The 222031-nt window shown below is 68.3% G+C and carries 229 protein-coding genes, 1 tRNA gene and 1 pseudogene (1 of these 231 cut by a window edge); 144 read left to right on the top strand and 87 right to left on the bottom strand.

What is annotated here, in order from left to right; translation table 11 throughout:
- On the bottom strand, window positions 1–265 hold a 265-nt coding region (locus LQZ87_RS04885), incomplete at its 3' end, for a hypothetical protein (protein WP_230102350.1).
- 103 nt (window positions 266–368) lie between these two features.
- On the opposite strand from LQZ87_RS04885, the gene LQZ87_RS04890 reads away from it, so the two are divergent.
- Genes LQZ87_RS04890 through LQZ87_RS04900 form a run of 3 tightly spaced genes read left to right on the top strand, consistent with a single transcriptional unit; the run spans window position 369 to window position 2949 of the window.
- Entirely contained in the window at window positions 369–1289 is a 921-nt protein-coding gene (locus LQZ87_RS04890; protein ID WP_230102351.1) for a VOC family protein, read from the top strand.
- Entirely contained in the window at window positions 1286–1921 is a 636-nt protein-coding gene (locus tag LQZ87_RS04895) for a dienelactone hydrolase family protein (RefSeq protein ID WP_230102352.1), read from the top strand. The genes LQZ87_RS04890 and LQZ87_RS04895 overlap by 4 nt, the downstream gene beginning before the upstream one ends.
- Complete coding sequence (locus LQZ87_RS04900) at window positions 1918–2949, top strand: LLM class flavin-dependent oxidoreductase (protein ID WP_230102353.1); 1032 nt, start codon at window positions 1918–1920, stop codon at window positions 2947–2949. The genes LQZ87_RS04895 and LQZ87_RS04900 overlap by 4 nt, the downstream gene beginning before the upstream one ends.
- On the opposite strand, the gene LQZ87_RS04905 is transcribed toward LQZ87_RS04900, so the two are convergent.
- Window positions 2946–3938, bottom strand: coding sequence for an IS481 family transposase (locus LQZ87_RS04905; protein WP_230102354.1), 993 nt, complete (start codon window positions 3936–3938; stop codon window positions 2946–2948). The two genes, LQZ87_RS04900 and LQZ87_RS04905, sit on opposite strands and share 4 nt — an antisense overlap.
- A 264-nt stretch (window positions 3939–4202) precedes the next feature.
- Here LQZ87_RS04905 and LQZ87_RS04910 point away from each other — a divergent pair, with 264 nt between their 5' ends.
- The 4 genes from LQZ87_RS04910 to LQZ87_RS04925 all read left to right on the top strand — a co-directional run bounded on the left by LQZ87_RS04910 (window position 4203) and on the right by LQZ87_RS04925 (window position 9629).
- Complete coding sequence (locus LQZ87_RS04910) at window positions 4203–5843, top strand: ABC transporter substrate-binding protein (protein ID WP_230102355.1); 1641 nt, start codon at window positions 4203–4205, stop codon at window positions 5841–5843.
- Between the two features lie 63 nt (window positions 5844–5906).
- Window positions 5907–7010: an ABC transporter permease gene (locus LQZ87_RS04915; protein WP_230102356.1), complete on the top strand. Its 1104-nt coding sequence runs from the start codon at window positions 5907–5909 to the stop codon at window positions 7008–7010.
- Window position 7011: 1 nt separating this feature from the next.
- The gene (locus LQZ87_RS04920; protein ID WP_230102357.1) at window positions 7012–8001 is read left to right on the top strand and encodes an ABC transporter permease; all 990 of its coding nucleotides are present in this window, start codon (window positions 7012–7014) and stop codon (window positions 7999–8001) included.
- Window positions 8001–9629 carry an ABC transporter ATP-binding protein gene (locus LQZ87_RS04925; RefSeq protein WP_230102358.1) on the top strand — a complete coding sequence of 543 codons (1629 nt, stop codon included), beginning with the start codon at window positions 8001–8003 and terminating at the stop codon, window positions 9627–9629. The genes LQZ87_RS04920 and LQZ87_RS04925 overlap by 1 nt, the downstream gene beginning before the upstream one ends.
- 86 nt (window positions 9630–9715) lie before the next feature.
- On the opposite strand, the gene LQZ87_RS04930 is transcribed toward LQZ87_RS04925, so the two are convergent.
- On the bottom strand, window positions 9716–10351 hold the full coding sequence (locus LQZ87_RS04930; protein WP_230102359.1) for a TetR family transcriptional regulator: 636 nt from the start codon (window positions 10349–10351) through the stop codon (window positions 9716–9718).
- Between the two features lie 64 nt (window positions 10352–10415).
- Between LQZ87_RS04930 and LQZ87_RS04935 the strand changes: the two genes are divergently transcribed.
- The gene (locus tag LQZ87_RS04935) at window positions 10416–11717 is read left to right on the top strand and encodes a nucleotide disphospho-sugar-binding domain-containing protein (protein WP_230102360.1); all 1302 of its coding nucleotides are present in this window, start codon (window positions 10416–10418) and stop codon (window positions 11715–11717) included.
- Between the two features lie 43 nt (window positions 11718–11760).
- On the opposite strand, the gene LQZ87_RS04940 is transcribed toward LQZ87_RS04935, so the two are convergent.
- The gene (locus LQZ87_RS04940) at window positions 11761–12915 is read right to left on the bottom strand and encodes a DUF3137 domain-containing protein (RefSeq protein WP_230102361.1); all 1155 of its coding nucleotides are present in this window, start codon (window positions 12913–12915) and stop codon (window positions 11761–11763) included.
- A 90-nt stretch (window positions 12916–13005) separates the two neighbouring features.
- Between LQZ87_RS04940 and LQZ87_RS04945 the strand changes: the two genes are divergently transcribed.
- From LQZ87_RS04945 to LQZ87_RS04980, 8 genes are all read left to right on the top strand, one after another.
- Window positions 13006–14364 (top strand): GAF domain-containing protein, encoded by a 1359-nt coding sequence (locus LQZ87_RS04945; protein WP_230102362.1) that lies wholly within the window; start codon window positions 13006–13008, stop codon window positions 14362–14364.
- A gap of 104 nt (window positions 14365–14468) precedes the next feature.
- On the top strand, window positions 14469–16019 hold the full coding sequence (locus tag LQZ87_RS04950; protein WP_230102363.1) for an aldehyde dehydrogenase family protein: 1551 nt from the start codon (window positions 14469–14471) through the stop codon (window positions 16017–16019).
- A 64-nt stretch (window positions 16020–16083) separates the two neighbouring features.
- Window positions 16084–16482: a DUF779 domain-containing protein gene (locus LQZ87_RS04955; RefSeq protein ID WP_230102364.1), complete on the top strand. Its 399-nt coding sequence runs from the start codon at window positions 16084–16086 to the stop codon at window positions 16480–16482.
- Between the two features lie 57 nt (window positions 16483–16539).
- Window positions 16540–17520: a glycosyltransferase family A protein gene (locus LQZ87_RS04960; RefSeq protein WP_230102365.1), complete on the top strand. Its 981-nt coding sequence runs from the start codon at window positions 16540–16542 to the stop codon at window positions 17518–17520.
- Complete coding sequence (locus tag LQZ87_RS04965; protein WP_230102366.1) at window positions 17517–18911, top strand: alpha-2,8-polysialyltransferase family protein; 1395 nt, start codon at window positions 17517–17519, stop codon at window positions 18909–18911. Before LQZ87_RS04960 ends, LQZ87_RS04965 begins: the two co-directional genes overlap by 4 nt.
- A complete protein-coding gene (locus LQZ87_RS04970) occupies window positions 18908–20092 on the top strand; it encodes an acylneuraminate cytidylyltransferase (RefSeq protein ID WP_230102367.1) in 1185 nt (394 codons plus the stop codon). The genes LQZ87_RS04965 and LQZ87_RS04970 overlap by 4 nt, the downstream gene beginning before the upstream one ends.
- Window positions 20093–20178: 86 nt before the next feature.
- Window positions 20179–21051 (top strand): N-acetylneuraminate synthase family protein, encoded by an 873-nt coding sequence (locus LQZ87_RS04975; protein ID WP_230102368.1) that lies wholly within the window; start codon window positions 20179–20181, stop codon window positions 21049–21051.
- Between the two features lie 4 nt (window positions 21052–21055).
- A complete protein-coding gene (locus LQZ87_RS04980; RefSeq protein ID WP_230102369.1) occupies window positions 21056–22465 on the top strand; it encodes a DUF6716 putative glycosyltransferase in 1410 nt (469 codons plus the stop codon).
- A 112-nt stretch (window positions 22466–22577) separates the two neighbouring features.
- Here LQZ87_RS04980 and LQZ87_RS04985 read toward each other — a convergent pair whose 3' ends face one another.
- Window positions 22578–23438 (bottom strand): hypothetical protein, encoded by an 861-nt coding sequence (locus tag LQZ87_RS04985; protein WP_230102370.1) that lies wholly within the window; start codon window positions 23436–23438, stop codon window positions 22578–22580.
- Between the two features lie 45 nt (window positions 23439–23483).
- Between LQZ87_RS04985 and LQZ87_RS04990 the strand changes: the two genes are divergently transcribed.
- From LQZ87_RS04990 to rplI, 5 genes are all read left to right on the top strand, one after another.
- Window positions 23484–24446 carry a cation diffusion facilitator family transporter gene (locus LQZ87_RS04990; protein WP_230102371.1) on the top strand — a complete coding sequence of 321 codons (963 nt, stop codon included), beginning with the start codon at window positions 23484–23486 and terminating at the stop codon, window positions 24444–24446.
- Between the two features lie 120 nt (window positions 24447–24566).
- Window positions 24567–24935: a 30S ribosomal protein S6 gene (gene rpsF, locus LQZ87_RS04995; protein ID WP_147038991.1), complete on the top strand. Its 369-nt coding sequence runs from the start codon at window positions 24567–24569 to the stop codon at window positions 24933–24935.
- A 5-nt stretch (window positions 24936–24940) separates the two neighbouring features.
- Window positions 24941–25447: a single-stranded DNA-binding protein gene (locus LQZ87_RS05000; RefSeq protein ID WP_147038990.1), complete on the top strand. Its 507-nt coding sequence runs from the start codon at window positions 24941–24943 to the stop codon at window positions 25445–25447.
- 47 nt (window positions 25448–25494) lie between these two features.
- On the top strand, window positions 25495–25749 hold the full coding sequence (gene rpsR, locus LQZ87_RS05005) for a 30S ribosomal protein S18 (RefSeq protein WP_071641238.1): 255 nt from the start codon (window positions 25495–25497) through the stop codon (window positions 25747–25749).
- An 11-nt stretch (window positions 25750–25760) separates the two neighbouring features.
- Window positions 25761–26213 (top strand): 50S ribosomal protein L9, encoded by a 453-nt coding sequence (gene rplI / locus LQZ87_RS05010; protein WP_230102372.1) that lies wholly within the window; start codon window positions 25761–25763, stop codon window positions 26211–26213.
- Window positions 26214–26321: 108 nt separating this feature from the next.
- Here the strand turns inward: rplI and LQZ87_RS05015 are convergent, their stop codons facing one another.
- Both LQZ87_RS05015 and LQZ87_RS05020 read right to left on the bottom strand, forming a co-directional pair.
- Complete coding sequence (locus tag LQZ87_RS05015) at window positions 26322–27851, bottom strand: chaplin family protein (protein ID WP_230102373.1); 1530 nt, start codon at window positions 27849–27851, stop codon at window positions 26322–26324.
- A gap of 90 nt (window positions 27852–27941) precedes the next feature.
- Window positions 27942–28991: a hypothetical protein gene (locus tag LQZ87_RS05020; protein ID WP_230102374.1), complete on the bottom strand. Its 1050-nt coding sequence runs from the start codon at window positions 28989–28991 to the stop codon at window positions 27942–27944.
- A gap of 527 nt (window positions 28992–29518) precedes the next feature.
- On the opposite strand from LQZ87_RS05020, the gene dnaB reads away from it, so the two are divergent.
- The 3 genes from dnaB to LQZ87_RS05035 all read left to right on the top strand — a co-directional run bounded on the left by dnaB (window position 29519) and on the right by LQZ87_RS05035 (window position 32716).
- Window positions 29519–30892: a replicative DNA helicase gene (gene dnaB, locus LQZ87_RS05025; RefSeq protein ID WP_290368245.1), complete on the top strand. Its 1374-nt coding sequence runs from the start codon at window positions 29519–29521 to the stop codon at window positions 30890–30892.
- Between the two features lie 61 nt (window positions 30893–30953).
- A complete protein-coding gene (locus LQZ87_RS05030; RefSeq protein ID WP_230102375.1) occupies window positions 30954–31349 on the top strand; it encodes a hypothetical protein in 396 nt (131 codons plus the stop codon).
- Window positions 31346–32716, top strand: a complete 1371-nt coding sequence (locus LQZ87_RS05035; protein WP_230102376.1) for an MFS transporter — start codon at window positions 31346–31348, stop codon at window positions 32714–32716. Before LQZ87_RS05030 ends, LQZ87_RS05035 begins: the two co-directional genes overlap by 4 nt.
- On the opposite strand, the gene LQZ87_RS05040 is transcribed toward LQZ87_RS05035, so the two are convergent.
- Entirely contained in the window at window positions 32706–33491 is a 786-nt protein-coding gene (locus tag LQZ87_RS05040; RefSeq protein ID WP_230102377.1) for a DNA/RNA non-specific endonuclease, read from the bottom strand. The two genes, LQZ87_RS05035 and LQZ87_RS05040, sit on opposite strands and share 11 nt — an antisense overlap.
- 31 nt (window positions 33492–33522) lie before the next feature.
- Complete coding sequence (locus LQZ87_RS15240; protein ID WP_363317986.1) at window positions 33523–33714, bottom strand: hypothetical protein; 192 nt, start codon at window positions 33712–33714, stop codon at window positions 33523–33525.
- Window positions 33715–33729: 15 nt separating this feature from the next.
- Here LQZ87_RS15240 and LQZ87_RS15245 point away from each other — a divergent pair, with 15 nt between their 5' ends.
- Entirely contained in the window at window positions 33730–33975 is a 246-nt protein-coding gene (locus LQZ87_RS15245) for a hypothetical protein (RefSeq protein ID WP_363317987.1), read from the top strand.
- A gap of 92 nt (window positions 33976–34067) precedes the next feature.
- Here the strand turns inward: LQZ87_RS15245 and LQZ87_RS15250 are convergent.
- Together LQZ87_RS15250 and LQZ87_RS05050 are read right to left on the bottom strand one after the other, a co-directional pair.
- Window positions 34068–34214, bottom strand: a pseudogene (locus LQZ87_RS15250) (patatin-like phospholipase family protein); the annotation flags it as partial.
- Window positions 34211–34867, bottom strand: coding sequence for a histidine phosphatase family protein (locus LQZ87_RS05050; RefSeq protein WP_230102378.1), 657 nt, complete (start codon window positions 34865–34867; stop codon window positions 34211–34213). The pseudogene LQZ87_RS15250 and the gene LQZ87_RS05050, both read right to left, overlap by 4 nt.
- 123 nt (window positions 34868–34990) lie before the next feature.
- Here LQZ87_RS05050 and LQZ87_RS05055 point away from each other — a divergent pair, with 123 nt between their 5' ends.
- Together LQZ87_RS05055 and LQZ87_RS05060 are read left to right on the top strand one after the other, a co-directional pair.
- Complete coding sequence (locus tag LQZ87_RS05055; RefSeq protein ID WP_230102379.1) at window positions 34991–35557, top strand: dihydrofolate reductase family protein; 567 nt, start codon at window positions 34991–34993, stop codon at window positions 35555–35557.
- 3 nt (window positions 35558–35560) lie between these two features.
- A complete protein-coding gene (locus tag LQZ87_RS05060; protein ID WP_230102380.1) occupies window positions 35561–36151 on the top strand; it encodes a methyltransferase domain-containing protein in 591 nt (196 codons plus the stop codon).
- Window positions 36152–36171: 20 nt separating this feature from the next.
- On the opposite strand, the gene LQZ87_RS05065 is transcribed toward LQZ87_RS05060, so the two are convergent.
- Complete coding sequence (locus LQZ87_RS05065) at window positions 36172–36396, bottom strand: RNA-binding S4 domain-containing protein (protein WP_230102381.1); 225 nt, start codon at window positions 36394–36396, stop codon at window positions 36172–36174.
- Window positions 36397–36435: 39 nt separating this feature from the next.
- On the opposite strand from LQZ87_RS05065, the gene LQZ87_RS05070 reads away from it, so the two are divergent.
- Window positions 36436–36615 carry a hypothetical protein gene (locus tag LQZ87_RS05070; protein WP_230102382.1) on the top strand — a complete coding sequence of 60 codons (180 nt, stop codon included), beginning with the start codon at window positions 36436–36438 and terminating at the stop codon, window positions 36613–36615.
- A 100-nt stretch (window positions 36616–36715) separates the two neighbouring features.
- Here the strand turns inward: LQZ87_RS05070 and LQZ87_RS05075 are convergent, their stop codons facing one another.
- Together LQZ87_RS05075 and LQZ87_RS05080 are read right to left on the bottom strand one after the other, a co-directional pair.
- Window positions 36716–37474 carry an SDR family oxidoreductase gene (locus LQZ87_RS05075; protein ID WP_230102383.1) on the bottom strand — a complete coding sequence of 253 codons (759 nt, stop codon included), beginning with the start codon at window positions 37472–37474 and terminating at the stop codon, window positions 36716–36718.
- Window positions 37475–37519: 45 nt separating this feature from the next.
- Complete coding sequence (locus LQZ87_RS05080; protein WP_230102384.1) at window positions 37520–38314, bottom strand: NAD-dependent epimerase/dehydratase family protein; 795 nt, start codon at window positions 38312–38314, stop codon at window positions 37520–37522.
- A 147-nt stretch (window positions 38315–38461) separates the two neighbouring features.
- Between LQZ87_RS05080 and LQZ87_RS05085 the strand changes: the two genes are divergently transcribed.
- The gene (locus LQZ87_RS05085; protein WP_230102385.1) at window positions 38462–39364 is read left to right on the top strand and encodes an RNA polymerase sigma-70 factor; all 903 of its coding nucleotides are present in this window, start codon (window positions 38462–38464) and stop codon (window positions 39362–39364) included.
- 62 nt (window positions 39365–39426) lie between these two features.
- Complete coding sequence (locus LQZ87_RS05090; RefSeq protein WP_230102386.1) at window positions 39427–39762, top strand: hypothetical protein; 336 nt, start codon at window positions 39427–39429, stop codon at window positions 39760–39762.
- A 35-nt stretch (window positions 39763–39797) separates the two neighbouring features.
- Here LQZ87_RS05090 and LQZ87_RS05095 read toward each other — a convergent pair whose 3' ends face one another.
- From LQZ87_RS05095 to LQZ87_RS05115, 5 genes are all read right to left on the bottom strand, one after another.
- Window positions 39798–40748, bottom strand: coding sequence for a J domain-containing protein (locus LQZ87_RS05095; protein WP_230102387.1), 951 nt, complete (start codon window positions 40746–40748; stop codon window positions 39798–39800).
- Entirely contained in the window at window positions 40748–41464 is a 717-nt protein-coding gene (gene pnuC, locus LQZ87_RS05100) for a nicotinamide riboside transporter PnuC (RefSeq protein ID WP_230102388.1), read from the bottom strand. The genes LQZ87_RS05095 and pnuC overlap by 1 nt, the downstream gene beginning before the upstream one ends.
- A gap of 8 nt (window positions 41465–41472) precedes the next feature.
- Window positions 41473–42390: a DUF808 family protein gene (locus LQZ87_RS05105; RefSeq protein ID WP_230102389.1), complete on the bottom strand. Its 918-nt coding sequence runs from the start codon at window positions 42388–42390 to the stop codon at window positions 41473–41475.
- Window positions 42391–42451: 61 nt separating this feature from the next.
- Entirely contained in the window at window positions 42452–43279 is an 828-nt protein-coding gene (locus tag LQZ87_RS05110; protein WP_230102390.1) for an SDR family NAD(P)-dependent oxidoreductase, read from the bottom strand.
- Between the two features lie 121 nt (window positions 43280–43400).
- A complete protein-coding gene (locus LQZ87_RS05115; protein WP_230102391.1) occupies window positions 43401–43769 on the bottom strand; it encodes a cupin domain-containing protein in 369 nt (122 codons plus the stop codon).
- A 150-nt stretch (window positions 43770–43919) separates the two neighbouring features.
- On the opposite strand from LQZ87_RS05115, the gene msrB reads away from it, so the two are divergent.
- The gene (gene msrB, locus LQZ87_RS05120; protein ID WP_230102392.1) at window positions 43920–44402 is read left to right on the top strand and encodes a peptide-methionine (R)-S-oxide reductase MsrB; all 483 of its coding nucleotides are present in this window, start codon (window positions 43920–43922) and stop codon (window positions 44400–44402) included.
- Window positions 44399–44941 (top strand): peptide-methionine (S)-S-oxide reductase MsrA, encoded by a 543-nt coding sequence (msrA, locus tag LQZ87_RS05125; RefSeq protein ID WP_230102393.1) that lies wholly within the window; start codon window positions 44399–44401, stop codon window positions 44939–44941. Before msrB ends, msrA begins: the two co-directional genes overlap by 4 nt.
- An 83-nt stretch (window positions 44942–45024) precedes the next feature.
- Here the strand turns inward: msrA and LQZ87_RS05130 are convergent, their stop codons facing one another.
- Window positions 45025–45735 (bottom strand): FadR/GntR family transcriptional regulator, encoded by a 711-nt coding sequence (locus tag LQZ87_RS05130; protein WP_230102394.1) that lies wholly within the window; start codon window positions 45733–45735, stop codon window positions 45025–45027.
- 121 nt (window positions 45736–45856) lie between these two features.
- On the opposite strand from LQZ87_RS05130, the gene LQZ87_RS05135 reads away from it, so the two are divergent.
- From LQZ87_RS05135 to LQZ87_RS05175, 9 genes are all read left to right on the top strand, one after another.
- The gene (locus tag LQZ87_RS05135) at window positions 45857–47455 is read left to right on the top strand and encodes an ABC transporter substrate-binding protein (RefSeq protein WP_230102395.1); all 1599 of its coding nucleotides are present in this window, start codon (window positions 45857–45859) and stop codon (window positions 47453–47455) included.
- Window positions 47456–47521: 66 nt separating this feature from the next.
- Window positions 47522–48478, top strand: a complete 957-nt coding sequence (locus tag LQZ87_RS05140) for an ABC transporter permease (RefSeq protein WP_230102396.1) — start codon at window positions 47522–47524, stop codon at window positions 48476–48478.
- A 1-nt stretch (window position 48479) separates the two neighbouring features.
- Window positions 48480–50528 carry a dipeptide/oligopeptide/nickel ABC transporter permease/ATP-binding protein gene (locus LQZ87_RS05145; protein WP_230102397.1) on the top strand — a complete coding sequence of 683 codons (2049 nt, stop codon included), beginning with the start codon at window positions 48480–48482 and terminating at the stop codon, window positions 50526–50528.
- On the top strand, window positions 50525–51325 hold the full coding sequence (locus LQZ87_RS05150; protein ID WP_230102398.1) for an ABC transporter ATP-binding protein: 801 nt from the start codon (window positions 50525–50527) through the stop codon (window positions 51323–51325). The genes LQZ87_RS05145 and LQZ87_RS05150 overlap by 4 nt, the downstream gene beginning before the upstream one ends.
- A 57-nt stretch (window positions 51326–51382) precedes the next feature.
- Window positions 51383–52324: a dihydrodipicolinate synthase family protein gene (locus LQZ87_RS05155; RefSeq protein WP_230102399.1), complete on the top strand. Its 942-nt coding sequence runs from the start codon at window positions 51383–51385 to the stop codon at window positions 52322–52324.
- A gap of 12 nt (window positions 52325–52336) precedes the next feature.
- The gene (locus LQZ87_RS05160; RefSeq protein ID WP_230102400.1) at window positions 52337–53287 is read left to right on the top strand and encodes an ROK family protein; all 951 of its coding nucleotides are present in this window, start codon (window positions 52337–52339) and stop codon (window positions 53285–53287) included.
- The gene (locus tag LQZ87_RS05165; RefSeq protein WP_230102401.1) at window positions 53284–54003 is read left to right on the top strand and encodes a putative N-acetylmannosamine-6-phosphate 2-epimerase; all 720 of its coding nucleotides are present in this window, start codon (window positions 53284–53286) and stop codon (window positions 54001–54003) included. The genes LQZ87_RS05160 and LQZ87_RS05165 overlap by 4 nt, the downstream gene beginning before the upstream one ends.
- Window positions 54000–54923 carry a DUF4862 family protein gene (locus LQZ87_RS05170; RefSeq protein ID WP_230102402.1) on the top strand — a complete coding sequence of 308 codons (924 nt, stop codon included), beginning with the start codon at window positions 54000–54002 and terminating at the stop codon, window positions 54921–54923. Before LQZ87_RS05165 ends, LQZ87_RS05170 begins: the two co-directional genes overlap by 4 nt.
- Before the next feature lie 41 nt (window positions 54924–54964).
- A complete protein-coding gene (locus LQZ87_RS05175) occupies window positions 54965–57520 on the top strand; it encodes an exo-alpha-sialidase (protein ID WP_230102403.1) in 2556 nt (851 codons plus the stop codon).
- A 61-nt stretch (window positions 57521–57581) separates the two neighbouring features.
- Here LQZ87_RS05175 and LQZ87_RS05180 read toward each other — a convergent pair whose 3' ends face one another.
- A complete protein-coding gene (locus LQZ87_RS05180; RefSeq protein WP_230102404.1) occupies window positions 57582–58631 on the bottom strand; it encodes an NAD(P)-dependent alcohol dehydrogenase in 1050 nt (349 codons plus the stop codon).
- A 47-nt stretch (window positions 58632–58678) separates the two neighbouring features.
- Window positions 58679–59479, bottom strand: a complete 801-nt coding sequence (locus LQZ87_RS05185; RefSeq protein ID WP_230102405.1) for an alpha/beta hydrolase — start codon at window positions 59477–59479, stop codon at window positions 58679–58681.
- Window positions 59480–59625: 146 nt separating this feature from the next.
- On the opposite strand from LQZ87_RS05185, the gene LQZ87_RS05190 reads away from it, so the two are divergent.
- Together LQZ87_RS05190 and LQZ87_RS05195 are read left to right on the top strand one after the other, a co-directional pair.
- A complete protein-coding gene (locus tag LQZ87_RS05190) occupies window positions 59626–60027 on the top strand; it encodes a hypothetical protein (RefSeq protein ID WP_230102406.1) in 402 nt (133 codons plus the stop codon).
- 69 nt (window positions 60028–60096) lie between these two features.
- Window positions 60097–61569, top strand: coding sequence for an MATE family efflux transporter (locus tag LQZ87_RS05195; RefSeq protein WP_230102407.1), 1473 nt, complete (start codon window positions 60097–60099; stop codon window positions 61567–61569).
- A gap of 137 nt (window positions 61570–61706) precedes the next feature.
- Here the strand turns inward: LQZ87_RS05195 and LQZ87_RS05200 are convergent, their stop codons facing one another.
- Window positions 61707–62171 carry an Lrp/AsnC family transcriptional regulator gene (locus LQZ87_RS05200; RefSeq protein ID WP_230102408.1) on the bottom strand — a complete coding sequence of 155 codons (465 nt, stop codon included), beginning with the start codon at window positions 62169–62171 and terminating at the stop codon, window positions 61707–61709.
- A 113-nt stretch (window positions 62172–62284) separates the two neighbouring features.
- Here LQZ87_RS05200 and LQZ87_RS05205 point away from each other — a divergent pair, with 113 nt between their 5' ends.
- The 4 genes from LQZ87_RS05205 to LQZ87_RS05220 all read left to right on the top strand — a co-directional run bounded on the left by LQZ87_RS05205 (window position 62285) and on the right by LQZ87_RS05220 (window position 66752).
- Window positions 62285–63514: a PLP-dependent transferase gene (locus LQZ87_RS05205; protein ID WP_230102409.1), complete on the top strand. Its 1230-nt coding sequence runs from the start codon at window positions 62285–62287 to the stop codon at window positions 63512–63514.
- A gap of 93 nt (window positions 63515–63607) precedes the next feature.
- A complete protein-coding gene (locus LQZ87_RS05210; RefSeq protein WP_230102410.1) occupies window positions 63608–65398 on the top strand; it encodes a hypothetical protein in 1791 nt (596 codons plus the stop codon).
- Window positions 65399–65535: 137 nt separating this feature from the next.
- Entirely contained in the window at window positions 65536–66156 is a 621-nt protein-coding gene (locus LQZ87_RS05215; RefSeq protein WP_230102411.1) for an ATP-dependent Clp protease proteolytic subunit, read from the top strand.
- Window positions 66156–66752 carry an ATP-dependent Clp protease proteolytic subunit gene (locus LQZ87_RS05220; protein WP_230102412.1) on the top strand — a complete coding sequence of 199 codons (597 nt, stop codon included), beginning with the start codon at window positions 66156–66158 and terminating at the stop codon, window positions 66750–66752. The genes LQZ87_RS05215 and LQZ87_RS05220 overlap by 1 nt, the downstream gene beginning before the upstream one ends.
- A 94-nt stretch (window positions 66753–66846) precedes the next feature.
- Here LQZ87_RS05220 and LQZ87_RS05225 read toward each other — a convergent pair whose 3' ends face one another.
- The 3 genes from LQZ87_RS05225 to LQZ87_RS05235 form a co-directional block, all read right to left on the bottom strand.
- On the bottom strand, window positions 66847–67197 hold the full coding sequence (locus LQZ87_RS05225) for a helix-turn-helix transcriptional regulator (protein ID WP_290368246.1): 351 nt from the start codon (window positions 67195–67197) through the stop codon (window positions 66847–66849).
- A gap of 69 nt (window positions 67198–67266) precedes the next feature.
- On the bottom strand, window positions 67267–68253 hold the full coding sequence (locus LQZ87_RS05230) for an aldo/keto reductase (protein ID WP_230102413.1): 987 nt from the start codon (window positions 68251–68253) through the stop codon (window positions 67267–67269).
- Between the two features lie 13 nt (window positions 68254–68266).
- Window positions 68267–69160: a helix-turn-helix transcriptional regulator gene (locus tag LQZ87_RS05235; RefSeq protein WP_230102414.1), complete on the bottom strand. Its 894-nt coding sequence runs from the start codon at window positions 69158–69160 to the stop codon at window positions 68267–68269.
- A gap of 106 nt (window positions 69161–69266) precedes the next feature.
- On the opposite strand from LQZ87_RS05235, the gene LQZ87_RS05240 reads away from it, so the two are divergent.
- The 4 genes from LQZ87_RS05240 to LQZ87_RS05255 all read left to right on the top strand — a co-directional run bounded on the left by LQZ87_RS05240 (window position 69267) and on the right by LQZ87_RS05255 (window position 72521).
- On the top strand, window positions 69267–70139 hold the full coding sequence (locus tag LQZ87_RS05240; protein ID WP_230102759.1) for an aldo/keto reductase: 873 nt from the start codon (window positions 69267–69269) through the stop codon (window positions 70137–70139).
- A gap of 5 nt (window positions 70140–70144) precedes the next feature.
- On the top strand, window positions 70145–70561 hold the full coding sequence (locus LQZ87_RS05245) for a hypothetical protein (RefSeq protein WP_230102415.1): 417 nt from the start codon (window positions 70145–70147) through the stop codon (window positions 70559–70561).
- Window positions 70558–71313 carry an SDR family oxidoreductase gene (locus LQZ87_RS05250; protein WP_230102416.1) on the top strand — a complete coding sequence of 252 codons (756 nt, stop codon included), beginning with the start codon at window positions 70558–70560 and terminating at the stop codon, window positions 71311–71313. Before LQZ87_RS05245 ends, LQZ87_RS05250 begins: the two co-directional genes overlap by 4 nt.
- 188 nt (window positions 71314–71501) lie before the next feature.
- Window positions 71502–72521: a zinc-dependent alcohol dehydrogenase family protein gene (locus LQZ87_RS05255; protein WP_230102417.1), complete on the top strand. Its 1020-nt coding sequence runs from the start codon at window positions 71502–71504 to the stop codon at window positions 72519–72521.
- A gap of 81 nt (window positions 72522–72602) precedes the next feature.
- On the opposite strand, the gene LQZ87_RS05260 is transcribed toward LQZ87_RS05255, so the two are convergent.
- Complete coding sequence (locus LQZ87_RS05260; RefSeq protein WP_230102418.1) at window positions 72603–73574, bottom strand: acetylxylan esterase; 972 nt, start codon at window positions 73572–73574, stop codon at window positions 72603–72605.
- Between the two features lie 127 nt (window positions 73575–73701).
- On the opposite strand from LQZ87_RS05260, the gene LQZ87_RS05265 reads away from it, so the two are divergent.
- The gene (locus tag LQZ87_RS05265; RefSeq protein ID WP_230102419.1) at window positions 73702–75153 is read left to right on the top strand and encodes a cell division initiation protein; all 1452 of its coding nucleotides are present in this window, start codon (window positions 73702–73704) and stop codon (window positions 75151–75153) included.
- Between the two features lie 19 nt (window positions 75154–75172).
- Window positions 75173–75994 (top strand): sulfurtransferase, encoded by an 822-nt coding sequence (locus LQZ87_RS05270; protein ID WP_230102420.1) that lies wholly within the window; start codon window positions 75173–75175, stop codon window positions 75992–75994.
- 6 nt (window positions 75995–76000) lie between these two features.
- Here LQZ87_RS05270 and LQZ87_RS05275 read toward each other — a convergent pair whose 3' ends face one another.
- The 6 genes from LQZ87_RS05275 to LQZ87_RS05300 form a co-directional block, all read right to left on the bottom strand.
- Window positions 76001–76912 carry a hypothetical protein gene (locus LQZ87_RS05275; RefSeq protein WP_230102421.1) on the bottom strand — a complete coding sequence of 304 codons (912 nt, stop codon included), beginning with the start codon at window positions 76910–76912 and terminating at the stop codon, window positions 76001–76003.
- Between the two features lie 233 nt (window positions 76913–77145).
- Window positions 77146–78075 (bottom strand): carbohydrate ABC transporter permease, encoded by a 930-nt coding sequence (locus tag LQZ87_RS05280; protein WP_230102422.1) that lies wholly within the window; start codon window positions 78073–78075, stop codon window positions 77146–77148.
- Window positions 78065–79015 carry a sugar ABC transporter permease gene (locus LQZ87_RS05285; protein ID WP_230102423.1) on the bottom strand — a complete coding sequence of 317 codons (951 nt, stop codon included), beginning with the start codon at window positions 79013–79015 and terminating at the stop codon, window positions 78065–78067. The genes LQZ87_RS05280 and LQZ87_RS05285 overlap by 11 nt, the downstream gene beginning before the upstream one ends.
- Window positions 79016–79019: 4 nt before the next feature.
- Window positions 79020–80324, bottom strand: a complete 1305-nt coding sequence (locus tag LQZ87_RS05290) for a sugar ABC transporter substrate-binding protein (RefSeq protein ID WP_230102424.1) — start codon at window positions 80322–80324, stop codon at window positions 79020–79022.
- A gap of 40 nt (window positions 80325–80364) precedes the next feature.
- Window positions 80365–81990, bottom strand: coding sequence for an FAD-dependent oxidoreductase (locus LQZ87_RS05295; RefSeq protein ID WP_230102425.1), 1626 nt, complete (start codon window positions 81988–81990; stop codon window positions 80365–80367).
- The gene (locus tag LQZ87_RS05300; RefSeq protein ID WP_230102426.1) at window positions 81977–83080 is read right to left on the bottom strand and encodes a LacI family DNA-binding transcriptional regulator; all 1104 of its coding nucleotides are present in this window, start codon (window positions 83078–83080) and stop codon (window positions 81977–81979) included. Before LQZ87_RS05300 ends, LQZ87_RS05295 begins: the two co-directional genes overlap by 14 nt.
- Before the next feature lie 205 nt (window positions 83081–83285).
- Between LQZ87_RS05300 and LQZ87_RS05305 the strand changes: the two genes are divergently transcribed.
- Both LQZ87_RS05305 and LQZ87_RS05310 read left to right on the top strand, forming a co-directional pair.
- Window positions 83286–83960, top strand: coding sequence for an acyl-CoA synthetase (locus tag LQZ87_RS05305; protein WP_230102427.1), 675 nt, complete (start codon window positions 83286–83288; stop codon window positions 83958–83960).
- Complete coding sequence (locus LQZ87_RS05310; protein ID WP_230102428.1) at window positions 83957–84367, top strand: hypothetical protein; 411 nt, start codon at window positions 83957–83959, stop codon at window positions 84365–84367. The genes LQZ87_RS05305 and LQZ87_RS05310 overlap by 4 nt, the downstream gene beginning before the upstream one ends.
- On the opposite strand, the gene LQZ87_RS05315 is transcribed toward LQZ87_RS05310, so the two are convergent.
- Genes LQZ87_RS05315 through LQZ87_RS05325 form a run of 3 tightly spaced genes read right to left on the bottom strand, consistent with a single transcriptional unit; the run spans window position 84250 to window position 87253 of the window.
- A complete protein-coding gene (locus LQZ87_RS05315; protein WP_230102429.1) occupies window positions 84250–85344 on the bottom strand; it encodes a DMT family transporter in 1095 nt (364 codons plus the stop codon). The two genes, LQZ87_RS05310 and LQZ87_RS05315, sit on opposite strands and share 118 nt — an antisense overlap.
- A 42-nt stretch (window positions 85345–85386) precedes the next feature.
- On the bottom strand, window positions 85387–86769 hold the full coding sequence (gene purB / locus LQZ87_RS05320) for an adenylosuccinate lyase (RefSeq protein ID WP_230102760.1): 1383 nt from the start codon (window positions 86767–86769) through the stop codon (window positions 85387–85389).
- A 22-nt stretch (window positions 86770–86791) separates the two neighbouring features.
- The gene (locus LQZ87_RS05325) at window positions 86792–87253 is read right to left on the bottom strand and encodes a low molecular weight protein-tyrosine-phosphatase (RefSeq protein ID WP_230102761.1); all 462 of its coding nucleotides are present in this window, start codon (window positions 87251–87253) and stop codon (window positions 86792–86794) included.
- Window positions 87254–87468: 215 nt separating this feature from the next.
- On the opposite strand from LQZ87_RS05325, the gene LQZ87_RS05330 reads away from it, so the two are divergent.
- Together LQZ87_RS05330 and LQZ87_RS05335 are read left to right on the top strand one after the other, a co-directional pair.
- A complete protein-coding gene (locus LQZ87_RS05330) occupies window positions 87469–87732 on the top strand; it encodes a hypothetical protein (protein ID WP_230102430.1) in 264 nt (87 codons plus the stop codon).
- Window positions 87729–89033, top strand: a complete 1305-nt coding sequence (locus tag LQZ87_RS05335; RefSeq protein ID WP_230102431.1) for a hypothetical protein — start codon at window positions 87729–87731, stop codon at window positions 89031–89033. The genes LQZ87_RS05330 and LQZ87_RS05335 overlap by 4 nt, the downstream gene beginning before the upstream one ends.
- A 21-nt stretch (window positions 89034–89054) precedes the next feature.
- Here the strand turns inward: LQZ87_RS05335 and LQZ87_RS05340 are convergent, their stop codons facing one another.
- The 3 genes from LQZ87_RS05340 to LQZ87_RS05350 are packed head-to-tail and all read right to left on the bottom strand — an operon-like array spanning window position 89055 to window position 90081.
- Window positions 89055–89456 carry a phage holin family protein gene (locus LQZ87_RS05340; RefSeq protein WP_230102432.1) on the bottom strand — a complete coding sequence of 134 codons (402 nt, stop codon included), beginning with the start codon at window positions 89454–89456 and terminating at the stop codon, window positions 89055–89057.
- Between the two features lie 59 nt (window positions 89457–89515).
- Complete coding sequence (locus LQZ87_RS05345; protein ID WP_230102433.1) at window positions 89516–89878, bottom strand: type II toxin-antitoxin system death-on-curing family toxin; 363 nt, start codon at window positions 89876–89878, stop codon at window positions 89516–89518.
- Window positions 89875–90081 carry a ribbon-helix-helix protein, CopG family gene (locus tag LQZ87_RS05350; protein WP_230102434.1) on the bottom strand — a complete coding sequence of 69 codons (207 nt, stop codon included), beginning with the start codon at window positions 90079–90081 and terminating at the stop codon, window positions 89875–89877. The genes LQZ87_RS05345 and LQZ87_RS05350 overlap by 4 nt, the downstream gene beginning before the upstream one ends.
- Window positions 90082–90143: 62 nt before the next feature.
- Between LQZ87_RS05350 and LQZ87_RS05355 the strand changes: the two genes are divergently transcribed.
- From LQZ87_RS05355 to rpsN, 15 genes are all read left to right on the top strand, one after another.
- Complete coding sequence (locus LQZ87_RS05355) at window positions 90144–91214, top strand: histidinol-phosphate transaminase (RefSeq protein ID WP_230102435.1); 1071 nt, start codon at window positions 90144–90146, stop codon at window positions 91212–91214.
- 84 nt (window positions 91215–91298) lie between these two features.
- On the top strand, window positions 91299–92432 hold the full coding sequence (locus tag LQZ87_RS05360) for a thiamine pyrophosphate-dependent dehydrogenase E1 component subunit alpha (RefSeq protein WP_230102436.1): 1134 nt from the start codon (window positions 91299–91301) through the stop codon (window positions 92430–92432).
- Window positions 92429–93409 carry an alpha-ketoacid dehydrogenase subunit beta gene (locus LQZ87_RS05365; RefSeq protein ID WP_230102437.1) on the top strand — a complete coding sequence of 327 codons (981 nt, stop codon included), beginning with the start codon at window positions 92429–92431 and terminating at the stop codon, window positions 93407–93409. The genes LQZ87_RS05360 and LQZ87_RS05365 overlap by 4 nt, the downstream gene beginning before the upstream one ends.
- Before the next feature lie 28 nt (window positions 93410–93437).
- On the top strand, window positions 93438–94772 hold the full coding sequence (locus LQZ87_RS05370) for a dihydrolipoamide acetyltransferase family protein (protein ID WP_230102438.1): 1335 nt from the start codon (window positions 93438–93440) through the stop codon (window positions 94770–94772).
- A gap of 77 nt (window positions 94773–94849) precedes the next feature.
- Window positions 94850–95854: a zinc ABC transporter substrate-binding protein gene (locus LQZ87_RS05375; protein WP_230102439.1), complete on the top strand. Its 1005-nt coding sequence runs from the start codon at window positions 94850–94852 to the stop codon at window positions 95852–95854.
- Window positions 95851–96681: a metal ABC transporter ATP-binding protein gene (locus tag LQZ87_RS05380; RefSeq protein WP_230102440.1), complete on the top strand. Its 831-nt coding sequence runs from the start codon at window positions 95851–95853 to the stop codon at window positions 96679–96681. The genes LQZ87_RS05375 and LQZ87_RS05380 overlap by 4 nt, the downstream gene beginning before the upstream one ends.
- Window positions 96678–97562, top strand: coding sequence for a metal ABC transporter permease (locus LQZ87_RS05385; protein ID WP_230102441.1), 885 nt, complete (start codon window positions 96678–96680; stop codon window positions 97560–97562). Before LQZ87_RS05380 ends, LQZ87_RS05385 begins: the two co-directional genes overlap by 4 nt.
- 9 nt (window positions 97563–97571) lie before the next feature.
- Entirely contained in the window at window positions 97572–97985 is a 414-nt protein-coding gene (locus tag LQZ87_RS05390) for a transcriptional repressor (RefSeq protein ID WP_230102442.1), read from the top strand.
- Window positions 97982–99022: a permease gene (locus LQZ87_RS05395; RefSeq protein ID WP_230102443.1), complete on the top strand. Its 1041-nt coding sequence runs from the start codon at window positions 97982–97984 to the stop codon at window positions 99020–99022. Before LQZ87_RS05390 ends, LQZ87_RS05395 begins: the two co-directional genes overlap by 4 nt.
- Entirely contained in the window at window positions 99015–99812 is a 798-nt protein-coding gene (locus LQZ87_RS05400; protein ID WP_230102444.1) for a TIGR03943 family protein, read from the top strand. The genes LQZ87_RS05395 and LQZ87_RS05400 overlap by 8 nt, the downstream gene beginning before the upstream one ends.
- Complete coding sequence (locus LQZ87_RS05405; protein ID WP_230102445.1) at window positions 99802–101424, top strand: Ig-like domain-containing protein; 1623 nt, start codon at window positions 99802–99804, stop codon at window positions 101422–101424. The genes LQZ87_RS05400 and LQZ87_RS05405 overlap by 11 nt, the downstream gene beginning before the upstream one ends.
- Before the next feature lie 15 nt (window positions 101425–101439).
- Window positions 101440–102114 carry a DNA-3-methyladenine glycosylase gene (locus LQZ87_RS05410; RefSeq protein ID WP_230102446.1) on the top strand — a complete coding sequence of 225 codons (675 nt, stop codon included), beginning with the start codon at window positions 101440–101442 and terminating at the stop codon, window positions 102112–102114.
- 137 nt (window positions 102115–102251) lie between these two features.
- Window positions 102252–102488 (top strand): 50S ribosomal protein L28, encoded by a 237-nt coding sequence (rpmB, locus tag LQZ87_RS05415; RefSeq protein WP_017203559.1) that lies wholly within the window; start codon window positions 102252–102254, stop codon window positions 102486–102488.
- On the top strand, window positions 102488–102658 hold the full coding sequence (rpmG, locus tag LQZ87_RS05420; RefSeq protein ID WP_046014935.1) for a 50S ribosomal protein L33: 171 nt from the start codon (window positions 102488–102490) through the stop codon (window positions 102656–102658). The genes rpmB and rpmG overlap by 1 nt, the downstream gene beginning before the upstream one ends.
- A 2-nt stretch (window positions 102659–102660) precedes the next feature.
- Complete coding sequence (rpsN, locus tag LQZ87_RS05425; protein ID WP_175987619.1) at window positions 102661–102966, top strand: 30S ribosomal protein S14; 306 nt, start codon at window positions 102661–102663, stop codon at window positions 102964–102966.
- A 72-nt stretch (window positions 102967–103038) separates the two neighbouring features.
- Here the strand turns inward: rpsN and LQZ87_RS05430 are convergent, their stop codons facing one another.
- Window positions 103039–103863, bottom strand: a complete 825-nt coding sequence (locus tag LQZ87_RS05430) for an alpha/beta hydrolase (RefSeq protein ID WP_230102447.1) — start codon at window positions 103861–103863, stop codon at window positions 103039–103041.
- A gap of 140 nt (window positions 103864–104003) precedes the next feature.
- Between LQZ87_RS05430 and LQZ87_RS05435 the strand changes: the two genes are divergently transcribed.
- The 3 genes from LQZ87_RS05435 to LQZ87_RS05445 all read left to right on the top strand — a co-directional run bounded on the left by LQZ87_RS05435 (window position 104004) and on the right by LQZ87_RS05445 (window position 107145).
- Complete coding sequence (locus tag LQZ87_RS05435; RefSeq protein ID WP_230102448.1) at window positions 104004–104588, top strand: TetR/AcrR family transcriptional regulator; 585 nt, start codon at window positions 104004–104006, stop codon at window positions 104586–104588.
- 182 nt (window positions 104589–104770) lie between these two features.
- A complete protein-coding gene (locus LQZ87_RS05440) occupies window positions 104771–105058 on the top strand; it encodes an HU family DNA-binding protein (RefSeq protein ID WP_017203554.1) in 288 nt (95 codons plus the stop codon).
- 92 nt (window positions 105059–105150) lie between these two features.
- The gene (locus tag LQZ87_RS05445) at window positions 105151–107145 is read left to right on the top strand and encodes a cytochrome c oxidase assembly protein (RefSeq protein ID WP_230102449.1); all 1995 of its coding nucleotides are present in this window, start codon (window positions 105151–105153) and stop codon (window positions 107143–107145) included.
- Window position 107146: 1 nt separating this feature from the next.
- Here the strand turns inward: LQZ87_RS05445 and LQZ87_RS05450 are convergent, their stop codons facing one another.
- Window positions 107147–108205, bottom strand: coding sequence for a hypothetical protein (locus tag LQZ87_RS05450; RefSeq protein ID WP_230102450.1), 1059 nt, complete (start codon window positions 108203–108205; stop codon window positions 107147–107149).
- Between the two features lie 72 nt (window positions 108206–108277).
- On the opposite strand from LQZ87_RS05450, the gene LQZ87_RS05455 reads away from it, so the two are divergent.
- The gene (locus LQZ87_RS05455) at window positions 108278–109669 is read left to right on the top strand and encodes an AAA family ATPase (RefSeq protein WP_230102451.1); all 1392 of its coding nucleotides are present in this window, start codon (window positions 108278–108280) and stop codon (window positions 109667–109669) included.
- Window positions 109670–109679: 10 nt separating this feature from the next.
- On the opposite strand, the gene LQZ87_RS05460 is transcribed toward LQZ87_RS05455, so the two are convergent.
- Both LQZ87_RS05460 and LQZ87_RS05465 read right to left on the bottom strand, forming a co-directional pair.
- Complete coding sequence (locus LQZ87_RS05460) at window positions 109680–110327, bottom strand: biliverdin-producing heme oxygenase (RefSeq protein ID WP_230102452.1); 648 nt, start codon at window positions 110325–110327, stop codon at window positions 109680–109682.
- 98 nt (window positions 110328–110425) lie between these two features.
- On the bottom strand, window positions 110426–110740 hold the full coding sequence (locus LQZ87_RS05465) for a DUF2470 domain-containing protein (RefSeq protein ID WP_230102453.1): 315 nt from the start codon (window positions 110738–110740) through the stop codon (window positions 110426–110428).
- 98 nt (window positions 110741–110838) lie between these two features.
- On the opposite strand from LQZ87_RS05465, the gene LQZ87_RS05470 reads away from it, so the two are divergent.
- The 4 genes from LQZ87_RS05470 to LQZ87_RS05485 are packed head-to-tail and all read left to right on the top strand — an operon-like array spanning window position 110839 to window position 114352.
- The gene (locus tag LQZ87_RS05470) at window positions 110839–112122 is read left to right on the top strand and encodes a serine hydrolase domain-containing protein (protein ID WP_230102454.1); all 1284 of its coding nucleotides are present in this window, start codon (window positions 110839–110841) and stop codon (window positions 112120–112122) included.
- Between the two features lie 30 nt (window positions 112123–112152).
- Window positions 112153–113076, top strand: coding sequence for a tryptophan-rich sensory protein (locus tag LQZ87_RS05475; RefSeq protein ID WP_230102455.1), 924 nt, complete (start codon window positions 112153–112155; stop codon window positions 113074–113076).
- Window positions 113003–113545: a DNA starvation/stationary phase protection protein gene (locus LQZ87_RS05480; RefSeq protein WP_230102456.1), complete on the top strand. Its 543-nt coding sequence runs from the start codon at window positions 113003–113005 to the stop codon at window positions 113543–113545. Before LQZ87_RS05475 ends, LQZ87_RS05480 begins: the two co-directional genes overlap by 74 nt.
- Before the next feature lie 3 nt (window positions 113546–113548).
- On the top strand, window positions 113549–114352 hold the full coding sequence (locus tag LQZ87_RS05485) for an SDR family oxidoreductase (protein ID WP_230102457.1): 804 nt from the start codon (window positions 113549–113551) through the stop codon (window positions 114350–114352).
- A 60-nt stretch (window positions 114353–114412) separates the two neighbouring features.
- Here LQZ87_RS05485 and LQZ87_RS05490 read toward each other — a convergent pair whose 3' ends face one another.
- Both LQZ87_RS05490 and LQZ87_RS05495 read right to left on the bottom strand, forming a co-directional pair.
- Window positions 114413–115606: a 4-hydroxybenzoate 3-monooxygenase gene (locus LQZ87_RS05490; protein ID WP_230102458.1), complete on the bottom strand. Its 1194-nt coding sequence runs from the start codon at window positions 115604–115606 to the stop codon at window positions 114413–114415.
- 94 nt (window positions 115607–115700) lie between these two features.
- The gene (locus LQZ87_RS05495) at window positions 115701–116450 is read right to left on the bottom strand and encodes an IclR family transcriptional regulator (protein ID WP_230102459.1); all 750 of its coding nucleotides are present in this window, start codon (window positions 116448–116450) and stop codon (window positions 115701–115703) included.
- Between the two features lie 112 nt (window positions 116451–116562).
- On the opposite strand from LQZ87_RS05495, the gene LQZ87_RS05500 reads away from it, so the two are divergent.
- From LQZ87_RS05500 to LQZ87_RS05510, 3 genes are all read left to right on the top strand, one after another.
- On the top strand, window positions 116563–118446 hold the full coding sequence (locus tag LQZ87_RS05500) for an FAD-dependent monooxygenase (protein ID WP_230102460.1): 1884 nt from the start codon (window positions 116563–116565) through the stop codon (window positions 118444–118446).
- A 123-nt stretch (window positions 118447–118569) separates the two neighbouring features.
- Window positions 118570–119025: a MarR family winged helix-turn-helix transcriptional regulator gene (locus LQZ87_RS05505; RefSeq protein ID WP_230102461.1), complete on the top strand. Its 456-nt coding sequence runs from the start codon at window positions 118570–118572 to the stop codon at window positions 119023–119025.
- Between the two features lie 9 nt (window positions 119026–119034).
- Window positions 119035–119688, top strand: a complete 654-nt coding sequence (locus LQZ87_RS05510) for a hypothetical protein (protein WP_230102462.1) — start codon at window positions 119035–119037, stop codon at window positions 119686–119688.
- Between the two features lie 97 nt (window positions 119689–119785).
- Here LQZ87_RS05510 and LQZ87_RS05515 read toward each other — a convergent pair whose 3' ends face one another.
- The 6 genes from LQZ87_RS05515 to LQZ87_RS05540 are packed head-to-tail and all read right to left on the bottom strand — an operon-like array spanning window position 119786 to window position 127003.
- Window positions 119786–121357, bottom strand: a complete 1572-nt coding sequence (locus LQZ87_RS05515) for an FAD-dependent oxidoreductase (RefSeq protein ID WP_230102463.1) — start codon at window positions 121355–121357, stop codon at window positions 119786–119788.
- Complete coding sequence (locus tag LQZ87_RS05520) at window positions 121354–122724, bottom strand: FAD-dependent oxidoreductase (RefSeq protein WP_230102464.1); 1371 nt, start codon at window positions 122722–122724, stop codon at window positions 121354–121356. Before LQZ87_RS05520 ends, LQZ87_RS05515 begins: the two co-directional genes overlap by 4 nt.
- Window positions 122721–124103: an FAD-dependent oxidoreductase gene (locus LQZ87_RS05525; protein WP_230102465.1), complete on the bottom strand. Its 1383-nt coding sequence runs from the start codon at window positions 124101–124103 to the stop codon at window positions 122721–122723. Before LQZ87_RS05525 ends, LQZ87_RS05520 begins: the two co-directional genes overlap by 4 nt.
- Entirely contained in the window at window positions 124100–125428 is a 1329-nt protein-coding gene (locus LQZ87_RS05530; RefSeq protein ID WP_230102466.1) for an MFS transporter, read from the bottom strand. Before LQZ87_RS05530 ends, LQZ87_RS05525 begins: the two co-directional genes overlap by 4 nt.
- A gap of 41 nt (window positions 125429–125469) precedes the next feature.
- Complete coding sequence (locus LQZ87_RS05535; protein WP_230102467.1) at window positions 125470–126261, bottom strand: SDR family NAD(P)-dependent oxidoreductase; 792 nt, start codon at window positions 126259–126261, stop codon at window positions 125470–125472.
- A gap of 7 nt (window positions 126262–126268) precedes the next feature.
- Window positions 126269–127003, bottom strand: coding sequence for an SDR family NAD(P)-dependent oxidoreductase (locus LQZ87_RS05540; RefSeq protein ID WP_230102468.1), 735 nt, complete (start codon window positions 127001–127003; stop codon window positions 126269–126271).
- Window positions 127004–127111: 108 nt separating this feature from the next.
- Between LQZ87_RS05540 and LQZ87_RS05545 the strand changes: the two genes are divergently transcribed.
- Entirely contained in the window at window positions 127112–127867 is a 756-nt protein-coding gene (locus LQZ87_RS05545; protein ID WP_230102469.1) for an IclR family transcriptional regulator, read from the top strand.
- Here the strand turns inward: LQZ87_RS05545 and LQZ87_RS05550 are convergent.
- Genes LQZ87_RS05550 through LQZ87_RS05575 form a run of 6 tightly spaced genes read right to left on the bottom strand, consistent with a single transcriptional unit; the run spans window position 127827 to window position 133314 of the window.
- Window positions 127827–128792: a DMT family transporter gene (locus LQZ87_RS05550; RefSeq protein ID WP_230102470.1), complete on the bottom strand. Its 966-nt coding sequence runs from the start codon at window positions 128790–128792 to the stop codon at window positions 127827–127829. The two genes, LQZ87_RS05545 and LQZ87_RS05550, sit on opposite strands and share 41 nt — an antisense overlap.
- Window positions 128793–128800: 8 nt before the next feature.
- The gene (locus tag LQZ87_RS05555) at window positions 128801–129553 is read right to left on the bottom strand and encodes an ABC transporter ATP-binding protein (protein WP_230102471.1); all 753 of its coding nucleotides are present in this window, start codon (window positions 129551–129553) and stop codon (window positions 128801–128803) included.
- Window positions 129543–130316 carry an ABC transporter ATP-binding protein gene (locus LQZ87_RS05560; protein WP_230102472.1) on the bottom strand — a complete coding sequence of 258 codons (774 nt, stop codon included), beginning with the start codon at window positions 130314–130316 and terminating at the stop codon, window positions 129543–129545. The genes LQZ87_RS05555 and LQZ87_RS05560 overlap by 11 nt, the downstream gene beginning before the upstream one ends.
- Window positions 130317–130320: 4 nt before the next feature.
- A complete protein-coding gene (locus tag LQZ87_RS05565) occupies window positions 130321–131259 on the bottom strand; it encodes a branched-chain amino acid ABC transporter permease (protein WP_230102473.1) in 939 nt (312 codons plus the stop codon).
- Entirely contained in the window at window positions 131256–132134 is an 879-nt protein-coding gene (locus tag LQZ87_RS05570) for a branched-chain amino acid ABC transporter permease (RefSeq protein WP_230102474.1), read from the bottom strand. The genes LQZ87_RS05565 and LQZ87_RS05570 overlap by 4 nt, the downstream gene beginning before the upstream one ends.
- Before the next feature lie 13 nt (window positions 132135–132147).
- On the bottom strand, window positions 132148–133314 hold the full coding sequence (locus LQZ87_RS05575; RefSeq protein ID WP_230102475.1) for an ABC transporter substrate-binding protein: 1167 nt from the start codon (window positions 133312–133314) through the stop codon (window positions 132148–132150).
- 176 nt (window positions 133315–133490) lie between these two features.
- On the opposite strand from LQZ87_RS05575, the gene LQZ87_RS05580 reads away from it, so the two are divergent.
- Window positions 133491–134252 (top strand): IclR family transcriptional regulator, encoded by a 762-nt coding sequence (locus LQZ87_RS05580; protein WP_230102476.1) that lies wholly within the window; start codon window positions 133491–133493, stop codon window positions 134250–134252.
- On the opposite strand, the gene LQZ87_RS05585 is transcribed toward LQZ87_RS05580, so the two are convergent.
- The gene (locus LQZ87_RS05585; RefSeq protein WP_230102477.1) at window positions 134249–135166 is read right to left on the bottom strand and encodes a LysR family transcriptional regulator; all 918 of its coding nucleotides are present in this window, start codon (window positions 135164–135166) and stop codon (window positions 134249–134251) included. The genes LQZ87_RS05580 and LQZ87_RS05585 overlap by 4 nt on opposite strands.
- 105 nt (window positions 135167–135271) lie before the next feature.
- Between LQZ87_RS05585 and LQZ87_RS05590 the strand changes: the two genes are divergently transcribed.
- The 13 genes from LQZ87_RS05590 (at window position 135272) to LQZ87_RS05650 (ending at window position 148247) form a co-directional block, all read left to right on the top strand.
- A complete protein-coding gene (locus LQZ87_RS05590; protein WP_230102478.1) occupies window positions 135272–136303 on the top strand; it encodes an amidohydrolase family protein in 1032 nt (343 codons plus the stop codon).
- Between the two features lie 11 nt (window positions 136304–136314).
- Entirely contained in the window at window positions 136315–137007 is a 693-nt protein-coding gene (gene ligK, locus LQZ87_RS05595) for a 4-carboxy-4-hydroxy-2-oxoadipate aldolase/oxaloacetate decarboxylase (protein ID WP_230102479.1), read from the top strand.
- A gap of 3 nt (window positions 137008–137010) precedes the next feature.
- On the top strand, window positions 137011–137970 hold the full coding sequence (locus LQZ87_RS05600; RefSeq protein WP_230102480.1) for an amidohydrolase family protein: 960 nt from the start codon (window positions 137011–137013) through the stop codon (window positions 137968–137970).
- 29 nt (window positions 137971–137999) lie between these two features.
- Window positions 138000–139400: a protocatechuate 4,5-dioxygenase subunit alpha/beta gene (locus LQZ87_RS05605; RefSeq protein WP_230102481.1), complete on the top strand. Its 1401-nt coding sequence runs from the start codon at window positions 138000–138002 to the stop codon at window positions 139398–139400.
- Window positions 139401–139433: 33 nt separating this feature from the next.
- Window positions 139434–140399 (top strand): Gfo/Idh/MocA family oxidoreductase, encoded by a 966-nt coding sequence (locus LQZ87_RS05610; protein WP_230102482.1) that lies wholly within the window; start codon window positions 139434–139436, stop codon window positions 140397–140399.
- An 11-nt stretch (window positions 140400–140410) separates the two neighbouring features.
- Window positions 140411–141370 (top strand): aldo/keto reductase, encoded by a 960-nt coding sequence (locus LQZ87_RS05615; RefSeq protein WP_290368253.1) that lies wholly within the window; start codon window positions 140411–140413, stop codon window positions 141368–141370.
- Between the two features lie 10 nt (window positions 141371–141380).
- Window positions 141381–142082, top strand: coding sequence for a substrate-binding domain-containing protein (locus LQZ87_RS05620; RefSeq protein ID WP_230102484.1), 702 nt, complete (start codon window positions 141381–141383; stop codon window positions 142080–142082).
- A 79-nt stretch (window positions 142083–142161) separates the two neighbouring features.
- On the top strand, window positions 142162–143562 hold the full coding sequence (locus tag LQZ87_RS05625; RefSeq protein ID WP_230102485.1) for an LLM class flavin-dependent oxidoreductase: 1401 nt from the start codon (window positions 142162–142164) through the stop codon (window positions 143560–143562).
- Between the two features lie 10 nt (window positions 143563–143572).
- Window positions 143573–144781, top strand: a complete 1209-nt coding sequence (locus tag LQZ87_RS05630; RefSeq protein ID WP_230102486.1) for an acyl-CoA dehydrogenase family protein — start codon at window positions 143573–143575, stop codon at window positions 144779–144781.
- A 115-nt stretch (window positions 144782–144896) separates the two neighbouring features.
- On the top strand, window positions 144897–145646 hold the full coding sequence (locus LQZ87_RS05635) for a 3-oxoacid CoA-transferase subunit A (RefSeq protein ID WP_230102487.1): 750 nt from the start codon (window positions 144897–144899) through the stop codon (window positions 145644–145646).
- Complete coding sequence (locus LQZ87_RS05640) at window positions 145646–146281, top strand: 3-oxoacid CoA-transferase subunit B (protein WP_290368247.1); 636 nt, start codon at window positions 145646–145648, stop codon at window positions 146279–146281. Before LQZ87_RS05635 ends, LQZ87_RS05640 begins: the two co-directional genes overlap by 1 nt.
- Complete coding sequence (locus LQZ87_RS05645; RefSeq protein ID WP_230102489.1) at window positions 146278–147447, top strand: thiolase family protein; 1170 nt, start codon at window positions 146278–146280, stop codon at window positions 147445–147447. Before LQZ87_RS05640 ends, LQZ87_RS05645 begins: the two co-directional genes overlap by 4 nt.
- Window positions 147448–147464: 17 nt before the next feature.
- On the top strand, window positions 147465–148247 hold the full coding sequence (locus LQZ87_RS05650; RefSeq protein ID WP_230102490.1) for an IclR family transcriptional regulator C-terminal domain-containing protein: 783 nt from the start codon (window positions 147465–147467) through the stop codon (window positions 148245–148247).
- Between the two features lie 23 nt (window positions 148248–148270).
- Here LQZ87_RS05650 and LQZ87_RS05655 read toward each other — a convergent pair whose 3' ends face one another.
- Window positions 148271–148879, bottom strand: coding sequence for a TetR family transcriptional regulator (locus LQZ87_RS05655; RefSeq protein ID WP_230102491.1), 609 nt, complete (start codon window positions 148877–148879; stop codon window positions 148271–148273).
- 144 nt (window positions 148880–149023) lie between these two features.
- Between LQZ87_RS05655 and LQZ87_RS05660 the strand changes: the two genes are divergently transcribed.
- Entirely contained in the window at window positions 149024–150718 is a 1695-nt protein-coding gene (locus LQZ87_RS05660; protein ID WP_230102492.1) for an MFS transporter, read from the top strand.
- Between the two features lie 62 nt (window positions 150719–150780).
- On the opposite strand, the gene LQZ87_RS05665 is transcribed toward LQZ87_RS05660, so the two are convergent.
- Genes LQZ87_RS05665 through LQZ87_RS05675 form a run of 3 tightly spaced genes read right to left on the bottom strand, consistent with a single transcriptional unit; the run spans window position 150781 to window position 153313 of the window.
- The gene (locus LQZ87_RS05665; protein WP_230102493.1) at window positions 150781–151917 is read right to left on the bottom strand and encodes an FAD-dependent oxidoreductase; all 1137 of its coding nucleotides are present in this window, start codon (window positions 151915–151917) and stop codon (window positions 150781–150783) included.
- Entirely contained in the window at window positions 151914–152117 is a 204-nt protein-coding gene (locus tag LQZ87_RS05670; protein WP_230102494.1) for a ferredoxin, read from the bottom strand. Before LQZ87_RS05670 ends, LQZ87_RS05665 begins: the two co-directional genes overlap by 4 nt.
- Before the next feature lie 23 nt (window positions 152118–152140).
- Window positions 152141–153313, bottom strand: a complete 1173-nt coding sequence (locus LQZ87_RS05675; protein ID WP_230102495.1) for a cytochrome P450 — start codon at window positions 153311–153313, stop codon at window positions 152141–152143.
- A gap of 204 nt (window positions 153314–153517) precedes the next feature.
- Here LQZ87_RS05675 and LQZ87_RS05680 point away from each other — a divergent pair, with 204 nt between their 5' ends.
- The 6 genes from LQZ87_RS05680 to LQZ87_RS05705 are packed head-to-tail and all read left to right on the top strand — an operon-like array spanning window position 153518 to window position 160194.
- Window positions 153518–154483, top strand: coding sequence for a phosphotriesterase (locus LQZ87_RS05680; protein ID WP_230102496.1), 966 nt, complete (start codon window positions 153518–153520; stop codon window positions 154481–154483).
- A 1-nt stretch (window position 154484) separates the two neighbouring features.
- Window positions 154485–155453 carry a phosphotriesterase gene (locus LQZ87_RS05685; RefSeq protein ID WP_230102497.1) on the top strand — a complete coding sequence of 323 codons (969 nt, stop codon included), beginning with the start codon at window positions 154485–154487 and terminating at the stop codon, window positions 155451–155453.
- Between the two features lie 3 nt (window positions 155454–155456).
- On the top strand, window positions 155457–156596 hold the full coding sequence (locus LQZ87_RS05690) for an NAD(P)/FAD-dependent oxidoreductase (protein WP_230102498.1): 1140 nt from the start codon (window positions 155457–155459) through the stop codon (window positions 156594–156596).
- A gap of 9 nt (window positions 156597–156605) precedes the next feature.
- Window positions 156606–157550 (top strand): alpha/beta hydrolase, encoded by a 945-nt coding sequence (locus tag LQZ87_RS05695; protein ID WP_230102499.1) that lies wholly within the window; start codon window positions 156606–156608, stop codon window positions 157548–157550.
- Window positions 157550–158473: an MBL fold metallo-hydrolase gene (locus LQZ87_RS05700; RefSeq protein ID WP_230102500.1), complete on the top strand. Its 924-nt coding sequence runs from the start codon at window positions 157550–157552 to the stop codon at window positions 158471–158473. Before LQZ87_RS05695 ends, LQZ87_RS05700 begins: the two co-directional genes overlap by 1 nt.
- A complete protein-coding gene (locus LQZ87_RS05705) occupies window positions 158473–160194 on the top strand; it encodes a CocE/NonD family hydrolase (protein WP_230102501.1) in 1722 nt (573 codons plus the stop codon). The genes LQZ87_RS05700 and LQZ87_RS05705 overlap by 1 nt, the downstream gene beginning before the upstream one ends.
- A gap of 79 nt (window positions 160195–160273) precedes the next feature.
- Here LQZ87_RS05705 and LQZ87_RS05710 read toward each other — a convergent pair whose 3' ends face one another.
- The 7 genes from LQZ87_RS05710 to LQZ87_RS05740 all read right to left on the bottom strand — a co-directional run bounded on the left by LQZ87_RS05710 (window position 160274) and on the right by LQZ87_RS05740 (window position 166194).
- Window positions 160274–161479, bottom strand: a complete 1206-nt coding sequence (locus LQZ87_RS05710; RefSeq protein ID WP_230102502.1) for an MFS transporter — start codon at window positions 161477–161479, stop codon at window positions 160274–160276.
- Window positions 161480–161569: 90 nt separating this feature from the next.
- On the bottom strand, window positions 161570–162349 hold the full coding sequence (locus LQZ87_RS05715) for an ABC transporter ATP-binding protein (protein ID WP_230102762.1): 780 nt from the start codon (window positions 162347–162349) through the stop codon (window positions 161570–161572).
- 40 nt (window positions 162350–162389) lie between these two features.
- Window positions 162390–163163: an ABC transporter permease subunit gene (locus tag LQZ87_RS05720; RefSeq protein WP_230102503.1), complete on the bottom strand. Its 774-nt coding sequence runs from the start codon at window positions 163161–163163 to the stop codon at window positions 162390–162392.
- Complete coding sequence (locus tag LQZ87_RS05725) at window positions 163160–163990, bottom strand: ABC transporter permease (RefSeq protein WP_325471205.1); 831 nt, start codon at window positions 163988–163990, stop codon at window positions 163160–163162. The genes LQZ87_RS05720 and LQZ87_RS05725 overlap by 4 nt, the downstream gene beginning before the upstream one ends.
- Window positions 163987–164955: an ABC transporter substrate-binding protein gene (locus LQZ87_RS05730; RefSeq protein ID WP_230102504.1), complete on the bottom strand. Its 969-nt coding sequence runs from the start codon at window positions 164953–164955 to the stop codon at window positions 163987–163989. The genes LQZ87_RS05725 and LQZ87_RS05730 overlap by 4 nt, the downstream gene beginning before the upstream one ends.
- Before the next feature lie 132 nt (window positions 164956–165087).
- Window positions 165088–165732, bottom strand: a complete 645-nt coding sequence (locus tag LQZ87_RS05735) for a GntR family transcriptional regulator (RefSeq protein WP_230102505.1) — start codon at window positions 165730–165732, stop codon at window positions 165088–165090.
- A 297-nt stretch (window positions 165733–166029) separates the two neighbouring features.
- The gene (locus LQZ87_RS05740; RefSeq protein WP_230102506.1) at window positions 166030–166194 is read right to left on the bottom strand and encodes a hypothetical protein; all 165 of its coding nucleotides are present in this window, start codon (window positions 166192–166194) and stop codon (window positions 166030–166032) included.
- Between the two features lie 232 nt (window positions 166195–166426).
- On the opposite strand from LQZ87_RS05740, the gene LQZ87_RS05745 reads away from it, so the two are divergent.
- Both LQZ87_RS05745 and LQZ87_RS05750 read left to right on the top strand, forming a co-directional pair.
- A complete protein-coding gene (locus LQZ87_RS05745) occupies window positions 166427–167965 on the top strand; it encodes an MFS transporter (RefSeq protein WP_230102507.1) in 1539 nt (512 codons plus the stop codon).
- Window positions 167966–168029: 64 nt separating this feature from the next.
- Window positions 168030–169193, top strand: coding sequence for an aminotransferase class I/II-fold pyridoxal phosphate-dependent enzyme (locus tag LQZ87_RS05750; protein ID WP_230102508.1), 1164 nt, complete (start codon window positions 168030–168032; stop codon window positions 169191–169193).
- 6 nt (window positions 169194–169199) lie between these two features.
- Here the strand turns inward: LQZ87_RS05750 and LQZ87_RS05755 are convergent, their stop codons facing one another.
- Window positions 169200–170819: an acyl-CoA dehydrogenase family protein gene (locus LQZ87_RS05755; RefSeq protein WP_230102509.1), complete on the bottom strand. Its 1620-nt coding sequence runs from the start codon at window positions 170817–170819 to the stop codon at window positions 169200–169202.
- Between the two features lie 47 nt (window positions 170820–170866).
- A tRNA-Gly gene (locus LQZ87_RS05760) sits at window positions 170867–170940 on the bottom strand.
- A gap of 150 nt (window positions 170941–171090) precedes the next feature.
- Here LQZ87_RS05760 and LQZ87_RS05765 point away from each other — a divergent pair.
- From LQZ87_RS05765 to dcd, 5 genes are all read left to right on the top strand, one after another.
- Window positions 171091–172050 carry an ABC transporter ATP-binding protein gene (locus LQZ87_RS05765; RefSeq protein ID WP_230102510.1) on the top strand — a complete coding sequence of 320 codons (960 nt, stop codon included), beginning with the start codon at window positions 171091–171093 and terminating at the stop codon, window positions 172048–172050.
- Window positions 172047–172868, top strand: coding sequence for an ABC transporter permease subunit (locus LQZ87_RS05770; RefSeq protein ID WP_230102511.1), 822 nt, complete (start codon window positions 172047–172049; stop codon window positions 172866–172868). The genes LQZ87_RS05765 and LQZ87_RS05770 overlap by 4 nt, the downstream gene beginning before the upstream one ends.
- Before the next feature lie 67 nt (window positions 172869–172935).
- Window positions 172936–174147, top strand: a complete 1212-nt coding sequence (locus LQZ87_RS05775) for a histidine kinase (RefSeq protein WP_230102512.1) — start codon at window positions 172936–172938, stop codon at window positions 174145–174147.
- Complete coding sequence (locus LQZ87_RS05780; protein WP_230102513.1) at window positions 174144–174854, top strand: response regulator transcription factor; 711 nt, start codon at window positions 174144–174146, stop codon at window positions 174852–174854. The genes LQZ87_RS05775 and LQZ87_RS05780 overlap by 4 nt, the downstream gene beginning before the upstream one ends.
- A 9-nt stretch (window positions 174855–174863) precedes the next feature.
- Window positions 174864–175469 carry a dCTP deaminase gene (gene dcd, locus LQZ87_RS05785; RefSeq protein ID WP_230102514.1) on the top strand — a complete coding sequence of 202 codons (606 nt, stop codon included), beginning with the start codon at window positions 174864–174866 and terminating at the stop codon, window positions 175467–175469.
- 16 nt (window positions 175470–175485) lie between these two features.
- Here dcd and LQZ87_RS05790 read toward each other — a convergent pair whose 3' ends face one another.
- Window positions 175486–175836, bottom strand: coding sequence for a metalloregulator ArsR/SmtB family transcription factor (locus tag LQZ87_RS05790; protein ID WP_230102515.1), 351 nt, complete (start codon window positions 175834–175836; stop codon window positions 175486–175488).
- 227 nt (window positions 175837–176063) lie between these two features.
- Here LQZ87_RS05790 and LQZ87_RS05795 point away from each other — a divergent pair, with 227 nt between their 5' ends.
- The gene (locus tag LQZ87_RS05795; RefSeq protein WP_230102516.1) at window positions 176064–176663 is read left to right on the top strand and encodes a hypothetical protein; all 600 of its coding nucleotides are present in this window, start codon (window positions 176064–176066) and stop codon (window positions 176661–176663) included.
- Window positions 176664–176864: 201 nt separating this feature from the next.
- Here LQZ87_RS05795 and LQZ87_RS05800 read toward each other — a convergent pair whose 3' ends face one another.
- Window positions 176865–177611 carry a hypothetical protein gene (locus tag LQZ87_RS05800; RefSeq protein WP_230102517.1) on the bottom strand — a complete coding sequence of 249 codons (747 nt, stop codon included), beginning with the start codon at window positions 177609–177611 and terminating at the stop codon, window positions 176865–176867.
- A gap of 89 nt (window positions 177612–177700) precedes the next feature.
- Between LQZ87_RS05800 and LQZ87_RS05805 the strand changes: the two genes are divergently transcribed.
- A complete protein-coding gene (locus LQZ87_RS05805; protein ID WP_230102518.1) occupies window positions 177701–178282 on the top strand; it encodes a MarR family transcriptional regulator in 582 nt (193 codons plus the stop codon).
- A 34-nt stretch (window positions 178283–178316) separates the two neighbouring features.
- Here LQZ87_RS05805 and LQZ87_RS05810 read toward each other — a convergent pair whose 3' ends face one another.
- Both LQZ87_RS05810 and LQZ87_RS05815 read right to left on the bottom strand, forming a co-directional pair.
- Window positions 178317–179750 carry an MFS transporter gene (locus LQZ87_RS05810; protein WP_230102519.1) on the bottom strand — a complete coding sequence of 478 codons (1434 nt, stop codon included), beginning with the start codon at window positions 179748–179750 and terminating at the stop codon, window positions 178317–178319.
- A gap of 63 nt (window positions 179751–179813) precedes the next feature.
- On the bottom strand, window positions 179814–180701 hold the full coding sequence (locus LQZ87_RS05815) for an RIO1 family regulatory kinase/ATPase (RefSeq protein ID WP_230102520.1): 888 nt from the start codon (window positions 180699–180701) through the stop codon (window positions 179814–179816).
- Between the two features lie 258 nt (window positions 180702–180959).
- Here LQZ87_RS05815 and LQZ87_RS05820 point away from each other — a divergent pair, with 258 nt between their 5' ends.
- Window positions 180960–182162 carry an MFS transporter gene (locus LQZ87_RS05820; RefSeq protein WP_230102521.1) on the top strand — a complete coding sequence of 401 codons (1203 nt, stop codon included), beginning with the start codon at window positions 180960–180962 and terminating at the stop codon, window positions 182160–182162.
- Here LQZ87_RS05820 and LQZ87_RS05825 read toward each other — a convergent pair.
- Both LQZ87_RS05825 and LQZ87_RS05830 read right to left on the bottom strand, forming a co-directional pair.
- On the bottom strand, window positions 182159–183025 hold the full coding sequence (locus LQZ87_RS05825; protein WP_230102522.1) for an AraC family transcriptional regulator: 867 nt from the start codon (window positions 183023–183025) through the stop codon (window positions 182159–182161). The two genes, LQZ87_RS05820 and LQZ87_RS05825, sit on opposite strands and share 4 nt — an antisense overlap.
- A 60-nt stretch (window positions 183026–183085) precedes the next feature.
- On the bottom strand, window positions 183086–184003 hold the full coding sequence (locus LQZ87_RS05830) for an alpha/beta hydrolase (RefSeq protein ID WP_230102523.1): 918 nt from the start codon (window positions 184001–184003) through the stop codon (window positions 183086–183088).
- Between the two features lie 67 nt (window positions 184004–184070).
- Here LQZ87_RS05830 and LQZ87_RS05835 point away from each other — a divergent pair, with 67 nt between their 5' ends.
- From LQZ87_RS05835 to LQZ87_RS05865, 7 genes are all read left to right on the top strand, one after another.
- Window positions 184071–184757, top strand: coding sequence for a TetR/AcrR family transcriptional regulator (locus LQZ87_RS05835; RefSeq protein WP_230102524.1), 687 nt, complete (start codon window positions 184071–184073; stop codon window positions 184755–184757).
- 9 nt (window positions 184758–184766) lie between these two features.
- Window positions 184767–185339, top strand: a complete 573-nt coding sequence (locus LQZ87_RS05840) for an ATP-dependent endonuclease (RefSeq protein ID WP_230102525.1) — start codon at window positions 184767–184769, stop codon at window positions 185337–185339.
- 46 nt (window positions 185340–185385) lie between these two features.
- Window positions 185386–185847, top strand: coding sequence for a DUF3817 domain-containing protein (locus LQZ87_RS05845; RefSeq protein ID WP_230102526.1), 462 nt, complete (start codon window positions 185386–185388; stop codon window positions 185845–185847).
- Window positions 185848–185997: 150 nt separating this feature from the next.
- Window positions 185998–187866, top strand: coding sequence for a molecular chaperone DnaK (gene dnaK, locus LQZ87_RS05850; RefSeq protein ID WP_230102527.1), 1869 nt, complete (start codon window positions 185998–186000; stop codon window positions 187864–187866).
- 2 nt (window positions 187867–187868) lie between these two features.
- Entirely contained in the window at window positions 187869–188525 is a 657-nt protein-coding gene (locus tag LQZ87_RS05855) for a nucleotide exchange factor GrpE (protein ID WP_230102528.1), read from the top strand.
- Window positions 188526–188537: 12 nt separating this feature from the next.
- Complete coding sequence (locus LQZ87_RS05860) at window positions 188538–189524, top strand: DnaJ C-terminal domain-containing protein (RefSeq protein WP_230102529.1); 987 nt, start codon at window positions 188538–188540, stop codon at window positions 189522–189524.
- Window positions 189525–189526: 2 nt separating this feature from the next.
- Window positions 189527–189952, top strand: coding sequence for a MerR family transcriptional regulator (locus LQZ87_RS05865; RefSeq protein WP_230102530.1), 426 nt, complete (start codon window positions 189527–189529; stop codon window positions 189950–189952).
- Window positions 189953–189978: 26 nt separating this feature from the next.
- On the opposite strand, the gene LQZ87_RS05870 is transcribed toward LQZ87_RS05865, so the two are convergent.
- The gene (locus tag LQZ87_RS05870) at window positions 189979–191298 is read right to left on the bottom strand and encodes a cytochrome P450 (RefSeq protein ID WP_230102531.1); all 1320 of its coding nucleotides are present in this window, start codon (window positions 191296–191298) and stop codon (window positions 189979–189981) included.
- A 139-nt stretch (window positions 191299–191437) separates the two neighbouring features.
- On the opposite strand from LQZ87_RS05870, the gene LQZ87_RS05875 reads away from it, so the two are divergent.
- From LQZ87_RS05875 to LQZ87_RS05895, 5 genes are all read left to right on the top strand, one after another.
- The gene (locus LQZ87_RS05875) at window positions 191438–192103 is read left to right on the top strand and encodes a GntR family transcriptional regulator (RefSeq protein ID WP_230102532.1); all 666 of its coding nucleotides are present in this window, start codon (window positions 191438–191440) and stop codon (window positions 192101–192103) included.
- A 197-nt stretch (window positions 192104–192300) separates the two neighbouring features.
- Window positions 192301–193269, top strand: coding sequence for a tripartite tricarboxylate transporter substrate binding protein (locus LQZ87_RS05880; protein ID WP_230102533.1), 969 nt, complete (start codon window positions 192301–192303; stop codon window positions 193267–193269).
- Window positions 193270–193321: 52 nt separating this feature from the next.
- Complete coding sequence (locus LQZ87_RS05885; RefSeq protein ID WP_230102534.1) at window positions 193322–193849, top strand: tripartite tricarboxylate transporter TctB family protein; 528 nt, start codon at window positions 193322–193324, stop codon at window positions 193847–193849.
- Window positions 193846–195489, top strand: coding sequence for a tripartite tricarboxylate transporter permease (locus LQZ87_RS05890; RefSeq protein ID WP_230102535.1), 1644 nt, complete (start codon window positions 193846–193848; stop codon window positions 195487–195489). The genes LQZ87_RS05885 and LQZ87_RS05890 overlap by 4 nt, the downstream gene beginning before the upstream one ends.
- Complete coding sequence (locus tag LQZ87_RS05895) at window positions 195486–196355, top strand: dihydrodipicolinate synthase family protein (RefSeq protein ID WP_230102536.1); 870 nt, start codon at window positions 195486–195488, stop codon at window positions 196353–196355. Before LQZ87_RS05890 ends, LQZ87_RS05895 begins: the two co-directional genes overlap by 4 nt.
- Window positions 196356–196458: 103 nt before the next feature.
- Here LQZ87_RS05895 and LQZ87_RS05900 read toward each other — a convergent pair whose 3' ends face one another.
- Window positions 196459–197487, bottom strand: a complete 1029-nt coding sequence (locus tag LQZ87_RS05900; RefSeq protein WP_230102537.1) for a beta-propeller fold lactonase family protein — start codon at window positions 197485–197487, stop codon at window positions 196459–196461.
- 50 nt (window positions 197488–197537) lie between these two features.
- On the opposite strand from LQZ87_RS05900, the gene LQZ87_RS05905 reads away from it, so the two are divergent.
- The 3 genes from LQZ87_RS05905 (at window position 197538) to LQZ87_RS05915 (ending at window position 201773) form a co-directional block, all read left to right on the top strand.
- Window positions 197538–198551 (top strand): LacI family DNA-binding transcriptional regulator, encoded by a 1014-nt coding sequence (locus LQZ87_RS05905; protein WP_230102538.1) that lies wholly within the window; start codon window positions 197538–197540, stop codon window positions 198549–198551.
- Window positions 198552–198641: 90 nt separating this feature from the next.
- Window positions 198642–200126: an FGGY family carbohydrate kinase gene (locus LQZ87_RS05910; RefSeq protein WP_230102539.1), complete on the top strand. Its 1485-nt coding sequence runs from the start codon at window positions 198642–198644 to the stop codon at window positions 200124–200126.
- A 15-nt stretch (window positions 200127–200141) separates the two neighbouring features.
- Window positions 200142–201773, top strand: a complete 1632-nt coding sequence (locus tag LQZ87_RS05915; protein ID WP_230102540.1) for a fucose isomerase — start codon at window positions 200142–200144, stop codon at window positions 201771–201773.
- 416 nt (window positions 201774–202189) lie between these two features.
- On the opposite strand, the gene LQZ87_RS05920 is transcribed toward LQZ87_RS05915, so the two are convergent.
- Entirely contained in the window at window positions 202190–202942 is a 753-nt protein-coding gene (locus LQZ87_RS05920; RefSeq protein ID WP_230102541.1) for a class II aldolase/adducin family protein, read from the bottom strand.
- Window positions 202943–203017: 75 nt separating this feature from the next.
- On the opposite strand from LQZ87_RS05920, the gene LQZ87_RS05925 reads away from it, so the two are divergent.
- The 5 genes from LQZ87_RS05925 to LQZ87_RS05945 are packed head-to-tail and all read left to right on the top strand — an operon-like array spanning window position 203018 to window position 206827.
- The gene (locus LQZ87_RS05925) at window positions 203018–203344 is read left to right on the top strand and encodes a 2Fe-2S iron-sulfur cluster-binding protein (RefSeq protein ID WP_230102542.1); all 327 of its coding nucleotides are present in this window, start codon (window positions 203018–203020) and stop codon (window positions 203342–203344) included.
- Window positions 203345–203360: 16 nt separating this feature from the next.
- Entirely contained in the window at window positions 203361–204662 is a 1302-nt protein-coding gene (locus LQZ87_RS05930) for an aromatic ring-hydroxylating dioxygenase subunit alpha (RefSeq protein ID WP_230102543.1), read from the top strand.
- 2 nt (window positions 204663–204664) lie between these two features.
- Window positions 204665–205147, top strand: a complete 483-nt coding sequence (locus tag LQZ87_RS05935; RefSeq protein ID WP_230102544.1) for a hypothetical protein — start codon at window positions 204665–204667, stop codon at window positions 205145–205147.
- On the top strand, window positions 205144–205992 hold the full coding sequence (locus LQZ87_RS05940; RefSeq protein WP_230102545.1) for a 3-methyl-2-oxobutanoate hydroxymethyltransferase: 849 nt from the start codon (window positions 205144–205146) through the stop codon (window positions 205990–205992). The genes LQZ87_RS05935 and LQZ87_RS05940 overlap by 4 nt, the downstream gene beginning before the upstream one ends.
- Window positions 205979–206827, top strand: coding sequence for an alpha/beta hydrolase (locus LQZ87_RS05945; protein WP_230102546.1), 849 nt, complete (start codon window positions 205979–205981; stop codon window positions 206825–206827). The genes LQZ87_RS05940 and LQZ87_RS05945 overlap by 14 nt, the downstream gene beginning before the upstream one ends.
- Before the next feature lie 58 nt (window positions 206828–206885).
- Here LQZ87_RS05945 and LQZ87_RS05950 read toward each other — a convergent pair whose 3' ends face one another.
- Window positions 206886–207353 carry an RpiB/LacA/LacB family sugar-phosphate isomerase gene (locus LQZ87_RS05950; protein ID WP_230102547.1) on the bottom strand — a complete coding sequence of 156 codons (468 nt, stop codon included), beginning with the start codon at window positions 207351–207353 and terminating at the stop codon, window positions 206886–206888.
- A complete protein-coding gene (locus LQZ87_RS05955; protein ID WP_230102548.1) occupies window positions 207353–208282 on the bottom strand; it encodes a hypothetical protein in 930 nt (309 codons plus the stop codon). Before LQZ87_RS05955 ends, LQZ87_RS05950 begins: the two co-directional genes overlap by 1 nt.
- Window positions 208283–208368: 86 nt before the next feature.
- On the opposite strand from LQZ87_RS05955, the gene LQZ87_RS05960 reads away from it, so the two are divergent.
- Genes LQZ87_RS05960 through LQZ87_RS05975 form a run of 4 tightly spaced genes read left to right on the top strand, consistent with a single transcriptional unit; the run spans window position 208369 to window position 212241 of the window.
- Window positions 208369–209532 carry an alcohol dehydrogenase catalytic domain-containing protein gene (locus LQZ87_RS05960; protein ID WP_230102549.1) on the top strand — a complete coding sequence of 388 codons (1164 nt, stop codon included), beginning with the start codon at window positions 208369–208371 and terminating at the stop codon, window positions 209530–209532.
- Window positions 209532–210239: a 4-carboxy-4-hydroxy-2-oxoadipate aldolase/oxaloacetate decarboxylase gene (locus tag LQZ87_RS05965; RefSeq protein WP_230102550.1), complete on the top strand. Its 708-nt coding sequence runs from the start codon at window positions 209532–209534 to the stop codon at window positions 210237–210239. The genes LQZ87_RS05960 and LQZ87_RS05965 overlap by 1 nt, the downstream gene beginning before the upstream one ends.
- The gene (locus LQZ87_RS05970) at window positions 210236–211243 is read left to right on the top strand and encodes an amidohydrolase family protein (RefSeq protein WP_230102551.1); all 1008 of its coding nucleotides are present in this window, start codon (window positions 210236–210238) and stop codon (window positions 211241–211243) included. Before LQZ87_RS05965 ends, LQZ87_RS05970 begins: the two co-directional genes overlap by 4 nt.
- Window positions 211240–212241 carry a hypothetical protein gene (locus LQZ87_RS05975; protein ID WP_230102552.1) on the top strand — a complete coding sequence of 334 codons (1002 nt, stop codon included), beginning with the start codon at window positions 211240–211242 and terminating at the stop codon, window positions 212239–212241. Before LQZ87_RS05970 ends, LQZ87_RS05975 begins: the two co-directional genes overlap by 4 nt.
- Window positions 212242–212263: 22 nt before the next feature.
- Here LQZ87_RS05975 and LQZ87_RS05980 read toward each other — a convergent pair whose 3' ends face one another.
- Window positions 212264–213523 carry an FAD-dependent oxidoreductase gene (locus LQZ87_RS05980; protein WP_230102553.1) on the bottom strand — a complete coding sequence of 420 codons (1260 nt, stop codon included), beginning with the start codon at window positions 213521–213523 and terminating at the stop codon, window positions 212264–212266.
- 46 nt (window positions 213524–213569) lie between these two features.
- A complete protein-coding gene (locus tag LQZ87_RS05985) occupies window positions 213570–214304 on the bottom strand; it encodes a FadR/GntR family transcriptional regulator (protein WP_230102554.1) in 735 nt (244 codons plus the stop codon).
- 347 nt (window positions 214305–214651) lie between these two features.
- On the opposite strand from LQZ87_RS05985, the gene LQZ87_RS05990 reads away from it, so the two are divergent.
- The 5 genes from LQZ87_RS05990 to LQZ87_RS06010 all read left to right on the top strand — a co-directional run bounded on the left by LQZ87_RS05990 (window position 214652) and on the right by LQZ87_RS06010 (window position 220643).
- Window positions 214652–216199 carry a tripartite tricarboxylate transporter permease gene (locus tag LQZ87_RS05990; RefSeq protein ID WP_230102555.1) on the top strand — a complete coding sequence of 516 codons (1548 nt, stop codon included), beginning with the start codon at window positions 214652–214654 and terminating at the stop codon, window positions 216197–216199.
- Complete coding sequence (locus LQZ87_RS05995; protein WP_230102556.1) at window positions 216196–216777, top strand: hypothetical protein; 582 nt, start codon at window positions 216196–216198, stop codon at window positions 216775–216777. The genes LQZ87_RS05990 and LQZ87_RS05995 overlap by 4 nt, the downstream gene beginning before the upstream one ends.
- 133 nt (window positions 216778–216910) lie before the next feature.
- Window positions 216911–217963 (top strand): tripartite tricarboxylate transporter substrate-binding protein, encoded by a 1053-nt coding sequence (locus LQZ87_RS06000; protein ID WP_230102557.1) that lies wholly within the window; start codon window positions 216911–216913, stop codon window positions 217961–217963.
- 96 nt (window positions 217964–218059) lie between these two features.
- Window positions 218060–219211, top strand: coding sequence for an MFS transporter (locus LQZ87_RS06005; protein WP_230102558.1), 1152 nt, complete (start codon window positions 218060–218062; stop codon window positions 219209–219211).
- A 49-nt stretch (window positions 219212–219260) separates the two neighbouring features.
- Window positions 219261–220643, top strand: a complete 1383-nt coding sequence (locus LQZ87_RS06010; protein WP_230102559.1) for an FAD-dependent oxidoreductase — start codon at window positions 219261–219263, stop codon at window positions 220641–220643.
- On the opposite strand, the gene LQZ87_RS06015 is transcribed toward LQZ87_RS06010, so the two are convergent.
- The 3 genes in view from LQZ87_RS06015 to LQZ87_RS06025 are tightly spaced (at most 47 nt apart) and all read right to left on the bottom strand, a layout consistent with a single transcriptional unit that may run on beyond the window.
- Window positions 220603–221304: a Pr6Pr family membrane protein gene (locus LQZ87_RS06015; RefSeq protein WP_230102560.1), complete on the bottom strand. Its 702-nt coding sequence runs from the start codon at window positions 221302–221304 to the stop codon at window positions 220603–220605. The two genes, LQZ87_RS06010 and LQZ87_RS06015, sit on opposite strands and share 41 nt — an antisense overlap.
- A gap of 47 nt (window positions 221305–221351) precedes the next feature.
- On the bottom strand, window positions 221352–221534 hold the full coding sequence (locus LQZ87_RS06020) for a hypothetical protein (RefSeq protein WP_230102561.1): 183 nt from the start codon (window positions 221532–221534) through the stop codon (window positions 221352–221354).
- A 44-nt stretch (window positions 221535–221578) separates the two neighbouring features.
- Window positions 221579–222031: the 3' portion of a hypothetical protein gene (locus LQZ87_RS06025; RefSeq protein WP_230102562.1), read on the bottom strand. The gene runs 135 nt beyond the window's last position; 453 of the gene's 588 nt are visible here — the last part of the coding sequence; its start codon lies beyond the right edge, outside the window — the gene reads right to left on this strand; its stop codon occupies window positions 221579–221581.

Genomic DNA, 222031 nt, shown 5'->3' on the forward strand with positions numbered 1-222031 from the left:
GTGAAGGCGAGGGGGCGGGGGTGACCAGCGTCGGCGCGCGGAGGAACGGCGGAGCGGCCGGCGCTGTGCGCGTCTTCCATACGATCCCCGTCGTCTCGTCGATCTCGCCCTCATCGAGCGGGTACATGTTCCAGATGCTGCTGCCGCGGAAGTCGGTGAACGGCACCACGGGGACGTCCTCCTTCCATCCGTATTCGATGCCGTTATCTTCGGCATCCTGACCGTACAGGTCCAGCGGAGTGCCGCGATCGGTACAAAGCTGCACGCGCTCGATGAGCTCGCCGTTCTCGTCGTAGGCAATCCGCGGGAATAGTCAGCCCGCCGCATTGGTTGCACCTGCAAGTAAATACCTATGCAGAGGAGCCGCAATGACCGCCACCGAGTCCGTCACCGACCGCACGCTGAACACGCAGACCGCGATGGATGCCGTGACCCTCCGCGTCGGCGACCTCGAGAACATGTCGTCGTACTACGCGAACGCGCTCGCCCTGGATCCGATCGAGGAGCGCAGCCGCGGCACCGAGGTGCACCGCGTGCTCGGCCGCGGCACGACCCCGATGGTGCGGCTCATCTCGACCCCTGGTCTCCCCGCGGTCGACCCGCGACAGGCCGGCCTCTTCCACACCGCGTTCCTGTTCGAGGATGCGCCAGCGCTCGCCGCCACCGTGCTCCGCGCCGCGCAGGACAACCGAGGCCACTTCACCGGCTCGAGCGACCACCTTGTGAGCGAGGCCTTCTACTTCACCGACCCGGAGGGCAACGGCATCGAGCTGTACGTCGACCGCGGCCGTGACCAGTGGCAGTACGTGAACGGCGAACTGCAGATGTCGACCCTGTACCTCGACCCGAACGCCTACCTCCAGCAGCACCTCGACCAGCAGACGGTCGACTCCGTCGCCAAGCAGGCCGGAACCGTCGGGCACGTCCACCTGCAGGTCGGCGACATCGAGACCGCCCGCGCCTTCTACGTCGACACCCTCGGATTCGAGACCACGGTCGGCAGCTACCCCGGCGCCCTGTTCGCCTCCGCAGGCGGGTACCACCACCACGTCGCCATGAACACGTGGAACAGCGCCGGCGCCGGCCCCCGCGCCGCGCAGCTCGGCCTGGGCGATGTCGCCATCACGGTCCCCGGCCGCGAAGACCTCGAGGCCCTCGTCGCCCGCCTGAAGGCACGCGGTCTGCAGTTCGCCGACGACGGCCGCGCCGTCACCGTCACCGACCCGTGGAACACCCAGGTCACGATCGCCCTCCCCGGTGCGGGCGTCGACGAGGTGCTGGGGCGATGACTCCGGCCGCGATCGTATCCGAGGACTTCGCCGGCGACGCGACCGCCGTCGCCCTCTTCCTGCACGGGTACGGCTCGAACGAGCGCGATCTGACCGCCCTGGCGTCGGCTCTTCCCGACGGGATGCCGTGGGCCTCTCTGCGTGCGCCGATCGAAGTGGCGCCGGGCGGACACGCCTGGTTCCGGATCGTGACGCCAGGGCATCCTGATCAGGACGCGCTGGATGCCGCGACCGGCGCGATCCGGTCGTGGGTCGATGCTGCCGTTCCGAGTGCTGCGCGCATCGTGCCGATCGGCTTCTCGCAGGGCGGGCTCATGGCCACTCAGTTGCTGCGCACGGCACCGGAGCGCGTGCACGCACCGGTCGTCCTCGGCGGATTCGTCGCGGCCGGCGAGCAGAAGGCGGATGCAGCGCTGCGCGAATCGCGCCCTGCGATGTTCCTCGGCCGCGGCGCGGATGACCAGGTGATCGCGCCGGCCGCTGTCGAGCGCACCGACGCCTGGGCACCGGTGCACACGACCCTGGACGCCCGCAGCTACCCCGGCCTCGGCCATGGCATCGACGCGCGCATGCTCGCCGACGTGCAGGCGTTCCTCGCTCGCGTCGGATCCCCCCAGGATCACACCGCATGACCCCTCCGTTCGAGATCGGCATCTTCACGTTCGGCGAGCTGAGCCGCACCTCGGACGGCCGGTTCGCCGACCCTGCCGTTCGCCTCGAGCAGCTCCTGGAGTGGGCGCGCGTCGCCGACCAGGCAGGCCTCGACGTGTTCGGCGTCGGTGAGCACCACCGGCCCGACTTCGCGGTCTCGTCCCCGCAGATGGTGCTCGCCGCCGCAGCGCGCGAGACCGAGAGCATCCGCCTGACGAGCACGGTCACCGTGCTCTCGAGCGCCGACCCCGTGCGCCTGCACGAGGAATTCGCGACGCTCGACCTGCTCAGCGGCGGTCGCGCCGAGATCACAGCAGGACGCGGTGCCTACATCGAGTCGTTCCCGCTGTTCGGGCAGGACCTGCAGCGCTACGACGAGTACTTCGACGACCGCCTCGACCTGCTGCTCGCGGCCCGCGAGAGCAGCGACATCACCTGGTCGGGCACGACGCGGGCTCCGCTTGCGGACGCCGGCGTGTACCCGCGTCCGCAGCAGGAGAAGCTCCCGGTCTGGATCGCGGTCGGCGGCACTCCGGCCTCCGCCGCCCGCGCCGGCTCCCTCGGACTGCCGATGTACCTCGCGATCCTCGGCGCCCCGCCGCGATTCCGCGGGCTCGCGGCACTCCACCGCGAGTCGGCCGCCGCGGCGGGGCTCGCCGCACCGCAGCTGGGCGTGACCTCGCACTTCCACGCCGCCGAGACGACGCAGGCCGCGCGCGACGCATTCTTCCCGCACTACGCCGCCTACTTCGCCGAGAACATGCCGCGCGCAGGTCAGCTCGACCGCGACACCCTCGACACCTGGGCGGATCCAGGCGGAGCGCTGTTCGCGGGCAGCCCTGCGGAGATCACCGACAAGATCCTGTGGGAGCACGAGATGCTCGGCCACACGCGCTTCCTCGCGCAGGTCGGCCTCGGCGGCATCAGCCAGCGCGACACGCTGCGCTCGATCGAGCTGCTTGCGACCGAGGTGCTGCCCGAGGTGCGCAAGGCGCTCCGCCCGGCCTAGCTGTGATGTCCGGGCAGGTTGTTGATTCTGCTGACGGGCGCGGCTCCGACTGCGGAGTGGTGCCTGTGATGATTGTAGAAGTGCAGCCAGCCGGGTAGCGCGTCTCGGCGTTCGGATTCGGATCCGTAGAAGCTGGCGTAGGCCCAGCCGTCGGCGAGGGTGCGGTGGAAACGCTCGATCTTGCCATTGGTCTGTGGACGATAGGGGCGGGTGCGTTTGTGTCGGACGCCGAGCATGACGCAGGCATCGCGCCATGCGTAGGAGCGATAGGCCGACCCGTTGTCGGATAAGACACGCTCGACGGTGACGCCGCGGTCTGCGAACCAGGCGACGGCGCGTGTGAGGACGCCGATCGCCGTGTCGGCTTTCTCGTCGGTGCAGATCTCGGCGTAGGCAACGCGGGAGTAGTCATCGATGACGGTGTGCACGAATGCGGTGCCGATGTTCGGGTGACCTTTGCCGGTTCTTCCCGTGCGCAGTGCCGTCGTTGCCTTGTGCTTGTCCCCTTGCTGCTTGCCGACGAACCGCCAGCCACCGCCGTCGGGGATGTTGCCGAACTTCGTCACGTCGACGTGGATCATCGCCCCGGGATGGGGATGCTCATATCGGCGGATCGGTTCGCCGGTGACCCGATCGATGCGACTGAGTCGGTTGATACGGCAGCGCACCAGCACCGCATGAACAGTCGAGGCCGGGAGGCCGAGTTCTCCGGCGATCTGTGCCGGGCCGAGCCTGCGTCGCCACCGTGCTTTCACGATCCGTTTGACCAGCTCAGGAGGCGTCTTGGTAGGCATCGAACGCGGCCGGCTGGACCTGTCGATCATCCCCGCAGCCCCCTCGGCGCGAAACCTCGCCGCCCACTTGCGTGCCGTAAGCGGCGAGGTCATGAACATCTTCGCCGCGACAGTGGCAGACCAATGCTCTTCGACGATGAGCTTTGCCAGCCGCAAACGAGCGCGCGGGGTCAGAGCAGCGTTAGCGTGGGACACGAAGGCCTCCTGTGTTGTGTGAGCGGTTTCTAGACAGCTCCACTCTCGCAACCGGAGGCCTTCACCCCTCAGCAATCACGAGCGATTCACACAACAACGTCCCTGGACATCACACCTAGCCGACGCCCGCCAGAGCCCCGCAGCACGTTGCGGTCTCGTTACAAATCGTGCGGCGGATTCGTGTTGAGGCCCCCTCGCGCGCATGATGGAGTGCATCGCCGCGTCCACCCGATGCGGCACGACCTTCACAGACGAGGGAGATCCATGTCTTCGCACATCCACAGGGGCCGCGTTGGCCTCGCCATCGGCGCGATCGGCGTCACGAGTCTGATCCTGGCCGGCTGCGCCGGCGGCGGGAACACAGGCGACGGAGACGGCGGAGGCGGTGGCGGTGGCGGCACGGTCATCGTCGGCACCACCGACAAGGTCACCACCCTCGACCCGGCCGGTTCCTACGACAACGGCTCGCTGGCGGTTCAGACCCAGGTCTTCCCGTACCTGGTCAACACCGACTACAACAGCACCGAGGTCGTCCCCGACCTCGCCGAGTCGGCAGAATTCACCTCGCCGACCGAGTACACCGTCACGCTCCCCGAGGGCCTGAAGTGGGCGAACGGCAACGACCTCACATCGGCGGACGTGAAGTTCTCGTTCGAGCGCAACCTCGCCATCGCCGACCCGAACGGCGCATCGAGCCTGCTGTACAACCTCGACACCATCGACACCCCGGACGACACCACCGTGGTCTTCCACCTGAAGACCGAGAACGACCAGGTCTTCCCGTTCATCCTCACGAGCTTCCCCGGCGCGATCGTCGATGACGAGGTGTTCGCGGCTGATGCGCTCACCCCCGACCAGGACATCGTCGACGCGAACGCCTTCGGCGGTCCGTACACGATCACCTCGTGGGACTTCAACAAGACCGTCGAGTTCGCCCCGAACGAGAGCTACAAGGGACTCCTCGACGCCGCGGCCAACGACGGCGTCATCCTCAGCTACTACGCCGAGTCCTCGAACCTGAAGCTCGCCGTCCAGCAGGGTGACGTCGACGTCGCGTACCGCAGCCTGTCCGCCACCGACGTGGAAGACCTCGGCACGAACGACGACGTACAGGTCATCGACGGCCCCGGTGGCGAGATCCGCTACATCGTCTTCAACTTCAACACGCAGCCGTACGGCGCGACCACCAGTGACGCCGACCCGGCCAAGGCTCTCGCCGTCCGCCAGGCCGTCGCCGACCTGATCGACCGCGACGCCATCTCCGACCAGGTCTACAAGGGCACCTACACCCCGCTGTACTCCTACGTCCCCGAGGGCTTCGCCGGTGCGACCGAGTCGCTGAAGGGTCTCTACGGTGACGGCAACGGAGCACCGGATGCCGACAAGGCCAAGGCCGCGCTGGAGGATGCCGGCGTCACCGTCCCGGTGAAACTGAGCCTGCAGTACAGCCCCGACCACTACGGCCCGTCGTCCGGCGACGAGTACGCGCTGATCAAGTCGCAGCTCGAGGACAGCGGCCTGTTCTCGGTCGACCTGAAGTCCACCGAGTGGGTCCAGTACTCCGAGGACCGCACGGCGGACGTCTACCCGGCGTACCAGCTCGGGTGGTTCCCGGATTACTCCGACGCCGACAACTACCTCACGCCGTTCTTCCTCAAGGAGAACTTCCTGGGGAACCACTACGACAACGCCGAGGTCAACGACCTCATCCTGAAGCAGGCGGTCGAGGCCGACCCCGACACCCGCACCGCGGACATCGAGAAGATCCAGGACCTTGTGGCCAAGGACCTGTCGACGGTTCCGTACCTGCAGGGGGCCCAGGTGGCCGTCGCCGGCAAGAGCGTGGACGGCGTCATCCTCGACGCGTCGTTCAAGCTCCGCTTCGCTCCGATCACCAACAACTAGCGTGTCTGGCCGTCGGGTGTGCGTCGTATGCGCACACCCGACGGCCGACGCCTGTATTTCGTCATGACGACAGATATCTCCGTCCCGGCGGCCGGCCCCGCGCCCGCTGCCCCCGCATCGCCCACCGCACGTCGCCGACCGAGCAGCGGAAGCTCGCTCGGACGCTACGTGCTCGTGCGGTTCCTGCTGATGATCCCCACGGTGCTGATCCTGGTCACCGTGGTGTTCTTCCTCATCCGTCTCACCGGCGACCCGATCACGGCTGCCCTCGGCGGCCGGTTGCCTGCCGATCAGCTCGCGCAGCGCATCCACGAGGCCGGTTACGACCGGCCGATCCTGGTGCAGTACTTCGAGTACCTCGGGCAGATCCTCACCTTCAACTTCGGTACCACCATCACCGACCGCCAGCCGGTCGTCGACGTGCTCGTCACCTACGGCGGCGCCACGCTCGAGCTGGTCTGCTACGCGCTGATCGTCGCCTTCGCCGTCGGCATCCCGTTCGGCATGATCGCCGCCGCGAAGCGCGACCGCTGGCCGGATGCCGCTCTGCGCGTCTCGGCGATCCTGTTCTACGCCACCCCGGTTTTCTTCTCCGGTCTCGTGGCGAAGCTCATCTTCTCGGTGTGGCTCGGCTGGCTGCCGGTCTCGGGCCGCGCGAACGTGCGAACGGAGGTCGCCCTCAACCGCAGCGGCGGAACCGGGATCTACCTGATCGATGCGATCGCCTCCGGCAATCCCGCCTACATCCAGGACGTGCTCCTGCACGCCGTTCTTCCCGCCATCACGCTGGGTCTCCTCACCGCCGGCATCTTCCTGCGGCTGGTGCGCACCAACGTCATCGGCACGTACAACATGCCGTACATCGATGCGGCTCGTTCACGCGGAGTCGGCGAAGGGCGACTCGTGCGCAAGCACGCGTACCGTCCCGCACTGATCCCGATCATCACGGTCATCGGCCTGCAGATCGCGCTCATGCTCGGCGGCGCCGTGCTGACCGAGACCACGTTCGAGTGGAAGGGCCTCGGTTTCCAGCTCGCGGCCTACCTGAGCGCACGCGACTTCGTCGCCGTGCAGGGCATCGTCGCGATGATCGCGATCATCGTCGCGGTGACGAACTTCATCGTCGACATCGTCGCGGCCTTCATCGACCCGAGGGTGAGGTACTGACATGGCGAGCAACAGCTTCTTCGCACGACTCCCCGTGATCCGTCAGCTCCGTCAGAGCGTCGGTCTTCAGCGCGGGATGCTGGTCGCCGGTCTCGTCCTGACCGGCATCTTCCTGATCTGCGCCATCTTCGCGCCGCTGCTCGCACCGTACGCGTACAACCAGCTCAAAGGTGAAGACGGCAACTTCGGTGCCCAGCAGGCACCGAGCGCCGCGCACCTGCTCGGTACGACGGTCGGTGGGTACGACGTCCTCTCTCGCGTGATCTGGGGTGCGCAGACCGCGCTCATGGTCATCATCGTGGCCGTCGCCCTCTCCGTCGTCATCGGCGTGCTGCTCGGACTCGTCTCCGGCTACCTCGGGGGCTGGGTCGACCGGATCCTCGTCGTCGTCGCCGATGCGATCTACGCGTTCCCGACGCTTCTGCTGGCGATCGTCGCCGCGATCGCGATCTCGGGCGGCCAATCGGGTCTCTGGCCCGGCGTCATGGCCGCTGCCGTCTCGATCACCGTGGTGTTCGTGCCGCAGTACCTCCGCGTCGTTCGGGCAGAGGTCGTGCGGGTGAAGGCCGAGGCGTTCGTCGAGTCGGCCAGGGTCATCGGTGCGTCGAACGGACGCATCATGTTCCGCCACGTGCTGCGCAACTCCACCAGGACGCTGCCGCTGATCGTGACGCTCAACGCCTCCGAGGCGATCGCCACGCTCGCCGCCCTCGGCTTCCTCGGCTTCGGCATCGAGCCGACGGCCGCCGCCGAGTGGGGGTACGACCTCAACAAGTCGATCAGCGACGTCGCAGCCGGCATCTGGTGGACAGCGGTCCCGCCAGGGCTCGCAATCGTGTTGGCGGTGCTCGGCATCACCCTCATCGGCGAGAGCCTGAACGACCTCGCCGACCCGCGGCTGCGGGCCCGCCGCCGTGCGAGCAAGACGCCCGCCGATGCCGTGGCGGCGACGCAGCCGGTCGCACGTGAAGACCTGGGAGAGGTGCAGTGATGGCATCCGCTGTCGAGATCAACGACCTGGACGTCACGTTCGTCACCGATGGCGGCGACGTGCACGCCGTCCGCGGCGTGAGTCTGGATGTTCGCGCGGGCGAAGTGCTCGCGATCGTCGGTGAGAGCGGATCGGGCAAGACCGTCACGGCGCGCTCGATCCTCGGGCTCCTGCCCGAGACCTCGACGGTGCGCGGTGCCGTCGTCGTCGACGGCACGGACGTCACGTCTCTGGATGCCGCCGGCCTGCGGCGGCTGCGCGGTGAGAAGGCCGCGATGGTGTTCCAGGAGCCGTCGACGGCCCTGAACCCGGTGTTCTCCGTCGGGTGGCAGCTCGCCGAGGGCCTCCGTGCGCACGGCAACGTGTCGAAGAAGGAGGCGCGACTCCGAGCGATCGACATGCTGCGGCGTGTCGGCATCCCCGAGCCGGAGCGGCGCGTGGACGACTACCCGCACCAGTTCTCGGGCGGTCAGAAGCAGCGCGTCGTCATCGCGATGGCCCTCGCTCTCGACCCCGCGGTGATCATCGCGGATGAACCGACCACGGCGCTCGACGTGACCGTGCAGGCCGAGATCCTCGAGCTGCTGCGTACCCTGCGGGACGAGGAGGGCACGGCTATCGTGCTCATCACCCACAACATGGGTGTCGTCGCAGACCTCGCCGACCGCGTCGCGGTCATGCTCGAGGGCGAACTCGTCGAGACCGCCCCGGTGAAGGAGCTGTTCGCCGACCCGCAGCACGAGTACACGCGGCGACTACTCGCCGCCGTGCCGCGGCTGCAGATCAGCGAGCGCGAAGCGCCGGTGTCCGAGACGGGCCCGCTGGTCAAGGCCGAAGGACTCGTGATCGAGTACGCCGGGCGTTTCGGGCGGAACGCGTTCCAGGCCGTGAAGGGCGTGGACTTCACGCTCTCACCGGGTGAGGTCGTGGGACTGGTCGGAGAGAGCGGATCGGGCAAGACCACGATCGGACGCGCGATCGCCGGACTCACCCCCGTCGCAGGCGGCTCGCTCGAGGTGCTCGGCATGGAGATGCTCGGGATGAAGGAGCGCCGGTTCCGTCCTCTGCGGAATCAGCTCGGCTTCGTCTTCCAGGATCCGGCGACCAGCTTCAACCCGCTGCTGACGATCGCGCAGAACGTCGCAGAACCGCTGATCGTTCACGGCATGGCGAAGAACCCGGTCGATGCCCGCGGCAAGGTCGACGAGCTGCTCGAAGCCGTGCAGCTGTCGGGATCGTACGGCGACCGGTTCCCGCACGAGCTCTCGGGCGGTCAGCGCCAGCGCGCGTCTCTCGCCCGGGCCCTAGCTCTGGATCCGAAGCTGCTCATCGCCGACGAGCCGACCAGCGCCCTCGACGTCTCTGTGCAGGCGAAGGTCCTCGAACTGTTCGGTGAGCTGCAGGAGCGGTTCGGGTTCGCGACGCTGTTCATCACGCACGATCTCGCTGTCGTCGACATGCTCGCGCACAAGGTCGTGGTGCTGCACCACGGTGAGATTGCCGAGTCCGGCCCGACCGCACAGGTGCTGGGCAACCCGAAGGACGACTACACGCGCAGGCTCATCGCGAGCCTTCCCGTCCCCGATCCGGTCGAGCAGGCCGCCCGCCGCGCCGCCGCGCGCGGCTGACCCCGCTGCCGAGAAACCATTTCCAGCACGAGACACCACCTCAAGGGGTGTTTCTCGGGCTGGAAGTGGTTTCTCGCGGGCGGGCGTCAGCGGCCGAGCTCGGCGGCGACGGCAGCCCGCAGCCATGCGCGATAGCGTTCGGGGCTCCACCCGGACTGCGCCACGAGCTGCTGGTACGCCTCGGGCGAGAGCAGGAACGACAGCACCGCCGCGGTGCCGGCGACATCCTGCGTGTGCGCGGCGAGTCCGCGCCGCACGAGCTCTGTGACGAACGCGATGTTGTCGGCGGCTCGACGGGCCAGCATCCCCTGCAGCGCGGCATCGACGACCGGGTCGGACAGCGCGGCACCCAGCAGCACCGTCCACAGCGCGTGACCACGGGCGTTCGCCGCGGCGATCTGCGTCAGCACCGCGTCGAGGAACCCGGGATCCGGGACATCCAGGACGCCAGCCGCGACCTCGGTGTCGGTCAGCGAGTCGGCCCCCTCCGAGCCCGAAAACGTGACCTCGAAGGCCGAGATGAGCAGCTCGGCCTTCGACGACGCCGACTTCACCGTCTCGCTGGACACCCCGGCCTCGCGCGCGATTGCCGCGATTGTGGTCGCCTGGTAGCCGTTGGTGGCGAACAGACGAGCGGATGCTTCGATGATGCGTCGTCGTGTCTCGAGCGCCTGCTGCGCCCGCAGCTCGGAGCGGTAGGCACGGGGAGCCTCAGAAACCATTGACTTTCCTCACGGGGTGATGAATACTTCTTCAGTAAATTCAACCTTACGGAAAGAACAGCGCATGTCCACTTACCTCATCACCTGTACGCCGGCGCACGGCCACGTTCTGCCGCTGCTTCAGATCGCGCGTCACCTCATCGAGCGCGGCGACGAGGTGCGCTTTCTGACCAGCATCCGCTACGCCGAACGCGTCACCGCGACCGGCGCACAGTTCGTCGCACTGCCGGCCGACGCCGACGTCGACCTGGACGACGCGGATGCCGCGTTCCCCGAGCGCGTGGGCCTGACCGGCCCCGCGGCTCTCCGCTTCGATATGAGCAACCTGTTCATCCGTCCCGGCGCCGCGCAGCTCGCCGCTGTGCGGGCCGAGATCGCCCGCGGCCAGATCGACGCGATCCTGTCCGAACCGCTGTTCGTCGGCTGCGCGCTGCTCCAGTTGCTGCCGAAGACCCGGAGACCGCCGGTCGTCGTGCTCGGAATCTTCCCGCTCGGCGCCCGCAGCCGCGACACGGCGCCGTTCGGCCTCGGCGTCACCCCGATGCCCGGACCCATCGGTCGACTGCGCAACGCAGCGCTGCGCACCATGGCCGAGCGTGTCATCTTCGGCGGCGTGCAGAAGGAGGCCGACGCCATGGCTGTCCGCGAGACCGGGCAGCTGCTCGGCGGCTTCGTGCTCGACTGGCCCGGTCGCGCTGACGCGTACGTGCAGTTCACGGTGCCGGAGTTCGAGTATCCGCGCCCGGACCTGCCCGGAACCGTGCAGTTCGCCGGGCCGTTGACTCCGAGACCGGCGAACACCGGCGACCTGCCGGACTGGTGGGGCGACCTCGACGGGTCGCACCCCGTTGTCCACGTCACTCAGGGCACGATCGCGAACTCCGACTTCACGCAGCTCGTGATCCCCACGATCACGGCGCTCGCGGCATCTGACGCTCTCGTCGTCGTGTCCACCGGCGGTAGGCCGATCGACACGCTCCCGTCCGACCTGCCGATCAACGTACGCGTCGCGGAGTACCTGCCGTACGACCGGCTGCTGCCGCTCGTCGACGTGCTCGTCACGAACGGCGGCTACGGCGGTGTGCAGCAGGCGCTGTCCCATGGGGTGCCGATCGTCGTCGCAGGGCAGACCGAGGACAAGGTCGAGGTGTCGGCCCGCGTCGGATGGTCGGGTGCCGGGGTGAACCTGCGCGCGACCACGGTCAGGCACGAGCGTGTGCGCGCAGCAGTCGAGAAGGTCCTGCACGATGCGTCCTACCGCGCGAACGCCGAGCGCATCGGCGCCGCCATGCGCGCCTCCGACGCCGAGGCGGCGCTGGTCGAAGCGCTGGATGCTGTGACCCTCGACTGGGTGCGGGCGGCCTGACGCCCCCCGCTTCTCGCGGGCGGGTGTGCGACGCGGGGCGGTGCTACGCGAGCACGCGCAAGAACATCCACCCGACGCCCACCAGAACGACGATCAGGATCATGACCCAGCGGCCGCTTCGCTTCAGCCGCCGACCCTGCCTGGCCACCCCGGGCGGCGGCGTCAGCATCCCGGCCGGGGGCGCGAACGGCAGCGCATGCGTGCCGGCGCCGGCGCTCCCGGCATCCGGAACACCGGCGGGCGCACCCGGGGCGGATGCCGAGACTGACGAGTACGTCCGCTTCTGCTCCTCGATCAGCCGATCATCACGCCACCGCGCCCACTGATCGAGCTTCGTCATCAGCGCGCCGACGGCGCCGAACAGCCAGGCCCAGGTCGCGGGATCCAGCGTCGAGGCCTCCCGCTTGGTGTAGAGGAAGAGCCAGTCGTCGACGATCTCGACGTCGAGCTGGGCTGCACTGTCGATGAAGCGAGCCATGATGTCGGGGGTGAACAGGTACAGGGCGTCCTGCTCGTAACCCTCGGGGCAGTACAGCGTGAAGTACTTGTCGAAGTCGCCCTCGAGCGAGAGCCGCTGGTCCCTGGCGAAGGAAGCAGGCAGGTTCGATCCGAAACCGTTGTTGCCGAGGGCGTCGAGCACGATGTTCGGCAGCGGAACGTCGAGCTTCACGGCGACGTAGCCCCACTTGTAGGTCGTGGAGTTCTTGCCCGACTTCACCGTGTACTGGTAATTGCCGAACTCCACGAACCGCGGCGTGTGCCCGCGGACGAGCTGCGTCGCCTTGCGCGAACGGCCGAGATGGAAGATCATGCCGGGCAGCGGCGGATCATTCACCTGGTCCTGGTACGTCATGCCGTTCGCCGTGGCGAAGCGGCTGAGGCGGAAGCGCGCGACGCGGCTCCGGCGGTGAGCGATGAAGGCGAACGCGGCGATGGCGACGAGCACCACGAAGAAGAACAGGAACGGCAGACCGATGATGGCCGATCCGCTCCGGATGCCGGCGGAGATGCCGACCGCGACCATCGGCAGCGCGACGGCGGCCATGATCGCGACCACGATGACCACGATGACCGTGCTCGCCACGGACGCTCCGGCCCCCCGTGCCCGCATCTCGCGGACGAACGCGCTGACGTCCTTCGGATCGACGGGCTCGGTGAGCGGTCGGGCGTCGAAGGAGACCGGTGCGGGCGTTGTCACGCCTCAACGGTAGCCGCCGACCCCGCAGCGCACGTCATCCGGCGCTTACACTGGACGAAACTCTGCTCGAGGACGATCAGAGATCGAGTCATGGACGATCGGAGACTCGTGTCATCGCCGTGGTCCGCATCGCGTGGTGTCTCACCCGAGACATCCCGGCTGATCATCGAGCGCGCACACGAAGAGCTCGTCGCCGGCAACCTCGACGACCGGCGTCTCGAACAGGTGCGGCCGCTCGTCCGCGATTCGTGGGAGCGGTCACGGCGGCAGAAGGTCGGCGCGGATGGTCTGCCTCCACTCGCGCTCACCGCAGAGGACCTGGAGCACTATCGACTCGAGCATCCGCTCGCCGGGGTCATGGAGATGATCCGTTCACTGCTGCTGCCGGGGGATCCGGCGGAGTCCGGGGTGATCGTGGCGGTCGGAGACCACGCCGGGCGCCTGCTGTGGGTCGAGGGTGACCTGCACACGAGGGTGATGACCGGCGAGATGGGTTTCGTCGCGGGCGCGAACTGGTCAGAGGATGCCGTGGGCACGTCTGCGCCCGGTACCGCTCTGGCGCTCGGCGAATCGGTGCAGATCCACCAGGCCGAGCACTACAACCGTCTCGTGCACCCCTGGTCGTGCACCGCGGCCCCGGTGTTCGACCCTGAGACGCGGCGGATCCTCGGTGTCATCGATGTCACCGGCGGGCCCGAGGTGGCGACGCCGCAGGCGCGTCTGCTCGTGGATGCCACGGCTCGCGCGGTCGAATCAGAACTGCTCGTCGGCCGACTTCGGGCACGTGCGACTCCGACACGATCGCCGTCGGCACGACCCGCGTCGGCACGACCCGCGGCGAAGCACACCTCGCCGATGCGTGCGACGTTGCGCGTGCTCGGGAGGGATCGGGCACGGCTCGAGACGGCAGGAGCGGGTGCCGCCCTCGAACTCAGCGCGCGGCATGCGGAGATCCTGCTCATGCTCGCCGTGCACCCCCACGGCGTTTCGGCCGAACGGCTCGCCGAGCTCGTCTACGGCGACGGGGCATCCCCCGACACGCTGCGCCCGGAGATGGTGCGGCTGCGCAAGGCGCTGCAGGGTTCGGCGCCCGCACTGGTGCCGGAGTCCCGACCGTATCGACTCACCGCGGGGTTGGAGACCGACGCCCAGAACATGATCGCCCTCCTGAATCGCGGTGCGCACCGGGTCGCGCTCACGACATACGCGGGGCCGGTGCTTCCCGAGTCGAGGTCGCCGGGCGTCGAGGAGCTCCGCGCCACGGTGCGCGCAGTTCTTCGTGAGGCGATGCTCACCGAGGCGAGCATCGACGTGCTGCTGACCTACGCCGACATCCCCGAGGGCGCCGAAGACGAAGAGGTGCTGCAGCTGTGCCTCGAGATGCTGCCGGCGCGCTCGCCGCGGCGCGCGGGGCTCGTCACCCGCATCGAGCGGCTGCAGAACAGCTGACTGCAACCATCCGCAACGTTGTGCATCGGCGTGCAACGTCCGGAGTCCTATCGTCGACGCACAGCCTGCAGCGACGCCGCTGCGACCCGTCGAAGGAGACAGTCATGACCATTGTCGAAGAGATCGCGTCCACCGCATATGCCGCGCCGGGTACGGCGGGCGCCATCGCGGACTATCGCCCGCGCTACGGGCATTACATCGGCGGAGAGTTCGTCGATCCCGTCAAGGGGCAGTACTTCGAGAACGTCAGTCCGGTCAACGGCAAGCCCTTCACCGAGGTCGGGCGCGGTACGACCGAGGACATCGACCGGGCGGTCGACGTCGCCTGGAAGGCGTTCGCCGGTTGGGGCAAGACGAGTCCTGCCGAACGCTCCGTGATCCTCAACAGGATCGCCGATCGCATCGAGCAGAACCTCGAGCGCATCGCCGTCGCCGAGACGTGGGAGAACGGCAAGCCGGTGCGCGAGACGCTCGCCGCCGACATCCCCCTCGCCGTCGATCACTTCCGCTACTTCGCCGGGGTCCTCCGCGCACAGGAGGGCGGCATCAGCCAGCTCGACGAGAACACGGTCGCGTACCACTTCCACGAGCCGCTCGGCGTGGTCGGCCAGATCATCCCGTGGAACTTCCCGATCCTCATGGCCGTGTGGAAGCTCGCCCCGGCGCTCGCCGCAGGCAACTGCGTCGTCATCAAGCCGGCCGAGCAGACTCCGGCATCCCTGCTGTTCCTGTTCGACATCATCGGAGACCTGCTGCCGGCCGGCGTCGTGAACATCGTCAACGGCTTCGGCATCGAGGCGGGTGCACCGCTCGCGCAGCACAAGCGCATCCGCAAGGTCGCTTTCACCGGCGAGACCACCACCGGTCGCCTCATCATGCAGTACGCCTCGCAGAACCTCATCCCCGTCACGCTCGAACTCGGAGGCAAGTCGCCGAACGTGTTCTTCGAGGATGTCGCGCGCTCCACGAACGACCCGTACTACGACAAGGCTCTCGAGGGCTTCACGATGTTCGCTCTGAACCAGGGCGAGGTGTGCACGTGCCCGTCGCGGGCGCTGATCCAGCGCTCGATCTACGACGGGTTCCTGGCCGACGGCCTCGATCGGGTCGGAAAGGTCGTTCAGGGAAACCCGCTCGATCGGACGACGATGATCGGCGCGCAGGCATCGAACGACCAGCTGGAGAAGATCCTCAGCTACATCGACATCGGCAAGCAGGGCGGTGCCAGACTCCTCACCGGCGGGGAGCGCGTCGACCTCGGCGGCGACCTGACCGACGGCTTCTACGTCGCCCCCACCGTCTTCGAGGGCACCAACGACATGCGCATCTTCCAGGAGGAGATCTTCGGACCGGTGCTGTCGGTGACGAGCTTCGACGGATTCGACGACGCGATCTCGATCGCGAACGACACGCTGTACGGTCTCGGTGCCGGCGTCTGGAGTCGCAGTGGAGACACCGCGTACCGTGCGGGCCGCGCGATCGAGGCCGGCCGCGTCTGGACCAACACCTATCACCAGTACCCGGCGCACGCCGCTTTCGGCGGGTACAAGCAGTCCGGCGTCGGTCGCGAGAACCACAAGATGATGCTCGACCACTACCAGCAGACGAAGAACCTCCTCGTCTCGTACGCCGAAGGCCCGATGGGCTTCTTCTGATCCGCCACGACTTCGGGCGGGTGCCGCCGCTGGCGCCCGCCCGAGACCACGCGAGGAGGATGACATGGTCAGCATCGGCACTTATCAGCGGGTCGCGGTCACGGATGCCGCGGCATCCCTGCTCCGGGATCTCACAGCGCAGCACGGCCCCCTCATGTTCCACCAGTCCGGTGGATGCTGCGACGGATCATCGCCCATGTGCTACCCGGTCGGGATGTTCCTGACCGGACCGAGCGACGTGCTCCTCGGCACGATCGATGCCGGGCTCGACGCGCCCATCGAGGTGTACATGTCCGAGTCGCAGTTCGAGTACTGGAAGTACACGCACCTCATGATCGACGTCGTTCCCGGCAGGGGAGCGGGCTTCTCGGTCGAGGGGCCGACGGGAATGCGGTTCCTCATCCGCTCCCGGATGCTCAACGATGCGGAGCTCGCCTACTTCGGGCTCGCGCCCACCGCCTGACGCCGAGGGTGGGGCAAGTCACCAGGCGTTAACGTGCGGATGCCAGCATCCGAATCCATGCGCAGCGCACAGGTCACCGCGATCCTCCCCGCCAAGGATGCCGCACCGTACATCGGCACCACGCTCGAGACGCTGCTGCGCCAGTTCGAAGACACCTCTGCCCTCAAGCTCGTCGCGATCGACGACGGCTCCAGCGACGGGACAGGCGACATCATGCGTGCGTACGCCGAGCGGTTCGCCCACGCCGAGGTGCTCGGAAACGCGTCGCCCAGCGGTCTCGCCACGGCTCGCAACCAGGGCCTCGCCCGTGTCGAGGGCGACGCCTTCTGCTTCATCGACGGCGACGACTGGATGCAGCCGCACCGGCTGCAGGTCCTCACCGAGAAGCTGCACGGGTTGGACTGCGACTTCCTGCGGACCGACCACGTCCGGGTGACCGGCCAGGAGCGCACTCTCGTGCGGGCTCCGCACCCGTGGCGCGGCGTCGTCGCCTCGCCGCGCGACGCGATCCTCCCCGCCGACGACAAGACCATGGTCGACTACCCGTTCGCGTGGGCCGGCATCCTCCACCGCCGCGTGATCGACGACGGGCTGGCCGCCTTCCCCGACGGGCTGTTCACCGCCGAGGACCGGCCGTGGATCTGGCGGCTGCACCTGCAGGCTCGGCGCTTCGCGGTCGTCGACGCCCCGGCGCTGCTGTATCGCCGCGGGGTCGCGACCTCGCTCACCCAGGTGCACGATCGCCGCCAGCTCGACTTCGCGCGCGCCATGGCGCAGGTGCTCGAGATCGTGCGGGCGGATGCCGAGGCCGAGCGCTTCCTCCCCAAAGCGGTGCAGACGGTCCTGGCCCTGAGCTCGCACCACATGGTGCGCTCGCGGCGCATGGACGCCGGGCTCCGCCGTGACATGCGCCGCAGCATCCGGGGCCTGCTCGCGACCCTTCCCGCCGACGACGCCGCGCGCGCCCTGCAGCGACTCGACGGATCGCGCCGCCGGGTGCTGGCGCGATCGCTGCGGAAGGCGGGGCGCACGACGTGACCGTCCTGTTCGCGCTGCACAGCGCCTACGGCCTGACCACCGCGGCCGCCGCCATCGACGAGGGGCTGTTCGGGGGCGACGGGCAGTGGGGCAGCGGCGAGCGGGTTCTCGTGCCGTTCAACTCCGCTCGGGTGCCGGAGACGACGGTCGGCATCGACGCCCACGCCGGGCTGGCTTCACTGCGCGTCCGGTTCGATCGGGTCGAGTCGCTCGACGCGCTGCTGCAGCCGCGGCATCCGAGCTCCTGGGCACCTCCCGCCGACGAGTTCCCGGTCCTCCGCCGCCTGCTCGAGCGCGCATGGAACCTCGACGACGACCTCGAACTGTGCGTGCAGAGTCCGCAGGTCGCGCCGGCCAGCACGTTGATGGCGCTGTTCCCGAACGCGCGCCTGACGATCATCGGCGACGGACTCATGACGTATTCGCCGATCCGCGTGCAGCTGCCCCGTACTGTCGTCGCGCGCATCGGTCGCGTGGTCTACGCCGACGTCGTCCCCGGCGTCGAACCGCTCGTGTTCCGGGAATCGGGGGCCGCGCGGACGCCGGTGCCGGCCGCTCGCTTCGCCGCAGCACTTGAGGAGACCGCACTCGCTGAGACCGGGGGATCCGACCCCGAGCTCGACGCGCTCGCCGACGGCACGCCGTCTGATGAACGAGGCACCGCGCTCGTGCTCGGGCAGTATCTCGCAGCCCTCGGCCTCGTCTCGTCCGACGAGGAAGTCGGGATGCAGCAGGACATGATCGACGCGGCGCTGCAGTGGAAGCCCGCCCGCATCGTGTTCAAGCCGCACCCGTCGGCGCCGCCCGCGCTCACCGACGCGGTGCGCGAGCGCGCGGAGAGCCATGGCCTCGACTTCGTCGTCTACCGCGGGCCGGTGCCGGCCGAGATCGTCGCTGAGCGATTGGATGCCGTCGGGGTCGTCGCCGGGTTCTCCACCGCCCTGCCGACCATCCGCGCTCTGTACGGACGGCCGATCGCCTCGGTAGGAACGCGCCGGATGCTGCGCGGTCTGAGTCCCTTCGAGAACAGCAATCGCGTGCCGACGACGATCGTCGACGCGCTCACCCGCTCGGATTCGCCCTACGCCGACCCTGAGCGACTGCAGCTGCTGACCGACGCGGTCGGCTACGCGATGCAGCCGAAGATCGCGGCATCCCTGCGTCCCCGCGCCGAGGAACTGCTTCGTTCGATGCCGCAGATCGAGCGCGACCGGTACTTCGACCCGGCGCGGCTGGCAAAGCTGCGACTGCCCGGTGCTCCGGTCGAGAGCCTGCCCCGACGCATGCTGCGCTCGGCCGGGGGAGTGGGTCGCGTCGAGGAGCTGCGCCTGACGATCCATGGCGCGCGTCGTCGCGCAGCCCGAGCATGGAAGGCGGTGCGCGGGCTATGACGCACGCACTCACGGTCGCGATCATCCCCGCGCGCGGGGGGTCGAAGGGCGTTCCGCGCAAGAACCTCCGTCTGGTCGGCGGAGTGCCGCTCGTCGAGCGCGCCGTGCGGGCGGCGGCCGCGGCATCCAGGATCGATCTCGTCGTCGTCACGACCGATGATGCCGAGATCTCCGCGGCGAGCACCGCAGCGGGCGCGATGGTCGTCCAGCGCCCTGCGGGCCTCGCGGGCGACGAGGCATCCTCCGAGAGCGCGCTGCTGCACGCGATCGACGCGCTCGAAGCCGACGGTGAGACCGTCGGCACGGTGGTCTTCGTGCAGGCGACCTCGCCGTTCATCCCCTCAGCCGGGATCGACGAGGCGGTCTCGCATATCCGTGAAGACCGATACGACAGCGTCTTCTCCGCGTTCGAGACCTACGGGTTCCTGTGGCGTCGCGACGAGCACGGACATGCCGAGGCGATCAACCACGACGCCGAACACCGCCCGCGGCGGCAGGATCGCGAGCCGCACTACCTCGAGACCGGAGCGTTCTACGCCTTCACAGCGGCAGGGTTCCGCGCGGCGGGGCACCGCTTCTTCGGACGCATCGGCATCGTCGAGGTACCGGAGCGCACCGCGATCGAGATCGACGACGAACAGCAGCTCGCTGTGGCATCCGCCATCGCCGCACTCGATGAGCCGTCCGTCGATGCAGCCCAGCCGGAGTCGATCCCTGCGAAAGCGATCGTCACGGACTTCGACGGCGTCCACACCGACGACACCGCCTTCGTCGACAGCGAGGGGCGCGAGTTCGTCCGGGTCAGCCGCGCGGACGGCATGGGCGTCTCGCGGCTGCGCCGGACCGGCATCCCGATGCTCATCATCTCGACCGAGACGAACTCGGTCGTCGGCGCTCGAGGGCGCAAGCTGCGGGTTCCCGTTCTGCAGGCGATCGACGACAAGGCAGCAGCGCTCTCCGAGTGGGCGGGCGAGCAGGGCATCGCGCTCGACGACATCGCCTATCTCGGCAACGACGTCAACGATCTCGGGGCGATGGCCATCGTGGGCTGGCCGATCGCCGTCGCCGACGCCCGCCCGGAGGTGCGCGCTGCCGCCCGCGTCGTCCTGTCGCACGGCGGCGGCGATGGGGCGGTGCGCGAGCTCATCGAGCGCGTTCTGCTCGCCGACCGGCCCCGGTAACCTCCGCGTCTCGCGCCGTTCAAAGTCGGGGCGTACCCAGGAGAGATGGGGCATTTCCGGCCTCAGGCCGTACGACAGGAGGCGACATGACCGTCAGCATCGGCTCACACGTGATCGGCGGGGGCCGCCCGGCCTATGTCATCGCGGAGATCGGCCTGAACCACAACGGCGACGTGGAGATCGCGAAGCGTCTCATCGACGTCGCGGCGAACGCGGGCGCGAACGCCGTGAAGTTCCAGAAGCGCACGCCCGAGATCGCGACACCGGAGCACATGCGCGACGTCCAGCGGGAGACGCCGTGGGGCACGATGAGTTATCTGGACTACCGCCGCCGCGTGGAGTTCGGGCGCGACGAGTACATCGAGGTCGGCGATTACGCCACGATGCGCGGACTCGACTGGTTCGCCTCGCCGTGGGACGTGCCGAGCGTCGAGTTCCTCGAAGAGCTGAACGTCGTCGCGCACAAGGTGGCTTCGGCATCCCTCACCGACACCGAGCTCCTCGAGGCTCTTCGCGAGACGGGCAAGCCGATCATCCTCTCGACGGGCATGTCGACGATGGATCAGATCGATCGCGCGATGGACGTCCTGAACACCGATCGCGTCATCCTCATGCACGCGACGTCGACATATCCGATGGAGCCCGACGAGGCGAACATCCGCATGATCTCCACGCTGCGTGACAGGTTCGCCGGCGTGCCGATCGGATACTCCGGTCACGAGCGAGGGTTGCAGATCTCGCTCGCAGCCGTGGCGCTGGGTGCCGTCGCCGTCGAACGGCACATCACGCTCGACCGCACGATGTGGGGCTCCGACCACGCGGCTTCGCTCGAGCCCGGCGGGCTCGAGCACCTCGTGCGCGACATCCGCATCATCGAGACCGCGCTCGGCGACGGCGTCAAGCGCGTCTTCCCCGGTGAACAGGCGCCGATGGCGAAGCTGCGGCGGGTGGGCGCCTGAGCTCATGAACCCAGAGCCGCGCGCTTCCGAACTTCGAGTCGTGGCGATCGGCGATGCCGACTCCTTCGTGAAGTGGTCGGCGTCGTTGCTGGACGCCGTGCCTGGCATCCGCCGTCACATGCTGCTCGTGCGCACGCCGCTCACGGTCAGCCGCGAGCAGGAGCACATGGCCCTCGCCGGCACGAGCTTCGGCGGTGAATCGGTCACGAGGCTCGGCTTCGACGAGGTTCGCGGCTGGCTGCAGGGGCACCTGCCCGATGTCGTCGTGCTCGCCGGCCGCGGGCACTTCGTGCGGCTGATAGCACGGGTGATCGACCGTCTTCCGCAACGACCGGTGGTCGTGAGCGGACTGCCGGGGATGTCGATCCCGGCCTTGCGCGGTGCGCTCGAGTACCGTCGCGAATCCGATCTGCTCGTGCTGCACTCGCACCGTGAGATCCGGGCCTTCGAGGCTCTGGCCGATCGGCTCGGCATCGTCGTTCCGACGGCCCTCGCGACCCTGCCGTACGCGCGCACCGCGTCAACGGCGAGCGCTCTCTCCCGTTCGCGCGCGGGAGCCGTGGATGCCGTCGGCTCCGGCGCGTCGGATCGCGATCAGCGGATGCCGCGCGGCGGCCTTGCAGTCGCCGAGCGCGAGCGCCGAGGCACCGATCTGATCTTCGCCGCGCAGGCTCTCGTCCCCGCGGAGCGCCATGAGCGCGAGGCGCTCGTCGACATCCTGCGCCGGGCGGCAGCGGCCAGACCGAACCGGCGCGTGGTCGTCAAACTTCGGTCGCGGCCAGGAGAGGCCGAGACGCACCTCGAGCGCGATGCCTACGCCGAGCTGCTGGCGAATCGGCCGGCGAACCTCGTCTTCTCGTACGAGCCGATGGCTCTTGCGCTCTCCCGTGCCGAGGGACTGGTCACGGTCAGCTCGACCGCGGCCGTCGAGGCGATCGCGCGCGGCATCCCGGTCATCGCCCTCAGCACGTTCGGGGTCGAGAAGTCGCTCCTGAACACGGTGTTCGTGGGCAGCGGTCTGCTCGGCGACGCCGACGACGTCGTCGCGCGGCGGTTCCGGCATCCCGAGGCCGATTGGATGCACGACAACTACTTCCATGCCCCGCATGAGTCGGACTGGTGGAGCCGCGTTCAGGAACTCGTCACCCTCCGCCGCGGCGGGGCGCTGCCGGCGAAAGTCGTGCCCACCGGACGCGGCGGTGCGCTGCGGGCGGCGTGGCACCGCAAGAGCGTGCTGGGCTCGGAGGACCGCTCGGTCGCCGGCACTCTCGCGCTCGGCATCGGAGCACCGCTGGTCGACGGCATCCTCGGGATGCGCCGTGCGCGCGGCCGTGCGGGCGAGGACACCTGGGCAGACATCACGACGGACTACACGCTCGAGCCGCGTCCGCAGAAGGACCCCGTCCGCCGCTGAGCCCAGGCGGTGCTGGGCGCTACGCGCCCGATGGGAGAAGGATCTCTCGGCTTCCGGAGCATCCGGACCCGCGAAATCCTTCTTCGCTGGGAGGAACAGGGAACGCGAGCGTTCAGCGGTTGATCTCGTCGGAGTCCCAGTGGGGCGACGAGCTCTCGCGGATCGGCAGCGCTTCGATCGCGGGGTCCGCGCAGATCGCACGGACCAGCTCGTGCGAACCGGCCACGACCGTCGAGTCGAAGTCGATCTCGCTCACCATGACCCACGCGCGGTCGGCGGGCCACAACAGGCTCAGTGGTTGATCGCCCCATGGCGCCCGGCTCTGCCACTCCGGGTCAGCGAAGTCCGACAACGAACTGGAGAACAGCACGTGACCGCGGTCGGGCAGTTCGAGTCGGGCGCCCTTCGAGATCTCGTCCGATAGGACGCCGGGCTGCCAGGTCGCGCGCTGAAACGGGTTCTCGAACGGATTGCGGAAGCTCTGCCGCAGCACCTGCTGATGAACCTCGTCGTCACTGAACGAGAGCGATGCTTGAGACGGCCCGGTGCCCGTGTACCCGAGCATCCCGCCCCAGCCTTCCCAGGCCGCCGCGACACAGGAGTCCGGCGTCGTAGTGTGCGTCGAGAGATGGTCGACGAGGCGACTCAGGATGCCGGCATCCAGTGCGCCCTCCAGAGGAGCTGCGAACTCGCGACCGTCCGGAGCGATGCGCGAGTGCCAGTCGCCGTCGGAGGGGGTGCGGACCAGGTGCTGCCAGGATGCCTGTGCATGCAGAGTCGTGCCGAAGGCCGCCGCCGCGTCGGCCCACGTGGCGGGATGCTCGACAGCATCCGGCGCGCGATGGACAAACCCAGGATGGAACACCCGCGCATACGCCTCGTACCCGTGCGGAACGAAGTGGTGCATCGACCAGTCGTCGTCGAGGCGCGCACGCAACCAGTCGCCGACCGAGACGTCCGAGATCCACTCCATGCCGACCACGGTACCCGCCGCCCCCAGCGGGCGTAGCCTGGGCGCGTGACGGTGCTCATCGCGTTCCTCGCCAACGTCCTCGTCGCGATCGCCAAGACGGTCGCGGCGATCATCACGTCCTCAGCGTCCATGGTCGCGGAGGCCGCGCACTCGTGGGCGGATGCCGGCAACGAGATCTTCCTGCTCATCGCCGACCGGCAGGGCGGCCGCAAGAAGGATGAGCGCCATCCCCTCGGCTACGGCCGCAGTGCGTTCGTCTGGTCGCTGATCGCCGCCTTCGGCATCTTCACCGCCGGCGCGATCGTGTCGATCATGCACGGCATCCAGGAGCTGGCCTCCGATGAGCCGGTCGAGAGCCCGGTGATCGCGTACATCGTGCTCGGTATCGCATTCGTCCTCGAGGGCGCGTCGTTCACGCAGGCGCTCGTCCGCTCGCGGCGGCTGGCGCGCGAGCGGGGATCGTCGACGTGGGACTTCGTGATCCAGACGAGCGACACGACGCTGCGTGCGGTGTTCTTCGAGGATGCCGCTGCGCTGATCGGTCTGGTCCTTGCCGGCGGATCCATCGCGCTGCATGAGGTGACGGGCGAGGCGGTGTGGGATGCGGTGGGCTCGATCCTCGTCGGCATCCTGTTGGCGATCGTGGCCGTCCTGCTCATCGGCCGGAATCTCGCTTTCATCGTCGGCACCAGCGCATCGCCCGAGCTGCGCTCGCGCGTCGGGCGGGCGCTGCTGGAAGCGCCGGCGATCGAACGCGTCACCTACCTGCACATCGAATACGTCGGCCCGAACCGGCTGTTCATCGTCGCCGAGATCGACCTTTCCGGCGACGAACGCGAGCACGACGTCGCTCGCCGGCTGCGCGAGGTCGAGCGGCAGATCGAAGCGCACGAGGTGGTCGAGACGGCCGTCCTGTCGCTGTCGGTCGACGACGAGCCGTCGCTGGAGTTCGGCGGCGCAGCGCTCGACTCCACAGCCCCGTTCGCGACACGCCCGGATCTGAAGTAGACTGTTGTGGTTGTCTGCCCACCGAACCGCACTCTGCGGCGCGAAGGGCTGGCACGTGCACACACCCTCCTGCTTCCGAGAAAGTCTCGGAAGCCGTTCAAGTCCGAAGGAGGTGGGTAAGTGACGCACCAGTACGAACTCATGGTCATTCTGAACCCTGAGATCGACGAGCGCCAGGTTGCTCCCACGCTCGACAAGTTCCTGAAGGTCATCACCAACGATGGCGGTTCAGTGGACAACGTCGATGTCTGGGGCAAGCGCCGGCTCGCATACGAGATCCAGAAGAAGAACGAGGGCATCTACGCCGTCGTCAACTTCACCGCTACCAGCGAGGCCACGCAGGAGCTCGACCGTCAGCTGAAGCTGAACGAGCAGATCATGCGCACCAAGGTCCTCCGCGCTGAAGAGGCACAGGCGATGATCGCGTCTGAGGCCAAGCGTTCCGAAGAGAAGGCTGCCCGCAAGGCCGCCAAGGCTGCGAAGGCCTGAGTCTCATGGCCGGCGAAACCGTCATCACCGTGGTGGGAAACCTCACGGCCGACCCCGAGCTGCGTTACACGCAGAACGGGCTGCCGGTGGCGAACTTCACCATCGCATCGACGCCGCGAACCTTCGACCGTCAGGCGAACGAGTGGAAGGACGGCGAAGCGCTGTTCCTCCGTGCGTCCGTGTGGCGCGAGTTCGCTGAGCACGTGGCTGGATCACTGACCAAGGGCATGCGCGTCATCGCGCAGGGCCGCCTGCGTCAGCGCTCCTACCAGGACCGTGAGGGCAACAACCGCACGGCCATCGAGCTCGAGGTCGACGAGATCGGCCCGTCGCTGCGTTACGCGACCGCTCAGGTCACGCGCGCTGCTTCCGGCGGCGCAGGTGGCGGCGGCGGACAGCGTCCGGCTCAGCAGCAGCAGGTGTCGGAGGAGCCGTGGTCAACGCCCGGCTCGTCGACCAGTGCAGATGCCTGGAGCACTCCGGGCAGCTTCGGCGACGACACGCCTTTCTAAACAACTTCTGGATGCCACGGCATCCGCTCATTCACTAAGGAAAAACCATGGCTGGAAAGTCGAGCGGCGACCGCCGCAAGCCGCGGAAGGGTGGCAAGCCCACCGCTCCCGCGAAGTCGATCCGGGTTGGCGTCATTGACTACAAGGACGTCGCGACCCTTCGCAAGTTCATCTCGGAGCGTGGAAAGATCCGCGCCCGTCGTATCACCGGAGTCTCGGTGCAGGAGCAGCGTCTGATCGCCAAGGCGATCAAGAACGCACGCGAGATGGCTCTCCTGCCCTACGCCGGCGCTGGCCGCTAAGGGGTACGGAAATGGCAAAGCTGATTCTCACGAACGAAGTTGCCGGGCTCGGAAGCGCCGGTGACGTTGTCGAGGTCAAGAACGGGTACGCCCGTAACTACCTCATCCCCCAGGGCTACGCGACTGCGTGGACCCGTGGTGGCGCCAAGCAGGTCGAGTCGATCCAGGCCGCCCGCAAGGCACGCGCGATCCACGACCGCGACGAGGCTGTGGCACTCAAGGACAAGATCGAGGGCCAGAAGGTCCGCCTGACGGTCAAGGCCGGCAACGGTGGACGCCTGTTCGGCTCGGTCAAGACCGAGCACGTCGCCGACGCTGTCGAGGCCGCAGGCCTGGGCACGATCGACAAGCGCAAGGTGACCATCACCGCGCCGATCAAGTCGACGGGTGACCACGAGGCCACCGTGCGTCTGCACGAGGACGTCGTCGCCGTCATCACCCTTCAGGTCGTCGCCGCCAAGTAAGCAGCACGGCTCGACGGATGCCCCGAGGTCTTCGGACCCCGGGGCATCCGTCTTTTGTGCGCGACGTGCGTCCGCTGGGGACGGACGATCGTCACCCGCTGATGGGGATCAGCCGATGACGTGACGTCGCAGCAGTCCGGCTCCGATGAGCAGCATCATCGCGGCGAGCAGGGCCGGAAGGACCGGGAGGTCCGAACCGGTCATCGCGAGCATGTCGCCGTCTGCTGTTGCGAGATTGCCACCCTGCCCGCTGGGGGCGGGGGCGGTGCCGGGGTTCGCGCCCGGAGTCGTTCCGGGATCAGTCCCGGGCTCAGTGCCGGGCTCGGTTCCAGGATCGGTTCCGGGGTCTGTTCCGGGGTCGGTGCCCGGATCCGTTCCCGGGTCTGTTCCGGGGTCGGTGCCCGGATCCGTTCCCGGGTCGACCGCTGGCACGTCGACCGTCGAGTCGCCGATCACACCCACGGCGTTGCCGCCGATCGTGATCGGAATCGAGATCGGCAGTGCCACCTGCGATCCACCGAGGATCGAGTCCGCACCGCCGGTGAGCATGCCGTCACCGCCGCCGGTGCCGCCGGTCATCGGAGCCGTCATACCTGTCGCCGCACTGGAGCCCAGCGCAGAGATGGCGTTGCCGGTCACTGTGACCGGTGCGGTGACCGGAGCTGCGACCTGCGTGCCGCTTGCGACGCCGTCGGTTCCGTCAGTGGCCGGCGCCGTGCCGCTCGCTTCGCCGGCCGGTGCGGTCGCACCGTTGTCGGTTGCGGTGCTTTCTCCGAGGACGGAGATCGCGTTCCCGGTTGCGTTCACCGGTGCGGTGACCGGGGCCACGGCCTGCGTGCCGCTCGCGACGCCGTCCATGCCTCCGGTGTTCGGCATGGCCGAGGTTCCGGTGCTCGGTGTGGTCGGCGCGGCGGTCGCACCGTTGTCGGTCGCGGTGCTCTCTCCGAGGACGGAGACCGCGTTGCCCGTGGCGTTCACCGGTGCGGTGACCGGAGCCATCGCCTGCGTGCCGCTCGCGACACCGTCGGTTCCATCAGTTGCGGCATCCGAGGTGACAGGGGTCGTGGAGACCGGTGCCGGCGACTCGCTCGCCGCCGCCACATCGCTCTCGCCGAGGACGGAGACCGCGTTGCCCGTCACGGTCACCGGCACGTTCACGTCGAGCAGCGCCTGCGTTCCGCTGAGCAGCGAGTCGGTGCCGGACGTCGTCACGGACGGGGTCGCGGGCGCCGCCGGTTCGTTGCTCGCCGGTGCGGCGGGGGCGTCAGCACTGGATGTGCCGAGCACGCTCACCGCGGTGTTGTCGATCGTCACCGGAACATCGACGGTGACCACCGCCTGGGTGCCGGATGCTGTGCCGTCAGCGCCGCTGGTCTGAGCCGTTGGCGTCGACGCGGCTGGCGCCGGGGCCGGCTGGGCTGCAGCGGGCGCCGGAGCATCCGCTGTGGAGGTCCCGAGCAAGGAGATCGCGTTGCCTGTGACATCGACGGGTACCGAGACGGGGATGAGCGCCTGGGTTCCGGAGAGGATGCTGTCCTCTCCATCGGTTTCGGCCGCGTTGGCCGCAGTTGCGCCGAGCAGGGTGATCCCGCCGGCGATCGCGACGCCCCAGAGGGCGCGCTTCACGAAGGTTCGCATGTTGATTCAACTCCTGACTGAAATGGATCCGGAACAGCGCGCGGGTGCGCGCCGATCATCTGTCACCCGCGAGGGATGACCGGACCCTGATCAGTCAGGAGAAGCGTCGGTCTCGGCGACCGGTGAACACGGCAGATCGTCGTCGACGTCGCCGAGGGCACGGTGCCAGGCGTGCAGCGCGTCGGCGGATGCGTCGCTCAGGCGAGCGGCATCACCCACTGACCCTCCGGGCGAGCCGGAGGAGGAGGACGATGGACCGCTGGTGATCCCCGGGGGTGCGTGAGCGGGGCCGGTCGGTCGGACGGGCACACCGGTGGCGTCAGGCTCGGCCGTGGACGTCGCCTGTTCGAAGGCCGGTGTCGCGTACCGCTCGACGAAGGCGGACGATGAGACGAGCACGGCGGTGGATGCTGTGACTCTCGACCCGTCCGTCACGGCATCCGCGCGCGGCGGCAGGTTCACAACCGGCGATTCCACGACGACGTCCGTGCCCGTATCCGCTCCCGGTGTTGAAGGAGCGGGAGGAACGACTGCCTCGACGGCATCCAGAACCGGAGGCACTGCATCTTCTACGGTGCTGCCGAGCGCTGCTGTCGTGGCATCCACCGAGCCGGCGATGTCGGTGACAGCATCCGGGAGGGCGAGGTCATCGACCAGATGCCCGACGATGGGCACGTCGGAGACGACTTCGAGCACGGGGTCGGTGAGCTGAGCGACGGGGGAGTCCTGGAGGGCATCCGTCAGCGGGGTCGTGACCTCCGCGACGGTCTCGGTGGTTGCTTGCGCGACCGGGGTGACGATCGGCGGGACCACGTCGCGGACGACGGGAATCGCCTGGACTGTCGCGGCGACCGTGTTCGTCGCGGGGGCGGCGACTGCCGGGACCGTCTTCGTGACGACGGGTGCCACCTTCTCGACGACGGTGGGGACCGCCTCCTTGACGACGTCGGAGACGAGGCCAGAACCGGCGCCGACAGTCGAGCCGATGAGCGAGGTCACGCCGTCCAGAGGTCCGTCCGCATCCTCATCGGCGTGCGCAGTACCACTGGAGACGAGAAGCGTGAGCGCGGCCCAGGCGAGCACGATGAACGCGCCCCAGCCGATACTGGTCGAGAGCCGACGGGTTGCTGTTGAATTCACGTTCACCTCCCCCTCTGAGGAAACGTCGCGCCAGCATGCCGCGCGTGTTTGTCGAGACCATACCCATGGTTTCGAGGCTTGTCCAGGGGCCTTGATCGACGCCATCAGGGGGTGTACACGGGTCGGACGCGCCCGAGAAAATTCCCTCTTGACTTCTCCCCAAGTTGTACACACCCCGCAGCGGCAGAGGAAACCTTCAATCACTGATTTAAGCAGGTTGCCATCCACAGGGTGGGGAAAAGGGAAATCGCAGGTAAGGGCACAAATAAAAGTCCAACATGAAAGCGCGCCACAGGGTTATCCACACCCGTTCTGCACAGACACTCCGAAGTTGTTCGCACCCTCTCCACAGAGTTATCCACAGGCCGTGTTGCATGGGGAAAACTCCGCTCTTAGCGTGGACGAGCGACGAGATGTCGGTGGTGTGTGGTTCGCTCGCAGTGGCCGCGGAACACTCCGTGGTCGCCTGGCCGGGGAACGCAGCATCCCTTGCCGTAACACCAGCCAGCCGCACCGAAGGGAGCCCCGTGTCGATAGCCGACATCTCGGAGGAGCGACTCGGAGGGCAGCGCAAGCCAGAACGCACCCCGCCGCACGACCTCCTCGCAGAACAGAGTGCCCTCGGCGGCATGCTCCTGTCGAAGGACGCCGTGGCCGACGTGATCGAGACGCTCAAGGGCGCCGACTTCTACATCCCCAAGCACGAGCTCATCTTCGAGGCGATCCTGTCGCTGTATTCGCACGGCGAGCCGACGGACGTCGTCGCCGTCACCGACGAACTGATCAAGACCGGCGAACTCGGCCGCGCAGGTGGCGCCGACTACCTTCACACCCTGACCTCGATCGTCCCCACGGCGGCGAACGCGGGGTACTACGCGAGTATCGTGTCGGAGCGCTCAATCCTCCGCCGCCTCGTCGATGCCGGCACGCGCATCGTGCAACTCGGCTACGACGGCCAGGGCGACGCGACGGACATCGTCAACAACGCGCAGGCCGAGATCTACTCGGTCACAGGCACCGAGACCGCCGAGGACTACGTCCCGCTCACCGTCGCCGTGGATGCCGCGGTCGAGGAGATCGAGGCAGCGAGCGGACGCGATGGCTCGATGACCGGTGTTCCCACCGGGTTCAAAGAGTTGGACGAGCTCACCAACGGCCTGCACGGTGGTCAGATGATCGTCGTCGCCGCAAGGCCGGCCATGGGCAAATCAACGCTGGCTCTCGATTTCGCTCGCGCCGCGGCGATCGGACACAACCAGCCCGCGATCTTCTTCTCGCTCGAGATGGGCAAGAGCGAGATCGCGATGCGTCTGCTCAGTGCAGAGGGCGCCATTCCGCTGCAGCACATGCGCAAGGGAACGCTCGACCCGCGCGACTGGACGACAGTCGCTTCGACGCGTGGCCGCATCAACGACGCGCCGCTGTACATCGACGACAGCCCGAACATGACGCTCGTCGAGATCCGCGCGAAGTGCCGCCGGCTCAAGCAGCGCGCGGGCCTCAAGATGGTCGTGATCGACTACCTGCAGCTGATGACGAGCGGCAAGCGCGTCGAGTCGCGTCAGCAGGAGGTCTCGGAGTTCTCTCGTGCGCTGAAGCTGCTGGCCAAGGAGCTGCAGGTTCCGGTCATCGCGCTCTCGCAGCTGAACCGTGGTTCAGAGGCTCGTCAGGACAAGAAGCCGCAGATCAGCGATCTTCGCGAGTCGGGCTCTATCGAGCAGGATGCCGACATGGTGATCCTGTTGCACCGCGACTCCGTCTACGACAAGGACGTGCGTCCCGGCGAGGCCGACCTCATCGTCGCCAAGCACCGAAACGGCCCGACCGCGACGATCAACGTGGCGTTCCAGGGCCACTACTCGCGCTTCGCCGATATGGCCCCGGGCGGGGACTTCAACTAGCCGACAGCGCGCCGGGCCGCCCGCAGGCACCTGAAGGTAGCTGACCCGCTACGGTGTAGCCGTGGCCTTCGCTCTGGCTCTGACGGTGATCCTCGCTCTGCTCGCGGTGTTTCAGATCGCGCTCGCCGCGGGTGCGCCGTGGGGTCATTTCGCGTGGGGAGGGCAGCACCGTGTGCTGCCGCGGAACCTGCGCATCGGAAGCGGCATCTCGATCGTCATCTACGCGGTCATCGCATTCGTCGCGTGGGAGCGGGTCGGCGCGAGCTCGGTGCTGCCGGACGTCGTGGCGCAGGTCGCGATGTGGGTGGTGTTCGCGTACTTCGCGATCGGCATCGTCATGAACGCGATCTCGCGCAGCAAGCAGGAGCGCTACACCATGACCCCGATCGTGCTCGCGCTGGCCGTGCTGTCACTCCTCATCGCGATGGGTCTCGGCGAACTCGCCATGGCGGCATGACTTCAGCTGACCCTCGCGCTCTCGCCACGGCCGTCGTCACGATCGCGTTCCTCGGAGCGGTGATCGGCGGCGTCGGAGCGCCGCTGATCACGTCGGTCGCGATCGACCTCGGCGTGCCATTGGATGCCGCGCAGTGGACGCTCACGATCACCTTGTTCTCCGGAGCGATCAGCGCCCCCGTTCTCGGTCGTCTGGGTGCCGGTCCTCAGCGCCGATCCACCATCCTCGTCGTCCTTGCGTCGGTAGCCGCCGGGGGGCTGCTCACGGCGCTGCCGCTTCCGTTCTGGACCCTCCTGCTCGGACGCGCCCTCCAAGAGCTCGGGCTCGGCGTCGTCGCGCTGTTGATGAGCGTCGCCCGTGATCACCTGCCCACCGAGCGCGCCCACGCGACGATCGCAACGGTGTCGGTGGCATCCACCGTCGGCATCGGCGTCGCCTACCCGCTCATGGGACTCATCGACCAGCTCATGGGGCTTCGCGCGGCGTACCTGGTCGGGTTCGTGCTGTCGCTCGCTGCCGTGGGCATCGCCGGGTGGATGATCCCCGAAGACCGACCACAACCGCGCTCTCGACTCGATGTGCCCGGTGCCGTGCTGCTGGGCATCGGCATCCTCGGCGTGCTGGCGGCCGTCGCCCAACCGGTCGTCTGGAACGCCCCGTGGGTCGGTACCTGCATCCTCATCGTCGCTGTCGCCGCCATCGCGGGGTGGGTGGTCGTCGAGCGGCGCGCCGCCTCCCCGCTGGTCGATCTCAGATTGCTCGGGCGCGGACCGGTGGTGCGCGCGAACGCCGCGATGCTGTTCGCCGGCGTCGGGATGTATCTGCTCTTCTCGCTGCTGACCCGCTACGTGCAGACCCCTCTCGAGGCCGGGTACGGCCTGGGACTGTCCGGGGCGCTCGCAGGCGCAGCGCTCATCCCGTTCTCTGTGCTGGGCTTCGTCGCGGGGCGCCTCACCCCGCGGTTGAGCGCCTGGCTGACCGCCCGTTGGACGTTCGCCGTCCATGCGAGCTGCGTCGTTGTCGCTGCCGTCGTGTTCGCGGGCGCGCCAGCGCCGTTCGTCCTGACGTTGGCCGCGATGGCGGTTCTCGGCTTCGGTGTCGGCGGAGTGTCGGCGATCATGCCGAGCCTCGTGCTCGACGGCGTGCCGCGGGCCGAGACGTCCAGCGTTCTGTCGATGAACCAGATCGTGCGCAGCATCGGGTTCAGCATCGGCAGCGCTCTGGCAGGGATGCTGCTGGCGTCGACGACAGCGGCCGGCGCAGTGTTCCCGCCGGCAGCCGGATATCCGGCCGCGGCGGTGTGGGTGCTGCCGCTGCTCGTCGTCAGTGCCCTCTTCGTCGTTGCCGCCCCGCAGGTCAGACGATGATGTCCGCGGGCCCGGTCAGCGTGCGCCATCCCTCGGGGCGCGCGGCAGCCTGATCGAGCACGTCAGCGGCCGGCAACGGGCCGAGGTCGATGCCGGTGAGACCGGGGATGTCGCCGATCGGCACCTGGAACGTCCGGAACGCACCCAGCGGCGGCACCGCCAGCACGCCCTGCGACGTGTCGACGAGGTCGGTCTGATCCAGGACGAACCCCGCGGCCGCCAGCCCGCCGGGCGCGTGCCAGGCCGCGATCTTCCAGAACTGCAGAGGAACCCGGATGCCGCGATACGGCGGATCCGCGTCGCCGAGCACAGGCGCGGTGAACACCGAGATGCGCTGGTCGGTCGTCTCGGCGTATGCGAGCACGTGGTCCTCGAGCCCCAGCCAGAGTTCCTTGGACTGGTTGAAGCCGGCCGCCTGCGGCGCGGCGTTCGTGTAGAAGAAGGTCGCTTCCGTGGCATCCCGTGCCTCCTCAGGATCACCCCAACCCGGATCACGGCGACGCACGAGATGCCCCCGATCGAGGTCGTTGCGCGAATAGACCTCGGGGCCGGCCTGCTCGTCGGCATCGATCCGCGGGTCGAGACGCCAGTCGCCGGTGCGGGGCACCTCGCGCAGCTGGGCGCCATCGATGTTCACGCCCGTGACGGCGGCGAACCGGCGCTCTGGAGCGAGCAGAACGGTGAAGCGCGGGTACGCCAGATCGCGAACGTCGCCCGATGGGCGGGGGAGAGGGAGAGACGCGGCCAGGAACTCGGAATCGTATCCGTCGGTCATGGCTCCATCGTGCCCGAGACCTCCGACGTCGTCAGCACCAGAATGCGATGAGTCGGGTGGACACCGCGCGCCCCTGCTCGTAGCCGGCCTCGGCCGCCGGGCGCCTGGCCGACAGATCCATGAGGTCGTCGCCGAACACCGCCACGGCACGGTCATCGGGGAGGATCGTCTCGACCGCACTGCCACCGGCGCGCAGATCGTCGGTCTGCGCCGCGAGTTGCATGCCCCAGGCGAGCGGATGCCTCGTCCGCCCGCCGCGTCGAACGTCACCGGTTCGCCCGTTCGGGCATCCACCGCGGCGATCAGCATCCGCCTTTCCGGCCACACGGCGTCGGGCAGCCGATGCGCGGTGATCGCGCGCCAGCGGGTTCCCCACGCACCGTCCGACTCGTCATCGAGCACGATCGCCGCAGCGCCCATGCGGCGTCGCATGTCGGCGGCATCCGATGCCGAAGCGATGATCGCACCGGTGCGCGCCAGGTGATCGACCGACGGCCGGCCGCGCTGAGACTGGGGCGGGAGCTGTGCGTCGAGAATCGCCGTATACAACTCGGATGCGGAACCGCTCGTGATCTGCACGGCTGCCGTCGCGCCCGCCGACGTCCCGATGATGAGGTCCGCGGCGGCAGCATCCACTCCGCCTTCCAGAAGACCGGCGAGCACCCCGATGGTCCAGGCGTTGCCCGCCGACCCTCCGCCGCCGAGGACGAGTGCACGCGTCATGACTTCGGCGGCTCGAGCGGCAGCTGCGGCCCGTGGTTCCAGGCCAGGATCGCCGGCTGCTCGCGGTCGTACCCGAGCACCGAGACGGAGCCGGCGCCGAACGTGATGGATGCTCCGAACCGGGGCGCCTGCCGCAGGAACACGGCCGCGAGGATCCGAAGATAATGACCGTGCGCGATGAGCGCGACGTCGCCGTCGACCATCGCGGGCAGCACCCTGGTCAGCACGCGGGATGCGCGCGCCGCGACCTCTTCGACCGTCTCGCCCGGGGTCTCGCCGCGGACGACGCCGTGCATGAACGCCGACCAGTCGTACCCGAGCTCGGCGCGGATCTCCTTCGTCGTGCGCCCTTCGTATCCGCCGTAGTCCCACTCGATCAGCAGCGGATCGATCTCGGCCTCGAGTCCCGCGAGCTCGGCGGTGCGGCGCGCCCGCTGCAGGGGAGAGCTGAGAACCAGGCGGAAGTCGTACCCGCGCACGAGCTCTCCGGCTGCCTGCGCCAGCTCCTCGCCGTGCTCGGTCAGCGGTACGTCGGTGCGTCCGGTGTGCCGTCCGGAGCGCGACCACTCGGTCTCGCCATGCCGCAGCAGCACGAGTTTGCCCTGCGGGTTGTCCGGGGCGGGGCGATCGGGCAGCGGGTCGGCGGCATCCACACGGCAACCGTACTCGCCGACAGGTATCGAGGCGGGCATCCGTGCCGGAACCGGGGTTATGCCGAAGCATCCCTCGGCGTAGGATCGCGGCCAACGTCGGCCCGATCGCACACGGAGGCTCCGATGCAGAAACTGACGATCGACTTCATCATCTCCCTCGACGGATACGGCGCGGCCGAGGGGTGGCCCGGATGGTGGGGGCTGGAGGGCCCCGAGTACCTCGGCTGGCTCGACGGTCTTCCGGAGAAGGATCATCCGATCCTCATGGGGGCGACGACCTACCGACTGATGTCGGAGTTCGCGTCGAGCCAGACCGAGGGGGTCGAGTCGCTGAACGACGTGCAGAAATACGTGTTCTCGTCCACACTTGAAGAGCCGCTCACCTGGGTCAACTCGACCCTCATCCGCGAGGACGCCGTCGATTTCGTGCGGACCTTGAAAGAGACCTCCGACCTCCCGCTTCGAACCCTCGGCAGTCTGTCGCTGTGCAGGGCGCTGCTGATGGCAGGGCTTGCCGATCGCTTCCGGGTCGTCATCTTCCCCGTCATCACCGGTGCGACGGGCCAGGAGCGGATCTTCGACGGCTATCCCGACGTGCGTCTCGACCTGATCGAGTCGCGCACTTTCGACGACCGCAGCCAGCTCCTCGAGTACATCCCCACTGTGCTGGACGGTCCTCCAGGCGGCTGAGTCGTGAGCATCCAGGTCAGTGACGAGACGCGCCGGAGCGTGCGCGACGCGTTCGCCGTCATCGAGCGTGCGGACTTCCTCCCGGATGCCGTGCGGCACCTCGCCGATGCCGATCGCCCGGTGATGATCGGGTGGGATGCCACGAACTCCCAGCCGTCGACGGTGTTTCGGATGCTGGAACTCCTCGCCGTGCGACCGGGCGATCGGGTGCTCGACGTGGGCAGCGGTTCCGCGTGGACGACCGCGCTTCTCGCGCACCTCGCCGGGGAAGAGGGGAGAGTGATCGGTGTGGAACGGGTGCCCGAGCTCGTCGAGTTCGGGCGGGACAGGCTCGCTGCCGCCGGAGTCATCGCCCGCATCGAGCGGGCTTCCGCCGGGGTTCTCGGCCTGCCCGCATCCGCGCCGTTCGACCGCATCCTGGTCTCGGCCGATTTCGCGCGGATGCCGGATGCCTTGGTCGACCAGCTCGGGGAGGGCGGGCGGATGGTCGCCCCGATCGCCGGCGTCATGACCGTCGTCGACCGGCGGGACGGGCGCGTGCGGCGCCGGCAGGATGCGGGTCTCTACACGTTCGTGCCGCTACGGGAGGACTGAACGACGCCGGCGAGCACCCGTCAGGGCCGGACGCGGACCGTCCGACCCTCGAATGCGACGAGGTCGCCGTCGTGGAGTTGTCGTCCGCGCCGGCGCTCCTCCTCGCCATTGACCTGCACGTAGCCGTCGATGATGACCTCCTTGGCGTCTCCGCCGGAGTCGAGGAGACCCGAGAACTTGAGGAACTGCCCGAGGCGGATCATCTCGCCGCCGATGGAGACCTCGGTGATCGCTTCGTTCATCATGTCTGAATGCTAACCGCCGCCATTGCCTAGGCTGGAGTCATGACCAAGAACTCCCTGTGGACCGTCATCGGCGTCATCGCCGCCGTGGTCATCGCCTGGTGGCTGGTCGGCGTGCTGTTCTCTCTGCTGTGGTTCATCGCGAAGCTGGCGATCGTCGTGGTGGTGGCCGTGATCGTGTATCTCGTGCTTCGAGGGATGTTCCGCTCCGACGCGGAGTGACGCCGCCCGGCGGATGGCCGGATGCCGATGTACCCGCAGGCCCTGCACGACGCCGTCCTCGTCGGCCGCCGTGCAGGAGTCGTGCGCGTGCGGGATGCGACTACTTCCGCGGAGGGTTCAGCGGCAGCCACTCTTCGAGGCTGGTCGTGAAGATCTGCGCCCCCTCGATCGGGATGAGGGTGCGCTCCTCGATCTTCGCTCCGTAGTACGGCGCATCGTCGTCGCGAACGACGGTGCGAGGGTCGCCGCGGAACGTCAGACCGCGGCGGATGAACTCATCCATGCCGAACGCCTCCGGCCCGGCGATCTCGACGTCACCGAGCGGGGCGTCGCCCGAAGCCGCGCGCGCCACTGCGGTCGCGACGTCTTCAGCGGCGATCGGCTGGATGAGTGCGCCAGGCAGACGCACCGTGTCACCGTCCGTGGAGACGTCGGCGATGCTGCCGATGAACTCGAAGAACTGTGTGGCGTGCACGAGCGAGTAGCCGATGCCCGATTCGCGGATGAGCTTCTCCTGCGCGACCTTGGCCGCGAAGTAGGGGATGCTCTGCGGCCGGTTGGTGCCGACGATCGTGAGCGCGACGTGGTGATCGATGCCGGCAGCGGACTCGGCCTCGAGCAGGTTCCGTGTCGAGGTGGTGAAGAACTCCAGCACGTCCGCGGGTGCGAACGACGGCGAGTTCGAGACGTCGACGACGGTGCTCGCTCCTTCCAGAGCTTCGGCGAGGCCCTCTCCAGTCACGCTGTCGACCCCCGTGTTGGGCGAGGCGGCTACGGCCTCATGACCGTGTGCGGTCAGCTTCGCGACCACCTTGGAGCCGATGAGGCCAGTGCCTCCGATGACGACGATCTTTGCCATGTCCGTGCCTTTCTGATTGGAGGGTGCCTTCGTGGCATCCGCCAGCTATGACAGGAGCGAGTCGCCGGATGTGACAGGCGCCACTCCATACTCGTTTCCCACCCGCCAGTCGTGGTACCTCGTCGGTGCGATCGTCGCCGTGGCCTCGGGCAGGAGGTCGCGCTGCGCGATACGAGCCCCGAAGTACGTGCCGAGCGGATCGGGAACGACCTCGCGGTCGTCCTCGCGATAGCGCAGATCGATCCTGGCCAACTCGCCGAGGCTGAAGACCTCGGGGCCGCCGAACTCCACCGTGCCGTACAGCGGTTCGGCGAGAGCCGTCTGCGCGACGGCGGCAGCCACATCCTGGGCGGCCATCGGCTGGATGAGAACGTCAGCCACCCGGACGACCCCGCTGCGCACGGCGTGAGCCGTGATGTGCCGGATGAACTCGAAGAACTGCGTGGCGTGCACCAACGAGTACGGTCGCTGGGATGCCGAGATGAGGCGCTCCTGCTGCTCCTTGGCGATGAAGTAGCCGCCCTCGGCGCGCGCGAGCCGGTCGGTGCCGACCACCGACAGTGCGACATGGTGACGCACGCCTGCGGCTTCACCGTAGCTGAGCAGATTCATTGTCGAGGTGTAGAAGAACTCTCGAGCGGCGGCCTCGTCTATGTACGACGAGTTGGAGACGTCGACGAGCACCTCAGCGCCGTCCAGCGCGGCCTCGAGCCCCTCCGCCGTGTAGGAGTTGACACCCGTCGCGCGCGCGGCGACGACGACGTCGTGACCGGCCGATTGCAGGGTTCGCACGAGCCGGGTGCCGATGAGGCCGGTGCCGCCGATGACTGTGATTCTCATGTCGCTCCTTCGGTATGTCGGGGCGACCGATACGCGCCCGTACCCGTAAGACCGGACAGTCGGCCTCGTTGTGACACCTCCTTGTCACAGAACTTCCCGCTACCCGGTCATGTCTTGAGGAGACCCTTGCGGTGAGAGGCTGGCGGCATGACGGTGACGAACGATTCAGGATCCACGACGGACCTCGGCGATGCGATGGACGTGTTCACGTCACAGCGACGACGTCTGTTCGGTATCGCCTATCGGATGCTGGGCAGCGTGGCCGATGCGGAGGACATCCTCCAGGACACCTGGATCCGCTGGCAGAACACCGACAGGGCGGAGGTCCATGAGCCTGCCGCGTTCCTCGCGACGATCACCACGAGGCTCTCGATCAACGTGCTGCAGTCCGCCCATGTGAAGCGGGAGACGTACATCGGGCCCTGGCTTCCCGAGCCGGTGAACACCGAAGACGATCCGGCCCTCGGCGCGGAGCGCGGCGAGGCGCTGGAGTTCGCGATCCTGCTGACCTTGGAGAAGCTGACGCCGACGGAGCGGGCCGCGTACATCCTGCGCGAAGCATTCGACTACCCGTATTCGCGGATAGCCGAAGTGATCTCCTCCACGGTCGTCAGCGCCAGGCAGCTGGTCAGCAGAGCGCGCTCACACCTGGAATCCGCCCGCCACGCGACGGTGGAGCCGTCGGCGCAGCGGCGGCTCCTCGAGGCCTTCCTCACCGCAGCGCAGAAGGGCGACGCCCAGGAATTGGAGACCCTCTTCGCCGCCGATGTCGTGAGCTACTCGGACGGCAACGGAGTCAAGCTCGCCGCGCGGATCCCCGTGATCGGTCGGGGTCGGGTGGCGAAGTTCGTCGCCGCATTCGCACACCACTTCTGGACGGGCAAGTCGATCGGCTGGGTCGAGGTGAACGGTCAGCCGGCGGCGACGCTGACAGAGGACGGGACCGTCACGACCATGGTCGCCCTCACAGCGTCGAGCGAAGGAATCCTCCAGCTCCTCTGGGTGATGAGTCCACCCAAGCTGCATCACGTCACCGCGGTCACCGCATGACCCGAGGGAAGCATCCGGCGGGGGCGCGCCGGAGAGGTCGTCGCGCGCCCGATACAGCCACGATGCAGGCACTGGCCGGCGCTCTGCGCACTGTCGATGAGGCGTCCCTGCGCGCGCTCCTGCATCCGGACGTGATTCTGATCATCGACAGCGGAGGCGCGCTGCCGTCGGCGTCTTCCCCGATCGAGGGCGACACCGCCGCGGCATCCGCGCTCGCCGCACTGCTCACGCCCGACACTTCGATCAGTCTCGCGGCGATCAACGGCGCTCCGGGCCTGATCTTCACTCGAGGAGATGTCGTCGTGACCGCTGTCACCGCAGAGATGACCTCGACAGGTCTTTCCAGCGTCTGGGTCGTCTGCAACCCGACGAAGCTGGAGCACTGGAATCGGCGGTGAGCGCGGCACCGCATCCGGCCTGAGCCTGCGCAGCTTCAGACGAACCGGATGGTCTGCTGCAGGCGCGTGCGCACGTCGAACAGCTCGTTGCCGCCGATGTCGCGCGCGCCGGGGACGCCCTGACGCAGCACCATGCCGAGCGCGCTTCGGCGCACGACGACGACAGGGATGCCGCGGACTTTGCCGAGAGTGACCACGGCCTGGTCGAGATCGTCGTCCGGAAGCACGAGGATCGCGCCGCCGAAGCGGACTTTCGCGGTGCGCGCGACCACGCGCATTCGGGCGAGCAGGGTGGCGACCGGCGCTCGCCCGTCGAGGTTCCGACCGATGATCTCGCCACGGCGGAAGCGCGCCGTCTCGGCGAAGTCCTCCGACATGACTCCATACAGGCCCGACGGGCTGAGCACGACATGGTCGAGCTTGTCGGCGTCTGCGGACCGCGTGGGGCCCGAGCTCGTCGCGACGTCGTGCCAGACGGTGAAGCCCATGCCCAGGTCGGAGACGGTGCTCGCGGTCGCCTCTTCGGCGAGAGCATCCGCCAGCAGGCGTCGGATCTCCAGCGGGGCCGAGCGCACGAGCGCCGGATCGTACGGATCGGGAAGCTCGACCCCATGGCCGGCCCATTCGCGCATGAGGGAGAGGTACCGTTCGCGGCGCCAGCCGCCGGGGTGTCCGTATGTGCGAGCCTTCGGGCGGGTGTCGGCGCGGGGTGCGGGCGGTCGCCAACCGCTCCAGTGCTGCTGGGTCGTGGTCGTATTGGACGCCGCGGCGAAGCCATGCCCGCGATCGTAGGCGGCACGCGCCTCAGCGGTGCCCACGAGTTCCCACGCGCGCTGAACCTGGATGAACGCGGCGGCGTCACCGCCGGCATCCGGATGGGTCTGGCGGAGCCGGAGCCGGAATGCGCGCTTGATCTCGTCGTCCGTCGCCGTCGGGTCGACGCCGAGCACCTCGTAGGCGGAGGCGGAGAGCGGGCTGTCGAACATCAGTCCCCATTATCGTCCGCACCGGCTATGCGCGGGTCGGGCATGATCGTCTCGATGTGCGGCTTGGCGTTCGCCTGCGCGCGCCACCAGACGACGAAGCCGACGGCGGTGAAGGCCCCGTAGAAGACGTACATGAACCCGGTGGCGTAGTACCCGGCGCTGAACAGGAGGGGAACGCCGACGACGTCGACGGCGATCCAGATCAGCCAGAACTCCGTCCAGCCCTTGGCCATGCCGTACGTGGCCAGGAGCGACCCGACGAACGTCCAGGCATCGGCCCACACCGGTTCGTACGAGCCGAGCAGTCGGAACAGGGGAGTGAGCGCGATCGTGCCGATCACGAGGACGAGTACGAGACCGATCCGTGCGGGGTTCGACGCCCAGCGCGGAGTCACCTGACCGGTGCCGGATGCTGCGTGTCGCCAGCGATTCCAGCCGTAGACGGCGACGGCGATGAACATCACCTGACGTCCGGCCTGGCCGAGCAGGTTCGGCAAGTCGTGCTCCGGGCTGAGGATGCTGCCGAGGAACACCGTGAGCAGCAGCAGGTTGCCGACGATGCCGACGGGCCACGCCCAGACCTTGCGGCGCATGCCGCCGAGCGCGCTGGCGAGTCCGAAGACGTTGCCGACGACTTCGCGGATCAGGAGTGTCTGCCCGCCCGGCAGCATCCACTGCGAATTGAAGGCGTCGACCAGCCAGCGCAGGACGTCCATCGGGGCGTTCAGTGGGCTGCGTTGACCGGCGACTCGCCGCCCTCGGTGAACGAGGGCTTCTTGCCCAGCATCCAACCGATCAGCATGACGACGCCGACGACGATCAGCCCGACCACGAGCCCGGCGACGGCCGAGACGAAGGTCTCGCCGATCCACGCGATGACGGCGCCGGCCGGCTCCAAGAACCCGTGGATCCCGTGCAGCATGTCGCTGAAGAAGTGCAGCCCGACCTCGCCGAGGTTCGCGAGCAGCAGGTGACCTCCGACCCAGAGCATCGCCACCGTTCCGACCACGCTGATCACGCGGAACACGGCGGGCATCGACCTGACGATCCGCGTGCCGGTGTGGCGCACGCGCGAGGACGAGCTCTTGGCCATCTTCAGCCCGATGTCGTCGATCTTCACCAGAAGTGCGACAGCGCCGTAGACGAGACCCGTCATCACGAGCGCGATCACCGCCAGGATGACCAGCGTCATCCAGATGCTCAGCCCGGCCTCGAGGTTCGCCAGTGAGATGAGCATGATCTCCGTCGACAGGATCAGGTCGGTGCGGATCGCGCCCCACACGAGTTTGTTCTCGTTGCGCGCGCCCTCGCCCTCATGGCCGTGATGGAATCCGAACCACTCCAGCACCTTCTCCGCGCCCTCGAAGCACAGGTACGTGCCACCGATGATCAGCAGGAACGGCAGAACCCACGGCGCGAATGCGGTCAGCAGCAGTGCGATCGGGATGATGATGAGGAACTTGTTCGCCAGCGATCCGAGCATGATCTTCAGGACGACGGGCAGCTCCCGGGCCGGCGAGATGCCCTGCACGTACTGCGGAGTGACGGCGGCGTCGTCGATCACGACACCGGCCGATTTCGCCGACGCCTTCAGCGCCGCGCTCAGGATGTCGTCGACGACAGCGAGCAGACCAACAGACATGCGTCCCCCTGTGAGGTGTGCAGGGACCAACCCTGTTCAGGAAAGCAAGACTACTGCCCGCTTACCGTCGTCCGGTGAACCGGTCCATCGACGAGTACACCTTGAACACGTTCCGGGCCAGGAAGTCCCACGTCGCCGTCGGCAGCACGCCGCGAAGCGCCATCGACAGCTTCACGGTCCACGGACGCAGCACCATCGGCGTCCCGCGCAGCATTCCGTCCCAGGCGGCGGCGGTCGCCGATCGAGGCGTGAGGATCGGTGTGAGCAGCGGACCCCGCGCCCCCTCGAACATTCCCGTCGAGACGTAGCTCGGGCAGAACGTCGTCACCGCGATGTGCCGGTGGCCGTGCGCCTTCAGCTCGAGACGGACGGACTCGCTCCAGCCGATCATCGCCCACTTGGATGCCGCGTACACGCTCATGTGCGGATTCGCGAGGGTTCCGGCGGCGGATGCGATGTTCAGGATGCGCTTCGGGCGGGACGTGTCGGCGATCATGTCGGGCAGCACTTCGCGCGTCAACCACATCGCCGCGAGAGAGTTGATCCGCATGGTCAGTTCGATGTCGCGCTGCGGGTCGTGCTCCCAGAACGGCGTGCCGCGAACGATTCCGGCGTTGTTGATGACGACGTCGGGTGAGCCCAGGTCGGCGCGCACGCGCTGGATGCCGGCGGCGATGTCCTCGCGCTGCGACACGTCGACGCGGTAGGCGCGCACGTCGACGCCCGAGCGCGAGAGGTCCGTGGCCAGAGCGGTCGCGGCATCCTCGTCGATGTCCCACAGCGCGACGGCGCGTGCGTTCGCAGCGACTGCCCTCCGGGCGTACAGCTCACCCATGCCTCGTGCGGCGCCGGTGATGAGGACGAGAGCGTCAGTGATCGGGTTCTCCATATCGCCACGCTATGCGTTCGCGTCAGCGGCCCTCACGATCTTGTGCATCATCGACATGCGGTATCGACTTCGTCGGTTCTGAGCGCCCGAAACCGACGAAACCGATACGGCATGCGTGCGTTCATCGGGCCGGAGAGCGGATGCCGAGACCGGGCTTGCGGGTATGCACGGAGAAGTACCTGAGCCCGTCGTCCCCGGCGACGAATCTGCGGTGCGACCGGGGAGGCAGCCAGACGATCCCGCCCGCCTCGAGCGCGATCGACTCGGCTGCGGTCTCGAGCGTCCCCGAACCGCTGACGACCACGATCAGCACGTCCAGCTCCGGTCCGATGTGCGCCCGGATCTCATCGCCCGCCGGCAGCACGATCACGTTCGCGTCGAGTCCGCGTTCCGATGGTTCGAGTCTCCACACCGATCCGGCCTCGGGGCCCGATGCTCTGAAGGCATCGCCGACGAGGCGCGGCACGTCGCCAGAGGCCTCGGCGTCCATGGTTCCTCCTCAGGTCGTTCGCGTTCTCTCCAGACTGGCACCCGCAGCCGCGAACTCACAGCGCGCTCCCAGCCCCGCGGGACCAAAACGGGCCCCTTCGCGGTTCTTCCCAGTGACGCCGCAGCCGGCGACGTGAAAAGAGGAATGATCGTGACACAGGACTACAGCAGGACCCCCGAGTCGCTGAGCCGACTCACCGAGGCGCAGTACCGCGTCACACAGGAGGACGGCACCGAGCCCGCCTTCCGCAATCGATACTGGGACAACCACGAAGCCGGGATCTATGTCGACGTCGTCTCCGGGCAGCCGCTGTTCGCGTCGACCGACAAGTTCGACAGCGGCACCGGATGGCCGAGTTTCACCAAGCCGATCGACGCGGACGCGGTCACGACGAAGACGGATCGCAAGCTCTGGATGCCGCGAACGGAAGTGCGCTCGGCCGGAGCCGACAGCCACCTCGGCCATCTCTTCCCCGACGGGCCGGAAGAAGCGGGCGGCATGCGCTACTGCATGAACTCCGCTGCGCTCCGCTTCGTTCCCGCCGACCGCCTCGATGAAGAGGGGTACGGTCAGTACCGCAGCCTCTTCGACGCCACCGATCTCGACGCCACCCCCAAGGAGAACGCATCATGACCGACACCGGCACCATCACCAGAACACCGGGCACCGAGACCGCCGTCCTCGCCGGAGGGTGCTTCTGGGGCATGGAGGACCTCATCCGCCGCCAGCCAGGCGTGCTCGACACCCGCGTCGGCTACACCGGCGGCGAGAACGCCAACGCGACCTACCGCAACCACCCCGGTCACGCCGAGGCCGTCGAGATCGTGTTCGACCCGACGAAGACGACGTACCGCGACATCCTGGCGTTCTTCTTCCAGATCCACGATCCGTCGACGCTGGACCGTCAGGGCAACGACGTCGGCTCGAGCTACCGCTCGGCGATCTTCCCGCTGAGCTCCGAGCAGGAGCAGGTCGCCCGGGACACGATCGCCGACGTGGATGCCTCGGGCCTGTGGCCGGCGAAGGCCGTCACCACGATCGAGCCCGAGGGACCGTTCTGGGAGGCCGAGCCCGAGCACCAGGACTACCTGCAGCGCATCCCCAACGGCTACACCTGCCACTTCCCGCGGGCCGGCTGGGTGCTGCCGAAGCGCGAAGCCGCAGCGACCTGAGCTCGAGAAACCACTATCCGCTCGAGACACCACTGCACACGCGGTGTCTCGAGCGGCAGATGATTTCTCGGTAGAAAGCCGGCCTACGACTCCGCGAGCACCCGCTGCAGCGGCTGGTAGTGCTCGACGACGGCCCTGCGATAGGCCTCGACATCCCCGGCGCGGGCGGCCGCGAGCATGTCGCCGTGCGCTTTGGCGGTGAGGTCGATGTCGCCTGGTTGCGCGATGCCGAGGTGGGGGAGCACGGCCGTGTGCACATCCCAGAACGCACCGACGAGCTGTCCGACCAGGTGATTGTCGATTCCCGAGAACAACTGGGTGTGGAACGCCCGGTCGGCCTCGAGGAACGATTCGCCGCGTGAGGCGTTGTCGACCATCTCGTCGACCAGGCGATCCAGCTCGCCGAGCGTCGACGAGTCACGGGCGCCGGCGACGACCTGCTCCGCCATCGAGAGATCGAGGGCGAGACGCACGTCGACGACCTCGCGCAGCGCCTGCAACGACCCCTCCGGGGTGAGGACTCCGCGGAAGACCAGCGTCTCCACCATCGGGTCGAGCGACATGTCGCCGACGTAGGTGCCGTGACCGTGCCTGACGTCGACGATGTCGAGAGTCGACAGCGTGCGGATCGCCTCACGGACGGACGAGCGTGACACATCCAGCGTCTCGCACAGCTCCGTCTCCGTGGGGAGCGCATCGCCCGGCGCGAGCCCGCGCGTGAGGATGAGCTGCTTGATCTGATCCGCCGTCGTGGAACGCCGCATCCGCGACGCCCGACTCTGGGTGGACTTCATTACGGCTCCGTCTCGTTCTGAGAATTCTGATCATCTCACCCTTGTGCGAGCGGCTGACCTGTGTCTAAGGTACATCTGACATCAGATGTCCACAAGATGTCCCCATCACCCTGGAGCACACATGAACCGAAACATCACCCGCACCCGCGGGGGTCGCCTCGCGACCGCGGTCGCCGGCACAGTCGCCGCGGCGATCGTCCTTGCCGGCTGCGGCGGCGCCGGAGCGAACCCGTCCGACGGCGCAGGCGCGAACGGCGAAGTCGACCCCGATGCCATCATCGAGGCCGGCATCTCGTACACCCTGAACGGGAGCTTCGACCCGATGATCGCCTCCGGCGCTGTCACGGTGTCGGCCAACTGGCACATCTTCGAGGGTCTCGTCGACCTCGACCCGGTGACCCAGAAGGCGGCCCCGGCGCTCGCCGCCGACCTGCCCAAGAAGGTCGACGACACGACGTACGAGATCGACATCCGCGAGGGCGCGACCTTCCAGAACGGCGATCCGGTCACGTCCGACGACGTCGTCTTCAGCTACGAGCGCGTGCTCGACCCTGCGAACAACTCGTTGTTCCTGTCGTACGTCGACTTCATCGACACGGTCACCGCCGTCGACGAGGACACCGTCCAGATCACCACGGACTTCCCGTTCTCACTGATCAACGACCGCCTCGGCGTCGTCAAGATCGTCCCGAAGGCTCTCGTGGAAGAGGATCCAGAGGCGTTCGGCGCGAACCCGGTCGGCAGCGGCCCGTACGCGCTCGTCTCCGCCGTCCCGGAGGACAAGCTCGTCTTCGAGCGCTACGACGACTACAACGGGCCGCACCCGGCTCTCGCCGCCGGCATGAACTGGAACCTGCTGTCCGACCCGTCCGCTCGCGTCACCGCCATGCAGTCCGGAACCATCCAGGCGATGGAGGACGTCCCCTACATCGATGTCGACTCGCTGGCATCGGCTGCGGATGTCGAGAGCGTGCAGTCCTTCGGCCTGCTGTTCATGATGTTCAACACGAAGGCCGAGCCGTTCGACGACCCGCGCGTCCGTCAGGCGCTGTTCTACGCGCTGGACATGGACAAGATCATCGAGACCGGCATGCTCGGCAACGCCACAGCGGCCACCTCGTTCCTCCCGGAGGACTACCCGAACTACCACGAGGCGTCGACGGTGTACACCTACGACCCCGAGAAGGCCAAGGAACTCCTCGATGAGGCCGGCGTCTCCGACCTCGCCATCACGCTGAACACCACCGACACCGGCTGGGTCAAGGAGGTCGCTCCGCTGATCAAGGAGTCGCTGGATGCTGTCGGCATCTCCACCACGCTGGACATCGCCCAGTCCGCGGCGATGTACGAGAAGGTCGACTCCGGCGACTACACCGTCGCCGTCGCCCCCGGTGACCCCTCGGTCTTCGGCGTCGACCCCGACCTGCTGATGAACTGGTGGTACGGCGACAACGTGTGGCCGAACACCCGCACCGCATGGGCGGACTCGCCCGAGTACGCCGAGCTGACCGCTCTGATGGACGCAGCCGTGCAGCAGGAGGGCGACGAGCAGCAGGAGACCTGGAACCAGGCCTTCGACCTGCTGTCCGAGCAGGCAGTGCTGTACCCGCTGTTCCACCGCAAGCTCCCCACCGCGTGGAGCAGCCAGCAGCTGGTCGGATTCGAGCCCGTCCCCACCACTGGTCTGTCGTTCCTCGACGTAGGCGTCGTAGCCCAGTGATCCCCAGGCCGGGCGGCGCGTCCCCAGCGCGCCGCCCGGCCACTCCTCCCGAACAAGAAGGATCCCGTGTCCAATACGCTCAGCCTCATCGGTCGCAGGCTTCTGCAGCTGCCCGTGATGATCCTGGGGATCACGTTCCTGGTCTTCTTCGTGATGTCCTTCTCGCCCATCGATCAGGCCCGCGTGGCCCTCGGCGAGACCGCTTCCCCGGAGGCCCTCGAGGCCTACCGTGAATCACACGGCCTGAACCTGCCCCTCCTCGCTCGATACGTCGCCTTCCTCGCCGGTCTGTTCCGCGGCGACCTCGGCACCTACTCGGCCCGCAGCCTTCCCGTCGTCGACGAAGTGGCCCGCGCCTTCCCCGTCACCCTCTCCCTCACCTTCTTCGGCCTCATCATCGCGGTGATCTTCGCCTTCGCGCTCGGCATCGTCGCCGCCGTGTACCGCGACCGCTGGCCAGATCAGGTGATCCGCTTCTTCGGCGTCGCAGCCCTCTCGACCCCGTCGTTCTGGCTCGCCATCCTGCTCATCCAAGGATTCACGCTCGGACTCGGGGCGCTCCCGGCATCCGGTCCGCTGCCCGACATCTGGAGCGACCCGGCCGGCTGGCTGGCGCGGATGACCCTCCCCGCCGTCGCGCTCGCCGTCCCCGTGATCGGCCAGCTGTCCCGCGTGGTGCGCACCTCGATGGTCGAGGAACTCGACAAGGACTACGTCCGCACGGCGCTCGGCGCCGGCATCCCGCGCTTCATCGTCGTCGGCCGCAACGTGCTGCGCAACGCGCTGATCACACCGGTGACGGTCCTCGGTCTGCGCATCGGCTACCTGCTCGGCGGCGCCGTGGTCATCGAGATCATCTTCGCCATCCCCGGTATGGGAACACTGATCCTCAACGGCGTCACCAACAACGAACCCAACCTCGTGCAGGGCGTGACGCTGGCTGTCGCGCTCGCCTTCGTCGTGATCAACATCATCGTCGACCTCCTGTACGTGCTCATCAATCCTCGAATCCGGGCGGTGTGACATGCGACGCAGACTCACTGAGCGACTCTCAGCACCGGGCCTCCGCTTCGGCCGGCTCTCCATCGGATCCCTGATCTGCATCGCCATCCTCGCGGTCATCGCGCCGGCGGCGATCCTCGCCCCGCTCGTCACCGGATACGACCCGCTCGCGTCCGGCCCGCCAGTGCAGGCACCGAGCGGAGAGCACTGGTTCGGCACCGACCGCCAGGGCCGCGACATCTTCTCGCGCCTCGTCTACGGCGCTCGCTACTCGCTGGTGATCGGCCTGGGCGCCACACTGGTCGCGCTGGCCGCGGCCTGCGTGCTCGGTACCATCGCAGCCACCGCGCCGAAGTGGATCTCCGAGACCCTGATGCGCGTCATGGACGTCATCATGTCCTTCCCCGGCATCGCGCTCGCCGCGGTCTTCGTCGCCGTGTTCGGCCGGTCGCTTCCCGTGCTCGTGCTGACGATCGCATTCCTCTACGTGCCGCAACTGACGCGCATCGTGCGCGCGAACATCCTCGATCAGTACGGCGAGGACTACGTGTCAGCGGTCCGCGTCATGGGCGCAGGCACTCCGCGCATCATCGTCAAGCACGTCGCCCGCAACGCGATGGCCCCCGTGCTCGTGTTCGCCACGATCCTCGTCGCCGACGCGATCGTGTTCGAGGCATCGCTGTCGTTCCTGCAGGCCGGCGTGCCCGACCCCGAGCCCAGCTGGGGCAACGTGATCGCAGCCGGTCGCAATCTGCTCATGTCCGGCGCATGGTGGGCGACGTTCTTCCCCGGCATCCTGATCATGATCACGGTGCTGTGCCTGAACATCCTCTCCGAGGGCATGACCGACGCGATGGTCTCGCCTCGTGCTCGCAAGATCACGGCGGATGCGGCGAACACCGAGGAGTCCACGCACGACCTCGAGCTGGCCGACCGTGACGACACCAACGTCATCCCCACGGTCGACACCGCCGTGAACCTGTCGGTTCCGAGCGGCGTACCCGATGCGCTCACGCCGCAGGCCCCGGCCGTTCCGCTCGAAGAGCGTCTCGCCCTGTTGCGCACCCGCGAGCTCGGTCGCACCGACCGACTCGTCTACACCGGCGACGACGCACCGCTGCTCGAGGTGCAGGACCTCTGCATCTCCTTCCCCAGGCACGGCGACGTCGACGTGGTCGATCACGTCAGCTTCAGCGTGCGCCCCGGCGAGACGATGTCGCTGGTCGGCGAGTCCGGCTGCGGCAAGTCGATCACTTCGCTGGCGATCATGGGTCTGCTCGACCCGAAGGCCGACATCCGCGGCCGGATCATGTTCGACGGCAAGGACCTGCTGACCATGTCGCCGAAGGGGCGCAACGCGCTGCGCGGCCATGACATCGCGATGATCTACCAGGATGCGCTGAGCTCGCTGAACCCGGCCATGCTCATCCGCTCGCAGATGAAGCAGCTGACCAAGCGCGGCGGAACCCGCACGGCGGAGGAGCTCCTCGAGCTCGTCGGCCTCGACCCCGTCCGCACACTGGCCTCGTACCCGCACGAGCTCTCCGGTGGCCAGCGCCAGCGCGTGCTGATCGCCATGGCGCTGACCCGCAACCCGCGCCTGGTGATCGCCGACGAGCCGACCACGGCACTGGATGTCACCGTCCAGGCGCAGGTCGTCGAGTTGCTCATGCGACTGCAGAAGGAGCTCGGGTTCGCGCTGGTGTTCGTCTCGCACGATCTCGCGCTCGTCGCCGAGCTCACGCACCGTATCACCGTGATGTACGCCGGTCAGGTCGTCGAACAGGGCACCACCCGCGACGTGCTCACGCAGCCTGTGCACGAGTACACGCAGGGGCTGCTCGGCGCCGTGCTCTCGATCGAGGCGGGCTCCGACCGGCTGCACCAGGTCGCCGGCGTCGTGCCGTCGCCGAAGGACTTCCCCGCGGGCGATCGATTCGCGCCCCGGTCGTCCGACCCGGCCCGATACGCCGGAGTCACCCCGGTGCGTCGGACCATTCCCGGAACTGAGCACTCATATTCCGCGCATCCGGACGATGCGCAGGTCGAACCGATCGGAGCAGGACGATGAGCGAACCCGTCATCGAGCTCAAGGACGTCCACGTCCGCTACCGCACGCGCGCCTCGACGCTCTTCAAGCGCCAGTACGTGGATGCTCTCGCCGGGGTCTCGCTCACGGTCAAGCGCGGCGAGACGCTCGGCATCGTCGGTGAGTCCGGCTCGGGCAAGTCGACGTCGGCGAAGGTCCTCATCGGCCTCGAGAAGCCGACCAGCGGCCAGGTCGTGTTCGGGGGCGAGCCGGTGCGCTCGTTCAGCCCGGCGGTTCGGAAGCGCCTCGGACGCATTCTGTCCGTCGTCTTCCAGGACCCTGCGACGGCGCTCAACGCGAGGATGACGGTGCGCGATGCGCTGCTCGATCCGCTGCAGGTGCACCGGATGGGCTCGCCCGCCTCCCGCTCGCGGAAGGTGCGCGATCTGATCGGGCTCGTAGGGCTCCCGGCATCCGCTCTTGACGCCCTGCCCGGCCAGCTCTCCGGCGGCCAGCGCCAGCGCGTGGCGATCGCCCGTGCACTCGTGCTCGACCCCGAGGTGATCATCGCCGACGAGCCGACCAGCGCGCTCGACGTCTCGGTGCGCGCGCAGATCCTCAACCTGCTGACAGACCTCAAGGAGCAGCTCGGCCTCGGAATGGTGTTCATCTCGCATGACATCCAGACCGTGCGCTACCTCTCCGACGAGATCGCGGTGATGAACAAGGGCAAGGTCGTGGAGTTCGGCGACGCGGCTCGCGTGTTCGAGAACCCCGCGGACGACTACACGCGGACGCTTCTCGGCGCCGCCCCCTCCCTCCTCGAATCCACTCGCTGACTCACGACCTCACTCACGACCTCATTCACGACCTCACGAATACGACCGGAAATCATCATGACCGCTGCATCCCCCGCCTTCACGGGCATCGTCCCCCCTGTCGCCACCCCGCTGCTGCCCGACCACACGGTCGATCACGCATCTCTCACGCGCCTGGTCGAGTACCTCGTCGACGCGGGTGTCGCCGGCCTCTTCGCCCTCGGCTCGACCGGTGAGACCGCGTACTTCACCGACGACGAGCGCGTCGCCATCCTCCGCACGATCGCGGCGGCGAACAACGGCCGCGTGCCGATCATCGCCGGCGCGATCGAGCTCACCGCACCGCGCATCATCGAGACGGCCCGCCGCCTCGTGGATGCCGGTGCCGATGCCATCGTCACCACCGCACCGCTGTACACGCTGAACTCGCAGGCCGAGATCGCCGATCACTTCCGCACCATCGCCGCCGCGATCGACGCCCCGCTGTGGGCGTACGACGTGCCGGTGCGCGTGCACAAGAAGCTCGACCTCGAGCTGCTGATCCAGCTGGGAACCGAGGGTGTCATCCAGGGCATCAAGGACTCGTCCGGCGACGACGTCGGATTCCGCCGGCTCATCGCCGCCAACGAGGCCGCCGGCCGTCCGCTGCAGGTTCTGACCGGCCACGAGATGGTCGTCGACGCGATGCTGCTCGCCGGTGCCGACGGCGTCGTCCCCGGCGTCGCGAACGTCGAGGCCGAGGGCTACGTCCGTCTGTTCGAGGCGGCGAAACGCGGCGACTGGGATGCTGCGCGCAACGAGCAGGAGCGGATCAACCGCATGTTCGACATCGTCTTCCAGCCGACTGGGCTCTCCGGAGACGCGACCGGCGTCGGCGCGTTCAAGGCTGCCATGCAGGCCCGCGGACTCATCGATCACGCGACGATGGCGAACACGGTCACCCCGCTGGACGACGCGACGGTCGAGAAGGTCCGCACGGTCCTCGCCGGCGTGGGACTGCTGCCGGTCCCGGCCGCGTAAGGTCCACCGCTGATGCCCGAGGTCGTGCTCGCCGTCGACATCGGCGGCACCAAGACAGCTGCGGCGCTCGCCGACCGCGACGACGTGCTGCTGGCGACGCTCGTCGCGCCGAGTCGCGCCGCTGAGAGTCCGGATGCCGTCGTCGAGACTGTTCGCGGGCTCGCCGAGCGGCTGCTGGATGCTGAAGATGTTGCGTCGGGCATGAGGACGACCCTGGCCGGCGTCGGCATCGGCACAGCCGGCGTCGTGGATGCCACGACCGGCGTGATCGTCTCCTCGACGGACACGTTCGCGAACTGGCCGGGCACCCGCGTCGCCGAGCGGGTACGTGCGGCCCTTGCCGACCGACTGGCCGACGGTGCCCCCGTCGCGGTGCAGAACGACGTCGACGCGCACGCAGCCGGAGAGTTCGCGCACGGCGCGGCGGCCGGAGCATCCAGCGCTCTCGTCGTCGCGGTCGGCACCGGCATCGGTTCCGGCGTGATCATCGACGGGCGCCCTGTGCGCGGCGCCCACCACGTCGGCGGCGAGCTCGCCCACGTGCCGATCCGCGGCGCCGAACACCTGGGCTGTCCCTGCGGACGCGCCGGACACCTCGAGGCCATCGGCGGCGGCATCGGCCTGCACCAGCACTATCTGTCGCTCGGCGGCGACCGCACCGTGACCGACACCCGCGGCGTCGCAGGGGCCGCCGCTTCCGGCGACGCCGTCGCGGCGCAGGCGATCGCCGACTCCGCCGCGGCCGTCGGGCGCACCCTCGCGGGAGCGGCGGCCCTCATCGACCCGGAGCGCATCGTCATCACCGGCGGCGTGCCGCAGATCGGCGACGCCTGGTGGCAGCCGATGCTCTCCGCCTACCGTGCCGAGGCGATCGACGCACTGCAGAACACCCCGATCCTGCCGGGCGCGCTCGGCGATGATGCGCCGCTGCGCGGCGCCGCGGCATCCGCCTGGAGGAAATGATGCGATTCACCGACACCCTCGACCGCCTCGGCGGCGGCCTCATCGTCTCGGCGCAGGCCTACCCGGGTGAGGCGATGCGCGACCCGCGCACCATGGCGCAGGTCGCCGCGGCCGCCGTCACCGGAGGAGCGGTCGGCATCCGCCTGCAGGGCATCGCCGACATCCGCGCCGCCGCCGACCTCCCCGTACCGATCGTGGGTCTGTGGAAGGACGGCGAGGCCGACGTGTTCATCACGCCCACACTCGAGCACGCGATCGCCGTGGTGGACGCCGGAGCCGACATCGTCGCCATCGACGGCACCCAGCGGACGCGTCCGGATGGCCTGACGCTCGCCGAGACGATCGCCGGAATCCGTGCGCACTGTGCTGAAACATACGGTGCTGAGACAGGCCGCGACGCCCTGATCATGGCCGACTGCGGATCGCTCGACGACGCGGTCGCCGCTGAGGAGGCGGGTGCCGACATCCTCGGCACGACGCTCTCCGGATACACGGGGGAGCGCCCGAAGACCGACGGACCCGACCTCGAGCTCATCTCGCTGATCGCCGAGCGCTGCACGAAACCGATCTGCGCCGAGGGCCGCATCCACACGCCGGCGCACGCCGCCGCGGCGATCACCGCCGGTGCGTTCACGGTCTGCGTCGGCACCGCGATCACGCATCCATCGACCATCACGTCGTGGTTCGCGGCTGCCGTGAACGGCGCCCGTTCGTGACGGCCCCGGTTCTCGTCAGCGCGTACCCCGTTTCGCCGGCGTTCGCCTCGTGGGATCCTGACCTCGAGGGCGAGCTGCTGCCCGCGATCTGCGCGCTGGACGGCGTCGCGGGGCTGGAGATCCCGTGGCTCGGCGGCATCCACAAGTTCGATGACGACTGGTTCCTCGCGAACGTGCCCGCCGTGCCGCTCGCCGTCACGCCGATCCCGTTCGTGATGGGGCGGCTCGGCAAGGATGCCGCGTACGGCATCGCATCGACGTCGGATGCCGGACGCCGGGCCGCGCTCGCGGACCTGCGCCGGGTGGCCGCTGACGTCGCCCGACTGTCCGACGAGAGCCCCGCCTCGGTGGCGGCCGTCATGCTGTACAGCGCTCCTCGCGCTCTGCAGGGTTCGGCCGAGGCTCTCGCCCGCTCGCTCGACGAGATCGTCGGCTGGAACTGGCGCGGCGCGCAGCTCGTCATCGAGCACTGCGACGCGTTCGTCGGCGGGCAGGAGCCGGAGAAGGGCTTCCTCGCGGTCGAGGACGAGCTCACGGCGATCGACGCCTCGGAGACCCCCGTCGGCATGTGGCTCAACTGGGGCCGATCGGCGATCGAGCTGCGAGAAGCGGATGCCGTCACCGACCAGATCGCCCGGGTCGCGGCATCCGGGCGCCTGGCCGGGCTCGCCCTCTCGGGTGCGGCCGCGCTGGAGAGTCCGTACGGCTACCCGTGGATCGACGCGCATCTGCCGATCCGCTCGACCTTCCCCGAGTCGCAGTCCCTGCTCGACGACGCGCACGTCGCCGCAGCGCTCGCCGCAGCCGGCGATGCCCCGTGGCTGGGCCTGAAGGTCGCCCGCCGCCCCGACGACACGACCGCCGCAGCCGCCCTTCGCACGGTCGAGCGCAACCTCGAGGTGGTCCGCACCTCGTCCTGAGTCCCCCAGTAAGAAATCGGCACGAACAGAAAGGCCTGTCCATGCACGACACCCCTACGCGCTCTCCCCGGCGCTTCTGGCAGTGGGGCGCGGCATCCGCCCTCGCCATCGCCCTCGCGATTCCCACCACGACGGCGTACGCGACGCCGACCCCCGACTACCTCGCCGACCCAACCGCCGCGCCCGGCGACTATACGGAGGTGAACCTCGCAGCCGACCGGACAGCGGAGGACTTCTTCTACCGCATCCCCGCCCTCGCCCACCTCGGAAACGGCCTTCTGCTGGCGGCGTGGGACGCGCGCCCGGGCAGCGCCGCGGACGCGCCGAACCCGAACTCGATCATCCAGCGCCGCTCTGCCGACAACGGGCGCACCTGGAGTGATCTTCACATCATCGCCGCCGGCCACACCGGCACCGCGAAGTACGGGTACTCCGATCCGAGCTACGTCGTCGACCACGAGACAGGGCGCGTGTTCGCATTCTTCGTCTACTCGAAGGATCAGAGCTTCCAGAACGGCGGGTACGGCAACGACGACGCGGATCGGCAGATCACCAGCGCGGCCGTCATCCAGTCTGACGACCAGGGACTCACGTGGAGCGAGCCGCGACTCATCACGGATGTCACCAAACCCGCGAACGGCACCACCAGCGGCGGGGTGTACACGCCCGTAGCCGGTGACGTGAAGGGCATGTTCGCCACTTCGGGTGAGGGCATCCAACTGCGCTACGGCGCGCACGCCGGGCGCCTCATCCAGCAGTACGCGGGAACGGTGCTCCAGCCGAACGGCAGCACGGCCATCCAGTCGTACTCGGTGTACTCCGACGACAACGGCGCGACCTGGCAGCGCGGCGCATATGTCGGAACGGGCATGGACGAGAACAAGGTCGTCGAGCTCTCAGACGGCCGGGTCATGCTGAACTCCCGCGACAGCTCCAACGGCCGCCTGCGCAAGGTCGCGATCTCGACCGATGGCGGAGCGACCTATGGTCCGGTCACCGCCGACACCGAGCTCCCGGATCCGACGAACAACGCGTCGATCACGCGCCTTCACCCCGAGGCGCCGGCGGGGACCGCGGATGCGCGCAAGCTCATCTTCACGAACGCGAACAACGGCGCGAACGGCGACCGCGAGAACGGCGCAGTGCGCCTGTCCTGCGACGACGGCGAGACCTGGCCCGGGCTGCGGACACTCGAGACCGGGTTCTTCGCGTACTCGTCGGCGACCGCGCTCGACGAGGGCCGCATCGGTGTTCTCTGGGAGGGCAACTACACCGACAGCATCCGCTTCTCGTCGTTCGACGAGGCGTGGCTGAACGCCGTGTGTGCTCCGCTGTCCGTCCCGGCGACGTCGCTCGCGCCGTCCGTGGCGACGAGCGTTCCGGTGACGGTGACGAACCAGGAAGACACAACTCTCACCGGCTCGGTGTCGCTGTTTACGCCGTCCGGATGGTCGGCGTCGGATGCTGCGATCGAAGGCCTCGCGCCGGGTGAGAGCACCACTGTGGAGGTGAGCGTGACCGCTCCGGCATCGGCAGCGGGCACGCAGCGGCTGCAGGCCGCGTTCACGGCACAGGACGGTCGCGTGAGCCAGACGACCGCAGTGTTCGAGCTTCCCCCGGCTCCGACCGTCATCGGTGCCACGATCACGGGTGCTCGCACCGACACCGCTCGTGATCTCGCCACCCAGCCGTACACGGCTGGGGAGCAGGTGCCGTATGCGTTCCGCGTGGACAGCACGTCGACGATGACGACGTCGGTGGTGCCGACCACCGGCGACTTCGCGCCGTTCTTGCCGCCGGGAGCCGGCAACTGCCGCTTCCTCACGCTCGCCGCAGGGGCCGGGTACACCTGCGCGACACCGAAGCACGCCGTCACGGCCGATGACATCGCCCGCGGCTACTTCGTCGCAGACACGACCTGGACGGTCTCGGCATCCGGTCAGCCGACCAAGACGATCGAGGTCGCCGGTGGCGAGGTCGACGTGGTCGCCCGCGACCCGCGCCTGACCGTCGAGGTGACCGGCGACTGGAACGACGCGGACGACAACGGTCTCGCCACGGCAGGCGAGACCGTCACGTGGAACCGCGCCGTGCGCAACACCGGCAACGTGACGCTCACAGGTGTCACCGTCGGCGGCGCCGAGATCGGCACCCTCGCGTCAGGTGCGAGTGCGGCTCTCGAGGCGGAGACGACCACGCTCACGACCGCCGACATCGCCGCAGGAACTGTGAGCGCGGCATCCGTCGAGGCGAGCGCATCGAACGGGAAGCTCGCCGCCGACGTCTCGGTCGAGGCCAGCGCCGTCGAGTTGTCGACTGCCGCGGCCTGGAACACGCGAACCGCCTACGGCCAGGGTGACCACGTCACGTACGACGGCCGCCTGTGGATGGCGTCGTGGTGGACGAAGGCGCAGAAGCCCGGCGACCCGAACGGCCCCTGGCAGGAGATCGCCGTGGATGCCGAGGGCCGCACGGTCTGGACGCCTACGCGCATCTTCGACAAGGATGACGAGGTCGTCCACGACGGCACCGGGTACACCGCGAAGTGGTGGACCCGGAACCAGCAGCCCGGGCTTGCGAACGGGCCCTGGAAGTAGCATCCGGAACCAGCAGAGGGGTGCAGCCGACCGAGTCGACTGCACCCCTCTGCTGCCGGCGTCAGACCTTCAAGGTCTCGATGTCGATCACGAACCGGTAGCGGACATCGGATGCCAGCACCCTGGCCCATGCATCATTGACCTGATCGGCAGAGGTGATCTCGACCTCGGGGGCGATGCCGTGCTCGGCGCAGAAGTCGAGCATCTCCTGGGTCTCGGCGATGCCGCCGATGTTGGAGCCGGCGAACGAGCGGCGGCGGCCGATCAGCGTTCCGGCGCGGACGCTCATCGCCTCCGGCGGGGCGCCGACGTTGACCATCGTCCCGTTCAGTGCGAGCAGCCTCAGGTGCGCGTCGAGGTCGATCGCGGCCGAGACGGAGTTGATGATCAGGTCGAAGCTGTTCCGCAGCGTGCGGAACGTCTCCGGGTCCTGCGTCGCGAAGTAGTGGTCGGCGCCGAGCCTCAGGGCGTCGTCCCGCTTCGAGTCCGAACGCGAGAGCACGGTGACCTCGGCGCCCATGGCGTGCGCGATCTTGACGGCCATGTGGCCGAGGCCGCCCAGGCCGATCACGGCGACCTTCTTGCCGGGGCCGGCGTTCCAGTGGCGCAGCGGCGAATACGTGGTGATGCCTGCGCACAGCAGGGGAGCGGCCTTCTCGTACGGGATCGCCTCGGGAACGCGCAGCACGAAGTCCTCGGTCACGACGACGGAGGTGGCGTAGCCGCCCTGCGTGATGGTGCCGTCGACGTCCTTCGCGCCGTAGGTTCCGATCGCGCCGCTCTCGCAGTACTGCTCCTCGCCGGCGGCGCAACTCGCGCATTCGCCGCAGGAGTTCACGAGGCATCCGACGCCGACGCGGTTACCGACCGCGAACTTCGTGACGTCCGATCCGACCTCGGCGACTGCGCCGACGATCTCGTGCCCGACCGTCAGCGGGTAGTGCTGCGGACCCCAGTCGCCGTTCACCGTGTGGATGTCGGAGTGGCAGATGCCGGCCCAGCGGATGTCGATGCGGACGTCCTTCGGCCCGACATCACGGCGTTCGACGCTGCCGGTGAAGAGGGCCTCGGTGGCTGAGGGTGCGACGATGGCGGGGATCACAGTTGGCATGATCCGAGCGTAGACCGCTCTCCCGGGGTTGGGCTCGTTGAAGCGGGTCAGGCGCGGCCGAGGAACTCCAGCGCAGCATCCTTGAACGCGCGCGACCCCGGCGCGTTGAAGTGGTGACGGCCGGGGATCTCGAAGAACGTCCCTTCGGGCGCCGCCTCCGCCAGGGTTCGGGAGCCGGCGATGATGGCATCCTCCGATCCGGTGGCGAACAGGATCGGTCTGGTCGGCGCGTTCGCCGGGTCCGGGTCGACGGTCCGCGTCCTGCGCATTCCCTCAGCCAGCGCGACGAGCGAACGGAGATCGTTGCCCGGCACCCGCTCCGTGAGAGCGATGTAGTTCTGCGTCGCCTGATCCGTCACCGGCGTGCCGTCGTCCGCGTACGCGCGCACCTGGTCGAGGTCGAGTCGCTCCAGAGGGATGCCGTCCGGCACGCCGCCCAGCACGGCACGGTCGATGCGCTGCGGAAGATCGCGCACGACCTCCCAGCCCACGCGGGCGCCCAGCGAGTACCCGACGTAGAAGGCTTCTTCCACGAGGTAGGTGTCCATGACCGTCTCGACGTCCCCGACGAGGGTGCGGATCGCGTAGGCATCCGGTTCATGCGGCTTGTCGCTGTTGCCGTGCCCGCGCTGGTCGAGGGCGAGCACTCGGTAGCCGGCGCGCGTGAGCTCTCGCACCCAGCCGGTGAGCACCCAGTTGTCGCGCACGTTCGAGGCGAAGCCGTGGACGATCACCACGACCGGCGCATCGAACTCGCCCCACGTGTAGGTCGCCAACCGGGTTCCGTCGGCGGCGTAGACGAGCTGCGGATCCGGCATCCGCGTGAGTTCGGAGAGAGGGACAGCCACATCTCCATCATGGTCCTCCTGGCGCGACCTCACGCTTCTTGGACCCGTTTCAATAACATCATCCTTCCGATGGATGCGGATGTCCGCGGTCGTGCGTACCGTTGAATCAGATAGTCGACCGGGGGGTCAGGATGTCAACGATCGGAATGGTTAGAGACCTTGCAGAGTTCTTCCTGTGGGTCGGCATCTCAGGGGCAGGCATCGCTCTCGTCTGCGCGATCGTGGCTCTGGTCGCACTCGCGTTCGGTGCCGCCGGGATCGCGGGCGGAGCATCCGCCGCATGGATCGGCGGGGCGCTGCTGAGCCTCACGTCCGGGTTCTCGGGGCAGTGGATTCCTGCGTTCGCCGCAGTCGGCGGCCTCATCGCGGCTCTCGTGCTCGGCGGTCTCGCGCGCCCGCTCGTCAGGGCGTTCCAGGCACGGCCGACGCCGCAGCGTCCAGAGGTAACGGCATCCGTCACGCTGCCCGCGCCGGCCGCGGTTTCGTCAGCGAAGCCGGCGCCGCGAATCGTCGGCGTGCGCACTGTCGCTTCCGAATCGATTCGATAGACTGGGCGCTCGCCGATCCTCGGCGAGCCGATTCCCCCTGATCTTCGTCTCCGGAAGCCGTTCCCCCGCATGGCCACGTCCCTCACCACCGGGCGCCCTTGGCGCGTCATCCTCGCGTTCTCCGTCCCTCTGCTGATCGGCAATGTCGTCCAGCAGCTGTACCAGGTCGTCGACACGGTGGTCGTCGGTCGTGAGCTGGGCGTCAACTCCCTCGCCGCGGTCGGCGCGACCGGCAGTCTGCTGTTCCTGCTGCTCGGATTCGCCTGGGGCATGACGAGCGGATTCGCGATCCCGACCGCACAGGCCTTCGGCGCCCGGGACTCCGCAGCGGTGCGCCGCTCGGTCACCACCGGAACCCTGCTGGCCGCAGTCGCCAGCATCCTGATCACGGTCGGCGGCCCTCTGCTCGCAGAGCCCGTCCTCGTGCTCATGCGAACACCGCCCGAGCTGCTCGCGGAGGCGACGCTGTTCACGCAGATCAGCTTCCTCGGCGGCGGCGCGACGATGTTCTTCAACTACCTGTCGGCGATCATCCGTGCGATCGGCGACTCCAAGACGCCGTTGGTGTTCCTCACGATCGCGTGCGCGCTGAACGTCGTCCTCGTGATCGTGCTGGTCGGTCCGGTCGGGTGGGGCGTCGCCGGCGCGGCTCTCGCGACCGTCGTCGCGCAGGCCGTTTCCGTGCTGCTCTGCCTCGAGTTCGTCAGGCGGCGGATGCCTGTGCTGCACGTGCGGCGCGAAGACTGGCGCATCACACGGGGCGATATCTTCGACCACCTTCGGCTCGGCCTGCCGATGGGGTTCCAGGCATCCATCATCGCGATCGGCACCCTTGTCGTGCAGGTGGCGCTGAACGTCCTGGGCCCCGAGGCCATCGCCGCCTACACGACGGCATCCCGGGTCGACAGTCTCGCAACCGCTCTGCTCGCCTCGCTGGGGCTCGCCGTTTCGATGTACGTCGCGCAGAACTTCGGCGGTCGTCGCCCCGACCGCATCCGCGCCGGAGTCGTGCAGGCGACCTGGATGGCGATCATCGCCTCGCTCGTCCTGGGAGTCGTGCTCATCGCATTCGGCACGCATCTCGTCCGACTCTTCGTCGGAGACGGAGCCGACGAGGTCGTGGACAGCGCCCACCTCATGCTCATCATCAACGGGTCGACCTACTCGCTGCTGGGAGTGCTGTTCGTTCTGCGCGGCGCGCTGCAGGGACTCGGGCAGGCGATGATCCCGACGATCACCGGGGTCGTCGAGCTGTTCGCGCGTGTCGCGGCAGCCGTCGCGCTCGGTGCGGTGCTCGGTTTCGCCGGCGTCGCCATGAGCAACCCGCTCGCGTGGGTCGGTGCGGTCGTGATCCTGATCCCGGCCTACGTCCGGGCCCATCGGGCGCTGATGAGGATGCCGGTCGATCCGCTCGAGCCGACGCTGACCACCCCGATCGCGATCGTGGGACCGGACAACAGCTCGTTGAACGTGGATGTCGTGGTCACCCAGCCCATCCCGGTCGTCATGCAGAAGCGCTGGAAGAAGCTGCTGCGCCGGTAGGACCTCGCCTTATCGGGAGGCGCCCGCGCTGCTGTTCCCGCGCTCGCGCTGCTGTTCCCTGCCCCGCGCTGTCCAAAGCTGTTCGCGCGGCGGAAACTTCTGCAGCGTCGACAGGAATGAGCAGCGCGACGGGCGCGCTACCTGATCACGCCGCGGCCGTCGCGCAGCTCGAAGACCAGCTGGGTCTCGGTTCCGCGGACGACCGGATGCACCGTGATGTGCTCGAGGACGATGTCGCGCAGCGCCGTGGCGTCCTGAACCGCGACGTGCACCAGGAAGTCATCGACGCCGGCGACGTGGAACACCTGCAGCACCCGTGGTGTCGCGACGAGCGCATCGAACAGGGCGTTGACCTTCTCGCCGGTGTGGTTGGCCAGTCGCACCTTGATGATGGCCTCGAGCGGGTAGCCCAGCGCTGCCGCGTCGAGGCGGACGCGGGTGTCTCGGATGATGCCGCGATCGCGCAGGCTGCGCACGCGGTGCGCGCACGTCGACTCGGCGAGCCCAAGCCGCTGCGCCAGCGCCTTGTTCGTGAGATCGGCGCGCGTGCTGAGCGCGGCGAGGATCTCGAGGTCGATCTCGTCGAGTTGCGCTTTCGCCAACCTGGTCACCTCTGATCCCGTCGAATCCGTCGAAAATTCTGCATCCACGCGTTCAGGCGGCGGATGCAGTCGAATTCTCCCATTCTCACCGGGATTCCGGCAACGTAGAGAGCATGACTGCAATGCCGCACTCGCCCTTCGACACGCCTCTGCATCCCGACACGATCGCGGTGCACAGCGGCCGTGGAGACCTCCAGGACCTCGGCGTCCACGCTCTGCCGATCGACCTGTCCACGACCAATCCGTTGCCCGATATCGAGCGCGGCGGCGACTCGTACGAGGCGATGGCGACAGGCGGTCGGCCGATCGCCGACGGCAGCCTCGTGTACCAACGGCTGTGGAACCCGACGGTCGCACGGTTCGAGGACGCGCTGGCCGAGATGGAGCACGCCGAGGCGGCTGTCGCGTTCTCCTCCGGCATGGCCGCGATGACGGCCGTGATCCTCGCGATGACGGCGGCAACGGGCAAGCATCACGTCGTAGCAGTGCGACCGTTGTACGGCGGAACGGATCACCTGCTCGGTTCAGGCCTGCTCGGCACCGAGGTCACCTTCTGCCATGCGTCCGAGGTGGGCGTCAGCATCCGCCCCGACACCGGGCTCGTCGTCATGGAGACGCCGGCGAACCCGACGCTCGACCTCGTCGACATCGCCGCTGTCGTGGCCGGGGCGGGCGATGTTCCCGTCGTGGTCGACAACACGTTCGCAACGCCCATCCTGCAGAACCCGCTCGACCACGGCACAGCCATGTCGCTGCACAGCGCGACGAAGTACCTCGGCGGCCACGGCGACGTGATCGCCGGCGTCGTCGCGTGCAGCGAGGAGATCGCCGAGGCTCTGCGCCGCGTTCGTGCGGTGACCGGTGGGCTGCTGCATCCGCTCGGCGCCTACCTGCTGCACCGCGGTCTCACGACGCTGCCGGTGCGGATCCGCCAGCAGCAGGAGAACGCGCAGCAGGTCGTGCAATGGCTCATCGATCGGCCCGAGGTCGACGAGGTGTTCTTCCCCGGTCTCGATGGAGATCCGCAGGGGATCCTCGAGCGTCAGATGCGCGGCACCGGCGCGATGATCGCGATGCGGATGCGCGGTGGGTATGCGGCGGCGAGTCGGGTGGCATCCGCCGTCAACCTGTTCACGCACGCGGTGTCGCTCGGGGGAGTGGATTCGCTCATCCAGCATCCGGCCGCTCTGACGCACCGCCCTGTGCCGGCGGACGCACGTCCGGATGCCGCCGTCCTGCGTCTCTCGATCGGCCTCGAGAACGCCGGAGATCTGATCGCCGACCTCGCTCGCGCATTCGCTGTTGTCGGATCACTACAAGAAACCGAGTCCCAGCGGATCTGAAACTTAGTACCCAGTCGCAAAGCCGGACGACTTCGGCCCGTGCGCTCCTACACTCGCGAGTGGCAACGACGCCACTGACCTCTGGAGCCCTCGATGACGAGTTCTAAGCCTCACGCGCACGGCAACGGCGTGCGCATCACCGTCATCATCCTCGCTCTGCTTCTCGCAGCGATGGTGATGATCTTCTTCCTCACGACCGGAAAGATCGCGGCGGGTGCCGCCGAGCTGTCGGACGGAACGGGAACAGCCCGCGACGGCTCGGCCGAGCTCGCCACCGGAGCGCAGGACCTGTCCGCCGGAGCTCAGAAGCTCGCGGACGGAACCGAGAGCCTCGCAGCCGGCGCATCGAGCGCCCACGACGGATCGCAGAAACTCGCCGCCGGGGCGCTGAAGGCGTCGACGGGTGCAGCCACGCTCGCCACCGGCGCAGGCACGCTCGCGGCCGGAACCGCGAGCGCCGAGTCGGGCGCCGCGCGCCTCGACAACGGTGCGCAGTCGGCGCTCTCGGGTGCGCAGAAGCTCGCCGCCGGTCTGCTGAAGGCCGACCTCGGCGCGCAGTCCGCGGTCGCGGGGGCGGAGAAGCTCTCCGGTGGTGCCGCGCAGGTGGATGCCGGTGCGACAAAGGTCGCCGACGGTGCGCAGGCGCTGGCCGGTGGCGCGGCGCAGGTGGATGCCGGGGCGCAGAGCGCGCTCGGCGGCGCCAAACTGGTGTCGGATGGTGCGGCGCGGGTGGATGCCGGCGCAGAGGAGTTGCTCGTGGGTGTGACCAGCCTCGCCAACGGTGTCGGTGGTGCCCATCAGTACGCGACGAACCTCAACGCAGGTGCTCAGGATCTCAGCGCCGCGATCTCCGCCGCTGCGACGGATCAGGTGAAGTATCTCGCAGCCAATAAGGATGCGATCACGGGAATGGTGACATCCGCGTCGCAGGACTCCCAGGTTCTGGCTGATCGCTTGGCCGAGCTCGCCAAGACGAACCCCGATCTTGCAGACCTCGTAACGCTGGCCGCGGGTGTCAATCAGCAGGTGAAGGGCATTGCGCCCGCAGCCGCGGCGGCTCCCGTCCTCGCAAGCGGCGTCATCGAAGCCGCGGGTGGTGCGCAGCGGCTCGCCGCTGGCACGTACGCTCTCCTCAACGGCGACGCTTCTGTCAAATGGCCCGGAACTGTCGGTCTGACCAACGTGGAGGTGGGCGCACCCGCCCTCGTGGCCGGTGCGCAGAATCTGAAGGCCGGCAGCGCCGAGCTTGCGGGTGGCACGTCGAAGCTCAGCGCTGGCCTCACTTCGTTGGCGCAGGGCACGACTGGCCTCGCATCGGGCGCATCCGACCTGGCGACCGGAGTCGCCCCACTGAAGGCGGGCACGTCCCAGCTCGCGTCCGGTGCGAAGCAGCTCGCCTCCGGCCTCAAGCCGCTGAAGTCCGGCACCGCCGAGCTCGCGACCGGTGCAGGTACGCTGTCGGGCGGCCTGACGACGCTCTCCGCAGGCGCGACGACGCTCCACGATGGCGCAGTCCGCCTGAACTCGGGTGCGACGAGCCTGTCCGAAGGCGCAGCGACGCTCGCTGAGGGCACCTCGACGTTGCAGCAGGGCGCATTCGACCTCGACACCGGGCTCGGCACGCTCTCCGATGGCGCGATGACGGTCGCCGAAGGAACGGGCACCCTCGCCGACGGCGGAGCCAGGCTCGAGACGGGTGCCGCCGCACTCGCAGACGGCAACGGTCGTATCGCTGACGGCTCCGGAACGCTCGCAACGGCGACCGCCGGCGCCGCACCGTCGATGCTTCCGTGGATGCTCGGCATCGCCCTGGCCGGTCTGATCGCGATCGGGTTCTGGGTCGGTCACCGGGTCAGTCACCGACGCGCGGTGGCCATGGCCTAGCACCACTGCCGAACAGGGCCGCGGGACGAGACATCTCGCGGCCCTGTTCTCCGTCTGAGGTACGGCCTCTGCCGAGAGCAGAGCCGCTCAGAGCGGATTCGCGCCACGCGACCCCGGAGGGCTCGCAGAGTGGGGGCATGAACGAAGAGACACCGATCCCGCAGTTCGGCCCCGAAGCCCGACGCGCACTGTTCCACGAACGCATCCTCGTGCTCGACGGCGCCCTCGACGATGACAACGGCACGCTGCTGATGACCCAGCTGCTCACCCTCTCGGCGGAGGATCCGGTCGCGGACATCGCCCTGTGGATCCACTCGCCAGGAGGTTCGGTTCCGTCGATGCTCGCCATCCGCGACGTCATGCGCATGATCTCGAACGACGTGGCAACGCTCGCCCTCGGGCTCGCAGCCAGCGCAGGACAGTTCCTTCTCTCCGCAGGGACCAAGGGCAAGCGTCGCGCGCTTCCGCACGCGCGCATCCTCATGCATCAGGGTTCGGCCGGCATCGGCGGTTCGGCCGCCGAGATCGAGATCCAGGCCGACGACCTCCGCCAGATGCGCGACACCGTGCTCGGCCTGATCGCCGACGACACCGGCCAGCAGCCGGGCCGCGTCTTCGAGGACTCACTGCATGACCGCTGGTATACGGCGGTCGAAGCCGAAGAGTACGGCTTCATCGACGAGATCGCGACATCGATCGGCGATGTGTTCCCCCGTCGCAGGGCGCGTGTGGGGCTCGGCCTCGAAGGAGAGAAGTGATGAGCGGCTACACGATCCCCAACGTCATCGCGCAGCATCCGCGCGGCGAGCGAATCATGGACGTCTACTCGCAGCTGTTGTCCGAGCGGGTCATCTACCTCGGCACCGGCATCGACGCGGGCGTCGCGAACGCGCTGATCGCGCAGCTGCTGCATCTCGACGCGGACAGCCCGGACACCGGCATCCAGTTCTACATCAACAGCGAGGGCGGCGACCCCGGCGCTGCGCTGGCGATCCACGACACCATGCAGCACATCCGACCGGCCGTCGCCACCACCGTCGTCGGGCAGGCGATCGGGCCGGCGGCGCTGCTCGCAGCGGCCGGGGCGGCGGGGCAGCGTGCTGCCCTCGCGCACGCGCGCATCGTGCTGCATCAGCCGGCCGGACAGTCGCGCGGGGCGATCCCTGACCTCATCCTCGCCGCCGACGAGGTCGTGCGCGTGCGAGCGGATATGGAGGCGATCCTCGCCCGTCACACCGGTCGGACGGTCGAGGCGCTGCGCGCCGACACCGACCGGGACCGGGTGTTCACGGCATCGGCAGCGCTCGAGTACGGGCTGATCGACACCGTGCTCGGTGAGCGGACGGCCGCTTAGGACGACAGTTCGGGGGCCGGATGCACGGATGCCGGGTGATTCGGCAGCATCCGTCCGACATCCGTGTTCCCGGACCCCAGACTGTCGACGCGCGTCACGCCGCGAGGGCGAACGCGCCGCGGCCGGCCGACACGGAGACGGGGACGGCGGCGGATGCCGGCACCGAAGCCGCGCGCAAGTCATCTGCGACGCTGCTGGTGAGGTCGATGAGCGTGGTGTCCAGGGCGCCGGCGATCGCGGCGATCATCTCGCTGGACGGCTCCTTGAGCCCGCGCTCGACTTCGGAGAGGTACTGCGGCGACACCCCGGCCTTCGCGGCGGTCTCGCCGAGCGTCTCCTGGTTCTCGTGTCGCCTGCGGCGCAACTGATCGCCGAGCATGTGACGCCACAGCGGCTCGGGTCGAGGCGGTGTGGAGCGATCGGGGAAATCGAGGATGTCAGCCATGGTTCACGGTAACGCCGTGCCCCGCCGCGGCGGGAGCCGTTCTGCTCAGAGCAGAATCGTCGACGCGCCTCAGAGGCCGACCGCTGCCATCCCCGCTTCGTCGTAACGATCGCCTGCGACACCGATGCGGTCGGCGAGCCCGTTCAGCTCGACGATGTCGTCCGCCGATAGGGCGACCTGGGTGGCAGCGATGTTTTCGTCGATACGTTCACGGCGTCTCGTACCAGGAATCGGCACGATGAAGGGATGCTGCGCCAGCAGCCACGCCAGGGCCACCTGCCCCGGGGTCGCATCCCGCTCGGCGGCGAGACTCCGGACCCGGTCGACGAGCCCCTGGTTGGCGCGGAGGTTCTCGGGCTCGAAGCGCGGGACGCGCGCACGGATCTCGCCGGTGCCGAAGGTTGCGTCGGCGCTGACCGTCCCGGTGAGGAATCCCTTGCCCAACGGACTGAACGGCACGAAGCCGATGCCCAGCTCCGCGCACGTCGCCAGCGCCCCGGCCTCCGGGTCGCGCGTCCAGAGGGAGTATTCGCTCTGCACGGCGGTGACCGGATGCACGGCGTGCGCGCGACGGATCGTGCCCACCCCCGCCTCGGACAGGCCGAAGTGCTTCACCTTGCCCTCGGCAACGAGCTCGCCGACCGTCCCTGCGACGTCCTCGATCGGAACCGTCGGGTCGACACGGTGCTGGTAGAGCAGGTCGATCGCCTCGACACCCAGGCGCTGCAACGAGCCTTCCGCCGCACGGCGGATGTGCTCCGGCCGCGAGTCCGTTCCGCGCGAGACGCCGTCCACGATGTCGAACCCGAACTTCGTCGCGACCACGACCTCGTCACGGATCGGAGCGATGGCCTCCCCGACGAGTTCCTCGTTGTCGAACGGCCCGTAGACCTCGGCTGTGTCGATGAAGGTGACGCCGTGCTCGACCGCGTAGCGGAGCACGCCGAACATGGCCTCGCGGTCGCCGGGGTTCTGGCCGTAGCTCTGGGACATCCCCATAGCGCCGAGGCCGATGGCGGAGACCTGCAGGCCTTGGCCGAGAGTGCGCGTGTGCACGGTCGATCTCCCTTCAGATCTGCGTGTGGTCGGTTGCATCGGATGCCAGGGACGGACCCCCCGTGGTGTCCGGTGCGGCCCAGCTGGCCAGCAGTCGGAGCTTGTCCTCCGAGGGCGATCCGGGCTCGGCGGTGTAGGTGGACAGCTGCAGCCCGGGGTCGGCCGGCAACTCGAACGCTTCATAGGTGAGTTCGAGCTCTCCGACGATCGGATGATTGATCCGCTTGACGCCGGTGCGGTGGTAACGCACGTTGTGGGCAGCCCAGAGGGTGCGGAACCGTTCGCTGCGCGTCGACAGTTCGCCCACGAGGTCGGTGAGCTTCTTGTCGAACGGGTTGCGGCCGGCCTCGCCGCGCATGGTCGCGACGAGCTCCTGCGTGTTTCGGTCCCAGTCCGGAAAGAAATCCTGCGCGGCGGGATTCAGAAAGGCGAAACGTGCGCTGTTCGGAGCAGCCTCTGCGAAGACCGGTGCGTAGAGCGCGCGGCCGAGGTCGTTCGCGGCGCGATAGTCGAAGTAGTTGTCGCGGATGATCGCCGGCGCCTCCGTGATGGCCGAGAGCAGGCGCAGGATGCTTGGACGCAGCTCATCGGTCTTCTTGCGCGGTTTGTGCGCGATCGGCGAGGCACTGGCGATCCGGGCGAGATCGAACATGTGCGCCGTCTCGGCGTCGTCGAGCTGCAGGGCCCGTGCCAGGGCGTCGAGGACGCCGTCCGATGCGCCGGACAGATCACCCCGCTCGATCCGCGTGTAGTAGTCGACGCTGACGCCGGCCAGCATCGCCACCTCTTCACGGCGCAGTCCAGGGACCCGTCGGTTGGTGCCGTACGCCGGCAGGCCTGCCTGGTCGGGGGTGATGCGTGCGCGCCTCGTCGAGAAGAACTCGCGCACTTCGCCTCTGGTGTCCATGATCCGACCGTACGCCGAGTCACCCGAGGGAGGGAGGCACTGCCAGTACCCGGAACGGCCTGCACTGTTCCGGATGCCGCGGACGGAGTGGAATGACCTCATGACCATGAACCTCAATCTGAACAACGGCGTCACGATGCCGGCCCTCGGCTTCGGCGTCTTCCAGGCCGCCCCCGAGGAGACCGTCGCAGCGGTCACGACGGCACTCGAGACGGGCTACCGCCTGATCGATACGGCGGCCGCCTACGGCAACGAGCGAGAGGTCGGCGAGGCGATTCGCCGGTCCGGCCTCTCTCGCGACGAGATCTTCATCGAGACCAAGGTGTGGATCAGCGACTACGGCTATGACGAGACTCTGCATGCGTTCGAGAAGTCCACCGGCAAGCTCGGCGTCGACCGGCTCGACCTGCTGATCCTGCACCAAGCGCTCCCGTCGCGTTTCGATCTGACCGTCGGCGCGTACAGGGCACTCGAGAGGCTGCTCGCCGATGGTCGGGTCCGCGCGATCGGCGTCAGCAACTTCATGACCGATCATCTGGACCGCCTCGAGGCCGAGACGAGCATCGTTCCGGCGATCAACCAGATCGAAGTGCACCCGTATTTCCAACAGCGCGCGGTGCAGAATGCTGACTCCTCCGCCGGCACGGTCACCCAGGCCTGGTCGCCGATCGGCGGTATCACTGCGTATCGCCCCAACGGAGCATCCGCGTTCGATGATCTGACGCTGAAGGCGATCGCGGCGGAGCACGGCAAGTCACCGGCTCAGGCGATGCTGCGCTGGCATCTGCAGCAGGGTCGTTCTGCTCTGCCCAAATCGGTGCGTCCGGCCCGGATCGCCGAGAACTTCGCCGTGTTCGACTTCGAACTGACAGCGGATGAGCTCGCCGCCATCGACGCGCTCGACACCGACGTTCGCCGCGGCCCGGATCCCGAGGACATCACGATAGAGACGTTCGGGCGCGAGATCCCGGAAGCATGATGCGGGTGCGGGGACGATCTGCCGCGCTCGGCGCTGTGATGCTCGGGGCGGGCCTCGGCGGCTGCGCCGCGAACTCGACTCCAGCACCGGAATCTTCCGCGCTGCCTTCCGAATACGCCGACGGCACGTACGAGGCGACCGGCTGGTACGGATCACTCCCGTCTCACCAAGACGTCACGCTCACCCTCGAAGGCGGCGTCGTCACCGCCGTCAGCCTCACCACCCCTGCCGAAGACACCGCATCCCTCGGCCACCAGCAGCGGTTCGCCGATGCGCTCGGCGACGAGATCGTCGGGTTCGACGTCGACACCATCGACGTACAACGCCTCGCCGGGGCCAGCGGCTGTTCGGAGGGCTTCATGAGCGCCCTCGCCGAGATCAAGACCGCCGCACGATCCGCGGCAGACGAAGGAGCACCATGACGAATCTCGACGTCCTTCTCGTGGGAGGCGCCGGCAGCATCGGCAGCTACGTCGCTCGCGTCGCAACCGATGCCGGTCACAGCATCCGCATTCTCAGTCGCGGCACCGGGAAAAGCGTCGTGACCGGCGATCTCACCGACCCCGAGTCTCTCGCCGACGCGGTTCGCGACATCAACGCTGTCGTGTTCACCCACGGCGCTCACGGTTCCGCGCAGGACATTCGAGAGGTCGACTACGGCGGGGTTCGCAACGTCCTGGAAGCGATCGGCGACCGGCCGGTGCGCATCGCCCTGATGACAGCCATCGGGGTCACGTACCGGGAAGGCTCATACAACCGCTCCACGAGAGCGCACGACTGGAAGCGCCGCTCCGAGCGGCTCGTCCGGGCGAGCGGTCACCCGTACACGATCGTGCGGCCGGCGTGGTTCGACTACAACGACTACGACCAGCATCACCTGCAGTTCCTGCAGGGCGACACGCGTCACGCAGGCAGCCCGGCCGACGGCGCCATCGCCCGATCGCAGATCGCCGACGTCCTCGTGGCGGCTCTCACCTCGGATGCCGCGATCGGGAAGACGTTCGAGCTCGTCGCGGAGCGAGGCGAGGCGCAATCCGACCTCGCCCCGCTGTTCGCCGCGCTCGCCTCGGACGCCGGACTCGACGGCGCATTGGACGCCGACAACATGCCACTCGATGATGAGCCGGCGGATGTCCGCGCCGACCTCGACCGGATCCGCGCGCTGCACGCCTGACCGCGGGCGGAAGGGGTCAGGACGCGGCGTCTCGTGGGGCCGGCGCCGGATGCTCCGCCGCCCAGCTCGCGAGCAGGCGGAGCGTGGGGTGCCCTGTCGGTACACGGCTCGCCAGGCACTCCCGGTGCGCGGCCGGAAGGAGTTGACTGAGGGAACAGAACAGGGAACGGAACAGAAGGAGCGCACACATGCGTGGAGTAGTCATGTACGGACCGCGGGATGTCCGTGTCGAACAGCGCGAGAAGCCGACCATCACGAAGTCGACGGATGCTGTCATCAAGATCGCCGCGACCTGCATCTGCGGCTCCGACCTGTGGCCCTATCGAGGCACCGACAGCGTGCACGAGTCGCCAATGGGGCACGAGTATGTCGGCGTCGTCGAGGAGATCGGCTCCGATGTGAAGAACGTGAAGGGCGGCGATTTCGTCGTCGGTTCGTTCATGGCCTCCGACAACACCTGCGAGATCTGCCAGGCCGGATACCAGTCCCGTTGCGTGCACGTCGTGCCGATGGGACAGTTCGGAACGCAGGCGGAGTACGCACTCGTTCCGCACGCAGACGGCACGCTGGTCGCAACGCCGGGACAGCCCGACGCTGATCTGATCCCCGCACTGCTGGCCGCCTCGGACGTGCTCGGCACCGGCTGGTTCGCCGCGGTCGCGGCTGAGGTCGGTCCCGGCAAGACCGTCGCTGTGGTCGGCGACGGTGCGGTCGGCCTGCTCGGCATCCTCGCCGCGAAGCAGCTCGGTGCACAAAGGATCATCGCGATGAGTCGGCATGCCGATCGCCAGGAGCTGGCCCGGAAGTTCGGCGCGACCGACATCGTCGAAGAGCGCGGCGACGACGGCGTGGCCAGGATCAAGGAGCTCACGAACGGGCTCGGTGCGCACTCGACCATCGAAGCGGTCGGCACCCAGGAGTCGATGATGCAGGCGATCCGCTCCACACGGGCCGGCGGACACGTCGGGTACGTCGGCGTCTCGCATGATGTCGCGCTCCCCGGTGAGGAACTCTTCTTCTCTGGCGTGCACCTGCACGGCGGCCCGGCGCCCGTGCGTCGTTTCCTGCCCGAGCTCATCCAGTTGATCTGGGACCGTGCCATCGACCCGGGCGCCGTTTTCGACCTGACCCTGCCGCTCGAAGACGCCGCCGAGGGATACCGGGCCATGGACGAGCGGCGCGCCACGAAGGTGCTGCTGACCGTCTGATCGTCAGGAAGCGCAATGAGCGCATCTCAGCCGCAGATGCGGTCATTTGCGCTCTTTGAAGCGACCTCAGCCGCGGCGGTCTCAGCCGGCGAGCCGCTCCGCGAGGAACGAGGCCTGCTTCTGCCACTGCATGCCCAGCCCGCCCTCGTGCTCGTTGAAGGCGTACTCGACGATGTCGGCGGTGCCGCCCCAGTGATTCCGCGCGGCGTACACGGTCGACGGCGGGCACACCGGGTCCATCAGTGCGACCGAGAACAGCGCGGGTGCGGTGGCACGACGAGCGAGGTTCACGCCGTCGAAGTACGACAGCGTCTCGAACGTGCGTTCCGCGGCATCCCGATGCACGGCAAGATATCGGACGACCTCGGCGTACGGGTCGCGTTCGGTCAGTCCGACGGACCGCTCGAACTGGCACAGGAACGGCACGTCCGGCATCGCTGCGATGAGCCCGGTTGAGAGGGCAGCGGCGGCGATCGCGATCCCGCCGCCCTGGCTGGTGCCGGTCACGGCCACTCGCGTCTCGTCGACGCGGTCGAGCGAGCGGATCGCGTCGATCGCGAGCACGGCGTCGGTGTAGACGCGACGGTAGTAGTACTCGTTCGGGTCGTCGATGCCGCGCGTCATGAACCCGGGCACCGCGGGCCCTGAGCCGTGCGGGTCAGGCGTCACGCCGCCGGTCCCCCACCCGCTGCCCTGGCCGCGGGTGTCCATGAAGAAATGTGCATAGCCGGATGCCGCCCACGCCAGCCTCTCGTGCGGCAGGCCCCGACCGCCGCCGTAGCCGTTGTACTCGATGACCGCCGGGACGGCGTCGTCGGCATCCGCCGGCAGCAGCAGCCATCCGCCGACGGGGTCGCCGCCGAACCCGCTGAACGTGACGTCATAGACCTCGACCGACTGCAGCGGCGAGTCGATACGGCGCAGCTGGATGGGAGCGGCGAGCTCGCGGGATTCGGCGAGCGTCTGCTCCCAGAAGTCGTCGAAGTCGGCCGGCTCCGCCACCTCGGGCCGGTAGGTGCGCAGCTGCTCTGCTGGCAGGTCGAAACGCGGCATCGCTGGTTCCTTCAGTCGGGGGACGACGGCAGTTTATCGTCGCGACAGTGTCGGCGCGCACGCGTACTGGTTAGGCTGGGAATCGGGCTCGTCGCCCCTTCTCCCACCGCTCCGAAAGGTGTCCATCGTGACCGAATCCGCCGAGAACACCGCCGAGCACGGAGCCGACTTCTTCGACCAGCTCGCCCAGGGCCCTACCCGTGAGCAGGACTCGTTCACCGTCGGCTTCCGCGGCTACGACCGCGGTGAGGTGGATGCCGCGATCGCCGGTCTTCGCATGCAGGTTCAGCGCGCCGAGTCCGAGGTCGCAGAAGCCCGATCAGGCGTGAGCCGCGAGGTCGAAGCAGTGCGCGCCGAGCTCGAGTCCGCGCGCTCGGAGAGCGAGACGCGCGCCGCCGAGAGCGACGCCAGAATCGCCGAGATCGAGAAGCAGCAGGAGTCGCAGCTGGCCGAGGCTCGCGCGGCTGATGAGGAGCGCATCGCCGCGCTCGAGGCGGACCTCGCCGCCGCTCGTGCGCAGGTCGAGGAGTCGGACCAGCGGATCACCGCACTGTCGAACGAGCTCGTCGCCGCCCCGAAGGACGAGACGGACACCGAGGGCTCCCGTCTGCAGTTCGAGGCTGTGCTCCGGGTCGCCGAGGAGCAGGCATCGGTCCTGATCCAGAACGCCGCCGTGCAGGCCGAGCGTCTGCTCGAGGCTGCGCGCGAAGAGGCAGACGGCCGTCGCGCGGAGCTCGCCGCCGAGGTCGATCGCGTCACCACCCAGGCTCAGCACGACGCCGATCAGGTGCGCCTGCGCATCGAGACCGAATACACCGCTCACCAGGCGGGGATCGAGCGTGAAGCCGCGCACGCGGCCGAGAAGGTGAACCAGGCCGAGCAGGAGGCCGCGACCATCCGCACCGAGGCCGAGAAGGGCGCTGCAGCGCTCCGCTCGATGGTCACCCGCGAGACGACGCAGCAGCGAGCGGATGCCGAGCGCGAGGTGCGCGAGATGAATGCCCGCGTCCTCGAGTTCGAAGAGACACTGACCCGCCGTCAGGACGACGCCCAACAGGAATTCCTGCTCCTGCACAATCAGGCGGTCGCCCACGCCGAGCGCATCACCACCGACGCGAACGAGCAGGTCGCGGCGTCTCTCGAGCACTCCAAGCGCATCTCCGCGAAGGCCGATGACTACGAGAAGCTGATGCGCTCGCAGGCCCAGGCGATCGAAGCCGATGCGCAGGTCCGCGCACGCGAGACCCTCGACCGTGCGCGTCAGAAGGCTCAGAAGATCGTCAGCACCGTCACCGGCCACACCACCGACGTCCTGCGCGACGCCGAGGACCGCACGCGTCAGCTGCGCTGGCAGCAGCAGCAGTTGAACAGCTTCATGGCCGAGGTCCGCGAGCTCATCCGTCCGGAGGGCGTCGCCGCCGCATCCGGCGCCGAAGAGGAGGACGCCGATGACGTCGATGTCCTCGAGGAGGGCGACGAGATCATCGAGCTCGACCCCGAGGTCGCCGAGCCGGCGGAGTCCGACGACGACGCGGATGACGACGAGGACGACGCGGACGAGGGCGGCGACCGCGACTGACGCGTCGTAGCCTGAAGCCATGTCTCAACTGGTGAGCGCGGCAGAGCTTCAGAATCTGATCGACGGTGGGGTGCGCATCCTCGATGTGCGCTGGCGCCTCGATCGCCCTAATGGACGGGCGGATCACCGCGTGGGCCACATCCCCGGCGCCGTGTACGTGGACCTCGAGACCGAGCTTTCACGGCATGGCCGAGCGGATGAGGGCCGTCATCCGCTTCCCACCACGCAACAGGTTCAGGATGCCGCTCGCCGATGGGGTGTCGATGACGGCGGCATCGTCATCGCCTATGACGATGCCGGCGGTCTTCCCGCGTCGCGCGCATGGTGGATGCTGCGCCAGGGCGGCGTCGACGTCCGAGTGCTCGACGGCGGCTGGAAAGCCTGGCAGGCTGCGGGTGGCGAGGTCGAGACCGGCGAAGTCACGCCGGAACCAGGCGACGTCGTGCTCGGCGACATCACCGGTGACAGCCTCACGATCGACGAGGCCGCAGCGCTCGCCGCATCCGGCATCCTGCTCGATGTCCGGGCGGCGGAGCGCTTCCGCGGCGAGGTCGAGCCGATGGATCCGATCGCCGGACACATCCCCGGCGCGGTGAACCTGCCGACGACCGTCCACGTCCGCGAAGACGGGACGCTGCGTGATCTCGACGAGCTGCGCACGCGCCTCGTCGAGGCGGGCGTCACCGGCGGCGTAGAGGTCGGTGCGTACTGCGGCTCCGGCATCACCGCGGCGCACACAGCGTTGGTGATGATCGAGGCGGGGATCCGGCCGAAGATCTTCCACGGTTCGTGGAGTCAGTGGTCGAACACTCCGGGCCGCCCCGTCGCCACCGGCGAGTAACTCGGGTCACACCCTGTCGTCGTAGCCCCAGCGGTGCAGCAGCATCCCCGGGCCCCAGTTGCGCCGGACCTGGTGGATTGTCGTCGCACCGTCGAGGTGCTGCTCGGTGACGATCGTGCCATCCGGCGTCTCCTCGATCTCGTCGATCCAGGACGGCAGGGCGTCGGGATGGAACCGGGTCCACAGCAGGAGGTCGCGCGCATTGCGCGCCACTCCGTGCCCGGTCTCACGCATGCCGGGGTAGCCGGACGGGAACTCGAGCTTCCACTCGATCATCGTCGTCTGCGCGGGCCCGAGAGGGCGCTCGAGTTCGAACATCGCGCCGTGCACTTCACCCGTGTGGTGGGAGTGGAGGCCCGAGATGCGGCCTCCGGACACCATGCTGAAGATCGGTGCAGGTACAGGCTGATCGGGGGTGAGATCCAAGTACGGGACGTGCGTGATGGTCCCGGAGGTGCACTGCAGGATCGTGCGGGTGGTGCGCGAGATCACGAACCCGTCCGCACCGACTTCGGTCACGGCGTGGGTGGAGACGTCGCGCCCCGGATCCATCACCGGAGAGCCCAGTGCGGTGAACGTCTCCGCGACGGCCTGCTCCAGACGCGCCTGCTCGAGCGGGTACTGCGGTGTGCCGATCGGGCCGACGCGCTGGCTCGGGCCGATCAGCGAGAGCAGCGTCCCGGCGTCGAGATGGAGCAGCGACTCCAACTGCTCCACGGCGGCGAGCGACTGCGGGCCCTCAGGGCGTCGGTCGCCTGAGCGCCAGTAACTGAGCGTGGCCCCGGAGACGGGGTTCCCGTTCGCGGCGAGGCGTTCGCGCAACCAGCTCAAGGTGACGGCGCGCGCGTCTATGGCCGTGCGCAGCGCGGCGGCGAAGTCGCCGCCGTGACCGCTCGCGGAATAATCCTGCATCTGCATCACAGCCCTCCCCGGGGTATGTGACGAACACGGAAGTAGTGTCGAGCATACGGCCAGAAGGGGCACCTCGGGCCCGAGGTGCCCGGCGATGGTCGCGCGGTCGTATCGCGGTGGCTGGGGGTCAGTACCTGCCGCGGGCCGACCGTACGCGGTGCCTCCCTGCGCGCGACGCGGGGCCCGGATCGAACTGGGGATGATCCGAGCCCCGCGTTTGCGGGGCGAAGGCGAGCCGCTCAGCCCTTCAGGCCGGTGTGCGCCAGCCCCTGCACGAACTGCTTCTGCGCGAACAGGAACACGAGCAGCACCGGCACGACGGTCAACGTGGTCGCGGCCAGCTGCACGTTCCACATCGGCCCTCCGTACGCGTCGACGTACTGCGTGAGCGCCTGCGGAAGCGTGAACATGTCCTTGCTGGAGAGGTAGACGATCGGCTCGAGGTAGAGGTTCCACGACTTCAGGAACGTGAAGATCGCCACTGCGGCCAGCGCGGGCCTGGACAGCGGGAACGCGATCCGCCAGAAGATGCCCCAGCGGCCCAAGCCGTCCATCCGGCCGGCCTCTTCCAGCTCGGTCGGCAGCCCCAGGAAGAACTGCCGCATGATGAACACGGCCAGCACCGCCGGCGCACCGAAGATCGGGATCACGATCAGCGGCCAATGCGTATTGATCAGACCGAGGCCGTTCACGAACCGGAACAGCGGAACGATCGTCACCTCGCTCGGCACGAGCAGCCCGACCAGAACCAGCAGGAAGAGCGCGTTCGCACCGGGGAAGCGGATCCGGGCGAACGCGTAGCCCGCCATGGCAGCGACGAGCATCGTTCCGATCGTGACGAGAGCGGCGATGTACAGGCTGTTCCAGTACTGCTGCGCGAACGGCTGCAGACGGAACACCTCGCCATACGCCTCCACGGTCGGGTTCGCAGGCCACAGCGTCGGCACCTTCTGCAGGATCTCGCCGATCGGCTTGAAACTGCTCGTCACCATCCACAGTGTGGGGAACACGAACGGGATGCTGAGCACGGCCATGAGCGCGACGGGACCGACGGACGCCCACTTCCGGCGACGCCGAGCGGTGAGCCCTTCGGCGCTCAGGCCGGTGCGTCCGGTGACCACCGTGCGCGTGTCCAGCTCCTGCGCCGTATCGAGCACATCAGTTCTCATGGAACACCCACCTCTTCCTCGTCTGCCACTGCACGAGTGTCAGGGCGAGCACGATGAGGAACATCAGCACGGCGATCGCGCTGGCGTAGCCGAAGTCGTTGAAACGGAAAGCCTGCTGGTACAGGTAGTAGACGAGCACCGTGGTCGAGTTTCCCGGTCCACCGCCGGTCAGCACGGCGATCTGTGCGAAAACCTCGAGGGAACCGACGATCGTCAGGATCATCACCAGCAGGATCGTCGGGCTGATCATCGGCAGCGTGATCGAACGGAAGCGACGCCAGGCGCCGGCGCCGTCGATCCTGGCGGCCTCGCCGATCTCCTCCGGCACGCCCTGGAGCGCCGCCAGGAAGAGGATCATGTTCAGCCCGACGTTCTTGAAGACCTGGACGATGATCACCGAGACCATCGCGGTGAAGTCGCCGCGCAGCCAGTTCGGGCCCTGGATGCCGATCAGCGACAGGAATCCGTTGATGCCGCCGTCCGCCTGGAGGAGGAAGCTCCACACGATCGTCCACGCGACGAGCGAGACGACGACGGGGGAGAAGAAGAAGGTGCGGAATGTGGTCGTACCCGGAAGCTTCTGGTTGAGCAGCACCGCGAGGAACAGCGCAAGGGTGACGTTCAGGACGACCAGGCCGATGGAGAACCAGAGGCTGGCGAGCAGCGAGTCGCGCAGCCCCGGGTCGGACAGCATCCGCTCGTAGTTGTCCGCGCCGGAGAAGACGAATGTGTTCGCCAGGACGTTCCAGTCGTGCAGCGAGAACCACAGCACCGCTACCAGCGGCACGATCACGAACGCGACGGAGCCGAGCACCACTGGGGCGACCATCGTGTAGCCGACGATGGCATCGCGTCGTGCCACCGCGGAGCGGCGGGGACGCCGGGTGCGCCCCTTCCGCTCCGCGGCTTCGACCGTCGCGAGGACGGCGGAGGAGGTCATTCGATCAGCCCTCCAGCAGCGGTGTGATCGCTTCGCAGGTGCCGGACAGCACCTGCTCCACGTCGGCATCGGCTGTCCACATCGCATCGAGCTGCGAGCGGACTGCGTCCTGGAGCTTGGCGAAGTTGACGTGCGTCGGCTTGGTGACGGCATCCTGGATGCCGTCGACGACCACGGCCTGCAGCTGCTCCTCGCTCAGCTTCGGGTTGGCGGCTCCCAGCGTCTCGGCGTTCAGCAGCGACTCGCGGGGCGGCGGGAAGTACGTTGCGAGCTTCTCGGCGTTCGCCGGGTCGGTGAAGTACGCCAGGAAGTCCGCGGCCACGGTCGGGTGCTCGGCATTGGCGAACACGCCGATTCCTGCCTGGCCGATGACGTTCTGGTGACCGCCTGGGCCGTCGGGCAGCGGCACGATGTCCCAGGCGAACGAGTCGTCCAGGGCCGAGGCGCGGCTGATCTGGGTGATCGTCATCGCCGCGTCGCCGGCGAAGAAGTCGGCGGTGACGCCGGGGCCGGGAATCGCCCCGTCGACGAACACGGCATCGTGGTACCACGTCATGGCGTCGACCATCTCGGGATCGGTGAGCGTGCAGGTCGTGCCGTCCTCACTCCATGGCGCCGCACCCCACGCGGCCCAGACCGACGCGAGGACCTCCCATGCCTGGTAGTCGAAGTCGCGCACGACGAGGCCGGCCGTGCCGCTGGTCTCAGCCGCGGCCGCCGACATGTCGCGGGCCGCGTCGAACGTCCAATCGCCCGACGCCACGAGGTCGGCCGGGTTCGGCTGACCGGCCGCTTCGAGTTGATCGGTGTTCACGAACATCGCGAACGGGCTGTTCGAGAACGGGTACGCGAACAGGCGATCGTCCTTCTGCCACAGCGCGAGAGACGAGTCGAGCAGGTCGTCGTAGTCGTAGTCCTCGTCGTCCTTCAGCGCGTCGGTGATGTCGGCGAGTGCTCCTGACGAGACGAACTCGGGTGCGTAGCTCTCCAGGATCCAGCCGAGGTCTGGGGCGTTGCCGCCGGCCAGCTGGGTGGTGAGGGTCGTGGTGTAGTCCTCGAACGGGATGGGTTCGAACGTCACCTTCGAGACGAGCTCGGGGTTCTCGGCGACGTAGGCGTCGGCGATCTCCTGGAACATCGCCAGCTGCGTCTCGTCTGCGGTCCATACCGTCATGCGCAGCTCGACGGGTTCGTCCGGTGTCTCGGTGCCGGCGGGGGAGCCGCTGCATCCGGTGAGGGCCAGGGCGACGGCGGCGATGCCGGCACCCGCGGTGAGCGACAGGCGTCGTCGCGTGTTGAGGGGGCTCATGCTTTCTCCTTCTCTGTGATTGCGGGTTAGTCGTGCAGGGTCAGTAGGCGTGGACACGCCCCTCGGGCCAGTGGAGCTCGACACCGCTGGCGTTGAGTTCGCGCTGGTAATCGGCGAGCAGTTCGCCCGAGGCGTGGACGGCGTGCGGCGTCGTGCCCTCGGCGATGCAGAACGCGGCGAGGTGGCCGGCGGCTTCGCCGATGTTCCACTCCACGGGGTGCAGTCGGTAGCAGCCGTTGGTGATGTGCGTCGTGCCGATGTTCTTGTTCGCCGCGAGCAGGTTCGTCACGCGCTCGGGGATCAGCGCGCCCAACGGGATCTCGAACGGGGTGGATGCGACGTCGATGTACGTGTCACCGCCGGTGGACGGGTGCAGGTCGATCCGGTACATGCCGACTCCGACCGACTCGTCGTAGCGGGTTGCCCCTGCTTCGCCGCGGACGGCGTACGAGACGTCGTTCTCGGTGATCGTCGTCAGCGCTCTGATGCGTCGGGACTCGCGATGGTAGGGCGCCTGGGCGAGGCCGTCGGCGCTGCCCATGATGTCGGGCCGGAGCCGGAGCCCGGGGAACCCGGTGCCGCCGTCGGGGCGAGGCGCCTCGGTCTGCATCCAGTACAGCATTGACAGGCTGAGCTCGCGGGCCTGCGCGTACCGTTCGAGTTCTATCTCACGCGGGACATCGATCACCGGGGCGACGAAGTAGTCGATGCTCGGCCAGTTCACCAGGCACAGGTCACTCGCGTAGAAGCCCTGGTCGAACAGGTCGCGTGCAGCGATCCGGCGGAAGATCCAGAGATTGTGGTCTCCGGCGTTGCGGGACTGGTCGGCGTCGACGGCGAGGGCGTCGTCGCCGGGGTTCGGATCGAACTCGCGCGTGCTCAACTCGAGCGTCCGCGGGTTGGGCGCCGTCCAGGACAGCATCCGTTCGCCCTGCCACGCGGCAGGCGTGTACGAGCGCCAGAAGTCGTAGTCCGCGGGCCGCTCGATCGTGTGGTCGCCGTCGACGTGCTCGACGACGAAGCACACGCTGACGGCCTGGATGTTCTCCGGCTGCGCGTCCTCGGGTGCGCTCGGCTCACCCGTCTGTGCGCGCGACTCGAACCCGGTGACGTACTCCGTGCCGGTCAGCGGAAGCAGCTCGCCGGTCTCTGTGGCATCCAGCACATAGGCGGCGCGGACCGTCACGTCGTCTTCGCCGACTTCGGAGGCCAGCGTCACGCTCGTGACGCGGTCGCCGTCGACGTGCGCGGCGATCGGACGTCGCCGTTCGAGCAGGCGGACGCGTCCGGTAGAGCGGTGCGGGGCGAGCATCTCCTCGAGAACCCCGACCGCGATGCGCGGCTCGTGGCAGAGCTTGGACACCCATCCGGCGCCGGGGTTGAGATCCGCGCGATCCGCGGCGGCGTCGATGAGCGGATAGCGCCGCCGGTAGACGTCGCGGATGCCGTCGCGCAGAGCGCGGTAGCGGGCGGTGATCCCGAACTCCTCGACCCAGGGGTGCTCGTCGGGCGGTACCGCCTGTGACGTGAGCTGCCCGCCGATCCATTCGAACTCCTCGGTGAGGATCACGGAGGCGCCGCGATCGGCGGCAGCGAGGGCGGCGGCGACACCGCCGAGGCCTCCTCCCACGATGAGGATGTCGGCAGTGAGTTCAGGATCGGTCACGGATGGGTCCTTCGGTTTCGATGCGGTCGGATGCCGTCGCCGGGGCGAACGAGTCGCCGTCGGCGTCGGGGCAGGGGAGGATCTGGTGGAGATCGGCGTCGTCGAGAGGCTGGCCGTTCTGGGCGCGCCCGTTCGCGTTCTCGCGGTCGACGATGCGGGACAGCAGCACGAGCGCCCTGGCGCCCATCTCTTCGCGCGGAACGGTGAACCCCGACCACCTGCGCGAGCCCTTCACCGGATGAAGCGGTTGACCGAGGATCAGCATCGACACGTCCTGCGGCACGTTGAGGCCGCGGGCCTCGAGCGCGGCGGCGATCTCCTCCGGCGAGTTCTCCGGTGTCACCAGGAGGGCGGTGATCCCGCGCTCGGCGATCTCCTCCGCAGCGGTCGCGACATCATGCAGATCGACGAACTGCAACGGGAGGCCGTGCGTGCGCATTGCCTGGCGGTAACCGGCGAGGCGATCGAGCGTCGACTGGTCGGAGCCCTGCAGCCCCGCGTATCCGATGCGACGGTGGTCATCGGCGACGAGCCTGTCGACCTGGCGGGCGGTCGCGGCGACGTAGTCTGCGCCGATGTAGGGCAGCAGACGTCCTTCGCTGACGCGCTTGCCGATGAACACGAAGGGGTAGTTCGTGTCGAGCAGATGCTGCAGCTCACCCTGGTCTTCGTGCTGGCCGAGGAGCAGGCATCCGTCGGCGATGCCGAGCCGCTGCCAGCCGTCTCGCGAGAGCCGACGCTTCCCGTCGATGACGCGGGCGGACGTGAACAGCAGGATGTCGACGCCGAGCCGCTCTGCTGCATGCTCGACGCCGTTGAGAAACGCGCCGTAGAAGTCGTGGCCGCCGCGGGGAAAGGTGGTCTCGTAAGTGAAGACGCCGAGGATCTGGTTGCGTCCTCCGGCCAATCGCTGAGCGAGCGGGTTCGCGGAGTAGCCGGTGATCCGGATCGCCTCGAGCACGCGGCTGCGGGTCTCATCCGAGATGCGGACGCCCGCGGGAGCGCTGCCGTTGAGGACGAAACTCACGGTCGACTGACTGACGCCGGCCATGGCGGCGACGTCGGCCTGCGTGAAGCGGTGACGCGGCATCGATCCTCCTCGATCGGGTGCGGGGTGCTGTCAGCAGTCTGCGGGCGAGTTGTCCCGAGGTCAACGTGATAATGCGCATTATTAGTGAGCGATCGCCGTGCTCGCTACGCGCACGAGGGCCCTGCGAATCCGCATTATCCAGCGTGGGCGCGGCCCGTTCCGCCCCGCGTAGACTGGAGTACACCACTCCGACCGAGGATTCGTCATGTCTGCCCCTGCCCGCACGTTCACCGTGCGCCACCTTCAGTTGCTGCGCGCGCTGTTCGCCGCAGCCTCGGCGCTCATGATCACGTTCTCGCCGGATCACTCCGCCGCGATCGGCTTCTCCGTGTTCGGAGGATTCGTCGCCGCGAGCGGGTTCATCCTCATCGTCGGCGCGTGGGTGGTGGCATCCGCCGGCACCCGCTGGCCGTTCATCCTGCTCGCCGTCATCGATCTCGCAGCGGCCATTGTGAGCGGCATCCCGACCTGGCGCACCGAGGCGGCGTTCTTCGTCGTGGTGATCATCTGGGCGGCGGCATCGGGTCTCGTCGAGCTCATCGCGGGCCTGCGCGCCCGCCGCACCGACCCGGCCGCGCGGGACGCGGTCACGATCGGCGCCCTGGGACTCCTGCTCGCGGTCGTTCTCCTGCTGATCCCCGCGAACTACGCGCTGCAGTACTCGGTCGAGGGCGCGGGCGAGTTGACGCTGACCGGAATCATCCTCGCGGTCGGCATGTTCGGCGGCTACTGCGCGATCGTCGCGGTCTTCCTCGCCATCGCGGGATTCTCGCCGCGTCGCCCCGAGCCGGTGTCGACCGAGGCCGCCGATGTCGCAGGCGCGCCGGCGCGGACCGATTCGACCTCGAGTGACTCGACCCCGACCGGAGGCGCTGCATGAGCGACCAGAAGTCCACCCGGCGTGAGCTGCTGCGCCCGTTGCACCTGCTCGGCATCGCGCTGGCCGCCGGTGTCTTCGCAGCCGTCGTCACTCTCGTCTCGACCGGTGCCTTCACGTCGCGCGTCAACAACGCGATCGCCAGCGGCACCTATCAGGGACTCACGCCCGTCGGTCTCGGGCTGGTCATCGGCGGTGGTGCCTTCATCGTCACGCTGCTGATCCTGTCGATGCTCATCCTGGCCGTCGACCCGCGCGAGTACGAGGACAAGACCCTCGACCGACCGGTTCTCTACGACAAGGACGATGACGGCGAGCCCTCCGGCCCGGCCTCCGCGGCTCCGAAGCCGTCCGCAGCTGAGCCCTCCGCTCCGAAGCCCTCCGACGGCGCCGACCCCGCCGCATCCTGACCTCGCGTGGCTGATGCCTGCTCCGCGCTGTCCTTCGCTGCGGGCGCTGCGGAAACTTCTGCAGCGGCGGCGGATTCCGACAGCGCGACCGCATGCGCCGAGCGCCGACGGGTCAGGCGCAGTTCGCCGACCAGGATGCCGAGCACGACGAGCGCGCCGCCGAGCAGAGCCGTGACGGGCAGCCGTTCACCGGCGAGCCGTCCGATGATCGCCGCCCACACCGGCTCGCCCGTGTAGATGACGGTCGCCCTCGTCGGCGACACGGACTTCTGCGCCCAGTTCATCGTGAGCTGGATCAGGCAGCTCGCTGCGCCCAGACCGACCGCGGCTCCGACCCAGATCCAGGAGAACTCCGGCATCCGTTCGCCGACGATCGGCATCGTCAGAAACCCGAGGATGCCGGCGGTGAGCAGCTGGACGATCGTTATGCGTCCGAGGTCTATGCGGTTCGCGAACAGCCCGATCAGGATGATCTCGCCGGCGATCGGCAGCGTGCTGATGAGCGTCGCGATCTCACCGGCGCCGAGTCGGAGACTGAGGGCGTCAGGGCCGGCGATCAGCAGCAACCCGACGAACGCCAGTGCCGCCCCGGCGAACGCCATCGCCGAAGGCCTCCGGCGGAAGACCGCCCACTGCGCGAACGGCACCATCGGCACGTACAGCGCGGTGAGCAGCGCCGATGTGCTGCTCTCGATCGTCTGGAGCCCGAACGTCTGCAGGCCGTAGCCGAGATGGATCATGACGCCGATAGCGGCTCCGGCCCCGACATCGATCCAGCGCATGCCGCGCAGCGCGCGGTGGAAGATCACGACGCTGATGAGCCCGGCGAACACGAACCGAACCCCGACGAAGAACCAGGGCCCCGAGTGCTCCATCGCCCAATGGACGAGGAGGAACGTTCCGCCCCACACCGCCGTGACCGCGATGAGTGCGAGTTCGGGCGGACGCGGGCGCAGCCAGCGCAGACGCGACCGCATGCTCAGATCCTCCCGCCGCACGTCGCTCGCCGACGGTCGGGACTACTTCGCGAGGCGCTCGGCGTGACCGGTGTAGGTCGCGGGGGTGAGGGCGAGCAGGCGCTGCTTCGCGGCATCCCCGATCTCGAGGCCTTCGACGAACTCCGCCAGCTCCGCAGCGCCCACGCGGTGACCGCGGGTGAGCTCCTTCAGCAGGGCGTACGGATCGCTGATCGTCGAGCGACCCGCGACGACCTCGGCGCGGATGACGGTCTGGATGGCCTCGCCGAGAACCTCCCAGTTGTGGTCGAGGTCATCGAGCAGAACCTCGCGCGCGAGAGAGATCTCGCCGAGACCGCGGCGCAGGTTGTCGAGCGCGAGCATCGAGTGCCCGAACGCGACACCGATGTTGCGCTGCGTCGTGGAGTCGGTGAGGTCGCGCTGCATGCGCGAGGTGACCAGCGTCTGCGACAGCGAGCCGAGGAGAGCCGCGGACAGCTCGAGGTTCGCCTCGGCGTTCTCGAACCGGATCGGGTTGATCTTGTGCGGCATCGTCGACGAGCCGGTGGCGCCCGCGATCGGGATCTGCGTGAAGTAGCCGATCGAGATGTAGGTCCAGATGTCAGTGGCGAGGTTGTGCAGGATGCCCCCGGCGTGACGCATCCGGTCGTAGAGCTCGACCTGCCAGTCGTGCGACTCGATCTGGGTCGTGAGCACGTTGAAGCCCAGCCCCAGCCCCTCGACGTACTCACGGGCGATCTTCGGCCAGTCGGCCTCCGGGTCGGCCGCGAGGTGCGCCGACCACGTGCCGGTCGCGCCGGAGAACTTCGCCAGGTAGTCGGACGCCGCGATCTGGGCGCGCACGCGCTCCAGACGCCATGCGAACACCGCGAGCTCCTTGCCCATGGTCGAGGGGGTCGCAGGCTGGCCGTGCGTGCGGGAGAGCATCGCGGCATCCGCGTGCTCCACGCCGAGCTCGCGCAGTTTCGCGATCACGGCGTCCAGGGCCGGCAGCCAGACGTTCTCGACGGCGCGCTTGACGGTCAGCGCGTACGAGACCGAGTTGACGTCTTCACTGGTGCACGCGAAGTGGGTGAGCTCGGCGATCGAATCGAGCCCCAGCGCGGACAAGCGGTCGCGCACGAGGTACTCGACGGCTTTCACATCGTGACGCGTGACGGCTTCCTTCTCGGCCAGCCAGTCGATCTCGGCCTGGCCGAAGTCGCGGTAGAGGCCGCGCAGACGCTCCTTGTCGGCTTCCGACAGGGGCGAGGTCTCGAACAGCGACCGGTCGGTGAGCGCGATCAGCCACTCGACCTCGACCTCGACGCGGGCACGGTTCAGCCCCGCCTCGGAGAGGTAGTCGCCGAGCGCCGAGACGGCGGGGCGGTAGCGGCCATCGAGGGGGCTCAGCGGCTGGACGGGGAAGGAAGTCGCAGAAGTCAGGGGAGTCCTCCTGATCGGGCCCTCAGATGCGGGGCGTCGTGCGGGGCATGCGGCTCTGACGCAGAGCGGGTTCGAGCTGCCGGAACAGGCCTCGGGTCGCGGTCTCAATCATAGCCAGCACGGCGTCGAACATCGCGGTGTCCGCGTAGTAGGGGTCGGGGACGTCCAGCCCGTCGGCGTCGCGATCGTAGGCGAGGAGCAGCGTGACCTTGCCCTCCTGATCCTCATCCGGTGCCCACTGCTTCAGGATGCGCTCATGCGTGCGGTCGAGCGCGACGACGAGGTCGTTCTCGAAGAAGGATGCCGCGGTGAACTGCCTGGCGCGATGTCTCGCACCGTCGTACCCGCGACGCTCGAGCGCCTCCAACGTGCGCTCGTCCGCGCGTTCGCCGACGTGCCACTCGCCGGTGCCGGCGCTGCTCGAGATGATCAGCGGGCCCAGTCCCTGATGCTCGGCGAGGTCGCGGAAGACCGCCTCGGCCATCGGTGAACGACAGATGTTCCCCGTGCACACGAAGATGACGCGGAAGGGGTCTGTCGGGGACACGCATCCATTCTGCCGCCCTCGGCCTGTGTCGTACATCCTCGGCTTCTGTTCTGCACATCTCTTGTTCTGCACAGGGCTGCGCGGGCAGAACCTGTGCACGGCTCGTGGATTCGGCGTCAGCACCCTTGCGCGTGCCGGAGGATGCTGGCGGCATGCTGAACTTCATCGTCGCCGAAGCATGGTCCTCGGATGCCCTGTGGTCCTGGTACTCCGCGCAACGCGCCGTCCGCGATGCGATCGCCGAGCTCGAGGACGCCGGGTCGGCCTTGATGCCGCTGATCGAAGCGAGCCAGTGGCACGCCAAGGGCGCGATGGCCTTGCACGCGCTCATCGTCGAGGCGCGAGGGCGGACCGCCGCAGAGATCGGCGAGCTCAGCGGACGGCTCTGGGAGATAGAGAGCATGGCGATCTCATGAGCGACGACCTCGAGGTGACCCACGGCGGCGCGATCGCCGTCGACCCGCACGCGCTCCGTGCGGTGGCGGATGCGCTGACCGCGCTGGCGCCGAGATTCGTGGATGCCGCGTCCGCTGTCCGGCGGGCGCACGGGAGCCTGGTCGCCCTGCCGACGGCATCCACGAGCGTCGACACCGTGGCGCTCTGGGGGAGCGCGGACAGGGCGGAGGCGCTGCACGAGGAGTGCCGGATGGCGGGGGAGAACACCCGGCTCATGGCTGACGTGTACGAACTCGTCGAACGCAGGGCCGAGCTGGATGCGCTGGAGATTCAGGGGAAGGCGGCGCCAGGAGTGCTGTCCGATCGGATCGACGAGCTCGTGGCAGCCGACCCGCGCGTACTCGAGATGGAGAAATGGCTGATCGCGGGGTGGGAGAACGGGCGATACGAGGGTCTCGACCAGCAGTTCGATCTCGTTCAGCTCCTCGGCGCTCCGGTGGGCGCTCCGGCCGGAGGAGGGATCTTCGCGGCCGTTGCGGCACTCGGCGGCGCAGGTCTCGGTCGGCTCGCCCCGAACGCGACGCTGAGCGGGAGCGCCGGGCCCGTCTCGATCACGCCCGTCCGAACGAGCGCGCCGATCGGGCCGCCATCGAGCATCGCAGAAGCACTGAGACGCTTCCCCGAATCGCCAGGAGCGCAACTGAAGGTGGAGAAGTACACGATGTCGGACGGGAGCAGCCGCTTCGTCCTGTACTCGCGGGGAACCCAACCGAGCAGCGTCATCGACCCGACGGAGCCGTTCGACATGCAGTCGAATCTCGACCTGTACACCGGGCAGGAAGCAGCGTCATACGCTGCGACCGTCGAGGCGCTCGACGCGGCCGGCGCGCGGCCGGGGGATGAGCTCCAGATCTATGCCCACTCCCAGGGGGCGATGAACGCTGCGTATCTCGCGTCGGGCAGCGAGTTCGACGTGACGGTTCAGGTGACGGCCGGGAGCCCCCTTCATCCCACGTTGGACGACGATCAACTGCTCATCGCGCTGCGGCACACCGATGACCTCGTGAACGGGCTGGCAGGGGGCGGTCTGCCGGGCGGAACAGGGTCACCCGACAGCATCGTCGCTACGCGGGTCGGTGATCCCGCGTACAGCGTGCACGACTTGTGGTTGCACCCGCACATGATGGAGAGCTACATCGAGACCGCCGAAATGCTCGATGACTCCGGCGACGTCCGGCTCGAGGCCTGGCGAGCCAAGGCCGCCGAACTCACCGATGCGGTGTCCATCGAATCGACCGAGTACGTCGCGAAGCGCGAGTGACGCTCGTCCTTCGGCGACCGCTCAGTCGCGGCGCTGACGCTTCTGCGGGCGCAGGATGGCGCCGAACACGGCGTTGATGATCGAGATGATGATGGCCGCGAGCACGCCCCACCAGAACGACCCGACCGTGAGTCCCCAGCCGAAGCCGGACGTGATCCAGGCGGTCAGCCAGAGCAGGAACCCGTTGATCACGAGCCCGATCAGGCCGAGCGTGAGGATGTACAGCGGGAAGGCGACGATCTTCAGCACCGTGCCGATGATCGTGTTCACCAGGGCGAAGATCGCCGCGATGGCCAACAGCGTCAGCACGAGCTGCAGCGTCTCGCCGGGCGCGAAGGGCTTGACCTGCACCTCGAGGGCGGGGATGAGCGTCACCACCCAGATGGCGAACGCGTTGATGACGACTCTGATGAGGAAGCGCATGGTGGGTTCAGTCTCGCATGATCACGCGCGAACTGTCGCGGAATCTGCGACAGTTCGACTCAGCGGATGTGCGCGCGGAAGGCGTCGGCGATCTCCTCGAGATCGAGGCGGCTCTGAGCGACGGCGAGAACGAGATCGAACGCTTCATCGTTTGTGAATGTGATGTCGAACCCATTGATCCGGATGAACGCGAACGTCAGGTAGAGCGAGAGCCGCTTGTTGCCGTCGAACAGCGGATGGTTCTGGGCAAGGGAGCTGATCAGGGCCGCCGCCTTCAGAGGAATGTCGGGGTAGGCATCGACCCCGAACATGCTCGCCGACGGTCGCGACAAAGCGGAGAACAACAGTCCCTGATCGCGAACTTGCAGTCCGAGTTTCTCGACGACCGCCAGCGCCTGCTCCGGGTCGATGTATTCGATCACGCGTCTTCGAGCCGCTTGATCGTGTCGGCGTACCGCTCGCCGATCTCGTCGACGAGATCGAGTACACGCGATGTCTTGGATTCACTGCTGACGAATCGTTCTGCGGCTTCGATGAGCACGGCGTGCTTGGACGTGTGTCGCGCACGAGCGATCGCCTCGAGTCGGGCATCGAGATCTTCGGGAAGCCGCACGTTCATCGCCATACCAATATGGTACCACCACGGCATCTGCTGCGACAGGGCTGCGCGCTCGTAGACTCGAACTCGTGACCGAGCCGATCCTGCCCCGAATCCGCCCCGAGATCGCCGCGCTCGCGCCGTACCGGCAGGGAAAGCAGGCGGGTCCGGACGCTTTCAAGCTGTCCAGCAACGAGAACCCTTTCGACCCGCTGCCCTCGGTCCTCGAGGCGCTGCAGGGCACGACCCCGATCAACCGGTATCCGGACGCGTCGGCGACCCGTCTGCGCGAACGCCTCGGCGCTCGCTACGGAGTCGGCGTCGACAACGTGCACGTCGCCAGCGGCAGCGTCGCGATCCTGTACCAGCTCGTTCAGGCCGCGGCATCCGTCGGCGACGAGGTCATCTACGCCTGGCGCTCCTTCGAGGCGTACCCGGGTCTCGTGCTCGTCGCCGGCGCGACCGCCGTGCAGGTTCCGCTCGCAGAGGGCGGCCGTCATGACCTCGACGCGATGGCGGATGCCGTCACCGACCGCACGCGCGCCATCATCGTCTGCACCCCGAACAACCCCACAGGCCCGATCGTCACGAGCGCCGAGTTCGCGGCGTTCGTCGACCGCATCCCGTCCGACGTGCTCATCATCCTCGATGAGGCCTACGCCGAATTCGTGACAGCCGCGGATGCCGTCGACGGGCTGGGTGAACGTGTCTTCGAGACGCACCCGAACATCGTCGTGCTGCGTACCTTCTCCAAGGCGTACGGCCTCGCCGGGCTCCGTGTCGGGTACGCGATCGGGCACGTCCAGGTGCTCAATGCAGCCCGCGCGACCGGCATCCCGCTGTCGGTCACCTCTGCCGCCGAGACCGCGGCGATCGCGAGCCTGGATGCCGAGGCCGAACTCCTCGAACGCGTCGCCGTGATCGTCGAACGGCGTACAGCACTCGCCGACGGTCTGCGCAGCCAGGGTTGGGACGTGCCCGACACGCAGTCGAACTTCGTCTGGCTGCCCACCGGTGAGCGCACCGACGAGATCGCGGAGGCCTTCCGCGGCGCTGACATCGTGGTCCGGCCCTTCTCGGGCGACGGCATCCGCATCTCCGTCGGCGAGCAGGAATCGATCGAGAAGGTGCTCCGGGTCGCCGCCGACGTGCACTCCTGAGCCGTCATCCTCCGCATTCCGGGCACTTGCAAGGGTGTCCTAGCTATGCGTGACGGGGCATGCGCAGGCCTATAGCGTGGAACGGTGACCTCGTCAGAGACCCAATTCGTACGCGTCCTGGAGGCGGACGGCCGATACGCGCCGAACGCAGCCGCCGAGCAGTACCTGCCGCTGATCGAGGCGATCAGCGACACGGAGCTCGAGCAGTTCTACCGCGACATGGTCGTCATCCGAGCCATCGACAACCAGGCGACCAACCTGCAGCGGCAGGGGCAGCTCGCCCTCTGGCCGCCGAGTCGGGGTCAGGAAGCGGCTCAGGTCGGATCCGCCAGAGCCGCCCGCGCGCAGGACACGCTGTTCCCGTCCTACCGCGAGCACGCCGTGACCCGCATCCGGGGCGTCGACACGCTCGGCATCATCAAGCTGATGCGCGGCGTCTCGCACGGAGGCTGGGATCCGACGGATCCCGTCAACGGGAACACGCGCCTGTACACGCTCGTGCTCGGCTCGCAGACTCTGCACGCCACCGGATACGCCATGGGCCTCGCCTTCGACGGCCGCTCGGGCACCGGCGACCCCGAGCGCGACGAGGCCGTCATGGTCTACTACGGCGACGGGGCATCCAGCCAGGGCGACGTGCACGAGGCGATGGTCTTCGCCGCGAGTTACCAGGCGCCGACCGTCTTCTTCCTGCAGAACAACCAGTGGGCGATCTCGGTTCCGGTGTCGACGCAGACGCGGGTGCCGTTCGCGCAGCGCAGCAGCGGATACGGCATCCCGAGCGTCCGTGTCGACGGCAACGACGTGCTCGCCAGCTACGCCGTGTCTCGGATCGCGCTCGACGAGGCGCGCGCAGGCAACGGGCCGCGCGCGATCGAAGCCGAGACCTACCGTCTCGGCGCGCACACCACCAGCGATGACCCGACGAAGTACCGCACCAGCGACGAGGAGCAGTCCTGGCAGCAGCGCGACCCGATCGCCCGCATGCGCGCCTTCCTCGAGGGCAAGGGCGCCGCGGGGTCGTTCTTCGACGAGGCGGATGCCGAAGGCGCCGCCGCCGCGGACGACCTGCGCACGCGCACCCTCGAACTCGGGCCGCCGCCCGCGTCGAAGATCTTCGATCATGTCTACAGCGAGCCGCATCCGCCGATGGACGAGCAGCGCGCATGGCGCGAGCAGTACGAAGCGTCGTTCGGCGCTGAAGGAGCGCACGCATGACTCTCGAGACGCTGCCGTTCGCCAAGGCGCTCAACGCCGGCCTGCGCAAGGCCATGGAGGACGACTCCCGCGTGCTCATGATGGGCGAGGACATCGGCAAGCTCGGCGGCGTGTTCCGCATCACCGAGCACCTGCAGCGCGACTTCGGCGAGCAGCGCGTGCTCGACACTCCGCTCGCGGAGTCGGGCATCGTCGGCACGGCGATCGGACTGGCGATGGCCGGGTTCCGACCGGTGATCGAGATCCAGTTCGACGGATTCGTCTTCCCCGCGTTCGACCAGATCACCACGCAGCTGGCGAAGCTCACCAACCGCCACGAGGGTGCTGTGACGATGCCGATCGTGATCCGCATCCCATACGGCGGGCACATCGGCGCCGTCGAGCACCACCAGGAGAGCCCGGAGGCGTACTTCGCCCACACGCCGGGTCTGCGTGTCGTGTCGCCGTCGACCCCGAACGACGCGTACTGGATGATCCAGGAGGCGATCGCGTCGAACGACCCGGTGATCTTCATGGAGCCGAAGAGCCGGTACTGGCAGAAGGGCGAGGTCGACGTCGAGCAGTCGGCTGTGCCGCTGCACTCGTCGCGCGTCGTGCGCACCGGCACGGACATCACGCTGGTCGGACACGGGGCGATGGTGACGACGCTGCTGCAGGCCGCCGCGATCGCCGAGGGCGAGGGCACGAGCTGCGAGGTGGTCGACGTGCGATCGCTGTCGCCGGTCGACTATGGGCCGATCCTCGACTCGGTGCGCAAGACCGGGCGCATGGTCTACGCGCAGGAGGCGTCCGGCCATGCCAGCGTCGGCAGCGAGATCGCCGCGACGGTGATGGAGCGCGCGTTCTACGCACTCGAGGCGCCGGTGCTGCGGGTGTCGGCCTATGACTCCCCGTTCCCTCCGGCCAAGCTCGAGGGCACGTTCCTGCCGGATGCCGATCGCATCCTCGAAGCCGTCGACCGCTCGATGGCCTACTGAAAATCCGTCCGATCGAAGGGCAACACGCATGAGCACGCAGAACTTCAACCTCCCCGATGTCGGCGAGGGCCTGACCGAAGCCGAGATCGTGGCGTGGAAGGTCGCCCCCGGCGACTCGGTCGCCGTCAACGATGTGCTCGTCGAGATCGAGACCGCCAAATCGCTCGTCGAGCTCCCGTCGCCGTACGCGGGGATCGTCGGCGAGCTGCTCGTCGGCGAGGGGACGACGGTCGAGGTGGGGTCGCCCATCATCAGCTTCGTCTCGGATGCCGCGCCCGGAACGACTCCGCCGAACCCCGCGCCGGCAGGCGAGGAGACCGGAGGATCGGTTCTGGTCGGGTACGGCACCGGCGCCGGCGCGACCTCTCGCAGGAGCCGCCCCGCCGTCCGGCCCGTGCGCTCATCGGTCGGCGTGATCGCGAAGCCCCCCATCCGCAAGCTCGCCCGTGACCTGGGCGTCGACCTGTCCGCTGTCACCCCCACCGGCGCGGACGGCGAGGTCACTCGCGACGACGTGGTGGCGCATGCGGCGCAGGCCAGCGTGTTCCGCAACATCGAGACGCCGGAGTGGGGCGATGTCCGCGAGGAGACCGTGCCGGCGTCGATCGCGCCCGTCGGCCTGTCACGCGGCTCGGAGCCCGGTCGGCCCGGGGTCGATGCGGAGCGCACCGAGTCGATCCCCGTCAAGGGCGTTCGCAAGGTCACTGCTGCCGGCATGGTGCGCAGCGCCTACACCGCGCCGCACGTGACGGTGTGGAAGGAAGTCGACGCGACGCGGACCATGGAGCTCGTCAAGCGCCTGAAGTCGTCGCCGGACTACGCCGACATCAAGGTCTCTCCCCTGCTGATCGTGGCCCGCGCCGTGATCTGGGCCATTCGCCGGAACCCGATGGTCAACGCAGCCTGGGTCGAGACCGACGACGGCGCCGAGATCGCAGTCCGGCACTACGTGAACCTGGGCATCGCCGCGGCGACGCCGCGCGGCCTGCTCGTCCCGAACATCAAGGACGCGCAGGAGCTCAGCATGAAGGACCTCGCCCGCGCGCTCAACCGTCTCACCCTCACGGCCCGTGACGGCAAGACGCCGCCGGCCGACCAGCAGGGCGGCACGTTCACGATCACCAACATCGGCGTGTTCGGCATGGATGCCGGAACCCCGATCATCAACCCCGGTGAAGCGGGCATCCTCGCCATGGGAACGATCAGCCAGAAGCCCTGGGTCGTCGACGGCGAGGTCCGCCCTCGGTACGTGACGACCGTCGCCGGCTCGTTCGATCACCGCGTCGTGGACGGCGACGGCATGAGCCGCTTCATCGCGGACGTCGCCGCGATCCTCGAGGAGCCCGCCCTGCTCGTCGACTGAGGGCCCGCGTAGCGTCTCCCGCCCACGAGAGTCATCTCGTGGTGAGAATGGTTATCATTAGCGTGTAGCATCGGAGTATGCACAAGCTCCACGCCGCCGCGCTCCTGACCGCATCCGCCCTCGTCCTCGCGGGATGCTCCACAGCGGGCGGCGAAGGCGCCGACGACGGACTGATCCACGTCACCGCGAGCACGAACATCTACGGCTCGCTCGTGAAGCAGATCGGCGGTGATCGCGTCGATGTGACGACGATCATCGACTCGGCGACCCAGGACCCCCACTCCTACGAGGCCACCGCCCGCGATCGCCTCGCCATGCAGGACGCCGACCTCGTCGTCGAGAACGGCGGCGGATACGACGCCTTCATCGACACGCTCCTCGATGGATCCGACGCGCACGTCTTCACGGCGGCCGAGTTCTCGCACGACTACCCGGGCAACGCGGGCCACGACGGCGAAGACGCAGGCGAGGATGCCGACGCTCACGACCACGCGGCCGACGAGGAGGGCCACGACCACGCTGATGAAGAGGGTCACGAAGGTCACGATCACATCGAGGGATTCAACGAGCACGTCTGGTTCGACCCGCACACGATGACTCACGTCGTGGAGGGTCTGGCCGAGGAGCTGTCAGAGCTCGACCCCGACGGCGCCGACGCGTTCACCGCCAACGCCGAGAACATCATCGCCGACATCGAAGACGCCGAAGCCCAGCTCGAGACGATCAAGACCGAGGCGAACGGCGCGGGTGTCTTCATGACCGAGCCGCTGCCCGGCTACATCGCCGCCGCGGCCGGCCTCACCGACCTCACCCCCGAGGGATTCGCGGAGTCCGTCGAGGAGGGCAGCGACGTGGCGCCCGCCACGCTGCTCGACGCGCTCGACGTCATCGAGAGCGGCGACGTGAAGGTCGTGCTCACCAACGCGCAGACCGGAGGCTCCGAGACCGAGCGGGTCGAGCAGGCGGCGAAGGATGCCGGCATCCCCGTCGTCGCTTTCAGCGAGCTGCTCGAAGACGGATCGTCGTACTCTGAGTGGATGCACGACGCGATCCAGAGCCTCGCCGACGCACTCCGTTCGTGAGTGCGGAGGTCGCACGCGAAGCGGAACCCGTCCTCGAGATCGCCGGAGCCGCCCTCCGGCGCGGTGACAGCGAGCTGTGGTCGGGTCTCGACCTGACCGTCGAGCCCGGCGAGTTCATCGCCGTGCTCGGTCCATCCGGCTCTGGCAAGACGACGCTGATGCGGGCGATCCTCGGTCTGCAGCCGTTGAGCGCCGGCAGCATCCGGGTCGCCGGCCAGCCCGTCCAGCGCGGCAATCCGCGCATCGGCTACATCCCCCAGCAGCGACCGTTGCCGCCCGACACCAGCATGCGGGCCCGCGACGTCGTCGCCCTCGGGGTCAACGGCACGCGCTTCGGCCTGCCGATCCCTCGCCGCGGCGATCGTGCCCGCGTCGACGCACTGCTCGAGGGTGTCGGCGCCGCGCACTTCGCGGACCGCCGTGTGGGCCTGCTGTCCGGTGGCGAACAGCAGCGTCTCCGGGTCGGCCAGGCGCTCGCCGACGAGCCCACGCTGCTGCTGTGCGACGAGCCGCTGTCGAACCTCGACCTCGCCAACCAGGTCGGCGTGACCGAGATCATCGACAGGCAGCGGCGCGAACGGGATGCCGCCGTGCTGTTCGTCACGCACGACATCAATCCCATCCTCGGTCGCGTCGACCGCATCCTGTACATCGCCGGGGGACGCTTCGTGCTCGGCACTCCAGATGAGGTGCTGCAGAGCCGTGTGCTCACCGACCTGTACGGGACTCCGGTGTTCGTGCTGCGCGCGGGTGACCGGCTCGTCGTCGTCGGAGCGCCGGACGCCCAGCCGCATCACGAACACGACCACGATGAGGACGACGCATGATGGTGCCGCTGTTCGACTGGAGCGACATCTTCTCCTTCCAGGACTACGGCGACCTGGTCGCCCTGCTCGCGAACTCGATCATCGCCGGTGCCGTGCTCGGCATCGTCGGCGGACTCATCGGCGTCTTCGTCATGCAGCGCGACCTCGCCTTCGCGGTGCACGGGGTCAGCGAGCTATCCTTCGCGGGGGCCGCGGCAGCGCTGCTGTTCGGCGGCAGCGTGGTCGCCGGGTCGCTCGGGGGAGCGCTGATCGCCGCCATCCTGATCGGCGTCCTCGGCTCGAAGGCACGCGACCGCAACTCGATCGTCGGCGTTCTCATGCCTTTCGGCCTCGGCCTCGGCATCCTGTTCCTGTCGCTCTACGACGGACGCAGCGCCAACCGCTTCAGCCTGCTCACCGGGCAGATCGTCTCGGTCTCGAGCCCCGATCTCGGCTGGCTGATCGGCATCAGCGCGGCCGTGCTCGTCGGCCTGCTGCTGATGTGGAACCCGCTCCGTTTCGACTCGCTCGACCAGGTCGCGGCATCCGCCCGTGGCATCCCGACCCGCTTCGTGAGCCTGGCGTTCATGGTCCTGCTCGGCCTCATCGTCGCGGTCAGCGTCCACATCATCGGCGCGCTGCTGGTCATGGCGCTTCTCGTGACGCCCGCCGCCGCAGCCATGCGCGTGGCCGCCGGCCCGCTCACGGTGCCCCTGCTCGCGGCCCTGTTCGGCTTCGTCTCCGCTGTCGGCGGCATCCTGCTCGCGCTCGCCGGAACGCTGCCGGTGAGCCCGTACATCACGACGATCTCGTTCCTCATCTACGCGGGATGCTGGGTGGTGCAGCGCTCGCGCGCGCGGGTGAAGCGTCGCTCTCAGCCCGTGACAAGCGCCGCGGCCTAGACTCTCGGTATGGCTCAGCGCAATACGTGGCAGCGCGAGCGAGTGCGCGAAGCGCTCGCGGATGCGCGCGGTTTCGTGAGCGCGCAGAGCCTGCACGCCGCCCTCCGCGAGGAGAACACGGGCATCGGCCTCGCCACCGTGTACCGAGCGCTGTCGGGCCTCGCTGCGTCCGGAGACGCGGACTCGCTCCAGAGCCCGGAGGGCGAAGCGCTCTACCGCGCCTGCTCGACCGAGGGGCATCATCACCACCTGATCTGCCGCTCGTGCGGTCTCACCGTCGAGATCGAGGCCAAGGACGTCGAGGCGTGGGCCCAGCGCACTGCGGCCCTGCACGGGTTCAGCGAGGCAGAGCACGTGGTCGACATCTTCGGGCTGTGCACGCCGTGCGCCAACAAGCGCGCGGACGCTGAAGGGGCGGCGTGAGCACCAACGCGCCGACGCGGGCACCGCGAACGGCTCGTGCTCCGCAAGAGCGACCGAGGCGCTCGCCGTGGGTCGGCGTCGCCATCGGCGCCGTGATCATCGCCGCGCTGTTCCTGATCGACCGGTTCGCCCCTGCCCTGTTCCAGGACACCCTGCCCACGCGCGCGCAGGACGGACTGACCCTTGCGCTCAGCGTCCTCATCGAGGCGCTGCCGTTCGTGGTGCTCGGCGTCGTGCTGTCGATCGTCGTGCAGGTGTGGCTGCCGCCGGATCTCATCCACCGCTGGCTGCCGCGCGCCGGCTGGGCGAGGCGAGCCGTGCTGTCGCTGCTCGGGATGCTGATCCCGGTCTGCGAATGCGGCAACGTACCGTTCGCGCGCGGCCTCATGATGCGCGGGCTCGCACCGGCAGAGGCGATGACCTTCCTGATCGCTGCGCCCATCGTGAACCCGATCGTGATCATCACGACCCACGCCGCGTTCGGCTTCGACGGCGGCATCCTCATCGCCCGACTCATCGGCGGCTACCTGATCGCCAACCTGATCGGCTGGATCTACAGCCGCCACCCCGACCCCGACGCCATGCTCACCCGCCAGTTCACGGCGACGTGCGAGCGGGTCGCCCACGAGCACGGCACGCCAACGCGGCGCAGCCTCACGCAGTTCCTCATCGAGCTGCGTGCCGTCATGCCGGCGCTCGTGATCGGCTCGGCGCTCGCCGGAGCCGTGCAGGTGCTCGTGCCGCGCGACATGCTCCTCGCGATCGGCTCGAACCCTGTGCTCTCGATCGTTGCGATGATGGCACTGGCGATGACGGTCGCCATCTGCTCGAACGTCGATGCCTTCTTCGCGCTGTCGTTCGCGTCGACCTTCTCGTCGGGGGCGCTGATCGCGTTCCTGCTGGTCGGCCCGCTCGTCGACATCAAGATGCTCGCGCTGCTGCGCACCACGTTCACCGCCCGCACCCTCGTCGGGATCGTCGCCGTGGTGCTGGTGAGCGCGTTCGCGATCGGAATCGGGGTGAACGTCTTTGGCTGAGTCGCACCCCGTCTCGCGCTGGTCCGCTGTCGGCACCCGATGGCTCGGTGTGGGGCTCGCCGCCGTCATCTCGGTCGTCACTCTCGGACTCGCCGTCACCGGCCAGCTCACCCTGTACATCGCCCCCGAGTCCATCTGGTTCGCCTGCGCCGGCGCCGTGGTCGTCATCGCCGGAGCGATCTGGTCGTTTGTGCTGCCCCTCGGTGCCGAATCGGATCACGGGCACGATCACGGGATCGGCGACGACGAAGCGGATGACGCGGCACCCCGCCGTCGCACGCTCACCCTGGTCGGCACCGTCTCAGCGGGCGTGGTGGCGACCGGTGTGGTCGCCGCAGCGCTCGTGCTGCCGCCGGCTTCTCTGTCCGTCGAGTTGGCGATGTCGAGAGCGGACGCCACCGGCCCCCTGTTCGCCGGCGCTGACACCCCGACGCTCGGCGTCGCCGATACCACCACCTTCGGCATCGGCGAGTGGTCGAGCGTGTTCGCGACCGCCTCGCGCCCCGAGGCCTACGACGGCTCGCCGGTCACGCTGGTCGGCTTCGTCACTCCCGGTCAGGCGGATGCCGTGAACCTGACCCGCATGATCATCACGCACTGCGTGATCGACGCCCAGCCGGCGGCCGTGCCCCTGACGATGGATGCCGGGGAGTACGGCCCTGATCTCGTGAAGACGGGTCAGTGGATCGAGGTGACCGGAACCGTGAAGGCGGACGCCGACGGTTCTCTGCGTGTGCTCCCCACCTCCGTCGTCGCGATCGACGAGCCCGGGGACCCGTATGAGTACTGACGACCCCGCCGGCCGTCCGCAGACGCGCGCCGAGGCCCGCGCCGCTCGCGAGGCCGCTGAGCGCGAGGCCGCTGAGCGTGCCTCTGCAGAGACGGTGCCGCCCGTTCCTGTTGCGCCGGAGGAGGTGGGGCTTCGACTCCCTTCAGTCGCTCAGCCCGTTTCGTCTTCGGCTGCTGCGCAGCCTTCGCTCAACGACCCGCAGCAGAAGGATCCCGCACAGGGGGAATCCTCCGCAGGAGCCTCCCCACGCAGCCGCCGCTTCCTCTACACGATTCTCGCCGTCGTCGGCGTGCTGGTGGTCGTCGCGGGCGGGCTCGGGGTCATCAGCCTCCTCCAGGGGCCGCGCATCAGCCAGGTGCAGGTCGATCCGGCCGAGGCGATCCAGGTCTCCGGCAGCCGCGTCATCCTCACGGCGAACCAGTCGCTTCAGGCGATCGACGAGTCCCAGGTCACGGTCGACCCTGCCGTGCCGTTCACGGTCGACGCCGCAGGTCGGAGCATCGGCATCCGCTTCACCGTGCCGCTCGATGACGCCACCGACTACACCGTGAAGGTCGCCGGCGCCACCGGAAGCGGCGGGGGGCCGGCATCCGATCTGCAGACGACCTTCACGACACCGGCAGCAGAGGTGTTCCTGCTCAACCGGTCAGACGATGACGACAGGATCTTCAGCACCGACCTGACCGGTGAGAACGCCGTGCCCGTCTTCACGCATCCGCGCATCAACGACTACCGCTCTACCTCGACATCGCTCGTCGTCGCTGTCGAGGACGACGACGGCTCCCGTGTGCTCGTGATGGACCACAAGGGCGAGAACGTGCACGAGCTGACGCTTCCCGGAGACGGATATGTGAGCTCGGTGCAGGTGTCCGACCGGGGTGGTCTGGTCGGCTACATCTACTCCGATCGCAAGATCAGCGAGGACAGCGGCCGCGCCAGCGTGCTGGTGACCCAGCTGTTGAGCGGCGAGGGCGAGCCGCACGTCGTCGAAGTCGGCGGAGACGAGGCGAGCATCGCCGAATGGCAGTTCGTCCCCGACTCGGCCGCCGTTCTCTTCATCGACTTCGCCGGAGCCCTGTCGCTCGACGACCGCTCCGGTGACGCAGGGGCGCAGAACCTGGGGCTCGCGGCCAAGCTCCTCGGCGTCTCGCGGGGAACCTACACGGCGATCGTCGAGCGCATCGACCAGAGCATCGTCGAGCTGAATCTGGCTGATGGGTCCGAGACTCCGCTCGCCGCATCCGACCCGGACTTCGGCCCGGCGACCACGATCACTCCGTTCCCCGGAGGCACGCTGCGCCACATAGTCACGCGCGACGACACCGGCCTGCCGATCGGCCAGTCGATAATACGCGTGGACGACGACGGCGCTGCGGAGTCGCTGATCGATGTGCCGTCAGGCAGTGCGATCCTGCAGGCCTGCGCCTCGCCGAGTGGTCAGTACGCGGCGGTGACCGTCGCCCCGAACCTCGTGGACAACGCGTACGACGACATGCTCGTGCCGCTGCCGACGACTCTCGAGACTCACCTGATCGATCTCCGCAGCGGCGATGAACTGGTCGCCCTCACCGGGTTCGACGTGTCGTGGTGCCAGATGGCGCCGGCCTTCTGAGCGGGGCCTCGAGGAATGCGTCGCGCCACAAGGCCCGAACTCGAGGAATTGCCGCTCGAGGTGGCCCCGAGGCTGCTCGGTGCCGAACTGCGCACTGTGGTGGATGACCTCGAAGTGCGTCTGCGCATCACCGAGGTCGAGGCGTACCACGGTCAGGGCACCGGAGACGTGCCTGATCCCGGCTCGCACGCGCGCATGGGGCGCACGGCCCGCAACGAAACCATGTGGGGTGAGCCGGGGCACCTGTACGTGTACCTCAGTCACGGCATCCACTCGTGCGTGAACGTCGTGTGCGGTCCGCAGGGCACGGCGGGCGGTGTGCTGCTGCGTGCGGGTTCCGTGACGTTCGGGGCGGATGCCGCGGCATCCCGTACCGGTTCGTCGAGCAGGGCGGGGAGATCCGGACGCGATCTCGCTCGAGGGCCTGGGCGGCTCGGACAGGTCTCTGGCCTGCGGCATCCCGTTCATGACGGCATCGACTTCGTCACCGGTACACCGCTGCACGGGGCGCGGGCCGAGCTGTGGTGGGGGTCGGAGGTGGTCGACGTCGCGTCTGGTCCGCGCGTGGGTGTCGCCGGCATCGCCGGGACGGATGCCTTCCCCTGGCGGTTCTGGATCGAGGGCGATCCGACGGTCTCGCCGTTCCGGTGGGGCCGAGGCGCAGCCGACGCGCAGGCCATGCTAGACTGACTCCTTGTCTGTGCACACTCCTGTGCGCAGTTCGTGTGCTGTTCCCCCGCAGGCTCCTGAGCCTGTCGAAGGACGGCGCGCAGACAAGGGATCTTGGGTGAGGCCGTCCGGTCTCACGGTAATGAAGGAGTAATCACATGGCAGCAGTGTGCCAGGTGACTGGAGCTGTTCCCGGCTTCGGTCACAACGTCTCGCACTCGCACCGCCGGACGAAGCGCCGCTTCGACCCGAACGTGCAGAAGAAGACCTATTTCGTTCCGTCGCTCGGTCGTAAGATCACGCTCAACGTGTCCGCCAAGGGCATCAAGGTGATCGACGTCCGGGGCATCGAGAACGTGGTCAAGGACCTCCAGGCGAAGGGTGTGAAGCTCTAATGGCCAAGAAGGCTCAGGACGTACGTCCCATCATCAAGCTGCGTTCGACGGCAGGCACCGGTTACACCTACGTGACCAAGAAGAACCGTCGTAACACCCCCGACCGTCTCGTGCTGAAGAAGTACGACCCGGTGGTCCGCAAGCACGTCGAATTCCGCGAGGAGCGCTAAACATGGCGAAGAAGAGCAAGATCGCTCGCAACGAGCAGCGCAAGGTCATCGTCGCCCGCTACGCGGAGCGTCGTGCCGAGCTGAAGAAGACCCTGGTCGACCCGAACGCAACCGACGAGGCCCGTGAGGCCGCTCGCGTCGGCCTGCAGAAGCTGCCGCGCAACGCGTCGCCGGTTCGCGTGCGTTCGCGTGACGCCATCGACGGACGCCCCCGCGGAATGCTGACGAAGTTCGGCATCTCGCGTGTGCGTTTCCGCGACATGGCCCACCGTGGCGAGCTGCCCGGTGTGACCAAGTCCAGCTGGTAAGAACCGCTTCATCACCGAAAGGGGCGAGGATCTTCGGATCCTCGCCCCTTTCGCGTTGTCGGGAGGCGTGGTTCACGCAACGGGTGCGGAGTGCGCCACGGCCCAGGCGAGCGCGTCATCGGCGATCTGCTCCCAGCCGTCCTGGCTGACCAGCCGGTGCGTGCGCCCGGAGTACTCCTTGTACTCGATGACCGCGTCGCTCTCGGTGGAACGGTACTTCTTGACGATCGCACGACCGATCGCAGGCGGCACGACGTGGTCGATCTCGCCCGTGATGATCAGGAGCGGAGCGCGGTCGTCGCGCGCGTAGTCGACGTGGGTGACGCCGCCCTTCTCGTTGAATGCGGACGCGACGCCCTCGAAGAACACCCGGTTGTACGAGTTGACGGCGTACTGCTCCCAGAGGAGGTCGGACTCGCCGCGGGTCAGATCGTTTCCGAAGGTGAAGTGGAAGTGGCGCTTGGACAGGGCCTTGGCGCCGTTGCGGCCGAAGGGATTCGACAGGATCGGGGTGCCGGTCCAGAGCGTCGGGAGCGGGAGCGTGGAGATGCCGGCGGTCTGCCCGGGGGCGACGCCGACGTAGGCGACGCCGAGGCCGCGGTCGGCAAGCATCTGGGTGATGACGCCGCCGAAGGAGTGACCCATGATGATCGGCTTCACAGGGAGAGTGCGGATGATGCGCTCGTAATGGTCGACGATCTGCTTCAGGCCGATGCCCTTCAGGGCGGACGGATCACGGCGGATGTCCGCGACGCTCCGATCATCGATGCCGGGCCAACCGGGGACGATGACCTCGTGCCCCTTCGCTCGGAAGCGCTCGGCCCAGGTGTCCCAGCTCTTCGGCGTCATCCACAGGCCGTGGATCAGGACGATGGGGATCTTGTCGGTGGTGTTCATTGCCTTCTTCTCTCGGTGTCGGTCCCTGGTCGGGAATCCTGATAGTAGACCGAACGTTCTATCTATCACGTTCTATTCCCGACGATCATGAATCGGTTGTCGGGATGCCGGCGATCCGGATGCCACGATGAGAGAGGACCATGATGAACACCACGACGAAGCGCCCCAGTCCCGCCCGCGAGCGGCTGATCACCGCCGCGACCCGTCTCTTCTACGAGGAGGGCATCCACACCGTCGGCGTGGACCGCGTCATCGAGGAGGCCGGGGTCACCCGCGCCACTCTCTACAAGCAGTTCGGCGGCAAGGAGAACCTCGTCCTCGCCTACCTCGGGCACGAGGACGAGAGCCTCCGCGCGCTGTTCGCCGCCGCCGGGCAGGGTGTCGCCGACCCCGACGCACTGCTCGATGCAGTGATCAACGGCATCGCCGCCGACATCCGTGATCGCCACACCCGCGGTTGCCCGTTCATCAACGCGGCGGCCGAGTATCCCGACGCGAACGGCGAGGTGCGTCGTCTCATCGATCAACACCGGGAGTGGTTCCGCGCGACACTGCAGACGGTTGCCGACTCAGCCGGCCTCGAGAGGCCCGAGGAGGTCGCAGCGTCCCTCGTCCTGCTGCGCGATGCGGCCCTCGTCGGCGGGTATCTGGACGGAGAGGCCCGCGTGACCCCCGCCTTCGAGCGCACCGCCCTCGCCGTGATCGAGGCTCATCGGGCGGGTTGAGGACCCGAAATCGTGTGACTGGAGTGACTGAAGTGGTGCGACACGCCTGAGAAAAGCCCAAAACCCGCGAAATGACGCGGAAATACGGGTCTCGGTTGATACATTCGAGGCGGTCGATCGACCAGGAGCACCCGCTCCGACTAAAACGACAATGCGACGTGACATCGTCGCTGGAGGATGACATGGCTGACAAGTCCATCACCAAGACCGAGCTCGTCGCGAGCATCGCTTCCGCCACCGGCCAGAGCCAGGCCACCGTCTCGGGCGTCCTCGACTCGCTCTTCGCGACGGTGTCCGACGCTGTTGCCAAGGGCAGCAAGGTCTCGATCCCGGGCTGGATCTCGTTCGAGCAGGTCGACACCGCTGCCCGCACCGGCCGCAACCCGCAGACCGGCGCCGAGATCAAGATCCCGGCCGGCAAGCGCGTCAAGGTGACCGCCGGCTCCAAGCTCAAGGCTGCCGTCAAGTAAGACTGCTTCCATCCACGAAGGCCGTCCCGATCGGGGCGGCCTTCGTGGTCTCCGCGGCGGCAAGGACACCCGCGCGAGCTTAGGCTTGAGGAATGAGTTCTCCCGGTGCCGTCTCCGTCTCGTCGTACCGCGGCGCCGGCATCCTGATCCTCAGCGTGAGCACCGCGCTCGCGCTCGTCGTCGCACTCATCCTCGGCGGAGGAGCCGCCCCGCTCCTCGTGGGCGACCCCGGTGATGTCATCCGCTGGAGCCTCCCGATCGCCCGGACGGTGAACAATCTCAGCGCGGCGCTCATGATCGGTCCGATGGTGCTCGCCCTGTTCGCGCTGCGCGCGGGGGAGAAGCCGTTCGAGACGGCGATGGACACGGCATCCATCGGCGCAGCCGTCTTCACCGTCTCCTCCGCTGCCACCGGATTCCTGACGTTCCTCGCCGCGTTCAACCCTCAGATCAGCCTGGAGCAGCAGTTCGGCGAGCAGCTCGGCCGATTCCTGCTCGCCCTCCCGCTCGGCCAGGCCTGGCTCATCACGACCATCATGGGCGCGCTCGTCACGATCCTCGCGTTCGCCTGGCGCACCTGGACCCCGACGCTGATCACCGCGGTCATCGCGCTCGCAGCGCTGGTCCCGATGGCGCAGCAGGGGCACTCCGGCGAACTGTCCGGGCACGTCATCGCCGTGAACTCGATCCTGCTGCACACCATCGGCGCTGCCGTCTGGCTCGGCGGGCTCATGCTCCTCGTCGTCCTGCGTCTCGCGAAGGGCGTCGATGCGAAGGATCTCGTGAGCCGCTACTCGAGCCTCGCGATCGTCGCGTTCTTCGTCGTGGCCGTCTCGGGTGTCGTGCGCTCGACGGTCGGCCTCGGCAGCTGGGACGCACTCTGGTCGCCGTACGGCCTCATCATCATCGCCAAGGCGGTTCTGCTGTGCGGGATGGGCCTGCTCGGGGCCTGGTACCGCACTCGGCTGATTCCACGTATGGACGGCGAACGCGCGTCGCGCTGGTTCTGGATGCTCGTGCTCGGTGAGGTCGCGCTCATGGGCCTGGCATCCGGTGCCGCCGCGGCCCTCGCGCGCACGCCCCCGCCCACAGGCGACACGGCCGCGGTCCGCCAGACGCCGGCCGAGATCCTCACGACCTCACCGCTGCCGCCCGAGCTCACACTCGACAGATGGTTCACAGCGTGGGACTTCGACATCCTGTGGGCGCTGGCCGCCGCTCTCGGCGTGTTCTTCTACATCGCGGGCGTGTGGCGCCTGCATCGGCGGGGCGATCGCTGGCCGATCCACCGCACCGTGTTCTGGATGCTGGGCCTGGCTCTGCTGTTCTGGGTGACCTGCGGACCGCTGAACCTGTACCAGGAGTACCTCTTCAGCGTCCACATGATGGGCCACATGGTGCTGTCGATGGCGATCCCGCTGCTGCTGGTGTCCGGCGCACCGATCACGCTGGCTCTGCGCAGCATCCACAAGAGGGATGACGGGACCCGCGGCGGACGCGAATGGATCCTGTGGGCCGTGCATTCGCCGTTCTCCCGCGTCGTGACGCACCCGTTCGTGGCGGCGGGGATCTTCGTCGGCTCGCTCTGGGGCTTCTACTTCACCGATCTGGTCCGGTGGGCGATGTACGAGCACCTCGGCCACGAGTGGATGATCATCCACTTCCTGATTTCCGGCTACCTGTTCGTCATGAGCCTCGTCGGCGTCGACCCGGTGCCGTATCGGCTGCCGTACCCCGGCCGCCTGATCACGCTGATCGCCGTCATGGCGATGCACGCCTTCTTCGGCATGGCGATCATGATGCAGGAGGGGCTCATGGTCGCCGAGTGGTTCGGCGCGATGGGGCGCACCTGGGGACCCACCCCCATGGAGGATCAGTACATCGGCGGCGGCATCGCCTGGTCGGTGGGAGAGATCCCCACACTGATCCTCGCGATCACCGTGGCGATCCAGTGGAGCCGTGACGACACCAAGGTGCAGCGTCGTACGGACCGGAACGCCGATCGCACGGGTGATGCCGAGCTCGAGGAGTACAACGCGAAGCTCGCGGCGCTCGCCGCGAAGGACGAGCGCGAAGCGGCCCGCTGACTCAGCTGCCGCCCGGATTGCCGACGCGGATCGATGCCGAGCCGTCCGACAGAATCGTGATCGTGCCGTCCACCCGGAACGGCACATCCTCGGAGACGTGCTCGACCGATCCGTCGTACAGCGATCGGATGTCGACCTCGATGTGCGCCACGGCATCCGCGGGCGGGATCATCCAGTGTCCGCCATCCGGCTCGACGGTCACGGTCGGCTGCGTCGTGATCGACCACACCGGCGGCGCGACGATGCGATTCTGCACCTCGAGGCCGAACGGGCACGCGGTGGGCTGCAGCACCTCCTGCGTCGTGCACTCGTCGAGGAACTCCTCGACCCGGTCCTGAACGACCCCGACGAACTCGTCCGTCGGCTCGGTCTGCAGCTCGACGGGGGTCTGAGTGAGCGGGGAGTCGGCGAGGAAGCTCACGCCCGGCGACGTCGCGATCGCGGTGTCGACGGTGACCGAGTACAGCCCCGGTGTGAACACGAGCAGCGGCAACGGATCTGTCGGCGCAGCATCTGCACCCGCCGCCGAGATCTGGTTGCGGTCGACTTCGAAGCCGTTGACGGCGAAGTGGTCGGCGCCGAGCACGGTGAGTGCGACGGCGGCGAGCGGAGACTGCGTGAATCGCCAGTTCGGGGTGACGCCCGCCCAGCCGTCCTGCTCGACCTGGAACGTCGACGATCCGGCGTGGCCGCCGGCGACGTACTCGACCGTCACCGAGGTGACGCCGTCGTCCGTCTTCTCGCCGACGACCTCGACGTCGCTGAGCGGCGCGAGAGCGGCCTTTCGCAGCATCGCCTCGGATGCTGCTGGGTCGATGCCCGAACGCTCGAGGACCTCCCTGTCGATCGAGACCCCAGGGATGTGCAGCGCATCGGCGGCGTGGCCGGTGGCGAGCAGGTCGATGTAACGCGTGACGAACGCCGATGGGCCGTAGAACTGCTTGTACAGCACCAGGGCGCCGGCGCCGAGAGCGGCGAGCAGCAGCACTCCGACCACGGCGAGAGCGGTGAGATCGAACCACAATCGACGGCGCGCGGGCGTCGTCGAGGGCTGATCCATGGCGCCAAGTCTAGAAGGACGGGCCTGTGACAGTGCCGAGCGTGTGACGGTGAGCGACGTACGATGAGAGTCGTGTCTTTCCCCGCCCTCTCCGACGAGCAGCAGGAGCTGTTCCGGCTCATCGAGGACACCAGAGAGCACGTGTTCATCACCGGCCGCGCCGGCACGGGCAAGTCGACGCTGCTGCAGTACTTCGCCTGGAACACGCAGAAGCAGATCGCGATCTGCGCCCCCACCGGTGTCGCGGCGCTGAACGTCGAGGGCCAGACGATCCACTCGCTGTTCCGGCTGCCGATCGGACTCATCGCCGAGAGCGAGATCGAGCAGAACGACGCCACCCGTCGCATCCTGAACGCCATAGACACCCTCGTGATCGACGAGGTGTCGATGGTCAACGCCGATCTCATGGACGGCATGGACCGGGCTCTGCGTCAGGCACGAGGCCGTCGCGCCGAGCCGTTCGGCGGCGTCCAGGTCGTCATGTTCGGCGACCCGTACCAGCTCGCCCCTGTGCCACCGCGCGGCGACGAGCTGCGCTACGTGCAGGACCACTACCGCTCGTTCTGGTTCTTCGACGCCAAGGTGTGGGCCGGCGCGACCATGGGCGAGGCAGACGGCCTGATCGATCTCGGCAGGCACGGAGCGCCCCTGCACGTGCGCGAGCTCGTGCAGATCCATCGGCAGTCCGATGACGGGTTCAAGGCCATGCTGAACGCCGTGCGCTACGGACGGGTGACCGCAGAGATCGCCGAGGTGCTCAACGCGCAGGGGACCAGGACGCCCCCTGACCCGGAGCCGGGCGAGATCCCGATGATCACGCTCGCCACGCGCAACGACATCGTCAACAACATCAACCGCCGGCACCTGGCTGCGCTCGCCGGCAAGGAGCAGACAGCGCGTGCCGAGATCAACGGTGACTTCGGACGCGGGGACGGCAACTACCCGGCGGATGCCGAGCTGAAGCTCAAGGTCGGCGCGCAGGTGATGTTCCTCCGCAACGACGTGTCGATGACGGGCGAACCGCCGCGATGGGTGAACGGCACGATCGGCACCGTCAAGCGCATCCTCGGCGGCTCGGTGCGCGTCGAGATCGACGGCGAGGACGTCGATGTGGAGCCTGCGGTCTGGGAGCGGTTCCGCTACTCGTACGACGCGAACTCGAAGACCCTGAGCCGCGACGTGATCGCCGAGTTCATGCAGTTCCCGCTGCGGCTCGCGTGGGCCGTGACGATTCACAAGTCGCAGGGCAAGACGTACGACCGCGCGATCATCGACCTCGGTGGCGGGGCGTTCGCGCCGGGCCAGACGTACGTCGCGCTGTCCCGCCTCACCTCGCTCGACGGCCTGTACCTGTCGCGACCGCTGCGGCCGAGCGACATCCGGGTCGATCAGGACGTGCGCCGGTTCATGCGCGAGGCATGGGAGGCGCGGCAGGGATCGACGCCCGAAGTCGCCGGGTCCTGAAAGCCGCGAGTCAGGCGGCGACGCGCGCCCGGTCGAGGTCTTCGAACAGCTCGGTGTTGAACCGGTACGCCAGAAGCACCTCGTCGATCACGCGCTCGCGCTCGGCCTCATCCCAGGGCGCGGCATCCAGCTGCTCGCGGTACACGTCCTTGAACGCATTCGGGTCGGCGATGTCGTCGAACAGGTAGAAGCCGACGCCGTTCGTCTCGAAGCCGAAGCGGCGTTGCATCACACGGCCGATGAAGATGCCGCCGGACAGGTCGCCGAGGTAGCGGGTGTAGTGGTGGGCGACGAAGCCGCCCGCCCAGGTGGCGCCGACCTCGTTGATCCGGGCGACGTAGCGCTCGGTCGTCGGCAGCGGACGGATGATCTCGCGCCAGGAGTCGCCGAGAAGGAACTCGAGGTCGGCTTCGAGCGCGGGCAGCCTCGTCAGCTTGTCGCTGATGAACACGGATGCCACCGGGTCGCGGCGCATCCGCTCGCCCGCGGATTCGAGCGCCTCGTAGATGAAGTAGTGCTGCGAGACGAGCGCGATGTAGTCCTCGCGCGAGCCCTCGCCCTTCAGCAGATCGGCCATGAACCCGGCGTGCTCGCTGCGGGAGTGAGAGCTGGAGGAGCGCTCGCGCAGGGCCGCGGAGAAGGAGATGAGTTCAGCCATGGCACCAGTGTAAGGGCAACCTAACCTTAACCGGAACCGCGGATTTCCGGGCTCGGTTCAAGCGCCTGAGCGCGGTCACGCTCAGGGATGGTCCACGATCAGGCGTGTGGGCGGGGTTCGATGCCGAGCTTCTCGCAAGCCGCGTCGTACAGCGCGACGACTTCGCGGCGCACTGCTGGGCGCTCGTCGATCGATCCGCCTGGCCACGGCACGCGCAATTCCTCGGGGATCCCGGCGCGGGTGATCTGCCACACGCCGCCGTCCCCGTCGAGATCGGTCATGACGGCATCCGTGATCGGCAGATCGGATGCCGTTGCGAACGCACGCGCGATGAGGAGGTTGTCATCGGTGTGGTCGCCGTTCATGTGGCGGAGGATGGCCGCGACCACGTCGGCGTCGAAGATGTGGGGCATGGTCATTACTGTATGTCTCCCGCAAGCGGGGCGCAGCGCGCCGGACTTCTCGGCACCGCACCTTAGACTCGGTGGATAGATCATCGGGGAGACTCTTCATGCACCTTCGCCCGTCGCGCCGTATGCGCGCCGTCGCCGCCGGCGCCGTCGCGCTCGCGCTCGTTCTGACCGGATGCACGTCGGAGGAGACTTTCTCCTACACTCCTCCGGCTCAGGTGGATCAGCCGCTGCCCGACGACACGTCTGCTCAGTTGCAGGCCGCCGTCGAGAACGCGATGCAAAAGGTCGGCGCGACCGGCGCCATCGTCGGCGTGTGGGTGCCGTGGAGCGGAACCTGGGTCACTGGTCTGGGAACGCAGTCCGTCGAGAACACGACGCCGGTGACGAAGGACATGTCCTTCCGGATCGCGAACACGACGCGCATCATGACGTGCGAGGTGCTGTACGCGCTCGCCGACGAGGGCACCGTCGAACTCGACGCCGCCGTGCCCGAGTACGTCTCGGGTGTCGCCGACCTCACGGACGTCACCCTGCTCGATCTGTGCAACGGCACGAGCGGCATCGGATCATCCGAGGCAGCCGTCCGCGGGATGTGGCAGAACACCCCTGAGCGCGTGTGGGCGCCTCTGGAGCTCGCGGCCTACGGCCTCGGCGCCGGCCTCACCGAGCCGCACACGACCTACCGCGATTCCGACGCCGGATACCTGCTTCTGGGGCAGGCGCTCGAGCGCGCCTCCGGCATGACGGCATCCGAGCTCATCGCCAAGTACGTCGCGCACCCGCTTCAACTGGAGCACACGTCGTTGCCGGCTCCGGCCCCCGCGACGCCGGGTGACGACCCACTGAGCGGTAACTATCTCAACGCGGTCGAAGGCGGTGGCTACGACTGCACCGCCCCTGTGGACATCACGAAGGTGTCGTCGAGCACCGGCTTCACCAATTCCGGCGCCGTGTCGACGATCGGCGATCTCGGCCGCTTCATCCAGGCCGCCGCACGCGAGGGACTGCGTGAGGGCGCTGAGCCGAGCCAGTTCGCGAAGCCCCTGCCGGTCTCGGCCAAGGCCGACTCGTGGTACCAGGTCACCGGCGGCGCGTACATGGTCGGTCCGCTGATCGGTCAACACGGGTGGACGCCCGGCTACGCCTCGGCCGCCTACGCCGATCCGGAGACCGGGTTCACCGTCGCGGTCGTCCTGAACAACTCGGCCTCGGGGGGCAGTGTGGCTGCGTACCTCGCCTGGGAACTCGCTGCCATCGCCTCCAAGGCGCCAGCGGCAGAGGGTCAGACGGCACCCGAGTTCGGGCTCCCGTTCACCGCCGACAAGTACCACGCGGTCATCTCCGACCTCAACGTCTGCGCCACGCCGCCCGCCGCCGGCTGAGCCCGAGGCACTCGCCTCTACTCTGGGGGCATGTCCCAGACAGAGAAGTCTGATCGCGTTCGTCGGATCGTCGTCGCGCTGACGATCGCCGGGTCCATCGTGGCTGCGCTGGCGGGCTCAGGACTGTTCGGCGGGGCGAGCATCGCGGATGCCGCAGGCGGCGCCTTCGCGGCGGACGCCACGGTGCTGGCACCCGCCGGGTTCGCCTTCTCGGTCTGGTCGGTCATCTACCTGGGCCTCGTCGCGTACGCGATCTGGCAGTTGGTACCCGCGCAGGCTGCGAAGCCGCGCCACCGCGCGGTCGGCTACGGCATCGCGGCATCCGCTCTTCTGAACGCCGTCTGGATCGTGTGCGTGCTGGCCTGGCGCATCGCGGAGTCGTTCGTGATCATCGTGGTCCTTCTCGGGGTGCTGCTGATGACGTTCGTGCGGGCATGTAGACGGGACGGGCGTCGCACGGTGGCCGAGATCGTGCTCATCGACGGCGTCATCGGGCTGTATCTGGGCTGGGTGACCGTGGCAGCGGCGGCGAATCTCGCCGCGTGGCTGGCGGATGTCGGCATCGAGTCCTGGGCGCAGGCTCCAGGCGTCCCAGGGACGATCACGCTGATCGTCGCCGGACTCATCGCCCTGTTCACCGCCTGGCGCGGCGGTCGGTGGGCACCCGCCATCGCGACCTCATGGGGACTCGTGTGGATCGCCGTCGGTCGTTGGGCCGGGGAGCCTGCGGCTCCGGTCGTGGCATCCACCGCGATCGTGCTGGCGGTGCTCGTGCTGCTGGCGACCGCATGGAGATTCCGGGCTCGCACGCGTGTTCGCGATAGTCAAGCCCCTGCATCCGACGGATCGGCGCCGGTACCGTCGCGGCCAGGAGGTCATCATGGCAACGACCAAGAACACGCGTACGGCCCGCGGAGGCACGGGGGAGAAGAGCACACGACGGCAGAACGCTGAGAAGGGCTTCGTGGCGTCGAAGAAGCTCGGCGAGGACCTTCAGGCGGTACTCGTCGACCTGCTCGAGTTGTCGATGCAGGGCAAGCAGGCGCACTGGAACGTCGTGGGGCGCAACTTCCGCGACACGCACCGGCAGCTCGACGAGATCATCGAGGCGGCGCGCGAATTCAGCGACACGGTCGCCGAGCGGATGCGCGCGTTGCACCACGTCCCGGACGGACGCAGCGACACCGTGGCATCCACCACGACACTGCCCGAGTATCCGCAGGGAGAAATCGACACGACGGAGACCGTGGATCTGATCACGGTGCGGCTCGAGGCGACCGTCGGCACCATGCGCGGCGTGCACGATGCCGTCGACGAGGAAGATCCCACCAGCGCCGACATCCTGCACGCGATCATCGAGAAGCTCGAGCAGTTCGCGTGGATGGTCAGTGCCGAGAACCGGAAGCCCGCCGCTCGCGGCTGAGCCATGACCCTCACCGAACGCGGGGGTCTCGCGATCGTCACGGGCGCGGACTCGGGCATCGGCCGAGCCGCGGCCGTGGCGCTCGCCGCCGACGGCTTCGATGTCGGCATCACATGGCGCACGGATGAGGCAGGAGCAGAGGCGACCGCCTCAGAGGTGCGCGAGCACGGGGTGCGCGCGCTGATCGCCCCGCTCGATGTCGCGGACATCCCGGCATGCGGAGACGTCATCGACCGTCTCACCGAAGAACTCGGCGGACTCGACGTCTTCGTGCACAACGCCGGCACCGGCCTGAAGACGCCCTTCCTCGACGTGGGTCTCGACGAGTGGAAGCACGTGCTCGATGTGGACCTGACCGGTGCGTTCGTCTGCATTCAGCGTGCCGCGCGTCAGATGGTGCGCGCGGGGCGCGGCGGGCGGATCATCGCCGTGACCAGTGTGCACGCGCATCAGCCGATGGTCGGATCGAGCGCGTACGACGCGGCGAAGCACGGTCTGAGCGGTCTGATGAAGAACATCGCTCTCGAACTCGGCGGAAGCGGGATCTCGGCGGTGAGCGTTGCGCCGGGCGAGATCGCGACGCCGATGACCGGGCAGACCGATCAGGATCCGCACGGCACTCACCGTGCCGGCATCCCGATGGGGCGTCCGGGAGACGCTCGCGAGGTCGCAGCACTGATCGCGTTCCTCGCCTCCCCGAGAGCGGCGTACATCTCCGGAACCTCGATCGCAATCGACGGCGGGATGCTCCAGATGGGACCGCAGGCCGGTGCCCACCTCATGAGCGACGAGTGGCGCTCCGTCTGAGGCGGGCCAGCTGGCGCGGTCTATCCCACCGTCGACAGGACCCCGCCGGATAGCTGAACCTCAATCGAGCGGCCAGCCCGTGTAGGCCTCGGCGAGGTAGGTGCGGCCCGCCTCGGAGTCGGTGACCGACCGCAGCTCGCCGAGCTGGCGCCGGCGGTCGAACTCGTTGTGCTCTGGGAGCAGGTGCAGCATGCTCGTCATCCACCACGAGAAGTGTTGCGCCTTCCAGATGCGCTTCAGCGCCTGTTCGGCGTAGGAGTCGATCAGGCGCTCGTCGCGCTCGTCGAACAGTGCGCCGAGTGCGCGGGCGAGCAGCACGACATCGGCCACCGCGAGGTTCATGCCCTTCGCGCCGGTGGGCGGAACGGTGTGCGCGGCGTCGCCGACGAGCGCAGCACGGCCGTGGCGCAGCTCGCTCGCGACGAAGCTGCGGAACCTCAGCACGTCGCGCTGGAAGATCTGGCCCTCCTTCAACGTCGTGCCGGGCACGCGGGACTGCAGCGTCTCCCAGATCTCCGCCTCGCTCATCGCATTCGGATCGGCATCCGGGTCGCATTGGAAGTACATCCGCTGCACCTCGGGGCTGCGCTGGCTGATCAGCGCGAAGCCGTTCTCGGAGTTGCTGTAGATGAGCTCTTCCGCGCTCGCCGGGGCCTCGCAGAGGATGCCGAACCAGGCGAACGGATACTCGCGGAAGTAGCCGCTGCGCGAGTCGCCGGTGATCGCCGGGCGCACGACGGAGCGCGACCCGTCGGCGCCGACCACGAAGTCGGCGTCGATGATGAGCTCTTCACCGTCGGCAGTCGTGGCGACCACGCGCGGGAGCTGGCTGTCCACGCCCTCGACGCGGGATGCCGTGACGCCGAAGCGCAGGTCCTGCCCCGCACCCAGACGCAGGGCGAGCATGTCCTTCAGGACCTCGTGCTGCGGGTAGAGCCACACGCTGCGGCCGACGAGCTCGCGGAAGTCGATGCGGTGCCCCGCGCCCTGGAAGCGCAGCTCGATGCCGTCGTGCCGGTCGCCGACCGTGTGCACGCGGGTGTTCGGGTCGATCGCCGTCAGCAGGTCGACCGTGCCCTGCTCGAGGATGCCGGCGCGGATCGTCGACTCGATCTCCTCGCGCGAGCGCTGGTCGATGACGACCGACTCGATGCCGGCCTCGGCGAGCAGATGGGACAGGATCAGGCCGGCCGGGCCGGCCCCGACGATCGCGACCTGGGTTCTGACAGGCTCGGTGCGGATGCTGGTGCTCACGGTGTCTCCTTCGACGGGGATGCTGCGCACAAGTCTGCAACGACGGACTCGGGGACTCGGCATCCTTCTCATTGAATGGGAGCGGGCCCCGGGTTCAACGCATCGCGCGCAGGGCGCCTTCGATACCCCTTGCCGCATCCAGGAGTGCAGCGACAGCCGGTTCGGTCGCGGCATCCCGCGGCAGGATGACCGAAAGTGCGGCGATGACCTCACCGTGATCGCGCACTGGTAGGGCGATGCCGGTGGAGACGGCTTCGATCGATCCGGGAGCGATGACGAAGCCCCGCCGCCTGATCGACGCGAGGAGCGACCGGAGCGCCGAGGCATCCGTCACTGTGTCTCGCGAGACGGCTCGCAGGGGAGCGGCGAGCACGCGCTCGCGCACGGCGGGATCGGCGAACGCCAGCAGAACCAAGCCGGACGAGGACGCGTGCAGCGGCAGGCGTCCCGCGATCCGGGTGATGTTGGCCCCGGCATCCGGGTGCGAGAGGCGTTCGAGGAACAGGGCCTCCTCATGTTCGAGGACGGCGAGCTGCGTGTGTTCGCGGATGATCGCCTGCACGCCCTCCATGTGCGGCAGCGCCGCCTGCCGCAGTCGCAGTGCGCTCGATCCACGCAGCGCGAGCTCCCACAGGCGCATGCCGAGCCGTACGCGATTCTCCTCGTCGCGCTCCAGCAGGCCGGCCCTGATGAGGTCCCCGACGATGCGGTGCGCGCTGGACGGCGGCAGCCCGGTGCGACCCGCGATCTCGGAGGCGGTCTGCATGGTCCGGTCGTTCGTGAACGTGTCGAGCACGCGCACGATCCGATCGGTCATCGAGTCGCCGGACGAGGAGTTCGCCATGGGGACCAGCTTGGCACGCGGCATCCGTCCGGCGTCTCGGTGTACTCGGATCGGAAGAAGGTGTGTACAATCGTTGGCACCCCAACTATCCCGGGCGATCGAAGGAGATCCCATGCAGTTCTACCGAGACGGCTACCGCCCCGGCGATCCCGACATCAAGATCGCGGCCCCCCAGGTCGCCGATCGCTCAGCGGATCTTCCGGACGCCCTCGACGTGCTCATCGTCGGCACCGGCCCCGCTGGCACGGTGCTCGCCGCCCAGCTCGCAGCCTTCCCCGACATCACCACCCGCATCATCGAGCGCCGCGAAGGTCCGCTTGAAGTCGGCCAGGCCGACGGCGTCGCGTGCCGCACGGTGGAGATGTTCCAGGCGTTCGGCCTCGCCGATGCGCTGGTCCGTGAGGCGTACTGGGTCAACGAGGTGCGGTTCTGGGGGCCATCCGACCACGATCGCTCGAGGATCGCCCGCACGGGCTGGGTGGAGGACACTCCTGCCGGACTCAGTGAATTCCCGCACGTGATCGTGAACCAGGCGCGCATGCAGCAGTTCCTGCTCGAGCACGCCGCGAAGTCCGCCAGCAAGCTCGACGCCGACTACGGCATCGAGTTCGTCGGCTATGAGATGGATGCCGACTCCGAGCATCCCGTCATCGCCACCCTGCGGCGCACGGACGGCTCCGAGTTCACCGTCCGCGCGAAGTACGTCATCGGCTGCGACGGCGCTCGGAGCAACGTGCGCCGTGCTCTCGGCATCCGTCTCGAAGGCGACGCCGCCAACCACGCGTGGGGCGTCATCGACGTGCTCGCGACCACCGACTTCCCGGATTGGCGCACCAAGAACGTCATCCAGTCCGACGGCAAGGGGAGCCTGCTGATGATCCCGCGCGAGGGCGGGAACATGGTGCGCGTCTATGTCGACCTCGGCGCCGTGTCAGCCGGCGACAGCACCATCCGCAGCACCACGGCTGAGCAGCTCACCGACGTCGCGAACGCCATCCTGCATCCGTATTCGATCGACGTGCAGCAGGTCGCCTGGTCGAGCGTCTACGAGGTCGGCCAGCGCGTGGCCGGCCGCTTCGACGACCTGACGGCGGAGTCACCGGCGGATGCCGTCCCGCATCTCTTCCTCACCGGAGACGCGTGCCACACCCACAGCGCCAAGGCCGGTCAGGGCATGAACGTCTCGATGCAGGATGCGTTCAACCTCGGCTGGAAGCTCGCCGCGGTGCTGCAGGGACGCTCGGATGCCGCGCTTCTGCGCACGTACTCCGAGGAGCGCCAGGCGATCGCCGCCGACCTCATCGCATTCGACAAGCACTGGTCGGCATTCATCGCGCAGCCGGCGCTCGACCCCGAGCATCCAGAGCGCGGCGGCGTCTCGCCGGCCGACATGCAGGCGGAGTTCGCCCGCCAGGGCCGTTACACCGCCGGGATCGCGACCACCTACACGCCATCGACGTTGACCGGGACCGCCGAGCACCAGCAGCTCGCGAGCGGATTCGAGATCGGGACGCGGTTCCACTCGGCGCCGGTGTGGCGAGTGGCGGACGCCCGCCGGATGGAGCTTGGTCACTCGCACCGCGCCGACGGACGCTGGCGCATCTACGCGTTCGGAGACGCGTCGGGCGCTGGGCTGCGGGAGTTCGCAACATGGCTCGCCGACAGCTCGGACTCTCCGGTTCGCGCGTTCACCGCACCGGATGCCGACATCGACAGTGTGATCGAGGCGCACGCGGTGTTCCGCGGGTCGCGGCACGACGTCGACGTGACCTCGCTGCCGGAGATCCTGTTGCCGAAGTCCGGTCCGCTCGGGTTGCAGGACTGGGAGAAGGTGTGGGCGGCGGATGCCGATGACATCTTCCACGCGCGGGGCGTCGCACCGGAGGGCGCCGTCGTCGTCGTGCGCCCTGATCAGTACGTCGCTCAGGTGCTGCCGCTGTCAGCACGCGAGGAGCTGCGCGACTTCTTCGCCGGCTTCCTTCTGCCGGTCACCTGAGGCGCGCACGGTGCGGACGCGCCATGCTGTATCAGTTCGGTCGGTTTCACCGCACTCAGAACCGACGAAACTGATACGGCATCGCCGGTTCGACGCTGTCGACTTGAGAGGATGGATGCCGTGATGACCATGGCAGATCTCCCGGAGCCGCAACGCCACGTCGGCAACCTCATCCGCCGCGCGCAGCAACTGCACCTGGCGACCTGGGCCCGGGTGGCCGATCCCGACATCACGAGCACGCAGTACAGCATCCTCGCCGTGCTCGAGCGCCTCGGCGAGGCCAGCCAGCGCGAGCTCGGCGACGAGGTCGACCTCGACCGGTCCACGATCGCCGATCTCGTGCGTCGCATGGAGAAGTCCGGTCTCATCGCGCGACAGCGCGCGGCATCCGATGCGCGACGGAACGTCGTGACGCTCACCGCGCACGGCGCGGCGGAGCACGCGCGACTGGCCCCGCGGGTCGTCGAAGTGCAGCGAGAGCTCACCGGTCATCTGGGGTCTGCCGAGTCGGCGGCGCTGTTCCGGGGGCTGTGGGCGATGCTCGAGCGGCCGGGCAGCTCGGATCCGCGCGCGCGGTAGCCTCGTTCTATGCCCGCTTCTGCCGCCGACACGCCATGGGAGCCACGTGACCCGCAGGCGGTGGCCGAGCTTCTGTCGACGGCATCCGTGCGCTGGTGGCTGTCGGGTGGCGCGGCGCTGGATCGCTGGCTCGGCCATCCGATCCGGGAGCGCGCGAACATCGACGTCAGTGTCGTCGCAAGCGACCTCGCGGCCCTCGTCGCAGGCCTGCCCACCGGGTACAGTGCCTGGGCGCCCTCGGGCGACGAGGACGAGTTCATCCCGTTCGCCGAGGCCCCGACGGATGCCGACCTCCAGCCCGTGCTCATCCGCGATGACGAGAAGAATGCATGGGTACTGCAGGTCAATGCCGAGGACGGTGCCCCGCGCGCGTGGGTGTACAAGCGCGACCCGCGGCTGACGCTGCCCTGGGATCGTGCGGTCATCGACCTCGACGGCATCCCGACCGGGGCCCCCGAGGTGCAGCTGGTCTGGAAGGCCCTGCGCCCGCGCGAGGAGGACACGGTCGACAAGGATGCCGTGCTGCCCGGGCTCTCACCCGAAGCGGTGCAGTTCTACGAGACGGCGCTGCTGCGCATCCACCCGCACTCGACGTGGTCGATCCACATCCGCAGCCCGTTCGCCCCGGGCAAGGCGAGCTGGAACCGCAAGAAGTCGTCCTGACGCCACCCCCTGACACGAGAAATCCCCTGCGCGGCGAGACGGCTGCTGCCAGCGCGATTCTCGACGTGCAGAGGAATTCTCGGGTGGGTGGGGAGCGCTACCGGATGACGCTGAGCTCCTCGACCGGCGTCTCGAGCACCGAGTCCTGCGGGCCGACCGCGACGAGATCCGCACGCGCTTCGGCCTGAGCCGCGTGGCGACCGGCGATGCGTCCCGAGACCATCGCCCAGCCGATGTGCAGACCGTGATTGAGCAGCTGCAGACCGCCCTGACCGGTGGACCCGGCCGCGTACAGGCCCGGGATCACGGATCCCTCGGGCGTCGTCACCCGCAACTCCGTGTCGACGGCGAGACCTCCGTCGGCGAGCGTGATGTACGACTGCATGGGTCCGAGCGCGTAGTACGGACCGTCGCCGATGCCCGCCCCGAAAGCGGTGCGGCCGAACTCGGGGTCCTCGCCCCTCGCCGCGTGCTCACGGAACGACTGCACTGTGCCCCGAAGCCCCGAAGCATCGATCCCGGCCTTCTCGGCGAGCTCCTCGAGCGTGTCGGCCTTGTGGAACATGTCGGGCCGGTAGCGTGCGTAGTCGCCGACGTACGCGTACGCGACGCCGGGGAAGGTCGACACGGGATTCGGCCACGCCGAGAACCGCTTCGCCAGCGCCTCGTCGAAGACCATGTACCCCTTGTTGCTGTCCGCGGCGACGCCCCGGGCGAGCAGCTTGTCGGAGTCCTCGTTCGCGACACGGCGGCCCTGCTCATTGACGAGGATCGCCCCCGCGCCGTACATGGTGTTGTTCGGCCCGACCCAGCTCGTCAGCGCGCCGCGCAGCAGCACGGCCAGGAGCCGCGCAGGAAGCCGCTCGGCGACCAGACGCACCATGCGCGAGACGACGGGATGCGACGGCAGCAGCTTGATCGGATCGGGGAAGCGTCCAGGCGGGAACCGCAGCCCCTCGTACAGCCGGTCCATCTGCAGCATCACACCGCCGACGTCGCTGCCGAGTCGGAACCCGTCACCGGTGTTCGTCTTGTTCACGGCGGGGACCCGAGCGGCATCCTCGCCGACGTATGCCGCCTTGAGGTCCGCGGCTGCGGAGTAGTCGCCCGTCGCGAGCACCACGGCTCGTCGGCCGAAGTACTCCTTGCCGTTCGCCCTCGCCCCGATCACCTCGCCCGCCGCGTTGCGCAGCAGACGGTCGACACGGGCATCCGTGATGACCCGGACGCCGCGCTTGCGCGCCTCGCGCAGCAGTGCCGTCACGTACGCGCCGGAGTTCGGCAGCACGTTGTGCATGCGCGGCTTCTCGTACGGCGGCTCAGGGGTGGGTCCGAGGAACTGCACGCCGATGCTCGACAGCCACTCCAGCGTCGATCCGGCGTTCTCGGCGAGAACCCGACGCAGCGCTGCGTTCTCGCGCGCCTCGTCGGCGCCGTTGGCGACCTTCATGTCCTCGATGAACAGCTCGATCGAGTCGTTGACACCGGCGCGGTACTGGTACGCGGTGTTCGCGGCGGTGAAGCTGCCCACCGACATGCCGGTGCTGCCGCCCGGGCGGGGGCACTTCTCCAGCACGATCGCCTTCGCGCCGCTCGTCGCGGCCGAGATCGACGCGGCCAGGCCCGACCCGCCGCCGCCGATGACCAGAACATCCGTCGTGATGCTCATGCGTGTGTCCTCTCCTGAGATGTCTCATTCAGGGCCGCGCGGGCTGCTGAACGTCCGGCCCACCGGCCGGTGATGTAGGCCGGCGCCAGTCCGCCGGCATAGCCGACGTTCGACAGACCGCCGATGTCGGCCCCCGCCGCGTACAGGCCGGGGATCGGTGCACCGTCCGGATCGAGCGCTTCGCCCCGTGTCGAGATCGGCACGCCGCCGAACGTGAACGTGATCGACGGCTGCACCATGAGCGCGTGGAACGGCGCCGTCTGCGGTGCGCGGGCATCGGCGGCCACAGGGGCGCCCGACGCCCAGCCGCCACCGGCCTCCGCCGCGCCGCGGTACGCAGCCAGCGTGGCGCTCAGCGTCGCGGCATCCACACCCCACTCCGCCACCTGCGCGACGAGCCCGTCGATGGTGTCGGCGCTCGCCCACAGACCGCCGGCGGCCTTGGCCGTCTCGAAGCGGTCGGTGGCGCCGAGGCCGGGGAACGGCTCGGAGCGCGCCTCGGTCAGATGCACGTGCTCGTCGAAGATCAGCACCCCGCGGCTGTCGGGCTGCCCGACCACGACCTGATTGATGATCTCGTCGCCGAGCGTCTCGTCGACGAACCGCTCTCCGCGCATGTTCACGAACACGGTCGAACCGGAGTAGTACTGCGAGTACGGCAGGTAGTGCTCCGGCTCGAACTCCTCGAGCGGCCACGGCACGAGATGCCCGTAGTACGAGGCCATCGACCTGCTGCCGCCGGCGCCCGCCGCACAGGCCATGCGCAGTCCGTCGCCGACGTTGCCGACGTGCGAGCGCATGAGCAGATTGTCGGACTGCGGGCCGACGTACCGGGTGAGGAGCTCGGGGTCCCGGCCGAAACCGCCGGTGGCGAGCACGACGCTCGGCGCCCGGTACTCGACCGGTCCGTTCGGCGTCTGTGCGACGGCGCCGACGACGCGGCCCGCATCGACGAGGAGTTCGCGCACCGGCGCCTCCGACACGATGACGCCGCCGGCCGCGGTGACGGCATCCCGGCACGCGGCGAGGATCGCATGGATGTCGGTCGAGTACCCGATGCCGAACGTCATGATGTCGCGCGTCGGCTCGTCCGCCACGCGCGCGCCCGTGGCGCGGACCTCGGCGATCGCATCCGCGAAGTCCGCCACGACCCGCTCGCCGAGGGCGATCTCGCCGTTCGGGATGCGACGGCGGTAGGACTCCACGTCTGGGGCTGTCCACAGCATCCCGGCCGACAGGGCCGCCGATCCGCCGAACGAGGCCGACTTCTCCAGCAGGGCCACGCGCGCTCCGGCGCGTGCCGCGGCCGCAGCGGCGGACGAGCCGCCGATGCCCGACCCGATCACGATCACATCGAAGGCGTTCATGCCGGCACCTCCTCAGCACGCGCCGCCGCCTGGCGGGCCACGTGCAGGCCGAAGACCGCGCCCTTGCCGAGCGACGTCCCCGTCATGTACGCGGCGCCGTGGAACCCGCCGACCACCTCGCCGATCGCGTAGAGGCCGGGGATGATCTCGCCCTCGACGTCGACCACCTCGGCATCCGGGGTGACCTTCACGCCGCAGTACGTCGTCGTCATGAGCGACTTGGCCGGGTACGCGTAGAACGGGGCCTCGACGATGGGGCGGAGCTCGCCGACGCCGTTGCACAGGCTCGTGCGTCCCAGCTCGTCGGCCTCGCCCGCGTCGATCGCGCGGTTGTACCGCTCGACGGTCGCGACCAGGCGTCCGGCGTCGACGCCGACGATGGCCGCAAGCTCCTCGAGCGTGTCCGCGTGGTGCAGGTGGCCGAGCGCTTCGATGGCATCCATGTCCTTCAGAGGGATGCCGGGGTGCGAGAGCGCACGAACGGATGCGTCGAAGATCTGGACCCCCAGACCCTCCTCCTCGCGGAGCACGGCGGTGCCGAGCGTCTTGTACGACTGCGACTCGTCGGTGAACCGCTCACCGGCGCGGTTCACGATGATCGCGCCCATGTAGTACGCGGTGAGCAGCTCGTGCACGTCGCCGGTCTCGGGGTGCGAGCCGTACGTGCCGCTCACGAACGACATGTCGGCCATGTCCGCGCCGAGCTTCCACGCCAGCCGCAGTCCGTCGCCGGTGTTGCCCCTGCCGCCGAACGGGAGCGCGGCCAGCTGCTCGGGCGCGAAGATGCCCAGCAGCTCCTCGCCGCGGCTGAAGCCGCCGGTGGCGAGCACGACGCCCTGCCGAGCTGTCACGTCGACCTCACCGGTGGGGCCCGCAAGGCGTGCGCCGGTGACGTGTCCGGTCTCGTCGGTGAGCAGGCGGATCGCACGGTGCTCGCGCAGCGTCGTCCCGCCTGCTGTCTCGAACTGCTCGTGCAGGCCCGCCATCACATCGACGATCGCCGAGTTGTGGCTGCGCCTGGCCGACTGCCCCGAGCTGATCTCGATCTCGCGGAAGCGGACGCCGTGATCCTTGAGCCAGCGGTACGCGGCCTCCTGGCGATCGAGATACGCGTTCAGGAGCGTCGGGTCGTTGCGGAACTCGCCGACCTCCTGCATGTCCTTCAGGAACAGTTCGCGCGAGTCGTTCTCGCCCGCCTCGCGCTGCTCCTCGGTGTCGCTGAACGCGAACCATCCGCCGCTCATGACCGTCGAGCCGCCGAGGGACGCCGTCTTCTCGGCGAGGATCACGTCGATTCCCGCCTCGGCGGCGGCGGTGGCCGCGGTCTGCCCGGCGATCCCGCTGCCGAGCACGAGCAGGTCGGTCGTCAGGGCGGTCATCGGGTCACCCCCAGCCGGTCGAGCGGCGTCTTGTAGGTCTCACGCCCCGAGGCGATCGCGATCGCGGAGATCACGCAAGCGACCGAGGTGAAGACGGCGGCGGGCCACCAGGCGTTGCCGTTCGCGGCGGAGATCGCCTGGATGATGACAGGGGAGAAACCAGTCAGCACGAGCCCGAGCTGCAGGCCGACGGCCATTCCGGTCACACGGTAGCGCGTGCTGAACAGCTCGCTGAAGTAGGAGGGATAGACGGAGTTCGTCGCCGCGAAACCGATCGAGACGCACAGCAGAACGCCCGCGAAGATCATCGGGATGTTGGCCTCGGCGACCGCCCAGAAGAACAGCCACACGGCGGCGGCGCCGAACAGGTTGCCGCCGATCAGCACGGGCTTGCGGCCGATCTTGTCGCTGAGCGATGCCATCAGCGGCTGCGTCACGAGGGCGACGACGTATCCGACGATGACGACCCAGAGCATGGTGCTCGCGTCGATGCCGACGACGTTGGTCGCGTAGGTGAGGCCGTACACGGGCACCGTGGTGCTGATGACGACGAGGAATGCGGCGAAGATCACGCGGATGACGTCGAACGGCTGGTTGCGCAGCACGTCGCCGAGTGGAACCTTGGCCGTGGTGCCGAGCTCCTTCTCGGTCGTGAACGCCTCGGTGTCGCGCACGGTGCGGCGGATGACGAGGCCGACGATGAGGATGACGGCGCTCAGCCAGAACGGCACTCGCCAGCCCCACGCGACGAGCTGCTCCTCGGGGAGGGCGGCGACGCCGATGAAGGCGAGCGTGGCGAGGATGTAGCCGACCCAGATGCCGTTGATCGCCCACGAGGTATACAGCGCCCGACGATTCGCGGGGGCATGCTCCAGCGTCAGCGACGACGCGCCCGACAGCTCACCGCCCACCGACAGCCCCTGGCAGAGACGCAGGATGATAAGCATGGTCGGGGCGAGGATGCCGACGGAGTCGTACGAGGGCAGGCATCCGATCAGGAACGTGGCGATGCCCATGACGAGCAGCGTCAGGATCATGATGTTCCGCCGGCCGAAGCGGTCGCCGAGGTGGCCGGCGAGGAACCCGCCGAGCGGGCGGGCGATGTACGCCACGCCGTAGAGGCCCAGGGAGTAGAGCAGTCCCGTGGCGCCGGCATCCGGGAAGAAGACGCGCGCGAACACGAGCGCCGACGCCGAGGCGTAGATGTACATGTCGTAGTACTCGAGCGCCGAGCCGATGAATCCGGCCAGCGACGAGCGCTTGCTCTGGTTGCCCGGAGCGCGTGTGCTCGCGGTCTCGGAGAGGAGTGCTGTCTTCGTCGACATCGTGATGTCCTGTTCTGTCGGGGGTTCGGGGGAGCGGCGGATCAGCAGGTGATCATGCCGCCGTTGACGTCGAGGCTGGCGCCGGTGATGTAGGACGCCTTGTCGCTGATGAGGAACTCGATCGCATCGGCGATCTCGCTGGGCTGGGCGAAGCGCGCCATCGGGACCTGCCCGATCATCTGCTCCGTCTCGGCCGACGGCACGCCGCCGGTCATCTGGGTCTGCACGAACCCCGGGGCGACGCCGTTGACGCGGATGCCGAAGCCGGACAGCTCGCGCGAGAGCGTCGCGGTGAGATTCTGCAGGGCGCCCTTCGACGCGGCGTAGGCCGCCGACGAGGGGAGGTACGGGGGGAACGGGGCGCCGGGCAGTCCGCCGGTGCCGAGCTTCGAGACGATCGAGAGGATGTTGACGATCGACCCGGTTCCGTCGCTCGGCATGTGGCGGAACGCCTCCTGCACCATCAGCAGCGGCGCCTTGACGTTCACGCCCATGACGAGATCCCACTCGTCGGGTGAGATGTCGAAGAACGGGCGCTTGTGCCCCTCGTCCTTCGGCGAGATGCCGACGCCGTTGACGACGACGCTGAGAATGCCGAGCTCGCGCGCCGCGTCGACGGCCGCCCGGTTCGTCTCGGGGTTCGTGAGGTCGCCGGCGGCGATGCGGTGGTCGCCGTTCGGCGTCGGCAGGGATGCCGCGACCTGCTCGGCGGCTCCTGCCGACGCGTCCGCGATGACGACCCGATGACCGGCGGCCGCGAGCCGCTCGGAGACGACCCGGCCGATGCCGCCGGCGCCTCCGGTGACGATCGCGCTGCGAGTGATGCTGTCCATGGTGCTCCTAGTAGGTGGCTCGTCCGCCGGACGCGTCGAAGACGAAGCCGGTGGTGAACGAGGATTCGGGGGAGGCGATGTAGGCGACGAGGCCGGCGATCTCCTCGGCGGTGCCGAAGCGGCCCATGGGGATCAGGGACTTCTGCACGTCGCGCCGCTCAGGCGACATGGCTTGGATGAGCGGGGTGTCGATGGATGCCGGGGCGATCGCGTTGACGGTCACGCCACTGGCCGCGTACTCGCGCCCGACCGACTTGACCATGCCGATGACGCCGGCCTTCGACGCCGAATACGCCGCCATCTGCGGGTTGCCCTCCTTGCCGGCGATCGAGGCGATATGGATGATCCGCCCGGATCCCTGGGGCAGCAGGTGGGCGAGCGCGGCCTTCGTGACGGCGAACGCGCCGCCGAGGTTGAGGTTCACGATGCGCGAGAACGTCTCCTGCTCTGTGTCGACGGTCGCCGCCACCGGGCCGAGGATGCCGGCGCAGTTCACGACGATGTCGACGCCGCCGAGCGCGGTCGCGGCTCCGGTGATCGCATCGGCGACGCCGGTGGCGTCGGTGACGTCGATCGCGCCGGTGAACGTCGCGCCGAGGTCGTCGGGCCAGGTCGCTGATGCGAGATCAAGGGCGGCGACGCGGATGCCGTCTGCTACGAGGCGCCGCACGACGGCAGCGCCCATTCCGCTGGACGCACCCACGACGATCGCGCCGCGCTGGGTGCCCGGGTTCATCGACATCGATACCTCGCAGGAGACTTCATTGTTCGTTGGGGTCCGGAGTTTTTCCGGATGAAGCGATGGTAGAGGTATGTTGCGCTGGAAGCAATCCTGGTTACTATGATTTGCGTGACACGCAAAGATGCATCGCGAGTGGAGTCGGTCCACCGAGCTCTCGTCCTGCTCAAGATCCTCGTCGAGGAGGGCTCGCTGGGGGTGACCGAGGCCGCGTCCGCCCTCGACGTCAACGCCTCGACGGCGCAGCGGCTCCTGGCGACCCTCGTGCACGACGGGTTCGCCGTCCAGGCCAAGGACCGGCGCTACCTCGTCGGGCCCGCGATGCAGAACCCCGGGCTGGCGACGAGGGTCCCTCAGCTCACCGATCGGCTGCGTCCGGCGCTCGAGGAACTGCGTTACCGCACGGGCGAGACCGTTCATCTCGCCGGCCTCGTCGGTACCAGGGTGCTGCACCTCGACGGCATCGAGGCGCGCACGCACGTGCTCCGCTTCGGGCTGCGCGTCGGCGTCTGGCTTCCCGCGCATGTCACCTCCAGCGGCAAGGCGCTGCTCGCGGACCTGAGCGATGAAGAGGTGGATGCCCGGTACAAGACCGTGCTCGCGGGAGCGCGGGGGCAGCACGTGGACGTCGATCTGGAGTCGCTCCACGATCAGCTCGACGACATCCGAGAGTCCCGGATCGCGTGGAACTTCGAAGAGAGCGAACCCGGTGTGGCCGCGCTGTCGATCTCGCTCGGCGAGTTCGGCGGTCAGCGGGTGGCCCTGAGCATCGCCCTCCCCGTCGCGCGCTACACGCGCGAGCGCGGCGAGAAATGGTCGCAGGATCTCATCGAGGTCGCGGCAGCCGTGGGCGCGATGCGGCAGTGACGCCGTGACCCGGTGTCGCGGCGACGACCACCGCGGCCAGACTCAACAGGATGCCGATCAGCACGGACGCGTCGGGGCGGGGCCCGAGCGGCAGGAACGCGTCGAGCACGACCGATGCGAGCAGCTGACCGGCGACGGTCGACAGCCCGAGCAGAAGCACTCCGGTCGCGCGGACGACGAACGTGACCAGGAGCACGTACGCGACACCGGCTGCTCCGCCGAGGTAGGCCAGGGGGTTGGCGGGCCAGGTCGTCGGCATCCCGGTGAGGAGCACAGCGACCACGGCCGTGAGGATGAGGGCGGCCAGCCCGACGCTGAAGTTCAGCAGGGTCGCGATCAGGGTGCTGCCGGTCGCCTGGCGGAGCCGGCCGTTGACCGCTGCCTGCCACCCGGTCCCGGCTCCCGCCAGCAGCGGAAGGATCACGAGCCACGACACCGAGGCGACGGCGTGCACTCCGAGTCCTGCGACGAGCACGGCGACGACCGCCAGCGCGGCGCCGAGCGCGCGCAGCGGCCGGATGGGCACTCGTGTGCCCGTACCGAGCCCGAACCGGTCGAGCACGAGCCCGGTGAGGGTCTGCCCGGCCACGCTGCCCACCGCGAACAGCGAGGCTCCGAGCGACCGCACCGCCGCGCTCTGGGCGAGCACCAGGAACGCGCCGGCGAACCCGCCGCTCAGCGCCCACAGCGGCACGCCCCGTCGACGGAGCATAGTCACCGCTGCGCCCAGGCCGGCCGTCGCTCTGCGTGAGGAGAGCGTCAGCACCAGCAGCACGCCGATGCCGACGCAGCACGAGATCAGCGCTGCGACATAGGAGCTGCCGAGCTCGGACCCGAGCTCGCCGTTGTACCGGGACTGGAGGGCGACCAGCGCCCCCGCGCCGACGGACAGGGCGAGCCCGGGCCACAGGCCGAGCCGGCTCATGGGGTGGCTCAGCCCATTCCGAGATACGAGGCCTTGACCGTCGGGTCGGCGGCGAGCGTCTTCGCGGGTCCCTCGAGTGTGACCGAGCCGGTGTCGAGCACGTAGCCCCGGTCGGCGAAGTCCAGCGCGAGGAAGGCATCCTGCTCGACGAGCAGCATCGACAGCCCCGATGCGCCCAGGCGGCCGAGTGCCTCGAACACCGTGTCGACGATCGTGGGTGCCAGGCCCAGCGACGGCTCGTCCAGCATGAGCAGGTCGGGCTTGCTCATCAGCGCGCGGCCGATCGCGAGCATCTGCTGCTCCCCGCCGCTCATGGACCCTGCCTGCTGCTTGTGACGATCCTTCAGCCGGGGGAACAGCTCGTACACCTGGTCGAGCTGCTCCTGCACCTCGGCTCTGCGCTTCGCATCGCCGGTGCGCGCCCTCGCCACGAGCAGGTTGTCCTCGACGGACAGCGGTCCCAGCGGCTCCCGCCCTTCGGGGACGAGGGCAAGACCCGCCCGCACGCGCTCCTGAACCGAGCGGCGCCCGAGACTCGCGCCCTGGAAGGACACTGTTCCGGACATCGGGGCGATCCGGCCGAGGATCGTCGACATCAGCGTGGTCTTGCCGGCGCCGTTCGCGCCGATCAGCGCGACGACCTCTCCCGGAGCGACCGACAGGCTGACCTCGTGCAGGACGCGGTTGCGCCCGTATCCGGCGACGAGATCCTGCACGCTCAGCAGGTCGGCGACGCGTGCCGCCTTCGATTCACTCTCCACGTCGGCTCCCTAGGTAGGCCTCGAGCACCTCGGGGTGCTCGCGAACGGTGGCCGGGTCGCCCTGGGCGATGACCGACCCGTGATGGAGGACGGTCAGCTCGTCCACGACGGAGAAGACCAGCTTCATGTTGTGCTCGACGAGCAGGAGTGCCACGCCCCGCTTCTCGAGGCCGCGCAGCGTCTGCCCGACCTGCTCCACCTCGGAGGGGTTCAGGCCGGCGGCCGGCTCATCGAGGCAGATGAGCAGCGGATCGGATGCCAGTGCCCGCGCGATCTCGACGAGACGCAGCTTCCCGTAGGGGAGCTCTTCCACTGGCCGGTGCGCGAGATCCGCGAGCCCGACCTCGTCGAGCAGGGCTTCGGCCGCCTCGCTCGCACTGCGCTGCTGCCTGCGCGCCCGGGGGAGGGCGAACACGCTCTCCGCGTCGGACGCCGTCAGCTTCTTGAACGCTCCGACGGCGACGTTCTCCAGAACCGTCATCCCGGCGAGGACCGCCGAGGTCTGGAACGTCCGCCCGATGCCGAGCCGGGCGATGTGATGCGCTCGGCGTCCCTGGATCTCGGAGCCGTCGAGCACGACCCTCCCGCTGCTGGGCGGCGAGATGCCGGTGATCGCGTTGATCAGTGTGGACTTGCCGGCCCCGTTCGGCCCGATCAGCCCGTACCGGGAGCGCGCCGGAATGCGCAGCGACACGTCCGAGAGCGCCTTGAGTCCGCCGAACTGCTTCGATACGCCCTCCAGGGCGAGTACGTGTTCGCTCATGTCGCTAGGACCTCCGCAGTCGGATGCCGGCGATGCCGCCGGGCAGGAACAGGATGAACAGGAGGAGGACCGCTCCGTAGATCACGTGCTGGTACTCCTGCACCTCGATGAACAGCATCGGCAGCGAGATGAAGAACGCCCCGCCGATCACGGCGCCGAGGTTCGATCCCAGCCCGCCGACGACCACCATCGTGAGGATCATGATCGACGCGTGGATGCCGAAGGTCTCCGGTGCGATGTAGTTGTCGAGGAACGCGTACAGCGTGCCGCCGAGGGCGGCGATCCCCGCAGAGATCCCGAACGCGATGATCTTGTACTTCGCGACGTTGATGCCGACGGATGCGGCCGCGGCCTCATCCGCCTTGAGCGCGCGGAGCGCCCAGCCCACCTTGGAATTCACCAGCGTCGTGATGCCGATCACGACGACGGCGAGGATCACGATGACCAGCAGGTGGTAGATCGTGCTGTCCAGTTCGATCCCGAACAGCGCTGTCGTCGGGATGCTCATGCCGCTCGGGCCCCCGGTGAGGTCTGTCCACTGATTAAGGACGGTGTAGATCACGAGACCGACGGCGAGCGTCGCGAGCCCGAGGAAGTGATCGCGCAGACGCAGCACCGGCGCGCCGATGAGCGAGGCGATGATGATCGTCGCGATCACGGCGATGGGGATGGCGACGGCGAGATCCGACACGAGGTTCTGCGCGACCAGGGCGGCGCCGTACGCGCCCAGCGCGTAGAAGCCGCCGTGTCCGAACGAGATCTGACCGGCGAACCCGTAGAGCAGGTTCAGCGAGAGGGCGAGGATGCTGCCGATCCCGGCGAGCGTCGCCATCCGCACCGTGAACGAGTCGGCGAACAGCGGGACGACCGCGAGCGCGATCAGGATCGCGGCGATGATCCAGTTCTGGATCATCCGCGGCTGGGTGAGATTCTTCGAGTTCATCGTTTGCGCGCCACCTTCGGGACGAAGAAGCCATCAGGTCTCAGGAGCAGGGCGATCGGCAGCATCAGGAACACGGCCACCTCGGTGAACGAGGAGCTGATGTACCCCGACACGTAGACCTCGAGCAGGCCGACGACCACGCCTCCGGCCAGGGCGGCGAACGGGTTGGCGATGCCGCCGACCACCGCGGCGATGAAGCCGGTCACCGAGTAGCTGAGTCCCATGGTCGGCGTCGCCCCGAGGATCGGTGTGAGCAGGAACCCCGCGAGCGCTCCGAGGAGGCCGCTGACGAGGAATCCGCCCATCGTGATGCGGCGCGTGCGCACGCCGAGAAGCTCAGCGGCTCCGCGATCGACGCCGACGGCCCGTACATCGAGCCCGGAGCGGGTCCGGTACAGGTACAGCCACAGCACGACGACCAGCGGAATCGTGATGGCGAGCACCATGAGGTTCTGGATGCCGACGGCTGCGCCGAGGATCTGCACGGAGCCGCCGGAGACGATCGGCGGCAGGTGCCGGATCGACGGGCCGAACAGGTGCTGGGCGACGGCTTCGATCACGATCGCCAGCGCGAGCGTCGCCATGACGATGACGATCGCGCTGGCGCGTCGCGCCAGGAGCGGCTTGACCGCCGCGAAGTACACGACGCCGGCGATCGCGACGCCCGCGACGAGGGCGCCGAGGGCTGCGAGCAGGTAGTTCTGCGTCGTGCCGTAGATGAGGGCGCCCGTCATCCCTCCCACCATGACGAAGTCCCCCTGAGCGAAGTTCAGGATCGAGGACGACGCGTAGATGATCGAGAATCCGAGCGCCACGATCCCGTAGATCGTGCCGGTCGTGAGGCCGACCAGGGTCAGCTGGATGAATGTCTCCACAGTGCGATCCGGATCAGTTCGTCGACCAGCCGTCGGGTCCGTACGTCACCACGACGACAGCGCTCTCGCTGGCACCCTCGTGATCGTCCGGCCCGAACGAGATCGACGCGCCCTCCTGACCGTGGACGGTCGGGAAGTCGGTGGTCTCCTCGATGGCGTCGCGCACCTTGTCCCGGTCGGTGGCGCCGTCGGCACCGACCCGTGTCATCGCGTCGAACAGGACGCTCGCGGCGTCGTACCCGAGCACGGCGAAGTCGATGGAGTCGGTCGTGGAGAAGGTGTCCTGCATCATCTCTGCGAACGCCGCGCCCTCGGGCTTGGTGATGTCGAACCCGCCGGTGGCGTAGGTCCCCTCGCCGGCGGCGCCGGCGAGCTCGCCGAAGATGTTGAACAGCAGACCGCGTCCGCCCAGCAGCGGGACGTCCCATCCCATGCCGTCGGTGTTGAGCGCGAATCGGGCGCCGTCCGCGCCGAGGCTCCACATGACCACGGCATCCGCGCCCGCGTTCTTCAGCTTGAGTGCCTGAGGGGTGAGGTCGACGGCGCCCACCTCGTACCGCTCGGTCGCGACGAGGTCGAGTCCGCTCTCGGCGACCTGGGATTCGATGAGGTCGACGCCGGAGAGCCCGTAGGCGGAGGTGTCGTGCAGCAGCCCGATCTTCTCCCAGCCCTGCGACTTGGCGTATTCGACTAGTACGGCGATGTCCATCGGGTTGGTGGCCGAGGTCCGGAAGGTGTACTCGGTGTCGCCCTCCATCACCTCCGGGGACTGGGCGATCGGGACGATCTGGGGGACGCCGCGCGCCTGGGTGACCTTGACCGTGGCGATGGCCGTGCCGGTGTTCGGGTTGCCGAGCACCGCGGTGACCTTCTCGCGATCGGCCAGATGCTGTGCGCCCGTGGTCGCCTTCTGGGCATCGCCCTCGTCGTCGTAGAACACGAGCTCGACCTCGCGGCCGTCGACGCCTCCGTCGGCGTTGAACTCGTCGGCCGCCATCTCGACGCCCTGGCGCATGGCGACGCCCATGTCGGCGCTGCCGGCGCTGAAGTCTCCGATGACTCCGACCTTGATCGGCGAGGTTCCGTCGTCGGCGCTGCTCTGGGCGCTGCACGCACCCAGGGGCAGCAGCAGGCCCGCGAGGGCTGCTGCGAGGACGACCTTCTTCGTGGAAGTGCGCATGGTGATGTTCCAATCTCCTGGGCGTTCATGGGGTGCCGAGGGCGCGGTCGAGGAACGTCAAGAGTCGGGTGACATCAGTGAACGTCTGTGCTTCCTCGAACGACGTCCGAAATCGGTGACAGTCACACTACGCAGATGCTTGCGCGATTAGCAATCGGATTCTGTAGAATTGCGTGGTGCGCAATACTCCATCGATCGGCCATGTCGAATCCGTCTCTCGAGCGCTGACTCTGCTCGACCTGATCGCGGAAGACGGTCCGCTCAGCGTCAAGGACGCCGCCCTCGCTCTCGGCGTGCACCAGTCGACCGCGCAGCGGCTGCTGGCCACGCTCGTCAGCAGCGGGTACGCGCGCCAGGACGAGCGGCGGCGATACGTGCCGGGCGCGGCCATGTTCCGCGTCCCGCGGCAGGCGGAATCCGCGCGGCAGCGTCTTCGCCCCTTCGTGGAGAGCCTCTACGAGCGGGTGGGGGAGACCATCCACCTCGCGACGCTGGTCGGAACCGAGGTGCACCACCCGGACGCAATCGAATCGGAGCACACCCTGCGCTTCGGGTTGCGCGTGGGCGTGCGGCTGCCGGCCCACATCACCTCCGAGGGCAAGTCCCTGCTGGCGGAGCTCCCCTGGGAGGAGGTCGAGGCTCGGTACTCGCTCGCGCTCTCCGGCGGACGCGGCTGGGCGGTCGATCTCGACCGGCTGCGGGAGAACTGGGATCAGGTCCGCGATCGCGGCTACGCGACGAACTTCGAGGAGAGCGAGCCGGGGATCGCCGCGTACTCGATGGCGATCGGCGCCCTCGACGGCGAGTACTGCGCGCTCAGCATCGCGATGCCGATCGCCCGCTACTCCGACGAGCTCGGTGAGACCTTCGTGCGCGAACTGCGACTCGTGGTCGGCGAGGCTCGGAAGAAGTTCGGGGTGCCGACCGTCGGCGATTAGCCCGAGCGTCCCCGCCGGTACTCCCCGGCGGCGACGGCATCCAGCACCACGCTTCGGAACCAGCGCTGCGCCGGCCCCAGGCTCGCCTCGCGACGCGTGTACAGCGACACGGGGGTCGACTGCGCCGGCCACGGCAGGTCCGCGAAGCGCAGCCCGCCGAACCAGCCGCTGAACACCTCGGCGATGTGCCGGGGCACGAGCACGACGAGATCCGTCGCCTCGAGAACGGCCGGCACGGTCGAGTACTCCTCGACGGTGAGGGCGACCTGGCCCATGAGCCCGTGCTCGGTGAGCACCTGCAGCGGGAAGACATGCCCGCCGCGCGCGCTCACGCGCACGAACCGGCGCCCCTCGAACATGTCGGGCGACGTCTCGGGCAGCGGGTGCCGCCCCGACGACAGGGCCACGTACTCGACGGCCCGCACGTGCGTGCGCCACAGCCGCGGACTGCCGATCATCGACACCGTCATGGCCAGGTCGATCGAGCCGCGGATCAACCCGTCCTCGACCTGGTCCGAGTCCAGTCTCGCGACCTGCAGGTGCGGGCTGGCGGCCTCGCGGGCCAGCGCCTCCATGATCGGCGGCAGGAACGTCTGCTCGCCGATCGAGGTGAGTCCGAGCGCCAGCTCGCCGCTGAATCCGGACGGCTCGAACGCGTCGGGATCGCTGACGGTCTGGTCGATCTGCGCGAGCGCCTCGTGCAGCGGAGCGAACAGCGCGGTCGCCTTCGCCGTCGGCACCATGTCGTGCCCCTCGCGGCGGAACAGCTCGTCGCCGAACTTCTCGCGCAGTCGGCGGAGCGTGTAACTGACCGTGGGCTGCGTCACGTGCAGGCGTTCGGCGGCGGCCGTCACGCTGCGCAGTTCGTACAGCACGACGAACGTCCGCAACTGGTTCAGATCCGCAAGCGCCATGCATAGAGGCTATCTATTCCGCAGGGGAAAAACATCTATTGGACGGCATCCGGATGCCGACCTAGAGTCGATGCAACGGCATCCGAGTGACAAGGACGACACGCGTTGATCATCGACATCCACGGCCACTACACGACCGCCCCCGCACAGCTGGGCGCCTGGCGTGACTTGCAGATCGCCTTCGCCGACGGCAAGGGGGAAGCCCCCGACCCCGCCGACCTCAAGATCAGCGACGACGACATCCGCGAGACGATCGAGGCCAATCAACTGCGGCTCATGAACGAGCGCGGCAGCGACCTCACCGTCTTCAGCCCCCGCGCCTCGTTCATGGCCCACCACATCGGCGACTTCGCCGTCAGCGAGACCTGGGCGCGCATCTGCAACGACCTCGTCGCCCGGGTCGCGGGGCTCTTCCCCGACCGCTTCCTCCCCGGTGCGATGCTGCCGCAGTCCCCCGGTGTCGACCCGGCGACCACCGTGGCCGAGCTCACTCGCGCGGTCGAGGAGCTCGGCGTCGTCACGGTGAACCTCAACCCCGACCCCTCCGGCGGAAAATGGTCGGCACCCGCACTCACGGACCGCTCGTGGTACCCGATCTACGAGAAGCTCGTCGAGTACGAGCTCCCCGCGATGGTGCACGTGAGCACCACCTGCCGCCCCGACGTCTTCCACACCACCGGTGACCACTACCTCGGTGCCGACACCACCGCGTTCATGCAGCTGCTCAAGGGCGACCTGTTCCGCGACTTCCCCGATCTGAAGCTCGTCATCCCGCATGGCGGCGGCGCGGTGCCGTACCACTGGGGCCGGTTCCGCGGGCTCGCGATGGCCCTCGGCAAGCCCGAGCTCGAAGAGCACCTCCTGAACAACGTCTACTTCGACACCTGCGTCTACCACCAGCCCGGCATCGACCTGCTGACCGACGTCATCCCGACCAAGAACATCCTGTTCGCCAGCGAGATGATCGGCGCCGTCCGCGACATCGACCCCCGCACCGGCCACTACTTCGACGACACCAAGCGCTACGTCGACGCGACCACCAACCTCAGCGGCTCGCAGCGTCAGGCGGTCTTCGAGGGCAACGCCCGGGACGTCTACCCCCGCCTCGACCGTGCCCTGAAGGCACGCGGGCTCTGAAAGAGAAGAACATGCGACTGAACAACCTCGGCATCGTCCGCACCAGCATCCAACGCCCCGACCCCGATGACGTCGCGCGCCTGTCGCAGTTCGGCGTCGCCACGATCCACGAGGCCATGGGGCGCGTCGGCCTCATGCGGCCGTACATCCGCCCGGTGTACAACGGCGCGAAACTGTGCGGCCCTGCCGTCACGGTGCTGCTGCAGCCCGGTGACAACTGGATGTTCCACGTCGCCGCCGAGCAGGTGCAGGAGGGCGACGTGATCGTCGCCGGCTGCACCACCGAGAGCGAAGACGGCTTCTTCGGCGAGCTGCTGGCCACCTCGCTGACCGCCCGCGGATGCAAGGGTCTCGTGATCGATGGCGGCGTCCGCGACGTCGCCGACCTCGAGAAGATGGACTTCCCCGTCTTCTCCCGCGCCGTGAACTCCAAGGGCACGGTGAAGGCCACGCTCGGTTCGGTCAACGTCCCGGTCGTCGCGGCCAACGCCCTGGTCAACCCGGGTGACGTGGTCGTCGCCGACGTGGACGGCGTCGTGGTCGTGCCGCGCGAGCTCGTGGGTGCGGTGGCGGATGCCAGCCGGAAGCGCGAGGACAACGAGGAGTCCAAGCGGCAGAAGTTCCGCGAGGGCGTGCTCGGACTCGACCTGTACGGCATGCGCGAGCCGCTCGCCGCCGCCGGCCTGGAATACGTGGAGGACTGACGGATGCCGCAGACCGATACTGTTCACGGCGAGACGACGGGCCCGTTCGAGAAGACCGAGGGCTGGCTGGACTGGTACGACGGCCCCTCGAAGCCGACGTTCACGCTACCTGAGGGTGCGGTCGATGCGCACTGCCACGTCTTCGGGCCCGGAGCCGAGTTCCCGTACGCGCCCGAGCGCAAGTACACCCCGTGCGATGCATCCGCCGAGCAGTTGTTCGCCCTCCGCGACCACCTCGGCTTCGACCGCAACGTCATCGTGCAGGCCACCTGCCACGGCGCCGACAACAGTGCCCTCGTCGATGCGTTGAACCGCAGCGAGGGCCGTGCCCGCGGTGTCGCCACGGTCCGTCGCGACGTGACCGACGAACAGCTGCGGGAACTGCACGCGGCCGGCGTCCGCGGCGTTCGCTTCAACTTCGTCAAGCGTCTCGTCGACCGCATCTCGACCGACTCGCTCGACGAGATCGTCACGAAGATCGCCCCTCTCGGATGGCATGTGGTCATCTACTTCGAGGCGGAAGACCTTCCGGAGTTCTACGACTTCTTCTCCAGCATCCCGACGGATGTCGTCGTCGACCATATGGGCCGGCCCGACGTCACCAAGGATGTCGACGGGGAAGAGTTCGCCCTGTTCCTGCGCTTCATGCGTGAGAACGAGAACGTGTGGACCAAGGTCTCGTGCCCCGAGCGCCTGAGCGTCACGGGGCCCCGCGCCCTTCCTGAAGACAACAGAGACGGCGAACTGCACGCGTACACCGACGTCGTGCCGTTCGCCCGACGTGTGGTCGACGAGTTCCCCGATCGCGTGCTCTGGGGAACCGACTGGCCGCACCCCAACCTCAAGGACCACATGCCCGACGACGGACTGCTGGTCGACTACATCCCGCAGATCGCGACGACGCCCGAACTGCAGCAGAAGCTGCTCGTGGACAACCCGTCTCGTCTGTATTGGGCCCGTTGAACCGCGGGGAAGACTGAAGGAGAACCATCATGGCACTCGACAAGCCGTACAAGAACGTTCCCGGGACGACCATCTACGACGCCGAGCAGGCGCGTAAGGGATACCACCTCAATCAGTTCGCGATGTCGCTGATGAAGCCCGCGAATCGGCAGCGCTTCCTCGCCGACCAGGCGGCGTACCTCGACGAGTGGCCGCTGAACCCGGTGCAGCGTCAGGCCGTTCTCGACATGGACATGAACACCATGATCGCTGAGGGTGGCAACATCTACTTCCTCAGCAAGATCGGTGCCACGCACGGCATGAGTTTCCAGCAGATGGCCGGCTCCATGACCGGCATGAGCGAGGCCGCCTACCGCGACATGATGCTCGGCGGCGGACGGAACCCGAAGGGCGCTCGCCTCAAGGACCTCGATGGCTGGACGCCGCCGTCGACCGAGAAGGCGACGACGATGCGTCCGGATGCCCCGGCGAAGTACACGTCGGCGCTGTTCACTTCGCACGTGCCGGCGATCGGTGCCGCGATGGACCTCGGCAAGACGGAGGAGCCGTACTGGAAGAAGGTCTTCGACGGGTACCAGTGGACCCGCAAGTGGGCCAAGGAGAACACCCCTGACGTCGTCATCCTCGTCTACAACGACCACGCGACCGCGTTCGATGCGAGCATCATCCCGACGTTCGTGCTCGGCACGGGTGCGGAGTACCCGGTCGCCGACGAGGGCTACGGCCCCCGCCCCGTACCCGACGTGCAGGGCTACCCGGAGTTCGCCGCGCACCTCGCGCAGTCGATCATCCAGGACGATTTCGACCTGACGCTCGTCAACGAGATGGTCGTCGACCACGGTCTGACCGTGCCGCTGTCGCTCGTCTACGGCGAACTCGGCCCCGACGAGCAGTGGCCCGTGCGCGTCATCCCGCTCGCGGTCAACGTTGTGCAGTACCCCGTGCCGTCCGGTCGCCGGTGCTACGAGCTCGGCAAGGCCCTGCGTCGCGCGATCGACAAGTGGGACGGCGAAGAGCTCAACGTGCAGATCTGGGGCACCGGCGGCATGAGCCACCAGCTCCAGGGCCCGCGCGCCGGCCTGATCAACAAGGAGTGGGACAACGCGTTCCTCGACCACCTGATCGCCGACCCCATGGGTCTGACCGAGTGGCCGCACATGGAGTACGTCGACGAGGCGGGTTCCGAGGGCATCGAGCTCGTCGACTGGCTGATCGCCCGCGGTGCGATGGACGACCAGTTCGACGGCGAGGCCCCCTCGACGGATCACCGGTTCTACCACGTGCCGGCATCCAACACCGCCGTCGGCCACCTGGTCCTCAGCAACCCGGTCGGTCGGACGGATCTCGCCGAGGACCCGGCCTCGGCCGAGATCCAGGACGGGGCGCCCGCCCCCGAGCCGGCCGAGACCGCAGCCGTGGCCAACGCCTGACATCCTGGTATCGAACCTCGAGAGGGAGAGCGAATGAGCGACAAGATCCGTATCGCCGTCGTGGGCGCGAATGGCGCCTTCGGCATGAAGCACCTGGACGGCCTTCGGAACATCGAGGACGCCGAGGTGACGGTCGTGGCCGCCACCTCGCAGGAGAAGGCGGATGCTGTCGCCGCGCAGTACGGCGTCGCGAACGCGGTCGTCGGACTCGAAGCCGTTCTCGGCCGCGACGACGTGGATGCTGTCATCCTGGCGACCCCGACCGGGCTGCACGCCTCGCAGACCCAGGCGGTGCTCGCCGCCGGCAAGCACGTCCAGGTCGAGATCCCGCTCGCCGACTCGCTGGCGGATGCCGAAGCCACCCTTGCGGCGGCCGAAGCCGTCGAGGCATCGGGCCTCGTCGCCATGGTCGGTCACACGCGTCGGTTCAACCCGTCGCACCAGCTCGTGCACGAGCGCATCGAGGCGGGCGAGTTCGCGGTGCAGCAGATGGACGTGCAGACGTACTTCTTCCGCCGCACGAACACGAACGCCAAGGGCGAGGCGCGCTCCTGGACCGACCACCTGCTGTGGCACCACGCCGCGCACACGGTCGACCTGTTCGCGTATCAGGCCGGCAAGATCGTCGAGGCGCACGCGCTGCAGGGTCCGATCCACCCCGAGCTCGGCATCGCGATGGACATGTCGATCCAGCTCAAGAGCGAGACCGGCGCGATCTGCACGCTGTCGCTGTCGTTCAACAACGAAGGCCCGTTCGGCACGTTCTTCCGGTACATCGGCGACACCGCGACCTACATCGCCCGCTACGACGACCTGTTCACCGGCAAGGAGGAGCAGATCGACGTCTCGAACGTGGCCGTCAGCATGAACGGCATCGAGCTGCAGGACCGCGAGTTCGTGGCTGCGATCCGTGAGGGCCGCGAGCCGAACTCGTCTCTTCGTCAGGTCATCGACTGCTACCGCGTGCTCGGCCAGTTGGAGGAGCAGCTCGCGTCATGATGCTCCCCCGCATGGGTCTAGGCTGCATGAACCTGAGCCACGCGTACGGCATCCCGCCGTCGCCCGAAGACGGGCTGGCGCTGCTGCGCACGGCCCTCGACTCCGGCGTCACGCACCTCGACACCGCGACGCTGTACGGCGGGGGACGCAACGAGGAGCTCGTCGGTCGAGCGCTGAAGGGTCGCCGGGACGAGGTCGTGCTCGCCAGCAAGGGCGGCATGGCTCAGGTCGACGGCAAGAAGGTCATCGACGGTCGCCCTGCGACGTTGACGGCGCAGGTGGATGCTTCGCTTTCGCGGTTGGGTGTCGACCACATCGACCTGTACTACCTGCACCGCTGGGACAAGAACGTGCCGATCGGCGAGAGCGTCGGCGCCCTCGCCTCGCTCGTGGATGCGGGCAAGATCGGCGCGATCGGACTCTCAGAGGTTTCGGTCGCGCGACTGCGCGAAGCGCAAGCCGTCGCGCCGATCGCCGCCGTGCAGAACGAGTACTCGCTGTGGAGCCGGAACCCGGAACTCGGGATGCTCGAGGCCACGGCGGCCGATGGGATCGCGCTGGTCGCGTTCTCGCCGGTCGCGCGCGGGTTCCTCGGCGACTCGGTCGGCGACCCCTCCGAGTTGGCGGAGAAGGACATTCGCCGCGCGATGCCGCGCTTCTCTTCGGACAATTGGCCCGCGAATGCCGCGCTGCTTCCTGCCTGGCGTGCGCTCGCCGCGGAGGCCGGATGCACGCCGGGACAGCTCGCACTCGCGTGGTTGCTGTCGCGCGGCGACCACGTCGTGCCGATCCCGGGGACGACGAACGCCGATCATCTGCGCGAGGACTTCGCGGCTCTCGACGTGACGGTGGATGCCGCGCTGCTCGAGCGCGCCGGCTCGCTGATCGACACGTCGACCGTGTCGGGCCCGCGCTACGCCCCCGGTCCTGCCGCCGAGGTGGATGCCGAGACCTTCGAGGATGCTGCGTGAAGGCCATCTCGTGAGGGCCATCTCCTCCATGGCGACGCGTCAGGTGCTCGCGGACCTGGCGGCCGCGGCAGTCGAAGCCGGGCTGCCCGAGCTGGACATGGAGTCGGTCGGTGGTGTGGCTGCTGCGGAGCGCGTCGCCGCGGGGGAGTCGTTCGACCTCGTGTTCCTCGCATCCGGTGCTCTCGCGAAGCTGGCTTCTGCAGGACACGTGGACGCCGCAACGGTGACACCGCTCATGCTGTCGCAGACCGCGGTGGCCGTGCCGTCGCACTCGTCAGAGCCCGCGCCTCGACCGGACGGACCCGCGTTCGCGGATGCTTCAGCGCTGCGTGACGCGCTTCGTTCGGCGAACCGGATCGGCTACTCGACGGGCCCCAGTGGCACCGCGCTCGTGCAGATGATCGACGACTGGGGATTGAGCGACGAGGTCGGCGACCGGCTCATGCAGGCGCAGCCGGGCATCCCCGTGGCGAAATCGGTTGCCGCCGGTGTCGTCGACCTGGGGTTCCAGCAGCTCAGCGAGCTGGTGGGTCACCCCGGCATCCGCATCCTCGGCGTCATGCCCGACGACTGCGCGATCGACACGGTCTTCGCCGGGGCCGTGGCGACGGCATCCTCGTCGCCTGCCCAGGCCGCCGAGGTGCTCGCGTTCCTGGCCTCCGACGACGCTGCGGCGATCAAGACACGCCACAACTTCGGCATCCCCGCCTGACGTCGACGCACAACGTAACGTGGCGTGATTCTTCGACACACTCGCGTGCGCGCGGCGTGACGCGAGCATCCTCGAAGTCATGAGCGAGAACCGTCCCCTCCGATTCAACGCGTTCGTGATGAACACGAACTCCCATATCCAGCACGGTCACTGGCGCCGGCCGGATGCCGGGCAGGTCGACTTCGAGGATGTGAGCCTCTGGATCGACCTCGCGAAGACGCTTGAAGCGGCGAAGTTCGACGCCATGTTCTTCGCCGACGTCTCCGGGCACTACGGCGATGCGGATGCCGACTACGAGGTGTACGTGCGGCACGGCCTGCAGATCCCCAGCAACGACCCGACGGTCCTGCTCGGCGCCCTCGCGGTGGTGACCGAGCACCTGGGTCTCGCGCTGACTTCGAACGTCGCGCAGAACCATCCCTTCAACTTCGCCCGCCAGGTGTCGACGCTCGATCACATCTCGCGGGGCCGGATCGCGTGGAACATCGTCACCGGCACGCAGGACAACGGGGCGCGCAACTACGGGCTCCCGCAGTTGACCGATCACGCCGAGCGCTACCGCTGGGCTGAGGAGTACGTCGACGTCGTCTATAAGCTCTGGGAGGGTTCGTGGGACGAAGGTGCCGTGCTGAAGGACAAGGAGAGCGGCCTCTACGCCGATGTCACCAAGGTGCACAAGATCTTCCACGAGGGCGAGCGGTACCAGGTCGAGGGGCCGCACCTGCCCTCGCCGTCCCCGCAGCGCACCCCGTTGCTGTTCCAGGCCGGGGCGTCCGAGTCCGGGCGTCGGTTCGCCGCGCGGAACGCAGAGGCGGTGTTCATCATCGCGCCCAACCCCGAGGTCGCGAAGTGGCAGATCGATGAGACGCGCGCGCTCGCCGTCGAGAACGGTCGAGAGCCGGATGACATCAAGTTCTTCCAGGGACTGACCTTCGTGATCGGCGACACCGAGGACGATGCGAAGCAGAAGGCGGAGGAGTACAGCCGCTGGTCGAGCGATGAGGGCTTCCTCGCGCACGCGGCGATCGTCGACAAGACGGGGCGCACGTATCCGCCGGAGACGGAGCTCAAGGACGTCGACACGAACACCATGAAGGGCTTCACCGAACTGCTGCGCCGAACGATCACCGACCGGGAGCCGACGGTTGCGGACGTCGCCGGCCGGATGACCCGCAACAACCTGATCGTCGGGACCCCTGAGCAGATCGCCGACGAACTCGAGAAGTGGCAGGCCGCCGGGGTCGACGGGATCAACGTGGTGAACGCGGTGCTCCCCGGATCGTTCGAGGAGTTCGCCGACAAGGTGCTCCCCGTCCTCCGCGAGCGCGGGCTGGCGCAGACGGAGTACGCGCCGGGCACTCTGCGCGAGAAGCTGTTCGGCGCGCCGCGTTTGAACGATCGGCATCCGGCGGCACGGTATCGCGGGGCCTTCGCCAGCGACCGTGCCGCGACGCCGGTCGTCGAGGCCGCTCGCGTCTGAGGGGGAGGTCATGTCGACGACGCTCACCGCACCGACCACCGCCGAACTGCTCGCGACCTTCCGGCCCGTGTTCGAGCGGATCGCGGAAGGTGCCGCCGAACGCGACCGGACCCGGCGGCGCCCGCACGAACAAGTCGACCTGTTGAAGCAGGCACGATTCGGTGCGCTGCGGCTGCCGCGCGAGGAGGGCGGGTTCGGTGCGACGATCGAGCAGGAGCACGCGCTGCTGATCGAGCTGGGCGCGGCCGACTCGAACCTCCCGCAGATCTGGCGCAATCATTTCGCGTTCGTCGAGGACATGCTCTTCGATGATGAGCGTGGGCGCAACGAGCAGTGGCGGGCGGAGATCGCGACGGGAGCGCTGTTCGGCGGAGCCTGGTCGGAGGCCGGCGGCAGGTCGTTCTTCGACATGCGCACCGCGCTCACCCGCACGGCGGAGGGCGCGGTGCTGAGCGGGCAGAAGTTCTACAGCACCGGCAGCCTGTTCGCCGACTGGATCAGCGTGCTCGCCACGGGGCCGGATACCGGCGACATGAGTCTCGTGCTCATCGAGGCGGATGCCGCGGGGGTGACGCTTGTCGATGACTGGGACGGCATCGGTCAGCGGCTCACCGGCAGCGGGACGACGACGTTCGATGAGGTCGTGGTGCCCGGTGGGCGCTGGTATCCGTTCGCACAGCGCGCCCGCTACCAGGAGGCCGTGTATCAGCTCAACCACCTGGCGACCCTCGCCGGGATCTGCCGTGCAGCGCAGCGCGACCTGACCGACGCGGTCCGCTCGCGGTTGCGCAACTACCCGCAGGGCCTCGCGGCCGCGCCGCGTGAAGACGGTCAGATCCAGGAGGTCGTCGGCCGCGTCTCGGCGCTGGCCTCTTCTGCCGAGGCATCCGTGCGCTGGGCGGCCCGTGTCCTGGACGATGTGGTGGCCGTGCTGGCTGTCGACCCCGCATCCGACGATCCGGACGTGGTCGATGCGCTGCGCGCCGCCACGATCGCGGTGTACGAGGCGCAGCTGACGGTCACGGATGCCGCGCTGCAGGCGTCTACGCTGCTGTTCGACGCGCTGAGCTCATCCGCGTTGGCAGAGGATCGGGCGCTGGATCGGCACTGGCGCAACGCCAGGACCGTGGCATCCCACAACCCGCGCGTCTACAAGGCGCGCCTCGTCGGCGACTGGCACCTGAACGGCGCAGACCCGAGCGCGGCGTTCACGCCGTAGCGGACGATCCGAAGCGGGACGGGCTGAGTGAGCGGTAGCGCGTCGAAGCCGGCCTCGGTTATGATGGTCGTATAGCGAACGTGTGTTCGCACAGCGAACATTGCGAGGAGGCGCCGTGATCGACAAGACCGTGGTGGATGCGGCATCCGCCGTCGCCGACATCCCCGACGGCGCGACCGTCATGATCGGTGGATTCGGTCGTGCCGGGCAGCCCGTCGAACTCATCGACGCGCTGATCGCCCATGGCGCTCGCAACCTCACGATCGTGAACAACAACGCCGGCAATGGAGACACGGGTCTCGCGGCTCTGCTTGCCAAGGGCCAGGTCCGGAAGATCGTGTGCTCGTTCCCGCGGCAGAGCGACTCGTGGGTCTTCGATGACCTGTACCGCGCCGGCAGGATCGAGCTCGAACTCGTTCCGCAGGGCAACCTCGCCGAGCGCATCCGCGCCGCCGGTGCCGGCATCGGCGCGTTCTTCTCGCCGACCGGCGTCGGCACCGAGCTCGCCACCGGCAAGGAGGAGCGTGTCATCGACGGCCGTCGCTACGTGCTCGAATATCCGATCACCGCTGATTTCGCGCTCATCAGTGCACTGAAGGGCGACCGCTGGGGCAACCTCGTGTATCGCGAGACCGCCCGCAACTTCGGCCCCGTCATGGCGACCGCGGCCACCACGACCATCGTGCAGGTCGACGAGATCGTGCCGCTCGGATCGCTCGACCCCGAGGCCGTCGTCACCCCAGGCATCTTCGTGAACCGCGTCGTCGCGGTCGGCGAGCGGCACTGGCTGCAGGGCGGTTCGTTCGTCGGCGGTGTCGATCTCGAGGGCAAGCCTGCGGATGCCGCGGAAGAGGAGGCGGCGTGATGAGCACCCGCATCACCCGCGACGAACTGGCCGCGCGCATCGCGGCAGATATCCCCGAGGGTGCGTTCGTGAACCTCGGCATCGGCGCACCGACCCTGGTCGCGAACTACCTGCCCGAGGATCTCGAGATCATCCTGCATACCGAGAACGGACTGCTCGGCATGGGCAGTGCCCCGGTCGACGGCCAGGTCGATCCCGACCTCATCAACGCGGGTAAGCAGGCGGTCACCGCAGTCCCGGGCGCTGCCTACTTCCACCACGCCGACTCCTTCGCCATGATGCGCGGCGGACACCTCGACGTCTGCGTGCTCGGAGCGTTCCAGGTCGCGCAGAACGGCGATCTCGCGAACTGGTCGACCGGAGCGCCCGGCGCGATCCCCGCCGTCGGCGGCGCCATGGACCTCGCGATCGGCGCCAAGGACGTCTACGTGATGACCGATCTGCTCGCCAAGGACGACTCGTCCAAGCTCGTTGCCGAATGCACGTATCCGCTCACCGGTGTCGGCTGCGTCAGCCGCGTCTACACCGACCACGCCGTCTTCGACGTGACACCCGAGGGCTTCCGCGTGCGCGAGGCGTTCGGCGAGAATACCGTCGCGTCTCTTTCAGAGTTGACCGGACTGGAGCTGCAATGACCACCACCTTCATCTACGACGCGGTTCGCACCCCGTTCGGTCGTGCGGGCGGTGCGCTTGCCGGCATCCGCCCCGATGATCTCGCCGCCACGGTGATGCGCGCGACCATCGAGCGGACGGGGCTGGATGCCGCGCGCATCGACGACGTGATCTTCGGCGACGCGAATCAGGCGGGCGAGGACAACCGCAACATCGCCCGCATGGGCGCACTGCTCGCCGGGTTCCCGACGTCCGTGACCGGCGTGACGGTGAACCGGCTGTGCGCGTCGAGCGTCGAAGCCGTGATCCAGGGATCGCGGGCGATCGAGTCGGGGGATGCCGAGATCATCCTCGCCGGTGGAGTCGAGTCGATGAGCCGGGCGCCGTTCGTGGTCGAGAAGTCGGCCAAGCCGTATCCGGCGACCGGAAATCAGACGATGTGGAACACCGCGATCGGCTGGCGCATGACCAACCGTGCGTTGCCGAAGGGGTGGACGATCTCGAACGGTGAAGCCGCCGAGAAGACCGCCGCCACCTGGGGCATCAGCCGTGAGGATCAGGATGCGTTCGCCGTCCGCTCGCACGAGCTCGCCGCCCGGGCATGGGCCGCCGGCGTCTACGACGGCGAGATCGTCCAGGTCGCAGACGCGGAACTCGCCCGCGACGAGGGCATCCGCGACGGGTCGACTGTCGAGAAGCTCGCGGGATTGAAGGCCCTGTTCGCCGAGGACGGGACCGTCACCGCCGGCAACTCCTCCTCGATCAACGACGGCGCCTCCGCCGTGCTGCTCGGCGCCGAGGGCGCGCTGGATGCCGAACCACTGGCCCGCATCACCGGCCGCGGTGCACACGGTGTCGACCCCGACGAGTTCCCGACCGCGCCGATCGAAGCCGCGAACAAGGCGCTCGCACGCGCCGGCCGCACCTGGGCGGACGTCGACGTCGTCGAACTGAACGAGGCGTTCGCTTCGCAGTCGCTCGCGTGCCTGCGCGGCTGGCCCGACCTCGACCCCGACAAGCTCAACATCCACGGCGGAGCGCTCGCGATCGGGCACCCGCTCGGCGCCTCCGGTGGCCGCATCATCGGCCACGCCGCGCACGAGCTCAAGCGCCGCGGCGGGGGAGTCGCGGTCGTCGCGATCTGCATCGGCGTCGGCCAGGGCCTCGCCGTCGTGCTGGAACGGTGAGCGGATAGGGTTCTCGAGTGACCGAATCGGATGCCGTGCCCGCCGCGAGTGCGGACTTCGTCCAGTCGCTGGCCCGCGGCCTCGCGGTCATCCGCGCGTTCGACGGCGAACCCGCCGAGCTGTCCCTCGCCGAGGTTGCTCGGCGCACCGACATCCCGCGCGCAGCCGCTCGGCGCTTCCTGCGCACGCTGGAGCAGCTCGGGTACGTCAGGGCGACGTCGGATGCTCGATTCCTGCTGACCCCGCGCATCCTCGAGCTCGGCTACGGCTACCTCTCGTCCCTCTCGCTGCCGGAGGTCGTCCAGCCGCATCTCGACGCGCTCTCGCATCGGATCGGCGAGTCGGTGTCGGTGGCGGTGCTCGACGGCGACGAGATCGTCTACGTCGCACGCGCCGCCGCCCGCCGCATCATGAGCGTGCGGATCACGATCGGCACGCGTCTGCCCGCTGCAGCCACGAGCATGGGCCGAGTGCTGCTGGCGGCGCTCCCCGAGGCGGATGCCGCGGAGTTGGTGGACTCGCTGGTGGCGTATACCCCGCGCACTCGCGTCGACCCATCGGACCTCGCGTCCGAATTGGATCGGGTCCGCGAGCAGGGCTGGGCGATGGTCGACGGCGAGCTCGAGGAGGGACTGCGGTCGATCGCGGTGCCGCTGCGAACGCGCACCGGAGTCACCGCAGCACTCAACGTCTCGACCAGCACCGCGCGCGGCGCTGCCGACGACATGCGGGCCGAACTGCTGCCCGCACTGCAGCAGACGGCCTCAGCGATCGAGGAAGAGCTGCGCACGGTCGCCTGACTACTCGGCGACCGCGAACGCGGTCACTCGCCGAGCAAACTCGTCCACGCGACGGCGAGGATGTCGAGCTCCGGGCCTTCGTCCAGAGACCACGGATGCCGGATCCACCGCAGATTCGCACTGTTCAGTAACTCCATGGCCAGGTAGCCGCGGTAGCGCCGGGTCGCCTCGTCGAAGCGACCGGCAGCGGTGAGACCGGCCGCGATGTCGTCGATGACCTCGCCGAACCATGCTTCGCGCAGTTCGCGCATCTCCGGGTCGACCGCAGATGCTTCCTCGACGACCGTGATGTACGGCTTGATCTCTGGCCAGCGCGTGGCTTGAGCGCCGATCCAAGCGCGGATCGCGACGAAACTGCCTTCGTGCGTGGCATCCACGAGCGAACCAGCTGTTGAACGGTGCTCGGGATCCTCTCGGCGATCGAGGTGCCGATTGAGTTCGCCGAACAGCGCACGCATGAGCTCGGTCTTGTTCGGGAAGTGCGCATAGAACGTCACGCGCGTCGTGCCGACCGCTGAGGCGATGTCATCGATCGTTGTCGCGACATAGCCCTGCTCCTGGAACAGTCGCAGAGCCTGATCGAGCAGCGACTGCCTCGTCTGCTGCTTCTGCTTCTCGCGAAGATTTGCCATGCGCCAACACTAACCACATAACAGTCAGTAAATTCGCTTGACAAGCTATAAAGTTAGGGCCAATCTTGGCGGAGGGCTCGCGGGCCCGAACTGCGGGCCCACACCGCATCCGCACATGCACTCAGGGACGAAGGAGTTCCCCCTATGTCAACGCAGACCAGTACGATCATCGCCTCGCGCGGGTCAGTGCGGGCGACGTTCATCGCCGCCTTCCTGTCCGTGACGCTGGCCCAGACCGCCTACGCGGTTCCCGGCGCCCTCAACGGCGCCTTCGCCGCCGAGTTCCACGCCACGGGCGCCGGCCTCACCTGGATCACCGCCATCTTCGAGATAGGGATCGTCGCGTTCGAGCTGACCTTCGGCCTTCTCGGCGACCTGTTCGGCCGCAAGAAGCTGATGATCGCCGGATCCCTGTTCGTCGTCGTCGGCGCAGCCCTGTCGGCCCTCGCCACCGACATCACGTTCATGATCATCGCCCAGGCCGTGATCGGCATCGGAGCGGGTCTGCTCTTCCCGATCGGACTCGCGATGGTGTCGGCGCTCACACCCGACAAGGCCAAGCGCTCCCGCGTCATCGCGACGTGGGCCGGGTTCCTCTCGCTCGGCGCCGTCATCTCGCCGGTCATGGCCGGCGTCACCGCGCAGTTCCTCACCATCCCCGGCGCCGAGCCCGGCGCCCCGAACGAGTTCAGCGGATGGCGCGTCTCGTACTGGATCATCGCCGCCGTCGCCGTGATCCTCGTCGCGATCTCCGCCTCCACCCGTGACTCGTCGGCTCCGGCCGGTCGCAAGCTCGACCTCCCCGGTCAGATCACGTTCGCGCTCGGTCTCATCGCCGTGCTCTACGCGACGGTCACCGCCGTCGACCACGGCTTCGGCTACTGGCAGGTCATCGCCGCCTACATCGTCGGTGTCGTGCTGCTCGTCGCCTTCGTCGTCATCGAGCTGCGCTCGCCGGCGCCGCTGCTGCACCTCGAGCTGTTCCGCAACCGCACGTACTCGACCGCTGCCATCGTCGCCGTCACGGGCATGTTCGCATTCCTCGCGATCTGCTTCGCGACCTCGATCTCGATGGGTGCGCTCGCTCAGGAGCCGGTCTGGGTCATCGGCGTGCTGTTCATCATCATCCAGGGCCCGGCGTTCGCGCTGTCGCCGGTCGTGGGGCGCCTGATCCACACGGTCGCCCCGCGCTGGCTGCTGACCAGCGGGTTCCTGCTCATGGCGATCTCGGGCTTCTGGCTGTCGTCGTACACCGTCGGCGTACCGGCTCGTTTCGGCGGTACCCCGTGGACGGACTTCATCCTGCCCCTGCTGCTGCTCGGCATCGGATTCGCGCTCACGATCGGGTCGATCACGGCCGTCGCGATCAACACGGTCCCCGAACACCAGATCGGCATGGCCTCGGCCACGACGAGCCTCATGCGCGACCTCGGCTTCACGCTCGGCCCCGTGGTCGGATCCGCGATCGCGTTCGGCGTGGGCGCCTCGGCGTTCGCGCTCCCGATCGTCAGCGTGCTGCAGGGCACCGGCATCCCGCCGGAGGCCGTGGAGGGCCTCTCGCACGTCCCGCCGCTCGCGTGGCTGTCGGGCTGGGAGGGCGTGGTCGGCCAGTTCGCCGGCGAGATGGCCGCGGCCGGTGCGCCGGCTGAGGCCGTCGAGGGTGCGGTCGCGTCGATCAACGCGGCTCAGGGCGACATCATGGGTCTCGCCGGAGCCTCGCTCGGCGGCGGCTTCAGCATCGTCTACGTCGTCGCCGCCGTCGCGGCACTTGCGTCCGCCGCGCTCACGCTGTTCCTGCCGAGCGGCAAGAAGGCAGAGGCCGAGCTGATCGCGGAGTAATCCCGCAACGAGAACCGGCCCCGGGAGATCATCCCGGGGCCGGTTCTCTATGTGGGGCGGTGTCAGTCGGATGCCGGATCCGTCAGCCGCCGCAGCCGGGGGATCGGGATGCGGTGATCGATCGCGATCACTGAGCGGATGCGACGCCGGCCCTGCCAGCGCAGCAGTGCCGGCGTCGCATCCGGTTCGCCGATCAGCACCTCCGGCGCTCCCTGGACGGGCAGTGGGCCCACGGCTTTGAGGCTGTGGCCGAACTGCTCGGTCCAGAAGTAGTTCTGGAAGCGCAGCTCGGGCGCTTCGGCGTCGAGAAGAGCGGATGCCGCGGCCTTGGCCTGCTCGATCGCACTCGTCCACAGTGGCGTGCGCACGCCGTCGCGACCCCAACGGGCGACATCGCCCGCCGCGACGATCCCTGGCGCGACGAGCCCGCGGTCGTCGGTGCGGAGGTGCCCATCCCGCAGCAGACCCGAGGAGGACAGCCACTCGGTGTTCGGCAGGTCGCCGACTGCGCTGATGAGCGCGTCGGCGCCGAACACCCTGCCGTCCCCGGTGCGCACGACCGCTCGATCGCCGTCGGCGTCGACGGTCGCGGTATCCGTCACCACGATGTGCAGGCCCTGCGCTGTCGCGGATTCCGTGAGGATGCCGGACACATGCGCACCGAGCTGCCGGGACATGGGCGGCGAGGTGGCGATCAGGGTCACCCGGCATCCTGCGGTCACGGCGCCGGACGCGATCTCCATGCCGAGCACCCCGCCGCCGAGCACGACGACGTCCGGCTGATCGGCGAGGCGATCGCGCAGCGCATGCGCGTCGTCGAGCCCGCGCAGCGTGAGCTCGCCGGGGTGATCGCTCAACCGGCGGGCGCGGGACCCGGAGGCGATCACCAGTCCGTCGAAGGGCAGCTCTGTGCCGTCGTCGAGGGTGATCGTTCGTCGGTCGGCATCGACGCCGATGGCAGAGACCCCGCGCACCTCGCGCGCGCCATGTGTGGCGGGCGCGAGCTCATGCGCCGAGAGATCGCCGTCGAGCTTCAGCAGCGCCTTCGACAGAGCCGGCCGACTGTAAGCGGCGTGCGACTCGGACCCGACGACGACGAGCTCGCCGTCGAAGCCGCGCTCGCGGAGCGTTTCGCAGGCGGTGAGGCCGGCGATGCCACCGCCCACGACGACGACTCTGCGCAGTGTCGTACTGCTCATTCCGTTTCGGCGCCGGCCAGTCGCAATGCGGCTACCGGGCACACGCGAACCGCGGCCTGCGCGCGGGCGATGTCGGCTCCGTCGACGTCCACGACGTCGATGACGAGTTCGCCCTCGTCGTCCAAGTGCATGAGGTCGGGGGCGGCCTCCTCGCACAGGCCGTGGCCCTCGCAGCGGGGACGATCGAGTTCGATGCGCATGGTGTCCTCCTTCAGGATCGCGGTCATGCCGGCACGACCGCGCGAACGGGCAGGCTGTGGATGCTGCGTGTGATGTTCGACGGCTCGCGGACCTCGTCGCCGAGTTCGAATGAGCCGACGTGGGTCGCGAGTGCCCGGATTACGGCGTGCGCCTCCAGACGAGCGAGCCCCTGACCGGCGCATCCGTGCGGTCCGTAGCCGAACGACAGGTGGTCGACCGGGTTGCGTGTGACGTCGAAGACGTCCGCCGTCTCGTAGTGGCGGGGGTCGCGGTTTCCGGAGCCGAACAAGATCGCCACCTGGGCGCCCTCCGGGATCACGACGCCGTCGACCTCGACGTCGCGCGTCGCGCGACGTCCCCACGCGTGCACGGGGGCCCAGTAGCGGAGCACCTCGTTGAACGCCGCGGGGATGAGTGATGCATCCTGACGCACCAGCTCGAACTGCTCGGGGTGGCGACCGAACAGGGCCACGATGTTGCCGATCGACGCGATCGTCGTGTCGACACCTGCGCCGAGGTACTGGTGGATGATGTGGCCCGCGCTGCCCGCGGGGATCGCGCCGCGGGTCTCGGCGTCGAAGATGCCGCGCCCGATGGATCCCTCGGCGAGGTCGGCGGCGGTGACAGTGCTGCACCAGCCGTACAGTTCACCGGCGATGGGGAAGTTCTCCTGCGTGCGCTGGTTCATCGGACCGATGACCTCCATCGCGGCCTGGCCCCAGCGCATCATGTTCTCCTTCACCTCGCCCGTGAAGCCGATGAGGTCGGCGACGATCTCGAGCGGGAAAGCGCGGGCGAGGTCGTCGATCGCCTCGAAGCCTCCGCGTGCCGCCAGCTCAGCCACGAGCGCGTCGGCCTTCGCCTCGATCTGCACGCCCAGGCCGCGCAGGGCGCGTGGGGTGAGGTTCTCGGACAGGGTCGCACGCAGCGTGGTGTGCTCGGGTGGGTCGGAGCGCAGCGAGGTTCCTGCGAGCGCCTCGTTGACCATTGGGTTGAACCCGATCGTGGCTGAGGAGAACGACTCCCAGTCGGCGAGTGCGTCGCGGATGGCTCCGTAGCGGGTGAGGGCGTAGACGTCGTTACGGGGCAGACGCACGACGGCGCCGAGCTCGCGCAGGGCCGCGTACGTCGGATACGGATCGACGAGCACGTCGTCGGCGAACAGGTCTATGTCAGATGTGGGTGCTGTCGTCATGATTCTCGTCCTCGAGTCTCGTGTCGTCCGCCTCCGTGGCGGATCACTTTACAGACAGTAAACCGTTCGTCGCATGACTTGTAAAGCGCTCTTTGATCACTGAGCAAGTTCGCTTGACAAGCTGTAAACCAAACTGGCAGGATCAACACATCCCCCGAACGCGACGTCGTGCGTCTGGGCGAAGACTCAATGGAGAGGGATCCTGTGAGCACAACCGTCAACACCGTCCTCGGCCCGGTCGCGGCCGAGGAGCTGGGCGTCGTCGCAATCCACGAAGCGCTGCTGTCCGTGGTGCCTGGTGCACAGTACGCGTACGACATCGACATCGATCGTGCCGAGATCTTCGAGATCCTCAAGGCCAAGCTCGAGGCGTTCAAGGCAGCCGGCGGCGGCACCATCGTCGACCGCACCGGGATGTTCCACGGCCGCGACCTGCCGCTGTACGAGGCGCTGTCCCGCACGACGGGTGTGCACATCGTGGCATCCACCGGCATGGGCCCGGAGGAGAACCTCGGCGGCTACTTCCTCACCCCCCAGACGAACCCGCCGACTCCCTGGCCGGCCGAGCGCTTCGCCGAGCTGTTCGGCGCCGAGGCGACCGAGGGCATGGTTCTGCCGCGCGTCGAGCGCCGCGCCGCCGCCGGCCTCATCGTCACCACGCAGACCACCGCGGGCGCCACCCCGACCGATGACAGCCTGCTGAAGGGGGCTGCGCGCGCCGCCAAGGAGTCCGGTGTTCCGCTGTCGTTCTCGGCTCCGGCTGACACGATCGGCGCCCTCGAACGCGCGCTCGCCGAAGGGCTTTCCGCCGACCGCATCATCATCGGCGGTCTCGACCGCACCGGTGCCGTAGACACCGTTCGCGCGGTCGCCGAGCGCGGCGCGAACGTCGCGATCGACCACGTCGGGCAGTCCGATGCCGACCTCCTGAGCGACGACGAGCGCGCAGCCCTGGTGGCCGAGCTCACCGCGGCCGGCCACGGCGCCCGCATCCTGCTCTCGGCCGGGGCTATAGGCGTGGCCAAGGGTCATCCCGAGACCGACGTCGCCTACGACGCCGTGCTCACCGGCTTCACTCCGAAGCTGACGGCCCTCGGCCTCGACGAAGACAGCATCCACGGCATCCTCGTCACCAACCCTGCAAACCTGCTCGCCGTGAAGGAGGCCTGACATGACCCGCGTGAACACCGTCACCGGACCCATCGCCGTGGAGCAGCTCGGCTTCACCTCGATCCACGAGCACATCGGCTACGGGATGCCCGGCAGCGAGCTCGACACCCGCTGGTGGAAGACGCCGGAGCAGCGCTACGAGGAGACGATCCCGAAGCTGCGGAAGTTCGCCGAGTACGGCGGGCAGACGTTCGTGGACGCCACCGGCATCTGCAACGGCCGCGACATCGACTACTACCAGTCGATCTCCGAGAAGACCGGCATCAACATCATCGCCGCCACCGGCTTCGTCGGCGGAGACACGGCGCTGAAGCACTTCGCCGAAGCGAGCGTCGAGTACCTCGCCGAGCAATTCATCCACGAGCTGACCGTCGGCATCGGCCGCTCGGGCGGCAAGGCCGGCATCATCAAGGTCGGCGTCAGTCGCGGATTCAAGATGCTGCCGCTCGACTTGCGCATCTACCGCGCTGCGGCCCGCGCTTCGCTCGCCACCGGCGCGCCGATTATCACGCACCTCGCGGTCGACGCGCAGTCCGCGATCGACGTGTTCGACGAAGAAGGCCTGCCGCTCACCCGCGTGCTGTTCGGCCACGCCGACGACGGCGTCAGCCAGGGCAAGGTCGATGAAGAGGGCATCGTCGGCGCCGGCGGACGCATCGGCTTCGACACCTTCGGCTACGACCTCGAGCTCCCAGACCCGCCGTTCTGGGGCCGCCACCGCGACGAGCGCTTCCAGCACCTCATGCGCTACCTGCGTTCAGGGCAGATCGACAAGGTGCTCGTCGCCGCCGACGCCAACTGCAGCCCGCTGGGCTGGCCGGGCGTCAAAGGCCACACGATCAACTACCTGTTCGAGCAGCTGATCCCCGACCTCAAGCAGGACGGCGTCTCGGATGCTGTCATCGACCAGCTCTTCGTCGGCAATGTTGTCGACTTCTTCTCTACGACCACCCCCCTCGAAGGCGAGTGAACCATGGATCTCAACGGACTGAACGTCGCCATCATCGGCGCCGGATACGCAGGCGCCTCGACCGCGAAGGCTCTGAGCCTGCGCGGCGCGAACGTCACCGTCTACGAACAGGCCCGCCAGTCGGGTGAGGTCGGCGCCGGCATCGGCCTGCGCCCGTCTTCGATGGCCGCCTTCCGCGAATGGGGTGCCTTCGACGCGATCGCCGCGGTGAGCACGGCCAGCAACGGCATCCGCATCCTCACCCCGCAGGACGAGCTCGTGCACGCGGAGGAATGGCCCGAGAAGGAGCAGTTCGGCCTCACGACCCACCTCATCCACCGCCGCGACTTCATCGATGCGCTGATGTCGGTGCTCCCCGAGGGCATGGTCAAGTTCGGTCACCGCATGGAGTCCATCGTCGACAACGGCGTCACCGCCACCGTGAACTTCGGGAACGGCGAGAGCGTGACCGCCGACCTCGTGATCGGCGCCGACGGCATCAGCTCACGCGTGCGCAACGCGCTGTTCAGCGACAACGCCCCGGTGTTCGCGCACGAGCACGCCTACCGCGCCGTGTTCGACATCTCGCTCGTGCCCGGCGTCTTCGACGAGGACGACGACTTCCGCGTCTACTTCGACGCGCCGACCAACCGTCACCTGTACCTGCTGCCGCTGCGTCACCGCGGTCAGGTGTCGTTCGACATCACGGTGCCCTCGGACGACGAGACCTGGTCGCCGGCGGTCACCCGCGAGATCATCGTGGCGTCGCTTGCGGGCTTCGACCCCCGCTTCGAGCAGGTCACCCGGTCGATCGACATCGACACCATCAACTGCCGCTCGGCCTACGACATCGACCCCGTCGACACCTGGCACAGCGACTCGGTGGTGCTCGTCGGCGACGCCGCGCACGCCATGCTCCACCACCAGGGCCAGGGTGCGAACTCGGCCATCCTCGACGCCAAGGGGCTGGCGGATGCTCTCGCTGCGGCTCCCTCGGTCAAGGAGGGGCTCACCGCCTTCCAGTCCGCCCGCAAGCCGATCACCGACGGGTATCAGAAGGTCTCCCGCAGCGGCTGGGACCCGGAGGCGCTGGATGACGGATTCCCCGGTCAGCACGGCGACGCAGAGCGCGACGACGCCGAGCCCGCGACGGCCGGAGCCTGAGGAGACGACATGCCCCTGCATCCCGAGATCGCCCGCATCCTGGCATCCTTCCCGCATGAGGAGCCCGGCCCTCTCGACCCCGCCGCCATGCGCGCCGGCGAGGAGTCGCAGGTGCCAGCGCTCGAGGACCGCCACCCCGTCGCGCACGTCGCCGACCGGGTCGTTCCGACGGCGGCAGGCGACGTGCCGGTGCGGGTGTACTTCGACGGATCGGACGCGGATGCCGCGACCGGTGCCATCGTGTACATCCACGGCGGTGCGTACTTCCTCGGGAGTCTGAACACGCACGATCACGTCGCCCGCCAGCTGGCGATAGCGACCGGTCTGCGCGTGTTCTCGGTGGGCTACCGCCTGGCGCCGGAGCATCCGTTCCCCGCCGCGATCGACGACGTCACCGGCGTCGTCGAGTGGATTCTCGCATCCGGGCAGGACGCAGGCTGGGACGGCCCTGTGTGGGACGGCGGAGTCCTCGCGCTGGTCGGCGACAGTTCGGGCGGCACGGTCGCCACCGTCGTGGCATCCGCCCTGCACGACCGCGGCATCGACCGCGTCACGCACCAGGTGCTCTACTACCCGTCAGTCGACCTGGACCTCGATCCGCAGCGCTACCCGTCGATGGTCGAGAACGCCACGGGCTACGGCATGGAGACCGCGGGCATCGCGCCGTTCAACCAGTTCTACTTCGACAGCGGTGCCGACCCGCAGGATCCGCGCGTCTCGCCCATCAAGCGCCAGGACCTCTCCGGCCTGCCCCCGGCACTCATCCTCACGGGCGAGTTCGACCCGATGCGCGACGAGGGCGAGCTATACGGCCGGCGTTTGCAGGATGCCGGAGTGCGCACGGTCGTGCACCGTTACGAGGGGGCGGGGCACGGCTTCGTGCAGCACTTCTCGTGGCTGCCCGAATACGGCACGGCCCTCGCCGAGACCGCCGCGTTCCTCAAGGAGGCGTGATGGTCGACATCCACCCGCTCGTCGCTCCGTGGGGCCGGTTCGGCCTGCGCAGCTTCTTCATCGACGCACCGGAGCCGGCGATCGTCGACACCGGCGTGACCGAGTCGCCCGAAGGCATGCGCGCCGGGCTCGAGGCGATCGGCCGTCGCATCGAGGACGTGCGCTGGATCCTCCTGACGCACGGCCACATCGACCACGTCGGCGGCGCGCACGCCCTGTGGGAACTCACCGGGCGCAAGGCCGAGGTCGTCATCCACCGCGACGACGCATCGATGCTGCGTTCGCGCGAGGCGCACGTCGACGAGTGGCGCTCCGGCCGCGGGCGCTGGTTGAAAGACCCCGAGGGCGAGGCCAAACAGGAGGCGTCGCTGCGCGCGGCGATCAGCGGCGAGATGGAGCCGACGCTTGCGCTCGAGGGGGGCGAAGTGCTCGACCTCGGCGGCGTCCGCGTCGCAGCGCACGCGATCCCTGGCCACACCGCCGGCGCCATCGCCTACGTGGTCGAGGAGTCCCGCGACGTGTTCGTCGGCGACGCCGTGCAGGCGTACGGCGCAGCATCCGGATTCCCCGGCTACGAGGATGCCGACAAGTACCGGGCGAGCCTCGAGTTCCTGCGCGATGAGGTGAGGCCCGAGCGTCTGTACCTCGGGCACCCGTACCGCCGGGCGGACGGCTCACCGTTCCCCGAGGTGCTGGATGCCGCGGACGCGCTCGAGGCGATCCAAGGCAGCATCGACAACGAGGCTCGCATCCGTTCTGCGGTCCTGCCGTACCTCGCGGGCGCGCTGGTTTCGACCGATTCCCCGTACTCGCCGTTCCAGTCCGTCGCCGAGCAGCTCGGCTACACGGGCGACCCGACGCTGGAACCGGCCCCCTTCTTCACCACCATGAACGCGTACGTCACGCAGTTCGGAGCAATGTAATGACTGACACCCAGACGATCAAGGCCGGCGGACGCGACTTCGACGTCCACAAGGACCTGCGCGTCCCGATGCGCGACGGCGTCGCCCTCGTCGCCGACGCGTACGGAGCATCCGCCGACGAACCGCGCCCGGCACTCGTGGCGCTGAGCCCCTACGGCAAGGAGCTGCAGGCGCTCGCGCTGACCATGCCGCCGCAGCGTCGCCCCTCGCCCATGTGGGACGGCTGCATCGAGGCCGGCGACATCGCCCGCGTGATCGACGAGGGCTACGTCCATGTCATCGGCGACCTGCGCGGCTCCGGCGGCTCAGAGGGTGAGCACATCGGCAATTACAACGCCGGCGGCGTCTCGCTCGGTCAGGACGCCTACGACTTCATCGAGTGGGTCGCCGAGCAGCCCTGGTGCGACGGCCGTGTCGGCATGATCGGCATCTCGTACTTCGGGTCGATGCAGCTGCTCGCCGCCGCTGAGCGTCCGCCGCACCTGAAGGCGCTGTTCATCTCGGGCGGCCACTACGACTTCTACGAGACGACCTACCACGGCGGCATCATGTGGTTCATGCCGCGTGCGGCCCGCGAGGGGCGCGGCGGCGACAGCGGCTGGGCGTTCACCGATCGGGTCAAGAGCCGGATGCTGGAGACGCTGTCCGATGAGGACGTCAAAGCCCGCGTCGCGGCGCGGTTGGCCGACCCCGACGTGCAGGCGTGGCCGAACCTCGTGCACACGCTGCACTATCCGACCAACCACGAGGCGTGGTTCGACATCATCACCAACGAGCTCGACGGCGAGTGGTACGAAGAGCGCAACCCCGTGAACCTCGCATCACAGGTCGAGGTGCCGGTGTGGCTCCAGATCGATCAGGGCCGCGGCTGGACTCTCGACGGCACGATCGAGGCGTACAACCAGCTCGCAGGGCCCAAGAAGCTGACGATCGGTTCGTACCCTCCGATGCAGTCCCGGCCGTGGGTCGAGGAGCACGACAAGATGTTCCGCTGGTACGACTACTGGATCAAGGGCATCGAGAACGGCGTCATGGACGAAGCGCCGGTGAGCGTCTTCGTCGAGGGCACGCGCGAGTACGCGACCGGCGACCAGTTCCCGCCGAAGCCCATCGAGTACAAGCCGCTGTACCTGCGCACGCGCGGTCGCCTGTCGTCCGAACCCGAGACGATGGATGCCACGGCTGCGGCTCCCGACGGCTTCTACCAGGCACCGCTCACGGTGACCGACAAGGTCGAGGTGCTGCGCTGGGCGACACCGGTGTTCGAGGAGCCCGTCGAGATGATCGGCACGGGTGCAGCGCATCTGTTCGTCGAGATCGACCAGCCCGACACGAACCTCATCATGCGGTTCTGGGACGAAGCCCCTGGAGGCAAACGCCAGCTGCTGACCTCGGCATATCTGAAGGCCTCGCACCGCGAACTGGACGAGGAGCGCACCCGTGAGGGCGACCCGATCCATCCGCACACGCGTGCGATTCCGGTCGAGCCAGGTGTGATCGAGGAGTACGTGCTGCGGATCTACCCGTTCGCGGCCACGCTGCTGCCCGGTCACCGCATGATCGCCGAGCTGTCGAACGACGAGCCGCTGGTCGACGAGCACAACTCGCTGCTTCCGCCCGACGCCTTCCACCTGCCGGTGGGGCGCGCGGTGGCGCATAAGGTCTACCGCGACTCGGAGCACCCGTCTCGGCTCGTGCTGCCGTTCACGGTCAAGAAGTAGCCCACCACCCCGAGAACCGCCTTGCACGGTGACAATTGCCGTGCCAGCACGAGTTTCGTCGTGCGAAGCGAATCTCGCTCTACGTACGCGGCTCGAGCACGAACCGGTCTCGACCGGCGTACACGCCGAACACGGCCTGCGCGCTCATGCTGACGAGCAGGATGACGAGCGGGAGCGTCCAGCTGCCGGTAGTCGCGTGCACGGCTCCGAACAGCGCGGGCCCGACCGCGGCGATCGCGTAGCCGATGGACTGCGACATGCCCGACAGGGCGGATGACGCGCCATGGTCGCGCGCCCGATCCGCCATGAGCGTGAGCGAGACCCCGAGAGAGAGGCCGGAGAAGGTTCCGAGCGGGACGACCCAGATGCCGACGGCATCCGGCCAGACCATGAGACCGGTGATTCCGGCGATGCCGAGCACCGGGAGCAGCGCCGGCGTCAGCCGCGCCGCGCGCCCGCGCATGACGAACGCCACGGCCAGGGAGCCGACCAGCGAGAAGATCTGGTAGATCATCACATCGACGCCGGCGAGGGCTGCGCTGCGTCCGGTGTCGAGGGACATGGAAGCCAGCCACGTCACCAGCACGTAGAACGTCGTCGACTGCACGCCCATGTACCCGGCGACCTGCCACGCCACGGGGTCCCGCCAGATCCCGGTTCTCGGTGCGCGGCCGGTCGGGGCGCCGCGCATCGCTCGCAGTTCGCGCCGCCTCGTCGCCCACCAGGCCGCGAGCGCGACGGGGGCGAGGGCTCCGCCGGTGATCAGCAGCGATACGCGCCAGCCGGCGCCGGCGTCGCCGCCGGTCAGGCCCGCGAGAGGAACGGCGAGGCCGGATGCCACCGCGCCGGCCCCGCCCAGGATCGCCGAGTACACGCCCATCATGAGCGGCACACGCAGCGGGAAGTCGCGCTTGATCACGGCCGGAAGGATCACGTTCCCGACCGCCAGGGCGACGCCGATCAGCCCGGTGCCGACCCAGAGCCACACGGTCGAACCCGGGAGAGAGCGCACGACCACGCCGACGGCGAGCAGCCCCATGGCGGCGAGTACGGCTCCGCCGAGGCCTAGCCGCCGTCCGAATCCGTGCGCGAACGGCGAGACGATGGCCCAGGTGATGAGGACGATGGTCGACAAGGATCCGAGGAGCGCCAGCGGGATGCCCGTGTCGTCCGTGATCCGCTCGATGAGCGGACCGACCGCGGTGACAGCCGGGCGCATGAGGGTCGCGACCAGGCACAGCGCGATGATGGATGCCGCGCCGCGCAGCATCCGGACACGTTTCACTCTCGAACCCTCCCACGAGCTCGCTCCGGTCGCGAATCCTGCCGTTCTGACGCCGCCGATGCGGCAGGATTCGCGACCCGAACCGGTGGATCAGGCGGACGCGGCCTGCTCGTCGCCGCCGCGGTTGCCCTTGGCCCGCTGGATCTCGCCGTAGATGTGATGGCGCAGTTCCACGAATCGCGGGTCGGAGCGCGTGGACAGCTGGTCGCGTTCGTCCGGCAGGTCGATCGTGACGTCGTCCTGTACGACGGTGGGCCGGTTCGACAGCACGATCACGCGCTGCCCGAGGTAGACGGACTCGTCGATGTCGTGCGTGACGAACAGCACCGTGACACCGAGCTCCTTCCAGATCTTGCGGACGAGGTCCTCGAGATCGGCGCGAGTCTGCGCGTCGACCGCGGCGAAAGGCTCGTCCATCAGCAGGATCTGCGGACGGTACGCGACGGCGCGGGCGATCGCGACGCGCTGCTGCATTCCACCGGACAGCTGCCACGGGTACTTGTCCGCAGCGTCCGAGAGCCCGACGGCCTCAAGGGCGTCGGTGGATCGCTCACGGCGCTCGGTCTTGGAGAGCCCCGCGGCCTTCAGCGGCAGTTCGACGTTCGCCTGCACGCTCATCCACGGGTACAGGCTGCGCCCGTACTCCTGGAAGACGACGGCCATCGTCTTCGGCGGGCCGGTGATGGCCTTGCCCTCGAGCTCGAGACGCCCGGCGGTCGCCGGCAGGAGACCCGCGATGCACTTCAGCAGCGTCGTCTTGCCGGCGCCCGACGGTCCGACGATGCAGACCAGCTGCCCCTGCGGGATGCTGAACGTCAGATCGCGGATCGCCTCGACGGCTTCTGCCTGCGGCGTCGGTGCCGGGTAGATCTTGCGAAGGCCCTCGACGAGGAGGACGGGTGTGGTGGTTTCAGGACTCACGTTGGACTTCTCTCAATCCGTGGTACCAGCGGAGGATGTAGCGCTCGACGTAGCGGAACAGCACCGCCAGGGCGAGACCGATCAGACCCAGCAGCAGGATGCCGCTCCACATCTCCGGGATGGCGAAGTTGCGCTGGAACTGGACGATGGTGAACCCGAGGCCGGAGGAGGTGTAGAACAGCTCCGAGATGACCATCAGGATCAGAGCGATCGACAACGACTGCCGCACGCCCGTGAGGATCTGCGGTGCCGCGGCTGGCAGGATCAAGTAGCGCAGGCGCGCCATGCGACCCAGACCGTAGCTGCGTGCGGTGTCGCGCTGCACCTCATCGGTGGCGCGGACGCCCTCGACGGTGTTCAGCAGCACCGGCCACAGTGAGCCGAAGATGATCACGAACACCTGCATGCGCCAGTTCACGCCCATGACGATCATGAGCAGCGGCAGCAGCACGGGCGGCGGGATCGCGCGGAAGAACTCCAGCAGCGGCTCGAGAAGCTGGCGGAGCGGCCGGAAGGATCCGATCAGCAGACCCAGACCGACGCCGACGACGACGGAGCCGATGATGCCGAGCGACAGGCGGCCCAGACTCGGCAGGAGGTCGTTCGTGAAGCGCTCGCCGAACCAGGTGTCGAAGAACGTGCCGACGAGTTCGCCGGGGCTCGGCACGAAGAACGTCGGATTGACCATCGTCGAGACCCACCACAGCAGAACGAGGACCACCGGCAGCGCGAGCAGGAAGAATGCGGCCTTGAGGAACTTCATCCCGCCACCTCCATCCGCACCGAGGTGTGCCAGCGCAACGTGCGCCGCTCGAAGAATCGCACGACGAGGTTGATGGCCACGCCGATGAGGCCGGTGGCGAGGATCAGCGCGTACATGCTCGTGATCGCTCCGCCCTCGCGCGTCTCGGCGATCTGCTTGCCGAGACCAGGAGTGCCGATGATGAGCTCTGCGGTGATCGCGAGGATCAGTGCGACGGCGGCGGCGAGCCGGATGCCGGTCATCAGATACGGCAACGCAGTCGGCCACATGACGTAGCGGATCCGCTGGAAGCGGCTGAGTCCGTAGCTGCGGGCGGTGGCGTCAGCGACGGGGTCGACGTCCTTCGCGCCGTAGATCACCTGCAGCAGCACCTGCCAGAACGCGGCGTAGACGATCAGCAGGAGTCCTGCCTGGATCTTCACGCCGAACAGCAGAACCGCCAGCGGGATCAGCGCCACCGATGGAACCGGGCGCAGGAACTCGATCGTCGAGTGCGTGAGGCGCTCGAGGAACCGGCTGGATCCGATGAGGAATCCGAGCACGGTCGCGGCGACCACCGCGATGAGCAGACCGAGCGACCAGCTCAGCATCGTGTCGCCTACGTCGCGCCAGAACGCCCGGTCGACGACGTACTGTCCGAAGCGGACGAGCACGTCGCTGGCCGGTGGCACGAAGCGGGAGTCGACGAGGCCCAGACGGGAGACGAGCTCCCACAGGACCAGGAAGCCGACCACGCCCGCCGCGCCGAGCAGCGCCGCCTGGGGCGAGGAGGAGGTGCGGCGGCGCAACCGCCGCACCTCGCTCACCGTGTTGAGGAGAGCTGTCACGGCAGAAGGTTGTCGAAGTCCGGCTCGGCCTTGAGGACGCCGTACTCCAGAGCCGCAGCCGCGAGCTTCTCGCTCGAAGCGCGGTCGAACTCGGTCGGGTACTTCGGCAGCGTGATCTTCGCGAGGACCTCGGGTGAGGTCTTCGTGTACGTCGCGATGATCTCGCGCACCGCGTCCGGGTTGGCGTCGGCGTACTCGAGCGACTTCTGCATGGCGGCCTGGAACTTCGCCAGCAGGTCGGCGTCGACGCTGCTGAGCGCGAAGTAGGCGGCGATGTCGAGCTTCGGGTCGAAGTCGGCGTACGCGTAGGTGACGACTTCGAGGCCGGCGTCGATCGCGGCGGTGACGAACGGCTCGACGACGAATGCGGCATCCACCTGGTCGTTCTCGACGGCCGCGACGGCGTCGGGGAACGGCACCTCGACGAAGTCGATGGTCGAGGAATCGGCGCCGGCTTCGTCGACGACCGAGCGCACGGCCGTGTCGTTGATGTTGCCGACGCTGTTGCTCGAGACGGTCTTGCCGGCCAGATCGGCGGGCGAGGAGATGCCCGAGTCGGCCTTGGTGACGACCGCGCCCATGTCCTTCGACGTGTCACCAGTGGTGGCGACCGCGGAGGAGACCATCTTGATGTCGAGGCCCTGGTCGGCTGCGACCATCAGCGACAGCTGGTTGCTGAAGCCGAACTCGTAGTCGCCCGAGACGACGGCCGGAACGATCGCGGCGCCGCCGGTCGCGGTCTCGATCGTGAGGTCCAGGCCCTCGTCCTCGAAGAAGCCCTGCGCGTCGCCGAGGTAGATGGCCGCGGTATCGGCGATCGGGATGACGCCGACGGTCACGGGCGTCAGATCACCCGAGCCAGCGGCGTCGCCGTCGCCACCGCCTGCGGGTGCCTCAGAGTCGGTGCATCCGGTCAGAACCAGCGCGGTGATCGCCGCGAGGGCGAAGAAGCCTGCCTTTTTCATGTCACTCCGTTGTGTGAATGGTGGGGGATTCCGAGCGGATGCTGTTCCGCTCGCTGGCCCGAACGTATCCATCCGCAGATGACGTTGTCAATAATGTTCGCGAGATTGATAACAATCGGCACGAAACGCCGGTCAGGACAGCGCGGGAGCCTCCGCGAACGAACGCAGGGTCGTGATCACGCTGCCCACGTGGATGCCCATCGCCGCGCTGGCGGCCTCAGGATCGCGGGCGCAGACGCCGTCGATGATCGCGAGATGCTCCGGCAGGGACAGGCTCGGCCGCCCAGGGACGAGGAACAGGCGGAACTGATGCCGCACCATCTGGCCGTGCAGCTGCTCGAGCACACGGGTGGATGCCGAGTGATTCGCGATGTCGCGCAGCGTGGAGTGCAGCGTCGAATTGAGCTCGGAGTAGCGCATGAAGTCGTTGCGATCGACGGCCGCGCGCATGTCATCGCCGACCTGGCGGAGGAAGACGATCTGCTCGTCGCTCACCTTCTCGGCCGCTCTGGCTGCGACGAGACTTTCGACCGCCTGACGGATCTCGGTGATCTCGATGGCCTCGTCGACCGTGATCTCGCGCACGCGGGCGCCGCGATTCGGCTGCAGCTCGACGAGCCCCTCGGAGGCGAGCTGGATCAGGGCGTTGCGCAGCGTGAAGCGGCTGGCTCCGTACTCCTCGGCGAGGTCGGCTTCGATCAGTCGCTGGCGAGGGGCGTACGCGCCCCTCAGGATCGCCTCGCGCAGCTGGCTGCGGACGTCAGAATTATCAGGCACGAGTCCCTCTCCGGTGAGCAAGATTGTTGACAATCTAGCGGACGGCGGGCTGTGTTCACCAGCATCCGGACTTCAGGATGCCGGCGTCTTGGACTGGCGCGCGCGGCGGCACGCAACCTGTTCTCGTACGTCGATTCGCTGCCCGATGGAGTGAGCGCCGAGATCGGTGAGACCGTGCGGGACCTCGCGGCTGCCATGATCCGCTCGTCCTGGACACGAAACCGGGTCGCGACACATGTCGCGACCCGGTTTCGTCGGGTTGGGCCCGATGGGGTCAGGCCCGGTCTGCTGGGGATATCAGACGCGGTTCCGGCCGCCGATCACCCGGAAGAGGAAGGCGATCAGGGCGATGACTCCGACGATGAGCGCGACCCAGAGGAGCCAGTTGAGCGCGGAGCTGAGGCCACCGACGATCGCGAGGACGATTGCGACAACGATGATGATCACCAGGGCGATGTTCATGGGGGAGTCTCCTTCGGTTGTGAAGCTTCGATGCTGGCACGCAGTTCGGTGGAAGCAATTGGGGTTGACGCGCGCGATCGTGCGGTGCTAACAGGCGCCCGCTCGAGCTCCGCACGCGTGATATCACGCGGAACGCCGAATCGCCTGCGAGGACTTCAAGAACCGGCGTATAGCTTTGAGCGCGTTCAATCGGCCCTTGAGGAGTGATTCAATGTCCAGCCGAAAGAAAGCAATGACGAAGCGCAGAAGGCTCGAGGTCGACGACGTCCTCGTGGTGAAGAAGTCGAAGCTGCGCACCGCGATATCCGGAACCGTCGTCGGCAACTTCATGGAGTGGTTCGACTTCGGAATCTACGGCTACCTGGCCGTGACGCTGACAGCGGTATTCACCTCCGATGCCCCCGGCGGTCTCGGCCTGCTGCTGACGCTGTTCGGATTCGCCATCTCGTTCCTGGTGCGTCCACTCGGCGGATTCATCCTCGGGCCGCTGGGCGACAGGATCGGTCGTCAGCGGGTGCTGTTCCTGACGATGACCATGATGGCCGTGGCCACCGCACTGATCGGGATGCTTCCCACATCTGCGGCCATCGGCCTGTGGGCGATCGTGCCGCTGTACTTCCTGAAGATGGTGCAGGGCTTCTCGACCGGCGGCGAGTACGCCGGTGCGACGACGTATGTGTCGGAGTTCTCTCCCGACCGCTCGCGCGGTTACTGGTCTTCGTTCCTCGACGTGGGTTCCTACGTCGGCTTCGCGGCCGGCGCCTCGACCGTGGCCATCACGACGTGGATCGTCGAGGGCATCTCGGGTTCCGGCGCCATGGAGGCGTACGGCTGGCGGATCCCGTTCCTCGTCGCGATCCCGCTCGGGGCCGTGGCCATCTGGTTCCGTCTGAAGATCCCGGAGACCCCCGCCTTCGAGGCCGAGGCCGAGGCCGACGATGCTCGCCTGCATGATGCCGACGATCCGCTCGGCCGGCACGGCATCATCGGGATCTTCCGCCATCACTGGCGGGTGATCCTCATCGGCATCGCGCTGGTGGCGGCGACCAACACGGCCGGCTACGCGCTGACCAGCTACATGCCCACCTATCTCGAGACCGAGGTCGGGGTGTCCAACCTGATGGCCGCGATCGCCACGGTCCCGGTGCTCATCGTGATGAGTGCCTGCTTGCCGTTGATCGGCAAACTGTCCGACCGCATCGGGCGCAAGCCGGTCTACGGGATCGCGGTCGTCTCGACCATCGTGCTGATGATTCCGGCGTTCACGATCATGCAGATCGGGCAGGAGTGGGCGGTCATGCTGGCCCTCGCGATGGTCGCCATCCCGGTCGCGTTCTACGTCGCGATCTCGGCATCCGCTCTGCCGGCGCTGTTCCCGACCGCCTCGCGCTTCGGCGCCATGGCGATCGCGTACAACCTCGCCGTCTCGCTGTTCGGCGGCACGACTCCGCTGTTCAGCCAGGCGCTGATCGACCTCACCGGCAACACCTACATGCCGGCGTTCTACATCATGTTCTTCGCGGCGCTGGGCGGCGTGGCGATGCTGTCGATGAAGGAGACGGCGCAGCGTCCGCTGCTGGGTTCGTTCCCGACTGTTGAGACGAAGGCCGAGGCCAAGGAACTGGTCGCCGAGCAGGACGAGAACGACCTGCTCGACACCAGCACGATGCCGCTGGACATCATCGTGCCTGCGGTCGCCGAGATGGAGCAGGAGCGTCGGGATGCCGACCCCGAAGCTGACGCTGCCGGGAAGAAGCCGGAACCGGTGTGACGCCCCACTGATACGAGAGCGGCCGACGGTTGACCCGTCGGCCGCTCTCGTATTGTCTGGGGAGATGAGTCACCCGCACGCATTCGACGAGATCACGGAGCTCGACCTCAGGGCGGCCGGCAGCGTGAAGTGGACGATGTTCCCTGACACGATCGGCGCCTTCGTGGCCGAAATGGACTTCGGCGTTGCGCCGGCGATCACCGAATCGATCGATGAGTCGCTGAAGGCCGGGCTCACCGGATATCTGCCCCAGCATCTGGCGGTCGAACTCCAGGAGGCGACAGCGCGCCGCTACGGCGAGCACCACGGTTGGCACATCACGGGTGACCAGGTGCGTCTCGTTGCCGACGTCATCGTGGCGCTCGAGTTCACGATCAAGAACTTCACCTCACCGGATGCCGCGATCATCGTTCCGACTCCGGCGTACATGCCGTTCCTCTCGGTGCCGCCCCGACTAGGGCGGCGGGTTGTCGAGGTGCCCAGCATCCAGGTGGGCGGTCGCTGGGTCATGGATCTCGACGGCGTCGCCGCGGCGTTCGCGAACGGCGGCGAGCTGCTCGTGCTGTGCAATCCGCACAATCCCCTCGGTACCGTGGCGACACGCGATGAGCTGGTGGCCATCGCCGACATCGTGGCGGATGCCGGGGGTCGCGTGTTCTCGGACGAGATCCACGCACCACTCGTCTACGCGCCGGCGTCGCACATTCCCTACGCGTCGGTGTCTCCCGTAGCCGCCGGGCACACGGTGACTGCAGCATCCGCTTCGAAGGCCTGGAACCTCGCCGGCCTGAAATGCGCTCAGATAATCTTCTCCGACGCCGCATCGCTTGAGCTCTGGGAGGCGGACGGCGGGTGGACGGGGCACGGCACCTCGACCACAGGGGCGATCGCGAACCTCGCCGCATACACGTCAGGAGGCGCGTGGCTCGATGAGGTCGTCTCGTATCTCGACGGCAACAGGCGACTGCTGGTCGAACTCGTCGAGAAGCTGCCTGGCGTGCAGGTCACGATGCCGGGGGGGACGTACATCGCGCTGCTCGACTTCAGGGAGTCCGGGCTGACCGGAGATCTCGGACTGTGGTTCCGCGAGCACGCCGGCGTCGCGATGACCGACGGGGCCGCATGCGGCGAGGCGGCGATCGGGTTCACCCGCTTCGTGTTCGCGACGCCGCGGCCGATTCTGCGCGAGGCCGTTGAGCGGATCGGCCGTGCGCTGCGCGAGCGCTGACTTCGCTCAGGCGCGCGCGGTGATGGCCGTGGCATCCACTCCTCGTGGCAGCGCGCCGTACAGCGCCCCGCCGAACGGGTCGCCCGACAGGCGCGTGGCGCAGAACGCATCCGCGACGGCGTGAGGAGCGTCGCGGACGAGCAGTGAACCCTGCAGTGCGAGCGCGAGGGATGCGACGAGGCGGCGTGCCGCGGCATCCGGAACCGGGTCGGATGCCACCTCTCGGGCGAGCCCGCGCGTGTGCTCGATCCATGCGTCCAGGCGTGCATCGGCACCAGCGGCACGCGACACTTCCATGTCGAAGGCGGCGAACGAGACAGTGTCGCGGTCGAGCGCACGCAGCACGTCGAGGGCGATCACGTTGCCGGAGCCCTCCCACACGGCCATGACGGGCTGCTCGCGGTAGCGCATCGCCAGAGGAAAGGCCTCGGTGTAGCCGTTGCCGCCGAGGCACTCGAGCGCCTCGGCGGCGTGGCCGGGGCCGCGCTTGCAGATCCAGTACTTGGCCACCGCGGTGGCGAGGCGCCGGAATGCGATCTCCTCGTCGGAGGCATCGTCGTCGTGCGCGCGGGCGAGCCGCAGCGCGGTCGCAGTCGCAGCCTCGGCCTCGAGCTGCAGGTCGGCGATGACAGCGGTCATCGCGGGCTGGTCGATGAGCGTTCGCCCGAACGCAGAGCGGTGCCGCGCGTGCCACGTGGCTTCGGCGGTCGCCTGACGCATGCCGGCGGTCGATCCGAGTACGCAGTCCAGTCGGGTGCGGGCGACCATGTCGATGATGGTGCGCACGCCGCGCCCTTCCTCGCCGACGAGGGTGGCGACCGCATCCTCGTACTCGACCTCGCTCGACGCGTTCGCGCGGTTGCCGAGCTTGTCCTTGAGGCGCTGGATGCGGATGCCGTTGCGCGAGCCGTCGTCCAGGACGCGCGACAGGAGGAAGCACGACAGGCCGCCGGGCGCCTGTGCGAGGACGAGGAAGGCGTCGGACATAGGGGCTGAGCAGAACCACTTGTGTCCGTTGAGCCGGTACCGGCCGTCGCCGATCGGCGTGGCGGTCGTCATATTGGCGCGGACGTCCGACCCGCCCTGCTTCTCAGTCATCGCCATGCCGAACAGTGCGCTGTGCTTCTCCGTGCTCAGAGCGGGGCCGTATGTGGTGCTGAAGACGCGCGGGAGCCAGCCGACCGCGGCCTCCGCGTGCTGCTGCAGCACCGGCACGACCGCATGCGTCATCGAGACGGGGCAGGCGTGGCCCGGTTCGATCTGGGCGTAGAGCATGAAGGTCGCTGCCCTCGCGACGTTCGCCCCCGGCATCGGCTCGACGTAGGCGCTGGTGTGCGCTCCGTCAGCGACGGCCGCGCCGATGATCCGGTGGTAGGCGTCGTCGTACTCGACCTCATCGATGCGGTGGCCGTAGCGGTCATGGGTGTGGAGGACCGGCTCGTGCCGGTTCGCGCGCTCCGCGTCGCGCTGGAAGGATGCCGTGCCCACCCGCTGCCCTGTCAGGTGCAGACGATGGTGGGCCCAAGCGGCATCATGGCGCTCGACGCCCTCGACGAGAGCGGTGTTCGTGGCGTACTCGTCGAGGTCCGAGCGGAGCGGAGACTGATTCACGACGTCGTGAGGCATGAAGCCATCGAATCAGACCGGGCGGTCGTTGTCAGGTGAGGTTCACGTGGAGGGACTGACGGGAATCGAACCCGCGCTATCTGCTTGGGAAGCAGAAGTTCTACCATTGAACTACAGTCCCGCGGCCTTGCGGCGCCTGGCCAGCATAACAAACGTCGGCATTGCGGCGGACACGTCGGCCAGTGTGGCACCACGGTGCCACACGCGCGGGTTGAAGGTTCATCCTTCAGGCGGACGCGCGCGCATGGCTTCGCCGCATAGCGTCGAAGCCATGATCACAGCAGAGGGCCTCGGCAAGAGGTACGGAGACAAGACGGCCGTCGATGACGTGTCCTTCACCGTGCGTCCGGGAAGCGTCACCGGCTTCCTGGGACCGAACGGAGCGGGCAAGTCCACCACGATGCGCATGATCGTCGGACTCGATCGGCCCAGTACCGGGCGCGTCACCGTGAACGGACAGGATTATCGTCGGCTGCGGGCCCCGCTCACCGAGGTGGGTGTTCTGCTCGACGCCAAGGCGGTCCACACCGGCCGTTCGGCCCGCAATCACCTGCGAGCGATGGCCGCAACCCACGGCATCCCGTCATCGCGCGTGGACGACGTCATCGACATCACCGGCATCGCCTCCGTGGCGCGCAAGCGCGCGGGCAAGTTCTCGCTCGGCATGGGCCAGCGTCTCGGCATCGCCGCGGCCCTTCTCGGCGACCCGCACACGCTGATCCTCGACGAGCCCGTCAACGGGCTCGACCCCGAGGGCGTCCGCTGGGTGCGCCAGTTCGTGCGCCACGCGGCATCCGAGGGACGCACGGTTCTGCTTTCCAGCCATCTGATGAGCGAGATGGCTCAGACGGCCGACCACGTGATCGTGCTCGGCCGCGGCAAGGTGCTCGCGGATGCCGCGCTGCCCGATCTCGTGCGCTCCTGGACCACGGCGCGCGTGCGCCTGCGCAGCCCGCGTGCCGCTGAGCTCTCCCAATTGCTGAGCGCAGGCGCTGCTTCGACCTCGACGGTGGTCGAAGTTACGACCTCAGCCCCCGACACCCTCGACGTCACGGGCATCGAGGCCTCGCGCATCGGCGACCTCGCCGCCGAGCGCGGCATCCCACTGCACGAACTGACCCCCACCACAGGGTCCCTCGAAGACGCCTACCTCGCCCTCACCGGCGAAGCCGTCGAGTACCGGACCCGCGGTGTCGAAACGTCCGACACTGACAACCAGGAGCCCTCATGACTGCCACAGCCACCGCTGAGCCGACGCGGGAGACTCGCGTTCAGGCATCCCCGTACCGTCTGACCTTCGTCCGGCAGCTGCGCAGCGAGCTGATCAAGCTCACCACCGTGCGCTCCACCTGGTGGTCAGTGGGAATCGTCCTCCTGCTCACCGTGGGGATAGCCATGATGATCGCGTCCGCGATCGACATGCCCGGCTACCCCGGCATCCAGGCGGTCATCAGCCCGATCCAGTTCACGATGCTGCTCGCCGGGATCCTCGGGGCGATCGCGGTCACGGGCGAGTACTCGACCGGAATGATCCGCTCCACGCTCTCCGCCGATCCGGTCCGCGGCTCGGTGCTCGCGGCGAAGTCGATCGTGCTGGCCGTCTTCATGTTCGTGGTCTCGCTCGTCACGTTCCTGGCCGCGGCCCTTGCCGTGAGCCCCATCCTCGGTTCCAAGGACATGGCGATCGACTGGTCGGATGCCGAGATGTCGGTGTTCCCGATCCTCGCAGCCTCCGTGTCGATGGCGGTCTTCGCCCTCATCGGCGTCGCGTTCGGTTTCTTGCTGCGGTCCGGGGCCGGCGCGATCGCCGCCACCGTGGGACTGCTGTTCGTCCTGCCGATCGTGGTCAGCATGTTCGGCATGGCAGGCCCGGATTGGCAGTGGATCCTCGACGCAGGCGACTACCTGCCGATGACCGCAGCGCAGAGCGTGATCATCCCCCAGGACGGCAATGGTCTCGACGTGTCGACCGGATACCTCGCGCTCGCCGGTTGGGTGGTCGCAGGGATGCTGGCGGCCTGGGCTGTGCTTCGCGGACGCGACGCGTGACGTACTGGTCCCGCCCGATCGGGCGGGACCAGTAATGCGGTCCGCGATGACGAAATAGGGTCAGTTCATGGCGAACACCTCGGACGAGCAGCTCCAGCTGCCGCGTCCCCCGGGCGCGATCCGGCGTTTCTGGGCGCGGCATCCGGTATTCGCGGATGTGTTGATCGCCCTGTTCTGCCTGATCACCTCACTTGTGCCGGCCACGACGTTCCGCACCTCAGGCGTCCTCGCCGCAGTGGCGATGCCCATCGCGGTGCTCGTCGCCTGCGTTCTTCTGCTCCGTCGACGCCGGTGGCCGGTGGTCGCATTCGCCGCGGCCTGGGTGGTGTCGGTCTGCTACCTCTTCGAGAGCGTTCCCGTGGGCGGCCCGCTGATACTGGTCGCCACGTATTCGCTCGCGGTCTACCGCTCCACCAAGGCGTGCTGGACGGGCTTGGCGATCGGCCTGTCATCCCTCGCTCTCCTCTCCTTCACCCTGTCGAGCCTCGGAGTCATCACGCTCAACATCGCGTTGAACGCCGTTATCGGTGAACTGGTGATGGGCCTGATCGGCGGACTCATCGGCATCAATGTCGGAGGCCGCAAGCGCTACGTCGAGGCGATCATCGATCGCTCCCGGCAGCTGCTCGTCGAACGCGACCAGCACGCTCAGCTCGCCGCTGCGGCAGAACGCGACCGCATCGCCCGCGAGATGCACGACATCGTCTCCCATTCGCTGACCGTGGTGGTCGCGCTTTCCGAAGGCGCCGCCGCGACCGCCGACGCCTCGCGTGCGCAGGCGGCGTCGACCGCTGCCGCCGCGACCGCCAGAACTGCCCTAACTGAGATGCGTTCCATGCTCGGTGTGCTGCGTGAGGGCGGTGCGGATGCTCCACTCGCGCCGCTCGAACCGACGAGTCCGGCCGAGACCGTGGCCACGGCGCAGCGGGCGGGATTCGCCGCGTCTCTCACGGTGCGCGGCGACCCGGAGATGCCGCCGGCGCTGCGGTTCGCCGTCAGCCGAATCGTCCAGGAGGGAGTCACGAACGCCATGCGTCACTCCGCTGGGGCCAGCAGGATCGATGTGCGCATCGCCCACGACGCGGATCCGATCGTCATCGAGATCGTGAACGATGGAGTCCACCGGGCGGCATCCGAGGGCGGGTTCGGGCTGCGCGGGCTGGCGGAGCGGGCCGCTCTCCTCGGCGGGATGGTCGTGTCCGCGCCTGCCGGGAACGGACGATGGATGCTGCGCGCCGAACTGCCGACGTCGCCGCCTGCGGGCGGGGGGCACTCATGATCCGCCTGCTGCTGGTCGATGACCAAGCCCTCATCCGCGTCGGTTTCCGGATGGTGCTTGAAGCGGAGCCCGATCTGTCCGTCGTCGGCGAAGCAGCCGACGGCGCCGCGGCGATCGCGCTCGCCGCTGAGTTGGAGCCGGATGTCGTTCTCATGGACGTGCGGATGCCGAACCTCGACGGGATCGCCGCCACCGCGGAGATCGTGCGGCACCACCCTGGCAGCCGCGTGCTCGTGCTCACCACGTTCGATCTCGACGAGTACGCATTCGCCGCGATCCGCGCCGGAGCGGGCGGGTTCCTGTTGAAGGACGCGCAGCGTCAGGAGCTCGTCGCCGCGGTGCGCGCCGTGCATCGTGGCGACGCTGTGCTGGCGCCGCGGGTCACGCGTGCGCTGCTGGATCGGCTGAACTCTCAGAAGCCTCTGAACTCTCAGAATTCTGCGGACGAGTCGGCCGCGCATTCTCCCGCGCCCACCGGCGATCCGACCGCAGTGCTCACCGAACGCGAGCACGACGTCTTCGTCGCCATCGCCCAGGGGCTCACGAACAGCGAGATCGCGGAGCGGCTGTTCCTCAGCGAATCGACGGTGAAGACGCATGTCGGCCGTGTGCTCGCGAAACTCGACGCACGCGACCGCATCCACGTCGTGATCCTCGCGCACCGTCTCGGCTTGGTCGATCCGGATGCTCCCCTCGCGCCCCAGTAGGCTGAACGCGTGCTTCTCAGCGATCGCGACATCAAGGCAGAACTCGCATCCGGCCGGATCGGTCTGAACCCGCATGAGCCGGAGATGATCCAGCCGTCGAGCATCGACGTGCGCCTGGACCGCTACTTCCGCCTGTTCGACAACCACAAGTACCCGTTCATCGACCCGGCAGAGGATCAGCCGGAGCTGACTCGGCTGATCGAGGTCAAACCCGACGAGCCCTTCATCCTGCACCCCGGAGAGTTCGCGCTCGGCGCCACGTTCGAGCAGGTCAGTCTCGCCGACGACATCGCCGCTCGCCTCGAGGGCAAGTCGTCACTCGGACGCCTCGGTCTGATCACCCATTCGACCGCGGGCTTCATCGACCCCGGATTCACCGGACACGTCACCCTCGAGCTCGCGAACGTCGCGACGCTGCCGATCAAGCTGTGGCCGGGGATGAAGATCGGGCAGCTCTGCTTCTTCCGCCTGACGTCGGCTGCGGAGAACCCGTACGGCTCCGGTCCGTACGGCAACCGGTACCAGGGGCAGCGCGGGCCGACGGCATCCCGATCGTTCCAGAACTTCCACCGCACCGACGTCGGCACGATCGACGCGGGGTCGCTCGGCGGCTGATGAGCAGACTGCTGGGTCAGACCGATCGCAGCAGCCCGGCAACGCTGTCGAGCGCGCCCGGCACCAGGCGGTAGTACGCCCAGGTACCGCGCTTCTCACGAGTGAGGTAGCCGGCATCCACCAGGATGCGCAGGTGGTGAGACACGGTCGACTGCTGGAGCCCGAGAGGTTCAGTGAGGTCGCAAACGCAGGCCTCGGCGTCGGCGTGTGCGGCGACCATCGACAGCAGTCGCAGCCGGGCCGGATCGGCCAGTGCCTTGATCGCGCCCGATAGGCGCGTGGCGTTCTCGACGGTGATCGGCGAGGTGGTGAGCGGCGAACAGCACGCCGCCACGTCGCGCACGGGAAGGAGGTCAGCCAAGGTCACCAGGCCATCGTCTCACACGCATTGACAAACGTCGATGTATTGCCTCACCCTTAGATCGATGTTCATCGATGAAGACGGGAGGTGCGCCATGTCCACGGAGGAGAACGAATGCTGCGGCGGAATTCCCTGCTGCTGAACCTGTGCGGGCCCCCGCCTCGCGGTGGGGGCCCGCATGGAGTCGACGTCCAGTGGGTGACGAACGCGACGGTCGCCCGTAGGATCGAGGCGTGACCGGCGATGAAACCGAGAACGTTCCCGAACCGACGACGGATGCCGCGGCAGCTGCGCCCGCGCCGGAAGCAGACCTGACGGCGAAGGCACCGCCTGCGCCACCTGTTCCCTCTGCGGTGGATCCCTACGCCGTCCCGGAGCCGGAGACGGTCGCGGTCCCCGACGCCGAAGCGGCCATCGAGGAATTCGAAGTGCCGCCGCCGCCGGCGTTCGAGTCGGCATCGCCGCCTCCGATCCCGGAGCCCGTCATCCCGCCGTCATCGTCCGAGGACGCAGGATCGGATGCGGATGGCGCGCCTGCGCTGCGCAAGCGCCGCACCTGGGCACCGAACGACACGTGGACCTCCGCGTCGTCCCACAAGCAGGAGGCCGTGCCGCCGACCGCTGCGCAGAAGGCTGAGATGCGCGCGGCTGCGTCACGCGCCGCGACGGCTCGCGACGAAGCGACTCGGAACTACGTCAGCCCCGCCGCAGGCGGGACCGATGGCGCCAGCTATCGCGGCTGGACCGTGGCGATCTACCTCGGGCTCGCGGTGCTGTTCTTCGGCGCCATCGGGTTCATGGTCGCCCTGGGTATCCCGGGCTCCGGCGGCTGAAGCCGCGAGCATCCGACCGATCGCCGCCCGAGACGGCGATGGCAGAAGGGTTTCCCGTCTCGCGAGAGCGTGCCACCCGAGAAAACCCTCTCCTATCGGTAGCGCCCTGACGCGGCGTGGGTCCGAGCGTGCCGACGCAGGCGAAGAACGTCGGTTGCGAGTATTCACAACCGACGTTTTCCTTCTCGCCAGAATGGCGGGTCAGCGGTCGTCGCGACCGCGGCTGAGCCCGGCCTCGAAGCCGCGCTCATAGGCGCCCCGCGCGAACCGCGCGAACCGCGCTCCGCCGTGGTCGCGACCGTTGTGACCGTGACCGTTGTGGCAATGACCGGCGTGTCCGTAACTGCCGTGCGGGGTGTGACCGTGGTGGCCGCGACCCTCGCCGTGAGCGAATGGGTGCCTGTCGTGACGGCACTCACCGCGCTCGTCGAAGCCACGTCCTTCGAAGTCGGGCGCGCCGTGCCCGGCGTGTTCGTGCTCGAATCCGCGCGGGCCGAATCCGTGACGGCCGAAACCGTGACGATGCCCGCCGCCGCGGGGCAGTGGCGTGTTCTCGTCCCAGCCGAATGCGCGGGCGAGCTGCTCGAGCGTCGCGATCGTGGTGGCGAGATCCTCGGCGGGAACCGCGTCGGCGACCTTCGCACGGATGCCCTCGACGATGCCGCCCAGGCGCTCCTTGGCGTCACGGCCTTCGTCGGTGAGGGCCCAACTGCCATCGGCATCCGTCACCCAACCGAGCTCGATGAGTCGGCTCAACTTGTGCACCGGCAACGGACGGGCGTCGGGCTCGACGGTGCTGGCGACGCGGTTCAGCATCCGCCAGTCGCGACGCGTGACCCCGAAGGATTCGAAGGCTGTGGCGAACTCGGCCGCCATGAGGCGGTCGACGGCCTTGAGCCAGTATCCGAAGGGGCGGGGGCTCTGTTCGTTGTTCTCAGTGGTGTTCATGAGAGAAGTCCTTTGCTTGTAACTGTGCATGTATATGTAGTGTGACATGCAATGTGGATCCATGTCAAGTCGCATGTAAAGTTGAGTTCGTGAGCAACGAGAATCCCGACCCGGCAGAAGCCATCGCGCACGCCCTTTCGCGCCTGCGCGGGCGGCGCTCCTTCGGCCCGCGCGCGCATGGGCATGGGCACGGGCACGGCGGTCCGCACGGCGAGCATGGCCCGCATGAGCACGGGACCCATGAGCACGACCGGGGATTCCGCGGTGCGCCAGGATTCGGTCCGGGAATCGGCGCGCCGCCGTGGGCCGGCGTGACCGGCGGCCCAGGAGGTCGCCTGGGGGGCCCGGCGTGGATCCGGATGCTGGACGCTCTCGCCGCGGCATCCGAACCGCTGAGCGTCAGCGCGCTCGGCGAGGCGATCGGCGTCGACCAGCCGCGGGCATCACGACTCGTGCAGCAGGGCGTTCAGCGCGGACTCGTGCAGCGCGAGGCCGACCCGGAGGACGGCCGCCGCACACGCATCGCGCTCACCGATGAGGGGCGCCGCATCGCGCGGGGCATGCGCGGCGAACGGCGTGAGGTGCTCTCTAAGGCACTCGAGTCGTTCACGGACGAAGAGAAGAACGAGCTCGCCAGGCTGCTCGCCAAGCTCGCCGACAACTGGACCTGATCAGAGACTGCGCCTGATCAGAGACCGGGCCTGATCAGACCCCGACGTCCTTCGGGAACCTCACGAACAGCAGCAGGATCAGGCCGAGGAGCAGGATCAGCCCGATTCCGAGCACGCCGTATACGATCCCGCCGAACCACATCAGGAACAGCGACCAGGCCAGCGGCGACAGGAACGAGGCCACGCGTCCCGTCGTCGCGTACAGGCCGAAGATCTCGCCCTGCTGACTCGGCGGCGTCAACCGCGTGAGCAGGCTGCGGCTGGCGGCCTGTGTCGGTCCGACGAACGCGCACAGCAGCAGGCCGCAGATCCAGAACACGATCGTCCCGAGGTCCTTGAGCGCGTAGACGACGAAGGCCATCGCGACCAGGCCGCTGAGGGCGATCACGATCAGGCGGCGTGGTCCGATCCTGTCGTCGAGGCGTCCGGCGAGCAGCGTCGAGATGCCGGCGACGAGGTTCGCGGCGAGGCCGAAGATGATGACCTCGAGGAAGGAGAACCCGAATCCCTGGGCCGCGAGAACGGCGCCGAACGCGAACACTCCGGCCAGCCCATCGCGGTAGACCGCCGCTGACAGCATGAACCAGAACGTCGAGCGGTTGGTGCGGAAGAGCTTCGCGATGTTCTGCGCCAGCACGACGTACGAGCGGAAGAAGCCCACCTTCTGCGAGTTGCCGTACGCGGGCGACTCGGGCACGTTGCGGAACATCGGGATCGAGAAGACGATCGTCCACACCGCGCAGATGACCGCCACGAGCTTGAAGGCGAGTGGCTCGCTCTGGCCGACGACGAACAGCACCGGGATGCACACGATCAGGGCGACGACGCCGCCGATGTACCCCAGGCCCCAGCCGAGCCCTGAGATGCGCCCGACGTTCTTCGGCGTCGAAACCTCGGAGAGCATCGCGTAGTAGCTGACGTTGCCGATCTCGCTGACGACTGCTGCGATCGCGACGGCGAAGGCGCCGAACCAGAAGTAGCTCGGGTCGGCCTCGACGAAGAAGAGCGCGAACTGCAGCAGGGCGACGCCGATCGTCGCGCCGATCACCCACTTCTTCTTGTTGCCGCGGGCGTCGGCCTGCTGACCGAGCACGGGCGCCAGCACGAGGATCACGATGCCGGCGGCGAAGTTCGCCCATCCCCACCAGGCCGACAGGTCGGTGAGGCCCCGGCAGTAGTCCGATCCGATGTACTCGGCCTGGTTGCAGTTCATGTAGCTGCCGTCGGCGAGCAGCCCCGACGCGCGCACGTCATCGTCGAGGAACATTCGCGACGTCAGGTACAGCGCGATCCAGACGAAGGTCAGGATGACGGTGTTGAACGGCTGCAGCGCCCAGTCCCACATCGCCCAGGACACGACCTGCTTCCGCGTGGCGCTCGGCGCACCCTCGTGCTCGCGCCCGAAGGCCGTCATCGCGGCCGTGCTGATCGGCGTCTCCGCGGCAGGCCCAGCGTGCTCATCGCTCATGCTCGAAGTCTGGCCGCGTCCGGTGAACGGTGGGTAGCGGCGCGCCGACAGCGCCCGCGAGCTCTACGCGTAGGACGCGGCCATGAGCTCGGCGAACAGCTCTTCCGCGTCGCACTCCACGCGGTGCCTGGCGAACCAATCGCACACGTTGACGCAATCGCGGTGCAGCAGATCCAGCCCCTGAGGGTTCGCGATGATGTCGACGATCTGCGGCAGATCGATCACCCGCACGCGCCCCTCGTGCACGAGGAGGTTGTAGGGCGACAGGTCTCCGTGCGCGAAGCCGGCGCCGGCGAAGATGTGCATGAGCTCGACGACCTGTGCGAAGCAGTCGGCGAGTTCGGTCTTGCCGCCGCGGATCTGCGCGAGGCGGGGCGCGGCCGCGCCGTCTGCGCCGATGAACTCCATCAGCACCTCGGAACCGTTGACCTGCACGGGGTAGGGGACGGGGGCCCCGAGCTCCCACATGCGGCTCAGGGCGCCGAACTCGGCGAACGACCACTCGGCCGCAGCCACCTCACGACCGAACGCCGTCTTCTTCGCCAGGGCTCGGGCGTCGCGAGACTTCTGCACGCCCCTGCCCTCGGTGTAGATGCCGGACCGATGGAAGGACCGGTGCTCAGAGCTGCGATAGCGCTTCGCCGCGAGCGGGGTGCGCGCGGTCGCGTCGCCAGGGACGGCTCGTTCGATGAGGAAGACGTCCGCCTCCTTGCCGGTCTTGAGAACGCCGAGCTCGGTGTCGATCGCGCCGGCGGAAGTCACGACCCACTCGGGCCAGGGCAGCGGACCCCGCTCAGACGGGGTGATCGCCGGCCAGGTGGTCCAGCGCTGGTCTTCGCCGGGTTCGACATCGGCGAAGGTGATGGATTCATCGAACTCGAGCGACGGGTCAAAGGAGTGCGAGGTGTCGAAAGGGACAGAAGCGTCGAAGGACGCGAAGGGTTCAGTCACGGTGGTCTGCTCCGAAAGGGAGGCCACGCGCGGATCAGGAGCGGGCGGCCTCGAGGGGAAGGGTGTCGGCGAGGGGCGCGACAACGACAGTGCTCATGTCACGGCTCCTCTCTCGCGGACTTTCTTCCGGGGGTCCCGGCGCACGAGAGAGCTTAGGCCGACCCGTCGCGCCTGTAAAGGTTCGCGCTCCGGACGATCGGTCGGTTGCGGCGGACGCTCGGTCGGGCGCGGCATCCCCGCACCTGCGAACGTGGAACCATGACAACGACCGCGCCCATCCCCGTCACCACGCCGAGCACTGCCGAGCGCATCCGCTACGGCGCGCTCATCGTCGTGATGATGCTGAGCTTCCTCCTCGTCACGGCGGAGTTCCTTCCCAACGGCATGCTCACCGAGATGGCCGACGGCCTCGGTGTCACGCCGGGGCAGGCGGGGCAGACCGTGACGGTCACCGCGCTGGTCGGACTCATCGTCGCCCCAACGGTCGGGATGGTGTTCCCTCGTCTGGACCGTCGCTCACTGCTGGTCTGGATGGCGCTCGCCGCCGCGGCATCCAACCTCATCGTCGCGATCGCGCCGAACCTGATCCTCGTGCTGCTCGCCCGGTTCCTGCTGGGTGCGGCGCTCAGCACCTTCTGGTCGATGTCGATCACCGTCGCCGTGCGCATCGCAGGGCCCGAGCGGCTCGGCCGCGCGGTGATGTTCACCTCGGCGGGAACCTCGCTCGCCACCGTCGCCGGAGTACCGGTGGGCGTGATGCTGAGCGAGCTGATGGACTGGCGCGCGGTGTTCGCCCTCGCCGGCATCGTCACGGGGCTCCTCGCGATCGCGCTGCGGACGATGCTGCCGCCCGTGCCGGCCGCTCAGGTGTCGAGCTTCGGACTGCTGCTCGACACGATCCGCCGTCCTGGTGTGGGACTCGGCCTCGCCGGTCACGTGCTGGTCGTGCTCGGACATTTCCTCGCGTACACGTACATCCGTCTCGCACTCGAGCGGATGCCGGATGTCGATGGCGGCACGATCGTGCTGCTGCTGGCACTGTTCGGCATCGGCGGTCTGGTCGGCAACCTCACGATCGGCCTGATCGTGGACCGGACGTTCCGGCTCTTCGCCGTGCTCGCGCCCGCCGTGATCGCCGTCACCGTCGCTGCGACGATCCTGCTGTCGGGCTCGGTGTTCGGCGTCGGCATCGCAGTGTTCGTGTGGGGGTTCTTCTTCGCCTCGTGGCTGATCGTCGTGAACACCTGGGTGGGGCACCGGATGCCGGACCGCCTCGAGGCCGGCGGGAGCCTGGTCGTCGTCGGATTCCAGGCGGCGATCATGATCGCGGCCGGGGTCGGAGGAATCCTGGTCGACAGCATCGGGGTGGAGCCGTCGTACGGGCTCGGAGCCGCAGCGCTGGTGGTGGGAGCCGTGCTGTTCGGCGCGTCCAATCGGGCGCGCGGTGCCGGCGTCGCCTAGGCCGAGACCGGCGTGCGCCCGCGCTGTCTCCAGCGCGACGGAGCGACGCCCGTCGCCTTCCGGAACGCACGGCTGAATCCCTCGTCGGAGTTGTAGCCGAGGCGACGCGAGGTGTCCGAGACGGAGCTGCCGGCCTCCAGCATCCTCTTCGCCGACTCCATGCGCACCTCGGTGACGTAGCTCGCGGGCGAGCGGCCGAGGGTCGTGTGGAAGCGCGACGCGAACACCGATCGCGACATGGCGCCGATGCCGGCGAGCATCTCGACCGTCCACTCGCGACCGGGCTCCTGGTGGATGGCCTCGACGACGCGGTCGAGGAAGGCGTCGCCAGTCCGCGAGGGCCAGCCCTCCGGGGCGCACCCGATCGTCGACCACGCGTGGATCACGGACTGCAGCAGGGTCGTCGCCATCATGCGGCAGATCACCAGGTCGCCGTCGCGCTCAGGCGAATGGATCGCTCCCTCCACGCCGATGTGCTGCGCGAGTGCGGCCGCAGCCGGCTCGAGCTCATCGAAGCGACGGATCCATGCGATGTCGGGGAGCAGAGCGCGCAGGTGCGCTGCTTCGTCGGCCAGTGCCAGGCGCGAGACCAGAACCCCTGCCCCGGTCGGCACGCGAAGAGTGAGCGGGCTCTGCCCAGAGACGAGAAGCACGTCGCCCGAGGAGAGGGCATCGGGATGGGCGGCACCGGTCGGCAGGTGCACGTCGCCCGCGATCACGTAGATCACCGAGAGCGCATCGGGTTCGAGCGCGATGACCTCGTCGGCGGAGGCGAGAACGCGTATCTGCGAGCGGATGCGGATGGTGAGATCGCCCAGCAGCCGCTCCAGGGCGTCCTGCCGAGCGGCGACGGGTGCTGGCATCGCGACGAGGCTCATGGTTCAGGAAACCTGAGGTCGGCCCCGGGTATTCCAGGAGCCGCCTCAGGGGCGCATCTCGGACGCGGTTCGAGCGGGACGGGCGTCGCCGATGAATGCCGCATCCACCGCCCGCACGCCGCCCGATGCGAAGGCCAGAACGGCGTCGAGTGCTTCATCGGAGGCGAGGATGCGGTTGTGCCCCTGGCCGCGCGTGAGCAGCAGCCGCGAACTCGCGCCGTGCGCGTCGTGCAGCGCGAGCGCGTTCGAGGCGTCGAGTGCGCGGTCGCCGGTGTCGTGGACGACGAGCAGTTCGGTGTCGGCAGGCAGCGGATGCGCGAGCGAGTCGAACAGCGCGTCGGCCTCGGCCCGCTGCAAACCGAGGCGGCTGTAGAACGCGGATTCGAAGGCGCTTCGCGCGGCTGGCGACAGCCCCATCGTCCGTGCGAACTCGGTGTGGAAGGCATCCACCCGACCGGCCCCGGCGATGGACACCACTCGCGGGGCGTCGACGCCGTCGCGGACGGCGGCGAGAGCGGCGAACGCTCCGAACGAATGCCCGACGACGAGATCGAACGGGCCTTCCTGGCGGGTGAGCAGCTGGGCGGCGGCGATCCAGTCGCGGGCGTCGGTTCGCCTCCCGGACGAGCCGCCGTGTGCAGGGGCGTCGAAGGCGTGCACGCGGAACCCCTCCGAGACGAGATCACGCACCAGCGTCGCGAACTGCGATGCGCGTCCGTGCCAGCCGTGCATGAGCAGCGCGGCGCGCGTGCCCGTGCCCCATCGGTAGGTCTGCAGCTCATTGCCTCGCACCTCGACCACGTCGCGTCGAGCGGCGAAGTGCGTGATGTCATCCTCAGCGCGCACCCGCGTGCGCGGATGCGTCGAGAAGAACAGGGGAACGGCGAGACGACCGCCGATGGCGGCGGATGCTGCGGCGGCGAGGCGGATGCCGCCGACCGCGAGCTTGGTCGTTGTCGACACGAGTTGCTCCTATCTATACGAACGATCGTGCATAGACTATATGAACGATCGTTCGTAGACTAGGGACATGTCGGAATCCATCACCGCGGAGGCAGTGCCAGGGCTCGACGGCCGTCGTGCTCGGGGGGACGCGTCGCGGCGTTCCGTGCTGACGTACGCGACGGACCTCGTCTCGGTCGAAGGGCTCGACGGACTGAGCATCGGGCGGCTCGCCGAGGCATCGGGCCACAGCAAGAGCAGCATCGCCGGCCTGTTCCAGAACAAGGCAGGACTCCAGCTCGCGACGGTCGACGCCGGGCGCGCGGTGTTCATGGCCGTCGTCGTGGAACCGGCGCGAGAGCATCCGCGTGGGCTGCCGCGTCTCGTCGCTCTGATGGACCACCTGATCGAGTACTCCCGCACTCGCGTGTTCGCGGGGGGCTGCTTCTTCGCCGCTGTCAGCGCCGACGTCGATTCGAAGCCGGGTCCGGTCCGCGACGCCGTGCGCGTGGCCATGTCGGATTGGTACGGATACGTCGAAGCTCAGGTGCGCCATGCAGTCGACGCCGGCGAGCTCGACCTCGACGCGGAGGGCATCGAGGTGCTCGCGTTCGAGCTGCCCGCGCTGTACGAGCAGTCGAACGCACGGTCGCTGCTCTACGGCGACGAGCGCCCCTACGCCATCGCGGCAATGGCCATGCGCGACCGGCTGCTCAGGGCCGGGGCGGATGCAGCGGCGCTCGCGCTTCTCGAGGGTCCACGTACCGGACGCTAGGGTCGACCCATGGTTTCCGGCCGTGTGGCGCCGCGGGCTGTCGTGCTGTTCGAGGGCAGAAGCGACAGCCTCGCGTTCCGGGCCCTCGCGCGCCGCCGTTCCGCGCCGGTGGACGATCTCGAGCTGATCGAACTCGGCGGAATCACCAACCTGCGCCGGCAACTGCTGGCCCTGCAGGACGGAGGAGTAGCGCGCGTATTCGGCCTCTACGATGCGGCAGAGGGGCGCTACGTGAGCGGGGTGCTGCGTGGCGCCGGAATGATCGGAGACGGCGTGGAGGATCTCCGCTCGGTCGGATTCTTCGGGTGCGAGCGTGATCTCGAGGACGAGGTGATCCGGGCCGCGGGGCCGGACATGGTCCTCGAGACGCTCGCGGCGCGCGACGAGCTCACGCGCTTCCGCGTTTTCCAGGGCCAGCCGGCGCAGCGCGAACGTCGTATCGAGCACCAGCTGCACCGCTTCGCCGGCACCGCCGCAGGGCGCAAGGCCCGATTCGCGGCCGACGTGATCGACCTGGTTCCTCTCGAGCGGATGCCGCGTCCGCTCACCGAACTCCTGGATGCCGTCGCGCGGTGGCGGTGACGGCGGCATCACGTACCGTGGAGGTACACCCCGAACAAGGAGCGCGATGTTCCGCACCCCTGCCCGTCTGTACCGCGCCCTCGCGATCGCCGAGGCGATCACCTGGACCATCCTGATCGCCGCTCTCATCGCCAGAGCCCTGGGAGCCCCGGGGATCGTGGTGACCATCGGCGGCGGCATCCACGGATTCGTCTTCCTCGCCTACGGCGCCACGGCGATCCTCGTCGCTTTCAACCAGCGCTGGGTGATCGGCGTCGGCATGCTCGCGGTCGTCAGCGCGGTCGTCCCCTATGCGACCATCCCGATGGAGATCTGGCTGCACCGCACCGACCGCCTAGCCGGCGAGTGGCGCCTCGAGGAAAGCGATCATCCGCAGGACCGCGCCTGGTACGACCGGGTGATGCGCTGGTTCCTCCGCCGACCATGGGTTCTCGTGGCGCTCATCGCCGTGGCCGTGGTCGCACTTTACGTGATGCTCCTGATCGTCGGTCCGCCCGGCGGGAAATGAGCGCTGGAGCCCTCGCGTTCAAAGTTGAGCCAATTCATATCAAGTTCATTTGACAGCCGAACGTGCCTCGGAGTACGGTTGAGCCATCGCGACTCAGGTTTCTGATTCGCCCTCACTCTTCACTCGTACTTCAACCAGAAGGAGAATCACATGGCACGTGCTGTTGGAATCGACCTCGGAACGACGAACTCCGTCGTCAGCGTCCTCGAGGGTGGCGAGCCGAAGGTCATCGCCAACGCCGAGGGCTTCCGCACGACCCCGTCCGTGGTCGCCTACACCAAGGACGGCGAGGTGCTCGTCGGCGAGACCGCCAAGCGCCAGGCCGTCACCAACGTCGACCGCACCGTCGCATCCGTCAAGCGCCACATGGGCACAGACTGGAGCTTCGACGTCGACGGCAAGAAGTGGACGCCGCAGGAGATCTCCGCGCGCATCCTCCAGAAGCTCAAGCGCGACGCCGAGTCCTACCTCGGCGACACAGTGACGGACGCCGTCATCACCGTTCCCGCGTACTTCAACGACGCCGAGCGCCAGGCCACCAAGGAGGCCGGTGAGGTCGCTGGACTGAACGTCCTGCGCATCATCAACGAGCCGACCGCCGCCGCCCTGGCATACGGCCTGGACCGCGGCAAGGAGGACGAGCTCATCCTCGTCTTCGACCTCGGTGGCGGAACCTTCGACGTCTCGCTGCTCGAAGTGGGCAAGGACGACGACTTCTCGACCATCCAGGTGCGCGCCACCGCCGGTGACAACCGCCTCGGCGGTGACGATTGGGACCAGCGCCTGGTCGATCACCTCATCAAGCAGTTCAAGGAGACCAGCGGCGTCGACGTGTCGGGCGACAAGATCGCCCTGCAGCGTCTGAAGGAGGCTGCCGAGCAGGCGAAGAAGGAACTCTCCTCCTCGACCAGCACCTCGATCAACCTGCCGTACCTGTCGCTGACCGAGTCCGGCCCCGTCTCGCTCTCCGAGACGATCACCCGAGCGAAGTTCGAGGACCTGACCAAGGACCTCCTCGACCGCACGAAGAAGCCGTTCGAGGACGTCATCCGCGAGGCGAACGTCAAGGTCTCCGACATCGATCACATCGTGCTCGTCGGTGGCTCGACCCGTATGCCCGCCGTCGCCGATCTCGTCAAGCGCGAGACCGGCAAGGACGCCAACAAGGGTGTCAACCCCGATGAGGTCGTCGCCGTCGGCGCCGCACTTCAGGCCGGTGTCCTCAAGGGCGAGCGCAAGGACGTCCTGCTCATCGACGTCACCCCGCTGAGCCTCGGCATCGAGACCAAGGGCGGCCGCATGACGAAGCTCATCGACCGCAACACCGCGATCCCGACCAAGCGCAGCGAGACCTTCACCACGGCAGACGACAACCAGCCGTCCGTCGCGATCCAGGTCTTCCAGGGCGAGCGCGAGTTCACCCGCGACAACAAGCCGCTCGGCACCTTCGAGCTCACCGGCATCGCTCCGGCTCCCCGCGGCCTGCCGCAGATCGAGGTCACGTTCGACATCGACGCGAACGGCATCGTGCACGTGTCCGCCAAGGACAAGGGCACAGGCAAGGAGCAGTCGATGACCATCACCGGCGGCTCGTCGCTGTCGAAGGATGACATCGAGCGCATGGTCCGCGAGGCCGAGGAGAACGCCGCCGAGGACAAGAAGCGCGCCGAGGCTCTCGAGCAGCGCAATCAGGCCGAGACGCTCTCGTACTCGATCGAGAAGCTGATCAAGGAGAACGAGGACAAGCTCCCCACCGAGGTCAAGGACGAGGTTCAGGCCGACGTCGACGCTCTGAAGACGGCTCTGGCCGGCGATGACGACGACGCCGTCAAGACCGCGCTCGACAAGCTGAATCAGTCGCAGAGCAAGCTCGGCGAGGCCATCTACGCTCAGTCGCAGGCGGACGCCGCGGCCGGAGCATCGGCCGGCTCCGCTGAGGGTGAGGCCCCGGCAGACGAGGCATCCGAAGAGGATGTCGTCGACGCCGAGGTCATCGACGACGAGGACGAGAAGAAGTAACCATGACGGACAAGAACTTCGAAGAAGTTCCTGAGGACGAGGGGTCGGATGCTGCGGCATCCGGCCCCGCGCCGCAGGAGAACGCCGATTCCGCCGAGGCCAAGGCCGCGGAGGGATCCGATGAGTCGCCGGCCGACGGAGCGGACTCGCTCCCTGATCCTGCCGAAGGGTTCACGGTCGACGACATCCTGAACGCAGCGCAGACCGACGACGCCGCCGCGGGAGACGCCGCGATCGCCGACGCCGAGTCGGCGCTGCTGAACGACCTCAAGCGCCTGCAGGCGGAGTACGCCAACTACCGCCGCCGCACCGAGGAGCAGCGTCACATCGAGATCGCGCGCGCCAAGGGCGAGGCGGCCAAGGGCCTGCTCCCCGTGCTCGACGATCTCGATCGCGCCACGCAGCACGGTGATCTCGTCGAGGGCACGCCGTTCTTCGTGATCGGCGAGAAGGTGCGAGCGGTCGTGGAGCGCCTGGGCGTCGTCTCGTACGGCGAGGCGGGCGAGGAGTTCGATCCGCAGCACCACGAGGCGATCTTCCAGCAGCCGACGCCCGGCGCCGAGAAGTCGACGATCCTCGAGGTCGTCGAGGTCGGATATCGCCTCGGCGATGTCGAGCTTCGTCCTGCGAAGGTCGTCGTCGCCGTTCCTGCGGAATAGGCCGGGTGATTCATGGCCAGCCAGGATTGGTTCGACAAGGACTTCTACAAGACGCTCGGCGTCACCAAGGACGTCAGTGACGCGGATCTGAAGAAGACGTACCGCAAGCTGGCTCGCAAGTATCACCCCGACTCCAACCAGGGGGATGCCAAGGCCGAGGCGACGTTCAAGGAGATCAGCGAGGCGTACTCGGTGCTCTCCGACCCGGAGCAGCGCAAGGAGTACGACGAGATCCGGGCCATGGGCTCCGGCGCGCGTTTCACTGCCGGCGGCTCGGGCGCGGGCGGCTTCGAGGACGTCTTCAGCCGATTCGGTCAGGGCGGCCGCGGCCAGCAGAGCGCCGACTTCGAGGACATCTTCGCGATGTTCAACCAGGGGCAGGGCGGCAGCTTCGGCTCCGGACGCTTCGGGCAGACGACCGGCGGGTTCCGCGGGTTCGGCGGTCCGCAGAAGGGTGCGGATGTCACGGCTCGAACGACCCTGGATTTCGTCACCGCCGTGCAGGGTGAGACCATCACCCTGCAGGGCGAGGACGGCAAGCCGTTCAAGGTGAAGATCCCCGCCGGCGTCGCCGACGGTCAGAAGATCCGCCTGCGTGGCCGGGGTCGCCCGTCGCCGGACGGCGGCGAGAGGGGTGACATCGTCGTGTCGATCACCGTGCGTCCGCATCCGGTGTTCACCCGCGATGGGCTCAATCTCCGCCTGACGGTGCCGGTCACCTTCACCGAGGCGACCCTGGGCGCCACGATCGAGGTGCCGACCCTGAGCGGTGATGTCGTCAAGCTCCGCGTCGCGCCGGGAACGCCGTCCGGGCGCGTCCTGCGCGTCAAGGGTCGAGGCGTCACCAGTTCGAAGGGAACAGGCGACCTGCTCGCCGAGCTCCAGGTCGCGGTGCCGACTCATCTCGATGATGCCTCGCGCGAGGCGCTTCAGCGGTTCCAGGAGCTGGAGCCGAAGGAGAACCCGCGCGCCGACATGATGGCGAAGGCGCGGGCCTGACCATGGTTGAGGACGAGGACGCTCCGGTCTTCGCGATCGCCGTCGCGGCCGAGCTCGCCGGCATGCATCCGCAGACGCTCCGGCAGTACGACCGGATCGGACTCGTCGTCCCGGGCCGCACACGCGGCGGATCCCGTCGGTACTCGGCTCGCAACATCGAGCAGCTCCGCGAAGTGGCACGGCTCTCCGGCGACGGCATGAGCCTGCCGGCGATCGCGCGGCTGCTCGATCTCGAAGACGAGGTGCGGATGCTGCGCCGCAGAGTCCTCGACCTCGAGGGCGCGCTGCGCGCCGAGCGGCAGAACCGCCCAGGCGTCCGCGTCTTCGCCGCCGGCGCGACCGGCGTCGTCCCTGTTACCGGTGGCCGTCGCATCCGCCGTTCGACAGAAGTGGTGCTCTGGCGACCGGTGCGCGGCGATGAGGGCTAGCCACTCGATCGGCACCCGAGCCGAGGTCAGTGGAACGGGCAGCGGGACGGTGCTCCCGGTGCGCGGACGATCCCGCCGGATGCCGGTTTGGTGGGGAGGCGCCGCCGGTTCACGCCGAGTCCGGTCGGCAGGATCCTGACGCGCGGATCGCTCAGCGCCGCGATCGCGGTCGCGAGACCGGCGATGGCGAGTTTCTCCCCAGGGCAGCGGTGGCCGGTTGCCACCCCCGCACCGCCGTGCGGGATGAACTCCTCGATAGCCTCGTAGTCCTCGACGCCGATGAACCGGTCGGGGTTGAACTCTGCGTGCCGGTGCCAGGAGTGCGCATCGGTGTTCGTGCCGAGGATGTCGAGTACGACTCGGCCGCCGGCGGGAACGCTCACGCCATCGAGTTCCACGTCTGTGAGGGCCCAGCCGGGCAGCATCGGCACGAACGGCGCCGTGCGTCGGATCTCCTGCGCGAAGGCCGTGGCGAGCGGCCCGCCGACCAGGCTGTCGCGCTCGGAGGTCTCGTCGGCGATGCGCGAACGCCACGACGGGTGCTCGTGCAACGCCTTGGCGGCGAAGGCCACGAAGCGCGCGACGGCGATCATCGGCCGCAGGCTGTTCTGCAGCTCGACACCGGCGAGGCGGGCGGGCAGCACTTGACCGTGCTCGTCGAGGTGCGCCGCCCATGCGCGAAGCGCCGTGCCCTCCGGCGCCGTCAGGGAGCCGATCCGCACGGCCTCTATCAGCCGTTGCGCGTGACGATCCGACCAGGCTCGGTTGACGAGCGCGAGAAGAAGGGCCGGCGAGTAGGGTGCTCCGAACCCGTCCACGATCTGGGCGAGTCTCGCCGCCCAGCGTGTCTGTGCGCCAGGGGTCCCCGGCAGACCTGCCCACCTCATGACGGATCGTCCGAACGCGCCGACCGCGGCATCGTACGCGGAGCGGTTGCCTCCACCGACCCACGCGTCGAGTTCGATCCGCCACTCGCGTTCGAGCAGCGGCGAGAGACGTGCGACCTGAGCGTCCTCGTAGGCGACGTCGACGAAGGTGGCCTTGCGGTGACGATGCTCTGCGCCGTCGAGACTGTGCACGGAGCGGTGGCCGAAGAGCGTCTCCTGCACGATCGCGGGCATCGCGCCGTGCCGAGCGATGCGGGTGCTGTCGTAGAACAGCTCGACTCCGGCGGCTCCGCGCACGAACACCGCCTGGCTGCCGAGGAGCCGCATGGGCGCTGATCGTGCGCCTTCGCGCACCCGTCGCCAGATGCGGTCGCCGAAGCCGTAGCCACGCGTCAGGAGGGAGGGGGCGTCGTCGTGGAGCGCATTCTTCACGGTGATGGGAATGGTTCGAGATCGCATGTCGCCACCCTGCCAGGAGCGGTCGTCGGGGCCGAGGGGGAGGCGCGTCGGACGCGTTTGTGCTAACGGAGCGATGAGCCCGCGATTCTCCATGATCGAAGGGGTGTGTATTCTGTTGACAGTCGACGGGAGGTCACAGATGACGCAGACGGTGCAGCGCGGCGAGTCGCTCGGCGCCCAGATCGCGCGCGTGCTGCGGCACCGGATCGTCCGCGGCGAACTGGCCCCGGGGTCGCGCATCACGGAGGAGGCGCTCGCCGAGGAGTTCTCCGTCAGTCGGGGCCCGGTCAGGGACGCCCTCACCCAGCTCAGTTTCGAGAAGCTCGTCGAGGTGCAGCGACCTCGCGGGGTGTACATCGTCGGCCTCACCGTCGACGACGTCGATCAGCTCTACAGCCTCCGCGGAGCGCTGGAACAGCTCGCCCTCTCTCGCGCGATGCGGGTCGAGGACCCGGCCAGATGGACGGCGATGGCAGCGGCCGTTGGCCGCATGGGCGCGGCGGCGGATGCCGGTGACCACGCCGCTTTCGTCGCCGCTGACCTCGAGTTCCATTCGCAGATCTACGCCCTCGCCGACCACCCGAGACTGGAGGGAGCGTGGAATCAGTACCTCCCGACCTTCTCCGCGCTGCTCGAGGTCACGATCAATCACGATGAGGATCTGCACGAGTCCGCGGGCGACCACGTGAAGCTGATGGATGTCATGCGCGGCGGTGCTGCGGACGTCGCCGCCGACGTCCTCGTCGCGCATCTCGACGGTGCCCGCGATCGGATGCTGAGCGAGCTCGAGCAGCGCCGGGCCTGAGCTCGGCCGGCTCCGGCGCATGCTCCGGCTCTGGCTCCGATCGAGGTCGGGCGAGGGTCGAGCGCGGCGGCGGCGTGCGCACGCGTCGGCGCTTGAATGTCGCGGCGTTGACTGTTAACAGTGAACACTGCTACGCTGACGGCGTCGTTCAGGTCCCCTGCCTGCACCACACCACCTGCACTCAAAGAGGAGCGAAGATGACCACCAAGCGCATGACCCGTGTGCTGACCGCCGCTGCGGTCTTCACGACCGCAGCACTCGTGATGTCCGGATGCACGAAGGTCGACGAGACCGGCGCGTCCGAGTCGTCCTTCCCCGAGAAGGACATCCGCCTGATCATCCAGGCCAACCCGGGCGGAGGCTCCGACCTGTCGTCCCGCGCGCTCGCCACCGAGCTCGAGGGCATCCTCGACGTCAGCGTCATCCCCGAGAACATGCCCGGCGCCGCCGGCGCGCTGGCGATGGAGTACGTCGCCGAGCAGGACCCCGACGGCTACGTCATCGGATTCGGCCCCGTCGAGATCGCGATGCTCAACACGACGCAGGGAGCGAACGTCCTCCCCGAGAACTACGACCTGCTCGGGCAGATCATGCTTGCTCCCGGTGTCATCACCGTCTCCGCGGCCAGTGACATCAAGACCCTCGAAGACCTCGTCGCGAAGTCGAAGTCCGCGCCGATCACCGTCGCCAACTCCGGCGCCGGTTCGATCTGGGAAGCCGCGAGCATCGCCCTCGGAGCGGAGACCGGCGGAGAGGTGACTCCCGTTCCTTACGACGGCGGAGCACCGGCCGTCGCCGCCGCAGCATCCGGCGAGACCGTCGCCGCCGTCTCCGGACTCGGCGAGGCGCTCTCGCAGGGCACGGCTGTCCGCATCCTCGCGGTCATGAACGACGAGCGTCACCCCGATGCCCCCGACGTACCCACCGTCGAGGAGGCCATCGGCGAGGATGTCGTCTTCGGCGGCTGGGGCGGCATCTACGCGCCCGCCGGGCTGCCGGACGACGTCCACGCGACGCTCGAGGCTGCGATCAAGGAAGCCGTCGAATCCGACACCTACACGAAGTTCCAGGAGGACGCCGGAAACCTCGTCGTCTACCGGGACTCCGCGGACTTCACGAAGTTCGTCGGCGACCAGTTCACCCTGTTCCAGGACCTGCTGGGCTGACACCGAGCGCGGAGGCCGGGGAGCCCGGCCTCCGCGCCGTCGAAGGAAGATCATGTCGTCTACCGAGGTCGCTGACAGCGACGAGTACCAGGGCGCGGCGTCCTCGCGTGCGCTCGAGATCGCGTTCGGCGTCGCCGCACTCGCGTTCACCGCCGGATACCTGGCACTGTCCACGCAGATCCACCTGCGTCGAGAGGCCGCGCCCGGCCAGATCGACGCGCGGTTCTGGCCGATGGTGCTCGGAGTGGCCGGCGTCGTCGTGGCGATCGCCATTCTCGTGATCGCCATCACGCGGCCGGCGCCCGGCCGCGAGGAGATCGAGCGGATTCAGTCCGGAGGCGTGCTCCGGGTGATCGTCACGCTCGTGATCGCGACCGCCTTCATCGCCCTGTGGTCGCTGGGGAGCGTCATCCTGTTCGGCTACCGGATCGAGATCTTCCCGGTGGCCGCAGCACTGCTCATGGCAGCGCTCATGCTCGTCTACGGGCACCGCCGCTGGTTGAGCCTCATCATCTACACGGTCTCGGTGACAGCGTTCATCTACGTCGTCTTCGGCATGCTCCTGAGGATCCCGCTATGACCCCGATCATGGAGGGGCTGTCCGCGCTCCTCGACGTCTCCATGCTCCTCTACATGGGAGTCGGGCTCGTGCTCGGCTTCATGGTCGGAGCCTTCCCCGGCATCACCGCGACGATGGCCGTCGCGCTGGCCGCCGGATTCACGATGACTCTCGAACCGGTGCAGGGTCTCGCCGTGCTGCTCACCATCTACGTGGCCGCGAACTTCGGCGACCGGGTCCCCTCGATCCTCATCAACACCCCGGGCACCCCGGCATCCATCGCAACCACCCTCGACGGCTATCCGATGGCCAAACAGGGACGCGCCGGCCTCGCCCTCACGATGTCCGCGATCGTCTCCGCGGTCGGCATCCTCGCATCCCTGGTCCTGTTCGCCGTCGCGGCCGTGCCGATCGCGAGCTTCGCCCGCGACTACTTCAAGTCGCCGGAGCTGTTCGCCCTCGTCGTCTTCGGCATCGCCATCATGATCGGCATCTCGTCGAAGTCGATGCTCAAGGGCATCATCGCCGGGCTCTTCGGGCTCATGCTCGGCACGGTCGGCACGTACGCCGCTACCGCAGACCAGCGCTTCACGTTCGGCATCCTCGAGCTCGTCGAGGGCGTGAACTTCATCGCCGTGATCATCGGCCTGTTCGGCATCGCCGAACTGTTCGACCAGCTGCTCACGCATCGTAAGAGCCATGTCCGCCCCATCTCGAGCCTCGGACGCTGGTGGCCGAACAAGTCCGAGTTCAAGCAGAGCGGTCGCGCAACAGCGGTTGCCGGCACGGTCGGCCTCGGCGTCGGACTCATCCCTGCCGCCGGCGGGGACATCGCCGGGCTCATCGGCTGGGAGCGTGCTCGCAAGGCGTCGAAGAACCCCGAGGCGTTCGGCAAGGGCTCGATCGAGGGCGTGGCGGCATCCGACACGGCATCCAGCGCCACGCTCGGCGGCTCGCTGACGACGACCATGGCGCTCGGCATCCCCGGCGACTCGGTCATGGCCGTGATGATCGGCTCGATGATCATCTGGGGCATCACCCCTGGCCCGACCCTCTTCACCGAGCGACCGGATCTCGTCGTCTCGATCGTCGGCATCATGCTCGTCGCCACCCTGCTCTCGCTCGGACTCAGCCTCGTGCGCATGAAGGGCATGGTGAAGTTGCTCGACGTGCCGCAGCCGTACCTGTGGAGCGGCATCCTGATCTTCTGCATCATCGGCACGTACGCGACGTCCAACAGCCTGTCGACCGTGATCACCATGCTCGTCTTCGGTGTCGTCGGGGTGCTGCTCAAGCGGATGCAGGTGCCGGCCGGTCCTGTGGTGCTCGGCCTGCTGCTGGGTCCGCTCGCCGAGGAGAATCTGGCGCGGACCCTGGCGATCCTGCCGACGCGCCCGTTCTTCGAGGTCGTCAGCCCGATCGCGATCATCCTGCTCGTGCTCGCCGTCCTGTCGATCGTGATGCCGGCGATCCGTGCCGCCCGTAAGCCGCGCGCCGAGCGGGCGTCCTTCGCCGATTCCGTGCTCGACACCGAGAGCATCACGCAGATCTCGAATGCGCACGACGAGCTCGCCGCGAACCCCGACCTGCTCACGTCCACCGTGCGCAACCTCGGCAAGAAGAACGCCGGCAAGAAGAAGAACTCCAAGGAGAAGAAGTGACCCGTTACGACATCCTCACCGCGATTCCCACCGCGTTCCACAGCGACGGGAGCCTCGACATCGACGGGTCGCGTGCGATCTTCCGGTTCGTGGGGGAGTCGGGCAACGAGGGCGCCTTCGTGCTGGGCACGACGGGGGAGTTCCCCTCGGTGGATGTCGCGGAGTTCACCGCCCTCGTCGGGGCGGCGATGGACGAGCTCGCCGACAGGATGCGGGTCATCGTGCACGTCGGACAGCCGAGTGCCTACGAGGCCGTCCGCCTGGTCGAGATCGCCCGCGGGCTGGGTGCGCGCGAGTTCGCGGCCCTCACCCCCTACTACCTGCGCTCGGCCGATGACGCGGTGTTCGACTACTTCCAGGCGGTGTCGGACGCCGTCGGCGACGGCCGCCTGTACGTCTACATCTACCCGGCGCGCAGCGGCAACCCCGTGATGCCCGAGCTGCTCGCCCGCCTGGCGGAGCTCCACAACGTGGTCGGCGCGAAGATCAGCGAGCTGTCGCTGGACGACATCGCGGCGTACCGCGCGGTGGTCCCCGCCGACTTCGACCTGTACACCGGCGCCGACCGCGAGCTCATCGCCGCTGTCGAGGTCGGCGCGCAGGGCGTGGTTTCCGGTGTCTCGTCCGTCACGCCGAAGCCGTTCCGTGCGCTGGCGGATGCCGGTCGATCCGGCGACGCATCGGCGATCGCCGCGGCGCAGGCGGACGTCGACGACGTCGTCTCGCTCATCGGCGGCGACATGGCGCGCATGAAGGAGGCGTACCGGGTGCTCGGCGTCACGGACGCGCATTGCCGCATGGCGATCGCCGAGCCGACGGATGCCGAGCGCGAGGCCGTCGCGCAGGTCGTGGCGCGCCACCGCTGAGCCCTGCCCCCCCGCGAGAATTGCTCTGCGCGCTCAGAATGCTGTTGCCAGCACGAGTCTCGACGGGCAGGGCAATTCTCGGGGGCGGAACGGTCAGCGTGCCTCAGACGAAGCGAACCCAGTTCGCCTTGCTGCCGACCTCCGCACGGTCCTGAAGCTCGAGGCGGTCGCCGTCGACGGCGTACAGCGACACCGTCGACGATCGCTCTCCGGCGGCGACGAGGCGCGTGCCGCCGGCGTTCAGTGCGAAGCCCCGCGGCTGCGGTTCGGTGACCGTGAAGCGTGCCGGCGCCGACACCGACCCGTCCGACGCCACCGACACGGCGCCGAGAGTGCTCTCCGTCCGTTCGGATGCCCACAGGCGGCGCTCTCCCGCGCCGAAGTGCAGGTCAGCGCCCCAGATGTAATGGTTCTCCATCGGGTCGGCGCCGAACTCGCTGCGGCCGAGGTCCTTGGCGGTGTCGATGGCCGTGGCCGCGCCCTGGAGCTCGAGCATTCCCGTGGCGGTGTCGCGTGCATAGTGCAGCACTTCGCCGGAGAACTCGGTGAGCACGTAGACGGCGTCCTCGGCACGGTTCAGCACGAGGTGCCGTGGCCCGCTCCCCGCGGGCGCCGGAACCGTCTCGGGCGACAGCGGCTGCAAGCCCCCGTCGTCGCCGAGCGCGTACTGCGCGATCGCATCGGCGCCGAGCGAAACGAAGTACGCGAACCGGCCGTCGCTGCTGGGCAGCACCGAGTGCAGGTTCGGGAAGTCCACTCGTGAGACCGGGCTGCTGACGGCACCATCGCTCACCGTGCAGCTGATGCCGTACCCGCCGCCGTACGACGCGCCGAGGAGCCGTGTGCCGTCGGCGGTGAGCGCGAGATAGTTCATGCCGCCGTCGGGCAGATCGAGACGGGACTGCGGCGTCAGACGACCCGTCCCACGATCAAGGGACAGCGTCCGGACGCCGGCAGGAGAGCCCTTCACGCCGGCGTAGACGAGGTCGCGGGCGGGATCGACGGCGAACGTGGAGCAACCGTCGAGCCCCTCCGCGACGGCGAGGCGCTCGAGGCGATCGCCGTCGAGGCGGAACGTGACGATGGCGCCGTCGCCGGAGGCGGCGACGAGGACGAGCGGCGAGTCTGTCATGCCTCGATCGTAGGGCCGGCACTGGCGGAATCGGTTTCAGATACTGTTTCATGACGACTGGTCGCACCGGGCAGGAGAAGCACATGGCCACGATCTACGACGTCGCGGAGCTGGCGCGGGTGTCTCCGGCGACCGTGTCGCGCGTGTTCAACGGGACCAACGTGTCTCCGGAGAAGATCGCGGCGGTGCGAGCCGCCGCCGAGAAGCTCGACTTCACCCCCAACCGTGCCGCCCGCACGCTGCGCCGACAGAGCTCCGAGGTCATCGCCCTCGTCATCCCTGACATCGAGAACCCGTACTTCACCGAGATGGCCCGCGGCGTCGAGGACGTCGCCTCGGAGGCCGGGTACTCCGTCGTCCTGTGCAACTCGGACGGCCAGGTCGACAAGGAGTCGACGTACCTGCGGATCGCGATCGCCGAGAACATGTCCGGAGTCATCATCGCCACGGCGTCAGAGACCTCCGACCTCGACCCGATCCTCGCGACCGGGCGTCCGCTCGTGGCCGTCGACCGCGGCACGTCGTACGACGTCGACGGCGTCGTGATGTCGAACCGGGCCGCCGGAACCGCCGCCGCTCAGGAACTCATCCGCGCCGGATATCGCCGGATCGCGTACATCGGAGGGCCGTCCCACATCGACACGGCGGCTGAGCGCGCCGCCGGCTGGCAGGACGCGCTCACGGCGGCGGGTCGCGCGATCGATCCGGAGCTCCAGCGCTTCAGCACCTTCGGCGTGGAGGGCGGACGCGAGGTGATGGCGGAGCTGCTGGCTCTTCCGGAGCCGCCGGACGCCGTCGTCGCCGGCAACAACCTCATCGGAGTCGGAGCGATCCAGGTGCTCACGGAGCACGGGCTCACTCCTCCGGCCGTGGGTGTGGCGGTCATCGGCTCCCTGCCGTTCACGACGCTGTCGCCGAACGCGGTGACCGTGGTGCGACTGCCTGCCCGGCACATGGGAGTGACGGCGGCGCGGATGCTGCTCGAACGCATCCGCGGCGACGATCAGCCCGCGCGCACGGTCGTGCTGCGCGGCGAGTTGAGGTCGGCCAGCATCCCGCGCTGAACGCACGCCGCCTTGGACGGGGTTTCGCTTGCGGCGTGAAATCGATTTCGCGTAGGCTGTCATCACAACTCGCGATCGAGGAGGACCGCCATGCGCTGCACCCTGGGCGTCGACGTCGGCACGTCGAGCACGAAGGGCGTCCTGGTCGCTGACGACGGGACGATCGTGGCATCCGCGACCCGTGCGCATGACGTAGTCCGGCCCCGCTCCGGCTGGGTCGAGATGGATGCCGACGTCTGGTGGGACGAGTTCGTCTCGATCGCGCAGGAGCTCGTCTCCGCGATGCCGGATGCCGAGATCGCGGCGGTCGGCGTGAGCGGCATGGGACCGTGCGTGCTGCTCGCGGATGCCGACGACCGGCCGGTCCGTCCCGCGATCCTCTACGGCGTCGACACCCGCTCCGGCGCCCAGATCGCGCGCATGAACGACGAGCTCGGCCAGGACGAGATCACCCGTATCGGCGGCTCGGCCCTCACATCCCAGGCAGCCGGCGCGAAGATCGCGTGGATCGCCGATGAGGAGCCGGATGCCTACGCCGCAGCCGTGCGCCTGTTCATGCCGGCATCCTGGCTCGCCCGCAGACTCACCGGCGCCTACGTGCTCGACCATCAGTCCGCCAGTCAGACGACGCCGCTCTACGACATCGAGAACGAGTGCTGGTACGAGCCGTGGTGGCAGCGCTACGCCGGGCGCATCGAGCAGCCGCGGCTCACCTGGGCCGGCGACATCGCCGGAACCGTGACCGACGCGGCCGCCGAGACCACCGGCATCCCGGCCGGCACCCCCGTGATCACCGGCACGATCGACGCCTGGACCGAGGCCGTCAGCGTCGGCGCCCACGAGGTCGGCGACCTCATGCTGATGTACGGCACGACGATGTTCCTCGTCGCGACGGGCGAGCAGACCCTGCGCACTCCGTCGATGTGGACCACGGCCGGCGCATTCCCCGGCACCCGCAACCTCGCCGGTGGGCTGTCGACCTCCGGAGCGCTCACGGCCTGGCTCAAGGATCTGACCGGCACCGACTACCCTGGCCTGCTCGCCGAGGCCGAGGCATCCGGTCCCGGTGCTTGCGGGCTGCTCATGCTGCCGTACTTCGCGGGGGAGCGCACGCCCATCCAGGACCCGAACGCCCGCGGCGTCGTCGCCGGGCTCACCCTGCAGCACACGCGCGGGGACCTGTACCGCGCAGCCCTCGAGGCGACGGCGCTCGGCGTGCGCCACAACGTCGAGACGATGCGCGCCGCCGGTGCGGACATCCGCCGGATCGTCGCCGTCGGCGGCGGCACGCAGGGGCGGCTGTGGATGCAGGTCGTCTCCGACGTCACCGGTCTCGTCCAGGAGGTCCCGGCGACCACGATCGGCGCCAGCTACGGCGCGGCGTTCCTCGCGGCATCCGCCGTCGCTGCAGACGGCGAGGCGCCCGTCATCACCGACTGGAACCCGATCGCCGAGACCATCACCCCCGACCCCGACCTCGCCGACTTCTACGACGCTCTGTTCGACCGCTACGTGCGGCTGTACGAGGCGTCGAAGGATGTCGTGCACGAACTCGCCGCGCAGCAGCGCGCCTGAACCCCACGGAGAACCATGAGCTACACCCTTCCCGCAACCACCGCGCGTCCGGCATCCGCCCCGAAGACCGCCTACCTGATCACCTCCGGTGACCTGCGCGAATCGGCGAACGTCGGCGGCTGGCCGACGCAGCAGGCCCTCGAGGCTGGCGTCACCCGCGTATTCGAACAGCTCGGCTGGACCGTCGTCCGCGCGTTCGACGTCGACCCCGTGACCGGGCACGGCTTCATCTCGAGCCAGCGCATGGGTCTCGAGGTCTTCAAGAACATCCCCGTGGATGCTCCGCTCATCGTCGCGATCGCGAACTGGCAGTACTCGCATCACGTGCTCGCGGGCCTGCGTACCCACGAGGGCCCGATCCTCACGGTCGCGAACTTCGCCGGCGACTGGCCGGGCCTGGTCGGCCTGCTCGGCCTGAACGCGGGCCTGACGAAGATGGACAAGCCGTACTCGACGACCTGGTCGGTCGACTTCACGGACGACTGGTTCCGCGACGGGATCAAGGAGTGGACAGAGTCCGGCACCATCACGCACGACTACTCGCACGTCCGCGAGCTGCCCACGCTGCCTGATAGCCCCGAGAAGGAGCTCGGCGAGGCGCTCGCCGCCCAGGTGCTCTCCGAGAAGGCCATCATCGGCGTCTTCGACGAGGGCTGCATGGGCATGTACAACGCGATCTTCGACGACGAGCTGCTCAATCACACCGGCATCTACAAGGAGCGGCTCTCGCAGTCGGCCCTCTACGCCGAGATGCTGAACGTCACCGAGGACGAGGCCGACGCCGCCTACGACTGGCTGATCGATCACGGCATGACGTTCAAGTACGGCGAGGACGGCGCCACCGAGCTCACCCGCGAGCAGGTGCAGTGGCAGATGAAGATGTACATCGCAGCCCTGCGCATCGCCGACGACTTCGGGCTGGACGCCGTGGGCATCCAGTACCAGCAGGGGCTCAAGGACCTCGTCCCGGCATCCGACCTCGCCGAGGGCATCCTGAACTCGACCGAGCGCCCTCCGGTGACCTCGCGCGATGGCTCCCGCATCCTGCACGAAGGTCGCGCGTTCCCGCACTTCAACGAAGCGGATGAGGGTGTCGCGGTCGACGCGCTCGTCACCGACCGCGTCTGGCGCGCCATGGGCCTCGTGCCCGATAACACGCTGCACGACGTGCGCTGGGGCGAGGACTACGACGGCCAGTTCGTCTGGGCTTACGAGATCTCCGGATCCGTTCCGGCCTCGCACCTCGGCGGCTGGGACAAGGCCGAGGGCTGGCGCCAGGGGCACGTGTTCTTCCCGGCCGGTGGCGCGACGATCAACGGCGTCTCCAAGCCCGGCGAGGTCGTGCTGTCGCGCGTGTTCATCGCCGACGGCATCCTGCAGGCGGACATCTTCCGCGCCTCGGTGGTCGAGCTGCCCGAGGCGGAGACCGCTCGTCGGCACGAGGCGACCAACCCGGAGTGGCCGATCGCGCACGTCGTGCTGCACGGCGTCTCGCGCGACCAGTTCATGGCCCGCCACAAGGCGAACCACGCGCAGCTCGTCTACGCTCCTGATGCCGAGACGGCCGACAAGGCGCTGATCGCCAAGGCTGCGATGTTCGACGGCATGGGCATCAAGGTCAACCTGATCGGCGACGTGACCATCTGACGCACTGAAACATCATTTCCGGCGCGAGAAACCATCACGTACGTGGTTTCTCGCGCCGGAAATGGTTTCTCGCCCACTCGCGGGCTACCCGGGCAGCAGCCCCGCGACGAGCGCGTTGACGATCTCGTCGGTGGCCGTCTCCGGGTCGATCGGGCTCGTCAAGCGATCGAGGATCAGCCCGTCGATCGCGTAGACCACCTCGCGCTCAAGCGGAATCCGGTCGTATTCGGCGACGGAATCCCGCTCTTCGCGCGCAAGTCCTACGCGCCCGAGGCGTTCCGTCCGACATCCGCGACCGCGTTCGACTCCGGCGTCATTCTCGCCGAGTACGTCCGGGGCTGAGCGTCGCGACGGGGTTTGCAGCACGAGACGGGGTGCACGCAGGCTGGTGCCGTTCGGGAGCCGTCCTCACTGAGTCAGTTGGCCGACGCCGAAGTAGAAGCGGCATCCCGCAGGCGCGCGATCTCGTGGCGCCACGCGGTGCCGGTGTTGAATGCTGAACCAAGATCGGGCAGTTCCGCAAGGTCGGTCCCGGGCAGGTCTGCGAGGTTGCCGCCAGCCGAGATGACCTCAAGAGAGATGCCCGCGATCTCGTCGACGCTGACCGCTTGGAGCACGGCTTGCTCGACCGATACGGCGGCGCTGGTGACGCCGTGTGCGCGGAGGATGACGACCGGGCGCCCGTGCATGGCGGTGACCATCTCGTGCGCGAGGCCGGCGTTCCGTACCAGTACGCCACGGGGATAGACGGGGACCCCGCCTGCCGCCAGGTGTGCTCCGGGGATGTCATAGGCGCCGACGACCGGGCGGATGGCGATCCCCGCCAGATCAGCGATCACGGTGCGCCGGGGGTGAGCGTGCACGACGGAGGCGACATCGGGTCGAGATCGGAGCACGGCGGCGTGAATGGGCAGCTCGTTCGGGACGGACCAGCCGTCGGTCTCGTGTGCGTCAATTGCCGTGCCGTCGAAGCGCACGAGGCGGATGTCGTCGGCGGTCGTGTGCCCGAGACCACGCTCGTACGGACCGCGACACCGCACAAGGAGGGCGTCGTCGTCGACGCGAAGGCTGATGTGGCCGAGGATGCCGTCGGCCAGACGTCGGCCGGCCAGGACGCGACACGCATCGGCAAGGAGCGTGCGTTCTTCAGTGAATGCTCGGGAGATCATGATCCTCAGTTTGACAGAATTAGACCCTAGGGTACATTGGTTAGGCCATTAGATTTTTCCAGAAAGGAACCTCGAGTGCCCAGAGTCGTGTATGTCGGGAGTGACGGCAGCAACCGCGAGGTCGACGCGAACGTCGGCGAGAACGTCATGAACGCCGCCGTGCGCTCGGGAGTCCCCGGCATCGTCGGCGAATGCGGCGGACAGCTCTCCTGCGCCACCTGTCATGTCTGGGTCGCGGACGCGTACCGCGAGTGCGTAGGCGGCCCGGGTGAGATGGAGGCCGATCTCCTCGATCTCGGCGTCTCCGATTTCACCGAGGCCAGCCGCCTCGGCTGCCAGATCACCATCACAGACGAGCTCGACGGGCTCACCGTGGAGCCGCGCCCCGAGGCGTGGCACTAGAAGGAGAGGGATAGCAATGCTGCGTCCAGACATCAACGACCTGCTCACCCAGACGGGCCCCGGCACCCCGATGGGTGACCTGTTCCGCCGCTACTGGCAGCCCGTGCTGCACACGGACGAGCTGCCCGAGGACGGCTGTCCCCCGGTTCGTGTGAAGCTCCTGTCCGAGCGCCTCATCGCGGTGCGCACGCCCGAGGGCGAGTACGGGCTCATGGACGAGTTCTGCGCCCACCGCGGCATCTCACTCTTCTTCGGCCGTGTCGAGAACGAGGGCATCCGGTGCCCGTATCACGGCTGGAAGTACAACGCCAGCGGTCAGGCCATCGACGTGCCCAGCGAGCTGAACAACTCTGAGTTCTGCAAGAACGTCAAACTGCGTTCCTACCCGCTCGTCAAGGTCGGCGACATCCTGTGGGCCTACCTCGGCGACCCCGAGAAACAGCCCCCGCTTCCCACCTGGGAGTTCGCAACCGTTCCGGAGCGCCAGACGTACACCTCCAAGCGTCTGCAGGAGTGCAACTGGCTCCAGGCTCTCGAGGGCGGCATCGACTCGAGCCATGTGACCTGGCTGCACGGCGGGGGTCCCAGCGGTCACGGCCTCGAAGCCGACCCGCTGTTCGCCGGCTCGAAGGGCAACCAGTACAACAAGAACGACGTCAAGCCGTTCTTCGAGGTCGTCGAGAACGAGGGCGGGCTGCTGATCGGCGCTCGCCGCAATGCGGAGGATGGCAACTACTACTGGCGCGTCACCCCATGGGTGCTCCCGAACTTCACGATGGTGCCGCCGCGCGGCGACCACCCCGTGCACGGCCACTTCTGGGTGCCTATCGACGACGAGAACTGCTGGGCGTGGAGCTTCGACTACCACCCCACACGTGAGCTCAGCGAGACCGAGGTCGACGCTATGAAGGCCGGTGCGGGAGTGCACAGCAAGAACATCCCCGGCACCTATCTGCCGGTCGCGAACAAAGACAACGACTACCTGATCGATCGCGAGAAGCAGAAGGCCGGAATTCTGTTCTCGGGTGTCGAGGGCATCGCGATTCAGGACTCCTCGCTGCAGGAGAGTATGGGCCCGGTCGTCGACCGCACCAAGGAGCGTCTCGTCGCCACGGACGCCGGAATCATCAAGGCTCGCCAGAAGCTCCGCCGGGCCGTCGAGGCGCTGCGGGACAACGGCACCGAGCCGGTCGGAAACGTTCCCGAGCACCAGAAGATCCGCTCCGTGGCGATCGTCCTCCCGGCCGACCGGCCGTTCGTGGAGGGGATCGGCGAAGGATTCCTGGCACGCGAGGGCGTGGGGCAGACGACGGTCTGATCATGGAGACCTCCCTCTCGATGAGCGCCTGCGCTCGCGCCATCACCGCCGAGGAGGCGGCCTTCCGCATCGACTATCCGCTCGCCTACGCGCGCGACACCCGGGTGATCGCGTTCGACGCGGTCGCCGAGGATGCCGTGCGTCAGGTCGCCGACAACCCGTGGGGCAAGGCGCACTTCTACACCGCATCGCACGAAAGCGACGAGTTGATCAGCCTGGAAGGCGAGCGCCGCGACATGCGATCCGAGATCGAGCACTCGGACTCGGTGATCATGGTCGCGACCAACGCCGTCCTCGGCGATGCCGTTGCCGAGGTTGGGGCGATCTGCCGTGAGCTGTCGATCATGACGGCGGGGCTGCTGCTGCTCGAGGACGGTGATCTCACTGGCGAGACCCTGATGGCCGTCCGCCCGCATGCGCGGATCCTCCTGGTGCCGGCCGATCGCGAGGACCTCTTCCAACTGCTGACGGCGATCCGGGCATGACGACGCTCCCGCAGCTGCAGGCCATGAAGCATGCGGGCCGCAAGTCGGTCTGCTTCGTCGCCTGGGATTACCAGATGGCTCGCATCGCGGATCGCGTGGGCGCGGACATCGTCTCGGTCGGCGACACCGTGGGCAGGAATCTCTTCGGCCATCCCAATCCGCTGGAGATCGGCTTCGAAGAGATGCTGTTCATCGCCAAGGGCGTGCGCCGCGGTGTGAAGGATGCCCTGCTCAGCTGTGATTTCCCCTACGGTCCGCTGCAGGCCGGCGATGCTCTCTCGGCCGCGATCCGTCTCGTCAAGGAGGCGGCGGTCGACCTCGTCAAGCTCGATGGCGCCGCCGACTTCCCCGAGGAGGTCGAGCGGCTCACGCGCGCGGGGATCCCCGTGTTCGCGCAGTTCGGCATCACCCCGCAGACGTCACTGAAATACGGCATCGACTACTCGGCCGCGCACACGGTTCAGGTGCCCGACGAGATGACCGAGGAGCTGGTCGCCGAGGCCCGGCGCCTCGAGGCGGCCGGAGCCGCGGTCCTCAACTTCACCAACTCGGGGCCCGTGGTCGGGGCGGCGGTCGTCGACGCCGTGTCGATCCCGGTTCTCGGCGGATTCGGTGGGGGCCCCTGGCTCGACGGCAGGATCCGCATGGTCACGGCCGCTCTCGGCTACGACGCCAACGGGGTCGACGAGGAACCGGACACTTACGCGAACGTGGCCCGCATCGCGTTCGAGGCACTCTCGGCATGTGCCGACGACATCCGCTCGGCCCGGCAGGTGCGCGGGGGCATTCCCGTGCCCGATGACGCATCAGCGACGGAAAGGAAGGACTATCGTGACCTTCGTTGAGATCGACGGAATACGCACGCGCTACGAGATGATCGGCGACGGTCCGCCGATTCTCATGTTCAGCCCGGGCGGGTTCGACTCCAGCCTCGACAACTGGACGACGTTCGGGCGCTACAAGCAGCTGGGGTTCATCGACGCGCTGTCGAAGGACTTCACCTGCATCGTGTACGACCGGCGCGAGTCGGGCCAGTCGGGTGGGCGGGCGGAGCGTCTGTCCTGGTCGAAGTACGTCGGGCAGGCCGCGGATCTGCTCGACCACCTTGACATCGAGTCGGTGCACACCATGGGCGGTTGCGTCGGCTGCAGCTCGGCTGCGATGCTGGCCGTCGCCCAGCCGGAGCGCGTGCGCAGCATGGTGCTGTTCTCGCCCGCGGGTGGGGTAACGTACCGTGCGGCTCAGCATCGGCGCTTCAGTCAGCATCTCGGCTATGCCCTCGAGAACGGGCTCGCGGCGGTGGTCGCGCTCGCGCAGTCGACCGAGACGGGCTTCAGCAAGGATCCGCGGGTCGGTCCCTGGGCCGCAGTGCTCCGCTCCGACGAAGCGTTCGCCGCACGTTACGCCGATCTGGATCTCGAGCGGTACGCGACGATCCTCTCGGGCAGCGCACGGCTGCTCTTCGATCGCGACACCGTGCCGGGGCCCGAGCCGGAGGACCTGCAGTTGCTCGACGTCCCCGCCCTTATCGTCCCCGGTGAAGACCTCTCTCACACGCGCTCGGCCGCCCGCTACCTGCAGGAATGCCTGCCGAACACGGAGTACTGGGATGTCCCGGTAGCCGAGCAGACCCCCGAGGCCTCGACCGCGCGCGTGCGGGAGTTCCTGCTGTCGCACTGAGGTGCGTCTTACTGTCGCGCGGAGGTTTCGCCGCGGCCGAGCGCGGCGGGTCGGCGGATCAGTGCGTTGCCCACTCCTCCTGCTCGATGGCTGCGATCTGGGCCAGGCGCTGCGCGTGCACACCGCCCTTGAACGGGGTGTCGAGCCACCGCTCGAGCAGCGTGAGGGAATGCCGCTCGTCGATCACCTTGGTGCCGACGACCATGATGTTGGCGTCGTTGTTGCCGCGCGAGATGTCGACCGCGAACTCGGAGTAGGCGAGGCCGGCCCGCACGCCGCGGATCTTGTTGCAGGCGATGACTTCACCCTGGCCGCTGCCTCCTAGGACGATGCCCATGTCGGCGCGTCCGGACGTGATCTCGCGGCCGACCGCCGCGCACAGCGGTGGATAGTCGATCACGCCGTGGCCGCGCGGGGCGAGGTCGGTGACCGCGATGCCGCGTGCGGTGAGAGCGTCGATGAACGCGTCGACGACAGCCGTGCCGTGGTGATCGCCCGTAATGGCGATGCGCTCGATGACCGCCATCAGCCGCTCATCTCCATGGTCGAGGCGGCGAAGACGTCTTCCCAGGCCGGTCGACAGCGCAGGATGCCCTGTTGTATGGCCGTCTCGATGAGCGCCTCCAGGGTCGGGAGGTTCTCCGCCATGCCGTAGGGCAGGGGATCGGATCCGGTGATCTTCATGACGCGGGTGAGCACGCGATCCTGTCGGCTGGCGGGGATCGCGGCGGCGATCCCGGCGACGTAGCGCCGCTTCGCCTCGGCGAACGCCTCGAACAGAGCCGGACCGAGCTCAGGATGTCGAGCGAGCAGATCGTCGCGCACGACGACGAGGTGGTTGATGGGGAAGACCCCGTGGCTCTGCAGCTGCTGCGCCGCGACGTCGTCTGGGTCGGCGATGAGCGGTACAACTTCGGGATGGTCGATCGCGGCGCCGACGACCGCGTCGAGCTCGCCGGCGAGGAGCAGATCCGCGAGCGTCGCGCCCGCCGGCGCCGGAACGACGTTGCCCGGCGCCTGGTAGTCCGGTACATGTTCATCGCCTGAGCGGATCCAGGTCACCGTGTCGAGGTCGAGGCCCGCCTGGGCGAGAGCGTGCCGCCCCCACACGCCGGTCGTGACGGTGTAGCCGCGGTTCACTCCGATGCGCGCGCCGGCGAAGTCGGGGATCGCGCGATCGCGGCTGCCGCGCAGCACCTGGGTCGCGCCGTGATGGAAGTCGCGCACGAGGAAGATCGGCAGAGCCGTGTACGGGGCGCCGTGCTCCTTGGCTGTGAGGTAGGTGGTCAGCGCGAGCTCGGCGACGTCGAACTCGACCCCGCGCACCATCTTGCGGAAGCCCTTCACCAACACCGGCTCGTCGGCGAAGTCGAGGGAGGCGCCATCGACGGCGACCTCGCCGTCGATGAGCGCGCGGTTGGCTCCCTGTGGACGTGTGAGCGTTGACAGACGCATGCATCCTCCATTCCGCCGTATCAGGCGACGTCGTAATGGTAGCCTGGTCTGACCATTACTCCAATATGAGCCCGAGGATGTGCAAATTGACTGAGACTGTGCTCGCTGCGGTGCGCACCGCGCCGGAAAAGACGGAGATGCGCGAGTTCGCGCGGCCCGAGATCGGTGCCGACTCCGCACTGCTCAAGATCGAGGTCGCGGGAATCTGCGGCACCGACGCCAAGCTGTACTTCAATCCGCCGACCACGCGCGCCACCGGCGGTCCGGTCATCATGGGCCACGAGAACGTCGGCACCATCATCGAGGCCGGGGCCAACTTCCGGGTGCGCCACGGCGTGGCCGAGGGGGACCGGGTCTTCGTCGAGCACTACGTCGCCTGCTACAACTGCGAGTGGTGCCGCATCGGCGAGTACCGGCACTGCGAGGCCACCGACTGGCGCACCAACCCTGACGCCCGGCGGTTCGGCTACACCTCCGCCGATTTTCCCGGACACCTATGGGGCGGGTTCTCGGAGGCCATGTTCCTGCCGTGGAACACCGTGCTGCACCGCGTGCCGGCGACCATGAGCGCAGAACTCGCGGGCATGGTCATGCCGCTGTCCAACGGCATCGAGTGGGCGCTGCTCACGGCGGGCATCGGCTACGACGACACCGTGCTCATCCAGGGCCCCGGTCAGCAGGGCCTCGCGCAGGTCGTGGCTGCGAAGCAGGCGGGCGCGTCGAAGATCATCGTGTCCGGCACGACGCGCGACCGCGAACGGCTGGACCTCGCGCTCGAGCTCGGTGCCGACGCCGTCGTCGACGTGCTCACGGAGGATCCGCGCGAGAAGATCATGGATCTCACCCGCGGCCGAGGTCTCGATTACGTCCTCGACTGCACCTCGCGCGCCGGGACCGCGCCGATGCTGCTCGGCATCGACGTCCTCAAGCGTCGCGAAGGCGTCATGGTCGTCCAGGGCGAGCTCGCGGCGTTCCCCGATTTCCCGCTCAAGATCGTCACCGAGAAGTCGATCACGATCAAGTCGGCGCGCGGGCACTCGTACCGCGCCTGCGAACTCGCGGTCGCGCAACTGGCGTCCGGGCGCTTCCCGCTGCACAAGCTGGCCACCCACCGCTACGGCATCGACCAGGTCGACCATGCGATCCGCGTGCTCGCTGGGCAGACCGACGAGGACGCGATCCACATCTCGATGATGCCCGACATGATCGGCGTGCCCGGTGGTCGCACCCCGGCCGAGGCGAGTCTCTGATGGCCGGGCTGGTCGTCACCGGCACGCCCCGGACGGCGCTCGAGCTGCTCGATGCGCTCGCCGGACACGGCGTGGCCACGGTCCACGAGGCGCAGGGCCGCACAGGTCTGCTGGCGCCGGGCATCGCACCGATCCAGCACGGCACGCGCACCGCCGGCAGCGCCGTGACGGCGACAGTCGCGCCAGGCGACAACACGACGATCGCGATCGCCGTCGAGCAGTGCCAGGAGGGCGACATCCTCGTCGTCGTGCCGACCTCGCCGTGCGACATGGGCTACTTCGGCGACCTGCTGGCGACCTCGCTGCAGTCGCGAGGCGTGCGCGGACTCGTGATCGACGCGGGCGTGCGCGACATCGCCGATCTGCACGAGATGCAGTTCCCGGTATGGTCGCGCTGCGTCTCTGCCGCGGGCACGACCAAGGGCGTCCTGGGCGACATCGGGGTGCCGATCTCTATCGCCGGGCAGATCGTGAATCCGGGTGACGCCGTGCTCGCCGATGACGACGGCGTCGTGATCGTCCGCCGGGAACGCGTCGCCGAGGTCGTCGACCTGGCGCAGCGGCGCGAGGAGAAGGAGCAGCGCTCCCGCATCCGCTACGAGAACGGCGAGATCGCGCTCGACGTCAACGACATGCGCGGCCTGATCGAGCGGGCCGGCGTCCGATACGTCGACCACGGCACCTGGCAGGAGGAGCAGTCACCATGATCATCGACGTCCACGGCCACTACACGACCGAGCCCGCGCGACTGGGCGAGTTCCGCCGGGCGCAGCTCCGGGGCGAGGCCCCTCGTGCGGATGCCCTGATCACGGCGATCTCCGACGACGAGGTGCGCGCGAGCGTAGAGGAGAATCAGCTGCGCGTGCTGCGCGAGCGGGGCGGCGACCACATGCTGTTCTCGCCGCGCGCATCGGGGATGTCCCATCACGAGCCCGATCCAGCCGTCGCGAATGCCTGGGCACGGGCATCCAACGATCTCGTCCATCGCGTCTCCAAGCTGTTCCCGCAGCACTTCTCGCCCGTCGCTCAACTGCCGCAGACGCCCGAGGGCAATCTCGAGGGCGTGCTGGCCGAACTGCGCCGCGCGGTAGGAGACCTGGGCTTCGTCGGTGCCAACCTGAATCCCGATCCGTCGGGGACCTGGGCGGGCGCGCCCGTGACCGATCCGGTCTGGTTCCCGATCTTCGAGGCGGCGTCAGAGCTCGACATACCCCTCATGGTGCACGTATCCACCGCGTGCAATCCCAACTTCCACACGCTCGGCGCGCACTACCTGAACGCCGACACGAGCGTGTTCATGCAGTTGCTGCAGTCCGACCTCTTCCAGCGCTTCCCCGATCTGCGGCTCGTGATCCCGCACGGCGGCGGTGCGGTGCCGTTCCACTGGGGTCGCTACCGGGGCCTGGCCATGCGCAACGACTGGCAGGATCCATCCGAACTGCTGCGCAACGTGTTCTTCGACACGGCCGTGTACCACCAGGCCGGGTACGACCTGCTGCTCGAGGTGATACCGGCATCCAACGTCCTGTTCGCCTCCGAGATGCTCGGCGCCGTCCGCGGTGCGGATCCTGCCACGGGGATCGAGTGGGACGACACGCTGCGATACCTGCGGGCCTCCCAGCGCAGCGACGCCGACTTCCGGGCGATCACGCACGACAACGCGATGCGGGTGTACCCCCGTCTCGCACGGCGTGACGGAGGGGTGGCATGAGCCGGCTGCGCCTGACCTTCGCCTGCGGCGACTACGACCGTACCCGCGCGATCGCGGAGGGCGGCGTCGTTGCCGAGGGGATCGACATCACCTACCTGCGCCTGCCCGTAGAGGAGACCTTCTTCCGCATGGCGCGGCACCGCGAATTCGACGTCGCCGAGATGTCGCTGTCGACGTACGTCTCGACGCTCAACACCCTCGACCGCGGCGAGCAGTCGCCGTTCGTCGCGATCCCCGTCTACACCTCGCGGCAGTTCCGGCACGGCGGCATGTTCGTGCACGATGGCGCGGGCGTGAGCGAACCGGCCGATCTGCGCGGCAAGCGGGTCGGGATGCCGGAGATGCAGCTCACGGCGTGCGTGTGGCAGCGCGGCATCCTCGCCGACCGGCACGACCTGCCGCTCGACGCGGTGTCGTTCGCGACCGGAGGGATCGAGAAGCCCGGACGCATCGAGAAGGGCGCCGTGGACGTGCCGTTCGAGGTGGCGCCCATACCTTCGGATCGCACGCTGTCCGAGATGATCGGCACGGGAGAGATCGACGCGTTCTTCGGTCCTCGCATCCCCAGCTCGTTCGAGGGCCCGGGCAGCCGTGTGCGCCGGCTGTTCCCCGACACCAAGGCGACCGAGGTCGAGTACTTCCGCGACACCGGGATCTTCCCCATCATGCACGTCGTCGTCATCCGGCGCGACGTGTACGAGGCGAACCCGTGGACCGCGCAGTCGCTCATGCAGGCTCTGAACCTGGCGAGGGCGGATGCCGTCGAGCGCAACTATGACGCCTCGGCGCTGCGATTCATGGAGCCGTGGCTCATGATGCACCTCGAAGAGGCGCGCGAGCTGATGGGCCTCGACTACTGGTCGTATGGCGTCGGCGAGCGCGACAGGAAGGTGCTGGACACCTTCCTGCGCTACCACCAGGAGCAGGGGCTGTCGGCGAATCGGAGAACTGTGGAGGACCTGTTCGCTCCGGAGGCGATGGAGTCCTTCGTCATCTGATGCGCGCGACGCCCCGCGCGGATCAGCGTGCGAGGTGATGTTTCAGCGGCACACTGAGGTCGCCGGCGGCGCCGAACGGGACATTCCCGCCCTTCTCGAGGATGCGGCGCACGGTCATGTAGTCGCGCGGCGCGTTCACGGATTCGACCGAGACGAGCTGACGCTCGCGGTAGTAGAGCGCCGAGAACTCCTCGCCGTCGGGCTCGCCGCGCAGCACGACCTCGTCGTACCCCATCGAAAGACCGGCCATCTGCAGCTTCAGATCGGCCTGATCGGACCAGAACCACGGCACTGCGAGAGTGCCGGGCTCGCGCTTGAGGAGCGCGCTTGCGGCCGCCTTGGCCTGCGCGATCGCGTTAGGCACTGATTCGAGGCGGATGGTGCCGTGCACTGGGTGCTCACTGATCGCGCAGTCACCGGCGGCGACCACGCCCGGGATGCGCGTCTGGCCGTGCGAATCGACCTCGATGCCGCGCTCGGTCGCGATGCCCAGGGGTGCGGCGAGCTCGGTGTGCGGGATGAGGCCGATGCCGACCACGACGACGTCGGCGGCCACGATGCGTCCGTCGGCCAGCTCGACTCCGGACACTCGACCGTCCTCGCCGCGGAATCCCGACACGGCGGCGTTGAGCACGATGCTCGTGCCCCGTCGCGTGTGCGCGTCCGCATAGAAGCGTGACATCGCCGGAGCCACGACACGCGCCATCAGTCGGTCCTGAGCTTCGAGCACGGTGACCTGCTTGCCCTTGGCGGTGGCGGATGCTGCGATCTCGAGTCCCACGAATCCGCCCCCGACCACGGCGACATGGGCCGCGACGTCGAGTTCTCCGCGAAGCGCGGACGCGTCGTCGATCGTGCGGAGGTAATGGATGCCGGGAAGATCCGTGCCGGGTGTTTGCATCCTTCGGGGCGTTCCGCCGACCGTGAATGCGACCTGCTCAAACGGGAAGACGCGACCGCTGCGGGTCACGGCCTCGCCGCGGCCGTCCGCCGGGTCGTCGAGGGAGACGCTCGCGATCCATTCGCTGCTCACGATCGCGATGTCGTTGTCGATGTAAAAGCCGGCATCGCGCAGCAGGAGGTCCTCCGCGGTCGCCAATCCGCTCAGGAAGATCTTTGACAGTGGCGGGCGCTGGTAGGGCGTGTGCTCCTCACCGCCGACGACCGTGATGGGGGCGGTGTAGCCGAGCTCGCGCAGGCTCGTCGCGAGCTGCAGGCCGGCCTGTCCGGCTCCGATGATCAGGGTTCCGGCGCCGGTGCGCGTCGTTGTCGTGTGGTCCATGCTCCTCCAAAGGGTAGGACCATTAGACCACACGAATACTCCGGCGTCACTCCTCCGTCTGCGCGATGCGGCGAGCGGTGCGCTCCAGGTGCACGGAAAGGATCTCTTGAGCGCGGGCGAGGTCGCGGTCGGCGATCGCGTCCACGATGCTCTCGTGCTCCTGAACACCGACGGTTCCCATGGAGGGGGCGGCGTTCTTCGCCTCGAGCAGCGAGGTCAGCAGCGGCCCATGGAAGCTCTGCATAAGGGCCTCGAGCGCCGGATTGTGCGTGCACGCCGCAAGGCGGATGTGGAAGGCCGCGGACGTCTTTGCCGAGTAGTCGTCAGCCTCGCGCGAGGCGCGCGCCTCGTCGACCAGCGCGCGCAGCTCGGCGAGGTCGTCGTCCGTGGTCCTTTCGATCACGAGCGGGAGGATGCCGAGCTCGAAGATCTGCCGCGCCTCGATTGCCGCCGAGGCGGTGATGGGGGACAGGCTCATGAGGTGGGCGAGGTTATCGCCGACCATCTCGGGTGACGGAGTGGTCAGGAAGGATCCGCCCTGTGCGCCCAGGCGCACCTGGATGAGTCCGTTCGCCTCCAGCACGCGCAGCGCCTCGCGAACGGTCACGCGGCTGACCCCGAGCTGCTGGCAGAGGTCGCGCTCATTCGGAAGGCGGTCGCCCGGCTGCAGGCTGCCGTCGCGGATGAGCTGCTTGATCTGGTCGACGATCACGTGCGAAGCGCGATCGATGCTGACCGGGTTGAATATCGATGCCTTTGTCAGGTCTGGACTGCTGGACAAGGCTGCTCCTCGCTGGGCCCCCGCGGTCGGCGGCCTTAGTTCGTCGATGAATCGGATTCGCAGCGGGCTGCGTTCCGGTCGCCGGAGTCATTCTAGTTGGCGGATACGGTTGTTTCGGCGCAGTCGAGCCGAGAAGCAAGGGTGGCCTTGCTTTCATCATTCCTTGACCCCAGTCTATGATCGCTGAATGCAAAGGTGCTATGGTCAAGCCATTGATCTTTTGCCCGACCTTCCGAGTCGGGTCTCAGGCAGTGAATCCCGAACATCACGAAGGCGTGAAGGAAGGCGTCCAATGGTTTCAGCGACGTATGCGCATTCCGGCGAGGTACTGACCGGGGGAGTCGTCGATGCTTGACGCAATGCTCTCCGGCCTGGCCCAGGTGCTGCAGTGGCAGACGCTCGGCATCATGGTCATCGGCATGATCATCGGCTTCATCGTCGGCATCCTTCCCGGTCTCGGCGGCGCCGTCACGATCGCTCTGCTTCTGCCGTTCACGTTCGCGATGGATCCGGTGCAGGGTCTCGTGCTGCTGCTGAGCATGTGGATCGTGACCGGAACCGCGGGCGACATCACCTCCGTGCTCTTCGGGATACCGGGTGAGGCGACTTCGGCCGCGGCGGTGCTCGACGGCTATCCCATGACGAAGAAGGGCATGGGAGGACGAGCCCTCGGAAACGTGCTCACAAGCTCGGGCCTCGGCATCATCTTCGGCGCCGTCGTCCTCGGTCTCTTCATCACCGTGATCCGACCGATCGTCATGCTGCTCGGGCCACCCGAGTTCTTCATGATGGTGTTGCTCGGCCTGGCCTTCATCGTGACGCTCTCGGGCAAGAACCAGGCGAAGGGCTTGGCGATGGTCGGGTTCGGCCTGCTGCTGTCATACGTCGGCTCCGACCCCTCCGCGGGCGTCCCCCGCTTCGACTTCGGGCAGATGTACCTGTGGGGCGGCGTCGAGCTGATCCCGGTGGTGGTCGGGCTCTTCGGCGGCGCAGAGGTGCTGCAGCTCATGCTCACTCGGTCGTCCATCGCGAGCGGATCCATGGGGCAGACCAAGCTCACCGGCACTATGCAGGGCGTGAGCGACGCGTTCCGGCACTGGCCGGCCCTGCTGCGCTCGTCGGGCGTCGGCGTCGTCGTCGGGATGTTGCCGGGCCTCGGCGGAACCGTCGCGCAGTGGATCTCGTACGGTCAGGCCCGCCAGACATCGAAGAACCCCGAGATGTTCGGAAAGGGCGCGGTCGACGGACTTGTGGCCGCCGGTGCGACGACGACTGCTAAGGATGCCGGTTCGCTGATCCCCACGATCGCCTTCGGAATCCCCGGCGGCGCGGCCACCGCCGTGCTGCTCGGCGGATTCCTCGTGCTCGGGGTCAACCCCGGCCAGGAGATGCTCACCACCAAGCTGGACGTCACCTTCTCGATGGTCTGGACCGTGATCCTCGCCGGACTGCTCGGCGTGATCCTCGCACTCGCCCTGGTGCGCCCCCTCGCCGCCCTCACGAAGATCAGCGGCACGGTGCTCACCCCGGTGCTGTTCATGTTCCTTGTGATCGGCGCGTATACCGCCAACAACAACTGGGGCGATCTGTTCGTGATGCTCGGCGCCTCCGCGGTCGGCGTTATCTGCCTCCGCTACGACTGGCCGCGGGTGCCATTCCTGCTCGCGCTCGTGCTCGGCCCGCTGCTCGAGCAGTACCTGACGCTGTCGAACACCCTGTTCGCCGACACCTGGCTCGCCCGCCCGGGCGTCCTGATCATCGCGGCTCTCGTGGTGGTGGTCGTGTTCTTCAGCATCCGATCGCTGCTTCGTGAGAAGAGCCGCTCCGAAGAGACCGGCGAGCCGTTCCGCGGAACGCGCACCCGGGCGATCCGAACGATTGGAAAGAAGAAGTGAGCGAGCAGTCCCCGGGCATTCAGCCCTCCCGGGCGAGGTCGGATTTCGTCATCGCCGTCGTCCTCCTCCTTATTTTCATGGGCGCGCTGTTGTGGAGCCTGACCTACCCGCCCGCCGTCGCGATGCTGCTGCCGCGGATCGCGATCGGGCTCGGCGTGGCCGCGACCCTGTGGGTGGGCATTGGCAAGGGCATCCGGCTGTTCCGGGCGAACGGCGCCGCCGAGAACACCGAGCAGCGCTCGCTCGCTGAGATCGTCGTGGCGACGGACATCGTCGGCGAGGAGGCTCAGGCCGACGAGGTCGCCGACAACGACGCCGAGTACATCTTCGCCAACACCACCCGCCGGCTGTGGTTGATCTCGCTGGGCTTCATCGCGGGATTCTTCGTCGTGATGTGGCTGTTCGGCCTGTTCATCGCTGCGGCCGTGTTCTCGCTCGCGTACCTGGTGTTCGTGGGCAGGAAGAGCTGGGTGTACGCCATCGTCTACACCGCACTGCTCACCGGGGCACTGTGGGCGCTCATGCGCCTGGTCACCTACATTCCCAGCCCCGCCGGCATCCTGTTCGCCGGCGGCTGACGCCCGGCCTCCGTCTCGTCCCCTCTTCCCCGTCCCTGTTCCGAAGTCCCTCGCACCACCCCACCCGCATCGCTCGGCAACCCGCGCCGGACGACCGTCCCCGTTCGACAGAAACTCCAAGGAAGGTGTCATCATGTCACGACGCACGACCCGAATCGCCAGCCTCATCACAGGCGTTGCCGTGATCGGCTCCCTCGCCCTGACCGGCTGCTCCAACAACCCGGCGGCCGGCGCAGGCGGCCAGTCCGGCGCGGGCGGATGCAGCGCCCTCAAGGGCAAGACGATCGATCTCGTCATCCCCTATGACGCCGGCGGCGGCTATGACATCCTCGCTCGCGTCATCCTTCCCGGCCTCGAGAAGGCTCTCGATGCGACGGTCGTGCCGGTCAACAAGCCAGGCGCGGGCGGGTTGCTCGCTATCAATCAACTCACCGCGGCTCCCGCCGACGGTACACAGATCGCCATCGTGAACGGCACCGGCGCCGCCGCGGCGATCCTCGCCGGCGCCGACGGGCCCACGTTCGGGTTCGACGACCTCAGCTACATCGGCCGCGTCGCCGTCGACGACCTCGTGGTGACCACCAACGCCAATGGCGACTACCAGAACTGGGACGACGTCGTCGACAGCGACGGCTTCAAGTTCGGCTCGACCGGCCGCGGATCATCCGACTACATCGTCGCCAACGCCCTGATCAAGGCCTTCGACCTGAAGAACAGCCAGGTCGTCGTGGGCTTCAACGGACAGTCCGAGACCGACCTCGCGCTGATCCAGGGAAATGTCGACGCGATCGCCGGCCCGCTTGACAGCCGCCGCGCAAGCATCAAGAGCGGTGAGACGACCGGAGTGCTCTCGTTCGCCGAGGAGGCTCCTGCCGACGCGCCGGACGCCGCGGTGTTCTCCGACCTCGACCTCGACGAGGACGCGCAAGGCATCATCGATGGCGTGAAGGCGCTGACGGCCTTCGGTCGCCCCCTGGTTGCTCCGGCCGGTGTGCCCGATGCAACCCTGACCTGCCTCCAGGACGCCCTGGCCTCCGCGGTCGAGGATGCCGACGTGCTCGCGCAGGCCGAGAAGATGCAGCGCGAGATCTCGTACCTCTCGGGCGAGGAGCTCAAGAACGACGTCGTGACGTCGTTCGACGAACTCTCCGACGACTTCATCGAGGTTCTCAAGTCGTCCTATTGACCCCCGAAACGGTGGTTCCCCGAGCCCCTCGGCTCCGCCGGATCGGCGGGGGCCGAGGGGCCGCACCATGAGACGAGTCCGGTTCCAGGAGGAAGCGTGCACAACAGGTCGCAGTTGAGCGAGGACGTCTTCTCCGAAACGACGATCTTCCTGTTCTCGGTGAGCCTCGGCATGGCCACGGTTCTCGTGCCGCTCATGGCATCCGCCGCCGGGTACAGCCTGGGAGCGGTCGGCTTCCTCATCGGGGTGTCGGCGATCACGCAGATCATTGCGCGCGCCGGCATGGGAGCCCTCATGGAGCGCTTCCGGACGCGGTCGTTCATCCTCGCCTCGCTCAGCCTGCTCAGTGCGTCCTGCCTCCTGCTAGCCGTCACGCATGCGCTGTGGGCGTTCGTCGTCTCGCAGTTGCTCCAGGGAGCCGCTCGCGCGTACTTCTTCACCGGCACGCAGACTCACGTGATCCGTGGCACGCGTCCGGCCGTGTCGGCGCTGACCATCATGAACGTCACCAACGGCGTCGGGCTGCTCGTGGGTCCCGTCGTGGCCGGCTTCATCGGCGCCGCATCGCTGCAGCTCGGGCTGGCAGTCGCGGGTGCCGTCGCCGGCGTCGCGATTCCGGTTTGCCTCTTCCTCAGCGCGTACGAGCCTTTCGTGAAGGCGGGCGCGCAGTCGAGCGGTTCGACGGTTCCGATCTGGCGTCGACCCGGAGTCGTCGCCTCCGGATGGATGGGGGCCGCGGCGGGCGCGTGGCGCGGCATCCTCAACTCGTACCTGCCGGTGCTCGTCACCGCGGCGGGGCACTCGATCCCTGTCGCCGGCGTCATGACGACGATAGCGAACCTCGCCGCGCTCGGCGGTTCCGCGGCGGCACCTCTCGTCCGCCGTGCCGGCGTCCGTGCATCGGCGATAGTCGGCACCGTGCTCGCCGCGGCCGGGGTCGCTGTGATGGTCTATCTGCTGTCAGACCTCATCTGGGCGGGCGTCTTCCTCGTGATCTCGGGTATCGGCGCCGGCATTCTGCAGACCCTTGGCCCAGCGCTCGGCTCCGAGGCCGTGGGGCCCGAGGAACGCGGCCGTGCGATCGCCATGATCGGCACCTTCCGCGCCATCTCGCTGCTCGTCACGCCCGTGGGCATCGGCGCACTAGTGTTCGTACTGCCCTCTGCGGCGGTCGCGACCTCGATCGTCGCGGTCGTGTCGGCAGTTCCCGCGCTGCTGATGCGTCCGCGTCCCACCGATCCCGCCTGATGCCCGGGGTTCGAAAGAAGTCGCGGCAGAAGCGGGTAGTCTGGCGCGGATGAGGATGACGCGTCGCCAGCTGCTGATCGGCGCCGGAGCCGGCGCGCTCGGCGTTCTGCTGGTTTCGTGCACCCCGGAGCCGAAGCCCACCCCTACTGCGACGAACACGGGTACCCCTTCACCGCTGCCGACGACGGCCGTTCCGGCCCCAGCATCCAGCGTTCGCAGCACCTGGGGAAGCGACCCTTACTCGCGCGGGGCAGTGAGCTTCACGCGGGTCGGCGTGCAGGGCGATGCGCGCGAGCGGCTTGCGGAGCCCGTCGAAGGACGGGTGTTCTTCGCGGGCGAGGCGACGGATGCCGACAACCCCGGCACGATCCGCGGGGCGATCCACTCCGGCGAGAGCGCCGCGATGCGCCTGCGGGCGTCGGCCCTGGCCGGCGAGCGGATCGCCGTGATCGGTGCCGGCCTGGCCGGTGCCGCCGTCGCCGCGAGCCTCAGGGACGCCGACCTCCAGGTCACCGTGCTCGAAGCGAGGGAGAGCGTCGGCGGACGCACGCCGTCGCGCGTCGACGACGAATGGGCGACGCCGATCCAGCTCGGAGGCTGGCTGCTTCCTGCGCTCGCCGAAGGCGAGGAGGCCGGCCGCGAGGAGCTCGGTCTGCCGGAGACGGTGGAGCTGGCATCCGCTCTCTGGCGTGCGCCGGACGGCGACATCGAAGCGGTCGCCACGACCCCGCTCGCCACGGCGATCACGGCTGCGGGCAAGCTCCCCACCGATGTCTCCCTCGCCGAGGCTCTCACCGACGCGGGCGCCGACCTCGAAGATCCGAGCCTCGCCGGGCTGCTCGCCTACCTCACCACCACGGCCGGCGCCGATGCGGAGTCCCTGTCGTCCTGGTTCCCGCCTGCGCTGCCCTCAGCCGCGCTCAGGGCGGTGGTCGGCGACTTCGACGCGCACATCAGAGAGCTGCTGTCGAACGCACAGCTCACGCTGTCGACGCCGGTGACCCGAGTCGCCTACGACGACGCCGGAGTCAGTCTGCGGCTCGGCACCGGCGAGTCCACGTCGTTCGATCGCGTCGTCATCACCGTCCCGCTCGGTGTTCTCCAGAGCGAGCGGATCGACTTCTCCCCACCGCTGCCCTTCACGCATCGTGGCGCCATCAACGCGCTCGGCATGGGCCACATCGAGATGATCTGGCTGCGCTACGACGAGCCGTTCTGGGACACGGATGCCACGATCTGGCACTCCATCGGCGGCGAAGCCGACCAGCTGGTGCGGACCTGGATCAACCTCCAGCCCAGCACCGGCGCCGGCATCCTGGTCGGCGTCGTCGGCGGTGCGGCGGCCGAGGAGTTCGCGGAGCTCGACGAGCAGGCGGCGCTCGTCGCCGCTCTCACGTCGCTGGCGCCGTTCCTGCCTCCGGAGACCGACTGACCTTCTTCCGGTCGCGGCGGACCTTCGGTCGATCCGCCTTCGCCGGACTGATCCGGCTGATCAGCGCGAGAACAGCCGCGACGAGCGCGAAGATCGCCAGTGCGACGCCGCTCGTGAGTGCGAACTCCCCGAATCCGGTCACTTGGCGCGGGTCGAGGAAGTAGTACGGGTACCAGCCGATCAGCGGGCCGCGCCACATGGTCACGCCACCCCATGCGAGAGGGAACGCCAGGCAGCCGGGCACGATCCACCATGGCACCGAACGGTGACCGGGGGTGAGGGTCCACGCGATCGCCGTGAAAGCCGGCAACCAGAAGTGCAGGACCTGATCCGACCACGGCACATCGACGCGGATGCCGCGGAGCCCCGCCTGCCAGACGATCAGAGCGAACGCGAGCCCGGCGGTGATGGTCCAGGTGAGGACGAGTGCGAGGGCGACGCTGAACCACCGAGGATCGGTCGCTCGGCGGAGCGCCAGGATGCCACCGAACACGAGCACGACGACGAGCCCGATGTTCGACTCCACAGTGAGGTACGCGAAGAAGTTGTTCCCGGCGATCGTCTGCGAGCTGAGCCCCCAGAACAGGCGATGAACGAGCGCGATCAGACAGATGGCGGCCGTGGCCAGGCGAAGCACGCCGAACGTGATCCGTGACCTCACCGTCTCGTGGGCTCCTCTCCGACGCGCGGGAACGTCATCCGGCGAGTCTACGGAGTGGGCCTGAGCGCGTGCGAACGGCGCCACCGGCGGTCGTCCGGCGTGATCGCCGAGAGCAGGGTCTCGTTGAGCTCGACGTGCTCGCGCTGCATTGTCGCCATGGTCTCGCGAGCGGAGTCCGTGAGCTCGACGAGCACCGCGCGGCGATCGGTCGGGTGCGGAGTGCGGCGCACGTGGGTCGATGGACCGTAGCGCCGCAGCATCGATTTCAGACCGATCAGGCGGGCGGCAGGCGGAGCACGTCCGGCGATTCGCCGCCGGTGAGGTCGTCGGCGATGCGGATGCTTCGGGCCAGGTCGTCGAGCGCGGGAATCAGGGTGCCGAACCGTTCTCGGTCGCCCCCGACCGCCGTGAGCGTGATCAGGTGCGAGCCGGTGTCCCACGTGTACGTCGCGAACGGCGGCTGAGCGGGCTGCGAGGGGAAGGACATCACGAGCTTCTCGCCGGCGCCGAGCACCGTGGTGAACGTCGCGGTGTCGTCGTACTCGATCGGCATCATCGCGCGAGCGCGGCGCACGTCGTTGGTCAGCTCCTGTGTGTTCGCCATCGCGACGACGAGCTCGGGGTCGGCCTTCCACGTCCACACCAGCACGCGGCCGTCCGCACGCTTCATCATCGCCGGGGCGAACTGGCTGACGATCCACGCGCCGGCGCCCGCCGCTCGGGGGAG

The organism is Microbacterium sp. Bi121 (assembly GCF_918698005.1).
Taxonomy (GTDB): domain Bacteria; phylum Actinomycetota; class Actinomycetes; order Actinomycetales; family Microbacteriaceae; genus Microbacterium.

Excerpts from the sequence above, each read along its gene's own strand:
- LQZ87_RS04890 (WP_230102351.1), top strand. The coding sequence starts at position 369 with ATGACCGCCACCGAGTCCGTCACCGACCGCACGCTGAACACGCAGACC.
- LQZ87_RS04895 (WP_230102352.1), top strand. The coding sequence starts at position 1,286 with ATGACTCCGGCCGCGATCGTATCCGAGGACTTCGCCGGCGACGCGACC.
- LQZ87_RS04900 (WP_230102353.1), top strand. The coding sequence starts at position 1,918 with ATGACCCCTCCGTTCGAGATCGGCATCTTCACGTTCGGCGAGCTGAGC.
- LQZ87_RS04910 (WP_230102355.1), top strand. The coding sequence starts at position 4,203 with ATGTCTTCGCACATCCACAGGGGCCGCGTTGGCCTCGCCATCGGCGCG.
- LQZ87_RS04915 (WP_230102356.1), top strand. The coding sequence starts at position 5,907 with ATGACGACAGATATCTCCGTCCCGGCGGCCGGCCCCGCGCCCGCTGCC.
- LQZ87_RS04920 (WP_230102357.1), top strand. The coding sequence starts at position 7,012 with ATGGCGAGCAACAGCTTCTTCGCACGACTCCCCGTGATCCGTCAGCTC.
- LQZ87_RS04925 (WP_230102358.1), top strand. The coding sequence starts at position 8,001 with ATGGCATCCGCTGTCGAGATCAACGACCTGGACGTCACGTTCGTCACC.
- LQZ87_RS04930 (WP_230102359.1), bottom strand. The coding sequence starts at position 10,351 with ATGGTTTCTGAGGCTCCCCGTGCCTACCGCTCCGAGCTGCGGGCGCAG.
- LQZ87_RS04935 (WP_230102360.1), top strand. The coding sequence starts at position 10,416 with ATGTCCACTTACCTCATCACCTGTACGCCGGCGCACGGCCACGTTCTG.
- LQZ87_RS04945 (WP_230102362.1), top strand. The coding sequence starts at position 13,006 with ATGGACGATCGGAGACTCGTGTCATCGCCGTGGTCCGCATCGCGTGGT.
- LQZ87_RS04950 (WP_230102363.1), top strand. The coding sequence starts at position 14,469 with ATGACCATTGTCGAAGAGATCGCGTCCACCGCATATGCCGCGCCGGGT.
- LQZ87_RS04955 (WP_230102364.1), top strand. The coding sequence starts at position 16,084 with ATGGTCAGCATCGGCACTTATCAGCGGGTCGCGGTCACGGATGCCGCG.
- LQZ87_RS04960 (WP_230102365.1), top strand. The coding sequence starts at position 16,540 with ATGCGCAGCGCACAGGTCACCGCGATCCTCCCCGCCAAGGATGCCGCA.
- LQZ87_RS04970 (WP_230102367.1), top strand. The coding sequence starts at position 18,908 with ATGACGCACGCACTCACGGTCGCGATCATCCCCGCGCGCGGGGGGTCG.
- LQZ87_RS04975 (WP_230102368.1), top strand. The coding sequence starts at position 20,179 with ATGACCGTCAGCATCGGCTCACACGTGATCGGCGGGGGCCGCCCGGCC.
- LQZ87_RS04980 (WP_230102369.1), top strand. The coding sequence starts at position 21,056 with ATGAACCCAGAGCCGCGCGCTTCCGAACTTCGAGTCGTGGCGATCGGC.
- LQZ87_RS04985 (WP_230102370.1), bottom strand. The coding sequence starts at position 23,438 with ATGGAGTGGATCTCGGACGTCTCGGTCGGCGACTGGTTGCGTGCGCGC.
- LQZ87_RS05000 (WP_147038990.1), top strand. The coding sequence starts at position 24,941 with ATGGCCGGCGAAACCGTCATCACCGTGGTGGGAAACCTCACGGCCGAC.
- rpsR (WP_071641238.1), top strand. The coding sequence starts at position 25,495 with ATGGCTGGAAAGTCGAGCGGCGACCGCCGCAAGCCGCGGAAGGGTGGC.
- rplI (WP_230102372.1), top strand. The coding sequence starts at position 25,761 with ATGGCAAAGCTGATTCTCACGAACGAAGTTGCCGGGCTCGGAAGCGCC.
- LQZ87_RS05015 (WP_230102373.1), bottom strand. The coding sequence starts at position 27,851 with ATGCGAACCTTCGTGAAGCGCGCCCTCTGGGGCGTCGCGATCGCCGGC.
- LQZ87_RS05035 (WP_230102376.1), top strand. The coding sequence starts at position 31,346 with ATGACTTCAGCTGACCCTCGCGCTCTCGCCACGGCCGTCGTCACGATC.
- LQZ87_RS05040 (WP_230102377.1), bottom strand. The coding sequence starts at position 33,491 with ATGACCGACGGATACGATTCCGAGTTCCTGGCCGCGTCTCTCCCTCTC.
- LQZ87_RS15240 (WP_363317986.1), bottom strand. The coding sequence starts at position 33,714 with ATGCAACTCGCGGCGCAGACCGACGATCTGCGCGCCGGTGGCAGTGCG.
- LQZ87_RS15245 (WP_363317987.1), top strand. The coding sequence starts at position 33,730 with ATGCCTCGTCCGCCCGCCGCGTCGAACGTCACCGGTTCGCCCGTTCGG.
- LQZ87_RS05055 (WP_230102379.1), top strand. The coding sequence starts at position 34,991 with ATGCAGAAACTGACGATCGACTTCATCATCTCCCTCGACGGATACGGC.
- LQZ87_RS05065 (WP_230102381.1), bottom strand. The coding sequence starts at position 36,396 with ATGATGAACGAAGCGATCACCGAGGTCTCCATCGGCGGCGAGATGATC.
- LQZ87_RS05070 (WP_230102382.1), top strand. The coding sequence starts at position 36,436 with ATGACCAAGAACTCCCTGTGGACCGTCATCGGCGTCATCGCCGCCGTG.
- LQZ87_RS05075 (WP_230102383.1), bottom strand. The coding sequence starts at position 37,474 with ATGGCAAAGATCGTCGTCATCGGAGGCACTGGCCTCATCGGCTCCAAG.
- LQZ87_RS05080 (WP_230102384.1), bottom strand. The coding sequence starts at position 38,314 with ATGAGAATCACAGTCATCGGCGGCACCGGCCTCATCGGCACCCGGCTC.
- LQZ87_RS05085 (WP_230102385.1), top strand. The coding sequence starts at position 38,462 with ATGACGGTGACGAACGATTCAGGATCCACGACGGACCTCGGCGATGCG.
- LQZ87_RS05090 (WP_230102386.1), top strand. The coding sequence starts at position 39,427 with ATGCAGGCACTGGCCGGCGCTCTGCGCACTGTCGATGAGGCGTCCCTG.
- LQZ87_RS05095 (WP_230102387.1), bottom strand. The coding sequence starts at position 40,748 with ATGTTCGACAGCCCGCTCTCCGCCTCCGCCTACGAGGTGCTCGGCGTC.
- pnuC (WP_230102388.1), bottom strand. The coding sequence starts at position 41,464 with ATGGACGTCCTGCGCTGGCTGGTCGACGCCTTCAATTCGCAGTGGATG.
- LQZ87_RS05105 (WP_230102389.1), bottom strand. The coding sequence starts at position 42,390 with ATGTCTGTTGGTCTGCTCGCTGTCGTCGACGACATCCTGAGCGCGGCG.
- LQZ87_RS05110 (WP_230102390.1), bottom strand. The coding sequence starts at position 43,279 with ATGGAGAACCCGATCACTGACGCTCTCGTCCTCATCACCGGCGCCGCA.
- LQZ87_RS05115 (WP_230102391.1), bottom strand. The coding sequence starts at position 43,769 with ATGGACGCCGAGGCCTCTGGCGACGTGCCGCGCCTCGTCGGCGATGCC.
- msrA (WP_230102393.1), top strand. The coding sequence starts at position 44,399 with ATGACCGACACCGGCACCATCACCAGAACACCGGGCACCGAGACCGCC.
- LQZ87_RS05130 (WP_230102394.1), bottom strand. The coding sequence starts at position 45,735 with ATGAAGTCCACCCAGAGTCGGGCGTCGCGGATGCGGCGTTCCACGACG.
- LQZ87_RS05135 (WP_230102395.1), top strand. The coding sequence starts at position 45,857 with ATGAACCGAAACATCACCCGCACCCGCGGGGGTCGCCTCGCGACCGCG.
- LQZ87_RS05145 (WP_230102397.1), top strand. The coding sequence starts at position 48,480 with ATGCGACGCAGACTCACTGAGCGACTCTCAGCACCGGGCCTCCGCTTC.
- LQZ87_RS05150 (WP_230102398.1), top strand. The coding sequence starts at position 50,525 with ATGAGCGAACCCGTCATCGAGCTCAAGGACGTCCACGTCCGCTACCGC.
- LQZ87_RS05155 (WP_230102399.1), top strand. The coding sequence starts at position 51,383 with ATGACCGCTGCATCCCCCGCCTTCACGGGCATCGTCCCCCCTGTCGCC.
- LQZ87_RS05160 (WP_230102400.1), top strand. The coding sequence starts at position 52,337 with ATGCCCGAGGTCGTGCTCGCCGTCGACATCGGCGGCACCAAGACAGCT.
- LQZ87_RS05165 (WP_230102401.1), top strand. The coding sequence starts at position 53,284 with ATGATGCGATTCACCGACACCCTCGACCGCCTCGGCGGCGGCCTCATC.
- LQZ87_RS05175 (WP_230102403.1), top strand. The coding sequence starts at position 54,965 with ATGCACGACACCCCTACGCGCTCTCCCCGGCGCTTCTGGCAGTGGGGC.
- LQZ87_RS05180 (WP_230102404.1), bottom strand. The coding sequence starts at position 58,631 with ATGCCAACTGTGATCCCCGCCATCGTCGCACCCTCAGCCACCGAGGCC.
- LQZ87_RS05190 (WP_230102406.1), top strand. The coding sequence starts at position 59,626 with ATGGTTAGAGACCTTGCAGAGTTCTTCCTGTGGGTCGGCATCTCAGGG.
- LQZ87_RS05195 (WP_230102407.1), top strand. The coding sequence starts at position 60,097 with ATGGCCACGTCCCTCACCACCGGGCGCCCTTGGCGCGTCATCCTCGCG.
- LQZ87_RS05205 (WP_230102409.1), top strand. The coding sequence starts at position 62,285 with ATGACTGCAATGCCGCACTCGCCCTTCGACACGCCTCTGCATCCCGAC.
- LQZ87_RS05210 (WP_230102410.1), top strand. The coding sequence starts at position 63,608 with ATGACGAGTTCTAAGCCTCACGCGCACGGCAACGGCGTGCGCATCACC.
- LQZ87_RS05215 (WP_230102411.1), top strand. The coding sequence starts at position 65,536 with ATGAACGAAGAGACACCGATCCCGCAGTTCGGCCCCGAAGCCCGACGC.
- LQZ87_RS05220 (WP_230102412.1), top strand. The coding sequence starts at position 66,156 with ATGAGCGGCTACACGATCCCCAACGTCATCGCGCAGCATCCGCGCGGC.
- LQZ87_RS05225 (WP_290368246.1), bottom strand. The coding sequence starts at position 67,197 with ATGGCTGACATCCTCGATTTCCCCGATCGCTCCACACCGCCTCGACCC.
- LQZ87_RS05235 (WP_230102414.1), bottom strand. The coding sequence starts at position 69,160 with ATGGACACCAGAGGCGAAGTGCGCGAGTTCTTCTCGACGAGGCGCGCA.
- LQZ87_RS05240 (WP_230102759.1), top strand. The coding sequence starts at position 69,267 with ATGAACCTCAATCTGAACAACGGCGTCACGATGCCGGCCCTCGGCTTC.
- LQZ87_RS05250 (WP_230102416.1), top strand. The coding sequence starts at position 70,558 with ATGACGAATCTCGACGTCCTTCTCGTGGGAGGCGCCGGCAGCATCGGC.
- LQZ87_RS05255 (WP_230102417.1), top strand. The coding sequence starts at position 71,502 with ATGCGTGGAGTAGTCATGTACGGACCGCGGGATGTCCGTGTCGAACAG.
- LQZ87_RS05260 (WP_230102418.1), bottom strand. The coding sequence starts at position 73,574 with ATGCCGCGTTTCGACCTGCCAGCAGAGCAGCTGCGCACCTACCGGCCC.
- LQZ87_RS05270 (WP_230102420.1), top strand. The coding sequence starts at position 75,173 with ATGTCTCAACTGGTGAGCGCGGCAGAGCTTCAGAATCTGATCGACGGT.
- LQZ87_RS05275 (WP_230102421.1), bottom strand. The coding sequence starts at position 76,912 with ATGCAGATGCAGGATTATTCCGCGAGCGGTCACGGCGGCGACTTCGCC.
- LQZ87_RS05280 (WP_230102422.1), bottom strand. The coding sequence starts at position 78,075 with ATGAGAACTGATGTGCTCGATACGGCGCAGGAGCTGGACACGCGCACG.
- LQZ87_RS05285 (WP_230102423.1), bottom strand. The coding sequence starts at position 79,015 with ATGACCTCCTCCGCCGTCCTCGCGACGGTCGAAGCCGCGGAGCGGAAG.
- LQZ87_RS05290 (WP_230102424.1), bottom strand. The coding sequence starts at position 80,324 with ATGAGCCCCCTCAACACGCGACGACGCCTGTCGCTCACCGCGGGTGCC.
- LQZ87_RS05300 (WP_230102426.1), bottom strand. The coding sequence starts at position 83,080 with ATGCCGCGTCACCGCTTCACGCAGGCCGACGTCGCCGCCATGGCCGGC.
- LQZ87_RS05305 (WP_230102427.1), top strand. The coding sequence starts at position 83,286 with ATGTCTGCCCCTGCCCGCACGTTCACCGTGCGCCACCTTCAGTTGCTG.
- LQZ87_RS05310 (WP_230102428.1), top strand. The coding sequence starts at position 83,957 with ATGAGCGACCAGAAGTCCACCCGGCGTGAGCTGCTGCGCCCGTTGCAC.
- LQZ87_RS05315 (WP_230102429.1), bottom strand. The coding sequence starts at position 85,344 with ATGCGGTCGCGTCTGCGCTGGCTGCGCCCGCGTCCGCCCGAACTCGCA.
- LQZ87_RS05325 (WP_230102761.1), bottom strand. The coding sequence starts at position 87,253 with ATGGCCGAGGCGGTCTTCCGCGACCTCGCCGAGCATCAGGGACTGGGC.
- LQZ87_RS05330 (WP_230102430.1), top strand. The coding sequence starts at position 87,469 with ATGCTGAACTTCATCGTCGCCGAAGCATGGTCCTCGGATGCCCTGTGG.
- LQZ87_RS05335 (WP_230102431.1), top strand. The coding sequence starts at position 87,729 with ATGAGCGACGACCTCGAGGTGACCCACGGCGGCGCGATCGCCGTCGAC.
- LQZ87_RS05340 (WP_230102432.1), bottom strand. The coding sequence starts at position 89,456 with ATGCGCTTCCTCATCAGAGTCGTCATCAACGCGTTCGCCATCTGGGTG.
- LQZ87_RS05350 (WP_230102434.1), bottom strand. The coding sequence starts at position 90,081 with ATGGCGATGAACGTGCGGCTTCCCGAAGATCTCGATGCCCGACTCGAG.
- LQZ87_RS05365 (WP_230102437.1), top strand. The coding sequence starts at position 92,429 with ATGACTCTCGAGACGCTGCCGTTCGCCAAGGCGCTCAACGCCGGCCTG.
- LQZ87_RS05370 (WP_230102438.1), top strand. The coding sequence starts at position 93,438 with ATGAGCACGCAGAACTTCAACCTCCCCGATGTCGGCGAGGGCCTGACC.
- LQZ87_RS05375 (WP_230102439.1), top strand. The coding sequence starts at position 94,850 with ATGCACAAGCTCCACGCCGCCGCGCTCCTGACCGCATCCGCCCTCGTC.
- LQZ87_RS05385 (WP_230102441.1), top strand. The coding sequence starts at position 96,678 with ATGATGGTGCCGCTGTTCGACTGGAGCGACATCTTCTCCTTCCAGGAC.
- LQZ87_RS05390 (WP_230102442.1), top strand. The coding sequence starts at position 97,572 with ATGGCTCAGCGCAATACGTGGCAGCGCGAGCGAGTGCGCGAAGCGCTC.
- LQZ87_RS05405 (WP_230102445.1), top strand. The coding sequence starts at position 99,802 with ATGAGTACTGACGACCCCGCCGGCCGTCCGCAGACGCGCGCCGAGGCC.
- LQZ87_RS05410 (WP_230102446.1), top strand. The coding sequence starts at position 101,440 with ATGCGTCGCGCCACAAGGCCCGAACTCGAGGAATTGCCGCTCGAGGTG.
- rpmB (WP_017203559.1), top strand. The coding sequence starts at position 102,252 with ATGGCAGCAGTGTGCCAGGTGACTGGAGCTGTTCCCGGCTTCGGTCAC.
- rpmG (WP_046014935.1), top strand. The coding sequence starts at position 102,488 with ATGGCCAAGAAGGCTCAGGACGTACGTCCCATCATCAAGCTGCGTTCG.
- rpsN (WP_175987619.1), top strand. The coding sequence starts at position 102,661 with ATGGCGAAGAAGAGCAAGATCGCTCGCAACGAGCAGCGCAAGGTCATC.
- LQZ87_RS05430 (WP_230102447.1), bottom strand. The coding sequence starts at position 103,863 with ATGAACACCACCGACAAGATCCCCATCGTCCTGATCCACGGCCTGTGG.
- LQZ87_RS05435 (WP_230102448.1), top strand. The coding sequence starts at position 104,004 with ATGATGAACACCACGACGAAGCGCCCCAGTCCCGCCCGCGAGCGGCTG.
- LQZ87_RS05440 (WP_017203554.1), top strand. The coding sequence starts at position 104,771 with ATGGCTGACAAGTCCATCACCAAGACCGAGCTCGTCGCGAGCATCGCT.
- LQZ87_RS05445 (WP_230102449.1), top strand. The coding sequence starts at position 105,151 with ATGAGTTCTCCCGGTGCCGTCTCCGTCTCGTCGTACCGCGGCGCCGGC.
- LQZ87_RS05450 (WP_230102450.1), bottom strand. The coding sequence starts at position 108,205 with ATGGATCAGCCCTCGACGACGCCCGCGCGCCGTCGATTGTGGTTCGAT.
- LQZ87_RS05460 (WP_230102452.1), bottom strand. The coding sequence starts at position 110,327 with ATGGCTGAACTCATCTCCTTCTCCGCGGCCCTGCGCGAGCGCTCCTCC.
- LQZ87_RS05465 (WP_230102453.1), bottom strand. The coding sequence starts at position 110,740 with ATGCCCCACATCTTCGACGCCGACGTGGTCGCGGCCATCCTCCGCCAC.
- LQZ87_RS05470 (WP_230102454.1), top strand. The coding sequence starts at position 110,839 with ATGCACCTTCGCCCGTCGCGCCGTATGCGCGCCGTCGCCGCCGGCGCC.
- LQZ87_RS05475 (WP_230102455.1), top strand. The coding sequence starts at position 112,153 with ATGTCCCAGACAGAGAAGTCTGATCGCGTTCGTCGGATCGTCGTCGCG.
- LQZ87_RS05480 (WP_230102456.1), top strand. The coding sequence starts at position 113,003 with ATGGCAACGACCAAGAACACGCGTACGGCCCGCGGAGGCACGGGGGAG.
- LQZ87_RS05485 (WP_230102457.1), top strand. The coding sequence starts at position 113,549 with ATGACCCTCACCGAACGCGGGGGTCTCGCGATCGTCACGGGCGCGGAC.
- LQZ87_RS05495 (WP_230102459.1), bottom strand. The coding sequence starts at position 116,450 with ATGGCGAACTCCTCGTCCGGCGACTCGATGACCGATCGGATCGTGCGC.
- LQZ87_RS05500 (WP_230102460.1), top strand. The coding sequence starts at position 116,563 with ATGCAGTTCTACCGAGACGGCTACCGCCCCGGCGATCCCGACATCAAG.
- LQZ87_RS05505 (WP_230102461.1), top strand. The coding sequence starts at position 118,570 with ATGACCATGGCAGATCTCCCGGAGCCGCAACGCCACGTCGGCAACCTC.
- LQZ87_RS05510 (WP_230102462.1), top strand. The coding sequence starts at position 119,035 with ATGCCCGCTTCTGCCGCCGACACGCCATGGGAGCCACGTGACCCGCAG.
- LQZ87_RS05515 (WP_230102463.1), bottom strand. The coding sequence starts at position 121,357 with ATGAGCATCACGACGGATGTTCTGGTCATCGGCGGCGGCGGGTCGGGC.
- LQZ87_RS05520 (WP_230102464.1), bottom strand. The coding sequence starts at position 122,724 with ATGAACGCCTTCGATGTGATCGTGATCGGGTCGGGCATCGGCGGCTCG.
- LQZ87_RS05525 (WP_230102465.1), bottom strand. The coding sequence starts at position 124,103 with ATGACCGCCCTGACGACCGACCTGCTCGTGCTCGGCAGCGGGATCGCC.
- LQZ87_RS05530 (WP_230102466.1), bottom strand. The coding sequence starts at position 125,428 with ATGTCGACGAAGACAGCACTCCTCTCCGAGACCGCGAGCACACGCGCT.
- LQZ87_RS05535 (WP_230102467.1), bottom strand. The coding sequence starts at position 126,261 with ATGGACAGCATCACTCGCAGCGCGATCGTCACCGGAGGCGCCGGCGGC.
- LQZ87_RS05540 (WP_230102468.1), bottom strand. The coding sequence starts at position 127,003 with ATGTCGATGAACCCGGGCACCCAGCGCGGCGCGATCGTCGTGGGTGCG.
- LQZ87_RS05550 (WP_230102470.1), bottom strand. The coding sequence starts at position 128,792 with ATGAGCCGGCTCGGCCTGTGGCCCGGGCTCGCCCTGTCCGTCGGCGCG.
- LQZ87_RS05560 (WP_230102472.1), bottom strand. The coding sequence starts at position 130,316 with ATGAGCGAACACGTACTCGCCCTGGAGGGCGTATCGAAGCAGTTCGGC.
- LQZ87_RS05565 (WP_230102473.1), bottom strand. The coding sequence starts at position 131,259 with ATGAACTCGAAGAATCTCACCCAGCCGCGGATGATCCAGAACTGGATC.
- LQZ87_RS05575 (WP_230102475.1), bottom strand. The coding sequence starts at position 133,314 with ATGCGCACTTCCACGAAGAAGGTCGTCCTCGCAGCAGCCCTCGCGGGC.
- LQZ87_RS05585 (WP_230102477.1), bottom strand. The coding sequence starts at position 135,166 with ATGGCGCTTGCGGATCTGAACCAGTTGCGGACGTTCGTCGTGCTGTAC.
- ligK (WP_230102479.1), top strand. The coding sequence starts at position 136,315 with ATGCGACTGAACAACCTCGGCATCGTCCGCACCAGCATCCAACGCCCC.
- LQZ87_RS05600 (WP_230102480.1), top strand. The coding sequence starts at position 137,011 with ATGCCGCAGACCGATACTGTTCACGGCGAGACGACGGGCCCGTTCGAG.
- LQZ87_RS05605 (WP_230102481.1), top strand. The coding sequence starts at position 138,000 with ATGGCACTCGACAAGCCGTACAAGAACGTTCCCGGGACGACCATCTAC.
- LQZ87_RS05610 (WP_230102482.1), top strand. The coding sequence starts at position 139,434 with ATGAGCGACAAGATCCGTATCGCCGTCGTGGGCGCGAATGGCGCCTTC.
- LQZ87_RS05615 (WP_290368253.1), top strand. The coding sequence starts at position 140,411 with ATGGGTCTAGGCTGCATGAACCTGAGCCACGCGTACGGCATCCCGCCG.
- LQZ87_RS05625 (WP_230102485.1), top strand. The coding sequence starts at position 142,162 with ATGAGCGAGAACCGTCCCCTCCGATTCAACGCGTTCGTGATGAACACG.
- LQZ87_RS05630 (WP_230102486.1), top strand. The coding sequence starts at position 143,573 with ATGTCGACGACGCTCACCGCACCGACCACCGCCGAACTGCTCGCGACC.
- LQZ87_RS05640 (WP_290368247.1), top strand. The coding sequence starts at position 145,646 with ATGAGCACCCGCATCACCCGCGACGAACTGGCCGCGCGCATCGCGGCA.
- LQZ87_RS05645 (WP_230102489.1), top strand. The coding sequence starts at position 146,278 with ATGACCACCACCTTCATCTACGACGCGGTTCGCACCCCGTTCGGTCGT.
- LQZ87_RS05655 (WP_230102491.1), bottom strand. The coding sequence starts at position 148,879 with ATGGCAAATCTTCGCGAGAAGCAGAAGCAGCAGACGAGGCAGTCGCTG.
- LQZ87_RS05660 (WP_230102492.1), top strand. The coding sequence starts at position 149,024 with ATGTCAACGCAGACCAGTACGATCATCGCCTCGCGCGGGTCAGTGCGG.
- LQZ87_RS05665 (WP_230102493.1), bottom strand. The coding sequence starts at position 151,917 with ATGAGCAGTACGACACTGCGCAGAGTCGTCGTCGTGGGCGGTGGCATC.
- LQZ87_RS05670 (WP_230102494.1), bottom strand. The coding sequence starts at position 152,117 with ATGCGCATCGAACTCGATCGTCCCCGCTGCGAGGGCCACGGCCTGTGC.
- LQZ87_RS05675 (WP_230102495.1), bottom strand. The coding sequence starts at position 153,313 with ATGACGACAGCACCCACATCTGACATAGACCTGTTCGCCGACGACGTG.
- LQZ87_RS05685 (WP_230102497.1), top strand. The coding sequence starts at position 154,485 with ATGACCCGCGTGAACACCGTCACCGGACCCATCGCCGTGGAGCAGCTC.
- LQZ87_RS05690 (WP_230102498.1), top strand. The coding sequence starts at position 155,457 with ATGGATCTCAACGGACTGAACGTCGCCATCATCGGCGCCGGATACGCA.
- LQZ87_RS05695 (WP_230102499.1), top strand. The coding sequence starts at position 156,606 with ATGCCCCTGCATCCCGAGATCGCCCGCATCCTGGCATCCTTCCCGCAT.
- LQZ87_RS05700 (WP_230102500.1), top strand. The coding sequence starts at position 157,550 with ATGGTCGACATCCACCCGCTCGTCGCTCCGTGGGGCCGGTTCGGCCTG.
- LQZ87_RS05705 (WP_230102501.1), top strand. The coding sequence starts at position 158,473 with ATGACTGACACCCAGACGATCAAGGCCGGCGGACGCGACTTCGACGTC.
- LQZ87_RS05720 (WP_230102503.1), bottom strand. The coding sequence starts at position 163,163 with ATGAAGTTCCTCAAGGCCGCATTCTTCCTGCTCGCGCTGCCGGTGGTC.
- LQZ87_RS05730 (WP_230102504.1), bottom strand. The coding sequence starts at position 164,955 with ATGAAAAAGGCAGGCTTCTTCGCCCTCGCGGCGATCACCGCGCTGGTT.
- LQZ87_RS05740 (WP_230102506.1), bottom strand. The coding sequence starts at position 166,194 with ATGAACATCGCCCTGGTGATCATCATCGTTGTCGCAATCGTCCTCGCG.
- LQZ87_RS05745 (WP_230102507.1), top strand. The coding sequence starts at position 166,427 with ATGACGAAGCGCAGAAGGCTCGAGGTCGACGACGTCCTCGTGGTGAAG.
- LQZ87_RS05750 (WP_230102508.1), top strand. The coding sequence starts at position 168,030 with ATGAGTCACCCGCACGCATTCGACGAGATCACGGAGCTCGACCTCAGG.
- LQZ87_RS05755 (WP_230102509.1), bottom strand. The coding sequence starts at position 170,819 with ATGCCTCACGACGTCGTGAATCAGTCTCCGCTCCGCTCGGACCTCGAC.
- LQZ87_RS05765 (WP_230102510.1), top strand. The coding sequence starts at position 171,091 with ATGATCACAGCAGAGGGCCTCGGCAAGAGGTACGGAGACAAGACGGCC.
- LQZ87_RS05770 (WP_230102511.1), top strand. The coding sequence starts at position 172,047 with ATGACTGCCACAGCCACCGCTGAGCCGACGCGGGAGACTCGCGTTCAG.
- LQZ87_RS05775 (WP_230102512.1), top strand. The coding sequence starts at position 172,936 with ATGGCGAACACCTCGGACGAGCAGCTCCAGCTGCCGCGTCCCCCGGGC.
- LQZ87_RS05780 (WP_230102513.1), top strand. The coding sequence starts at position 174,144 with ATGATCCGCCTGCTGCTGGTCGATGACCAAGCCCTCATCCGCGTCGGT.
- LQZ87_RS05800 (WP_230102517.1), bottom strand. The coding sequence starts at position 177,611 with ATGAACACCACTGAGAACAACGAACAGAGCCCCCGCCCCTTCGGATAC.
- LQZ87_RS05810 (WP_230102519.1), bottom strand. The coding sequence starts at position 179,750 with ATGAGCGATGAGCACGCTGGGCCTGCCGCGGAGACGCCGATCAGCACG.
- LQZ87_RS05820 (WP_230102521.1), top strand. The coding sequence starts at position 180,960 with ATGACAACGACCGCGCCCATCCCCGTCACCACGCCGAGCACTGCCGAG.
- LQZ87_RS05825 (WP_230102522.1), bottom strand. The coding sequence starts at position 183,025 with ATGCCAGCACCCGTCGCCGCTCGGCAGGACGCCCTGGAGCGGCTGCTG.
- LQZ87_RS05835 (WP_230102524.1), top strand. The coding sequence starts at position 184,071 with ATGTCGGAATCCATCACCGCGGAGGCAGTGCCAGGGCTCGACGGCCGT.
- LQZ87_RS05840 (WP_230102525.1), top strand. The coding sequence starts at position 184,767 with ATGGTTTCCGGCCGTGTGGCGCCGCGGGCTGTCGTGCTGTTCGAGGGC.
- LQZ87_RS05845 (WP_230102526.1), top strand. The coding sequence starts at position 185,386 with ATGTTCCGCACCCCTGCCCGTCTGTACCGCGCCCTCGCGATCGCCGAG.
- dnaK (WP_230102527.1), top strand. The coding sequence starts at position 185,998 with ATGGCACGTGCTGTTGGAATCGACCTCGGAACGACGAACTCCGTCGTC.
- LQZ87_RS05855 (WP_230102528.1), top strand. The coding sequence starts at position 187,869 with ATGACGGACAAGAACTTCGAAGAAGTTCCTGAGGACGAGGGGTCGGAT.
- LQZ87_RS05860 (WP_230102529.1), top strand. The coding sequence starts at position 188,538 with ATGGCCAGCCAGGATTGGTTCGACAAGGACTTCTACAAGACGCTCGGC.
- LQZ87_RS05865 (WP_230102530.1), top strand. The coding sequence starts at position 189,527 with ATGGTTGAGGACGAGGACGCTCCGGTCTTCGCGATCGCCGTCGCGGCC.
- LQZ87_RS05870 (WP_230102531.1), bottom strand. The coding sequence starts at position 191,298 with ATGCGATCTCGAACCATTCCCATCACCGTGAAGAATGCGCTCCACGAC.
- LQZ87_RS05875 (WP_230102532.1), top strand. The coding sequence starts at position 191,438 with ATGACGCAGACGGTGCAGCGCGGCGAGTCGCTCGGCGCCCAGATCGCG.
- LQZ87_RS05880 (WP_230102533.1), top strand. The coding sequence starts at position 192,301 with ATGACCACCAAGCGCATGACCCGTGTGCTGACCGCCGCTGCGGTCTTC.
- LQZ87_RS05885 (WP_230102534.1), top strand. The coding sequence starts at position 193,322 with ATGTCGTCTACCGAGGTCGCTGACAGCGACGAGTACCAGGGCGCGGCG.
- LQZ87_RS05890 (WP_230102535.1), top strand. The coding sequence starts at position 193,846 with ATGACCCCGATCATGGAGGGGCTGTCCGCGCTCCTCGACGTCTCCATG.
- LQZ87_RS05900 (WP_230102537.1), bottom strand. The coding sequence starts at position 197,487 with ATGACAGACTCGCCGCTCGTCCTCGTCGCCGCCTCCGGCGACGGCGCC.
- LQZ87_RS05905 (WP_230102538.1), top strand. The coding sequence starts at position 197,538 with ATGACGACTGGTCGCACCGGGCAGGAGAAGCACATGGCCACGATCTAC.
- LQZ87_RS05910 (WP_230102539.1), top strand. The coding sequence starts at position 198,642 with ATGCGCTGCACCCTGGGCGTCGACGTCGGCACGTCGAGCACGAAGGGC.
- LQZ87_RS05915 (WP_230102540.1), top strand. The coding sequence starts at position 200,142 with ATGAGCTACACCCTTCCCGCAACCACCGCGCGTCCGGCATCCGCCCCG.
- LQZ87_RS05920 (WP_230102541.1), bottom strand. The coding sequence starts at position 202,942 with ATGATCTCCCGAGCATTCACTGAAGAACGCACGCTCCTTGCCGATGCG.
- LQZ87_RS05930 (WP_230102543.1), top strand. The coding sequence starts at position 203,361 with ATGCTGCGTCCAGACATCAACGACCTGCTCACCCAGACGGGCCCCGGC.
- LQZ87_RS05935 (WP_230102544.1), top strand. The coding sequence starts at position 204,665 with ATGGAGACCTCCCTCTCGATGAGCGCCTGCGCTCGCGCCATCACCGCC.
- LQZ87_RS05940 (WP_230102545.1), top strand. The coding sequence starts at position 205,144 with ATGACGACGCTCCCGCAGCTGCAGGCCATGAAGCATGCGGGCCGCAAG.
- LQZ87_RS05950 (WP_230102547.1), bottom strand. The coding sequence starts at position 207,353 with ATGGCGGTCATCGAGCGCATCGCCATTACGGGCGATCACCACGGCACG.
- LQZ87_RS05955 (WP_230102548.1), bottom strand. The coding sequence starts at position 208,282 with ATGCGTCTGTCAACGCTCACACGTCCACAGGGAGCCAACCGCGCGCTC.
- LQZ87_RS05965 (WP_230102550.1), top strand. The coding sequence starts at position 209,532 with ATGGCCGGGCTGGTCGTCACCGGCACGCCCCGGACGGCGCTCGAGCTG.
- LQZ87_RS05970 (WP_230102551.1), top strand. The coding sequence starts at position 210,236 with ATGATCATCGACGTCCACGGCCACTACACGACCGAGCCCGCGCGACTG.
- LQZ87_RS05975 (WP_230102552.1), top strand. The coding sequence starts at position 211,240 with ATGAGCCGGCTGCGCCTGACCTTCGCCTGCGGCGACTACGACCGTACC.
- LQZ87_RS05980 (WP_230102553.1), bottom strand. The coding sequence starts at position 213,523 with ATGGACCACACGACAACGACGCGCACCGGCGCCGGAACCCTGATCATC.
- LQZ87_RS05990 (WP_230102555.1), top strand. The coding sequence starts at position 214,652 with ATGCTTGACGCAATGCTCTCCGGCCTGGCCCAGGTGCTGCAGTGGCAG.
- LQZ87_RS06000 (WP_230102557.1), top strand. The coding sequence starts at position 216,911 with ATGTCACGACGCACGACCCGAATCGCCAGCCTCATCACAGGCGTTGCC.
- LQZ87_RS06010 (WP_230102559.1), top strand. The coding sequence starts at position 219,261 with ATGAGGATGACGCGTCGCCAGCTGCTGATCGGCGCCGGAGCCGGCGCG.